The organism is Xanthobacter versatilis, from assembly GCF_043193975.1.
In the GTDB taxonomy this organism is placed as follows: Bacteria; Pseudomonadota; Alphaproteobacteria; order Rhizobiales; family Xanthobacteraceae; genus Xanthobacter; species Xanthobacter autotrophicus_E.
Genome location: NZ_JBAFVB010000011.1, coordinates 1 through 181,582, shown reverse-complemented (window position 1 = coordinate 181,582; position 181,582 = coordinate 1). Strand labels below are relative to the sequence as shown.

181 protein-coding genes and 1 tRNA gene are annotated in these 181,582 nt (G+C 68.2%); 76 read left to right on the top strand and 106 right to left on the bottom strand.

The window, feature by feature from the left end:
- Positions 1 to 392: 392 nt before the first annotated feature.
- The 3 genes from dapD to V5F66_RS19280 form a co-directional block, all read right to left on the bottom strand.
- Positions 393 to 1,250 (bottom strand): 2,3,4,5-tetrahydropyridine-2,6-dicarboxylate N-succinyltransferase, encoded by an 858-nt coding sequence (dapD, locus tag V5F66_RS19290; protein WP_394001619.1) that lies wholly within the window; start codon positions 1,248 to 1,250, stop codon positions 393 to 395.
- Between the two features lie 64 nt (positions 1,251 to 1,314).
- Positions 1,315 to 2,922 carry a peptide chain release factor 3 gene (locus V5F66_RS19285; protein ID WP_012114667.1) on the bottom strand — a complete coding sequence of 536 codons (1,608 nt, stop codon included), beginning with the start codon at positions 2,920 to 2,922 and terminating at the stop codon, positions 1,315 to 1,317.
- 131 nt (positions 2,923 to 3,053) lie between these two features.
- Positions 3,054 to 4,946: an autotransporter outer membrane beta-barrel domain-containing protein gene (locus V5F66_RS19280; RefSeq protein ID WP_394094512.1), complete on the bottom strand. Its 1,893-nt coding sequence runs from the start codon at positions 4,944 to 4,946 to the stop codon at positions 3,054 to 3,056.
- Positions 4,947 to 5,265: 319 nt separating this feature from the next.
- Here V5F66_RS19280 and V5F66_RS19275 point away from each other — a divergent pair, with 319 nt between their 5' ends.
- On the top strand, positions 5,266 to 5,703 hold the full coding sequence (locus tag V5F66_RS19275) for a hypothetical protein (RefSeq protein WP_394094511.1): 438 nt from the start codon (positions 5,266 to 5,268) through the stop codon (positions 5,701 to 5,703).
- Positions 5,704 to 5,869: 166 nt separating this feature from the next.
- Positions 5,870 to 6,955: a hypothetical protein gene (locus tag V5F66_RS19270; RefSeq protein WP_394094510.1), complete on the top strand. Its 1,086-nt coding sequence runs from the start codon at positions 5,870 to 5,872 to the stop codon at positions 6,953 to 6,955.
- 50 nt (positions 6,956 to 7,005) lie between these two features.
- Here V5F66_RS19270 and V5F66_RS19265 read toward each other — a convergent pair whose 3' ends face one another.
- The 4 genes from V5F66_RS19265 to V5F66_RS19250 all read right to left on the bottom strand — a co-directional run bounded on the left by V5F66_RS19265 (position 7,006) and on the right by V5F66_RS19250 (position 12,640).
- A complete protein-coding gene (locus tag V5F66_RS19265; RefSeq protein WP_394001609.1) occupies positions 7,006 to 8,229 on the bottom strand; it encodes an acyltransferase family protein in 1,224 nt (407 codons plus the stop codon).
- A gap of 408 nt (positions 8,230 to 8,637) precedes the next feature.
- Positions 8,638 to 8,973 carry a ferredoxin FdxA gene (gene fdxA / locus V5F66_RS19260; RefSeq protein ID WP_012114662.1) on the bottom strand — a complete coding sequence of 112 codons (336 nt, stop codon included), beginning with the start codon at positions 8,971 to 8,973 and terminating at the stop codon, positions 8,638 to 8,640.
- Between the two features lie 81 nt (positions 8,974 to 9,054).
- Positions 9,055 to 9,342, bottom strand: coding sequence for an RNA-binding S4 domain-containing protein (locus tag V5F66_RS19255; RefSeq protein ID WP_394001607.1), 288 nt, complete (start codon positions 9,340 to 9,342; stop codon positions 9,055 to 9,057).
- A gap of 1 nt (position 9,343) precedes the next feature.
- Positions 9,344 to 12,640: a helicase-related protein gene (locus V5F66_RS19250; RefSeq protein WP_394094509.1), complete on the bottom strand. Its 3,297-nt coding sequence runs from the start codon at positions 12,638 to 12,640 to the stop codon at positions 9,344 to 9,346.
- Between the two features lie 430 nt (positions 12,641 to 13,070).
- On the opposite strand from V5F66_RS19250, the gene V5F66_RS19245 reads away from it, so the two are divergent.
- Complete coding sequence (locus tag V5F66_RS19245; protein ID WP_049776152.1) at positions 13,071 to 13,910, top strand: creatininase family protein; 840 nt, start codon at positions 13,071 to 13,073, stop codon at positions 13,908 to 13,910.
- Positions 13,911 to 13,944: 34 nt separating this feature from the next.
- Here the strand turns inward: V5F66_RS19245 and V5F66_RS19240 are convergent, their stop codons facing one another.
- From V5F66_RS19240 to V5F66_RS19210, 7 genes are all read right to left on the bottom strand, one after another.
- Positions 13,945 to 14,574, bottom strand: a complete 630-nt coding sequence (locus tag V5F66_RS19240) for an NUDIX domain-containing protein (RefSeq protein WP_394001601.1) — start codon at positions 14,572 to 14,574, stop codon at positions 13,945 to 13,947.
- 20 nt (positions 14,575 to 14,594) lie between these two features.
- Entirely contained in the window at positions 14,595 to 16,238 is a 1,644-nt protein-coding gene (locus tag V5F66_RS19235) for an ABC transporter ATP-binding protein (protein WP_012114657.1), read from the bottom strand.
- An 11-nt stretch (positions 16,239 to 16,249) separates the two neighbouring features.
- Entirely contained in the window at positions 16,250 to 17,458 is a 1,209-nt protein-coding gene (locus V5F66_RS19230) for an ABC transporter permease (protein WP_012114656.1), read from the bottom strand.
- A 2-nt stretch (positions 17,459 to 17,460) separates the two neighbouring features.
- Positions 17,461 to 18,576: a microcin C ABC transporter permease YejB gene (locus V5F66_RS19225; RefSeq protein WP_394001595.1), complete on the bottom strand. Its 1,116-nt coding sequence runs from the start codon at positions 18,574 to 18,576 to the stop codon at positions 17,461 to 17,463.
- A gap of 73 nt (positions 18,577 to 18,649) precedes the next feature.
- Complete coding sequence (locus V5F66_RS19220) at positions 18,650 to 20,539, bottom strand: extracellular solute-binding protein (protein ID WP_394094508.1); 1,890 nt, start codon at positions 20,537 to 20,539, stop codon at positions 18,650 to 18,652.
- Complete coding sequence (locus V5F66_RS19215; protein ID WP_394094507.1) at positions 20,536 to 22,464, bottom strand: extracellular solute-binding protein; 1,929 nt, start codon at positions 22,462 to 22,464, stop codon at positions 20,536 to 20,538. The genes V5F66_RS19220 and V5F66_RS19215 overlap by 4 nt, the downstream gene beginning before the upstream one ends.
- Positions 22,465 to 22,743: 279 nt before the next feature.
- A complete protein-coding gene (locus V5F66_RS19210) occupies positions 22,744 to 23,289 on the bottom strand; it encodes a c-type cytochrome (RefSeq protein ID WP_012114652.1) in 546 nt (181 codons plus the stop codon).
- Positions 23,290 to 23,515: 226 nt separating this feature from the next.
- Between V5F66_RS19210 and V5F66_RS19205 the strand changes: the two genes are divergently transcribed.
- Together V5F66_RS19205 and V5F66_RS19200 are read left to right on the top strand one after the other, a co-directional pair.
- Positions 23,516 to 24,283, top strand: coding sequence for a 3-deoxy-manno-octulosonate cytidylyltransferase (locus V5F66_RS19205; protein WP_394001587.1), 768 nt, complete (start codon positions 23,516 to 23,518; stop codon positions 24,281 to 24,283).
- Between the two features lie 7 nt (positions 24,284 to 24,290).
- Positions 24,291 to 25,151: a prephenate dehydratase gene (locus V5F66_RS19200; protein WP_394094506.1), complete on the top strand. Its 861-nt coding sequence runs from the start codon at positions 24,291 to 24,293 to the stop codon at positions 25,149 to 25,151.
- 48 nt (positions 25,152 to 25,199) lie between these two features.
- On the opposite strand, the gene V5F66_RS19195 is transcribed toward V5F66_RS19200, so the two are convergent.
- The 3 genes from V5F66_RS19195 to V5F66_RS19185 all read right to left on the bottom strand — a co-directional run bounded on the left by V5F66_RS19195 (position 25,200) and on the right by V5F66_RS19185 (position 28,527).
- Positions 25,200 to 26,996 (bottom strand): solute carrier family 23 protein, encoded by a 1,797-nt coding sequence (locus tag V5F66_RS19195; protein WP_394094505.1) that lies wholly within the window; start codon positions 26,994 to 26,996, stop codon positions 25,200 to 25,202.
- Positions 26,989 to 27,936, bottom strand: a complete 948-nt coding sequence (gene nudC / locus V5F66_RS19190) for an NAD(+) diphosphatase (RefSeq protein ID WP_394001581.1) — start codon at positions 27,934 to 27,936, stop codon at positions 26,989 to 26,991. The genes V5F66_RS19195 and nudC overlap by 8 nt, the downstream gene beginning before the upstream one ends.
- A 168-nt stretch (positions 27,937 to 28,104) precedes the next feature.
- Positions 28,105 to 28,527: an HIT domain-containing protein gene (locus V5F66_RS19185; RefSeq protein WP_012114647.1), complete on the bottom strand. Its 423-nt coding sequence runs from the start codon at positions 28,525 to 28,527 to the stop codon at positions 28,105 to 28,107.
- Between the two features lie 433 nt (positions 28,528 to 28,960).
- On the opposite strand from V5F66_RS19185, the gene V5F66_RS19180 reads away from it, so the two are divergent.
- The 5 genes from V5F66_RS19180 (at position 28,961) to V5F66_RS19160 (ending at position 36,379) form a co-directional block, all read left to right on the top strand.
- Positions 28,961 to 30,220, top strand: coding sequence for an aspartate kinase (locus tag V5F66_RS19180; protein ID WP_012114646.1), 1,260 nt, complete (start codon positions 28,961 to 28,963; stop codon positions 30,218 to 30,220).
- Between the two features lie 81 nt (positions 30,221 to 30,301).
- Positions 30,302 to 32,569 carry a phosphoenolpyruvate--protein phosphotransferase gene (gene ptsP, locus V5F66_RS19175; protein WP_012114645.1) on the top strand — a complete coding sequence of 756 codons (2,268 nt, stop codon included), beginning with the start codon at positions 30,302 to 30,304 and terminating at the stop codon, positions 32,567 to 32,569.
- Positions 32,570 to 32,648: 79 nt separating this feature from the next.
- On the top strand, positions 32,649 to 33,731 hold the full coding sequence (gene prfA / locus V5F66_RS19170) for a peptide chain release factor 1 (RefSeq protein WP_012114644.1): 1,083 nt from the start codon (positions 32,649 to 32,651) through the stop codon (positions 33,729 to 33,731).
- A gap of 21 nt (positions 33,732 to 33,752) precedes the next feature.
- Complete coding sequence (prmC, locus tag V5F66_RS19165) at positions 33,753 to 34,613, top strand: peptide chain release factor N(5)-glutamine methyltransferase (protein WP_394094516.1); 861 nt, start codon at positions 33,753 to 33,755, stop codon at positions 34,611 to 34,613.
- Positions 34,614 to 35,164: 551 nt separating this feature from the next.
- Positions 35,165 to 36,379, top strand: coding sequence for a DUF4167 domain-containing protein (locus tag V5F66_RS19160; protein WP_394007730.1), 1,215 nt, complete (start codon positions 35,165 to 35,167; stop codon positions 36,377 to 36,379).
- Between the two features lie 106 nt (positions 36,380 to 36,485).
- Here V5F66_RS19160 and cynS read toward each other — a convergent pair whose 3' ends face one another.
- From cynS to V5F66_RS19115, 9 genes are all read right to left on the bottom strand, one after another.
- Entirely contained in the window at positions 36,486 to 36,974 is a 489-nt protein-coding gene (cynS, locus tag V5F66_RS19155; RefSeq protein ID WP_012114641.1) for a cyanase, read from the bottom strand.
- A gap of 46 nt (positions 36,975 to 37,020) precedes the next feature.
- The gene (locus tag V5F66_RS19150; RefSeq protein ID WP_394094515.1) at positions 37,021 to 37,932 is read right to left on the bottom strand and encodes an ABC transporter ATP-binding protein; all 912 of its coding nucleotides are present in this window, start codon (positions 37,930 to 37,932) and stop codon (positions 37,021 to 37,023) included.
- An 11-nt stretch (positions 37,933 to 37,943) separates the two neighbouring features.
- A complete protein-coding gene (gene ntrB / locus V5F66_RS19145) occupies positions 37,944 to 38,783 on the bottom strand; it encodes a nitrate ABC transporter permease (protein ID WP_394052036.1) in 840 nt (279 codons plus the stop codon).
- A 3-nt stretch (positions 38,784 to 38,786) separates the two neighbouring features.
- Positions 38,787 to 40,151: a CmpA/NrtA family ABC transporter substrate-binding protein gene (locus V5F66_RS19140; RefSeq protein ID WP_394001572.1), complete on the bottom strand. Its 1,365-nt coding sequence runs from the start codon at positions 40,149 to 40,151 to the stop codon at positions 38,787 to 38,789.
- 75 nt (positions 40,152 to 40,226) lie between these two features.
- On the bottom strand, positions 40,227 to 41,405 hold the full coding sequence (locus tag V5F66_RS19135; protein WP_394094504.1) for an NAD(P)/FAD-dependent oxidoreductase: 1,179 nt from the start codon (positions 41,403 to 41,405) through the stop codon (positions 40,227 to 40,229).
- Positions 41,402 to 42,016 (bottom strand): 2-hydroxychromene-2-carboxylate isomerase, encoded by a 615-nt coding sequence (locus V5F66_RS19130; RefSeq protein WP_394001568.1) that lies wholly within the window; start codon positions 42,014 to 42,016, stop codon positions 41,402 to 41,404. Before V5F66_RS19130 ends, V5F66_RS19135 begins: the two co-directional genes overlap by 4 nt.
- A gap of 18 nt (positions 42,017 to 42,034) precedes the next feature.
- Positions 42,035 to 42,898, bottom strand: coding sequence for a sulfurtransferase (locus V5F66_RS19125; protein WP_394001566.1), 864 nt, complete (start codon positions 42,896 to 42,898; stop codon positions 42,035 to 42,037).
- 143 nt (positions 42,899 to 43,041) lie between these two features.
- Entirely contained in the window at positions 43,042 to 44,163 is a 1,122-nt protein-coding gene (locus tag V5F66_RS19120) for an acyl-CoA dehydrogenase (RefSeq protein ID WP_394001564.1), read from the bottom strand.
- A gap of 91 nt (positions 44,164 to 44,254) precedes the next feature.
- The gene (locus V5F66_RS19115; RefSeq protein ID WP_049775937.1) at positions 44,255 to 44,821 is read right to left on the bottom strand and encodes an OsmC family protein; all 567 of its coding nucleotides are present in this window, start codon (positions 44,819 to 44,821) and stop codon (positions 44,255 to 44,257) included.
- Between the two features lie 219 nt (positions 44,822 to 45,040).
- Here V5F66_RS19115 and V5F66_RS19110 point away from each other — a divergent pair, with 219 nt between their 5' ends.
- The 3 genes from V5F66_RS19110 (at position 45,041) to V5F66_RS19100 (ending at position 47,323) form a co-directional block, all read left to right on the top strand.
- A complete protein-coding gene (locus V5F66_RS19110; protein ID WP_394001562.1) occupies positions 45,041 to 45,727 on the top strand; it encodes a TetR/AcrR family transcriptional regulator in 687 nt (228 codons plus the stop codon).
- Positions 45,728 to 45,932: 205 nt separating this feature from the next.
- Positions 45,933 to 47,060 (top strand): zinc-dependent alcohol dehydrogenase family protein, encoded by a 1,128-nt coding sequence (locus V5F66_RS19105; RefSeq protein WP_012114631.1) that lies wholly within the window; start codon positions 45,933 to 45,935, stop codon positions 47,058 to 47,060.
- Positions 47,061 to 47,197: 137 nt separating this feature from the next.
- Positions 47,198 to 47,323 (top strand): hypothetical protein, encoded by a 126-nt coding sequence (locus V5F66_RS19100; RefSeq protein WP_269149865.1) that lies wholly within the window; start codon positions 47,198 to 47,200, stop codon positions 47,321 to 47,323.
- 21 nt (positions 47,324 to 47,344) lie between these two features.
- On the opposite strand, the gene V5F66_RS19095 is transcribed toward V5F66_RS19100, so the two are convergent.
- Positions 47,345 to 48,430 carry a c-type cytochrome gene (locus V5F66_RS19095; RefSeq protein WP_012114629.1) on the bottom strand — a complete coding sequence of 362 codons (1,086 nt, stop codon included), beginning with the start codon at positions 48,428 to 48,430 and terminating at the stop codon, positions 47,345 to 47,347.
- A gap of 189 nt (positions 48,431 to 48,619) precedes the next feature.
- Here V5F66_RS19095 and V5F66_RS19090 point away from each other — a divergent pair, with 189 nt between their 5' ends.
- The 8 genes from V5F66_RS19090 (at position 48,620) to V5F66_RS19055 (ending at position 53,816) form a co-directional block, all read left to right on the top strand.
- Complete coding sequence (locus tag V5F66_RS19090; RefSeq protein WP_012114628.1) at positions 48,620 to 49,231, top strand: 50S ribosomal protein L25/general stress protein Ctc; 612 nt, start codon at positions 48,620 to 48,622, stop codon at positions 49,229 to 49,231.
- Between the two features lie 70 nt (positions 49,232 to 49,301).
- Positions 49,302 to 49,910 carry an aminoacyl-tRNA hydrolase gene (gene pth, locus V5F66_RS19085; protein ID WP_012114627.1) on the top strand — a complete coding sequence of 203 codons (609 nt, stop codon included), beginning with the start codon at positions 49,302 to 49,304 and terminating at the stop codon, positions 49,908 to 49,910.
- 164 nt (positions 49,911 to 50,074) lie between these two features.
- The gene (gene ychF / locus V5F66_RS19080) at positions 50,075 to 51,172 is read left to right on the top strand and encodes a redox-regulated ATPase YchF (protein ID WP_041575534.1); all 1,098 of its coding nucleotides are present in this window, start codon (positions 50,075 to 50,077) and stop codon (positions 51,170 to 51,172) included.
- A 19-nt stretch (positions 51,173 to 51,191) separates the two neighbouring features.
- The gene (locus tag V5F66_RS19075; RefSeq protein ID WP_012114625.1) at positions 51,192 to 51,653 is read left to right on the top strand and encodes a MaoC/PaaZ C-terminal domain-containing protein; all 462 of its coding nucleotides are present in this window, start codon (positions 51,192 to 51,194) and stop codon (positions 51,651 to 51,653) included.
- 534 nt (positions 51,654 to 52,187) lie between these two features.
- Positions 52,188 to 52,520 (top strand): DUF6968 family protein, encoded by a 333-nt coding sequence (locus tag V5F66_RS19070; RefSeq protein ID WP_012114624.1) that lies wholly within the window; start codon positions 52,188 to 52,190, stop codon positions 52,518 to 52,520.
- A 68-nt stretch (positions 52,521 to 52,588) separates the two neighbouring features.
- Positions 52,589 to 52,777, top strand: coding sequence for a DUF6968 family protein (locus tag V5F66_RS19065; protein WP_012114623.1), 189 nt, complete (start codon positions 52,589 to 52,591; stop codon positions 52,775 to 52,777).
- A 101-nt stretch (positions 52,778 to 52,878) separates the two neighbouring features.
- Positions 52,879 to 53,343 (top strand): MaoC family dehydratase, encoded by a 465-nt coding sequence (locus V5F66_RS19060; protein ID WP_012114622.1) that lies wholly within the window; start codon positions 52,879 to 52,881, stop codon positions 53,341 to 53,343.
- Positions 53,340 to 53,816 carry a MaoC family dehydratase gene (locus V5F66_RS19055; RefSeq protein ID WP_012114621.1) on the top strand — a complete coding sequence of 159 codons (477 nt, stop codon included), beginning with the start codon at positions 53,340 to 53,342 and terminating at the stop codon, positions 53,814 to 53,816. Before V5F66_RS19060 ends, V5F66_RS19055 begins: the two co-directional genes overlap by 4 nt.
- 21 nt (positions 53,817 to 53,837) lie before the next feature.
- Here V5F66_RS19055 and V5F66_RS19050 read toward each other — a convergent pair whose 3' ends face one another.
- Positions 53,838 to 55,673 (bottom strand): ABC-F family ATP-binding cassette domain-containing protein, encoded by a 1,836-nt coding sequence (locus tag V5F66_RS19050; protein ID WP_394094503.1) that lies wholly within the window; start codon positions 55,671 to 55,673, stop codon positions 53,838 to 53,840.
- Between the two features lie 132 nt (positions 55,674 to 55,805).
- Positions 55,806 to 55,985 carry a YdcH family protein gene (locus tag V5F66_RS19045; RefSeq protein ID WP_012114619.1) on the bottom strand — a complete coding sequence of 60 codons (180 nt, stop codon included), beginning with the start codon at positions 55,983 to 55,985 and terminating at the stop codon, positions 55,806 to 55,808.
- A gap of 304 nt (positions 55,986 to 56,289) precedes the next feature.
- Here V5F66_RS19045 and V5F66_RS19040 point away from each other — a divergent pair, with 304 nt between their 5' ends.
- A complete protein-coding gene (locus tag V5F66_RS19040; protein WP_012114618.1) occupies positions 56,290 to 56,496 on the top strand; it encodes a YdcH family protein in 207 nt (68 codons plus the stop codon).
- A gap of 94 nt (positions 56,497 to 56,590) precedes the next feature.
- Here the strand turns inward: V5F66_RS19040 and V5F66_RS19035 are convergent, their stop codons facing one another.
- Together V5F66_RS19035 and V5F66_RS19030 are read right to left on the bottom strand one after the other, a co-directional pair.
- Complete coding sequence (locus tag V5F66_RS19035; RefSeq protein ID WP_012114617.1) at positions 56,591 to 57,076, bottom strand: peroxiredoxin; 486 nt, start codon at positions 57,074 to 57,076, stop codon at positions 56,591 to 56,593.
- Positions 57,077 to 57,196: 120 nt separating this feature from the next.
- Positions 57,197 to 58,066, bottom strand: coding sequence for a protein-disulfide reductase DsbD domain-containing protein (locus tag V5F66_RS19030; protein ID WP_394094502.1), 870 nt, complete (start codon positions 58,064 to 58,066; stop codon positions 57,197 to 57,199).
- 158 nt (positions 58,067 to 58,224) lie between these two features.
- Between V5F66_RS19030 and V5F66_RS19025 the strand changes: the two genes are divergently transcribed.
- A complete protein-coding gene (locus V5F66_RS19025; protein ID WP_012114615.1) occupies positions 58,225 to 58,842 on the top strand; it encodes a YqgE/AlgH family protein in 618 nt (205 codons plus the stop codon).
- A 133-nt stretch (positions 58,843 to 58,975) separates the two neighbouring features.
- Here V5F66_RS19025 and V5F66_RS19020 read toward each other — a convergent pair whose 3' ends face one another.
- The 3 genes from V5F66_RS19020 to V5F66_RS19010 form a co-directional block, all read right to left on the bottom strand.
- Entirely contained in the window at positions 58,976 to 60,133 is a 1,158-nt protein-coding gene (locus V5F66_RS19020) for a cell wall hydrolase (protein ID WP_081437046.1), read from the bottom strand.
- Positions 60,134 to 60,357: 224 nt separating this feature from the next.
- Positions 60,358 to 61,317: a methylmalonyl Co-A mutase-associated GTPase MeaB gene (gene meaB / locus V5F66_RS19015; RefSeq protein WP_394094501.1), complete on the bottom strand. Its 960-nt coding sequence runs from the start codon at positions 61,315 to 61,317 to the stop codon at positions 60,358 to 60,360.
- Between the two features lie 161 nt (positions 61,318 to 61,478).
- Positions 61,479 to 61,793 (bottom strand): glycine zipper domain-containing protein, encoded by a 315-nt coding sequence (locus V5F66_RS19010; RefSeq protein WP_012114612.1) that lies wholly within the window; start codon positions 61,791 to 61,793, stop codon positions 61,479 to 61,481.
- 304 nt (positions 61,794 to 62,097) lie between these two features.
- On the opposite strand from V5F66_RS19010, the gene V5F66_RS19005 reads away from it, so the two are divergent.
- Entirely contained in the window at positions 62,098 to 62,439 is a 342-nt protein-coding gene (locus V5F66_RS19005) for a rhodanese-like domain-containing protein (protein ID WP_394001543.1), read from the top strand.
- Positions 62,440 to 62,599: 160 nt separating this feature from the next.
- Here V5F66_RS19005 and leuB read toward each other — a convergent pair whose 3' ends face one another.
- From leuB to argE, 7 genes are all read right to left on the bottom strand, one after another.
- Positions 62,600 to 63,712: a 3-isopropylmalate dehydrogenase gene (gene leuB, locus V5F66_RS19000; protein WP_012114610.1), complete on the bottom strand. Its 1,113-nt coding sequence runs from the start codon at positions 63,710 to 63,712 to the stop codon at positions 62,600 to 62,602.
- Between the two features lie 180 nt (positions 63,713 to 63,892).
- Positions 63,893 to 64,759 (bottom strand): SDR family NAD(P)-dependent oxidoreductase, encoded by an 867-nt coding sequence (locus V5F66_RS18995; RefSeq protein WP_394094500.1) that lies wholly within the window; start codon positions 64,757 to 64,759, stop codon positions 63,893 to 63,895.
- Positions 64,760 to 64,787: 28 nt separating this feature from the next.
- Positions 64,788 to 65,642 carry an aromatic amino acid exporter YddG gene (gene yddG, locus V5F66_RS18990; protein ID WP_012114608.1) on the bottom strand — a complete coding sequence of 285 codons (855 nt, stop codon included), beginning with the start codon at positions 65,640 to 65,642 and terminating at the stop codon, positions 64,788 to 64,790.
- A 10-nt stretch (positions 65,643 to 65,652) separates the two neighbouring features.
- Entirely contained in the window at positions 65,653 to 66,057 is a 405-nt protein-coding gene (locus tag V5F66_RS18985) for a (deoxy)nucleoside triphosphate pyrophosphohydrolase (RefSeq protein ID WP_394094499.1), read from the bottom strand.
- The gene (gene argJ / locus V5F66_RS18980) at positions 66,054 to 67,295 is read right to left on the bottom strand and encodes a bifunctional glutamate N-acetyltransferase/amino-acid acetyltransferase ArgJ (RefSeq protein WP_394007757.1); all 1,242 of its coding nucleotides are present in this window, start codon (positions 67,293 to 67,295) and stop codon (positions 66,054 to 66,056) included. The genes V5F66_RS18985 and argJ overlap by 4 nt, the downstream gene beginning before the upstream one ends.
- A gap of 134 nt (positions 67,296 to 67,429) precedes the next feature.
- Positions 67,430 to 67,861: a GlcG/HbpS family heme-binding protein gene (locus V5F66_RS18975; RefSeq protein WP_394053855.1), complete on the bottom strand. Its 432-nt coding sequence runs from the start codon at positions 67,859 to 67,861 to the stop codon at positions 67,430 to 67,432.
- Between the two features lie 28 nt (positions 67,862 to 67,889).
- Positions 67,890 to 69,083, bottom strand: a complete 1,194-nt coding sequence (gene argE / locus V5F66_RS18970; protein ID WP_394053856.1) for an acetylornithine deacetylase — start codon at positions 69,081 to 69,083, stop codon at positions 67,890 to 67,892.
- A 38-nt stretch (positions 69,084 to 69,121) separates the two neighbouring features.
- On the opposite strand from argE, the gene V5F66_RS18965 reads away from it, so the two are divergent.
- Positions 69,122 to 69,775, top strand: coding sequence for a DUF1028 domain-containing protein (locus V5F66_RS18965; RefSeq protein ID WP_394053857.1), 654 nt, complete (start codon positions 69,122 to 69,124; stop codon positions 69,773 to 69,775).
- A gap of 247 nt (positions 69,776 to 70,022) precedes the next feature.
- Here the strand turns inward: V5F66_RS18965 and V5F66_RS18960 are convergent, their stop codons facing one another.
- The 7 genes from V5F66_RS18960 to V5F66_RS18930 form a co-directional block, all read right to left on the bottom strand.
- The gene (locus V5F66_RS18960; protein ID WP_394053858.1) at positions 70,023 to 71,141 is read right to left on the bottom strand and encodes an ABC transporter ATP-binding protein; all 1,119 of its coding nucleotides are present in this window, start codon (positions 71,139 to 71,141) and stop codon (positions 70,023 to 70,025) included.
- 28 nt (positions 71,142 to 71,169) lie between these two features.
- Positions 71,170 to 72,003 (bottom strand): ABC transporter permease, encoded by an 834-nt coding sequence (locus V5F66_RS18955; RefSeq protein ID WP_394053859.1) that lies wholly within the window; start codon positions 72,001 to 72,003, stop codon positions 71,170 to 71,172.
- Complete coding sequence (locus V5F66_RS18950) at positions 72,003 to 72,854, bottom strand: ABC transporter permease (RefSeq protein WP_012114599.1); 852 nt, start codon at positions 72,852 to 72,854, stop codon at positions 72,003 to 72,005. The genes V5F66_RS18955 and V5F66_RS18950 overlap by 1 nt, the downstream gene beginning before the upstream one ends.
- Before the next feature lie 210 nt (positions 72,855 to 73,064).
- Positions 73,065 to 74,096 (bottom strand): ABC transporter substrate-binding protein, encoded by a 1,032-nt coding sequence (locus tag V5F66_RS18945; protein WP_394094498.1) that lies wholly within the window; start codon positions 74,094 to 74,096, stop codon positions 73,065 to 73,067.
- Between the two features lie 380 nt (positions 74,097 to 74,476).
- Positions 74,477 to 74,896: a RidA family protein gene (locus tag V5F66_RS18940; RefSeq protein WP_394094497.1), complete on the bottom strand. Its 420-nt coding sequence runs from the start codon at positions 74,894 to 74,896 to the stop codon at positions 74,477 to 74,479.
- 10 nt (positions 74,897 to 74,906) lie between these two features.
- On the bottom strand, positions 74,907 to 75,416 hold the full coding sequence (locus tag V5F66_RS18935; protein WP_394094496.1) for a flavin reductase family protein: 510 nt from the start codon (positions 75,414 to 75,416) through the stop codon (positions 74,907 to 74,909).
- Positions 75,413 to 76,867, bottom strand: a complete 1,455-nt coding sequence (locus V5F66_RS18930; protein WP_394007770.1) for a 4-hydroxyphenylacetate 3-hydroxylase family protein — start codon at positions 76,865 to 76,867, stop codon at positions 75,413 to 75,415. The genes V5F66_RS18935 and V5F66_RS18930 overlap by 4 nt, the downstream gene beginning before the upstream one ends.
- Before the next feature lie 235 nt (positions 76,868 to 77,102).
- Between V5F66_RS18930 and V5F66_RS18925 the strand changes: the two genes are divergently transcribed.
- On the top strand, positions 77,103 to 78,065 hold the full coding sequence (locus V5F66_RS18925; RefSeq protein WP_394094495.1) for a LysR substrate-binding domain-containing protein: 963 nt from the start codon (positions 77,103 to 77,105) through the stop codon (positions 78,063 to 78,065).
- An 88-nt stretch (positions 78,066 to 78,153) separates the two neighbouring features.
- Positions 78,154 to 78,576, top strand: coding sequence for a YciI family protein (locus V5F66_RS18920; RefSeq protein ID WP_394094494.1), 423 nt, complete (start codon positions 78,154 to 78,156; stop codon positions 78,574 to 78,576).
- A gap of 42 nt (positions 78,577 to 78,618) precedes the next feature.
- Here the strand turns inward: V5F66_RS18920 and V5F66_RS18915 are convergent, their stop codons facing one another.
- Positions 78,619 to 79,578, bottom strand: coding sequence for a 2-hydroxyacid dehydrogenase (locus tag V5F66_RS18915; protein WP_012114592.1), 960 nt, complete (start codon positions 79,576 to 79,578; stop codon positions 78,619 to 78,621).
- Positions 79,575 to 80,030, bottom strand: coding sequence for a type II 3-dehydroquinate dehydratase (locus V5F66_RS18910; RefSeq protein ID WP_394001511.1), 456 nt, complete (start codon positions 80,028 to 80,030; stop codon positions 79,575 to 79,577). Before V5F66_RS18910 ends, V5F66_RS18915 begins: the two co-directional genes overlap by 4 nt.
- 214 nt (positions 80,031 to 80,244) lie before the next feature.
- Between V5F66_RS18910 and V5F66_RS18905 the strand changes: the two genes are divergently transcribed.
- Both V5F66_RS18905 and V5F66_RS18900 read left to right on the top strand, forming a co-directional pair.
- The gene (locus tag V5F66_RS18905) at positions 80,245 to 80,643 is read left to right on the top strand and encodes a response regulator (RefSeq protein WP_012114590.1); all 399 of its coding nucleotides are present in this window, start codon (positions 80,245 to 80,247) and stop codon (positions 80,641 to 80,643) included.
- Positions 80,643 to 81,050, top strand: a complete 408-nt coding sequence (locus V5F66_RS18900; protein WP_394007776.1) for a response regulator transcription factor — start codon at positions 80,643 to 80,645, stop codon at positions 81,048 to 81,050. Before V5F66_RS18905 ends, V5F66_RS18900 begins: the two co-directional genes overlap by 1 nt.
- A gap of 31 nt (positions 81,051 to 81,081) precedes the next feature.
- On the opposite strand, the gene V5F66_RS18895 is transcribed toward V5F66_RS18900, so the two are convergent.
- Positions 81,082 to 81,741, bottom strand: coding sequence for an outer membrane protein (locus V5F66_RS18895; protein ID WP_394094493.1), 660 nt, complete (start codon positions 81,739 to 81,741; stop codon positions 81,082 to 81,084).
- A gap of 141 nt (positions 81,742 to 81,882) precedes the next feature.
- Positions 81,883 to 83,226: a phosphoglucosamine mutase gene (gene glmM / locus V5F66_RS18890; RefSeq protein ID WP_394001505.1), complete on the bottom strand. Its 1,344-nt coding sequence runs from the start codon at positions 83,224 to 83,226 to the stop codon at positions 81,883 to 81,885.
- A 321-nt stretch (positions 83,227 to 83,547) separates the two neighbouring features.
- Here glmM and V5F66_RS18885 point away from each other — a divergent pair, with 321 nt between their 5' ends.
- The 4 genes from V5F66_RS18885 (at position 83,548) to V5F66_RS18870 (ending at position 87,875) form a co-directional block, all read left to right on the top strand.
- Positions 83,548 to 84,549: an adenosine kinase gene (locus V5F66_RS18885; protein WP_394007779.1), complete on the top strand. Its 1,002-nt coding sequence runs from the start codon at positions 83,548 to 83,550 to the stop codon at positions 84,547 to 84,549.
- Complete coding sequence (locus V5F66_RS18880) at positions 84,546 to 85,838, top strand: ATP-dependent DNA helicase (protein WP_394094492.1); 1,293 nt, start codon at positions 84,546 to 84,548, stop codon at positions 85,836 to 85,838. Before V5F66_RS18885 ends, V5F66_RS18880 begins: the two co-directional genes overlap by 4 nt.
- An 80-nt stretch (positions 85,839 to 85,918) precedes the next feature.
- Positions 85,919 to 86,506 carry a hypothetical protein gene (locus V5F66_RS18875; protein WP_394094491.1) on the top strand — a complete coding sequence of 196 codons (588 nt, stop codon included), beginning with the start codon at positions 85,919 to 85,921 and terminating at the stop codon, positions 86,504 to 86,506.
- Complete coding sequence (locus V5F66_RS18870) at positions 86,499 to 87,875, top strand: NUDIX hydrolase (RefSeq protein WP_394094490.1); 1,377 nt, start codon at positions 86,499 to 86,501, stop codon at positions 87,873 to 87,875. Before V5F66_RS18875 ends, V5F66_RS18870 begins: the two co-directional genes overlap by 8 nt.
- A 45-nt stretch (positions 87,876 to 87,920) precedes the next feature.
- Here the strand turns inward: V5F66_RS18870 and V5F66_RS18865 are convergent, their stop codons facing one another.
- The 4 genes from V5F66_RS18865 to V5F66_RS18850 all read right to left on the bottom strand — a co-directional run bounded on the left by V5F66_RS18865 (position 87,921) and on the right by V5F66_RS18850 (position 91,624).
- A complete protein-coding gene (locus V5F66_RS18865; RefSeq protein WP_394094489.1) occupies positions 87,921 to 88,790 on the bottom strand; it encodes a tRNA nucleotidyltransferase in 870 nt (289 codons plus the stop codon).
- 87 nt (positions 88,791 to 88,877) lie between these two features.
- Positions 88,878 to 90,266, bottom strand: a complete 1,389-nt coding sequence (locus V5F66_RS18860) for an ATP-binding protein (RefSeq protein ID WP_041575520.1) — start codon at positions 90,264 to 90,266, stop codon at positions 88,878 to 88,880.
- Complete coding sequence (locus tag V5F66_RS18855) at positions 90,263 to 90,982, bottom strand: response regulator (RefSeq protein WP_012114578.1); 720 nt, start codon at positions 90,980 to 90,982, stop codon at positions 90,263 to 90,265. The genes V5F66_RS18860 and V5F66_RS18855 overlap by 4 nt, the downstream gene beginning before the upstream one ends.
- 90 nt (positions 90,983 to 91,072) lie before the next feature.
- Positions 91,073 to 91,624, bottom strand: coding sequence for a MarR family winged helix-turn-helix transcriptional regulator (locus V5F66_RS18850; RefSeq protein WP_012114577.1), 552 nt, complete (start codon positions 91,622 to 91,624; stop codon positions 91,073 to 91,075).
- 209 nt (positions 91,625 to 91,833) lie between these two features.
- Between V5F66_RS18850 and V5F66_RS18845 the strand changes: the two genes are divergently transcribed.
- On the top strand, positions 91,834 to 92,727 hold the full coding sequence (locus V5F66_RS18845; RefSeq protein WP_394094488.1) for a branched-chain amino acid aminotransferase: 894 nt from the start codon (positions 91,834 to 91,836) through the stop codon (positions 92,725 to 92,727).
- Between the two features lie 161 nt (positions 92,728 to 92,888).
- The gene (locus tag V5F66_RS18840; RefSeq protein ID WP_394094514.1) at positions 92,889 to 93,713 is read left to right on the top strand and encodes a phosphatase PAP2 family protein; all 825 of its coding nucleotides are present in this window, start codon (positions 92,889 to 92,891) and stop codon (positions 93,711 to 93,713) included.
- Positions 93,714 to 93,753: 40 nt separating this feature from the next.
- On the opposite strand, the gene V5F66_RS18835 is transcribed toward V5F66_RS18840, so the two are convergent.
- The 6 genes from V5F66_RS18835 to lgt all read right to left on the bottom strand — a co-directional run bounded on the left by V5F66_RS18835 (position 93,754) and on the right by lgt (position 99,105).
- Positions 93,754 to 94,707, bottom strand: coding sequence for a ribose-phosphate pyrophosphokinase (locus V5F66_RS18835; protein ID WP_394001489.1), 954 nt, complete (start codon positions 94,705 to 94,707; stop codon positions 93,754 to 93,756).
- A gap of 217 nt (positions 94,708 to 94,924) precedes the next feature.
- Positions 94,925 to 95,620 (bottom strand): hypothetical protein, encoded by a 696-nt coding sequence (locus V5F66_RS18830; RefSeq protein ID WP_394094487.1) that lies wholly within the window; start codon positions 95,618 to 95,620, stop codon positions 94,925 to 94,927.
- Between the two features lie 188 nt (positions 95,621 to 95,808).
- Positions 95,809 to 96,360, bottom strand: a complete 552-nt coding sequence (locus V5F66_RS18825) for an RBBP9/YdeN family alpha/beta hydrolase (protein WP_012114571.1) — start codon at positions 96,358 to 96,360, stop codon at positions 95,809 to 95,811.
- 45 nt (positions 96,361 to 96,405) lie between these two features.
- The gene (gene pgeF / locus V5F66_RS18820; protein ID WP_394094486.1) at positions 96,406 to 97,173 is read right to left on the bottom strand and encodes a peptidoglycan editing factor PgeF; all 768 of its coding nucleotides are present in this window, start codon (positions 97,171 to 97,173) and stop codon (positions 96,406 to 96,408) included.
- 10 nt (positions 97,174 to 97,183) lie between these two features.
- Positions 97,184 to 98,290, bottom strand: a complete 1,107-nt coding sequence (locus V5F66_RS18815) for a class I SAM-dependent methyltransferase (protein WP_394094485.1) — start codon at positions 98,288 to 98,290, stop codon at positions 97,184 to 97,186.
- Entirely contained in the window at positions 98,287 to 99,105 is an 819-nt protein-coding gene (gene lgt, locus V5F66_RS18810; protein ID WP_394001650.1) for a prolipoprotein diacylglyceryl transferase, read from the bottom strand. Before lgt ends, V5F66_RS18815 begins: the two co-directional genes overlap by 4 nt.
- A gap of 252 nt (positions 99,106 to 99,357) precedes the next feature.
- Here lgt and V5F66_RS18805 point away from each other — a divergent pair, with 252 nt between their 5' ends.
- Positions 99,358 to 99,684: an accessory factor UbiK family protein gene (locus tag V5F66_RS18805; protein ID WP_012114567.1), complete on the top strand. Its 327-nt coding sequence runs from the start codon at positions 99,358 to 99,360 to the stop codon at positions 99,682 to 99,684.
- 334 nt (positions 99,685 to 100,018) lie between these two features.
- Positions 100,019 to 100,519 (top strand): type III secretion system chaperone family protein, encoded by a 501-nt coding sequence (locus tag V5F66_RS18800; protein ID WP_012114566.1) that lies wholly within the window; start codon positions 100,019 to 100,021, stop codon positions 100,517 to 100,519.
- A 176-nt stretch (positions 100,520 to 100,695) separates the two neighbouring features.
- On the opposite strand, the gene der is transcribed toward V5F66_RS18800, so the two are convergent.
- The 3 genes from der to V5F66_RS18785 all read right to left on the bottom strand — a co-directional run bounded on the left by der (position 100,696) and on the right by V5F66_RS18785 (position 103,117).
- Complete coding sequence (gene der / locus V5F66_RS18795) at positions 100,696 to 102,072, bottom strand: ribosome biogenesis GTPase Der (protein ID WP_394007799.1); 1,377 nt, start codon at positions 102,070 to 102,072, stop codon at positions 100,696 to 100,698.
- A gap of 63 nt (positions 102,073 to 102,135) precedes the next feature.
- Positions 102,136 to 102,393, bottom strand: a complete 258-nt coding sequence (locus tag V5F66_RS18790; RefSeq protein WP_394094484.1) for a hypothetical protein — start codon at positions 102,391 to 102,393, stop codon at positions 102,136 to 102,138.
- 10 nt (positions 102,394 to 102,403) lie between these two features.
- Entirely contained in the window at positions 102,404 to 103,117 is a 714-nt protein-coding gene (locus tag V5F66_RS18785; protein WP_012114563.1) for a tetratricopeptide repeat protein, read from the bottom strand.
- A gap of 287 nt (positions 103,118 to 103,404) precedes the next feature.
- On the opposite strand from V5F66_RS18785, the gene V5F66_RS18780 reads away from it, so the two are divergent.
- Positions 103,405 to 104,211, top strand: coding sequence for a PAS domain-containing transcriptional regulator (locus tag V5F66_RS18780; protein ID WP_394007801.1), 807 nt, complete (start codon positions 103,405 to 103,407; stop codon positions 104,209 to 104,211).
- A 164-nt stretch (positions 104,212 to 104,375) separates the two neighbouring features.
- Positions 104,376 to 104,705 carry a N(2)-fixation sustaining protein CowN gene (gene cowN, locus V5F66_RS18775; RefSeq protein ID WP_394094483.1) on the top strand — a complete coding sequence of 110 codons (330 nt, stop codon included), beginning with the start codon at positions 104,376 to 104,378 and terminating at the stop codon, positions 104,703 to 104,705.
- Positions 104,706 to 104,741: 36 nt separating this feature from the next.
- On the opposite strand, the gene V5F66_RS18770 is transcribed toward cowN, so the two are convergent.
- From V5F66_RS18770 to rph, 6 genes are all read right to left on the bottom strand, one after another.
- Positions 104,742 to 105,242, bottom strand: coding sequence for a YaiI/YqxD family protein (locus V5F66_RS18770; RefSeq protein ID WP_394094482.1), 501 nt, complete (start codon positions 105,240 to 105,242; stop codon positions 104,742 to 104,744).
- A gap of 1 nt (position 105,243) precedes the next feature.
- The gene (locus V5F66_RS18765; RefSeq protein ID WP_394094481.1) at positions 105,244 to 105,921 is read right to left on the bottom strand and encodes a TetR/AcrR family transcriptional regulator; all 678 of its coding nucleotides are present in this window, start codon (positions 105,919 to 105,921) and stop codon (positions 105,244 to 105,246) included.
- A 96-nt stretch (positions 105,922 to 106,017) separates the two neighbouring features.
- On the bottom strand, positions 106,018 to 106,854 hold the full coding sequence (gene proC, locus V5F66_RS18760; RefSeq protein ID WP_394094480.1) for a pyrroline-5-carboxylate reductase: 837 nt from the start codon (positions 106,852 to 106,854) through the stop codon (positions 106,018 to 106,020).
- 97 nt (positions 106,855 to 106,951) lie between these two features.
- Positions 106,952 to 108,151: a radical SAM family heme chaperone HemW gene (gene hemW / locus V5F66_RS18755; RefSeq protein ID WP_394094479.1), complete on the bottom strand. Its 1,200-nt coding sequence runs from the start codon at positions 108,149 to 108,151 to the stop codon at positions 106,952 to 106,954.
- A gap of 83 nt (positions 108,152 to 108,234) precedes the next feature.
- Positions 108,235 to 108,870 carry an RdgB/HAM1 family non-canonical purine NTP pyrophosphatase gene (gene rdgB, locus V5F66_RS18750; RefSeq protein WP_394094478.1) on the bottom strand — a complete coding sequence of 212 codons (636 nt, stop codon included), beginning with the start codon at positions 108,868 to 108,870 and terminating at the stop codon, positions 108,235 to 108,237.
- On the bottom strand, positions 108,870 to 109,583 hold the full coding sequence (gene rph, locus V5F66_RS18745) for a ribonuclease PH (protein WP_012114555.1): 714 nt from the start codon (positions 109,581 to 109,583) through the stop codon (positions 108,870 to 108,872). The genes rdgB and rph overlap by 1 nt, the downstream gene beginning before the upstream one ends.
- Positions 109,584 to 109,822: 239 nt before the next feature.
- Between rph and hrcA the strand changes: the two genes are divergently transcribed.
- Together hrcA and grpE are read left to right on the top strand one after the other, a co-directional pair.
- A complete protein-coding gene (gene hrcA / locus V5F66_RS18740; RefSeq protein WP_392567246.1) occupies positions 109,823 to 110,941 on the top strand; it encodes a heat-inducible transcriptional repressor HrcA in 1,119 nt (372 codons plus the stop codon).
- Positions 110,942 to 111,089: 148 nt separating this feature from the next.
- A complete protein-coding gene (gene grpE, locus V5F66_RS18735) occupies positions 111,090 to 111,743 on the top strand; it encodes a nucleotide exchange factor GrpE (RefSeq protein WP_394053877.1) in 654 nt (217 codons plus the stop codon).
- 128 nt (positions 111,744 to 111,871) lie between these two features.
- Here the strand turns inward: grpE and V5F66_RS18730 are convergent, their stop codons facing one another.
- Together V5F66_RS18730 and efp are read right to left on the bottom strand one after the other, a co-directional pair.
- Positions 111,872 to 112,288: a response regulator gene (locus V5F66_RS18730; protein ID WP_394094477.1), complete on the bottom strand. Its 417-nt coding sequence runs from the start codon at positions 112,286 to 112,288 to the stop codon at positions 111,872 to 111,874.
- Positions 112,289 to 112,480: 192 nt separating this feature from the next.
- Positions 112,481 to 113,050: an elongation factor P gene (gene efp, locus V5F66_RS18725; protein ID WP_012114551.1), complete on the bottom strand. Its 570-nt coding sequence runs from the start codon at positions 113,048 to 113,050 to the stop codon at positions 112,481 to 112,483.
- Positions 113,051 to 113,192: 142 nt separating this feature from the next.
- Here efp and epmA point away from each other — a divergent pair, with 142 nt between their 5' ends.
- On the top strand, positions 113,193 to 114,272 hold the full coding sequence (gene epmA, locus V5F66_RS18720) for an EF-P lysine aminoacylase EpmA (RefSeq protein WP_394094476.1): 1,080 nt from the start codon (positions 113,193 to 113,195) through the stop codon (positions 114,270 to 114,272).
- Positions 114,273 to 114,328: 56 nt separating this feature from the next.
- Here the strand turns inward: epmA and V5F66_RS18715 are convergent, their stop codons facing one another.
- The 8 genes from V5F66_RS18715 to V5F66_RS18680 all read right to left on the bottom strand — a co-directional run bounded on the left by V5F66_RS18715 (position 114,329) and on the right by V5F66_RS18680 (position 121,979).
- Positions 114,329 to 114,631, bottom strand: a complete 303-nt coding sequence (locus tag V5F66_RS18715) for an STAS domain-containing protein (RefSeq protein ID WP_012114549.1) — start codon at positions 114,629 to 114,631, stop codon at positions 114,329 to 114,331.
- Entirely contained in the window at positions 114,615 to 116,264 is a 1,650-nt protein-coding gene (locus V5F66_RS18710) for a Na/Pi cotransporter family protein (protein ID WP_394094475.1), read from the bottom strand. Before V5F66_RS18710 ends, V5F66_RS18715 begins: the two co-directional genes overlap by 17 nt.
- 280 nt (positions 116,265 to 116,544) lie before the next feature.
- Complete coding sequence (locus V5F66_RS18705) at positions 116,545 to 116,988, bottom strand: ATP-binding protein (protein WP_012114547.1); 444 nt, start codon at positions 116,986 to 116,988, stop codon at positions 116,545 to 116,547.
- Positions 116,989 to 116,998: 10 nt separating this feature from the next.
- On the bottom strand, positions 116,999 to 117,349 hold the full coding sequence (locus V5F66_RS18700; RefSeq protein ID WP_394094474.1) for an STAS domain-containing protein: 351 nt from the start codon (positions 117,347 to 117,349) through the stop codon (positions 116,999 to 117,001).
- A gap of 160 nt (positions 117,350 to 117,509) precedes the next feature.
- On the bottom strand, positions 117,510 to 118,190 hold the full coding sequence (locus tag V5F66_RS18695) for a hypothetical protein (protein ID WP_394001455.1): 681 nt from the start codon (positions 118,188 to 118,190) through the stop codon (positions 117,510 to 117,512).
- Positions 118,190 to 119,248 carry an ABC transporter substrate-binding protein gene (locus V5F66_RS18690; protein ID WP_394001453.1) on the bottom strand — a complete coding sequence of 353 codons (1,059 nt, stop codon included), beginning with the start codon at positions 119,246 to 119,248 and terminating at the stop codon, positions 118,190 to 118,192. Before V5F66_RS18690 ends, V5F66_RS18695 begins: the two co-directional genes overlap by 1 nt.
- The gene (locus tag V5F66_RS18685) at positions 119,248 to 121,233 is read right to left on the bottom strand and encodes an MFS transporter (protein WP_012114544.1); all 1,986 of its coding nucleotides are present in this window, start codon (positions 121,231 to 121,233) and stop codon (positions 119,248 to 119,250) included. The genes V5F66_RS18690 and V5F66_RS18685 overlap by 1 nt, the downstream gene beginning before the upstream one ends.
- Complete coding sequence (locus V5F66_RS18680) at positions 121,230 to 121,979, bottom strand: hypothetical protein (protein ID WP_394094473.1); 750 nt, start codon at positions 121,977 to 121,979, stop codon at positions 121,230 to 121,232. The genes V5F66_RS18685 and V5F66_RS18680 overlap by 4 nt, the downstream gene beginning before the upstream one ends.
- Positions 121,980 to 122,259: 280 nt before the next feature.
- Here V5F66_RS18680 and V5F66_RS18675 point away from each other — a divergent pair, with 280 nt between their 5' ends.
- The 4 genes from V5F66_RS18675 (at position 122,260) to V5F66_RS18660 (ending at position 127,340) form a co-directional block, all read left to right on the top strand.
- A complete protein-coding gene (locus V5F66_RS18675) occupies positions 122,260 to 123,006 on the top strand; it encodes a hypothetical protein (RefSeq protein ID WP_394094472.1) in 747 nt (248 codons plus the stop codon).
- Complete coding sequence (locus V5F66_RS18670; RefSeq protein WP_012114541.1) at positions 122,996 to 123,829, top strand: hypothetical protein; 834 nt, start codon at positions 122,996 to 122,998, stop codon at positions 123,827 to 123,829. Before V5F66_RS18675 ends, V5F66_RS18670 begins: the two co-directional genes overlap by 11 nt.
- Positions 123,829 to 125,880 carry a PP2C family protein-serine/threonine phosphatase gene (locus tag V5F66_RS18665; RefSeq protein ID WP_012114540.1) on the top strand — a complete coding sequence of 684 codons (2,052 nt, stop codon included), beginning with the start codon at positions 123,829 to 123,831 and terminating at the stop codon, positions 125,878 to 125,880. Before V5F66_RS18670 ends, V5F66_RS18665 begins: the two co-directional genes overlap by 1 nt.
- Before the next feature lie 248 nt (positions 125,881 to 126,128).
- On the top strand, positions 126,129 to 127,340 hold the full coding sequence (locus V5F66_RS18660) for an MFS transporter (protein WP_041576905.1): 1,212 nt from the start codon (positions 126,129 to 126,131) through the stop codon (positions 127,338 to 127,340).
- A 199-nt stretch (positions 127,341 to 127,539) separates the two neighbouring features.
- On the opposite strand, the gene V5F66_RS18655 is transcribed toward V5F66_RS18660, so the two are convergent.
- The 5 genes from V5F66_RS18655 to V5F66_RS18635 form a co-directional block, all read right to left on the bottom strand.
- Positions 127,540 to 128,991 (bottom strand): FAD-binding oxidoreductase, encoded by a 1,452-nt coding sequence (locus tag V5F66_RS18655; RefSeq protein ID WP_394094471.1) that lies wholly within the window; start codon positions 128,989 to 128,991, stop codon positions 127,540 to 127,542.
- Between the two features lie 281 nt (positions 128,992 to 129,272).
- Positions 129,273 to 130,202, bottom strand: coding sequence for a dihydrodipicolinate synthase family protein (locus V5F66_RS18650; protein ID WP_394094470.1), 930 nt, complete (start codon positions 130,200 to 130,202; stop codon positions 129,273 to 129,275).
- 70 nt (positions 130,203 to 130,272) lie between these two features.
- Complete coding sequence (locus V5F66_RS18645; RefSeq protein ID WP_394094513.1) at positions 130,273 to 131,265, bottom strand: TRAP transporter substrate-binding protein; 993 nt, start codon at positions 131,263 to 131,265, stop codon at positions 130,273 to 130,275.
- 39 nt (positions 131,266 to 131,304) lie between these two features.
- Positions 131,305 to 132,570: a TRAP transporter large permease gene (locus V5F66_RS18640; protein WP_012114535.1), complete on the bottom strand. Its 1,266-nt coding sequence runs from the start codon at positions 132,568 to 132,570 to the stop codon at positions 131,305 to 131,307.
- Entirely contained in the window at positions 132,570 to 133,193 is a 624-nt protein-coding gene (locus V5F66_RS18635) for a TRAP transporter small permease (protein WP_012114534.1), read from the bottom strand. The genes V5F66_RS18640 and V5F66_RS18635 overlap by 1 nt, the downstream gene beginning before the upstream one ends.
- 125 nt (positions 133,194 to 133,318) lie before the next feature.
- Between V5F66_RS18635 and V5F66_RS18630 the strand changes: the two genes are divergently transcribed.
- The 4 genes from V5F66_RS18630 to rplS all read left to right on the top strand — a co-directional run bounded on the left by V5F66_RS18630 (position 133,319) and on the right by rplS (position 136,098).
- Positions 133,319 to 134,125: a GntR family transcriptional regulator gene (locus tag V5F66_RS18630; protein ID WP_394007823.1), complete on the top strand. Its 807-nt coding sequence runs from the start codon at positions 133,319 to 133,321 to the stop codon at positions 134,123 to 134,125.
- A 95-nt stretch (positions 134,126 to 134,220) separates the two neighbouring features.
- Positions 134,221 to 134,778, top strand: coding sequence for a ribosome maturation factor RimM (gene rimM, locus V5F66_RS18625; RefSeq protein WP_394053883.1), 558 nt, complete (start codon positions 134,221 to 134,223; stop codon positions 134,776 to 134,778).
- Between the two features lie 75 nt (positions 134,779 to 134,853).
- Positions 134,854 to 135,570: a tRNA (guanosine(37)-N1)-methyltransferase TrmD gene (trmD, locus tag V5F66_RS18620; RefSeq protein WP_394053884.1), complete on the top strand. Its 717-nt coding sequence runs from the start codon at positions 134,854 to 134,856 to the stop codon at positions 135,568 to 135,570.
- 105 nt (positions 135,571 to 135,675) lie between these two features.
- Complete coding sequence (gene rplS / locus V5F66_RS18615) at positions 135,676 to 136,098, top strand: 50S ribosomal protein L19 (RefSeq protein WP_012114530.1); 423 nt, start codon at positions 135,676 to 135,678, stop codon at positions 136,096 to 136,098.
- 123 nt (positions 136,099 to 136,221) lie between these two features.
- On the opposite strand, the gene V5F66_RS18610 is transcribed toward rplS, so the two are convergent.
- Genes V5F66_RS18610 through V5F66_RS18600 form a run of 3 tightly spaced genes read right to left on the bottom strand, consistent with a single transcriptional unit; the run spans position 136,222 to position 139,657 of the window.
- Positions 136,222 to 137,130, bottom strand: coding sequence for a hypothetical protein (locus V5F66_RS18610; protein ID WP_394094469.1), 909 nt, complete (start codon positions 137,128 to 137,130; stop codon positions 136,222 to 136,224).
- Positions 137,127 to 138,053, bottom strand: coding sequence for a hypothetical protein (locus tag V5F66_RS18605; protein ID WP_394094468.1), 927 nt, complete (start codon positions 138,051 to 138,053; stop codon positions 137,127 to 137,129). The genes V5F66_RS18610 and V5F66_RS18605 overlap by 4 nt, the downstream gene beginning before the upstream one ends.
- An 8-nt stretch (positions 138,054 to 138,061) precedes the next feature.
- The gene (locus V5F66_RS18600; RefSeq protein WP_394094467.1) at positions 138,062 to 139,657 is read right to left on the bottom strand and encodes a hypothetical protein; all 1,596 of its coding nucleotides are present in this window, start codon (positions 139,655 to 139,657) and stop codon (positions 138,062 to 138,064) included.
- Positions 139,658 to 139,838: 181 nt separating this feature from the next.
- Here V5F66_RS18600 and V5F66_RS18595 point away from each other — a divergent pair, with 181 nt between their 5' ends.
- The 10 genes from V5F66_RS18595 to V5F66_RS18550 all read left to right on the top strand — a co-directional run bounded on the left by V5F66_RS18595 (position 139,839) and on the right by V5F66_RS18550 (position 153,089).
- Positions 139,839 to 140,429 carry an ANTAR domain-containing response regulator gene (locus V5F66_RS18595; protein WP_394001429.1) on the top strand — a complete coding sequence of 197 codons (591 nt, stop codon included), beginning with the start codon at positions 139,839 to 139,841 and terminating at the stop codon, positions 140,427 to 140,429.
- Complete coding sequence (locus V5F66_RS18590) at positions 140,426 to 141,559, top strand: CmpA/NrtA family ABC transporter substrate-binding protein (protein WP_394007832.1); 1,134 nt, start codon at positions 140,426 to 140,428, stop codon at positions 141,557 to 141,559. The genes V5F66_RS18595 and V5F66_RS18590 overlap by 4 nt, the downstream gene beginning before the upstream one ends.
- A gap of 376 nt (positions 141,560 to 141,935) precedes the next feature.
- Positions 141,936 to 143,288, top strand: a complete 1,353-nt coding sequence (locus tag V5F66_RS18585; protein WP_394053888.1) for a CmpA/NrtA family ABC transporter substrate-binding protein — start codon at positions 141,936 to 141,938, stop codon at positions 143,286 to 143,288.
- A gap of 174 nt (positions 143,289 to 143,462) precedes the next feature.
- Positions 143,463 to 144,359, top strand: coding sequence for a nitrate ABC transporter permease (gene ntrB / locus V5F66_RS18580; RefSeq protein ID WP_012114522.1), 897 nt, complete (start codon positions 143,463 to 143,465; stop codon positions 144,357 to 144,359).
- 22 nt (positions 144,360 to 144,381) lie between these two features.
- Positions 144,382 to 145,176 (top strand): ABC transporter ATP-binding protein, encoded by a 795-nt coding sequence (locus V5F66_RS18575; protein WP_012114521.1) that lies wholly within the window; start codon positions 144,382 to 144,384, stop codon positions 145,174 to 145,176.
- A 65-nt stretch (positions 145,177 to 145,241) separates the two neighbouring features.
- Positions 145,242 to 145,664 (top strand): globin family protein, encoded by a 423-nt coding sequence (locus V5F66_RS18570; RefSeq protein ID WP_012114520.1) that lies wholly within the window; start codon positions 145,242 to 145,244, stop codon positions 145,662 to 145,664.
- A gap of 10 nt (positions 145,665 to 145,674) precedes the next feature.
- Complete coding sequence (locus V5F66_RS18565; protein ID WP_394094466.1) at positions 145,675 to 146,895, top strand: NAD(P)/FAD-dependent oxidoreductase; 1,221 nt, start codon at positions 145,675 to 145,677, stop codon at positions 146,893 to 146,895.
- 11 nt (positions 146,896 to 146,906) lie between these two features.
- Positions 146,907 to 148,667, top strand: a complete 1,761-nt coding sequence (locus V5F66_RS18560; protein ID WP_394094465.1) for a NirA family protein — start codon at positions 146,907 to 146,909, stop codon at positions 148,665 to 148,667.
- Between the two features lie 81 nt (positions 148,668 to 148,748).
- A complete protein-coding gene (locus V5F66_RS18555; RefSeq protein ID WP_012114517.1) occupies positions 148,749 to 150,377 on the top strand; it encodes a sulfite reductase subunit alpha in 1,629 nt (542 codons plus the stop codon).
- Positions 150,378 to 150,410: 33 nt separating this feature from the next.
- A complete protein-coding gene (locus V5F66_RS18550; RefSeq protein WP_394094464.1) occupies positions 150,411 to 153,089 on the top strand; it encodes a nitrate reductase in 2,679 nt (892 codons plus the stop codon).
- A gap of 113 nt (positions 153,090 to 153,202) precedes the next feature.
- On the opposite strand, the gene ppa is transcribed toward V5F66_RS18550, so the two are convergent.
- Positions 153,203 to 153,745 carry an inorganic diphosphatase gene (gene ppa / locus V5F66_RS18545; protein ID WP_012114515.1) on the bottom strand — a complete coding sequence of 181 codons (543 nt, stop codon included), beginning with the start codon at positions 153,743 to 153,745 and terminating at the stop codon, positions 153,203 to 153,205.
- Between the two features lie 52 nt (positions 153,746 to 153,797).
- On the bottom strand, positions 153,798 to 154,307 hold the full coding sequence (locus tag V5F66_RS18540) for a GNAT family N-acetyltransferase (RefSeq protein WP_041575506.1): 510 nt from the start codon (positions 154,305 to 154,307) through the stop codon (positions 153,798 to 153,800).
- A 432-nt stretch (positions 154,308 to 154,739) separates the two neighbouring features.
- Here V5F66_RS18540 and V5F66_RS18535 point away from each other — a divergent pair, with 432 nt between their 5' ends.
- From V5F66_RS18535 to folK, 4 genes are all read left to right on the top strand, one after another.
- A complete protein-coding gene (locus tag V5F66_RS18535; protein WP_394094463.1) occupies positions 154,740 to 155,057 on the top strand; it encodes a hypothetical protein in 318 nt (105 codons plus the stop codon).
- 206 nt (positions 155,058 to 155,263) lie between these two features.
- Positions 155,264 to 155,920: a peptide-methionine (S)-S-oxide reductase MsrA gene (gene msrA, locus V5F66_RS18530; RefSeq protein WP_394007844.1), complete on the top strand. Its 657-nt coding sequence runs from the start codon at positions 155,264 to 155,266 to the stop codon at positions 155,918 to 155,920.
- A gap of 145 nt (positions 155,921 to 156,065) precedes the next feature.
- Positions 156,066 to 156,902: a dihydropteroate synthase gene (gene folP / locus V5F66_RS18525; protein ID WP_394094462.1), complete on the top strand. Its 837-nt coding sequence runs from the start codon at positions 156,066 to 156,068 to the stop codon at positions 156,900 to 156,902.
- Positions 156,899 to 157,390, top strand: a complete 492-nt coding sequence (folK, locus tag V5F66_RS18520) for a 2-amino-4-hydroxy-6-hydroxymethyldihydropteridine diphosphokinase (protein ID WP_394094461.1) — start codon at positions 156,899 to 156,901, stop codon at positions 157,388 to 157,390. Before folP ends, folK begins: the two co-directional genes overlap by 4 nt.
- A 57-nt stretch (positions 157,391 to 157,447) precedes the next feature.
- On the opposite strand, the gene V5F66_RS18515 is transcribed toward folK, so the two are convergent.
- Positions 157,448 to 157,654 (bottom strand): CsbD family protein, encoded by a 207-nt coding sequence (locus V5F66_RS18515; RefSeq protein ID WP_012114510.1) that lies wholly within the window; start codon positions 157,652 to 157,654, stop codon positions 157,448 to 157,450.
- Positions 157,655 to 157,752: 98 nt separating this feature from the next.
- Between V5F66_RS18515 and meaB (V5F66_RS18510) the strand changes: the two genes are divergently transcribed.
- A complete protein-coding gene (gene meaB, locus V5F66_RS18510; RefSeq protein ID WP_012114509.1) occupies positions 157,753 to 158,739 on the top strand; it encodes a methylmalonyl Co-A mutase-associated GTPase MeaB in 987 nt (328 codons plus the stop codon).
- Between the two features lie 9 nt (positions 158,740 to 158,748).
- Positions 158,749 to 159,423 (top strand): pyroglutamyl-peptidase I, encoded by a 675-nt coding sequence (locus V5F66_RS18505; protein WP_394053894.1) that lies wholly within the window; start codon positions 158,749 to 158,751, stop codon positions 159,421 to 159,423.
- A 15-nt stretch (positions 159,424 to 159,438) separates the two neighbouring features.
- Here the strand turns inward: V5F66_RS18505 and V5F66_RS18500 are convergent, their stop codons facing one another.
- Positions 159,439 to 160,701 (bottom strand): GGDEF domain-containing protein, encoded by a 1,263-nt coding sequence (locus V5F66_RS18500; protein ID WP_394053895.1) that lies wholly within the window; start codon positions 160,699 to 160,701, stop codon positions 159,439 to 159,441.
- Positions 160,702 to 160,947: 246 nt separating this feature from the next.
- On the opposite strand from V5F66_RS18500, the gene V5F66_RS18495 reads away from it, so the two are divergent.
- From V5F66_RS18495 to V5F66_RS18485, 3 genes are all read left to right on the top strand, one after another.
- Complete coding sequence (locus V5F66_RS18495) at positions 160,948 to 161,871, top strand: sulfite exporter TauE/SafE family protein (protein WP_012114506.1); 924 nt, start codon at positions 160,948 to 160,950, stop codon at positions 161,869 to 161,871.
- Positions 161,872 to 161,891: 20 nt separating this feature from the next.
- Positions 161,892 to 162,689, top strand: a complete 798-nt coding sequence (locus V5F66_RS18490; RefSeq protein WP_394094460.1) for a TIGR02186 family protein — start codon at positions 161,892 to 161,894, stop codon at positions 162,687 to 162,689.
- Positions 162,690 to 163,214: 525 nt separating this feature from the next.
- On the top strand, positions 163,215 to 163,997 hold the full coding sequence (locus V5F66_RS18485) for an enoyl-CoA hydratase-related protein (protein ID WP_394094459.1): 783 nt from the start codon (positions 163,215 to 163,217) through the stop codon (positions 163,995 to 163,997).
- Between the two features lie 91 nt (positions 163,998 to 164,088).
- On the opposite strand, the gene V5F66_RS18480 is transcribed toward V5F66_RS18485, so the two are convergent.
- Complete coding sequence (locus V5F66_RS18480) at positions 164,089 to 164,427, bottom strand: hypothetical protein (RefSeq protein WP_394094458.1); 339 nt, start codon at positions 164,425 to 164,427, stop codon at positions 164,089 to 164,091.
- 178 nt (positions 164,428 to 164,605) lie between these two features.
- Here V5F66_RS18480 and V5F66_RS18475 point away from each other — a divergent pair.
- Positions 164,606 to 164,680: transfer RNA gene (locus tag V5F66_RS18475), tRNA-Gln, on the top strand.
- A 98-nt stretch (positions 164,681 to 164,778) separates the two neighbouring features.
- Complete coding sequence (locus V5F66_RS18470; protein WP_394007857.1) at positions 164,779 to 165,765, top strand: MBL fold metallo-hydrolase; 987 nt, start codon at positions 164,779 to 164,781, stop codon at positions 165,763 to 165,765.
- Positions 165,766 to 165,781: 16 nt separating this feature from the next.
- Here V5F66_RS18470 and pap read toward each other — a convergent pair whose 3' ends face one another.
- The 5 genes from pap to V5F66_RS18445 form a co-directional block, all read right to left on the bottom strand.
- Positions 165,782 to 167,272 (bottom strand): polyphosphate:AMP phosphotransferase, encoded by a 1,491-nt coding sequence (gene pap, locus V5F66_RS18465; protein ID WP_394001400.1) that lies wholly within the window; start codon positions 167,270 to 167,272, stop codon positions 165,782 to 165,784.
- Positions 167,273 to 167,314: 42 nt separating this feature from the next.
- On the bottom strand, positions 167,315 to 167,767 hold the full coding sequence (locus V5F66_RS18460) for a MaoC family dehydratase (RefSeq protein ID WP_012114501.1): 453 nt from the start codon (positions 167,765 to 167,767) through the stop codon (positions 167,315 to 167,317).
- A gap of 138 nt (positions 167,768 to 167,905) precedes the next feature.
- Positions 167,906 to 169,399: a peptidoglycan-binding protein gene (locus V5F66_RS18455; RefSeq protein WP_394094457.1), complete on the bottom strand. Its 1,494-nt coding sequence runs from the start codon at positions 169,397 to 169,399 to the stop codon at positions 167,906 to 167,908.
- Positions 169,400 to 169,548: 149 nt separating this feature from the next.
- Positions 169,549 to 170,502, bottom strand: coding sequence for a DnaJ C-terminal domain-containing protein (locus tag V5F66_RS18450; protein ID WP_012114499.1), 954 nt, complete (start codon positions 170,500 to 170,502; stop codon positions 169,549 to 169,551).
- A gap of 123 nt (positions 170,503 to 170,625) precedes the next feature.
- Positions 170,626 to 171,036, bottom strand: a complete 411-nt coding sequence (locus V5F66_RS18445; RefSeq protein ID WP_041575495.1) for an RT0821/Lpp0805 family surface protein — start codon at positions 171,034 to 171,036, stop codon at positions 170,626 to 170,628.
- Between the two features lie 100 nt (positions 171,037 to 171,136).
- Between V5F66_RS18445 and pdxH the strand changes: the two genes are divergently transcribed.
- Both pdxH and V5F66_RS18435 read left to right on the top strand, forming a co-directional pair.
- Complete coding sequence (pdxH, locus tag V5F66_RS18440) at positions 171,137 to 171,778, top strand: pyridoxamine 5'-phosphate oxidase (protein WP_012114497.1); 642 nt, start codon at positions 171,137 to 171,139, stop codon at positions 171,776 to 171,778.
- A gap of 102 nt (positions 171,779 to 171,880) precedes the next feature.
- Complete coding sequence (locus V5F66_RS18435; RefSeq protein WP_394007861.1) at positions 171,881 to 172,630, top strand: SDR family NAD(P)-dependent oxidoreductase; 750 nt, start codon at positions 171,881 to 171,883, stop codon at positions 172,628 to 172,630.
- 120 nt (positions 172,631 to 172,750) lie between these two features.
- On the opposite strand, the gene V5F66_RS18430 is transcribed toward V5F66_RS18435, so the two are convergent.
- Both V5F66_RS18430 and V5F66_RS18425 read right to left on the bottom strand, forming a co-directional pair.
- Positions 172,751 to 173,725: a magnesium transporter CorA family protein gene (locus V5F66_RS18430; RefSeq protein ID WP_012114495.1), complete on the bottom strand. Its 975-nt coding sequence runs from the start codon at positions 173,723 to 173,725 to the stop codon at positions 172,751 to 172,753.
- Between the two features lie 106 nt (positions 173,726 to 173,831).
- Positions 173,832 to 174,044, bottom strand: coding sequence for a hypothetical protein (locus tag V5F66_RS18425; RefSeq protein ID WP_041575491.1), 213 nt, complete (start codon positions 174,042 to 174,044; stop codon positions 173,832 to 173,834).
- A 370-nt stretch (positions 174,045 to 174,414) separates the two neighbouring features.
- Between V5F66_RS18425 and V5F66_RS18420 the strand changes: the two genes are divergently transcribed.
- Positions 174,415 to 174,963, top strand: coding sequence for a L,D-transpeptidase (locus tag V5F66_RS18420; RefSeq protein WP_049775930.1), 549 nt, complete (start codon positions 174,415 to 174,417; stop codon positions 174,961 to 174,963).
- Positions 174,964 to 175,119: 156 nt separating this feature from the next.
- On the opposite strand, the gene V5F66_RS18415 is transcribed toward V5F66_RS18420, so the two are convergent.
- The gene (locus V5F66_RS18415) at positions 175,120 to 176,205 is read right to left on the bottom strand and encodes an extensin-like domain-containing protein (protein ID WP_394094456.1); all 1,086 of its coding nucleotides are present in this window, start codon (positions 176,203 to 176,205) and stop codon (positions 175,120 to 175,122) included.
- Between the two features lie 187 nt (positions 176,206 to 176,392).
- On the opposite strand from V5F66_RS18415, the gene V5F66_RS18410 reads away from it, so the two are divergent.
- Together V5F66_RS18410 and V5F66_RS18405 are read left to right on the top strand one after the other, a co-directional pair.
- The gene (locus tag V5F66_RS18410; protein ID WP_394053900.1) at positions 176,393 to 177,127 is read left to right on the top strand and encodes an HAD family hydrolase; all 735 of its coding nucleotides are present in this window, start codon (positions 176,393 to 176,395) and stop codon (positions 177,125 to 177,127) included.
- 31 nt (positions 177,128 to 177,158) lie between these two features.
- A complete protein-coding gene (locus V5F66_RS18405) occupies positions 177,159 to 177,938 on the top strand; it encodes a DUF1499 domain-containing protein (RefSeq protein WP_012114491.1) in 780 nt (259 codons plus the stop codon).
- 12 nt (positions 177,939 to 177,950) lie between these two features.
- Here the strand turns inward: V5F66_RS18405 and V5F66_RS18400 are convergent, their stop codons facing one another.
- The 4 genes from V5F66_RS18400 to V5F66_RS18385 form a co-directional block, all read right to left on the bottom strand.
- On the bottom strand, positions 177,951 to 178,709 hold the full coding sequence (locus V5F66_RS18400; RefSeq protein ID WP_394053901.1) for an SOS response-associated peptidase: 759 nt from the start codon (positions 178,707 to 178,709) through the stop codon (positions 177,951 to 177,953).
- Positions 178,710 to 178,736: 27 nt separating this feature from the next.
- Positions 178,737 to 179,654, bottom strand: coding sequence for an MBL fold metallo-hydrolase (locus tag V5F66_RS18395; protein ID WP_012114489.1), 918 nt, complete (start codon positions 179,652 to 179,654; stop codon positions 178,737 to 178,739).
- 278 nt (positions 179,655 to 179,932) lie between these two features.
- Complete coding sequence (locus V5F66_RS18390) at positions 179,933 to 180,709, bottom strand: outer membrane protein (RefSeq protein WP_012114488.1); 777 nt, start codon at positions 180,707 to 180,709, stop codon at positions 179,933 to 179,935.
- Positions 180,710 to 181,179: 470 nt separating this feature from the next.
- The coding region (locus V5F66_RS18385) for an outer membrane protein (protein ID WP_394053902.1) at positions 181,180 to 181,582 on the bottom strand (403 nt) is incomplete at its 5' end.

Genomic DNA, 181,582 nt, shown 5'->3' with positions numbered 1-181,582 from the left:
AGAGGGATTCGAACCCTCGATACGGTTTCCCGTATACACGCGTTCCAGGCGTGCGCCTTCAACCACTCGGCCACCTCTCCAGCCACGCGCGCCGAGGCACACGTAGACCCCTTTCGCGGAAGTCGGGCGCTGAAGGCAGACGGGCCGCCTTCATATGTTCGCCCGCTTCTCCGCACCGGGAGGGAACCCGGCTGCCGGACCCACGTCATCGCTTTCCAGGGGAACTCGAAGACCGGCAACACTTATGCAGCGCTGCATACCGGCGAGGCGGCGGAATATAGCGGCTTGCCGCCGTCTGGCAAGACGTTATCGCACCACTGCCCACAGGCCAGACCGCCGCACCCACGGCGACCACCCCGCCCCCATCTCACGGAGGCCGAAGCCCCCTCGCATCAATCGCGCAGCAGGTCGTTGATGGAGGTCTTGGAGCGGGTCTGAGCATCCACCCGCTTCACGATCACCGCGCAATACAGCGAAGGGCCGGGTTGGCCGTTGGGCAGGGGCTTGCCGGGCAGAGAACCGGGCACCACCACTGAATAGGCCGGCACCTCGCCCACGAAGACCTCGCCGGTCTCCCGGTCCACGATCTTGGTGGAGGCGCTGATGAAGACGCCCATGGAGAGCACCGAACCGGTGCGCACCACCACGCCCTCCACCACTTCCGAGCGGGCGCCGATGAAGCAGTCGTCCTCAATGATCACCGGGCCGGCCTGCAGCGGCTCCAGCACGCCGCCGATGCCCACGCCACCTGACAGGTGCACGTTCTTGCCGATCTGGGCGCAGGAGCCCACGGTGGCCCAGGTGTCCACCATGGTGCCCTCGCCCACATGGGCGCCGAGGTTCACGAAGGACGGCATCAGCACCACGTTGGGCGCGATGAAGGCCGAGCGGCGCACGATGGCACCCGGCACGGCGCGGAAGCCGGCGGAGCGGAAATCCGTCTCGCCCCAGGTGGCGAACTTGGAGGGAACCTTGTCCCACCAGTGGGCGCCGCCGGGGCCGCCGGCGATGGGCTCCATATCGTTGAGGCGGAAGGAGAGCAGCACCGCCTTCTTCAGCCACTGGTTCACGATCCAGGTGCCGTCGGCGTCCCGCTGCGCCACGCGGGCGGCGCCGCTGTCGAGGAGGGTGAGCGCCTCGTCAACGGCGAGACGCACCTCGCCCGTGGTGGAAAAGCCGATCTCGGCGCGCTTCTCGAAGGCGTCGTCGATGATGCGGGACAGATCGGCAAGGCGGGCGGCGTCGGCCATGGGGGTCCTCCAGATCGGCCGCGCCCCCGCGGCCGGGCATGTCAATTCAGGGTGGGATGAAAGGTCAGCCGCGTTCCTTCACGGCGACGAACTTGAGCTTGGGCCATTCCTCGATGGCGCGGTCCAGCACCCACTGGCTGCGGGCGAGATAGACCGGCGCCTCATCGCGGTCGCGGGCGGTGGAGGAGCGGTTCGCCTCCATGAAGCGGTCCACCTCGGCGCGCTCGCCCACGATCCAGCGGGCGGTGACGAAGGACACCGTCTCGTAGCGGATGGGCACGCCGTATTCCTTCTCCAGCCGGGCGGCGAGCACGTCGAGCTGCAGAGTGCCCACCACGCCCACGATAGGAGAGGGATCAGAGACGGGCTTGATGACCTGCACCACGCCCTCCTCCGCCATGTCCTGCAGCGCCTTCTGCAGCTGCTTGGCCTTCATGGGGTCGGACAGCAGCACCCGGCGCAGGATTTCCGGCGCGAAGTCCGGCAGGCCCTCGAACTTGATGGTCTCGCCCTCGGAGAGGGTATCGCCCACCCGCAGCATGCCGTGGTTGGGAATGCCGATGATGTCGCCAGCCACGGCCTCGTCCACCGTCTCGCGCTCCTGGGCGAAGAAGAAGATGGGGTTGGCGATGGCCATCTGGCGCTTCTCGCGCGGGTTGAACAGCTTCATGCCGCGCTTGAAGCGGCCCGAGCACAGACGCACGAAGGCCACGCGGTCCCGGTGGTTGGGGTCCATGTTGGCCTGCACCTTGAAGACGAAGCCGGAGACGAGGTCCTCCGCCGGCTCGACGGTGCGATCCCCGGCGGCGGAGCGCGGCAGCGGGCTCGGGCCGACCGAGCCGAGGCCGAACAGCAGCTCGGCGACCCCCGCCTCCTTCAGCGCCGACCCGAAATAGACCGGGGAGAGATGCCCCTCGCGGAACGAGGCCAGCTCGAACGGCGGCAGCACGCCCAGCGCCAGCGTCAGGCTCTCCACCGCCTCGTTGATGATGCGCTCCTCCACCCCTTCGAGGTCGATGAGGTCCTCCGGCGTCTCGAACGGCACCTCGCGCACCAGCGGCCCGCCGCGCTCGGTGGCGAGCAGGGCCTTCTTATTGGCGATGTCGATGAGGCCACGGAAATCCACGCCCATGCCGATGGGCCAGGTCAGCGGGGTGAGGTCGAGGGCGAGGGTGGAGGACACCTCGTCCATCAGGGCGATGGGGTCGAGGCTCTCGCGGTCCACCTTGTTGACGAAGGTGAAGATGGGAATGTCGCGCAGGCGGCAGACCTCGAACAGCTTGCGGGTCTGGCTCTCGATGCCCTTGGCGGCGTCGATCACCATCACCGCCGCGTCCACCGCCGAGAGGGTGCGATAGGTGTCCTCGGAGAAGTCCGAGTGGCCGGGGGTGTCGAGCAGGTTGAAGACGATGCCGTCGCGCTCGAAGGTCATCACCGAGGAGGTGACCGAGATGCCGCGCTGCTGCTCGATCTCCATCCAGTCGGAGCGGGTGCGGCGGCGCTCGCCGCGCGCCTTCACGTGGCCGGCCATGCGGATGGCGCCGGAGGCAAGCAGCAGCTTTTCCGTCAGCGTCGTCTTGCCGGCGTCCGGATGGGAGATGATGGCGAAGGTGCGCCGGCGGGCGAAATCCGGCAGGTCCGCGAGGGCGGCGTTGGGCGTCTGGTCGAGCATGGCGCCTTATAATGACAAATCGCGGACCATGGAATGGCGTTGGGCCGCGGCGCCGCCCGCCGCACCCCAGCCCACGTCCGCCTCGACGGAAACGTCGCGGAAGATACGATCCGCGACGCTTCCGGCCGGCTTCAGAACTTGTAGGCGATGCCGCCGTTCACGTAGGCGCTCGACACCTGGTCCTGGCCGAGCAGTTCACCCAGGGTGAAATTGCACGTCAGGCCGTTGGCCGCCTCCACCGCGAGCCCGACGGCAAGGTTGGTCCAGGAGCGGCCCGGCTGGTAGACCGGCATGGCGAAGGTGACGGGGGCCGTCAGCAGGCCGGCGGTGACGGAGCGGTCCTGGTTCAGGAAGTCGTAATTGTAGGTCGCCTGCACGTTCGGCCGCACGGTGACACCCGACAGCACGAAGGCGTAGCTCGCCTGCCCGCCGACGGTCGCATAGAACAGCTCGCGCAGCTGGTTGCCGAACAGCATGGAGCTGGAATTGCCGGCGGTTTCCGCATAGCCGTCCACCGTCGCCTGCTGGTAGGTGAGCTGCGCCAGCGGAGTGACGGTAGCCTGGCCCATGGTGAAGTCGTAGCCGGTGGCGAGGCGGGCGCCGTAATAGGTGCCGCTGGTGTCGCCCATGTTGGTGCGAACCGCGGCGCCGAGCAGGAACTGGCGCTTGATCGAATTGTAGTCGATCGAGCCCACGGTCCCCGAGAGCTGGGCGAAGGCCCCGCCGAAGCGGGCGTTGGCGTAGATGGTGCCGTTGAACATGTCGGCGTCGTAGCCGCCGTTCTGCGCGCTGAAATTGTAGCTGCCGCTGCCATAGCTCAAGAGGGCGCCGACGCTGATGCCGTTGCCGAAGCCGTATTCGAGGCCCACATAGCCGGCGGCGGCGCTGCCGTCCGAGCCGGAATGGTCGCGGGTCGGGTCGAGGGTGTAGGTGCTGTAATCGATGTTGGTATAGAGCTGGAAGCCCTTGGGCGTGCCCGTGCCAATGCGGGTATCGAGAGTGCGGTAGATGCCGCGCCCCACATAGATGGGGCTTTCCGCCAGCAAGCCGATGAGGCCGGGCGCTTCGATGATGGATTCGATGTATTGCGCCAGCAGCTCATGGCCGGCGGGCGTGGGATGAACGACGTCGGCGAACAGATAATCGTTCTGCGCGTTGGGCGCGACCAAAGTGTTGGTGGTGCAGGTGATGGCGAAATCCTGCTGGCACGCCTTGTCGGTCACGTTGGTGAAGCCGTACAGGGTCGGGTTGGCGATGACCTCGTTCACCAGCGCATAGTCGTCCACGTAGATGATGTTCGAGCCGCCGAGGTGGCGCAGGTCGTTGTAGAGAGTCGCATTGTAGGCGTTGACGGAATCGCTGAAGAACTGCCCCTGGGGCAGGAGACTGGTGACCGGCGCCTTGGAGATGTCCGGCAGGTTCGGCACGATGATGTAGCGCGCGCCTGCCTTGGAGAGCGTGGCGATGTTCTCCACGTGCTGGTTGGCGGCCGCGACCACGTTTTCGATGGCCTTCTCCTCGCTGACCAGCTGGTAGCTGAGGTAGATCGCCTGGGTGAAGATGTCGTTGGCGCCCGCCCACATGGAATAGAGGGCATTGGGCTGGGCGACGCCGCCAGTTGACGCGAGATAGATCTCGAGCTGCTGGGTCTCACCCAGTGTATTGTCCGGATAGGCCACACACTTGGTATAGTTGAAGCCCGAATTCACACAGGCGCCGCCCTGGGCGTAGTTGTTTCCGCCCACGACAGTGCTGGTCTTGGTCACTGTGTCGATGGCGAGATAAGGCGAGACCCCAAGACCGTAATGTTCGCCTACCAGCATGTCCCACACCGGCGCCGGGTTCACCGTGAACCGGACCGACTGGAGCTGGCCGTCGATGACCACGTAATAGGTTCCCGCGTCGCTCAGACTGTCGCCGAAGACGTAGAAGTTCGAAAACTGCTGCGCATGCGCAGCGCCCGTGCCCGCGGCAATAGAGGTCCATAGAACTGCGGCACGAATGAAAGCTGAACGCCCGACCATGCGTTGATCCCCCCAGATTCAACCCTGGGAATGGGCCGCATGCTACCGCACACTAGCAAAGGATACCGCCCAATCCCCCCGTCGCGGAAGAGATCACAGCCTGTTAACCAATACCACCGGGCCGGCGCGCAGGACGCCGCAATTTCTCAAAATGCGACTTTTTCCGCACACCCGACCGGCTCCGGGACCCGACCTTGCGGCAGCCGTCGGGCCTCTCCATGCTGGCGCGGGTGCACCCGTCACAGGAAGACGCCGGATCAGCCGGCGCCTCCGGCACAGCGCCACTGTGACAGCGCCGGGACCGCACAGGGGGCCATTGATGAACAGGACCGATCTGGCCGCACCGAAGCGCCTGCGCTCGACCACCGTCGCCCTCGGCCTCGGCCTCGCGTGCCTGCTGGCGTGGACAGGCGCCGCCACCGCCCTGATGCCGCCCTATGTCTACGAGAACGCACGCAACGAAGCGAAGAGCGTGATCGTGATCGCGGTGGACGAGGTGGCGGTCACACCCCACCCGTTCGGCACCTGCACCGTGACCGGCACGGTGAAGAAGGTGGAGCGCGGCACCACCTACAGCACCGGGCAGAAGGTGGAGCTGGGGGTGCCCTGTGCCAAGCCCAACGCCTCTCCGCCGCTGGGCGGCACCATCTACCAGGACGTGGACAGGCTGAAAGCGTCCAGGTTCGGCCGCGCCTACCTCGATGCGGCGGGCCAGGTGGTGCTGTCCCAGTACGAGCAGCTCGTGACCGCGCCCTGAAGGCCAGCGCCGAGCGGGGCATGCTTTGTGCTTGGTAGGGGGCGTGAGGACCCTTGGGTGGAAACCCGCCAAACAGCCCGGCATCGCCTGCCGGGGCGGAGGACCGAAGACCAGCGATCCGTCCTCTGTGGCGCCACAAGGGCCACAACGCCCGGAGGAACACGACATGACCTCGCCTGCCCTGGAGGTCCGCGCCGACCCGACGGCCGACACCACCACTGATCTGGCTCCCCCTGATTTCGCCGCGCTGGACGCGGCCTATGTGTCGCCCACCTATCTCAGGACGCCGCTGCGCGAGGTCCTGCTCACCACCGATCGCGGGCTGTACTGGCTCCGGGGCCCCACCGGCATCGGCAAGACCCTGTTCGTGCGCGGCATCATCGCCCGGCGGCCGGGACGCTCGCCCGGCGTCCTCGAGGGCATCGACAGCACCATTTCCAGCGATATCCGCGCCATCGGCATCCATGTGCAGGGCGCCCTGACGCCCAACGCCCTGATGGCGGCGCTGAAGGATGCGGTGACGGCGGAATTCGGCGTCGCAGTGGCGGAAGGCTCCGGGGCGGAGCCGGCACAGGCGGATGTTCTCGCCCTGCTCGCCGCCGCGCGGGAGCACGTGACGACCACCGGCGGCAAGCGTCTGCTGGTGGCCATCGACGGACTGGAGCGGATCGGAGACGGGAACACCATCGCGATCCTGCCCGCAGCCGCCGAACTGCCGCCAGGCGTTGTCCTGCTCCTGACCTCACGCCCCGCCTCGGACTGGCCGCAAGGCCTGTTCGAGGCGACGACGGCGCGGGTGGCCGGCGGGATCGCGCGCGACATTGGATATGAGGACGCCGTCTACACCGACATGCTGCGCGGCTATTTCAAGAACCAGATCCGGCCGCTGATGCGCAGCCGCGCCATCGCGCACCTCACCCACCTGCTGGAGACCAAGGCCGCGTTCGAGCGCGGTGGCCGGGACAACCGGCTGACCAACGATCCGGTGCTGCGGGATGCCCTGAAGGACGACTGGAAGAAGCTTACCAACAAGCATCCGCGCTATTCCGGCATCCAGCTGCCGGTGGTGCCGCTGGTGGACATGCTGGACCAGTTCGACCAGCTGTGGGTGGATCTCCTCGACCGGGCGGACCGCCGCTTCGACGATCTCTCCGCGATCATCCGCGCCCTGACGGCGGGAACGCTACAGGTGGAGGAGGTGGCTGGATTGCCCAAGGGGCCGGAGCTGCGCGCCCGTCTCGGGGCATCGTAGGGCACGGCCTCAGTCATCTGCCGCGCCCCGATGCAGGCTTGCGCGCCCCCTCACTCCTTGGCGCGGGGGGCAGCCTCCAAGGTCGCGCGGCCGGCCGCGTCCAGCGCCGGCGCGACCGCTCCGGACTGCAGCCCGGCGCCTTGGGACGCACCCTGCCCGGCCACGAGGCGCCGGCCGAACCCGCGGCCGGGCTCTTCGATGAAGCGCCAGGTGAGGCTCGCGACGAGAACCACCAGCAGCGCCAGGGCCAGGGAGAGCAGCGTGCCCTGGAGCAGGGGCATCTGGAACCACGGCCTGCCGTCCGGCTGCTCGCCGATGACCCGCTTCAGCACGGTGTCCGTGGAGATCAGAATGAAGAAATGCACCATGTAGATGGAATATGAGATCTTCCCGAGCGCCTGCAGCGGCCGCGTATTCAGGACCGTGCAGGCGAAGCCACGGTCGGTGTGCAGCAGCAGCACGAGCACCGTCAGCGGCACCAGCACGGCGATGATGCTCGGCCCCCGACATACCGAAAGCAGCAGCAGGACGGCCAGCACCGTGCCTGCCTGCCACAGGCTCAGGGCACGGTCGGACGCCGCCGCGAATATCGCCTTCAGCCGCCCCGAGCGCACCGCCTCGTAGCACAGGGCGCCGACGAAAAAGCCGGACAGGCCGCGCAGCATAGCCGCCGGCCCATAGAAGGCCTGGGCAAGACCGTCATGGAGCGTGGCGGCATAGATGTAGGAACAGGTCGCGAATACGAGGATCGCGGGCGGCGCGAAGCGCCAGCGCAGGGGACGCAGCGGAGCCGTCAGGGCGAAGACCAGATAGGCCAGGGCCTCGCAGCTGATGCTCCAGCTGGGGCCGTTCCAGAAATTCCTGTCGAACACGCCCCAGGCCTGCACCAGGAACAAGGTGGCGAAGAACAGGACCAGCGACTGGTCTCCGGTGAACGGCGCACCATTATTGAGCGTGACGCCCTTGTGCCAGAGGTAGAGCTTGAAAAACTCCTGCGCCAGAAACACCATCAGGATGCAGAAATGGAGCGGGTAGACCCTGAAGAAACGCAGGGTAAGGAACCGCTTCATCGTATCGGGCGTGTCGATGCGATCGGCATAGGCTGACGAAATCACAAAACCTGACAGGATGAAAAAGACATCGACGGCAAGATCGCCATTGGTGACAATGGACAGGGACTTGAAAACGCTCGCAATCGTCATGTGATAAAAGACGACGAGCACAGCTGCCATGCCACGCAGGCCATCCAGCGCGCGATATCTCGCACTTTCCATGAGGTGACCTGCCAAAGATCTGAGCGGGGATCGCGACGGGCGGCATGCTGGGAAAAGACCCGTTGCGCAGGGACTCCGGACCCATCGACCGTGAGGATACGGACCGCAACAAGACGCTGGAACCTAGCTACAGTTCAAACAAGCGTCAACCTGTTACCATTCCAGGCAGCAAGCCGGAAGGTCTGCACGCCCGCCGTGCGTGCGTGCTCAAGCGTCTTTGACGAAAGGGAAAAAGGGCACGCAACGGTAGCGCCGTCGGTGAGCCTATCGCGGTCACCGCCGGCCATGTCAGCCGTGGAGAGTTGGAAAACGCCTTAACATGGTCCAGCCCGATCAGGTTGATGCAACCCGATCGGATCATGAACCGCATCGCGAAGCCTGAGAGCGCGGTGCGCGCCAGGCTCCCGATCAGTCGCCCTGGCCGGGCTCCGGGGAGAACAGTTCTTCCTTGCCCGGCTTGCCGTCCCACTCCTTGGCGTCGGCCGGCGGGTCGCGCTTGAGCGTGATATTGGGCCAAGCCTTGGCATATTCGGCGTTGAGCGCGAGCCACTTCTCGAGCCCCAGCTCGGCATCGGGCTTGATGGCCTCGGCCGGGCATTCCGGCTCGCAGACCCCGCAGTCGATGCACTCGTCGGGGTGGATGACGAGCATGTTCTCGCCCTCGTAGAAACAGTCCACCGGGCACACGGACACGCAATCCATGTACTTGCAGCGGATGCAGTTCTCGGTGACGACGTAAGTCATGGAAAATCCCTTTCGAGGGCTCGGTTAGCGCAGCCCGGCGCGCCGTTCAAGCGCACGCAAGGCCGCAGCCACCATTACCCGTCACTCTTCTGTTATTTCGTCGAAAAGCGCGCGTGCCGATGTAGCATCTCCCCGGCGCTGCGAAAAGCCAACGATTCGCAACACACGCACGTTCCGGTCGAGGGCGATGGTGAGCACCTGCCCGGCCCGCACCGATTGCGCCGGGCTCGTCACCCGCGCGCCGTCGAGCCGGACGTGGCCGGCGCGCACCAGATCGGCCGCGGCCTCCCGGGTGCGCACCACGCGAGCGTGCCAGATCCAGCGGTCGAGCCTCTGCCGCTCCGCCGGATCCGCCCCCTCGCCCGTCACCTCACTTGCCCTTCTTCTCCGCCTCCAGGCGCGCCTTCAGCGCGGCGAGGGCGGCAAACGGGCTGTCCGGATCCGCCGGCTTGTCGCGCCGGCGCTCCTGCTGCGGCGGGCGCTGGTCTGCGCGATGCTCGGGACGCGGGCCACGATTGCCCTCGCCCTCGCGCGGTCCACGGAACGGAGGACGGTCGCCCCGGGGCGGACGCGGGGCGCGCTCACCCTCGGCGCCGGGGGCGGCGGCGGGCCCCTCGACGGGACGACGATGAGGCGGACGGCCGTCGCGCCGCTCGCCGCGGCGCTCGTTGTCCTTACCGCCCTCGCGACGATCGCCGTCCTTACGCTCGCCACCGAAACGGCGGCCCTCGCCTTGAGGACGGTCACGGCGCGGCGCGCCCGGCGGACGGCCGGGACGCCACACCTCGATCATCTCGGGTTCGGCGGGAGCACCACCTTCCACCGCCTCGGGACCACCCGGAGCGGCGGGCGCGCTGACCTCGGCCGCCACTTCGGCGGCGGTGGGATCGCCGGTTTCCTCGACGGCCTCGACCGCGGCTTCAGCCTCGATCTCATCGGCGATGACGGCGTCCGCCTCTTCCGCCTCAGGGGCGGCAGGCTCGGCCTCGGGCGCGTCAGGCTCGGGCGTCTCGGCCACGGCCTCAACGGCGGTGCTATCGGCAGCGGGAGCCTCGACAGCCTCGACCTCGGCGCCCTCTACAGGCACAGCCTCGGCGGGCGGCGCGTCGAACAGGAGGTCGGCCTCGATGGCGCCTTCCGGCAATGGCGCGAATTCCACCGGCGCAGGTGCGGCGGCGGGAGCTTCGGCTTCCGGCGGGGGCGGCGGGCGGCGCTCCATGCGGTAGCCCAGCGACTTCAGGATGGAAGCGAAGTCCTCCCCCGAGCAGCCGGCCAACGACGTCATTCCCACGGTCACGGTGAAGCCGCGCCCATCCACCGCACCCGCGGGCTTGGGGCCGGCGGAACCGGGCCGCCAGGCCAGCGCCGGGCGGATGAGGTCGGCGAGCCGCTCCAGGATGTCCACGCGCACGGCGCGCTCGCCGCACACGCGGAAGCCCACGGCGCGGTAGAGGCCCTTCTGGATTTCGTGATCCACCGGGATGGAGGTGCGCCCGGAGGCGGCCAGATGCGGCAGCTCGTCGAGGCCCTTCTGGGCGAGGCCGCCGTGCTTCAGCGCATAAAGCTCGGCCGCCAGCGAGCGCGGAGCAGGCTTCAGCAGCGCCGGCAGGTAGATGTGATGGGCCCCGAAGCGCACGCCATAGCCGCGCAGGGTGGCGCGGGCGGCCTGGTCGAGCCCCTTCACCTCCTCTGCCACGCGGGCGCGCTCCAGCACACCGAGGCTCTCGACGATCTGGAAGGCGATGCCGCGGGCGATGCCGGTGATGTCTTCCGCCGTGCCGAGCTTGGTCAGCGCGCCGAGCAGTTTCTCGATATGAGCCGACAGCCACAGCGCGATGCGGGCTTCCACCTGGTCGCGGACCGGGCCGGTGAGGTGCTCGTCGGCGATGATCTTGAAGCGCGGCTTCAGCACCTCGTCGCCGGGGATGAGCTTGGCCACAGCCTCGCCCGTCCAGCGGACGGTGCCGTCGAACGTGAGCACGAAGGCCTCGTCCACGGCCTGGGCGACGCGGGCGGCGCGCTGCTCGATCTCGCCCGCCAGCGCCTTCTGGGCAGCGGCGCGCAGGGCCTTGGCTTCCTCCCCGCCCGCCGCCGGATCCGGGGCGAACTGGAAGCCATGGAGGTGGCCGATGACATGGCCTTCAACGGTAACGTCACCGGTCTTGCTGATTTCAGTTTCGAGCATCGTGTTCTCTCGCAGGCGCCGCATGAGCACGCTGGTTCGCCGGTCCACGAAACGCTGGGCCAGCCTTTCGTGCAGTGCGTCCGACAGCTTGTCTTCGACCCCTCTCGTGACGCCTTGCCAGTGCCCCGGATCCTTGAGCCAGTCGGGCCGGTTGGCCACGAAGGTAAGGGTTCTCACCTGCGCGATCCGGTTCGACAACGTGTCGATGTCGCCTTCTTGGCGATCGGTCAAGGCGATTTGACGCGCGAACCACGCATCGGGGATAAATCCACCCCCAGAAAGGTGCCCGAAAAGCGTTGCAACCAGCTCCGCATGGGCTCCGGGAGACACCTTGCGATAATCGGGTACCTGGCACGCGTCCCACAACCTTTCCACATCTGATGGCGAGGCGAGACGGGCCGTCACCTCCGTGTCCCGGCTCATGATTTCGAGCACGGCCACGTCGTCGGCGACCGGCGCGCGGGTCAGCCCCTCCTCGCGGGGAAGCTGGGACAGGCTGGCGAGAAGGGCGGCGGCGGAGCGGAAATCCGGGACGGCGTTGCGCCATTGCAACACCTTCGCGGTGTCGAACACATGCTCCTCCAGCCGGCCCACCAATTCCTCGTCGAAGGGCGGACAACGCCCCGTCGTACCGAACGTGCCGTCGCGCGTCGCCCGCCCGGCACGGCCGGCGATCTGCGCCATTTCGGAGGCATTGAGCTTGCGGAACTGCCAGCCATCGAACTTGCGGTCCGAGGCAAAAGCCACGTGGTCCACGTCCAGGTTGAGGCCCATGCCGATGGCGTCGGTGGCGACGAGATAATCCACGTCGCCCGACTGGTAGAGCTCCACCTGGGCATTGCGGGTGCGGGGCGAGAGCGCCCCCATCACCACCGCCGCCCCGCCGCGCTGGCGGCGGATGAACTCGGCGATGGAATAGACCTCCTCCGCCGAGAAGGCGACGATGGCCGAGCGCCGGGGCAGGCGGGAGATCTTCTTCTCGCCGGCGAAGGTGAGGGTGGAGAGGCGCGGGCGCACCACCACGTTGACGCCCGGCAACAGCTTCTCGATCAGCGGGCGCATGGTGGCGGAGCCGAGCAGCAGCGTCTCGTGCCGGCCGCGCCGGTTCAGCATGCGCTCGGTGAAGACATGGCCGCGATCAAGGTCGGTAGCGAGCTGGATCTCGTCGATGGCGACGAAGGACACGTCGAGGTCGCGCGGCATGGCCTCCACGGTGGAGACCCAATAGCGCGGGCTCTTGGGCTTGATCTTCTCCTCGCCGGTGATGAGGGCGACCTTGTCGGCCCCCACCCGCTCGACGATGCGCTGGTACACCTCGCGCGCCAGCAGGCGCAGCGGCAGGCCGATGATGCCACTGTCGTGGCCCAGCATGCGCTCGATGGCGAGATGGGTCTTGCCCGTATTGGTGGGGCCGAGGACCGCGCTCACCCCCCGCGCCCTCACGTTGCGCGGCAGCACGGCCCATTGGGTGACGTCATCCATCGGCTAAAATCAGGTCCGCTCACGTGTTGGGGGTTCTGTAGCATATCGGGACAGGCGGACCATGGCGAAAGGGGGGCCGTGAACATTTTGCGAACGCAAGGGGGGCGAATCAGCCGCGGCCGCCCGTTCCCGCCGCGTTCCGCACGGCTCCCCATCGCGACGCGGCAAGACGATAGGACGACGGGACGGAGCGATACGACACCATGCCCGGACACGGCCCGGTGTTCCGGATCGGGACGGCAAGCGTGGCGCATGAGAACAGAAAAGCAACAAAAGGCGCGCGAATCACAGCCTGTGGAAAAGTCCCTTTTGTTCCCCTCCCGGCTACGGACACGGCGGGACGCAGCCTCCCCTGCCCCGCTCCATCGCAACGCGAAGGCGGGCCATCACCTCCCGTCAGCCCCTTGACTTCATGCGCTTTTTCAGCCCCATGAAAAACGCCGCGGACGAGCGGCGACGCGTCAGGAGGCGGCTGGTGTTTCTCAAGTGGGCAGAACTTTCCTCCCCGGCCATCGCCGCCCTCGACAAGACGCGGCTCGTCGCCGTGCTGCCCGTCGCCGCCGTTGAGCAGCACGGCCCGCACCTGCCGCTGGGTACCGACCTGTTCATCGCCGAGGGCTATATCGAGCGCATCGCCTTCCAGGTGCCGCGCGATCTGGATGCCGTGTTCCTGCCGGTGCAGGCGGTGGGCAAGTCCGACGAGCACATCACCTTTGCCGGCACCCTCACCTTGTCGCCCGCCACCGCGCTCGCCACCTGGGTGGAACTGGGAGACTGCCTTGCCCGCGCCGGGGTGCGGCGGCTGGTGCTCATGAACACCCATGGCGGCAACGTGCCGGTCATCGACCTCGTGGCCCGCACCCTGCGCGTGAAGCACCGCATGCTGGCCGTCACCTGCTCCATGCACCGCTTCGGCTATCCGGTGGGCCTGTTCACGGATCATGAGCGCGCCCACGGCATCCACGGTGGGGAGATCGAGACCTCGCTCATGCTCGCCTTCCGCCCAGAGCTCGTGGACCTGACCCACGCCGGCGATTTCAGCCCCTACAGCGTGGCCATGGAAAGCGAATTCGCCCGGCTGCGGGCCAACCATCCGGTCGGCTTCGGCTGGCTCGCCGAGGATTTGAGCGCCGATGGCGCCATGGGCGACGCGCGTGGCGCCACCGCCCTCAAGGGCGAAGCGGCGACCGAATTCGGCGCCCGTGCCTTCATCGAGCTGCTAAGGGACGTAGCGAACTTCGACCTGGAGCGCTTCGACCACCACGTGTGATACCGGAAGGGTTTCGCTCAGGCGGCGCGTAAGCTCAATTCTGCTCCTCGTGCTCCGCCGCCGCGATCAGGTCCGGCAGGCGGGCGCGGTTGAGCGCCAGCCATTGCAGGGCCAGGATGAGGAAGCCATTGATGCAGCGCCCCTGCGCGATGGCAGCGAGCGCTTCGTCCACCGGCACCGCGAACGGCTGCGTCATCTCCGTCTCGTCCCGCGCCCCGGCCCGCGCGGGCAGCGCCCCGGCATCGAGGATGCCGAGGTACATCAGGGCGAATTCGTCGGTGACGCCCGGCGTCGGCGTGAACGTGAGCATGGGCAGGACGAGGCGCGGCTCAACGCCCGTCTCCTCGATGCATTCGCGCACGGCGGCGGCTTCCGGGTCCTCGCCCGCTTCCACCAGCCCGGCCACGATCTCCACCATCTCCCCCCGCCCCTGGGGGAGGAGATGGGCGGTGAGGCGGAACTGGCGGATCAGCACCACCATGTCGCGCCCGGGATCATAGCCGAGCACCCCCACCACGCGGCCGCCGCGCACGATGTCGCGCACCTGGGCGTCGGAGGTGCCGTCGTCATGGTGCAGCACCAGGCGATAGCGCTCATAGGGCCGGAAGCCCTTGGCCAGCAGCTCCGGCCCCTCCACGTCCACCCGCGCGGGGCGGTCTTCCATGACGTTCGGCTCTCGCCCCGTCATTGGCGGACCACGCCCTGGCCGGCGATCTCCAGATTGAAGGCGGCGGCGAACAGGGCCCGCGTATAGGCCTCCTTCGGCTGCTCGAACACGGCGCGCGCCTCGCCCTCCTCCACCATCTTGCCGTCGCGCATGACGAGGATGCGGCTCGCCAGCGCCGAGACCACCCGCAAATCGTGGGAGATGAACATGAAGGTGAGGTCGCGCTTGCGCTGGAGCGCGCGCAGCAGGTCGACGATCTGTGCCTGCACGATCATGTCGAGGGCGCTGGTGGGCTCGTCCAGCACCACGAAGGAGGGCTCCAAAGCCATGGCGCGGGCAATCGAGATGCGCTGGCGCTGGCCGCCGGAGAACTCGTGCGGGTACCGGTGCCGGCTCTCCGGATCGAGGCCCACGTCTTCCAGCGCCGCCACCACCCGTGCCTCCCGCGCCTCGGCGGACAGGCCGCGCTGGTGGACCAGCAGCCCCTCCCCCACGATATCGCTCACCGACATGCGCGGGGAGAGCGCCCCATAGGGGTCCTGGAACACGATCTGCATGTCAGACCGCAGCGGCCGCATGGCCTTGAAGGACAGGCCGTCGATGCGCTGGCCGAGGAAGGCCACCGGCCCCTGGCTGGAGATGAGGCGCAGCAGGGCAAGGCCCAGCGTGGTCTTGCCGGAGCCGGATTCCCCCACCACCCCCAGCGTCTCGCCCCGGCGGATGGCGACGGAAACGCCGTCCACCGCCTTCACGTAGCCCACGGTCTTGCGCAGGATGCCGCGCTTGATGGGGAAGTGCACCTTGAGGTCGGTGGTTTCCACCACGATGGGCGCGTCGGGGACGACGGGGGCAGGATCGGGCTTCGGCTCGGCCTTCAGCAGCGCCTGGGTGTAGGGGTGGCGCGGATGGAGGAAGGTTTCCTCCGCCCCGCCCTGCTCCACGATCTCGCCCCGCTGCATCACGCACACCCGATCGGCGATCTTGCGCACGATGTTGAGGTCGTGGGTGATGAACAGCATGGCCATGCCTAGGCGGGCCTGAAGCTCCTTCAAGAGCTTCAGGATCTGCGCCTGCACGGTCACATCGAGGGCGGTGGTGGGCTCGTCGGCGATGAGCAGGTCCGGTTCGTTGGCGAGCGCCATGGCGATCATCACCCGCTGGCGCTGGCCGCCGGACAATTGGTGCGGATAGGCGGAAAGCCGCTCCTCCGGCTTGGGGATGCCCACCTCGCCCAGAAGCTCCAGCGTGCGGGCGCGCGCGGCGGCGGTGCCCATGCCGCGGTGGAGGGTCAGCATTTCCACCACCTGCTGCTCGATGGTGTGAAGCGGGTTCAGGGAACTCATGGGCTCCTGGAACACCATGGTGATCTTGTTGCCCCGCACCCCCCGCAGCTCGCGCTCGGGAACCGTGAGCAGGTCGCGCCCCTCGAACAGGATGCGGCCCGACGGGTGGCTGGCGGCCGGATAGTTCAGCAGCTTCAGGATGGAGAGCGCGGTGACCGACTTGCCGGAGCCGGATTCGCCCACCAGCGCCAGCGTCTCCCCCTTGGCGAGGTCGAACGACACATGCTTCACCGCCAGCGCCTGCCCGGTGCCGCTGGGATCATCGACCCGGCGGAAGGCGACGGAGAGGTCTTCGACGGAGAGGAGGGGCTGGGTCATGGGTCCGTCCCTCACGAGAAGGTCTTGCGCGGGTCGAAGGCGTCGCGCACCGCCTCGCCCACGAAGATGAGCAGGCTCAGCATCACCGCCACCGTGAAGAAGCCGGTGAGGCCCAGCCAGGGCGCCTGGATGTTGTTCTTGCCCTGGGACAGAAGCTCGCCCAGCGAGGGCGAGCCGGGGGGCAGGCCGAAGCCGAGGAAGTCCAGCGCCGTCAGCGTCATCACCGAGGAAGAGAGGATGAAGGGCAGCATGGTCAGCGTCGCCACCATGGCGTTGGGCAGCATGTGCCGCGTCATGATGGTGAGGTTGCCCACGCCCAGCGCGCGGGCCGCCTGCACATATTCGAAGTTGCGGGCGCGCAGGAATTCCGCCCGCACCAGCCCCACCAGCGACACCCACGAGAACAGCAGCAGGATGCCCAGCAGCACCCAGAAGCCCGGCACCAGCACCGAGGAGATGATGAGCAGCAGGTAGAGGGAGGGGATGGCTGTCCAGATCTCGATGAAGCGTTGGAACAGCAGGTCTATCCAGCCACCGAAATAGCCCTGCACCGCGCCGGCCGCCACCCCGATCACCGACGAGATGATGGTGAGCGCGAGCCCGAACAGCACCGAGATGCGGAAGCCGTAGATCAGGCGGGCCACCACGTCGCGGCCCTGGTCGTCGGTGCCGAGCCAATTGTATTCAAGGCCCGAGCAGCCGCTCACCCCCTTCTTGTCCGCAACCGCCTTGCACTGGGCTTCCGTGAGCATCCAGGTGGGCGGCGAGGGCGCGGGCGTGGGCAGGTCCAGATTGTGGGTCGAGTAGGAGAAGCGGATCGGCGGCCACACCATCCAGCCGCCCTTTTCGGCGATCAGCTTCTGCAGGAAAGGATCGCGATAGTCCGCATCGGTCTCAAAGTCGCCGCCGAAGGCGGTCTCCGGATAGGCGCGCACCACCGGGAAATAATAGCCCCCGTCGTAGGAGACGAGGATCGGCTTGTCGTTGGCGATGAATTCGGCGCACAGGCTGATGACGAACAGCACCATGAACACCATGAACGACCAGTAGCCCCGCCGGTTGGCGCGGAAATTGGCGAGCCGCCTGCGATTGAGGGGCGAAAGATCGAAGCGGCCGCGCGGCTTGGCCGCGCCCGGCGGCTGGAGCTGGCCGTGCGGCGCGTCGCGAGCGGCGGGCACGTCGGTGGGCTCGCCCGGCTGGAGCACGGGGACTGCGTCCATTCTCAGACCTCCCGCGTCTCGAAGTCGATGCGCGGATCGACCAGCATGTAGGTGAGGTCCGAGATCAGGCCGACGATGAGCCCCGCCAGCGAGAAGATGTAGAGGGTGGCGAACACCACCGGGTAGTCGCGGTTGAGCACGCTCTCGAACCCCAGCAGGCCCAGGCCGTCCAGGGAGAAGATGGTCTCGATCAGCAGCGAGCCGGAGAAGAAGGCGGCGATGAAGGCGCTGGGAAAGCCGGCGATCACGATCAGCATGGCGTTCCTGAACACATGGCCGTAGAGCACCCGCCGCTCGCTCAACCCCTTCATCCGCGCGGTGGTGACATACTGCTTGCGGATCTCCTCCAGGAACGAATTCTTGGTGAGCAGGGTCATGGTGGCGAAGGCGCCGAGCACCATGGAGGTCAGCGGCAGCACAAGGTGCCAGGCATAGTCGGCGATCCGCTCCGGCCAGCTCATCTGCCAGAAGTTCTCCGATGTCAGCCCGCGCAGCGGGAACAGGTCGAGGAACGAGCCGCCGGCGAACAGGATGATCAGCAGGATGGCGAACAGGAAGGAGGGAATGGCATAGCCGACGATGATCACCGCCGAGGTCCACATGTCGAAGCGCGAGCCGTCGCGCATGGCCTTGGAGATGCCGAGCGGAATGGAGATGAGATAGGTGAGCAGCGTCATCCAAAGGCCGAGCGAGATGGAGACGGGCATCTTCTCCCCGATCAGCTGCAGCACCGTGATGTCGCGGAAATAGGAGCGGCCGAAATCGAAAGTGGCGTAATCCGTAATCATCTTCCAGAAGCGCTCGTGAGCCGGCTTGTCGAAGCCGAACTGCTTTTCGAGCTGCTTGACGAAGGCTGGGTCCAGCCCCTGCGCGCCGCGATATTTCGAGCCGGCTGCATCCATGGCCGCGCCGGCCTGCGCAGCTGCCCCGGCGCCCGAGAAGTCGCCGCCGCCGCCGGAAACGCGGGAGGTGGCGGACACGTCGTCGCCGGTGAGCTGGGCGATCACCCGCTCCACCGGGCCGCCGGGGGCGAACTGGATGACCACGAACGACACCAGCATGATGCCGAGAATGGTCGGCACCATCAGGGCTATGCGGCGGATGATATAAGCGAGCATCACGTCTCCCGATCCGGCCGGACGGTGCAGCCAAGCCGGCGCACCGTCAACCGTCGATCCTCAAGCGCGGACTTCACCCGCCTCTGGCCGGCTCCGTGCCGGTGCTCCACCAGGTGTCGAGCGCGCCCAGGTCGTAGCGCGGCTTGGTGGCAGGGCGTGCGAACTGGTTCCAGTAGGCGATGCGGTGCTGGCCGGAATACCACTGGGGGATCCAGTAGCGCCCGGCACGGAGCACCCGGTCCAGCGCCTGGCAGGCGACGACTAGGGCGGCAGCGTCCGGGGCGGCCAGCGCCGCGTTGATGAGCCCGTCCACCGCCGGGTCGGCGATGCCGGCCACGTTGTAGGAGCCGCGGGTGCGCGCCGCCTCGGTGGAGAAATAGGCGCGCAGCTCGTCCCCCGGATAGGGCGCGAAGGAATAGCGGCGCACCACCATGTCGAAGTCGAAGCCCTGCAGGCGCAGCTGGAACTGGGCCGGGTCCACGATGCGGAAGGTGGCGTCGATGCCCACTTTCTTCAGGTGGCCGATGAAGCGCGCCGTGTGGCGCTCCATGCCGCCGTCATCATCCAGGAACTCGATGGTGAAGGCCTCGCCCTTGGCGTCCACGAGCTTGCCCTGCTGCACGCTCCAGCCGGCATCCTTCAGCAGGTTCAGCGCCTGCCGGCGCAGGTTGCGGTCCTCCCCCGTGCCGTCGGAGACCGGCGGCACATAGGGCTCGCCGAACACCTCTTCCGGCAGGCGGTCGCTGAACGGCTCCAAGAGCTTCAGTTCGGCGGGCGAGGGCAGCCCCTGCGCCATCATCTCCGAATTCTGGAAGAAGGAGACGGTGCGGGTGTAGCTGTCGTACATCAGGTTCTTGCGGGTCCAGTCGAAGTCGAACAGGATCCCGATGGCCTCGCGGACGCGCCGGTCGAAGAACTTGGGGCGGCGGGTGTTGAAGAACCAGCCCTGCACGCCGGAGAAGGAATTGTCCGGCAGGGTCTCCACCTTCACCCGCCCCTCGCGCACGGCGGCGAAATCATAGGCGGTGGCCCATTCGCGAGCGGTGAACTCCTCGCGGAACAGATAGGCCCTAGCCTTGAAGCCTTCCAGGCCCGCCACCCGGTCGCGGAAATATTCGTAGCGCACCGTGTCGAAGTTGAAGCGGCCCTTCATCACCGGCAGGTCGCGGCCCCAATAGTCGGGCACCCGCTCATATTCGATGAAGCGGCCCTGCTCGAACTTCTTCACCCGATATGGCCCCGAGCCCAGCGGTACTTCCAGCGAGGACTGGTTGAACGGGTGCTTCGCCAGGAAGGCGCGAGAGAAGATCGGCAGTCCGGCGGCGGTGAGCGGGACGTCGCGGGCGCGGCCGGGGCGGAAGCGCATCACCACCTCGCCCGGCCCATCCGCCTCCACGGCGGTGAGATCACGCAGGGCCATGCGGATGGTCTCGTAGGCGTCGGCCTTGAAGGCCTCGAAGGTGGCCACCACGTCGGCCGCCATCACCGGCGTGCCGTCATGGAAGCGCGCCTGCGGGCGCAGCTTGAAGCGGTAGGTGAGCCCCTCGTCCGCGATCACCACCGAGCTGGCGAGGCGGCCGTACATGGCGCTCTTCTCGTCGCCCGCGGCGGTCATGAGCGTATCGTAGATCAGCTCGATGCCCTGGGCGCCGTTGCCGCGCTGGTTGTAGGGGTTCAGCGTGTCGAAGGTGTTGAGCGACTGGTTGTAGAAGGTCGCCCGGCCCATCTGGGAGAAGGGACCGCCCTTGGGCGCGTCCGGGTCCACATAGTCGAAATGGGTGAAGCCGGCCGGATACCGCAGGTCGCCGAAGAAGGACAGGCCGTGCCGCTCCACCGCGGCGGAGGCGGCCGCCCCCTCGTTCGCCGCAGCGTCCTGCGGCGCCGCCTGCCCGCGCGCCATGGCCGGCAAAAGGGTGACGGCGGAGGCGGCGGACAGAAGCAGCGTGCGGCGCGACAGGCTCATTTGCTGGTCCCGCTGTTGGTTCCGCTCGCCGGGCCGACCGCATTCACCTTGGCCGCCTTGGCCGGATCGAACCACCAGATGTCGGGGAAGGCGAAGGAAAAGGTGGGCAGGGTCGGCGGATGGGCGAAGCGGTCCCATCGCGCTGTGCGCGTATAGTTCAACGTCCAGGCGGGGACGACATATTCGTTCCACAGCAGCACCCGGTCGAGGGCGTGGGTGGCGGCCACAAGGTCGGCCCGGTCGGTGGCGTAGATCACCTTCTCGATCAGGGTGTCCACCGCCTTGTCGCGGATGCCGGCGAGGTTCCGCGAACCCTCCCGGTCGGCGGCTTCCGTGCCCCAGAACTCACGCTGCTCGTTGCCCGGCGACAGCGACTGGCCCCAGCCGGAGACGATCATGTCGAAGTCCCGCGCCCGCACCCGGTTGATGTACTGGGAGGAATCCACGAGGCGGATGGTGACGGTGATACCGAGGCGCTCCAGCGCCGGCTTGTAGAACACCGCCACCCGCTCCATGGCCGGGCTGGAGATGAGCAGTTCAAGCGTGAAGGCCTCGCCCTTGGCGTCCACCAGCTTGCGGTTCTTGATCTCGTAGCCGGCATCCTTCAGCAGGCGGGAGGCCTCGCGCAGATTGTTCCGCCGCAAGTCCTCCGTTCCGCTCTCGGGATTGGTGTAGGCGGTGGTGAACACCTGCGGAGGCACCAGGTCCTTCACGCCCTTCAGGATTTCCAGCTCGCGGCCCTGCGGCAGGCCGGAGGATGCCAGCTCCGTGCCGGAGAAGAAGGAATTGATGCGCTTGTACTGCCCGAAGAAGAGGGTGTGGTTCATGCCCTCGAAATCCAGCGCATAGTTCAGCGCGCGGCGCACCCGCGGGTCCTTGAACTTGTCGCGCCGCAGGTTGGGGATGAAGGCCTGCATGATGCCGGACGCGCGGTTCTCGAACATTTCGAGCACCACCCGCCCGTCCGCCCGCGCCGGGAAATCATAGGCCGTGGCCCAGTTCTTGGCGGAGGATTCGGTGCGGAAATCATAGGTGTCGGCCTTGAAGGCCTCCAGCATCACCGTGTCGTCGCGGAAATACTCGTACCGGATCTCGTCGAAATTATCCTTGCCCACATTCACGTTGAGGTCTTTGGCCCAATAATCCTTCACCCGCTCGTAGGTGATGGAGCGACTGGGCACGAAGCTCTTGATCCTGTACGCGCCGGAGCCCAGCGGCACCTCCAGCGAGCCCTGGGTGATGTCGCGCGGCTTGCCGGCGGCATCGGTGCCCGTCCACCAGTGCTTGGGCAGGATGGTGAGCTGGCCCACGATCTGCGGCAGCTCGCGGTTGCCGGCCTGGTCGAAGGTGAAGGTCACGTCCCGCTCGCCGGTCTTCTCCGCCTTCGCCACGTGGCTGTAATAGAAGCGCTGGTTGGGGTTGTTCTTCGTCAGCGCCTCGAAGGAGAACACCACGTCGTCAGGGGTGATCGGGGTGCCGTCATGCCATTTGGCATCGGCCCGCAGCCGGTAGGTGACGGAGGAGAAATCAGCCGGATGGCTCGCGCCCTCGGCGATGAGGCCATATTCGGTCGACACCTCGTCATAGGCGGCGGTCATGAGGGTGTCGTAGATGAGATTGATGCCCGCCGCCGGCGTGCCTCTCGGCACCACGAAGTTGAAGGTATCGAAGGTGCCGTCTTCGGCCAGGCGCAGCAGGCCGCCCTTGGGCGCCGCCGGATTCACATAATCGAAATGGGGAAAGCCGGCGGGATATTTCGGCTGTCCCATGAGGGAGAGGCCGTGGCGGAAGACCGGCGCGGCGGCCGGTGCGGGGCTTTCCCCGGCAGCGGGAGCCACCTGCGCCTGCGCGAGGCCACCCGGGGCGGCCGCGGCCCACGCCACGGCTGCGAGGACGGCGAGGCGGCGAACGGACGGCAGGCGCATCGGTTTCTCCAGGTCGGGTCTCAGGTCGCAAATCAGGGCGGGACTTCAGCGCTCTCGGCAATAGCTGATTATGGCACCGCGAGCGACGGCAGAAACATGGCGGCCGCGCAACCGGCGCATCCCCTTCAGGCACCCGCCGCAGGCGGCCTCAAGGGCCCAGACATGCAAAAAGGCCGATCCCGCGAAGGATCGGCCTTGGCATTTCGGCACCCGGCAGCCCGGATGACAATGGCGTGAAAGAGAATGACGCCCGCCCCTGGGGGCGGCGCAGCCCCGATCCTACTTCGCGGCGGTCGGCAGCGGCTTGGGATCGTGGGAGAGGCTGTTGAGATAGGCGATGAGGTCCGCCCGCTCGGCTTCCTTCGGGATGCCTGCGAAGGCCATGGCGGTGCCGGGCACCGCGGTCTTCGGGCTGGTCAGGAAGGTGTTGAGGGCAAGGGCCGTCCAGTCGCCACCCTTCGCCTTCATGGCGGCCGAATAGGCAAAGCCCGCAGCGGAAGCCACCGGGCGGCCCACGACGCCATACAGGTCCGGACCCACCTTGGCGCCGGCGCCTTCCTGGAAGTTGTGGCAGGCGGCGCACTTCTTGGCGACGGCCGCGCCCTTCTCGACGGAGGCGGTGGCGAACAGCTGCTCGATCGGCACTTCCGCGGCCTTGGCCGGGGCGGCACCGCCGGCGGCGCCTTCCTGCACGACGATATCGAAGCCGGGCTTGGCGGGCGCCTCAGGCGTGAACAGGATCTGCGACGCGATCCCCAGCCCGAGGGTGAGCGCCAGGGTGCCCAGAACCGCACCTGCAATCTTGTTCAATTCAAAAAAGTCCATCGGCGCTTCGCCCCTCGGAGCCCTTAGATCCTCGCTGCCGCGGCGCATGGGATGAAAGATCCGGCCGGGCGTGCAAGCATGTCGATGAGCGGCGCGCGAAGAACCCCCGCGCACCGCCGGCGACACTAACCACTTTGATGTGAGCGAGGCAACCCGTATAAGGCGCGCCCCAATGCCACTCCCCGCGCCCGCATCGGACGCGGCCCGAAGGGAGCCGCCGGCCGCCATGTTCCCCGCTCTTTCCAGCGAACGCGTGCTCGTGCTGATCCCCGCGCGGATGGCGGCCACTCGCCTGCCGGGCAAGCCGCTGGCCGACGTGGGCGGGCGCCCCATGATCGTGGAGGTGGCGCGGCGCGCCGCCGCAGCCGCCATCGGGCAGGTGGCCGTGGCCACCGATTCCGAGGAGATCGCCGCCGCCGTGCGGGCCGCCGGCGTCACGGCGGTGCTGACCCGCGCCGACCATCCCTCCGGCTCCGACCGGATCTTCGAGGCACTGGGCGCGCTGGACCCCGACGGCGCCGTGGACGTGGTGGTGAACGTGCAGGGCGACCTGCCCACCATCGCCCCGCAGACCATCCGCAGCGCGCTCGCGCCCCTCGCTGAGCCGGCTGTGGACATCGCCACGCTCTGCGCCGAGATCGTGGTGGAGGACGAGCGCACCGACCCCAACGTGGTCAAGGTGGTCGGCTCGCCCCTGGGCGACAACCTGTTGCGCGCGCTCTATTTCACCCGCGCTACCGCGCCTTTTGGCGCCGGACCTCTCTACCACCACATCGGCCTCTATGCCTATCGCCGGCCGGCGCTTGCCCGATTCGTCGCCCTCGCCCCCTCGATGCTGGAGCAGCGCGAGAAGCTGGAGCAGCTGCGCGCGCTGGAAGCCGGCATGCGCATCGACGTGGCGGTGGTGGACGCGGTGCCGCTGGGGGTGGACACACAGGCCCATCTCGACCGCGCCCGCGCGATTCTCGCGCTCGAAGCCGCCGAACAAAAATGAGGACATCATGATCCGCCGCATCACCTTCCAGGGCGAGCCGGGCGCCAATTCGCACATCGCCTGCCGCGAGGTGTTTCCGGATTTCGAGGCGGTGCCCTGCGCTACCTTCGAGGACGCCTTCGCCGGGGTCGAGAGCGGCGCGGCCACCTATGCCATGATTCCCATCGAGAATTCGGTGGCGGGCCGGGTTGCGGACATCCACCACCTGATGCCCCAGTCGTCGCTCTCGATCATCGGCGAGCACTTCCTGCCGCTGTCGCACCAGCTCATGGCGGTGAAGGGGGCGAGCCTCTCCACCCTGAAGAGCGTGCAGAGCCACGTGATGGCGCTGGGCCAGTGCCGCAAGGCCATCCGCACCCTCAACCTGACCGCCGTCATCGGCGCCGATACCGCAGGCTCCGCCCGCGAGATCGCGGAAGCCGGCGACGTGAGCCGCGCCGCCATCGCCTCGCGCCTCGCGGCCGACATCTACGGGCTCGACATCCTCGCCGAGAACATCGAGGACGAGGCCCACAACACCACGCGCTTCATCATCCTGTCGCGGGGCGGCGAATGGACTCCGGCGGGCAACGGGCCGGTGGTCACCACCTTCGTATTCCGGGTGCGCAACGTGCCGGCGGCGCTCTACAAGGCGCTGGGGGGCTTTGCCACCAACGGGGTGAACATGACCAAGCTGGAATCCTACCAGCTCGACGGCCGCTTCACCGCCACCCAGTTCTATGCCGACGTGGACGGCCACCCGGACGACCGGCCGGTGAAGCTGGCGCTGGAGGAACTCGCCTTCTTCTCCCGCGAGATGCGCATTCTCGGCGTCTACCCCGCCCATCCCTACCGGGCGCAGTTCGCGACGGAGCAGGAAACGTTCTGAGGAGACGGTCTGATCCGGACGTTCTGAACGGGCGGAGCGCCGCTCCGTTCAGTGATCGAAGCGCAGGGCGATGCGCGCCTTGCCGCCGCCGGTGCGGCCGAAATGCACGTGGTCGGACAGGCGCTTGAGCATCCAGGCGGCGAACGAGGCGTGTTCCTTCGCGTCGCCCAGCAGCGCCTCGGGCGAGGGCCGCTCCTTGGGCGCCTCCACCACCTCGCCGTCATAGATCAGATAGACATCGAGATGGGTCTCGTCGAAGCGCGCGCGCAGCTCGATGGGCCCCTCGGCGATGTCGGCGTCGATGACGAGTTCCAGCGCCTGCGCCACCGTGGGGATGGCGGCGGCGATCACGTCGCGCCGGGCGCCCCACACATCGCCCTGCCGCTCCAGGAAGTCGCGGGCGAATGGGAAGGCATGCGCCCCGTCCGGTACGATCTCCCCGGTCTCGCGGGCGATGCCGATGCGGAACAGCAGGTTCAGCAGGATGGCGCTGAGCGCCCCCACCGTCAGCGGCGTGGAGAACAGGGGCTGGAGCGCCAGCGGCAGTTGGTCTCGCAACGGCAGGAGGGCCACCGACAGCCCCGCCAGCACCGACAGCCCCACCACGAACACCCGCCGCTCGCTGAGGCGGCGCGAGGTGACGAGATCCATGCCCGCAACCACCAGATAGGACGAGGTGTAGAGCAGGATGCCGCCGATCACCGGCGAGGGGATGAGGGTGAGCGCCACGATGGCCTTCGGCAGGAAGGCGATGGCGAAGATCATCGCACCGGCGAGGATGCCGATGATGCGCGCCGTGGACTGGGTGGCGAAGGCCAGCCCCACCGACGAGGAGGACAGCCCCGACTGGAAGCCGGAGGTCAGCCCGTTGAGGATGTTGCCGATGCCGCAGGCAGTCACCGCCCTCTGGGCCGCCTGCATGTCGGCGCGGCGCCAGTCGGCATCGTTCATCTTCTCCAGCGAGACGGTGACCGAGAGCACGTCCACGAGATTCATCATAACCAGCAGCGCCATCAACGGAAACAGCGCCGGGGCGAACTGGAGGCTGGGCAGCGTCAGCGTCGGCCAGGCGACCAGGGGCGCGGCGGCGATGGCCGCGTTCGCCTCCGGATGCCCCGCGCCGAGCAGCAGCGCCAGCACCCAGCCGATGCCAGCGCCGGCAAACACCGCGAACAGCTTCAGCCGACGGGGGGCGAACACGGTGATGGCGACGATGATGCCCACGGTGGCGAGGCTGGAGAAGGTGGCGTTCTGCACCACCAGCGGCCCGTGGTCGAGCCCCAGCGCCCGGCGCAGGGCTGGCCCCGCCAGCGACACACCGAGCATGCTCACCGCCACGCCGCACACTTCCGGCGGCAGCAGCACCCGCAGCGGCCGCACCAGGCGCGCCATGAACAATTGGCAGATGCCCACCAGCAGCGTGGTCATGGCCATCAGCCCGAGCCCGCCGAGCATCAGCGCCTGGGCGGCCAGCGGAATGGCCCCCGGCGCCGGGATGTGCACGGCGAGATAGCCCGAGCCGAAGCGCGTGCGCAGGCACTGGATGATGGTGGCGACGCCGATGCTCATGGCGCAGGCCGAGAGCATGGCGGACATCTGGTCCGCCGGCAGCCGCGCCTCGGTGGCCGCCAGCACCGGATAGATCAGGAAGGTGACCGCCAGCATGGCGTGCTGGGCGGCAAGCGGCACCAGCGCGACCGGGGGCACCTTGTCGTCGAGCCCGTAGACCAGGGAGGCCGGGCGACGCAGGGTGCGGCTGCCGCGTCTCGGATCAGGAAAGAGGCGCTCGATCGCGCGTCGGATATGGGACCGCGGCGACCGTGACCGCGCTTTGGCGTCAAGCATCGATACCTTCGACGAAGGCCCGGACGAGGTGATGGGCGATGGCGATGGGCGGCGGCACGAACAGGCCATCGGGATGAGTGCGCGCAAGCATCAGGGCGGCCTCGTCCCGGTCGAACCAGCGGGCGTCCTCCAGCTCGTTGCGGTCGATGACGATGTCATGGCTCGTCGCCTGCGCCAGGCACCCGATCATCAGCGACATGGGGAAGGGCCAGGGCTGGCAGGAGCGGTAGGTGACGCGGCCGGTGGCGATGCCCGCCTCTTCCAGCGTCTCACGGCGCACCGCCTCCTCGATGGTCTCGCCCGGCTCCACGAAGCCGGCAAGGCAGGACCACATGCCCGGCGCGAAATGCGGCTGGCGGCCCATGAGGCATTTGTCGCCCGCCGCCGTCAGCATGATCACCACCGGATCAGTGCGCGGGAAATGCTGGGCGCCGCAGGACGGGCAATCGCGCCGCCAGCCGCCGTCCAGGATGCGCGAGGCGGTGCCGCAATTGGCGCAGAAACCGTGCCGGCCGTGCCAGCCGAACAGCGCCTTGCCGCAGGCGACGGGAGGAAGGTGACGCGGCAGCACCAGCCCGCCCACGGCGATGGAGCGCAGGTCCGTGACCTTCAGCCCCTGCCCTTCCAGCTCTTCCCTCCGGCCGGGATCGAAAGCCAGCGCAAAGCGCGGCGCGCCCGCCTCAAGCCCGAGGAAGAGCGGCTCGCCCCGTCCCTGAGCCTGCGCCTCGGCGCGGGAAAACAGCGGATCGAAGACCGGTCCATCGCCCTTGAGCGCAACCAGTTCGCCACCCAGCAGGTAGAAGCCGGCGGCGGGATCGGACAGCAGGTCGCCGGACGGATCGCAGGCATGGGGGCGCAGGTGCGCGGCGCGGTCGAGCACGCTTCCAACATAGCCGAGGTCCGGCCAGGCGCCGAGATCAGGACGGGAAAGGACGGACATTGGTGGGCGACGGATTCCGGGTGGGCGACACAGTCCGGCAGGGCTGCCGCCGACCTTGAGGGACCGTCGCATGGGCACGGCCCGGAGGCAAGGTCGCACCACTCATGGCCCCCCAGATGGGAACACCCCGTCGATGCAGACCCACCGGACGGGCTGGCACGGAGCGCTCTACAGGATGGCGAGACAGGTGCGCAGGGCCGCGAGGCGCTTGTCCCGCTCCGCCGCCGCAAGCGGCTCGCGGGTGCCAGCGCCGAACACCGGCCCCGGCCAGGCGGCATCGTCCGGTTCGCGGCCGACCACGTGCAGATGAAGCTGCGACACCACGTTGCCGAGCGCCGCCACGTTCAGCTTGGCACAGTCGGAGCTGGCCTTGACCGCCGACGACACGACCGCGATCTCCTCAATGAGATGCAGCCGGTCGGCAAATGGCAGGTCAATGATCTCCACCATGTCGGCCCGGCGCGGCACCATCACCACCCAGAAGAAGCGAGCATCGTCGACGAGACGAACATGACACAAGGGAAGGTCGCCGACTGCCGGTCCGTCGGCCTCCAGGCGAGGGTCGAGGCGAAAGGCGTGGTTCTGGCTCATGAAATGACTCCACAGGGTTCAAGCTTGATGACGCGAGACGTGGAGCCGCACAACCACGACCTTTACCTGCAGCTACCTGTAGCGCACGCCAAGGCGGACCAGAGGTCACGGCCCTGCTGACGCCCCCGGGCTCGGTGCCGGACGGCGAGGGCCGTTGGCGCTGACGGCCCTCGTGGCGATCAGGGATGGTTGCCCCCGCCCGCACTTGCCGCTATGGAGGCGCGCAATCACACCGCGCGCCTCAAGATCGAACCCGCGCGGGAGGACTTTCGGGATGTTTCGCTCGGCCCACTTGATCCGCCTCGACCCGCGCGCCCCAGGGCGCCTCGGTGCGGCGCGCCGGCGAAAATGACGCGTCCCTGACCCCGGCCCACCTCAGCGGGCCACCAGAGACGTTTCCCATCCGTTTTCCAGGCGAAGAAAGGCACGAGCGATGGCTCGGCTGGTGATGAAGTTCGGCGGCACCTCGGTCGCCAATATCGAGCGCATCCGCAATGTGGCGCGTCATGTGAAGCGCGAAGTCGAGGCCGGCTACCAGGTCGCGGTGGTGGTCTCCGCCATGTCGGGCAAGACCAACGAACTGGTCGGCTGGTGCAAGGATGCCTCCGCCCTCTACGACCCGCGCGAATATGACGCGGTGGTGGCTTCGGGCGAGCAGGTGACGAGCGGGCTCCTGGCCATCGTGCTCCAGGAAATGGGCCTCTCCGCCCGCTCCTGGCAGGGCTGGCAGCTGCCCATTTCCACCGACGATGCCCACGGCTCCGCCCGCATCCTCGACATCGACAGCGAGAAGCTCGGCGCCGCCATCGACGGCGGCCAGGTGGCGGTGATCGCCGGCTTCCAGGGCATTCACCTGCCCACCGGCCGCCTGACCACCCTCGGCCGGGGCGGCTCGGACACCTCGGCGGTGGCGGTGGCGGCGGCGTTGAAGGCCGAGCGCTGCGACATCTACACCGACGTGGACGGGGTCTACACCACCGACCCGCGCGTGGTGCCCAAGGCTCGCCGCCTCGACCGCATCGCCTTCGAGGAGATGCTGGAAATGGCGTCTCTCGGTGCCAAGGTGCTGCAGGTGCGCTCGGTGGAGCTTGCCATGGTGCATAATGTGCGCACCTTCGTGCGCTCGAGCCTTGTGGATCCCGACGCCCCCGAGACGGCGAACGTGGAAAAGGCCGGTACGCTCATCTGCGACGAGGAGGAGATCGTGGCAAACCAGATGGAATCGCAGGTGGTCACCGGCATCGCCTTCTCCAAGGACGAAGCCCAGGTCTCCATCCGCCGGGTCGCCGACAAGCCGGGCATCGCCGCCGCGGTGTTCGGGCCTTTGGCCGATGCCCACATCAATGTGGACATGATCGTTCAGAACGTGTCGGCGGATGGCTTCACCGACATCACCTTCACCGTTCCCACCGCCGATTTCGAGCGCGCCAAGGCGGTGATCGAGAAGGCGCGGGACACCATCGCCCACCAGGTGGTGGAAGGCGCCACCGACGTGACGAAGGTGTCGGTCATCGGCATCGGCATGCGCTCCCACGCCGGCGTTGCGGCGCAGGCGTTCCAGGCGCTGGCAGGCAAGGGAATCAACATCCGGGCCATCACCACGTCGGAGATCAAGATCTCGTTCCTGATCGATGCGGCATATACCGAACTTGCGGTTCGGACTCTCCATTCGCTATACGGGCTGGACAGCTGATGGGCGAACCTGCGGGCGCGCGCCGTTCGACGAAGAGCCCCGCGGGCACCTGAAACCCGCCCACATTTAAGGATGCGGCCGATGCGTGGCGCGCTCGGCGGTCCGCGCGTATTGCTCCGCCGCCTCCGCGAGGTGATGGCGGAACAGGTCAGCGCGCAGGACCGCCTCGACAAGATCGTGGTGCTGATCGCCGCCAACATGGTGGCCGAAGTCTGCTCGGTCTATGTGCTGCGCGTCGACCAGACGCTCGAACTCTATGCCACGGAAGGCCTGAACCGGGACGCGGTTCATCTCACCGTCATGCGCGTGGATGAGGGCCTGGTCGGCCATGTGGCGCGCGAGGCGGAATCCCTCGCCCTTTCGGACGCCCACGCCCATCCGGAATTCTCCTACCGCCCGGAAACCGGCGAGGAGGTCTACAACTCCTTCCTCGGCGTGCCGATCCTGCGGGCCGGCAACACGCTGGGCGTGCTGGTGGTGCAGAACCGCGCCCGCCGGACCTATACGGAAGAGGAGATCGAGGCGCTCCAGACCACCGCCATGGTGCTGGCGGAGATGATCGCCTCCGGGGAACTCACCGCGCTGGCCAAGCCCGGCGCCGAGCCGGCGGTGCGCCGGCCGCTGCATCTGAAGGGCGTGGCGCTGGCCGATGGCCTCGGCCTCGGCCACGTGGTGCTGCACGAGCCGCGCATCAAGGTCACCAACGTCATCGCCGACGACGTTGTGAAGGAGACCGCCCGCCTCGATGCCGCCATCGGCAAGCTTCGGCACTCCATCGACCTGATGCTGGAGGACGACGGCCTCGCCAAGGCCGGCGAGCATCGCGACATCCTGGAAGCCTACCGCATGTTCGCCCACGACCGGGGCTGGATGCACAAGATGCGTGAGGCGGTGCTCTCCGGCCTCACCGCCGAAGGCGCGGTCGAGCGGGTGCAGTCGGATACCCGCGCCCGCATGATGCGCGCCTCCGACCCCTATCTGCGCGAGCGCCTGCACGACCTCGACGACCTCGCCAACCGCCTGCTGCGCGAGCTAACCGGCCGCAATCGCGGCTCGGAGCGCGAGGCGCTGCCGGAAAACGCCATCCTCGTCGCCCGCAACATGAGCCCGGCGGCGCTGCTCGACTATGACCGGACGCGCATCCGCGGCCTCGTGCTGGAGGAAGGTGGCACCACCAGCCATGTCACCATCGTCGCCCGCGCGCTCGGCATCGCCGCCGTGGGCCAGGTGGAGAATGCGGCCGGCCTCGCCGATCCCGGCGACCCGGTCATCGTGGACGGGCAGGCCGGCGAGGTGCACCTGCGCCCGCCCGGTGACGTTGAGGAAGCCTATGCGGAGAAGGTGCGCTTCCGCGCCCGCCGCCAGGCCCAGTATGCGGCGCTACGCACCCGCCCATCGGTCACCAAGGACGGCGTGCACATCGAACTGCACCTGAATGCCGGCCTGCTGGTGGACCTGCCCCATGTGTCCGAGACCGGCGCGGCCGGCATCGGCCTGTTCCGCACCGAGCTGCAATTCATGATCGCCTCGGCTTTCCCGCGCATCTCGGAGCAGCTGAAGCTCTATCGCGCGGTGCTGGATGCCGCCGGCGAAAAGCCCGTCACCTTCCGCACCCTCGACATCGGCGGCGACAAGGTGCTGCCCTATATGCGCACCGTCGAGGAGGAGAACCCGGCGCTGGGCTGGCGCGCCATCCGCCTCGGGCTGGACCGGCCGGGCCTGCTGCGCAGCCAGCTGCGGGCGCTGCTGCGGGCCGGCGCGGGGCGCGATCTGCGCATCATGTTCCCCATGGTGGCGGCGGTGGAGGAATTCGACCGCGCCCGCGCCATCGTCGAGCGCGAGCTGACCCATCTGCGCAAGCACGGCCACGGCCTGCCCGAGAAGGTCTATGTGGGCGCCATGGTGGAGGTGCCCTCCCTGCTGTTCCAGCTGGACGAGATCCTCTCGCGCGCCGACTTCCTCTCGGTGGGCTCCAATGATCTGGTCCAGTTCCTCTATGCGGCGGACCGCTCCAACGTGCGCGTGGCGGACCGCTTCGACCCGCTGTCCCCGCCGGCCCTTCGGGCGTTCCGCATGGTGGCGGAGGCGGGCCAGCGCCATGGCAAGCCGGTGACCCTGTGCGGCGAACTGGCATCGCGGCCGCTTGAGGCGGTGGCCCTCGCTGCGCTGGGATACCGGGCACTGTCGGTGTCGCCGGCCTCCATTGGCCCGGTGAAGGCCATGATGCTGGAGCTGGATGTCTCCGCCGCCCGCAAGGTGCTGCTGCCCCTGCTGGAGGACAAGACCGGCACGGCCGACCCGCGCGCCGCGCTCGCAGCTTTCGCCAAGGCGAGCGGGCTGCCCATTTAGGGCGCGCCCAAATGGCCGCCCCCACCCGCGTTTTCTGGACGCAAACCGGCTTCACCCTTGCGGAAAACGCCCGAGACCCATGACCGCCCTGCCCACCGCCAAGCTCGACCAGTTGGTCGCGCGCCACGCCGAGATCGAGGCCGCCCTGTCCCGCGGCGCGGAGGGCGAGGAATATGTGCGCCTCGGCCGCGAGTTTTCTGACCTGTCGCCGGTGGTGGAGCAGGTGCGCGCCCTGAAGGATGCCGAGCGCGACCTGGAAGGCGCCAATGAGCTTCTGGCCGAATCCGCCGCCGACCCCGAGATGCGGGAAATGGCCGAGGCGGAGGTGGAGCGCCTTCAGGACCGGATTGAGGCCCTTGCCACCGCCGTGCGCCTCGCGCTGCTGCCCAAGGACGCCATGGACGAGCGCGGCATCATCCTGGAGGTGCGCGCCGGCACCGGCGGCGACGAGGCCGCCCTGTTCGCGGGCGACCTCTACCGGATGTACACGCGCTACGCCGCCGAGAAGGGCTGGAGCGTGGAAATCCTCTCCGAGAGCGAGGGGACCATGGGCGGCTACAAGGAAATCGTCGCCGCCCTTCACGGCCGCGGCGCCTATGCGCGCCTGAAGTTCGAGAGCGGCGTCCACCGGGTCCAGCGCGTGCCGGCCACCGAGACCAGCGGGCGCATCCACACCTCCGCCGCCACCGTCGCCGTGCTGCCCGAGGCGGAGGACGTGGACGTGGACATCAACGAGGCGGACCTGCGCATCGACGTGTATCGCGCCCAGGGCGCCGGCGGCCAGCATGTGAACAAGACCGAGAGCGCGGTGCGCATCACCCACCTTCCCACCAACACGGTGGTGGCGGTGCAGGACGAGCGCTCCCAGCACCGTAACAAGGCCCGCGCCATGGCGCTGCTGCGCGCGCGCCTGCTCGACGACGAGCGCCAGAAGAAGGAGGCCGGCCGCGCCGCCGAGCGCAAGGGCCAGGTGGGCTCCGGCGACCGCTCCGAGCGCATCCGCACCTATAATTTCCCGCAAGGCCGCGTCACCGACCACCGCATCAACCTCACCCTCTACAAGCTGGACGAGGTGATCGCGGGCACGGCGCTGGACGAGATCATCGATCCGCTGCTCACCGAGCATCAGGCCGCTTTGCTCGCCGCGGCCGAGGACGCCTGAGCCGTGGGCAAGGGCCCTGCTTTGGCTGAAGCCCTGACCATCGGCACTCTGCGCCGGCAGATGGCGGCATCCCTCGCTGCGGCGGGCGTGGAGACGCCGGACCTCGACGCCCGCCTGCTGCTGGCGCAGGCGCTCGACTGCGCGCCGGGCGACCTGCTGTTGCGGGCCGAGGCGCCCGTTCCTCCCGAAGCCGAGGCGACGGCCCGCGCCTTCACGAAACGGCGGGCGGGCGGCGAGCCGGTGGCGCGCATTCGTGGCCGGCGGGAATTCTGGAGTCTCGACCTTCACCTCTCCCCGGACACCTTGGTGCCCCGCCCCGACACCGAGACCCTGGTGGAGGCGGCCCTCGCCGCGCTGCCCGACCGAAGCGCACCCCTCTCCATCCTCGATCTGGGCACGGGCACGGGCGCGATCCTCGCCGCCTTGCTGGTGGAGTGTCCCAACGCCACCGGCATCGCCGTGGACCGCTCAGAGGGCGCGGCCTTGACCGCGCGCGCCAATCTCGCCCGCAACGGCCTCACCGCGCGCGCCCATGTACTGGTGGGCGACTGGGGAACGGCGCTGGCCGGCGGCTTCGACCTCGTGGTCTCCAATCCGCCCTACATCACCTCTTCGGCCATGCTGGACCTGCCCGCCGAAGTCCGCCTGCACGACCCTCATCTCGCGCTGGAGGCCGGGGCGGACGGCCTCCTCGCCTATGAAGCCATCGCCGCCGACCTGCCGCGCCTCGTGCGCCGAGGCGGCATCGCCGTGCTGGAGCTGGGCGAGGGACAGGAAGCGGCCGTGGCGGCGCTGGTCGCGGCGGCGGGACTTGAGGTGGCAGGTCCGGCGCGGCGCGATCTTTCGGGCATCCCCAGGGCCCTCCTCGCCCGCCGCGGGTAGGGCCCGGTAGCGGCAAATGGCGGCGCCCCAAGGCAAGCAGCACGCAAGCTGAGAAAAAACCGCTTGGAACCTGGGAGGGAAATGGCTAGTGTCTTTTTCAGGAATCGAACCGATGTGTTGGCCCAAGGGGCTGATGCGGGCTTCCGAAATCTCAGGCAGATGTTTCGGGCGCTATGGATGCGGTGGGATGATGCGCGCGCATGCTGCGCACATTCCAGCATCCGGCGGTGAGATCGTTTCACGGTGTTGAGCGCGCGCGGGTCCGATGGCTCGGCAGCGTATCGTGTAACGGCGGCCGTGCTGGGGGGCACGGGACGGGGCTCGATGATCGGACAGATCCTGACTTAACGAACGATCGCACTTTCAGACCAGCGCGAATGCCGGCGCAGGCGGCTCGCGAAGCTGACGTTCTTGGCCTGCGAAAGCGGAACAGCGCGCATCCTGGCGTGCGCCGCCCGGACCAACCATCGGGCGTGTTGCGGAGTTCACCGGCGCATGGCGACCGGGCGCAGACGGCGGCGTGAACGCCGGGCGAGTAGAGATTGATCCACATGAGAAATGGTCAGCAGAAGCAGCGCATGCGCGGCCGCAACAACAACAACGGCAACCGGCGCAGCTCGAACCCTCTGACACGGGTCTACGAATCGAACGGCCCGGACACGAAGGTGCGTGGAACGGCGCACCACATCGCGGAGAAATACCAGCAGCTCGCCCGCGACGCCCAGTCGTCCGGAGATCACGTGGCCGCTGAGAATTATTTCCAGCACGCCGAGCATTATCTGCGCCTCATCGCCTCGCTCCAGGGCCAGTTCGCCCCCCCGCCCGGCTTCGGCCGCGACGACGAGATGGATGACGAGGATACCGACGACGTGGGCGCCCTCGATGCGCCCCAGCCGGCCTTCAACCGCGGCGAGCAGCCCTACCAGCCCCGCGAGGCGCGTGAGAACCGGGACAACCGGGACAACAATCGCGACAACCGGGGCGATGACCGCGGCCAGCGCGACAACCGCCAGGGCAATTACCGCCGCAACCGCGACGACGACGAAGGCTACCAGCCCCGGGAGCAGCGCGAGGCCCGCGAGCAGCGCGAACCGCGTGACCAGCGTGCCCCCCGCGAGCAGCGCGACTTCCGTGAGCAGCGCGAACCGCGCGATGATCGCGCTCCCCTTGAACAGCGGGAGGCCCGCGAGCCCCGCGAAGATCGCGCCCCCCGTGAGGATCGGGCGCCCCGTGAGGATCGCGCTCCTCGCGAAGATCGTGCGCCGCGTGAGTTCCGCCGCCGCAACCGCGACGAGAGCGGCGAGGGCTTCACGCCGCGCGCCGCCCGCGTCCCCCGCAGCGAGGAGGCCGAGGCGCCTCGCGCGCCCCGCGCCCCGCGGGAGGAGGAGCAGGATCTCGGCTTGCCGTCCTTCATCACCGGCTCCCCCGCCATCGCCAAGGAGCGCGCGGAACCCCGCGCCGAAGCGCCCCGAGTTGAGGCGCCCAAGGTCGAGGCGCCCCGCGTAGAGACGCCGAAGGCCGAAGCCCCCCGGGCGGAAGTCGCCCGCGCCGAGCCGGCCCGCCCTGAGCCGGTCCGCGCCGAGCCCGCGCGGGTCGAGCCGCCCCGCGAGGAAGCCGTGGAAGCCCCTGAGGCTGCCGAGGCGACCGAGGGCACGGATGCCCGTCGCGGCCGTCGCCGCCGCTTCCGCACCCGTGCTGAGGGCACGACCGAGCAGGCCGCAGGCGAGGCCCCGGCCCCCGAGCAGACCGCGCTCTTCAACGATTGAAGCTGCCAGTGCAGCTTGCGTGAAACGAAAAACCCCGCCGGGTCGCCCGGCGGGGTTTTTCGTTTGTCATAGCGGCATCGGCAATGGGCCGGAGGCGCCCGCCGCCTCAGCTTTCCTTGAAGCCGTAGTCGGGGATGCCCTGCTCGTTGCCATAGTATTTGTAGGGCAGGAACTTGCCGGACATGGTGATCTGCACGCGGTCGCCCTTGGGATTGGGCTCGCGCACCATCTCCATGTTGAAGTCGATGGCGGACATGATGCCGTCGCCGAACTCCTCCTCGATGAGCGCCTTCCAGGCCGGGCCGTTCACCATCACCAGCTCGTAGAAGCGGTAGATGAGCGGGTCGGTGGGCGGCATGGGCGTGCCGGCGCCGCGCATGGGCACCTCGTTCAGCATGCGCTCTTCCACCTCGGAAAGGCCGAACAGCTCGGCGGCCTTCTTCGCCAGCGGCTTCACCAGCTTCATCTGGCCCAGCAGCGCGCCCACCACTAGGACAGGCGACATGCCGCCGATCTCCTCGCAGATGTATTTCCAGGTCCAGCCCTTCTCGCGCTTGATGTCGAGGATCTTCTCGGTGAGTTGCTCGCGCTTCATGGGTCTTGCTCTCCACTCTTGGTTCTGTCGGGCCAGCCCCGCGCGATCAGTCGCGGGCCTTGGCAACGGCGGGAAAGGGGATGGTGTTGGCGGGGGGCGACGTGACCGGCGCGCCAGGGCGCACCAGGGGCGGATGGCGCGGGTCATAGCCTGCCGGCTTGTCGTCCCTGAAGGTGCGGCTGCGCGACACCAGGAAATCCACCAGGTGGTTGCGCACCGTGTAGAAATCCGGCTCGTGGTGGATGGTGTCGCGGCGGCGGTCGGCCGGCAGCGGGTTCTCCACGACCTCCGCCACCATGGCCTCCGGGCCGTTGGTCATGAGCACGATCCTGTCGGCGAGGTAGATGGCCTCGTCCACGTCGTGGGTGATCATCACCACCGTCTGCCCGGTGGACTTGCAGATGCGACGTACCTCGTCCTGCAGCGTGCCGCGGGTGAGCGCGTCCAGCGCCGAGAACGGCTCGTCCATGAGCATGATCTTGGGCTCGATGGAGAGCGCCCGGGCGATGCCCACGCGCTGGCGCATGCCGCCGGACAGCTCCGCCGGCTTCTTCGCCTCGTTGCCCTTGAGGCCCACGAGGTCGATGAAGCGCTTCGCCCGCTCCTCCACCTCGGCCCGGCCCGCCTTGCGCCAGCGGGAGGAGACCGCATAGGCCACGTTGCCGAGCACGCTCTTCCACGGCAGCAGGGCATGGCCCTGGAAGATGACGGCCCGGTCGAGACTCGGCCCGGCGATGGCCTGCCCGTCCACCACCACCACCCCGTCGGAGGGATTTTCCAACCCGGCGAGGATGTTCAGCACGCTCGTCTTGCCGCATCCCGAATGGCCGATGATGCAGACGAATTCGCCCCGCGGCACCTGCAGCCACAGGTCCTCGAAGATGGTTGTGAAGCCGCCCCCCGCCGCCGGATAGCGCCGGGCGATGCCTTCGATGGAGATGAATTTGGGATCGCTCACCGCCACGGCGCTCACTCCGGAAAGGTCACGCGCCGCTGCAGGCGCGCCAGGATCAGGTCGAGCACCATGCCCACGACGCCGATGAACAGGATGCCCACGATGACATTGGCGATGGAGAGGTTGTTCCACTCGTTCCACACGAAGTAGCCGATGCCGGTGCCGCCCACGAGCATCTCCGCCGCCACGATGACGAGCCAGGCGATGCCGATGGAAATGCGCATGCCAGTGAGGATGGTGGGCGCCGCCGCTGGCAGGATCACCGTGAAAGCCCGCCGCCATGGCCCCACTTCCAGGGTGCGGGCGACGTTCAGCCACTCCTTGCGCACCGCCCCCACCCCGAAGGCGGTGTTGAGCAGCATCGGCCACACCGAGCAGATGAAGATGACGAAGATGGCCGAGAGGGTGGAATCCTTTATGGTGTAGAGCGCGAGCGGCATCCAGGCCAAGGGCGAGATGGGTTTCAGCACCTGGATGAAGGGGTCGAGCGCGCGGTAGGCGAGCGGCGACATGCCGATGAGAAAGCCGATGGGGACCGCCACCAGCACGGCGAGCACATAGCCCAGCGCCACCCGGCCGATGGAATAGAGCAGCTGGAGGCCCAGCCCCTTGTCATTCGGCCCGTTGTCGTAGAACGGCCGCTTCAGGTTGTCCCAGAGCTTGGCCGCCACGTCGAGCGGCCCCGGCATGGCCGACTTCGCCCCCACGGTGGAGATGCCCATGAGCTTGGCATATTCCGGATCCAGCGCCGGCCCCGTGCTTGCGCTCGGGGTGACGGCGACCTGCCAGAGCACGCAGAAGGCGATGAACAGCAGCACCGAAAGCAGGCCGGCGCGCACGCCGAGGCTCTTCATCGCTCAGCTCCGCTTGATGGCGAAGGAGGCGACATATTCGGCGGGCTTTGCCGGGTCGAACACCTTGCCCATCACCGAGAACGACTTGGAGGTGGTGGCAGGCGGGGTGAGCCCCATCTCCTTCATCACCCTGGCGGCGTCGGTGGCGAGGAACACCTGGTTGGCCACCGAGGCATAGTCCACCTCGCCCTTGATCTGGCCCCAGCGCTTCATCTGGGTCAGCATCCAAACCGCGAAGCTCTCCCACGGGAACGGATCGAAATCGATGCGCTTGGGGTCGTCCTTGATGTTGCCCAGGCCGTCCGCGTACTTGCCCACCAGCACCTGCTCCAGCACCGTCACCGGCGCGTTGAGATAGGCCGGCGGGGCGATGGCCTCGGCGATGGCCTTGCGGTTCTCGGTCTTCGAGGCGTAGCCGGTGGCATCGACAATGGCCCGCAGTAGCGCCGCATAGGTGTTGGGCATGGTGGTGATGAACTCCCGGCTCGCCGCGAAGGCGCAGCAGGGGTGGCCGTCCCACATGGTCTTGGACAGGGAGTGGATGAAGCCCACCCCATCGAACACCGCGCGCTGGGCAACGTTGTCGGGGGCGAGGAAGCCGTCGATGTTCTCGGCACGCAGGTTCGCCACCATCTCCGGCGGCGGCACCACGCGCAGCTGCACGTCGGAGTCGGGATCGATGCCGTTCTCCGCCAGCAGATAGCGCAGCAGGTAATTGTGCATGGAGAAGTCGTAGGGAATGGCGAACTTCAGCCCCTTCCACGACTTCACGTCCATCTTGTCCTTATGCTTGATGCCAAGCGTGAAGGACTGGCCGTTGATGTTCTCGATGGCGGCCGTGACAAAGGGGATCGGGTTGGAACCGAGGCCCTGGGAGATGGCCAGCGGCATAGGCGCCAGCATGTGGGCGGCGTCATATTCCTTGTTGATGGTCTTGTCGCGGACCACCGCCCAGCCGGCGGTCTTCACCACCTCCACGTTCAGGCCCTGCTTGGCGTAGAAGCCCATGGGGTGCGCCATGATGATAGGGGTGGCGCAGGTGATGGGGATGAAGCCCACCTTCAGGTCGGTCTTCTCCGGCTTGCCGGTGGCGGCGAACGCCTCGGTCGCGGCGTCCAGCGGGAAGAAGGTGGCGAGCGCCGCCGCGGCGGTGGAGGCGCCCACCGCCTTGAGGAAGGCGCGGCGCTTCATATCGTTGGGAAACAGCGCTCGCATGAGGCCGGAGGCCACCACATCGCGGTAGCGCGCCTCGTCGCCCAGCCCCGCCGCCCGTTCCGATGCCGCGTGCTCCTCCTGCGTCGCATGGCGCCCGCACAGGCAGCGGCCGAGCTTGGACTTCAGCGAGAACGGGTTCGAGAACATCGACATAAGGGCGCTCCGGAAGACGAGTGCGAGGATTCGGCGGGCAGGTGACGCTTGGTGATGGCAATGCCCGTGCCACCCCTAGCCGGGGGCAGGCACCGGTGGCGGCGTGGCGAGGGCCTTGCGGGCGAGCATGTGGCTCTTGGGATCGTTGACCGAGCAGACCGCCAGCAGCCGATCCCCCGCGAAATACCGCACGCAGAAGCGTCCGGCGGCCACGTCACCCTCGGTTTCGGTGCGCTCGCAGCCGTCGAGGAGCCCCGCGATCTGGAGCTTCACATCGTATTGATCGGACCAGAACCAGGGGATGGGATCGTATACAACGCCACCACCCGTGATCGCTTTTGCGGCAGCCTTGGCCTGATCGATGGCATTCTGCACGGATTCAAGGCGAACCCGCCGGCCGTAGAGCCTGCTCGGAAAAGAGGCGACATCGCCGGCGGCATAGATGTCGGGCGCGCTGGTACGGGTGGCCTCGTCCACCCTTATGCCGTTCTCCAGCACCAGCCCCGCCTCGGAGGCCAGCTCCGCATTGGGCATCGCGCCCACGGCGGACAGAACGAGATCGGCCGGCAGCACCCGCCCATCCGCAAGTTCCACCCCCGTCACCCGCTCCGTGCCCACCAGCCGGGCCACGCCCATGCCGGTGAGGATGGTGACGCCATTGCCCTGATGCAGGGTGCGGGCGAAATCGGAGATGGTGGCGCAGGCGACGCGGGCGAGCAGGCGCGGCTGGCCTTCCACCACAGTCACTTCGAGGCCGAGCTTCTTCGCCTTGGCCGCCACCTCAAGGCCGATATAGCCGCCGCCGATGATGACGAGCTTCGCCCCCGGCACGGCTGAGGCACGGAAGTGCTTCACGTCATCGATGGAGCGGATGGAGAAGAGGCCCGCCAGTTCCGCTCCCGGCACCGGCAAGGCGCGGGCGCGAGTGCCGGTGGCGATCAGCAGCGCGCCGTAGGCGAGACGGGAGCCGTCCGCCAGCTCCACCGCCTTCTCGGCCGGCAGCAGGCGGGCGACGCGGGTGGCAAGGCGCAGCTCCGCCCCGGCATCCGCATAGAATTTGGGCGCCTTCAATTCGAGCCGGTCCTCGGTCATCTCGTCGCCGAGATAGGCCTTGGAGAGTGGCGGACGCTGGTAGGGCAGATAGGGCTCATCGCCGATGACGATGATATCGCCGGCATACCCTTCCGCCTTCAGGGAGGTGACGGCCTGCGCCGCCGCCTGCCCCGCCCCGACGATGACGACGGGGGCGCTCACAGCGCCGCCCCCGGCTCGCCGGCTGCGAGCGCGGCGGCGACAAAGTCCAGCCGGTCCTGGCCGAAATAGAGCTCGCCATTCAGCACATAGGAGGGCGAGCCGAACACCCCGGCCTCGATGGCAGCCACGGTGTTGCGCTGGACCTGCTCGGCGGCGGCCACGCTGTCGGACAGCTCCACCAGGCGCGCGCCATCAAGCCCCACCTCGTCGGCGAGGCGGATAAGGTTGGCTCGGTCGGAAATCTGGATGTCCCGCGCCCACACCGCGCTGAGGCAGGCGAAGATGAGGGCTTCGGGGTCGATCCCCTCGCCTTGCGCGGCGGCGATCAGTCGGCAGGCGGGCAGCGTGTCCGTGGGCCAGAAGGCCGGCTCGGTGGTGATGGGAATGCCGCGCAGCTTCGCCCAGCGCACGATATCCTTCTTGCGATAGGCGTTGCGCACGGGGGACTGCTTGGCCGGGGCGGTGGAGCCGCCCTCGGCGAAGACCTTCAGGATATCCACGGGCCGCCAGAGAATGCTGGCGCCGTGCTCGCGCGCGATGGCGACGAGGCGGGGGTGCCCCAGATAGGCATAGCCCGATTGCGGGCTGAAATAGCAGGTGATCTCGGGCACGTCGGAGGCTCCTTCGGTTCAGGCCGTGGCCGCCGCCGGATGCCCCTCCTCGATGGGGAGCGCCGGATCGCGCGACCACTCGTTCCAGGAGCCAAAATACATCTTCACGTCCTTCACCCCCGCTTCTTTCAGCGCGAGGAAGGTGTTGGAGGCCCGCGCCCCTTTGAAGCAGTAGAGATAGACCGGGGTTTCAGGTGAAATGCCCACCGTGGCGCACTCCGCCAGTATCTCGGGGGCGGACTTGAAGCGCGGGCCCTCGGCCGTGGGCTTCATCATGCGGTACCATTCGATCCACTTGGCGCCGGGGATGCGACCCTTGCGCGGGCAGAAGTCCTTGCCATAGGGCGAGGAGCTTTCGCCGATCCACTCGTCCACGTCGCGCACGTCGAGCTTGGCGACGGCGGGGTCGTCCACCGCCGAGAGCATGGCGGCGGCATCGATGATCACCGCGCCTGCGGCCTCGTCGACCGGGAACGTCACGGCCTTGGGCTCGGGCACCGCGGTGGTGACGGGCAGGCCGGCGGCCTCCCAGGCGGCAAAGCCGCCGTGCAGCACCTTGATCTTGGGATAGCCGAGGAAGGTGAGCAGGAAATAGCCGCGGCAGGACTGGCCGAAGCCCGAATTCATGGACTGCTCGTAGATGACCGCCGTCTCCTTGCCGGAGAGGCCGGCCTTGCCGAAGGCATCGGCGAACTTGGCGCGCAGCTCCGCATAGCCCTCGGGGGTCGAGGTGGCGAGGAAGGTGAAAATCTCATGGAGGTTGACCGCTCCGGGAATATGCCCGGCCGCGTAGCTCTCGGGATTGCGCGTATCGATGACGACCGTGGGCTCGGACAGGATCAGCGCGGACAGGTCGGGCGGCGAAATCAGAATGGTGCTCATGGTGATCCCCTCTCGCAGGGTGAATAACGAGGCAACCGGAAGATCTCGGGAGCTTTTCGCCCCTCGCTTGTTGTGAAGTGCAGTTCCGGCGCCGGTCTTGCGCGGCTTCATCACGCAAACCGGCGGCCGGTTTGACGAATGGGTTATGCCGGCATCTGGTCCAGCATCAGCTTCAACTGCTTGGTGGCCGGCGTGACGATGGCGACGAAATAGGCCTCGCGCAGGCGGCGCTGGCAGCGGCTGGCCCGCACATAGCCCCGCGCGCCGCAATGGAGCATGGCGTTGTGCGCGGCCTCCACGCTCTTCTCGCCGGCGAGCAGGCGGGCCGCCACCACCCGGCGCCAATAGTCGGGGCTGGTGTCGAAGGGTGTCTGCGCCAGCGCATTCACCTCGCTCTCCATGGCGGCGAGGGTCTCGGCCATGGCATCCGGCTGCACGTCGAGGAAGCGGTTGACGTGGCCGAGGGGTCCCTCCACCTCGCGCATCATGGCGATACAGTCGCGGATGAGGCCGATGGCCATGCCCGCCTGCAACAGGATGAAGCCGGCGCGCATGGTCTTCACGAAGGGCATGGCCTCGTGTGCCAGCACCATGTCGTCGGGCACGAACAGGTCGCGGACCTGCACCCCATAGGTGCCGGTGCCGTCCATGGACAGGAAGGGCTCGCAGGGCTTCAGCGTCACCGCCGGATCGGCGCAGTCGATGAGCGCCATCACCGGCTCGCCGCCCTCCAGTGCGAAGATGGCACCGAAGAAATGGTCGGGACCAAGGTTCGACACCCACGGCAGGATGCCCTTCACCCTGTAGCCGCCGTCCACGCGGGTGCCCTTCAGCTTGAGCGTCTCGATGCCGAAGAAGGACTTCATGGGATTGGAGAGCGCCGTGCCACCCAGCACATGGCCTGTCGCGGCAGCAGCGAGATACTTCGCCTTGGCCGCCGCGTTCTCGGAGTTGATAAGGTACCAGACCAGCGTGTTCTGGCACCAGGCCATGAAGGCGGATGAGGTGCACACCTCGGAGATTCGGCTCATGCCCTCGATGGCGGCATCGAGCCTGTGGCCCTCGCCAAGATGGAGTCGGAAGGCGCCGGCATCGGCGAAGCGATGCAGCAGGGTGGCCGGATAGGTCCCCTCGTCGATGGCGCGGGCCCAGGCGGAAAGGTCCGTCACCGCGATCTTGCCGATCTCGGCGAGGGCCGCTCCGGGATCAAGGTCGGACGCAGACAGATCATGCGGCGACAAGGCGGTCACGGCGGTCAACGACATGGCAATCCTCTGGTCCCGGAAGGCGGAAGGCGCGGAAGGCGGGGCACGCCCGCAGGAAGCGGGCATGCCGTGGAGCGGGTGGAAGGCCGGATCAGGCCAGCGCCACCTCAAGGTTGACCGGGCGCACGAAGGTGTTGGCCACCGGCGACCACTTGGTGACGTGGGAGATGAGGGCGTCCACCTCTTCCTTCGGCACGCCGTCGCATTCCATCTCCACCTTCACGCGCACGTCGGTGAAGCCCACCGGCTTCTCGCTGACATCGCCCGTGCCCCACACAGCGGTGATGTTGAGATCGCCTTCGAGCTGGAGTTCCAGCTTGCGCACGGTCCAGCCGCGATGCACCGCATTGGCATGCAGACCCACCGCGAGGCAGGAGCCCAGCGCCGCGAGGGAGGCCTCGGAGGGGTTGGGGGCGGTGTCGTCGCCGAGCAGGCCCGGGGGCTCGTCCACGATGTAGGGGGCAAGGTTGCGGATATAATTGGCATGGCGGAAGCGCCCCTCGGCCACCGTCTTGCACTTCAGCGTCTTGATGACCTTGGGGTCGGCCTTGCCGGCGGCGATGAGCTTCTCGAGCCCGTCCTTGTCGATGGGGGCAAGGCAGCCCGTAGTGGCCTCGGGCAGCAGGCAGCCGGTCAGGACGGTGTTGGATTGAGACATCCGGATCTCCTCGGCGGATATAGACAGACCGGTCTGTCTTATGCACGGCCTGTGCCACATCCAGAACCCGGGCGCCGAGCGGCGTGGAAAATCTGCTTCTTCAAGAGAAGAAAGGATTTTGCCCTGTCCATCGACAGGATTGCACGGCATGATTCCTGCCTGTAATTGACAGACAGGTCTGTCTTTGTGCCCGCCAAAGCGGCACGATGGTGAGAAGCGATGCAGCAGGCGAAGACGGCGCGGGCTCCGACGGCGAAAGCCCAGACAGCAAAGGCCCAGGCAGCAAAGGCCGAGCGCGCCAATCCCCACGCCCCGGATCCGGCTCCCGAGGCGGAACCCAACGCGCGTGAGCGCATCATCGCGGCGGCAACGCGCCTGTTCTGCCAATACGGCATCACCGCCGTGGGCGTGGACGCGGTGGTGGCGGAGGCGGCCACCGCCAAGGCGACGCTCTACAAGGCGTTCGGCTCAAAGGAACGCCTGGTGGAAGCGGTGCTGGAGCGCGAGGGCTCGGCCTGGCGCGACTGGTTCCTCGGCGAACTGCTCAAGGGCGAGGCAGCGCCGCTTGCCCGCCTGCGCCGAATCTTTCCGGTATTGCGCGAGTGGTTTGGCGACGAGCGCTTCTTCGGCTGCCCGTTCATCAATGCCGTGGCCGAGCACGACAAGCGGGACGACCGCATGCGCCAGATCGCCCTCGCTCACAAGAAGGTGGTGCTCGCGACCCTCTCGCGCCTCGCCGCCGAGGCCGGCGCGCGGGACCCCGAGGGCGCCGCCCACCAGCTGGGGCTGCTGATCGACGGGGCCATCGTCGCCGCCATGATCACGCAGGACCAGAACGTCGCCGTCCTGGCAGGAGAGGCAGCCGACCTTCTGCTGGCCCGCATGACCGCCGCCGAGGCCGCCTGAGGCCGGCCTTCAGGACGACTTGAGCCCGCGCTCCGGGCCGCACCCTCACGGGTTCAAGGCGGCTTTGGTCCGAGCCCGTCCCAGGGCTCCGAATTTCCGTCCGCGAGACTGAAATTCACCCCTCCCAAATGCGCAGTCCGACACGCTTGACGCTACGCCCCGGCGCCCTCAATACGGTCGGCAAAGAGGCTCGGGAGGAAATATCATGCGTATTCGCGCCGCCGTGCTCCGTGCGTCCCCTGTGAGCAAGCCCTACGGGCAGACGCGCCCGCTCTCCATTGAAACGGTTGAGCTCGCCCCGCCCCAGGCCGGCGAGGTGCTGATCAAGATCGCGGCGGCCGGCCTGTGCCATTCCGACCTGTCGGTGATCAACGGCGACCGTCCCCGCCAGCTGCCCATGGTGTTGGGCCACGAGGCATCCGGCGTGGTGGTGGAGCCCGGCCCCGGCGTCACCGACCTTGCCCCCGGCGACCATGTGGTGATGAGTTTCGTGCCCACCTGCGGCACCTGCCCCTCCTGTCTCGACGGGCGCGCCCAGATGTGCGGCCCCGGCCAGGCCGCCAACGGCGCGGGCACCCTGCTCGGCGGCGGCCGGCGGCTGACCTGCGACGACGGCACCGATGCCTATCATCTGTGCGGCATTTCCGGCTTCGGCGAATATGCGGTGATCTCGCGCCGCTCCATCATCAAGATCGACCCCGAGATGTCGCTGGTGGACGCCGCGCTGTTCGGCTGCGCGGTGATGACCGGCGTCGGTGCCATCGTGAACACCTGCGGGGTACGGCCCGGCCAGTCCGTCGCGGTGGTGGGCCTCGGCGGCGTCGGCCTCTCGGCGGTAATGGGCGCGGTGGCGGCGGGTGCGGAGCAGATTGTCGCCCTCGACCTGTCGCCGGCCAAGCTCGACATCGCCCGCTCGCTGGGCGCCACCGACACCTTCCTCGCCAACGATCCCGATGTGGTGGATGCGGTGAAGGCGGCAACCAAGGGCGGAGTAGACCACGCGGTGGAGATGGCAGGCTCGGCTCCCGCCTTCGAGCTGGCCTACAAGATCACCAGGCGCGGCGGCACCACCGCCACCGGCGGCCTCGCCAATCCCAACGCCCGGGTCTCGCTGCCCCCGGTGCATCTCGTGGCGGAGGAACGCACCATCAAGGGCAGCTACATGGGCAGCTGCGTGCCCCCGCGCGACATTCCCCGCTTCATGGCGCTCTACCAGCGCGGCAAGCTGCCGGTGAACCGCCTGCTCTCCTCCACCGGTCCGCTGGACGAGATCAACGAGGGCTTCGACCGCCTCGACCGCGGCGAGGTGGTGCGACACGTCATCGTCTATTGAGCGGGACGCGGCGGGAGAGGGTTCCCTTCCCCGCCGCATCGCAAGAGCCATTTGGCTGACGCGTTTTCTTCACGCGAACCGGTATCCACATCGCGTGAAAACGCTCTAAAGTCGCGCCGCATCGAACAGGAGAAGTCATGCGCGCCGTCATCCGTCTCGCCGTGGTCGCGGCGCTCGCCCTCGGCCTCGGCGGCTGCGACAAATGCGGCAACTGGTTCGGCCAGGGCAAGCCGAACGCCTGCCAGTCCGGCACGCCCAAATAGGCTGCCGGGCACCCAACGGCTTCACTGCACGTTGGGATTGGGCACGCGGCCCTTGTCCGCCTTCAGCCGCGCGATCTCGGCGCGGATGGGGCCGAACGGGCCATATTTGTGCTGTGCCTGCGAGAAGCCATCCGCATAGGGGCCGTATGGGGTGTCCACGGGCTTGTCGAGCAGGTCCGGGAAATCCCGGTCGAGCCCGTCGCGATGGGGCCGGTTCTGACTTACCACATAGGCCGCCACGTCCCAGGCCTCCTCCGGCGCAAGCACCGGCATCACCCAGCTGACGCCGTTCGGCATGTTGTCGTGGACGAAATTGGCGATGGTGACGAGCCGGTTCATGCCCGCGCCATCATTGAAGCTGTCCGGCCCCCAGAGCGGCGGCACCCCATAGCCGAAGCTCGCATCCGCCGCGTTGCGGCGCAGCCCCTCGCCGCCCGCCCGGTGGCAGGCGACGCAGGTCTGCGCATAGACCACCGCCCCGCGCACAGGATCCGCCGGCCTCTCCAGCGGCGGGATGGCACCTGCCCCCGCTCCCTCGATCTTCGCATCCTTCGGCAGGGCCGAGGACAAGAGGGTGAGATAGGCGAGCAGGGCGCGCATGGGCCGAGCGTCCCGCGGCATGGCACGTCCGTTCATGGAGCGCGTCATGCAGCTGTCGATGCGGTCCGCGAGGTCCGCCATTTCGCCGGAACGGGTGGAATAGCGCGGATAGTCCGCCGCCGCGGCCACCAGCGGCAGGCCGAACTTCTTGCGCCCGGCATCAAGATGGCAGTTCACGCAGGCGAGGTTGTTACCGGCGAAACGCTGGGCCGGGTCCGCCGCGTCCGGGCCCATGTGGCGCGCGCTCGCCTCCAGCACCGAGCGGCCGTAGCGCACCAGGCGCCCCTCCTCATCGTCCGGCAAAAGATCGATATCGGGAATGTCCCACACCGCGATGCGGGCGTTGGCGCTGGCGAGACTGGCCGCGAGCCCGGCGGCGCTTCCGCCCGCAGGCGGGGTAGGCGTGGCCTGCTGCCCCAGCGCCGCCCCCGAGGTGAAGGCCCCCACCAGGATAAGGCCTGCCAGCAGGCTCCCCGCCGCCACGCGCCGCCCCGTGCCCTGCTGCATCTCTTCCCCCGGATTGTTTCTGCGGTACCCGAAAAGGCCCGTCTTTGTTGCATCGCCGGCATGGCGCGGCTATAAGCGCGCCTTCGTTCGCGGCATGCGCCCCCCTGGAGGCGTGCTTGCGGCCGAAGACGCGTGCCCGCATCGCGACATGCGTCGTTGTAGAATCTTATCAATGTTAGGACGAGTGCCATGACTGCCATCAAGGAACTGAAGGCTGTGGCGCGCCCGCGGGCCGGCAAGGGGGCCGCCCGTGCCGAGCGCCGCGCCGGGCGCGTGCCCGCCGTGATCTACGGCGAGAAGCAGGAGCCGGTGACGATTTCGCTGAACTTCCGCGAAATCAACAAGACCATCTATGCCGGCCACTTCCTCACCACGCTGTTCGAGATCGACGTGGACGGGACCAAGCACCGCGTGATCCCCCGCGACTACCAGCTGGACGTGGTGAAGGACTTCCCCCTGCACGTGGACTTCCTGCGCGTCTCGCAGGGCGCGACCGTGACGGTCGAGGTGCCGGTGCACTTCCTCAATCAGGAAGCCTCCCCCGCCCTCAAGGCCGGCGGCACCCTGAATGTGGTGGCCCACGCCGTGGAGCTGGAATGCCCGGCCGAGTCGATCCCCGCCTCCGTCGAGGTGGACCTGACCGGCGCCGCCTATGGCGACACCTTCCACCTGTCCGGTATCAAGCTGCCCGCGGGCGTGACCTGGGCCGGCCATGGCGATGACACGCTGGCCACCGTCGTCGCCCCGTCGGGCCAGGCGGATGCCGCCGCCGAGGACGCCGCCGAAGCCGCCAAGGCCTGAGTTCGCAATCTCCATCCTGCTGTCACACCGACAGCAGGATGGTCCAGAACGTTCGGGCCGGAGGCGCCACATGTTCCTGTTCGCAGGGCTCGGCAATCCCGGCCCGAAATATGCCGGCAACCGGCATAATATCGGCTTCATGGCGCTCGAGGCGATCTGCCGCCGCCACCGCCTCGGCCCGCTGCGCCGCCGCTTCCAGTCCTTGGCGGCAGAAGGCGAGATCGCCGGCGAGAAGGTGATCGCGCTGTTCCCCGAGACCTACATGAACGAGAGCGGGCGCGCCGTTTCCGAGGCGCAGCGCTTCTACAAGATCCCCCTCGACCACATCTTCGTCTTCCACGACGAGTTGGACCTGCCTCCGGCCAAGCTGCGCATCAAGAAGGGTGGCGGCAACGCCGGCCACAACGGCCTGCGGTCCATCACCGCCCAGTGTGGCAACGACTATTTCCGCGTCCGTCTCGGCATCGGCCATCCCGGCGACAAGGCGCTGGTGCATGCCTACGTGCTCAACGACTTCGCCAAGAGCGAGAAGCCGTGGCTCGACGCCGTCTGCGACGCCTGCGCCGATTTTGCCGACCTGCTCGCTCAGAAGCGGCCGGAGGAGTTCCAGAACCGCGCGCACCTGTTCCTCGACGCCCAGGGCTTCGGCGAGCAGAAGCGGGTGGGCGAGAAGGGCTGAGGCGCAGGCCTTCGCGGACCGATGCGGCCCGGCGTGATGGTCCGGCGGGTTGCGGAGCCACGCCGTGAGGGGATATGCGGAGGGCAAGAGCTGTCCCCGCGACATCCCTCGCCAATCTGACACTGCTGCCCCGATACCGGCCGGCGGCCAAACCTGAGCGTTCCATGGGCTTCAAATGCGGCATCGTCGGGCTTCCCAACGTGGGCAAGTCCACCCTCTTCAACGCGCTCACCCAGACCGCGGCGGCGCAGGCGGCGAACTATCCGTTCTGCACCATCGAGCCCAATGTGGGTGACGTGGCGGTGCCGGACCCGCGGCTCGACACGCTGGCCGAGATCGCCGGCTCGGGGGCCATCATCCCCACCCGCCTCACCTTCGTGGACATCGCCGGCCTGGTGCGCGGCGCCTCCAAGGGCGAGGGGCTCGGCAACCAGTTCCTCGCCAACATCCGCGAGTGCGACGCCATCGCCCATGTGGTGCGCTGCTTCGAGGACGGCGACGTGACCCATGTGGAGGGCAAGATCTCCCCCGTGGACGACATCGAGACCATCGAGACCGAGCTGATGCTGGCCGATCTCGAAAGCCTCGAGAAGCGCGCCGCCGCGCTGGAGAAGAAGGCCAAGGGTGCCGACAAGGAGGCCAAGGAAACCCTCGACCTCATGAACCGGGCCCTCGTCCTGCTGCGAGAGGGCAAGCCGGCCCGCCTCGCTCAGGTGAAGCCGGAGGAAGAGAAGCTGTTCTCCCAGCTCGGCCTCATGACCGCCAAGCCGGTGCTCTATGTGTGCAACGTGGAGGAGGCCTCGGCCAAGGAGGGCAATTCCCTCTCCGCGCAGGTGTTCGAGCGGGCCAAGCTCGAAGGCGCCAAGGCGGTGGTGGTTTCGGCCAAGATCGAGAGCGAGATCGCCGTCCTGCCCCCCGAGGAGCAGAAGGACTATCTGGAGGCCATCGACCTGGACGAGCCCGGCCTCAACCGGGTGATCCGCGCCGGCTATGACCTGCTCCAGCTTCTCACCTATTTCACGGTGGGGCCGAAGGAAGCGCGGGCCTGGACCATCACGGCCGGCACCAAGGCGCCGGCGGCGGCGGGCGTGATCCATTCGGATTTCGAGAAGGGCTTCATCCGCGCCGAGACCGTCGCCTACGACGATTATGTGAAGTTCAAGGGCGAGGGCGGCGCCCGCGAGGCCGGGCGCTTCCGCCTCGAAGGCAAGGAATATGTGGTCGCCGACGGCGATGTGCTGCACTTCCGCTTCGCCAACTGAAGCCACGAGGGCGATGGGAATGGCCGGCCGCGAGGGGCCGCAGGAGATCGGCCGCTTCACCTTCACGCAGGAGGAGATCGCGCGCTTCGCCGGGGCTTTCGATCCCCAGCCCTTCCATGTGGACGCGGCGGCGGCCGCCGCCTCCCCGTTCGGCGGGCTGGTCGCCTCCGGCTGGCACACGGCCTGCGTCTGGATGGGCCTGTTCGTGCGCGCGAACGGCGCCGTGGACGGACTGCCGGCCGATCACCCGGCCGTGCTCTCGCCGGTGGGCGTGGGCTTCGGCATGAGCGACCTGAAATGGCTCGCCCCCGTGCGCGCGGGCGACACCCTCACCTTCTTCACCGAGGTCCTGGAGGCCCGCCCCAGCGGCAGCCGGCCGGGCTGGACCATCTTTCACCGCCGCAACAGCGCCCGGCGGGAGGATGGGACGGAGGTCCTCACCTTCGAGCTGAAGCACATGGCGCCGGATGGGCCGCTGTGAGCCCAGGCTGAGCAAACTACTCACGCGACTCTTGATTAGGATTAAAATCCCTTCATCCACTGGATGGAGAGAGGGACGCCGTGTCACCACCACCTGCCAAACCGTCACCTGCCAAACCGTCACTTGCCAAACCGTCACCTGCCGAGCCGGGCGCACTCGACGACCTGCGCCGCATCACCCTCGGTCTGCGGCTCGATCTTGCGGCTTGGCAGCTCCGCCTCGCCCTGAAGGGCGGCTATGATCCCAGCCAGCCACGCATTCCCAGCGGCGAGCCGGGTGGCGGGCGATGGGCTGGAGGAGGTACTGGCGATGTATACACACCAACGAAGCCGACCCGGACTGATCGCCCGGTTTCAATGGCGGCGCGCGCCATTTCCCGCGCGAGGGAAGCGGAATGTAATCTCTTGAATAAAATCGATACGGCCTACTGTAATACATTGAAAAATCCCGCATGCCATGGTCAGGCGTCGGAACGTTACTCTGCTTGCTTGAGGGGCAAGCCAATTCCTCCACCCCCTTTTTGAGAGAATAAATATGATCATGCTCACACACACACTTTTTCTAAACCGTCCCGAAGGCGAGATCCGTATCGAGATCCGTATTCACAAGCCTGCCCCGAAAGACGGCTGCTGGGCATGCGCATTTGAAATCGATTGGCCGGAAGAAACCAAGACCATGTCGGGAGCCGGAGTAGATGCGTTGCAGGCGCTGGTGGTGTCCTTGCAGATGATCGGCGTCCAAATTTACACGAGCTCCTATCACCACGATGGAGCACTGCGCGCTTACGAGGGTCAAGAAGGCTACGGCTTCCCCGTATCCCGGAATGTCCGGGATATGCTGATCGGGGTGGACAAGATCTATTTGTAACGCGAAGCCCGATCATGCCTTCCATAAGATGCGATATTCGGCCGGCGAGCCATTTGGGAGCCGAACTGATGCTCATCCTCACCCACACCCTCTATCTGCGAACCCCGGCAGGACCGCCACTCGCCATCCCCATCCGGCTCTACAAGCCGGCCATCGACGATGAGTTCGGCTGCTGGGGCTGCCGCTTCGAGATCGATTGGCCCCACCGGCGCAAGGCCATGTCGGGCTATGGCCAAGACGCCAAGATGACGTTCTGATCGCCCGCGCGCGCCTCGTTCCCTGCCACCTTATCCCCAGCCCACCTTGACGTTTGCGGCATCCTCGCCTTCCATCGCACTCCAACGACAGGAGGGGCGCCTTGCCCGACATCTTCTTCGAAGATTTCATCATCGGTGAGGTGAAAACGTTCGGCTCCCACCAGTTCGGCGAGGAGGAGATCGTCGCGTTCGCACGCGAGTTCGATCCTCAGCCCATGCATCTGGACAAGGAGGCGGGCAAGGCGTCCCTGCTCGGCGGCATGGCGGCGTCCGGCTGGCACACCTGCGCGGTCCTCATGCGGCTTATCTGCGACGGCTTCCTGCTGCGCACCGCCAGCATGGGCTCCCCCGGCGTCACCGAGAACAAGTGGCTCGCCCCGGTCTTCCCCGGCGACGTGCTGACCCTGCGCCGCACGGTGCTGGAAAGCCGCACCTCCAAAAGCAAGCCGGACATGGGCCTCGTCACCTTCCGCTTCGAGCTGGTGAAGCCGGACAAGACCGTTGCCATGTCGCAGGTCTGCGTCATCATGATCGGCCGCCGCAATCCGGGAGCCCGCCTCGCATGACCTATTTCGAGGAACTGGAAATCGGCGACCACGAGGTTCTGGGCCGCCACACCTTCACCGAAGCCGAGATGATCGCCTTCGCCAAGCTCTATGATCCCCAGCCGTTCCATGTAGATCCCGAGGCGGCCAAGCGCAGCCATTTCGGCGCGCTGGTGGCCTCCGGCTGGCACACAGCCTCCATGTGGATGAAGTTCTTCATCGCCTTCAACACCGGATCGACCAAGGCCCTGGAGGCCGAGGGCGGGCGCATGCTGGCGGTGGGTCCGTCCCCCGGCTTCACCAACCTGCGCTGGCTCAAGCCGGTCTATGCGGGCGACACCATCACCTACGCCACCGAGGCGCGGGAGAAGATCGCCACCCGCGGGCGACCCCAGTGGGGCCTGCTGAAGGCCTATAATTCCGGCACCAATCAGCACGGCGACCTGGTGATCGATTTCGAGAGCGCGGTGCTGGTAGCGCGCAAGGGCGGCTGAGCCGAGGGGCCCCGCCGCCGCTCAGCCTTCCAGCTCTTCCTTCAGGATTTCCAGCCGCAGCCACTCCTCTTCCGCCGCATCCAGCTCCCCTTGTGCCGCGGTGAGCGCGGCGGAGGTCTTCTGGAAGCGGGCGGGGTCGCGGGCGTAGAGGGCCGGATCCGCCAGCTCGGCGGCGAGCTTCTCTACCTTGGTCTTGAGCGTCGCCATGGTCTTGGGCAGGGTTTTCAGCGCGTGCTGCTCGTGGAAGGAGAGCTTGCGCTTGTCCTTGCCCGGCGCCGCGGCTGCAGGAGCCGCAGGCACGGGCTTGCCTTCCGGCGCGCCGCCCTTGGCCTTCGCTACCGGAGCGCCCTTGTCCCGCGCCTCCACGCCTCGGCCACGCTGGGTCACCATGTCCGAATAGCCGCCGGGATATTCCCGGAACACACCGTCGCCCTCGGCCACGATGACGCTGGAGACGGTGCGGTCGAGGAAGTCACGGTCGTGGCTCACCAGGATCACCGTGCCGGGATAATCAGCCACCATCTCCTGCAGCAGGTCGAGGGTTTCCAGATCCAGGTCGTTGGTGGGCTCGTCCAGCACCAGCATGTTGGAGGGCAGCGCCAGGGAGCGCGCCAGCATCAGTCGCCCGCGCTCGCCGCCGGATAGCACCGATAGCGGTGCGTTGGCCTGGTCGGGCGAGAACAGGAAGTCCTTCAGGTAGCCGATGACGTGCTTGGGCTGGCCGCCCACCATCACCTGGTCGGAGCCGCCACCGGTGAGCGCATCGCGCAGGGTGGTGGTGGGATCGAGCGCCGCGCGCTTCTGGTCGAGGCTCGCGATTTCCAGGTTGGTGCCGAGCTTCACCGTGCCGCTGTCGGGGGCAAGCTCCCCGGTCAGGAGCTTGATGAGGGTGGTCTTGCCCGCGCCATTGGGGCCGATGATGCCGATGCGGTCGCCGCGCAGGATGCGGGTGGAGAAATCCTTCACCACGGTGCGGTCGCCGTAGGACTTTGAAATGCCCTTGGCCTCGATGACCAGCTTGCCCGAGGTCTCCGCCTCGCTCACCGTGAGCTTGACGTTGCCGACGGCGCGGCGCTCCTCGCGGCGATCCTTGCGCATGGAATGCAGCAGGCCGAGGCGCCGCACGTTGCGCTTGCGCCGGGCGGTGACGCCGTATCGCAGCCAGTCCAGTTCGGCGACGATCTTGCGGTCGAGCTTGTGGCGCTCGGTCTCCTCCTGCTCCAGCACCTCGTCGCGCCAGGCCTCGAAAGCGGAAAAGCCCTGTTCGAGCCGCCGGGTCTGGCCCCGGTCGAGCCACACGGTGGCGCGTGACAGGGTTTCCAGGAACCGCCGGTCATGGCTGATGAGGACGATGGCCGAGCGCAGGCTCTTCAGCTCGCTTTCCAGCCATTCGATGGCCGGCAGGTCGAGATGGTTGGTGGGCTCGTCGAGGAGCAGCACGTCCGGCTCCGGCGCGATGACGCGGGCGAGCGCAGCCCGCCGCGCCTCGCCGCCGGAGAGATTGGAGGGGTCTTCCCGGCCGCTCAGGCCAAGTTCGTCGAGCAGGTACTGGGCGCGATACTCCTGATCCCCCGGCCCCATCCCCGCCTCCACATAGGCCAAGGTCGTGGCGTAGCCGGAGAAATCGGGCTCCTGCGGCAGGTAGCGCACGGTGGTGCCGGGCTGGAAGAAACGGGTGCCGGAATCCGGCGCCACCATGCCCGCCGCCACTTTCAGCAGCGTCGACTTGCCGGAGCCGTTGCGCCCGACAAGGCACACGCGCTCGGAGGCGGAAACAGAAAGTTCCGCCCCGTCGAGCAGGGGGGTCGCGCCGAAGCGCAGATGGATGTCCTGGAGGAGAACGAGGGGAGGAGCCATGGCGCCGGATTAAAGCCCCCGGCGCCGGAACGCAAAGGGTTGCTGCGACGCCCGCCGCTCAGCTCGATCCAGGGACGCGCGAAACGCACCGTCCGGACGCAACCGCCCGGTCGGTGACGTTCGCTTGAACCATCAATGTAGGGTGGAAGATCCGTTGATCTTGGTCATTTGGTCCTTGAGGACCAGTTTCTTGCGCTTCAACTCGGCAATGCGAACGGGATCGGAAGCCGGATGTGCAAGTTCGCGATTGAGTTCCTGCTCAATGGCCTGGTGGCGCCGCTTCAACTCCTGAAGGTGCGACTGGATGGACATTCTAAGCCACTCCCTGTCTGCAACACGACATCAGTCTGTCACGGAGCCGACGAAGAGTCGATTGCCTTTCTTGCTCTTCCGGCAAGCTCCTATCTTGCAGCGCGGCAAGCGCGTGCCATAGTCAGTACGAAATTCGGGGAAAGGGCGGCGTCCCTGTTTCAACTTTGGGAAGCGACGGTTTTTCCAGGGCCTCGGCGATGCGGCAGCGGGGTCGCGTATTTGTGTCCACGGGGATCTGCCGGCGCCGCCCGGCGCCATGTCCCCGCGAAGACGAATGGCGAGCCTGCCGGTGACGGATGTGGGAATGACGAGCGACGACGAACGGGATCTCAGGATCCATCTGGAGCGGCTGAAGCAGGAGCATCGCGACCTTGACACAGCCATTGACGCGCTGATGGCGGTGTCCGGCTCGGACGTGCTGCAGATCCAGCGGCTGAAGAAGCGCAAGCTCCAGCTGAAAGACCGCATCAGCCAGGTGGAGGACCAGTTGTTCCCGGACATCATCGCCTGAGCCTGCGGCCGGGCGCACGGTGCCGGCCCGAGGCCGGCATCGCCTGAAAAAAGCCCCCCGGCCAGGCCGGAGGGTCAATGCGGCGCGGAAATGCTCAGAGCTGCGCCAAAAGGGCGGGCGCGCCGGAGATGTCGGCCTTCGAGGGCACGTCCTCCACATTCAGGCTGGTCACCACGCCGTCCTCCACCACCATGGAATAGCGCTTGGAGCGCACGCCGAGGCCGGCGGCCGAGCCGTCGAAGGTGAGGTCGAGGGCGGTGGAAAAGGCGGCGTCCGGATCTGCCAGGAACACGATCTTGCCATCCGCGCCGGAAGCCTTCTCCCAGGCGCCCATGACGAAGGGATCGTTCACAGAGACCACGGCGATGGCATCCACGCCCTTGGCCTTGATGGCGTCCGCCTCGTGCACGTAGCCCGGCAGGTGGTTCTTGTGGCAGGTGGGCGTGAAGGCGCCCGGCACCGCGAACAGCACCACCTTCTTGCCCTTGAAGATCTCGTCGGTGGTCTTCGGCACCGGGCCGTCTTCGGTGGGAACGCGGAAGGTGGCGTTGGGCAGTTTATCGCCGACCGAAATGGGCATCGTTTTCTCCGACAGTCGCGGGCCGTTCCGGCCCGCGCCGACAATACGGGGTTTTACGGAGGAGAAAAGCGCACCGGGAGGCCCGGGCGGCAGGCCGGACAGCCGCGACCATTCGCCTCCTCAGGGGGCCGGCACAGGCACCGTTGTCGTGACGGACTTCGGCCCGTCCACCAGCGTGAAGGTGATGAGCGCGCCCGTCGGATCCACGCCCGAAGGCACGCCTTCCAGCGGCACCATGAAGCGGGCCGCCCCGTCAGGCAGCGCGGTCTTCTGCGGCAGCGGAAGGGCCCAGTGCGCGTCGGGGCCTTCGGCGAACAGGTCGGCCTTGGGGTTCATCGCCTTGACCTCGACCACAAGCCGATGCGGCGTCGCCGTCGTGTCGAGGGCGACGGACCGCACCGCCGGCGTCTCCGCCGCCCCCAGCGCCTGCGGCGCCGGCAACGCGGTGCGGGCGGCCGCGATGCGCGCCGCATCCACCCCGCGTGCCGCATCCGCCCCGCCGCCAGCATCGATAGCCAGGGAAAGGTCCACCTTGGCCGGCATGCACAGGGCCTCGCACACGGCGAAATCGAACGCGAGCTGGAGCCGCGCCGGCTTGGCGGGATCGGCCAGTTCCACCTTCAGCGGGAACAGCACCGCGCCCTTGTAGCCGATGGAAAACCCGCCGCCGCCGTCGGCAAAGCGCTTCGGTGCCGGCCACGCGATGGTGACACCGGCCACGTTCTGCGAGCCCTCGAACGACAGGTCCGGCGGCACGCCACTGTCGCCGGGATAGCGCCAATAGGTCTTCCAGCCGGGCGCGAGGCGCACCTCGATGCCGGCCTCCGCCTGTGCGCCCGACACCGCCCCGGCCAGAAGCTCCACCTCCGCCCCGGGAACCTTGGCGACGGCTTCCGCCGAGGCCGGCGAGGCGGCAAGCCAGAGGCCCGACAGGGACAGGGCTACAAGCCCCAGGCGGCCGCTTTCGGCAAACATGCGCAGCAAGATCATGCCCCAGCGGGTAGCCTCTCCGCGGCGGCGCGCAAAGCCCCCAGCGCGCACAAGCGTGTGAGAGGCAGGGGGCAGGCAAAGCGGTTTCGCATCGACAGCCGGCGACCATTCTCTCAATTCGCATTTCCAAAAGCCCGGATGCGCGGTACCCTTCTAAGATGATTGCGAGCCACAAACCCAACGTCCCAAGCGGGGGTTCGAGCTTCCTCGACGGGCAGTTGCTCATTGCCATGCCGACCATGCGCGACGAGCAGTTCGCACGCACCCTCGTCTATCTGTGCGCCCACTCGGCAGAGGGGGCCATGGGCATCGTGGTGAACCAGCCGGCGAGCCACATCGACTTCACCGACCTCCTGGTCCAGCTCGACGTGATCCCCTCCTCCGAGCGCATCCTGCTGCCCAAGAGCGCCGGGGCGGTCAAAGTCCTGCGCGGCGGGCCGGTGGAGACCGGCCGCGGCTTCGTGCTGCACTCGGCCGATTATTTCGTCGAGAATTCCACCCTGCCCATCGATGACGGCATCTGCCTGACGGCGACGCTAGACATCCTGAAGGCCATTGCCGGCGGTCGCGGGCCGCGCAGCGCCGTGCTGGCGCTGGGCTATGCCGGATGGGCGCCCGGCCAGCTGGAGACCGAGATCCAGGCCAACGGCTGGCTGAACTGCCCGGCTGATTCGGATCTCATCTTCGGTGAGGGGGTGGATACCAAGTACAACCACGCCTTGCGCAAGCTCGGGGTCGATCCCGGCATGCTCTCGAGCGAAGCCGGCCACGCCTGACGGGGGCAGCTTTTGCCGACAGCGCCGGTCTGCGACCGGCGCTGAGACGGCGACGCTCAGCGCCGCGCGGGCTTGGAGGTTATGCCGACAGCGCCGGTCTGCGACCGGCGCCGGGAGGGCCTAGCCAAAGGTGTCAGCCCTCGCCCCAGCGGCGGGGGCGATAGAAGGTATGTACGCCGATGCGGTCGAGCTTGCGCATCTCCTTCACCCAGCTCGGGTGCACCCAATAGGCATGGTAGTGGGTGGCCCGGCCCACGCTGGTGAGCCACAATTTGCCGTCCAGCATATCGGCGGCGATGTCCTTGGCCTGCACCCACATGTCCGGCTCGCGCACCACGTCGCGCACATCGTCGCAGGCGAAGGTGAACTGGCAGGCCAGGTGCCGGTGGGCGTTCTGGTAGACGGTGCCGCACACATCATTGGGGTAGTAGCCGGAGAACACCCGGTTGACGATGACCTGCGCCACCGCCACCTGCCCCCGCTTCGGTTCGCCCCGGCTTTCGAAATAGATGGCTTCCGCCAGGCACTTCTGGGCCCGCGCCAGTTGCTCGCCAGCAAGGCTGAGGCGCTGGGCGGGCGAGGGCCAGATGCCGTCGCGCTCGCCATCCTCGGCCGCTTCCACCGCCTCGGCGCCGGCGCTGGTGGCGATCTCAGCCGCGCCGGTGGGGCGCGGCGCGGGCAGCGGCACGAAGCCCTGCTCGGCCAGGGCGTGATATTCGAACGCCAATGCCGGGAAAACGTTGGGATCGCGGCTGAACACCGCCACCGGATCGTGATGGAGCGCCGGCTGCGCCTCGGCCTGGTCGATGGGCGCGGCGGGCGGCTCCTCCCCGGCGGATGCGGCCTCGGGCGCGGCCCCGAAATCGGGGCCGAAGGCGGCATCCTCGGCGATGGGGCCGGAATTGTCCTGGATCAGCGGCAGTTCCAGCAGCAGATCGAGGGCGAGTTCGAGGTGGGGCTGGCTCGGCCCGGTGCGGACGGGCACATCCTCGGCGTCGAGAACCAGCGGCGGGGGATAGGCGAAGGCGTCGTCGTCCGATGCCGAGGCCATTGCAACGGCGGGCGACGGGGTCAGGTCATCTGCCACCGGCGCGCCGGCGATGGCGGCGGCCCTGAAGGCCTCAGGCGGAACCGACACATCGGTAAGCGAGGCGGTGACGATGGGCGCCCCGGGCCGGATCACCCGCGGGGCGTCGTTGAATGCCGCCCGCGGCTCGGGCAGGCCGGTGCCGATGGGCTGGGGCAGGTCCAGCGTGCTGACCTTGAGCGCCCGCGCCGGCGCGGCCAGCATGACGAGCCCATTGGCGGATGAACGGTAATCGGCGCCATCCGCCCCGGCGATTGCGGGCGGCACGGCGGCGAAAGCGGCGGCAAGCAGGACAGGCGAAGCGAACCGCCTGATGCGTGTCCCTCGGTCTCGGCGAAACTCCATGGCTCCTGCCCTTGACGTGTCATCGTGTCCCTAATGGGGCGCCGGAGCGTTGCCCGACGGTGACACGCAAGAGCATTGTCCGATCAGCCTTGCCCGGTGGTTAACAGCGTCGCAAGTTCCGCCTCGCGGGCGAACGGTGTCTTGGCACCAAGCGCGAGGCGGCGGGCGCGGGCGAGCCCATGGGTGCCGAAGCGCACGCGCACGGCCTCCTCCACCCATTTTTCCTCCTGCGCGGCCCGATGCGCGGCACGCCGCCCGTCCTTGTCCATGAAGGCCAGGTGCTGCGAGACGGCGTCGTCGAATGCCTCGAGCCCCTCCCCCGTCGCCGCCGACAGGCGGATGACAGGCACCGTCCAGCCCGCCGCGCCGGAGCCGGAAAGTGAAAGCGCGCCAGCCACTTCCGAGGCCGCCCGCCGTGCCACCTCCGTCATGTCGGCCTTGGTGACGACGATGATGTCGGGCAGTTCCATGACGCCTGCCTTCATGAATTGCAGGCTGTCGCCGGAGGCCGGCTGGATGCACAGCACCACCGTGTCGGCCACGAGGGAAATGTCCGCCTCCGACTGGCCGACGCCCACGGTTTCCACGATCACCAGATCGTAGATGGCGCGCAGCAGCACCACCGCCGCCACCGAATCATCCGACAGGCCGCCGAGGCGGTCACGTGCGGCCATCGACCGCACGAACACGCCGCGGTCTTCCGGGTCGGTCTTCATGCGGGCACGGTCGCCGAGAAGAGCACCGCCGGTGCGCCGCGAGGAGGGATCCACCGCCAGCACCGCCACGGTGCGGCCGGCGGCGCGGGCGCGTTGCACCAAGGCATTGGTGAGGGTGGACTTGCCCACGCCGGGCGGCCCCGTCAGCCCCAGCACATGGGCCTTGCCGGCCTCAGCCGCCTGATCGAGAAGGGCGACGAGGCCCGGTGCGCCGCGCGCGGTCTCCACCAACGCAAGGGCCTGGGCCACCACGCGTTTTCCGCCCGTGCGCAGGCTGTCGAGATCAAGCATGGGCGGCTGGGCGGCGGTGGCGGGAGCAGACGGCATGGCACAAGTCTAGAGCACGCGCCGATCCGCTTGCAATGTAACCGGGGCCGCGGGATAGCGCCGTGCAACGGAAAAAGGCGCCGGCCAGAGCCGGCGCCTCTCCCACTGATCGGATCCGTGCGGGGGAACGGAACCGATCAACAGCCGGGAAACCTAATATATCAGCAGTTGCCGCGGGACACCCGCACCACCGCGCCATTGCTTTGGCGCAGATAGCAGCGGCCGTCATTTCCCCAGAAGTAGTAGGCGCGGTTGCGGTCCTGCTGGCTGCCGATGATGGCGCCGGTGGTGCCGCCGATGATGGCACCCGCCGCGACACCGCCCGCCGAGCCGGTGGCGGCGCCACCGATAAGCGCGCCTGCCGTGCCGCCGATGAGCGCGCCGCCCACCGTGCTGTTCTGCGCCGCGGCCGGTGCCACGGTGCCGGCGAAAGTGGCCACTGCGAGGGCCAGGGCGAGGCCGGAACGGATGGTCATTGTCTTCCTTTCCGCAGCCACCGGATGGTGCCGATGGCGTGCTGCGATGGACGCTGATCTAGCAAAGCCAACATGAACGCCAGATGAGCGGGACGTTCGGCCGTCATGCAGCTTCGCAACCGTTCTGCATCCCCCGCCTGTCGCCGTAAAGGGTCACGCGTCGCTTGGGGTTGTGATGTATTTCGATACCACCCAGATGGCATTGGCTGCAGAGGAGCGGAACACCATTCGTTCAGGAACGGCTCTTGCTTCGCAAGGCCGGTTCGGTGCAGGCTCCGGCACCCTCGTTCCAGGACAATCATTCATGAGCGAACGCAACCCCTTCGGCGGGACCATCACGCATCTATCGCCGGCCGAGGTCCGCCAGGGCCTCGCCGACGGCACCATCCTCCTCGTGGACGTGCGCGAGGCGAACGAGATCCAGGCCGAGCGCATCCCGGGCGCGACACCGTTTCCGCTGAGCAAGTTCGACCCCTCCGCCCTGCCCGATCCGGCAGGCAAGCGCCTGGTGTTCTCCTGCCGCTCGGGCCAGCGCTCGCAGCAGGCCGCAGCCTACGCCCAGAAGGCGGGCCTGCCTTATGAAGAGCACATGAAGGGCGGCATCATCGGCTGGCGCGAAGCCGGCTTCGAGGTCGAGCGCGGCTGAGCCACGCAGGCCTCCGGATCCGAATCGTCAGACCCGAAACGAAAACGCGCCGCCCGGACCCCGGACGGCGCGTTTTCGTTGAGTAAAGCCAACGGCCCCGGTCCTTGACCGGTGCCGAGAAGATATGGCTCAAGCCCTGCGCGGGCTTGTTCGCACCTGATCAGGCGGTGGCAGCATCCAGCTCGGCGATGATGGCCTTGCCCATGTCCTGGGTGCCGATGGTCTCGGTGCCCGGGCCGGCGATATCGCCAGTGCGCTTGCCGGAGGCCAGCACGCCGGCGATGGCCTGGTCGATGCGGTCCGCCACCTCGCCCTGGTTGAACGAATAGCGCAGGGCCATGGCCAGCGAGCCGATCATGGCGATGGGATTGGCGATGCCCTTGCCGGCAATGTCGGGGGCCGAGCCGTGCACCGGCTCGTACAGCGCCGCGCGCTTGCCGGTGACCGGATCGGCCGCGCCCAGCGAGGCGGAGGGCAGCATGCCCAGCGAGCCGGTGAGCATGGCAGCGATGTCGGAAAGGATGTCGCCGAACAGATTGTCGGTGACGATCACGTCATACTGCTTGGGCCAGCGCACGAGCTGCATGGCGAGCGAATCGGCGAGGTTGTGCTCCAGCTCCACGTCCTTGTAGGCGCGCTCGTGGAGGGCGGTGACCACCTCCTTCCAGAGCACGCCGGACTTCATCACGTTGTGCTTTTCGGAAGAGGTCACCTTGTTGCGGCGGGTGCGGGCCAGCTCGAAGGCCACGGCAGCGATGCGCTCGATCTCGTAGGTGTCGTAGACCTGCGTGTCGATGGCGCGCTTCTGGCCGTTGCCGAGGTCCATGATGGTCTTGGGCTCGCCGAAATAGACGCCGCCGGTCAGCTCGCGCACGATGAGGATGTCGAGCCCCTCCACCACCTCGCGCTTGAGGGAGGAGGCATCGGCCAGCGCCGGATAGCAAATGGCGGGGCGCAGATTGGCGAACAGCTGCAGGTCCTTGCGCAGGCGCAGCAGGCCCGCCTCGGGGCGCGCCTCATAGGGCACGCTCGCCCACTTGGGGCCGCCCACGGCGCCGAGCAGCACCGCGTCCGCCGCCTTGGCGCGGACCATGGCGTCCTCGGAGATGGCGGCGCCGTGCGCGTCATAGGCGCAGCCGCCCACCAGATCCTCTTCGATGGCGAAGGAGGCGAGGCCCGCCTGGTCGAGCCATGCGGCCACCCGTTTCACCTCGGCCATGACTTCGGGACCGATGCCGTCGCCGGCGAGGAGGAGCAGCTTGTGGGTGGCCATGGGTGGTGTCCTTGGAGTTCTCTTGTGCGTTCTTCTGGGCCTGCGGCGTCGAGCAATCTTGGCGTCGAACCGACCTGGCGCTGTCGCCACCCTGAAGGCGGCGGTTCCGGCGCGGAGTGCTACGGCCTCGCCTCTTCAAGTGCAAGGCCACCGGTGCAAGATCGTTGCTGCAATGCGGCGTCAGTCGCCCTTCACAAAGGCGGCGAAGGCGGCCGCGTAGTCCTTGTGCCAGCGCGACAATGGCGGCCGATTGGCAATGATGTCCCCCGCCGCCCAGGCGATCCGCTTCTGGTCGAGGGAGCGGGTCACGTCATTGTCCGGGCACAGGATGTAAAAATCGCCGGCCTCAAGACGCTCCAGCATGAAATCCACGGTCTGTTCCGCCGTCCAGGCTCCGGCCGGCTTCTCCGTGCGCCCGCCGGCCGCCAGCGGCGTGAAGACGAAGCCGGGAATGAACAGGTGGGCAGTGACCGCGCAGCCCTCGATGTTGCGCAATTCGTGGGCGAGAGCCTCGGTGAACACCTTCACCCCGGCCTTGGAGACATTGTAGGCCGGGTCGCCCGGCGGGGTGGTGATGCCCTGCTTGGACCCGGTATTGACGATGAGCCCCGGCTTGCCGCGGGCGATCATTTTCGGCCCGAACACGCGGGAGCCGAGGATGATGCCCCACAGGTTCACGGCGATCACCTTCTCCCAGTTTTCCAGCGGGCCGAACAGGGCGCTGCCGGGCTGGATGCCGGCATTGTTCAGCAGCACGTCGGTGCCGCCGAAGCGCTCCGCCACCTCGGCTTCCAGCCGCTCGATATCGGACAGTTCACTCACGTCGGTGGCAACGGCAAGCACATCGGCCGTCCCGCCGGGCGCGATGCCCGCAAGGTGCGCGGCGGCGGCCTCCAGCTTTCCCCCCGGCAGGTCGGCGATGGCGACCTTCAGGCCCCGCGCGGCGAAGCGGGCGGCGGCGGCAAGGCCGATGCCGGAGGCGCCGCCGGTCACGACCGCCACGGCACCGGAAGCAAGGGCGGGATGGGCAGGCACGGGATCAGCCATGGCTTTTCTCCTTCAGGGGGACGCCGTTTCAACGCCGCGTGGCGACGAAGGCTCCCCCGACGATGAGGGCGCAGGCCAGTGCCAGCGACCAGGACGGCGCGGCAAAGCCTGTCGCCACAAGCAGCAGCGTGGACAGGACCGGCGCGGCATAAGAGGCGACGCCCAGAAGGCGCACGTCGCCGCGCTTCATGCCGATGTCCCAGGTGTAGAAGGCCAGCCCCACCGGGCCAATGCCCAGCAGCGCCACCGCCGCCCATTCCAGCGCGCCGGACGGCCACACGGTGCGTTCCAGCGCCAGGTGGCACAGGCCGGCCAGCACCGCCGTGGCGAGGCAGAAGCCCGCCACCGCCTGGGTGGGCACATCCGCGAAATGGCGCGAGGCCACCGAATAGGACGACCAGATGAAGGCGCAGGCGAAGGCGGCGAGATAGCCCGGAGCGAAACGCGCCTCCACGCCGGTGAAGCCGCCCTTCCCCAACAGCAGCACCACGGTTCCCGCAAAGCCCATGAGCGCGCCGATCACATGGACACGGCGCAGCCCGCCGCCGGGCAGGAAGGCAGACAGCAGCACGATGAGCAGGGGCCACAGATAGGCGATCAGCCCGGCTTCCGCCGCCGGTGCCCATTTCAGCGCGGTGAAATAGAGGAAGTGGTAGCCGAACAGCCCACCCACCCCATGCAGGTAGGCCAGCGGCCGCTGCTTCAGCACGCCCAACCCCGGCCCGGCCAGCGCCGCCCCCACGCCCACCGCCCCGCCAATGGCGAAGGTCAGCGCTGTGAGGAGAAATGGAGGCACCTGCCCCGTCGCCGCCGTAAGCACGGCAAGGGTCGCCCACAACAGGATGGCGAGCAGGCCGATGCGGGTGGCGGCAGCGGAGGTCATGACGCGCCGCTCAGGGGCCCAGCAGATCAATGAGGGCGGGGATCAGCGGCTCGTCGGCGGGCGGCATGGGGATGTCGCGCAGGCGCGCCGGGCGCAGCCATTGCAGCGCCTGATGCTCCTTGCGCTGGATGCTGCCCTCCCAGCGGCGGCAGATCCACAGCGGCATCAGCAGGTGGAAGGTCTCGTAGCCGTGGCTCGCGAAGGTGAGCGGGGCAAGGCACGCCTCCTTCACGGCGATGCCCAGTTCCTCGTCCAGCTCGCGGATCAGCGTCGCCTCGGGCCGCTCCCCCGGCTCCACCTTGCCGCCGGGGAATTCCCACAGGCCCGCGAGAGCCTTGCCTTCCGGCCGCTGGGCCACAAGCACGCGGCCGTCTGCGTCCACGAGGGCGCAGGCGGCGACGAGGGTGATCTTCACGAGCGATAATCCCCGTTGATCGCCACATAGTCCTTGGTGAGGTCGCACGTGAGTACCCGGTCGGAGCCGCGGCCGAGACCGAGGTCCACGAACAGGTCGATCACGTCGTTCTTCATGTAGTGGGAGACCACGGCCTCGTCGTAATCGGGATCGCGGGCACCTTCGTGGGCGACGCGATAGTCGCCGAAGGAGATGGTGAGGCGGTCGCGGTCGGCCGGCTCGCCGGCCTTGCCCACCGCCATCACCACGCGGCCCCAGTTGGCGTCCTCGCCGGCCACGGCGGTCTTCACCAGCGGCGAGTTGGCGATGGACATGGCGATGCGCCGCGCCGACTTCTTCGATACCGCGCCGGTCACCTGGATGCGCAGCAGCTTGCGGGCGCCCTCGCCGTCGCGGGCCACCTGCTCGGCAAGGTCGGCGAGCAGGTCCACCAGCGCGTGGCGGAAGGCGCGCAGGGCCGGATCGTCCACGCTCTTCACCGTCTTCGCGCCCCGCGCCTTGGCGGCGCCGGTGGCGAACAGCAGCAGGGTGTCGGAGGTCGACGTATCGCCATCGATGGTAACGGCGTTGAAGGTGTTCTTCACCCCCTTGGAGAGCAGGTCCTGCAGCACCCCGGCGGCGATGGGCGCATCGGTGAAGACGAAGGAGAGCATGGTCGCCATGTCAGGGGCGATCATGCCGGCGCCCTTGGCGATGCCGTTGATGGTCACCGGCACGTCGCCCAGCAGCACCTGCGCGGTGGCAAGCTTGGGGAAGGTGTCCGTGGTCATGATGGCGCGGGCGGCGTCGAGCCACGGCCAGTCCACCAGGCGGCCGGCGGCCTCGGTCAGCGCGCCCTCGAACTTGGTGGCGTCCAGCGGCTCGCCGATGACGCCGGTGGAGGCGAGGAACACCTCCGAGGTCTTGCAGCCCAGCGCCACGGCGGCGATCTCGGCGGTGAGCTGGGTCGCCTCGCGGCCCTTCAGGCCAGTAAAGGCGTTGGCATTGCCGGAATTCACCACCAGCGCGCGGGCCTTGCCCTTCTTCAGCAGCTCGCGGCACCACTCCACCGGAGCGGACGGGCACAGGGATCTGGTGGTGACGCCGGCCACCGTGGTGCCGGGCGCGAACGACATGACCAGGACATCGGTGCGCCCGTGATAGCGGATGCCGGCGGCGGCGGTGGTGAAGTTCACCCCGGGCACCGGCAGCAATTCGGGCACGAACTTGGGCGCGAGGGGAGAGATGGTCGACGACATGGCTGTTCCCCAGGTGATGGCGCCTCTCGTGTGCCGCAGCTTCAGGGGCAAGGCAAGCGCGCCGATGGCGCCGGTTGCCGCAGCCCCGCGGCAGACCTTCGCGCCCGCTCAGTCTGCCTGCTCCTTGGCCCTGCCTAAACTTCCGCCCCGATGGCCGCCAAAGCCGCCTTCGCCACCTCCACGTCCTCCGACCCCTTGCCCGAGCCGACGCCGATGCCGCCCACGCACACCCCGTCGAGAATGATGGGGAAGCCACCCTCCAGGTTGGTCAGGCGCCCGCCGGCGGCGATGGCGAGCTTCAGCTCCAGAGCGGGATCGAGCCGGCTGGTGGGCTGGCGGTGGGAGGCGGCGCTGATGGCCTTCGACATGGAGGTCTCCCGCGACAGCAGCTTGGCCCCGTCCATGCGCACGAAGGCGAGGAGATTGCCGCCCTCGTCCACGATGGAGATGTTCTGCGGCACGCCCATGGCCTCCGCCTTCGCCACCGCCGCAGTGAGCGCGACCAGCGCGCCGGCATGGGTAAGGCGGGCGGCCGGACGGGTGAAGGCGGCTTTCTCTGTCGACATGAACGGCCTCTCAGTCTTGCGTCCCGGCTCAGGTGCGGCGCGGTTGGTCATTGATCCAGTCGGCCGCCGGACGGCGGATGATATCAGCGAGTCTCGCCAGCATGGCATCGCACTGGGCCAGCTCGTCGCGGCCGATCCATTCGTCCGCCTTGTGGGCGCGGGCGATGTCGCCGGGGCCGCAGACGAGGGTGGGGATGCCGGCCTGCGCATAGAGCCCGGCCTCGGTGCCGAAGGCGATGGTGCCCGGCACGCCATTGTCGCCGGTGAGCCGCGCCACGGCAGCGGCCTCCGGCGCGTCGGAGGCAGTGGCGAGGGCGGGATAGGTGGACAGCTCCTCCAGTAGCAGATCGGCCTCGGGCGCTTGCGCCTTCAGGACCGCGCGCGCCTCCTGCACCAGCGCCTCGATGCGGCGGAACAGGGTGTTGGTGTCGCTGCCGGGAATGGTGCGCAGCTCGAATTCCATCACCGCCCGGTCCGGCACCACGTTGAGCGCCCCGCCGCCATGGAGGGAGCCGATGTGGAGCGTGGCATAGGGCGGATCGAAGGCGCGGTCCTGCGCGCCGGTCTTCAACTCGTCCGCCAGATCCGCGAGCCGGGCGGCGAGGCGGGCCAGCGCCGTCACCGCGTTCGCCGCCTGGTGCGGCAGGGCCGAATGGCCGGTACGGCCCAGCGCCGTGGCGCGCCAGCCGGTCTTGCCCTTGTGGGCGCGCTTCACCTTCATGGCCGTAGGCTCGCCGACGATGCACATGAGCGGGCGCGCCGGCAGGGCCGCCACCGCCGCCACGAGATCGCCCGCGCCCTTGCAGCCGATCTCCTCGTCATAGGAGAGGGCCACATGCACGGGAGTCTTCGGATCGGCGGCGGCGAAGGCGGGTAGCGCCGCGAGGACGCAGGCGACGAAGCCCTTCATGTCGGACGTGCCGCGCCCGTAAAGCCGGCCATCGCGCGCGTCGAGGCGGAAGGGATTGCTGGTCCAAGGCTGCCCCTCCACCGCCACCACATCGGTGTGGGCGGAGAGCACGATGCCGGGGCGGTCCTCCGGCCCGATGGAAATCAGCAGCGCGGTTTTCTCCCCGCCGGCGTTGGGCAGGCGGCGCACGCGGGCGAAGGGGGCGGCGATGGCCGCGATGGCGGCGACCACCTCCTCATTGGGCGTATCTGTAATTGAAGAAATTGAGATGAGTTTTTCAAGTATTTCTTCGGATGATACTTGCCTGCTCATGGCCGCCTCGCTAGAAAATTACTGAAAAGGAGACGGGAATGACCTATTCCATCGCCGCGCGCTGCCCGCAAACCGGGGCCTTCGGCATCGCCATCACCTCGTCCAGCATCTGCGTCGCCAGCCGCTGCGCCTGGGTGAGCCCGCTCGGGCTCGTGACCACCCAGAACGTCACCGACCCGGCGCTGGGGCCTGCGGGCCTCGCGCTGCTGCGGCAGGGCCTCGGCGCCGGCGGCGTGCTTACGACCCTGCTGGCCGGAACGCCGGAGCCCGCCTTCCGGCAGGCCAGCGTCATCGACCGCTACGGGCAGGTGGCGTGGCATTCGGGGGCCGAGGCCCTGCCCATCGCCGGGGTGGCGGAAGGGCCCGGCTGCATCGCGCTCGGCAATCTCCTCACCCATGACGGCGTGCCGGCGGCCATGCGCGATGCCTTCCTCGCCGACCCCGCCCTGCCGCTGGCCGAGCGGCTGCTGCGGGGCCTGGAAGCCGGGCTCGAAGCCGGCGGCGAGACCGGGGACGAGCATTCGGCGGGCCTTCACGTGGCGCGCACCTATGACTGGCCGGTGGTGGACCTGCGGGTGGACTGGGACGAGGCCCCCATCGGCGCCCTGCGCGCCCTGTGGGATCGCTACGCTCCCGAGCAGGCCGCCTTCGAGAGCCGCGCCCGAGCGCCGGCCACGGCGCCCGCCTTCTAGGATCTTGCGTTCCATCAACCCGCTTGAAGGTTCGTGCGGATCAGCTGTTGAGGTCCATTTCGTTTCTTCGGAACCGTCATGGCCGGGCTTGTCCCGGCCATCCACGCGGCAAGGCCGGGAACGGCTTTCGCACAGCGCCGCAAGCGGGTCGGCGTGGATGCCCGGGACAAGCCCGGCCATGACGGGGGTGGTTGCAACAGCGCCGCCTTTGAATTGCGGCACGAGTTCCAGCCCCCCACCGTACACGTCACTTCGCATCGGAGGCGAAGGCCACGGCGTCGCCCGCGGCGAAATCGAGGGTGACGCGGGCGCCCGCCGGCCAGCGGCCCGGGGCCTCATGGCCGGGCACGCGCACGATGACGCGTCCGCCCTTCGCAGCCGGCACATCCACCAGCACGTCCACGTGGGAGCCCTGGTAGACATGGGTCGCCACCGTGCCGGACAGCACGCCCTCGGCTTCGGCAAACCGCATGGCGTCCGGCCGCACGAACAGGTCCACGGCAGCGCCCGGCGCAAGGCCGTCCAGGGTCTGCGCGCGCACCTGCACCCGGGCCTCGCCCAGGACGACGGTGGCCATGTCCCCGAGCCGGCGTTCAAGCCGCGCCGGCAGCACGTTCACATCGCCCACGAAGGCGGCGACGAAGGGGTCGAGCGGCCGGCGATAGATTTCGTCCGGCGTGCCCACCTGGCGGATGCGCCCGTCCGACATCACCGCGATGCGGTCCGACATGGACAGCGCCTCGCTCTGGTCGTGGGTGACGAAGATGGTGGTGACCCCGAGCGTCCTCTGGATCTCCTTCAGCTCCACCTGCATGGAGCCGCGCAAATTCTTGTCGAGGGCCGAGAACGGCTCGTCCAGCAGCAGCACCTTGGGGCGGATGACGAGGGCGCGGGCGAGCGCCACGCGCTGCTGCTGGCCGCCGGAGAGCTGCCGCGGCTTGCGGTCGCCGAAGGCGGCAAGCTTCACCAGCGCCAGCGCCTCGGCCACCCGCTGCTCGATTTCCCGTTTCGGCACGCCGCGCATGCGCAGGCCATAGCCCACGTTCTTCGCCACGCTCATATGCGGGAACAGCGCGTAGTTCTGGAACACCACGCCGATCTCGCGATCATAGGGCGGCGTCTCGGTCATCAGGCTGCCGGAGACGAAGATCTCGCCGCCGTCCGCCTCCAGGAAGCCGGCGATGAGGTTCAAAAGGGTGGTCTTGCCGCAGCCGGACGGGCCGAGCAGCGTCATGAACTCGCCCTGGCCGATCTTCAGCCACGCCTCATGCAGCGCGGTGGCGTCGCCGAAGCGCTTGGTGACACCGTCGATCTGGACGCCCACCGGGCGGGTCCGGGACGCCGCGTCAGGCGGAATTGAGGACATAAAGGCGCGCTCCTGCGGATCGCGGCGTTCAGCGGGCATGCTCAACGTTCAGCACCTTTCCGAGGCCGAGAAACTGGTTGGCGAGGGTGAGGAGGCCCGCCGTCACCACGATGTAGATGACGGAGAGCGCCGCGAGCGTCGGGTCGGCATATTCGCGGACATAATTATACATGGCCACCGGCAGGGTCTGGGTCGCCTGGGCGGTGACGAACAGCGAGGCGGTGAATTCGTTGAAGGACAGGATGGCCGCGAACAGCCAGCCCGAGAACAGGCCGGGGATGAGGAGCGGCAGCGTCACCGTCCACAATGCCATGCCGGGCCTGGCACCGAGGCTCGCGGCGGCCAGTTCCAGCCGTCCGTCGAGATTGCGCAGGGACACATAGACCGAGCGCATGACAAAGGGCAGCACCAGCACCACGTGGCACACGATGACGAGGGCGAAGGTGCGCGTGGCATGCACCTGCGCGGCGAGGATGAGGAAGCCGAGGCCGATGGTGAAATGGGGGATCACCAGCGGCGAGGTCAGCATGGCCTCCAGCGTCCTCTTGCCGCGAAAGCTGTAGCGGTCGATGGCGAAGGCGAAGCCCGCCCCCACCACCAGCGCGATGGAGGAGGCGAACGCGGTGATGATGAGACCGTTCTGGAAGCCCACGGCGAAATCGCGATAGGTGAAGGCGCGCCGGAACCAGCGCAGCGACCACGACTGCGGCGGGAAGGTAAGGATGGCGCGGTCGTTGAAGGCCGAGATGGCCACCACCACCGCCGGCAGGATGATGAAGGCGACGATGAGCGCCACCACGCTCCAGCCGGCGACCTTCAGGATGCGCTCGCCCACGCGCGCGGGGATCAGACGGCGGCGCATCAGTGGGCTCCGATCTTTTCCAGCGGGCGGATGGCCTGCTTCGCCATGGCCAGCACCGCGAAGGTGAGCGCGATGCCGGTGATGGACAGCGCCGCCGCGAACGGGAAATTGAAGGAGGCAAAGCCCAGCTGATAGACGAGGGTCGAGATCATGCTCACCCGTCCGCCGCCGATCATCTGCGGCGTTGCGAAGGCGGAAAAGGTCCAGGCGAAGGCGGTGGAGACGCCCGCCACCACGCCCGGCATGGAGAGCGGCAGCGTCACCGTGAGGAACGCCTTCACCGGCCCGGCGCCGAGCGAGGTGGCCGCCTTCTCGTAGTCCACGTCGATGTGGGAGAGCGCGGCGGCGAGCATGATGACCATCACCGGCAGGGTCACGTGCACCAGCGCCACCACCACGCCGAAGGTGGTGAACATCATCTGCACCGGCCGTTCCACGAGGCCGAGGCCCATGAGGATGGAATTGATGAAGCCGGTGTTCCCCAGAACGATGATCCAGGAATAAGTCCGCACCACTTCGCCGAGGAACAGCGGCGTCACCGCCGTGATGAGCAGGAACGACTTCAGCGCCACGTTGCGCGTGCGCACCAGCGCGAAGGCCAGCGGATAGGCCACCACAAGGGTGATGAAGGCGGTGAGCAGGCAGATCCACACGGTCTGCACGAACACCTGCGCATAGAGCGGGCGCAGCAGCGCCTCGAAATTCGCCAGCGAGAAGCCGCCCGGATCGAGCGATCCCGGCACGTAGGCGCGGAACGCGTACTGCAGGATCGCCGCCAGCGCCGCCGCCGAGGCGAGGGCCGCCAGCACGGCGGGGGTGACGAACAGGGCAAGGAAAGGGCGCTTGTTCATGCCATTCGACCATTCTTGAGCCGTCCCGGCGTCCCGGCCGGGGCGGAGGGGAGAGTGGGCAGGGGACCCACCCTCCCCTCCGCGGTGATGCGATGCCCGACCACCGGTCAGGGCAGTCTGGGGGCCAGGCGTCCGCCTCACATCGCGGGCGGACGCCGAACCGCGCCCGCCATGACCGGAAAATGTCGACGACGACTTGGTGACCCCGCTCTACTTGGCGATCATGTTCTCGGAGAACCACTTGCGCCACTCGGCGGTCTTCTCCGCGCGCAGCTTGTGGTCGATGATGATGGTCTCCTTCTCCCACTGCTCGGCGGTGGTGAAGACGCCGGGAAGCTTGGCCGTCTCGGCGCTCACCTTGGCCCCCAGCACGGTGGGCGAGCCCTTCTTCAGCTCGGCGATCTGGCCCTGCACCTCGGGATCAAGCGCCGTGTTGATGAATTTCTGCGCCAGCTCCTGCTTCCTGGAGCCCTTCATGATGGCCATGGTGTCGATGCCGAGCACGCCGCCTTCCTTCGGGATCACCAGCTTGATCGGAACGCCCTGCGCGATCATGTAATAGGCATTCATCGACAGCATGATCTGGACCGGCGTTTCACCGGTGGCGATGAGCTGCTGGGAATTGGCGTCGTTGGTGTAGAAGGCCTTGAAATTCGGCTTCAGCGCCAAGAGCTTCTGCTCGCCCTTCTGCCAGTCGGCAGGCGAGCCGCCGGCCAGCAGCGCGGACACCGCGATGATGTGGCTGGGGTCGAAATCGGGGGCCGCGATCATGCCCTTCAGCTCGGGGTTCCACAGGTCGGCCCAGGACGAGAAGGTGATGTTCTTCGGCGTCAGGTCGGGCCGGTAGCCGATGGTGTAGACATAGGCCCAGGCGCCGATGTGATAGGGGCTCACCTTGGCCTGCGGCACCAGCTTCGACGCATTGGGGATCTTGGCCAGATCCAGCGTCTCGAACAGGTCGTCGGTGGCATAGAGCCAGCCCACGTGCGCCGTGGTGAAAGTGACGTCGCTTTCGGGCGCCCCCTTGGCGAGCTTCGCCTTGTTCAGCCGGTCGATGGTGCCGCCGGTGATGTATTCCACCTCCACGCCGGTTTCGGCGGTGAACTTCTTGGCGATGGTGTCGGCGATGAGGTCACGGAAGCTGCCGCCCCACGTGCTCACCACCAGCTTTTCCGCGGCGCTCGCCGGACCCGCCGCGAGGGCGGCCAGCGCGAGGCCGAGGGCAAGGAACTTGCCTTTCATCCGTGTTCTCCTCTGGATCCGCCTTTGCGGCGGTTGATTTTAGGAACCCGCCCTGCGCCATCCGGCGCGAGACATTTACGTAAATGTACGTAGAGAGGCGCAGGAAAGAAACAGGAAAATTGCCGTTTTGAAGTATTTTAGAGGCGCTTGAACGCATAAATACTTCATTTAACGCAGTCATCCCCCGCACCGATGCCGGGGCGAGGATGCGAAACCCGATCTTTCACCACGCCCTGCCCCGGCTGGTCCGGAGCCGCGACCCGGCCGCGGAAGGAATTCCCTCCGCCAAGCCGGGGGATGACGTCATTCGGAGCGCGTCATCCACATGCCGCAGCGCGCCGCCACGACGGGCCGCGCGCGTGGCCGGTACCCCTGCGCCGTCACGCCCGCTCGGCGGGGATCTCGGCGATGATGTCGATCTCCATCAGATATTCCGGCTTGGCGAGGCCCTGCACGATGAGGCCGGTGGAGACCGGATAGACCCCCTTCAGCCAGGCGCCCACCACGCGGTAGACCGGTTCGCGATAGGCCCGGTCGGTGATGTAGATGACGATCTTCACCACGTCCTCGAGCCTGGAGCCGGCCTCTTCCAGCAACACCTTGGCGCAGGCCATGGCGTTCTCGGCCTGGGCCGCGGCGTCGCCCACGCCGATGATGTTGCCGTCGAGATCCATCGCGGTCTGGCCGCGCAAATAGACCGTGTTGCCGGCGCGCACGGCCATGCATACGTCATTGTCGAGCTTCTGCTCGGGATAGGCCTGCTTGGTGTTGAACGGGCGGATGCGGGTGTGGGTGGGCACGATCAAACCCTTATGCAGCGGAGAGGCGCCGGTAGGCGCGGTTGGCATAGAGCAGCGGCTCGGCTTCGGCCTCGATGCCGTGGACCGCGGTCACCTCACCCACCACGATGCGGTGGGTGCCATAGGCATGGTGGGCGGCGAGCCGGCAATCGAAGCTCATGAGCGCGTCGGCGAGCACCGGCGCGCCGCTCGCCGCCACGTCCCAGCGGGCGGCAGCGAAGCGGTCCTCGCGCAGCTCGGGGATCTGGCCGGCAAAGGCGTCGGCGACCCGCGACTGGTGATGGGCGAGCACGTTGGCGACGAACACGCCGTTGGCCTCGATGGTCGCCAGCGCCGCGCTCTTCTCATGGATGCAAAGGATGACCGAGGGTGGCTCCATGCACAAAGAGGCCAGCGAGGAGACGGTGAGGCCCGCCCGCCCCGCCGGCCCGTCGGTGACGATCACCGCCACGCCCGACGCCATGCGCCGCATGGCCTCGCGGAACAGGGCCGGATCGATGGTGGCCGGGGCGCCGCTCATTTCAGCGAGCCCTTCACCTGGTCGGAGAGGCCGGCGGTCTTGCGCACGAAGTCCAGCGGTCCCTCGAAATCGAAGCTCTTGTAGACGGCAGCCAGGTGGTTGAAGTGCGGCGCCTGCGCGAACTGCACGAAGGCGAGGCGGTGGCCGGCATAATCGGAGGAGACGAGATCGCGGGCGAAGGCGAGCAGCTTGCGGCGGTCCTCCGATTCCCAATTGTCGTTGAGGGTGTAGAACTTCTTCAGCCAATCCGAGGTGCCCTCGGCCTCGAACGCCGCCACGTTCGGCGTCACGCAGATCTGCCCGCCGATCAGCTCGCGGGTGGCGTGCATCATGGCCGGAAGCTGCGAGCAGGCGAGCACGCGGCCGGCATAGAGGATGGACTGGTTGGGCATGAGCAGCCCCGCCGGGCTCTTCTCGGCCAGCGCGATGGAGGCGGTGAGGTGGGCGTTGATGCCCTCGCGATACACCGCAAGGTCCGCCAGCTTTTCCTGCACTGACTGCAGCTTGTCGAGGCCGGTCTGCTTGGCGTTCCACAGCGCCGCGCCGATCATCATGTCGGCCACGTAGAGCAGGCGCAGCACGTAAGGATAGGCCGAGTAGCGGTGCAGCGTGCCGCGCACGAACTGGGCCGCCTTGGTGTAGCGATAGAAGAACACGTCCTCCCAGGGGATGAGAACGTCGTCGAAGATCACCAGCGTATCCACCTCGTCATAGCGATTGGCGAGAGGATAGTCGGCCGGGTTGGTACGGCCGGCGAAGCCCGAACGGCAGATGTGCTTCACCCCCGGCGCGCCCATCTTCACGATGCAGCCGAGCGCGTAGTCGCTTTCCTTCTCGTCGGTCCAGGCGCCCACGGTGGGCTTGAGATAGGCCTGGTCCGCATAGGCGGCGGCAGTCTCGTACTTGGCGCCGCGGATGATGATGCCGGCATCCGTCTCCTTGGTGACATGCACCATCATGTCCGGGTCGCGCTCGGAGATGTGGCGGGAACGGTCGCCCTTGGGATCGGTGTTGGCGGAGACGTGGAAGGGGTCTTCCTCCACCACGCGCTTGATGTGGTTGTCGATGTTGGCGGCAAAGCGCGGGTCGATGGCCGCCAGCATGTCGCGGCCGTCCTGCAGCGACCACATCTCGCCGATGGTCTCGTCGCCGACGCGGGTGACCACCCCGCCCACGTCCTTCAAAAGGATGTCCACGCCCTGCCGCTTGGCGTGCCAGTGGTCCTGCGTGGTGGGCGGCTGGTGGAAGATGGAATGCACCGCATTGTCTTCCACATAGGTCAGGGCCGGGGCGGTGGCCTCCTCGTGGTGGAGGTCGTACATGCGCGCCTTGATGTCCACGATGGGCTTGAAGGCGGCGTGCGTGGTGACATCCTTCACCCGCTCGCCGTCGATCCAGATCTCGCGCCCGTCGCGCAGGCCGTCCTTGTAGGCGGCTCCGGTCCTGATCATCTCGCGCCTGCTCCCGAATTGGTCATGCCTAGGATTGGTGCAGAGTGTGGGGCCGGCGCCGGGATCGATAAAATATTTTCTCTGAGGCGAAAAGATCGGCTTTTATGATCCAGATCAATGCGTCAGAGTGGGGTCATCATTGGAGCCCTGTCGACGTGGTCGTGTCCGCCCCCTGCCCGCCTTCGAAATTGTCGTTTCTGTCCAGCGCTCTGGCTCGGCCGGAAGCCCGCCGGCCATGAACGTGTCCCTGCGCGCCCTGCGCTACGTGGTGGCCGCGGCCGATTGCGGCAACGTCACCGAGGCGGCACGCCAGCTCAACGTGTCCCAGCCCTCCATCTCCGCCGCCATCGCCCAGACCGAAGCGGACCTCAAGCTGCAACTGTTCGTCCGCCACCATGCGCGAGGCATCTCGCTCACCTCCGCCGGGCAGCGCTATGTGAACGAGGCGCGCCATCTTCTCGCCCACGCCCGCGACTTCGCCCAGACCGCCGAGGCGCTGGGGGACAGCCTAAGGGGGGAAATCGCGCTCGGCTGCTTCCTCACCATCGCCCCTCGCTTCATGCCGGCGCTGCTGGCGCGCTTCGCCGAGGTCCAGCCGGGCATCACGGTGAAGCTGGAGGAAGGTGACCAGCGGGAGATTCTCGACGGCCTGCTCTCCGGCCGGCTGGAGATCGCCGTGTCCTACGGCTACGCGGTGCCCGAGGAATTGTCAGGTGAACTGCTCATCGACCTGCCGCCGCTGCTGGTGGTGGCGGCCGATCATCCTTTGGCGGGCAAGAGCGTGGTCTCGCTGCAGGACGTGGCGGACGAGCCCTTCCTGCTCTACGACCTGCCCCACACCCGCGACTATTTCTTCTCCCTGTTCGATGCCGCCGGCATCACCCCGCGCATCGCCTATCGCTCGCGCTCCTATGAGCTGATCCGGGGTCTGGTGGGGCAGAAGCGCGGCTACACGCTGCACAATGCCTCGCCGCGCACCACCATGGCCTATGACGGCAGCCGGGTGGCGGTGCGGCCGCTAAAGGAGCGCCTGCCGCCGGTGAAGGTGATGCGCCTCACCCTGCGCCGCCAGCCCATGCGCCCGGCGGTGGAGGTCTTCGCCCGCTTTCTTTCGGATGCCTTCTCCCCCGGCGGCATGTTCGCCCCCGGCTCCATCGCGCCGGACATGGATGAGCGGAGCCGCGACCACCTGGCGTAAATGTCCCAAGGGATGTCGGAACGCCCGCCGGCATTCGTCCTTGGGGGGATGCCGGCCGCCACGGCCAGCGCAAACCAGGGAGAGCGATATGCGCGTGATGGTGATCGTGAAGGCGACGGCCGACAGCGAGGCGGGCCTCATGCCCTCGTCCGAATTGCTGGAGGCCATGGGCCGGTTTAACGAGGAGTTGGCCAATGCGGGCATCATGCTGTCCGGCGACGGCCTGAAGCCGTCGTCCCATGGCAAGCGCATCGCCTTCGACGGCCCGGGCCGCATGGTCATGGACGGCCCCTTCGCCGCGACCAAGGAGCTGATCGCCGGCTTTTGGCTATGGGAGGTCAAGGACATGGAGGAGGCGGTGGCCTGGGTGAAGCGCTGCCCCAACCCCATGCCCGGCCCCAGCGAGATCGAGATCCGCCCGCTCTACGAGATGGACGATTTCGGCGATGCCGTGACCCCCGAGGCGGTGGCGCCCCACGAGCGCGCCGCAGAGGTCATCGCCAAGCGCTGAGTGGACCGCCGGCAGCGCGAGGGGACGCCTCCCCTCGCGCCTTCAATACCCGCGTCTGGGGTCCACCTGGTTCAGGACGGGCTCGCCCGCCTCGATGCGGCGGATATTCTCCACGATCTGGGGCGCGGCGGTGCGCGGGATGGCGATGGAGGCGAGGTGCGGCGTCACCAGCACGTTGTCCATGGCCCAGAGCGGGCTTCCGACAGGCAGCGGCTCCACCTCGAACACGTCGAGGGTGGCCTCAGCGATGTGGCCTGAGCGCAGCGCCGCGATCAGCGCCGCCTCGTCCACCACCGGCCCCCTGGCCACATTGATGAACTTGGCGCCCCTGGGCAGATGCGCGAGGCGCTCGGCGTTCATGAGCCCGCGCGTCTCAGGCGTCAGCGGCAGCATCACCACCACGATTTCGCTGCCTGCGAGAAAGCCGGGCAGTGCTTCAAGGCCGTGGAAGCACGAAACGCCCTCCAGCGCCTTGGGAGTGCGCGACCATCCCCGCACGTCAAAGCCGTGCCGTGCCAGTTCCAGCGCAGCCGCCGCGCCCAGGTCCCCGAGGCCCAGCACGCCCACGCGGATCTCGGCCGCCGTGCGCGGATGCACATAGTGCCAGCGCCCCTCGCGCTGCGCCCGCTCGAAGGTGGGGATGTCGCGGGCGTGGCGCAGCACGCAGAACAGCACGAACGACGCCATCATCTGCGACATGTTGGGGTCGCTGAGACGGGTGACCGGCACGTCCGGCAGGTCATCCCGCGCCACCAGGGCATCCACCCCGGCGCCGAGATTGATGACGAGCTTCAGGTTGGGGAAGCGCGCGAAGAAGCCGTGGGGCGGCTTCCAAACCAGCGCATAGCGCACCTCCTCCGGATCGCCCTCCACATGGCCGTCCCCCGCCCGCGCGATCCGCACGTCGAGGCCGGGATGGGCGGCCTGAAGGGCGCTCTTCCAGTCCTGGCCGATGTCCACGGCGCTGTAGAACACCAGCGCCCCGCTCGCCTGCTCGTTCACTTCTGCGCCCCTTCCGCCTGCGCCAGCTTCGCCGCCGCGCTGATGGCGAGTTCGTAGCCCAGCGCGCCGAGCCCCGCCACGATCCCCGTCGCCGCCTTGGAGACGAATGAATGGTGCCGGAACGGCTCGCGCCGGTACACATTGCTCATGTGCGCCTCGATGATGGGTTTGGGGAAGGCCAGCAGCGCGTCGAGGATGGCGATGGACGTATAGGTGAGACCCGCCGCGTTGATGACGATGGCGTCCGCCTTCGCCCGCGCCTCCTGGATCCAGTCCACCATCACGCCCTCATGGTTGGACTGGCGGAAATCGAGGGTGACACCCAGTCCTGCCGCATGGGCCTGGCAGCGCGCCTCGATGGCCGGGAAGCTCTCGCTGCCATAGGTGCCGGACGGGTCGAGGCCATAGAGGTTCGCGTTCGGCCCGTTGATGAAGAAGATCGTGGTTGCCACCGCTGGTGTCCTGTTTTCTGAAAGGCGAGTTTGGCGAGCGAATTTGGACCATCTGGCGCACTGTCACCGGCCCGACGGCCCCCGGCCAATCGAAAGTTGGGATGGCGGGCATCGGCTTTCCTGATTTTGTGCGCCGCGCGTCGACGGCCGGCGGAACCAGAGCGCAACCGTGGCGTTCTCAGATTCGAAGCCGCGCCGGAAGAATAATCGGATCATGTCAGCTGAACGTCTCGCGCCAAGTACGGTCGCAGCCGCACGAACGGTGTTGCTGGTCGAGGACGATGCCCTCGTCAGGCTGGTCACAGCGGGCGAGTTGCGGGATGCCGGCCTCACCGTCATCGAGGCGGCCTCGGCGCAAGAGGCCTATGATGCCATCGTCGCCGGCCTGCATGTAGACGTTGTGTTCACCGACGTGCGCACCGAAGGCACGCTGGATGGCTACGAGCTGGCCCGCATGCTGAAGGCGGAGCGCCCCGGCCTGGCGGTCATCCTCACCTCCGGACATCTGGACGGTTCGGTCGCGGCCCTGGTCGCGCCCTTCCTCGCCAAGCCCTACAGCGTGGAAACCGTGATCCAGCTCATCCAAGCCCAGTTCGCCAACGAGGCCTCCTGATGCCGCAAGCCGAAGCACGTCAGCCCGCCCCGACAATCCTGGTGGTGGAGACCGACATCCTCGTGCGCCACGTCATTGCCGACTACCTGCGCGGCTGCGGCTACCGGGTGCTGGAGGCGGCAACCGGCGAGGAAGCCGGCCTGATCCTGGATGTGGAAGCCGAGGGCATCGACATTGTGCTCGCTGATGCTGCCGCGACCGGTGACCGGGAAGGCTTCGCGCTGGCGCGCTGGCTGCGGGAGACCTATCCCCACATAGACGTGGTGCTGGCCGGCTCGCCCGCCATGGCCGCCGCCCAGGCCACCGACCTGTGCGAGGACGGCCCGGCCGTCGACAAGCCGTACCAGCCCCAGCAACTGGCCGACCGCATCCGCTGGCTCATGGCGCGCCGCGGACGCAACCGCTGACGGCGCAGCCCGTTCGGGGCGATCGGGGCCGTCACTTCAGCATGTAGCGCACACCGAAGCGCAACTGGTGGGCAATGGCATCGCTCACCGCGAACACCCCCGCAGACGACGGCGAACCGAGGTCCAGGTAGCGGTAGCTCACATCCAGGCTGAGGTCGGAGCTGAGCGCGTAGGACACCCCCGCCCCCGCCGACCACACAAACTGCCAGTCGTTCACCGCCGGGCCAAAGGCCGCCGGGGCCACATCGAGCGAATTGATGGAAAAGCCGGCGCCGGCGCTGAGATAGGGCGTGAAGCCGGCGACGGTGATCACGTCCCAGTACAGGCTCGCCAGCGCCACCGTCGCGTTGGACGACATATGGGCGATGCCGTTCCGGGCCGTGCCGAGATCGAGATAGTCGAGGCTCACCTCGCCGCGCAGCACCGGCAGGAAGCGGTATCCAATTCCACCGCCCACCGACCAGCCCGAGCCAGAAAGATCACCCACCGCAGGGACACCGGCACTGGTGACGCGGCCACCAGTGGAGGCCACATAGCCGGCATCCGCCCGCATGTACCAGCCGGAGGGGGCATCGTCGGACACCTCGGGCGGGGCGAGGGAGAAATCGCCGGGGCGGCCGAGCTTGGCCAGCATGTCGGCGGCCTCCGGATCAGCCGCCTGCGCCACCGTTCCGGCTGACAGGAAGACCATCGCCGCCGCGCCGGCGAAACCACAACGCCCCGCACTCCAAAACCGCACCATCGCTTGAACCCGTGCCAAGATCTGCTTTCGCAGACCCTCGCACGGCAAGCTTTAAGGCCGGATTAACCCTGACGAACGGTTAAGCCGCGCTCAGGCGGCGACCTTCTGGAGCACGTCGATGACGTCGTCGACCACGTTCTCCACCAGGTCGCGATCGTCGCCCTCACCCATCACGCGAATGACCGGCTCGGTGCCCGAGGGGCGGATGAGCAGGCGGCCGTGATTGGCGAGGCGGCGCTCCGCATCGGCGATCACGATCTTCACCTTCTCGTCCTCCAGCGGCCGGCCGCTGGCATAGCGCACGTTCTTGAGGATCTGCGGCAGCGGATCGAAGCGATGGCACACCTCGGACACCGGCTTGCCCCGGCGCGCCACCACGGCGAGAACCTGCAGCGCGGCCACGAGGCCGTCCCCGGTGGTGGAATAGTCCGACAGGATGATGTGGCCGGACTGCTCGCCGCCCACATTGTAGCCGTCCGCGCGCATGCGCTCGAGCACATAGCGGTCGCCCACGGCGGTGCGGGCGAGCGAGATGCCCTCCCCCGCCAGATGCCGCTCCAGGCCCAGATTGGACATGACGGTGGCCACCAGACCGCTGCGGGCGAGGCGGCCGTCTTCCTTGAAGCTCTCGGCCACCACCGCCATCAGCTGGTCGCCGTCCACCACGTGGCCCTTCTCGTCCACGATGATCACCCGGTCGGCGTCGCCGTCGAGGGCGATGCCGATATCCGCGCGCACTTCCCGCACCTTGGCGGAGAGCGCGGCGGGCGAGGTGGAGCCCACGTCGCGGTTGATGTTCATGCCATCGGGCTCGACGCCGATGGAGACCACGTCCGCCCCCAGCTCCCACAGAGCTTCGGGGGCGACCTTGTAGCCGGCGCCATTGGCGCAATCCACCACCACGCGGATACCGTCGAAGGTCTGGTCCCGCGGCAGGGTGCGCTTGGCATATTCGATATAGCGGGCGTGCACGCCTTCCAGCCGCTTGGCCCGGCCGATCTCGGCGGGCTTGGCGAGGCGCTTGGCCATGTCCTCGTCGATCAGCTCCTCGATCTCCCGCTCCACCTCGTCGGAGAGCTTGAAGCCGTCGGGGCCGAACAGCTTGATGCCATTGTCGTCGAATGGATTATGCGAGGCGGAGATCATCACGCCGAGGTCGGCGCGCATGGAGCGGGTGAGCATGCCCACCGCCGGGGTCGGCACCGGGCCGAGCAGCAGCACGTCCATGCCCACCGACGTGAAGCCGGCCACCAGGGCATTCTCGATCATGTAGCCGGACAGGCGGGTGTCCTTGCCGATGACCACGCGGTGGCGATATTCGCCCCGCTGGAAGATCAGCCCCGCCGCCATGCCGACCCGAAGCGCCAGATCGGCCGTCAGCGTTGCGTTGGCGCGCCCGCGCACACCGTCCGTTCCGAAATATCTGCGCGACATGTTCCCTCTTGCTCCACGCTGGCGCGAGCACTGATTCCACAGGGGTTTACCTGCCATAGCATCCTTGGGGCGGGCCGCATCATCACTTCTGGTGACGCGCGCGTAACGAAGCCCGGCTTCGCCGCCCCCGGGATAACTGCCCCCGATCCGGTGTTCTCTACGGCTACAAAAGTGTCAAAAACAAAGCCTTGGCCGCAACGGGAAGATACGCCGCCTTATACAGCCTAGCCGCCAGGGACGAACACAGGGTTAAGGCGAAGATTGCGCCGGCCCCTCGCCCAATGCTACGGCTCCGCCGATTCTTTGCGGAGATTGCCCCTCGTGACCTCAAGCGCCCTCGACGTTCTCGCCATCGGCAACGCCATCGTCGATGTCCTCTCCCGCGCCGAGGAGGATGTCCTGGCCCGCCACGGCATGGTCAAGGGCGGCATGGCCCTCATCGACGAGGCGCGGGCGGAACAGGTCTACGCCGCCATGGGGCCGGGCACCGAAGCCTCCGGCGGCTCGGCGGCCAATACGGCGGCGGGCATCGCCTCCCTCGGCGGGCGCGCCGGCTTCGTCGGCCGGGTGAAGGCGGACACGCTGGGCACCGTCTTTGGCCACGATATCCGCGCGGCCGGGGTCGCCTATGCCACGACGGCCGCCACCGACGGCCCCGCCACCGCGCGCTGCCTGATCCTGGTGACGCCGGACGGCGAGCGCACCATGAACACCTATCTCGGTGCCGCCCAGCACCTCACCACCGCCGACATCCACGCGGGCGAGGTGGAAAGCGCCGCCGTCACCTATCTGGAAGGCTATCTGTGGGACCCGCCGCCCGCCAAGAACGCCTTCCTTGCCGCCGCCCAGATCGCCCACGGCGCCGGGCGCAAGGTGGCCCTCACCCTTTCCGACGCCTTCTGCGTGGACCGCTATCGCGCCGAGTTCCGGGACCTCATCCAGGGCGGCACGGTCGACCTCGTCTTCTGCAACGAGGGCGAGCTGAAGTCGCTCTACGAGACCGCCGATTTTGATGCCGCCATCGTGGCCCTGCGCCGCGACGCGAAGGAAGCGGTGGTGACGCGCTCGGAGAAGGGCGCCTCCTTCGTCACCTCCGGCGCGGTGGTGAGCGTGCCGGCCCATCCGGTGGCAAAGGTGGTGGACACCACGGGTGCCGGCGATCTCTTCGCCGCCGGCTTCCTCACCGGCTATACGCGCGGGCTGGACCCGGCTACCTCGCTTCGCCTCGGCGCGCTGGCGGCGGGGGAGATCATCGGCCAGATGGGCGCACGGCCCCAGCGTCCCCTCCTCGACCTCGCCCGCGAGGCCGGCCTCCTGTCGTGAGCGATTTGCCGGCCGCGCCCGACGCGACGGATGCGGCCGGCCGGGCGCTCGCCGCCATCGACAGCCGCGCCCCGCTCCTCATGGTGCTGGGCGGCGCCGGCACCGGAAAGACCACCTTCCTGCACGCCTTGCGCAAGACCCCGCGCGGGCGGCAGGTGTTCCTGGCCCCCACCGGCGTCGCGGCGCTCCAGGCCGGCGGGCAGACCATCCATTCCTTCTTCGGCATCCCGCCGCGCCTGCTCAACCCCGACGAGGTGAAGCCGCGGGTGCAGGTGCGCCGCCTGCTCAAGAAACTCGACCGGGTGGTGATCGACGAAGTGTCCATGGTCCGCGCCGACCTCATGGACGCCATCGACATTTCGCTGCGCATCGCCCGCGACACCTCCGAGCCGTTCGGCGGGGTGCAGATGGTGCTGGTGGGCGATTTCCTGCAACTGCCCCCGGTGGTGCCCATGGCCGAGCAGGAGATGCTGGGCCGGATGGGCTATGAAGGCCCCTTCGCCTTCAATGCCAAGGCCCTGGCCGACCGCGAGCCGGTCGGCGTGCCGTTCACCCATGTGCACAGGCAGACCGACCGCGCCTTTATCGCCATGCTGGACGCCATCCGGCGCGGGCGCGGCGCGCGGGAGGCGGCGGAGGCCCTGAACGCGGCCTGCGTGCGCCCCCATCGCGACGGCGCCCTTCCCGTTCTGCTCACCCCCACCAATGCCCGCGCCGATGCCTACAACGCCCGTGGCCTTGCCACCCTGTCGGACGCAGGCCGCGAATTCTCCGGCCTTTTGAAGGGCGAGTTCGGGCTGGAGGGCGACCGCCTGCCGGTGGCGGAGCGGCTGGTGCTGAAGCGCGGCGCGCGGGTGATGGCCCTGCGCAACGATCCGGCCCGGCGCTGGGTCAACGGCTCGGTGGGCACGGTGGTGGGGCTGGGCGAGAATTCCGCCATGGTGAAGCTGGACGCCGGGCCGGTGGTGGAGATCGAATCCTTCACCTGGGAGCGCATCCGCTACGGCTGGGACGAGCCGGGCGGCCGCATCGAGGCGCAGGTGGTGGGCACCTACACCCAGCTTCCCCTCGCCCCCGCCTGGGCGCTGACCATGCACAAGGCGCAGGGCCTGACACTGGAAGACGTGCGCATCGATTTCGGCGACGGCGCCTTCGCCCCGGGCCAGGCCTATGTGGCCCTCTCGCGGGCGCGGTCTTTGGAGGGCCTGTCGCTGGTGCGGCCGATCCGCGGGCAGGACGTGCGGGTGGACCGGCGCGTGGTGGGTTTCATGGAGCGGTTTGAGGGGTGAGCGGGACGGCTATCGTCACAACAACAGCTTGACCGCGTGGGATCATACACTTTGTAATCTGATAATGAGTCGCGCAAATCATGACGGCAGGTCAGCACGCAGCTGTTCGGGCCGCCGAGGAGAACGCAGTGCAGGACAGCGAAGAAAAATTGAATCGAGACCAATCACTGATGTGCCTCGGCCGCCACGATGCAGTCGCCTTATTTTTATTGTATTTTGTCACACTTTGCCTCGGTCTATATTATTTAATTACCTTAATGGTAAAAATAAATGAAATAAATATTCCAGACGAATATCATATTGTTTCAATTTTAATAACATCATCCTTGTGCGGCTCTTCTATTTTTTACGCAAGGAAACTATATAAAGCTGGCATTAATAACGATTACAATTTTTATCCATCGGAATTCAACGTCAGCAGAATATCTACTATTGCATTTTTCATAATTAGAATACCGACAGCTTGCATTTTTTCAATTGTTATTTATTCGCTATGGAGACTGACGCTATCTATATCAATTAATGAGCCTTTTAAAGCATCTAGTTCGTCAATGTATTTGTTTGTTTCGATGGGTTTTTTTTCTGGATTCTCTGCCGGTAAGATTGTTTCATACTTTGAGAGAGATGGAATTCATCTCATTCAAACGGGAGGTCGGTCCGATGGCTAGAGCTGAAACCACCCGCCTTATTATTGAACTAGAACGTCTTGCGGGTAAAATATTGGAGCTTAAACGAAGAGTCCGACCGCGAAGGCCGATTGTAATTGAGTTTTCAGGATCCCCGAAAGCAGGAAAAACATCGGCGCTAAATTCGCTCGACATCTTCCTACGCCGCAACGGATTCAGAACGCGCATCTTAACTGAAAGAGCAAGCGTATGCCCGATTCCGAATAAATTTGATCCCGTTTTTAACGTATGGACAGGCTGCGCCGCACTCAATCAACTTCTAGACACAATATCAAATAGCGCGCTTAAAATAGATGTAATAATAATGGACAGAGGATTTTTTGATGCACTATGTTGGTTTGAGTGGCAAAATCAACATGGCCTACTTCGATCGGAAGATTACAAAAGTTTTACAAACTTTTTTCTGTCTCCGCGCTTTCGAATGATGATCGACCTAGTCGTTGCATTTGACGCATCTCCAGAGACCTCTATCGAGCGGGAATACCGTAACTTGCTGACTCGCAAGGAAGGAAGTGTAATGCGCAAAGATGTGCTAGCCTCCTATCGAACTACGGTCCGTGATTGCCTCTCGAAATATGGAATGATGTTCCGACAAGTCACCACATCGAGTACCGACAAAAAAACACAAGATGAAGTTGGATACGAAATAACAAAATTAACACTCGACAAATTAAGAGCTCTAGCCGACGAAAAGGTCGGATACATACCAATTGAAAAAATGCCAAAATCGCTCGAAACAGTATTCGAATATAAATCAATCAACAATACCATACAATCACATTTATCGTTCAGCGATAGGGACTCTGTCGAAACAGATAAATCATTACTTCAGATAATTCCGATTGCCGTTATAAAACAAAAGTCGGAACTGAGATTTATAGTTGGAAGAAAATCTGAAAAAGCTGTTTCTGCAAAATCTCCCGAGAGAAAGCGAATTCTAGGCTGGTTTGGTGGGCACATTCGCGAAGAGGACTCCAATTTTTTGGTCAGCGATCAAAAAATGGATATACTTAAGCAATGCCTATATCGGGAAGTTAAAGAGGAAATCGGGATAGATATAAATCCAGCAGGCAATAATCCAAAATGTATTTGGGTCCGCGATGGCACAAGATCAGAAAATCATCTTGCCGTTGTTTTCGTTATAGAGTGCGACCTCAATAATACTCAAGTCACAGTTGATGGGGAGGAGTTGGTTCGATACGAAAAGAAACGAGTCACCGGAACTGGCGCAATACTGTCCGCGAGAGAGATATTGAACAATGAACAACCAGACAGTTGGACTGAAATTATATTAAAGAATATATTTAGCTATGATACGCAAGACGAAACAAGCCAAGCTAAACTGATCTAAGCTGATACGCTATGCTCTCAGACGGAGTCCGCACAGCCGCACCCCTCAAGCCTCCGCCCAGCGCTCCGACCGGAACGCCACGGCAATCGCCTGCGCCCGCGCCGTCGCCAGGTCGTCGCCCTCAAGCCCCTCCGCGTCCACCGCCGCGCAGGCGGTGCGGGCGGCGAGGAGGAGGTCGACCTTGGGGTGGGTGTCGCCCACCTTGTCGCCGTAGCCGAAGTAATCGCAGGTGGAGACCAGCAACAGCTTGGCGAACAGCTCCGGATCGCGGAAGGCGCCGGTGCGCTCCAGCATGGCGGCCACCGGACCGGCGCGGATGGGCGAGACGCGCCCCACCCGCTCGCATTCCTGAAGCGCCAGCAGGGCAAGGTCGCGGCACACGTCCGGCAGGGCGAAGCGGTCGCAGATGACGTGGATGCGGGGCAGGCCGCGCTCCATGTGGCGGTAATGCACCGGCAGGTGCTCGCGCGGGGAATCCGACTTGCCCGCATGCATCACCAGAAGCGCGAACCGCACCTCCAGCGGCGCGTTGCGCCGGGCCGCCTCGGTCAGGGAATTGAGGATCAGCACGCCGAGGTCGATCTCGTCCGCCGTATCGGTGATGTGCGGCACGCCGAACAGGGAGGACACCTCCGGCAGCACGATCTCCAGCACCCCGCATTCGCGCAGGGCCTTCACCATGGCGGCGGGGGCCGGGGCCATCAGCCCGCGCTCCAGCTCCGGCCACATGCGGACGGGGTCGAGAGCGTCGAGCGCGCCCACCTCCATCTGCTCGAACATGAGGTCGAGGGTGTCCTCATCCGCCCGCGCGTCCTGGGGGCTGCCCTCGGCGATGAGGGCGGCAAGGCGCAGCAGCGCGAGACCGGGATGGGTCTCGATCATGTCCTCGATGCGGAAGGGGGGCGTCTCGTCCATCCGGGAATAGGACCACCACCCCCGGCGCGATGGCAAGCCCATGAATAAGGCATGCCTAATACTTGAGCGATCAAGGCCGGTCCGGCCTCACACCGGGATGCGCACAGTGGCCCGCAGCCCGCCCATGGGACTGTCGGCGAGGATCACCTCCCCGCCGTGGGCGCGGGCGATGTCGCGGGCGATGGAGAGGCCGAGGCCCGAGCCGCCGTCATCCTGATTGCGCGCATCGTCGAGCCGCAGGAAGGGGCGGAACACCTCCTCGCGCTTTTCTTCCGGAATGCCCGGCCCGTCGTCGTCCACGCTCACCATCAGCCAGCGGGCGTCGCGGGTGCCGGTGATGGCGACGCGGGAGGCGTGGCGCACCGCATTGTTCACGAGATTGCCCACGCAGCGCTTAAGCTGGTCGCCCTTCACCTCCACCAAAGGCGGGCCCATGAAGCTGGCTTCGGCGATGGCGCCGTCGCGTTCGGCATTGAGGCGCAGGTCCTCCACCAGCGCCGCCATGTCGGTGAGCACGGCCTGCTCGCCGGGATCGCCACGGGCGAAGGCGAGATAGGCCTCCAGCATGCCCTGGAGCTCGTCCACGTCCTTCTTCAGCGCCTCGGTCTCCGGCCCCTCCCCCAGGAAGGCCAGCTCCAGCTTGAAGCGGGTGAGGATGGTGCGCATGTCGTGGGAAACGCCGGCGAGCATGGTGGTGCGCTGCTCGATCTGCCGCTCGATGCGCCGCTTCATCTCCAGGAAGGCGATGGCCGCGCGCCGCACCTCGCGGGCGCCGCGCGGGCGGAAATTCTCCACGTCCCGCCCCTTGCCGAAGGCCTCGGCGGCATCGGCCAGGTTCTCGATGGGGCGGATCTGGTTGCGCAGGAACAGGATGGCCACCGTCAACAAAACCAGAGATGTCCCCACCATCCACAGGATGAAGATGTGCGAGTTGGAGGCATAGGCGGCGTTGCGCGGGGCGAAGATGCGCAAAACCGCGTCGTCCATCTTGATGCGCACCTCGATGAGGTTGGAGCGCCCCACCGTGTCGATCCACACCGGCTGCTGGATACGGCGGCCGATCTCCCGCGACAGGGAACTGTCGAGCACCGAGAAGAAGGGCTTAGGCCCCGGCGGCGGCAGCGGGTCCGGCGGCAGCACGGTGACGTTCAGGGCAAGGTTGCGCCAGGCGACGCGGCGCAGCTCGGTGAAGTCCCGGTCTTTGGGCAAAAGGTCGTAGAGCGCCACCACCGCCGAGATATCCTGGCTGACGGCTGCGGACAGGCGGCGCGTGACGGTATTGTAGTGGCGCTCCATGAAGACGAAGGCCACCACCGACTGCAGGATCACCATGGGGGTGACGATGATGAGCAGCGAGCGCGGATAAAGCCCCTTTGGCGTCACCCGGTTGAACCAGGCGGCAAAGCGCGTGTTGGCGTCCCTCAGCCAGCCGCCGAGCAGGCGCAGTCCCGACGGCCCGCTTTCGGCCACGCTCAAGGCGTCACCACCAGGCGATAGCCGATGCCGCGCACCGTCTGCAGGAACACCGGATTGGCCGGGTCCCGCTCCAGCTTGCGGCGCAGGCGGTTCACCTGCACGTCCACCGCTCGCTCGCTCGCCGCCCCGCCGCCGGCGAGCGCCAGGCGCGGCACGGTCTCGCCCGGCGCTTCCGCGAGCGCGCGCAGCATGTCGCGCTCGCGCTCGGTAATGCGCACGATCTCGGTGTTGCGGGTCAGTTCGCCCCGCTCCAAGTGGAAGGCGAACTCGCCGAAGCGCACGCTCTCGATGGCCTTCTGCGCCGGCGGCAGCGCCCGCTTCAGAATGGAGCCGATGCGCAGCAGCAGCTCGCGCGGCTCGAACGGCTTGGCGAGATAATCGTCCACGCCCGCTTCCAGCCCGGTGATGCGGTCTGAGGTCTCCGAGCGGGCGGTGAGCATCAGGATCGGCACGGCGGACGAGCGCCGCAGGTCGCGGGCAAGATCGAGCCCGCTCTCCCCCGGCATCATCACGTCGAGCACCAAAAGGTCGAAGGCGAGCCCGTCCAGCCGCCCGCGCGCCTCGGCGGCATTGGCGGCGGTGGTCACCCGGTAGCCGTGCTCGGTGAGGAAGCGCGACAGCAAGGTGCGGATCCGGTTGTCGTCGTCCACCACAAGAAGATGCGGCGCGTCGTCGGCGAGGGGCATGGGGGCGGGCGCAGCAGCGGCATCAGACATGGGGGCGCTCGCAGGTCACAATCCAGATCACGGTCACGGTGTCGGCAGGGTTCTCCGCTCGGGCGTCCGGCGGAACCACCCGGCGCGCCGTCACGCCGGCCGGGCCCGTGCCGCACGGTCGGCGCGTTCGATGAGGCGCTCCACCGCGGCGCGATCCTCGGGGTCGATCATGGCGAGAAGAAAGCGCTGCACCGCCTCCCGGCCGTCCGGCCCGCTCGCCTCCAGCGCCGTGGCCATGCGCCGGCTCTGGAGGCCGACGAACTGGCGGGCCAGGGCCTCTCCCTTGGCGGTGGGAAACAGGAGGCGCTGGCGGCGGTCGGACGACCCCGCCCGGCTTTCCACGAACCCTTCGTCCACCAGCTCGCGCAGCACCCGGCCAAGGCTCTGCTTGGTGATGCGCAGGATATCGAGCAGGTCGGTCACCCGCATGCCGGGGTGCCGGTTCACGAAATGGACAACGCGATGATGCGCCCGGCCGAAGCCGATGGGCGCCAGGATCTGGTCCGGATCGCCGACAAAGTCCCTGTAGGCGAAGAACAAAAGCTCGATGAAATCCACCAGCGGCAGGGCCGCCGCGCCATCCTCCACCGCCGTGGCAGCGTGAGCAGGTGCGGGGTCCATGAGAGAATTTATGTCAGCCATGTTGACTTTTTCGTTCTGTTCGTTACTTAAAGAGCCAGTTCTACGAAATGATCGGTCGCCCACCCTCTACACAAGGTTCGATCATTTCGTGGCTTTGCCGGCTTCTTGAGCAGGCGTAAAGATATCCCCATGCGGCATCGCTGAAAAGCGGCGGTTGTAGCGGGGAGAAGCCGCGCGGACGACGCGGTTGGAAAAAGGAGTTCGAGATCATGAGCGCGCAGGGTGTCCCCTTCGACCAACGTGACGGCTGGATCTGGTACGACGGCGTGTTCGTGCCGTGGGCCGATGCCAAGCTGCACGTGCTGTCCCATGGCCTGCACTACGGCAGCACCGTGTTCGAGGGCGAGCGCGCCTACGGCGGCACGATCTTCAAGAGCGCAGAGCATTCCGAGCGCCTGCGCCTGTCCGCCGAGATGCTGGACTTCACCATCCCCTACACCATCGGCGAGATCGACGCGGCCAAGAAGGCGACCCTCGAGAAGAACAACCTCGTGGATGCCTACGTCCGCCCCGTCGCCTGGCGTGGCAGCGAGATGATGGGCGTCGCCGCCCAGAAGAACACCATCCACCTCGCCATCGGCGTGTGGGAGTGGCCGAGCTATTTCGATCCCGAGCAGCGCCAGAAGGGCCTCAGGCTCGACCTCTCGGAATGGCGCCGGCCCGATCCCGCCACCATCCCCTGCAAGGCGAAGGCGGCCGGTCTCTACATGATCTGCACCATCTCCAAGCACCGAGCCGAGCGCCGCGGCTTCGCCGACGCGCTGATGCTCGACTATCGCGGCTATGTGGCCGAGTGCACCGGCGCCAACGTCTTCTTCGTGAAGGACGGCGTCATCCACACGCCCACGCCGGACTGCTTCCTCGACGGCCTTACCCGCCGCACGGTGATCGACATCGCCCGCCGCCACGGCATGGAGGTGGTGGAGCGCCACATCAAGCCGGAGGAGCTGTCTGCCTTCACCGAATGCTTCATCACCGGCACCGCCGCTGAGGTGACCCCGGTGGGCTCCATCGCCGACTGGCACTTCGCTCCCTCGGGCATCACCCATCAGCTGATGGATTCCTACACCGCCGAGGTGCGCCCGAAGCAGCAGGCCGCCTGACACGGCCTTCGCATCGAAATGAAAAAGGGCGTCGCTTGCGCGGCGCCCTTTTTCTTTGCGCCGGGGGCTGGAACGCCCGCAGCGAAGCCTTCCCGTCACTGAAACGTCATCCCCCGCCACAAGGTGTTGACGCTCCAGCCGAAGCACGCCACACCTTGCGCGTGAACGCGCACCCCAGAAACTCCCTCCTCCACGCCGGCCTGCGCCGTCTCGAAAGCGTGCCCGTCATCGGGCCCCTGCTCGCCTCGGTGAGCGGCATGGAACGGGCGACCCTGGCCATTCTCGGCTTCGTCGCCACCGCCTTCTATGTCTTCGTGAAAGTGGCCGACGAGGTGCTGGAAGGCGCCACCGGCCAGTTGGACCGGGGCATCCTCCTCGCCCTGCGCAACCCCACCGACCCGTCCGACCCCATCGGTCCGCCGTGGCTTGAGGAGGCCATGCGGGACTTCACGGCGCTCGGCGGAACCAGCGTGCTCACCCTGCTCACCATCCTGGTGGCCGTCTTCCTCATCATGACGCGCAAGCGCCATGCGGCCTGGCTGGTGCTGCTTTCGGTGGCGGGCGGCACCGCGCTGTCGCAGATCCTGAAATGGGGATTCGACCGCCCCCGGCCGGACCTCGTGCCCCACGGCATGGCGGTCTACAGCCAGAGCTTTCCCTCCGGCCATGCCATGCTCTCGGCGGTGGTCTACCTGACGCTCGGAGCGCTTCTGGCGCGCACCCAGGCGCGGACGCGCGTGAAGGTATTCTTCCTGGGCTCGGCGGCGGCGCTCACCGTCATCGTCGGCATCAGCCGCATCTATCTCGGCGTGCACTGGCCCACCGACGTGCTCGGCGGCTGGGCCCTGGGCGCGGCCTGGGCCTGCTCCTGCTGGCTGCTGATGCTATGGCTGCAGCGCCGTGGCGAGGTGGAAGGCGAGAGCGAGGGCAATGGGATGGATGCCCGCGCCCGTGCCGACCGGATTGCATCGCAAGCCGATCGGTAAGACGCGCTCTTCCAGATTTGGTCAGAGTTTGGCCTTGGCCTCAGTCGAACAGGCTGGAGACCGATTCTTCGTGGGCCGTGCGGGCGATGGCCTCGCCGATGAGGGTGGCGATGGAGAGCACGCGGATGTTGCGGGCCACCCGCACCGCCTCGGTGGGCTGGATCGAATCGGTGATCACCAGTTCCTTGAGCTTGGACGCGGTGATGCGCGCCACCGCCCCGCCCGACAGCACACCATGGGTGATGTAGGCGTGCACTTCCTTGGCGCCGCGGGCCAGCAGCGCCTCGGCCGCGTTCACCAGTGTGCCACCCGAATCGACGATGTCGTCCACCAGGATGCAGGAGCGGCCTTCCACATTGCCGATGACGTTCATCACCTCGCTCTCGCCGGGGCGCTCGCGGCGCTTGTCGACGATGGCGAGCTGGGCGTCGATGCGCTTGGCCAGCGCCCGGGCGCGGACCACGCCGCCCACGTCCGGCGAAACCACCATGACGTTGGAGAGGTCGAACCGCTCCTTGATGTCGCGCACCATCACCGGGGCCGAATAGAGATTGTCGGTGGGGATGTCGAAGAAGCCCTGGATCTGGCCTGCATGCAGGTCCAGCGTCATCACCCGGTCGGCGCCGGCATGGGTGATGAGGTTGGCCACCAGCTTGGCGGAGATCGGCGTGCGCGGGCCGGGCTTGCGGTCCTGCCGGGCGTAGCCGAAATAGGGCAGCACCGCCGTGATGCGCTTGGACGAGGCCCGCCGCAGCGCATCGATGATGATGAGCAGCTCCATCAGGTGGTCGTTCGCCGGAAAGGCCGTGGACTGCACCACGAACACATCCTGCCCGCGCACGTTTTCCTGGATCTCGACGAAGATTTCCATGTCCGCGAAGCGTCGCACCACCGCCTTGGTCAGCGGGGTGGCGAGATAAGCGGCGATGGCTTCAGCGAGCGCGCGGTTTGAGTTGCCCGCGACGAGCTTCATGGGACCGTTCTCCGCTGACATGGGTCGCTCCGCCCCGGTCCGGCCGGGAGCTGATCGAAAGCTTGAGGCGTTCTGATAGGCGGGCCGTCACAATCTTGTAAAGGCCCCAAGGCATCGGCGAATGCGCCGGTACCGTGCCGGATCGGCAGGAATCCGCCGCGCGAGGGCGGGGGCAGGCCTGCGCAGCCTTGGAGGAAAAGGATTTCCGGGCGATGTGGCCGCCTGTGGCGCGCCGGTGTCAGTTGCCGGCGTATGCCAGGGCTGCGGAAGGCGCAGAGAGCGCGGCGACGGGCACACCCGTGGGATCGCGCGGGGCCGGCTCGGCGGCGGGAGACTCGGCAGCCGGAGCCTCGGCGGGAGCGGAAGCCGCGACAGCCGTCGCCGGTTGGGACACCGCCTGCGGCGCGCCGCCGACCCCGAGGGTCTCGGCGAGGCTCGCCATGGAGCGGTTGGCGACGCGGGAAAGCACCGCGTCGTCGCAGGCCGCCCAGCCGTTGGTGAGGCCGCCCTTCACCCTGCCGGCAGGCTCCTCGCCGGCGACGCGGGCGACGCGGGTCTGGTTCTGGTCGTACACGTCCCAGGCGTAGGAGACGGTGGCCTTGCCCTTGTCCACGTGCAGGGCGAGGTAACCCTTCACGCGATAAGCCGCACTGGTGCTGCGGGAGACTACGGCGACCTTGCGGTCCTGCGCCTCGCTGGAGAGCTGGCCCACCAGCTTGTCGAAGGTGGCGGGGGGCGGGCCGTCGATGGTGTCGAAGGCGAGGGCGCGATTGCCTGAGGAGGCCATGCCGGAGCCGTCGGTCTGGCAGGCGCCCAGCGCGATGCACAGGGAGAGGCCGGCAACGCGTGCCAGGGTCCGGGACCGGCTGGCGGAAAAGACGAACGGCCGGTGCGCACGCACCTCCGGAACGGCTTCTGCCTCGTATCCCCGCATGGTGGCTCCCGGTGCTTGTCGCGTCACCGAAGGCGTAGCGGGAAACGGGGGCCGGGTCCAGAAAAACGGTTAAGCCGCGGTTAACGGAAGCGCGAAATCCAGCAAACTCAAGGGAAGGCGCCCCCCGGACGGGCCCCGTCCAGGCACCGAGAAAGTTCTAAGCTTTGGTAAAGATCGCCGCCCCGCCCTTATTTCAGCGACTGGAGCAGGCCGAGCAGGCGCATGGAGCCTTCCGGCCATGGCCCGTAGCCGGCGTCCGCATTGATATGGCCGGCATCGCCCGCATCGACGAGGGCGGAGCCCCAGTCGAGGGCGAACCCCTCCGCCCGCGCGTAGCTGCAATAGGGGTCGGTGCGGCTCGCCACCAGCACGGAGGGAAAGGGTAGCGGCGCCGTCGGCATGGGGCCGAAGTTCGCCACCATCGGGTCGAGTTCGGCCACATCAAGATCGGGAGGCGCCACCAGGAAGGCGCCCCTCACCTTCCCCACCGGCAGAAGCGGCGCGGCATGGAGCAGGGTCGGCACGCCGAGGGAATGGGCGACCACCACCACCGGCTTGTCAGCCGCCGCAACCGCCGCGGCGAGGCGGCGCGGCCAGTCCTCCCGGTCGGGCCGGTCCCAGTTCGCCTGCTCCACCCGGCGGGCGGAGGACAGGCTGCGCTCCCACCGGCTCTGCCAGTGGTCGGGGCCCGAGCCCTGCCAGCCGGGCACGATGAGAAGGGTGGCATCGGTGGAGCGCATGCGGTCAGTCCGGGCAGGGTCAGGCGGCGGTTTCAGGCGGCGGTTTCAGGCCAGGGAGATGGCGGCGATCAGCCGGCCGTAATCGGCTTCCCTGCGGTGGGTGGTGCGGCGATAGGAGAAGAAGCGGGCCTCGTCCGCATAGGTATCAAGGCCCAGGTCCTCGATGAAGCCCACCCCCGCCTGCTCCAGCCGCAGGCGGATGAAGCCCGGTAGGTCGAACAGGGCATGGTGGGCCCGGTCCGCCGGCGCGAAGAAACGGGCGAAGCCCTTGTCCTCGGCAAGGAGGCGGGCAACGAAATCCTCCCCCACCTCGTAGCTCGGCTGGCGGATGAGCGGGCCGATGACGGCGCGGATGTTGCCCCGCTTCGCCCCCTGCTGCTCCATCAGCGCCACCGTGGCGCCGATGATGCCCGAGACCGCGCCCTTCCAGCCGGAATGGGCGGCGGCCACCACGCGGGCATCGGGATCGGCGAACAGGATCGGGCCACAATCGGCCACCGCCACCGCCGCGCCGAGGCCCGCCGTGGTGGTGACTATGGCGTCTGCCTTGGGCGCGTCCTCGCGGGTCCAGGGCTGGGTGGCCAGCACCGGATCGGCCGAATGCACCTGCCACAGGGCCAGCAGCGCTTCCGGCGCGATGCCGATCTCCTGCGCCATGCGAGCGCGGTTCTGCGCCACGGCGGCCGGATCGTCATTGGAGCCCATGCCGCCGTTGAGGCTCGCATAAAGGCCGGTCGAGACCCCGCCCTGCCGGGTGAAGAAGGCGTGGCGGATGCCGGGCAGGGCCTTGAGCGAGGGGGCCTCGATCTTCATGACGCACACCTCATCGCACCCATTCCTCGGTCGAATCGAACGCGGGCGGCAGCCCGATTTCAGGATGGGCGAGGACGAGCACCTTGAACAGACGCCCCATCTCCCCTGCCCCGTCCCCCGCCAGCCGGCGCGCGGCCGCATCCACGCCGGCGCGGAGCTCGTCCGTCGCATCGCGCTTCAGCCGCTCGGCGCGCTGGGCCAGACCCAGGCGGGCCAGGAACGCCCCCTGCTCCAGCGGCCCGAAGGCGCGCAGCCCCGCCGCGCGGCCGATGCGGGCCAGCGCCGAAAAATCCACATGGGCGGTGAGGTCGGCGTTCCCCGGCGCCGCCAGGGGATCGGCGAAGCGATGCTGCTCCAGCGCCTGGAAGGTGTCGCCATAGCCGCCGGCATGGCCGTAATCGATGATGAGCGCCGCCCCGCCCTGCGTCTTCAGCCGCTCGGACAGCGCCCGCGCCGGGCCGCTCTCCAGATGCTCCAGCACCACCCCCTCGGCGGGCGGCGGCAGATGGGCGGCGAAGGCGGGAGCGGCCCGCGACGGGGCGGGATCAAGGCCGAGGACGAGCCGGCCTCCATCATCAAGGCCCACCCGCCGCTCATGCCAATGGCCGGCGTGGAAGACATATTGGTCGATGGGCAGGGCGTCGAAGAACTCATTCGCAAGCACCAGCGCCGGGCCGTCCGGCACCTCCTCTACGCGGTCGTGCCAGGACACACGGTCCGCATGGGCGACCAGCGTGCGCGCCTGCGCCGCCCGCAGCACCGGGCTCGTCTCCACCAGATGGATGCGCGCCGCCGCGCCGAAATCCGGCACCAGCCGGGCCGCGCGCAGGGCATCGGCCATCAGGGTGCCGCGTCCGGGGCCAAGCTCCACCAGAGCGAACCCGCCGGGCGATCCCATCTGCTGCCACTGGGCCACCGCCCACAGGCCCAGCAATTCCCCGAACATCTGGCTGATCTCGGGGGCGGTGGTGAAATCGCCCCGCGCGCCCAGGGGATCGCGCGTCATGTAATAGCCGTAGCGGGGATGGCCGAGGCACAGGGCCATGTAGCGGCTAAGCGGCATCGGCCCCTCGGCGGCGATGAGGGCGGCGATCTCCTTGGAAAGGGGCGAGCTCACGCGGCCGGCTTGCGCTTCAGGGCGTAGAGCAGAAGGCCGGCGCCGGCGACGACCAGCGGCACCGACAGCCACATGCCCATGGTGGTGCCGAAGGCGAGGTAGCCGAGCTGCACGTCCGGCTCGCGGAAGAACTCACCGATGATGCGGGAAACACCGTAGCCGATACCGAAGATGCCGGCGGCCACCCCCGGCCGCTTCAGCCCGCCGAGGCGCACCACGAGAAGCATGATGAGGAACAGCACGATGCCTTCCAGCGCCGCCTCGTAAAGCTGGCTGGGATGGCGCGGTTCGGGCCCGCCATGGGGGAAGACGATGGCCCACGGCACGTCCGCCGGCCGGCCCCACAGCTCGCCATTGATGAAATTGGCAAGCCTGCCGAAAAACAGGCCGAGGGGCGCCACCACGCCGGACACGTCCAGCAGCGACATGACCCGGATGCCGCGTGACCGGGCGAACAGGACGAGGGCCACCAGCGTGCCGGCCAGCCCGCCGTGAAAGGACATACCGCCCTTCCACACCGCCACGATGTCCTGCGGGTTCGCGGCGAAATAGGCCGGGTTGTAGAACAGCACATAGCCGAGCCGCCCGCCCAGGATGACGCCCAGCGTCGCCCAGAACAAAGCGTCGTCGAGGTCCTGCGGCGTCATGGGCGAGGTGCCGCCCCACAAGGCAGGGCGCGCCACCAGCGCCCGCGCCAGCAGCCAGCCGAGGACGAGGCCGGCGATATAGGCAAGGGCATACCAGCGGATGGCGAGCGGGCCGAGCTGGACCAGGACCGGGTCTATGGCCGGGAAAGGCAGGGCGAAGGTCGGCATCTGATCCCCGGAATGCACTACCGCAGCGAGCGCCGTCATGTGCCGCGCCGGGGGCTGCGCCGTCAAGCCGGCCCACGCATGGGGCCGACGCCGCCGAACCCATCCGCCCCGGAACGGCAAAAAGACGGCGGCCGCGCCGCTTTCGGGTGCGGCGCCGCCGCGCACCCACCCCGCCGACCTGCTCCGCACTTGCACCCGCGCGCGCACCTCGCCATGTTCGCCGTTGAGCGCGACGCACGCGAGGAGGCATTCATGACCCAGACCACCGGCCGCATTTTCGACGAGATGGCGCGTCTCGTGAACGACGCCGCGGGGGTCGCCCAGGGCGTGCGCCGCGAGGCCGAGACCGCCATGAAGGCCCAGATGGAGCGCTTTCTGCGCGACATGGACCTCGTCAAGCGCGAGGAATTCGACGCGGTGAAGGACCTCGCCGCCGCCGCCCGCGCCGAGAGCGAGGCCCTCGCTGCCCGCGTGCTGCGGCTGGAGGCTGCCCTGCTGGCCCACACCCATCCCACGCCCGCCGGCCACAGCGGCCCCGCCGCCCCGCCCGACAGCACGGTATCGGGAAACCCGGCCTGACCGGCGGCGAAACGTCTCGGCCTGCCGCACCGCAAAAAAGCCGTGGTCTCGGGCCAGACGGGATACAATCTGTCGTAGCGGGGAAATCTTTACCCGCGATATACTGATTTTCATGGCGATTCGGAGCCGGTTCGTCGTATCAGGCGTACGACGGGGCGCAGCTCGCCAGGAGGTCCGATTTGGGGAATGACCCGTCTTGGGGTATCACCTCAGTGGGCCTCCGCCCGGCACGCCGTGACGCGCATGCCACGTGGCCTCGTTCGCCAAATGGCCTGATTGCGCCAAGTGCCGCGTTCGACCCTATCCGCGTTCCTCACACCGCGAGGTCGAGGCCATGTCTCTCATCGACATCGAAGCCGATGCACCGGCGAACCCCGTAGATCTTGTGGAGCAGCTCGCTGCCCTCAATGACTGGTCGTTCGAGCGTTCCGACGAGGACGAGATCACCCTCTCGCTCACCAGCCGCTGGACCGACTGCCACGTCTCGTTCCAGTGGATGGACGAGCTGGAATCCCTGCACATCGCCTGTGCCTTCGACTTCAAGGTGCCCGACGGCCGCCGCGCCGAGGTGCTGAAGCTGCTGTCCCTGGTCAACGAGCAGATGTGGCTTGGCCATTTCGACATCTGGTCGCAGGAAAACGTCATCATGTTCCGCTACGCTCTGGTGCTGGCGGGCGGTGCTACCGCCTCGGACCGGCAGTGCGCGGCCATCCTGGACGCCGCCCTCGACGCGGTGGAGCGGTATTATCCCGCGTTCCAGTTCGTGGTCTGGGCCGGCAAGACCGCCAAGGAAGCCATGGAAACCGCCCTGTTCGACACCGTGGGCGAGGCTTGATCTGGGGCGAGGCTTGATCTGGGACGAAGCCTGATCCCGATAGCCGGCGCGGACCTCCCGCCGGCTATCGCCCGATCTTTACGTTACGGAATAGAAGGCCACTCAGGCCCGGAGCAGCCCACCCCGCGCGCAATCCGCGACGGGGGTTTCTGCGTGGGATGACCCCTTGCGCAGGGTCAATCGGCGTAGGGATTGCCCTTCTCCCGCAGCGTCAGGCGGATCGGCACGCCCGGCAGGTCGAAGGTCTCGCGCAGGCCGTTCACCAGATAGCGGATATAGCTCTCCGGCACTGCATCGGTGCGCGAGCAGAACAGCACGAAGGACGGCGGCCGCGCCTTGGGCTGGGTCATGTAGCGCAGCTTGATGCGCCGGCCCGACACCGCCGGCGGCGGATGGTTGTCGGTCACCTGCTGCAGGAAGCGGTTCAGCGGATTGGTGGCGACGCGCTTGTTCCACACCTTGTGGGCGGAGGATATGGCGGCCACCAGCTTGTCCAGCCCGTGGCCCATGAGCCCCGACACCGGCACGATGGGCACGCCCTTCACCTGCGGCAGCAGCCGGTCCACATCCTCGCGCAGGCGGGTGATGAGGCCGCCGCGGGCGACGAGATCCGACTTGTTGTAGCCGATGACGAGGGCCCGCCCCTCCCGCGCCACCAGGTCGGCGATGCGCAGGTCCTGCTCCTCGAAGGGGTGGGTGGCATCCACCAGCAGCACCACCACCTCGGCGAATTTCATGGCGCGCAGGGCATCGGCGGCGGAGAGCTTCTCCAGCTTGTCCTCGATGCGCGCGCGCTTGCGCAGGCCGGCGGTGTCGAACACCTCCAGCTTGGTGCCCGCATAGGTGACTTCCACGGAGATGGAATCGCGGGTGATGCCGGCTTCCGGACCGGTGAGCAGCCGGTCCTCGCCCAGAAGGCGGTTGATGAGGGTGGACTTGCCGGCATTGGGCCGGCCCAGCACCGTCACCTTGATGGGACGGCGCGGCTTGTCGTCGGCCTCTTCCTCCACAAAGTCGGTGTCGGCGTCCTCGTCTTCCTCCGGCTCGGGCCGGGTCTGCTCGGGCAGGGCGTCGCAGATGGCGTCGTAGAGGTCGGAGAGGCCCTCGCCATGCTCGGCGGAGAACGGCAGCGGCGTGCCGAGGCCGAGGGCGAACGCTTCCAGGGTCCCCGCCTCGCCGCCGCGCCCCTCGCTCTTGTTGGCGAGCAGGATCACCGGCTTGCCGCACTTGCGCACGAGGTCCGCAAAGGCGCGGTCGGTGGGGGTGAGGCCGATGCGCGCGTCGATCATGAACAGGATGGCGTCGGCATGGCCGATGGCCGCCTCGGTCTGGGCGCGCATGCGGCCTTCCAGGCTCGCGGCATCCGCCTCCTCGAGGCCGGCGGTGTCGACGATGCGGAAGGAAAGGTCGCCGAGGCGCGCATCCCCTTCCCGCCGGTCGCGGGTGACGCCGGGGCGATCGTCCACCAGCGCGAGCTTCTTGCCCACGAGGCGGTTGAAGAGGGTGGACTTGCCGACGTTCGGACGCCCGACGATGGCCAGGGAAAAGGTCATGAAATGGGCTCTTTGGCCAGGCTTGCGAACGTCCGGCCGGTCAGGTCGAGAAAGGGGTCAGCGCTATTGCTGGCCGCTCTTGGGCGGCGGCGGAAGCTGGTCGACAGACACGTTGGCATTGCTCGGCTGGCCGAGGGGCGTGCCATAGTCCACGCCGGGAACGCCGGTGGGGAACACCGGCTGGCGGGTGCCGGAGAGCGGCTTCTTCGGCTGGTCGAACGGGTTGAACTTGTCGAGGGCCTCGCAGCCGGTGGCAGCGAGCGCCAGACCGAGGCCCAGCGCCAGCTTCACCGACCTGAAAACGCGACTGTCTTTCGTCATCGGCTGGTCCTCATTGAGTGGCCGCGCCGCCGGGAGCGGCGGGGGCGGGCGCAGCCGATTCGGGCGCGGCGGGCTCGGATGCGGCGCCGGCGGTGAGGCGGCGGATCAGCTCCGCACGCGAGCGCACGCCGGGCGGGGTCTCGCTGTCGGAGGTGATTTCGGTGGCGGTCTTGTTGGCGGCGGCGGCATCGCCGGCCTTCAATTCCGCCAGCGCCAGCGCCTCGCGGGCGGCATTGCGCAGCGGCCCGGTGCCGGCGGCGATGGCGGCCACCCGCTGCTTCACCTCGGCAAGGCCGGCCGTATCCACCAGAATCAGCGCGGCGCGCAGCTGCGCCAGCTCGCGCACCAGCGACGGCAGACCGGCATCGGCGGCGATGGCGTCGAAGGCGGCGACGCCCGCTGCCTTGTCCCGCGCGGCGGCGGCGGCCGCGCCCCGGAACAGGGCCAGCGTGCGGTAGCCGGCCGGGCCGTCTTTGGCGACGGCCGCAAAGGCGGCCTCCGCCTCCGGGAACTTGCCGGCGTCGAAGAGGCTTATGGCGGACTGGAAGGCGGCGCTGGCGGTCACCGCCTGCTGGTGGCGCCAATATTTGTAGCCGCTCCACCCGGCCGCGCCGACGACCACCAGCACGATGGCAGCGATGATGAGCCCGCCGAAGCGGTCCCACAGCTTGCGCAGGCGCTCGCGCCGGAGGTCTTCCTCGATCTCGTGAAAAATATCGGTCATGGGGTCCGGGACTTGCGATGGGCCGGCGCACCGGCAAAAGGGCGCGTAAAGTATCCATGCGGCTTCATCGTGGCAAACGCGGCGTTTTAAGGGCGTTTTGGCCGGCCGATGCGCCGGGACGGGTCAGGGGCGATCTATCACCGACGGCCGGCGCATCGGCCGGTCGACCATCGGAAGCGTTGGTCAAGCCCGCGCGGCGCCTGAGCGGACCTACTCGGCATCGGTCAAAGACCCATGCCGATGGTATAAGCTGCCGGTGCCCCGATGCGGGCAGGGAACAGCCGACCATGGCCGACACACCAGCCGCCCGCGCGCCCGCGCCGGCCGGCCAATCGTTCGAATATCGCCTCCAGCGCACCCCCGTAGGCGTGGTGCTGCTCGATGCCGATCTCACCATCCGCTCGGTGAACCCGGTGGCCATGCGCCTCCTGGCCCCGCCGGGGCAGAGACTGGCGGGCGTGGACATCCTCTCCCTCCACCCCGACGAGGCGCGGGAGAAGGTCGCCTTCCTCATCGAGCGGGCGCGGACCTCGGCGGACGGCACCTCGTCGCTGGTGGTCACCACGGCCATGGGCAGCCTGATTGCCAAGATCAGCCGGCTGGAGGAGACCCCGGACGGACCGGTGGAAGGCTTCTGCATGATGATCCATGCGCTCGCGGAAGCCCCGGTGATGGGACGCTCGCAGGCGGACGATGCCGACGTTCAGGTGGACGGCCTCGCAGTCGCCGGGGAAGCGGCCATGAAGGCCCTGTGCCCGCTCATGAAGCTGCCGCTGGTGCAGGGCAAGGGCGACCTCATCAGCCTCATCGATGTCAACGAGGTGGTGTGCCTGGTGGCCCAGGGGCATTATGCGGAGGCGCGCACCCTCGGCTTCTCCGCCTTCTGCCCGCGCCCGCTGGCGGACCTGGAGCGGCGGCTGGACCCGGCGCTGTTCGTGCGCGTCCATCGGCGCTACCTGGTCAACATCCGCCATGTGCGCGCCGCCACCCGCGAGGACGGCGCCTGGCATCTGGTGATGGCCGACACCGCCCGGACCCGCGTGCCGGTGAGCCGCGGCAAGGTGGAGGCAATCCGCCGGCTTCTGGCGGTTTGACGCGCCCATTTAGCGCCCCTGTGCGAGCCGGCGCATGCCGTTCGTGCAGCCGGGATGCCGTTCATGCAGGACCCCCGTGGGTCGCGCCTTGGCCGTTGAAGGGCGCCCCTGCGCCGCGCACCGTCCCCTCAAGACGCCCTCCGGCGCTGAACAAGGGGACACACATGGACCATCCCACCGCCGGCTTCCCGGCCCTGCATTTCGAGCTTGAACAGCCCGACCGCTACCTGACCTTCCAGGGCATCGATTTCGAGGGCAACATGCGCCGGGTGCTGGCGCACCTCTACCGCTATATCGACGATCCGGCCCACGGCAACGCCTTCTGGGACCGCTTCAAGGCGCGCCTTCAGGCCGCCGAAGCGGGCGCGGCCACCATCTGCGACAAGCTGCTACTGCTTCACTCCCACGTCTATTACATGGTCGACCTGTTCGAGGAGCAGGAAGACGAGATCGCCCTCGCCGACCTCAAGACGCTGGAAGAGGAGTGTTTCTGAAGGCCAGTTTGGAAATTCAAACAGGCGGCCCCGCAATCACCCCGGCGTTCCGCTGGCAAAGCCCGCCCGCTTCAGCCGCACGATGGCGAGATCCAGGGCCGAGAGGAAGGCCGAGCGGTCGCGGGGGCCGAAGGGCTTCGGCCCGCCGGTGACCGCGCCGGCCGAGCGCAGGTCCTCCATGAGGTTGCGGGTGGCCAGCGCCATGCCGATGGAATCGCGGGTGAAGGGCCGGCCGTTGGGGGCGATCACATCCGCCCCGGCGGCGACGCAGCGGGCGGCGAGCGGCACGTCGGTGGTCACCACCACGTCGCCGCGGATCGCCCGGCCGGCGATGAAGTCGTCGGCCGCGTCCGGCCCCGACGGCACGGTCACCCGCTCCACCAGCGGGTGGCGCGGGACCGCGATGGGGGTGTTGGCGACTACGAACACCTTCAGGCTGTGGCGGAAGGCGACCTTGTAGGCCTCCTCCTTCACCGGACAGGCGTCGGCGTCGATATAGAGCGCGATGGGGGCATCCCTTACCGAAACTTGGCTCATGTCAGGCCGCCGGCTCGCCTGCGGCGGGCGCGGCCTCAGGCGCGGTCTCGCGGGATTCCGCCGAGCCCCGGCGCTTGCGCCAAGGGACGGCGATAGAGGCCACATCGTCCAGCATGCCGAGCAGCTTGGCCCCTCTTGCCAATTCCTGGTCGAGGGCGGCCATGGTGCGGGCAAGGCCGGGATCCTCGTCCTCCAGCCACACTCCCAGCACGCGGGCGAACAGCACGGCGAGGCCCTTGGCCCGGATGCTGCCGGCAAGGCCGGTGCAGTCGATGCCAGCCGACGCCAGCATCCAGCGCTGGGAGCCTTCCGACAGGCGCAGCAGGTGCAGGGCCAGCAGCGGATCGAGCCGGGCGGAGCGGTTGAGCGAGCGCACCGCCTCCTTGTGGGGCTCCAGCGCGTCGAGCCGGCGCATCAGCACCTCGAACAGGCGCTCCTTGGGTCCCTCCCCCGCCAACTCCTCCGCATCCGGCCCACCTTCCGACAAGACGTGCCGGTCGGTGGCGCGGAAGAAGGCGGCGAGCAGGTCCAGGGGCGAGGCAAAGGAGGCGCGCATCTGCGCCAGCGACACGCCGCAGCGCTCCGCCACGTCGCCGAGGGCGATGCGCGCGAACGGCCGCTCGGCCAGAAGGGCGAGGAAGCTGCGCAGGCAGGCGTCGCGGGTGGTCTCGGAGGTCATGTCTTTTCCTCGCAATGGGGAACGGCGCGCCTTGGACCTTAAGAAGAAGAATGCGTCATCCAATCCGCTTGCTTCGCAATCTGCTTGGCGCGTGCTCTAGCCCGCCAATTCTTTGCCCCTTCTGGTGGCGGCGGCGACCGCTTCCACCATCAGCGGGCCGAAACCGGCGGTCTCGTTCATCAGAACCCCAAGGGCCGCCGCGGTGGTGCCGCCCGGCGAGGTGACGTTCTGGCGCAGGGTGGCGGCGGGAAGGTCCGACTGGTCCATGAGCGCCCCGGCCCCGGCCACGGTGGCGCGGGCGATGCGGGCGGCAAGCGCCGGCGGCAGGCCGGCGGCGGCGCCGGCTTCAGCCATCACCTCCGCCAGCAGGAACGCATAGGCGGGGCCGGAGCCGGAAACGGCGGTGGCGGCATCCATGAGCGCCTCGTCGTCGATCCATTCCACGATGCCGATAGCACCGAGCAGGGCGCTGGCAAGGTCCCGCTGGGCCGAGGACACGTTCGCCCCGGGCACGCAGACGCTCACCCCTCGCCCGATGGCGGCCGGGGTGTTGGGAATGGAGCGGACGATGGCCGCCCCCTCACCGAAGATGGCGGACATGAAGGCCAGCGTGCGCCCGGCCATGATGGAGACCACCAGCGTCCCCGCCCCCACCAGCGGCGCCAGCGGCGGCAGCGCATCGGGCGCCACCTGCGGCTTCACCGCCAGCAGCAGCACGGACGGCGCCGGAATGTCGGCGAGAGCGGGATTGACGGCGACGCCCCGCGCGGCCAGGGCGGCGGCGGCATCCGCCGGCAGGTTCGGATCGAGCACCACGGCCTTGCCGGCGGGCAGGCCCAGCTTCAGCCAGCCCTCCAGCATGGCCCCGCCCATCTTTCCGGCGCCCAGCAGCACCACGGGACCGGACAGGGATTTCAGCACGCTCTCGCTCATTTCCGCCTCGTTGGACCGGCGCGCCGCATGGCAAACGCGCCTTGATACCGGACAGCCTTATAACGCCGGGACCCCGCAGGCGTGAACCGCGCCGGCCTCACTGCGCCAGTTGCGCGATCACTGCATTGAGCACCGGGAAGCCGGCGGGCGTCACCGCCAGCCGGTCACCGGTGCGGGTCACGAACCCCGCCGCCGCCAAAGCAGCGATGCGCGCCTCATCCACCCGGCCGCCGAGGCGGACATGGCGGGCAAGATCCACGCCCTCCTTCAGGCGCAGGCCCATGAGCAGCATCTCGTCCGCCTGCTCCGCCGCCGACAGGGCCTCGTCGGAGACGATGCCGTGCCCGTGCGCCTCCACCCGCGTCAGCCAGTCTTCCGGCGCACGCTCGGTGAAGAGGGCGCGGCGGGTGCCGTCCACCACCAGCCGGCCGTGGGCGCCGGCGCCGATGCCGGCATAGGTGCCGTAGCGCCAATAGATCTGGTTGTGCCGCGCCTCCGCGCCGGGACGGGCGTGGTTGGAGACCTCGTAGGCGGGCAGGCCGGCCTGAGCCGTCACCTCCTGCGTCACGTCCCACAGGGCGCGGGAGATGTCGTCGTCCGGCAGGATCAGCTTGCCGGCGCCATAGAGCCGCTCGAACGGCGTGCCGGGCTCGATGGTGAGCTGGTAGAGGGAGAGATGCTCGCAGCCCTCGGCCAGGGCGCGCCTCAGCTCCGCCGCCCAGCCCTCGGGGGTCTGGCGCGGGCGGGCATAGATGAGGTCGAAGGAGACCCGCCTGAACGCCCGGCGGGCGATGGCCACCGCCGCCAGCGCCTCGGCCACCGAATGCATGCGGCCGAGGCCCTGCAAATCGGCGTCATGCAGCGCCTGCACCCCCAGCGACACCCGGTTCACCCCCGCCGCGCCATAGCCGGCGAAGCGTTCCGCCTCCACCGAGGTGGGGTTGGCCTCCAGCGTCACCTCGGCGTCGGAGGTCAGCGGCCAGGCGGCATCGATGGCCTCCAGAATGGCGGCAACCGTGCCCGGCGCCATGAGCGAGGGCGTGCCGCCGCCGAAGAACACCGTCTGCGCCTGCTTCGGGCCGGACAAAGCACGCATGTGCGCGATCTCCCGGCGGAAGGCGGCGATGAAGCGCGCCTCATCCGGCGGGGCGTGCCGCACGTGGCTGTTGAAGTCGCAATAGGGGCACTTGGCCTTGCAGAACGGCCAATGGACATAGACGCCGAAGCCTGCGGGGTCGGGTACGGGCGAGGCTCCCTCTCCCGCCCAAACTCGGCTGTTGCCAAGTTCGGTTGCCACGGCCTGAGGCCGAACAGATTCGGCCTCAGGCGGGAGAGGGTTCACGTTGGTCCTATCGGAGGAAGCCTGATCCAAGTCTTCGCTCACCCCTCCAGACACGCCTGCGACAGCTTCAGGAAGGCCCGCGCCCGGTGCGACAGGCCGAAGCCCTTGGGCGGCATGGAATGCTTCTCGTCCGCTGTCATCTCCGCGAAGGTCTTGGGATAGTCCTCCGGGACGAACATGGGGTCGTAGCCGAAGCCCTTGGCGCCGCGCGGCGGCCACACCAAGGTGCCCTCCACGACGCCCTCGAACTCCTCCACGTGCCCGTCGGGCCACGCCAGGCACAAAGCGGAGACGAAGCGGGCGCGGCGCTGCTCGGGGGCGATGGCGCCCACCTTCTTCAGCTCAGCCTCGACCTTCTCCATGGCCATCTCGAAGTCCCGGTCAGGCCCCGCCCAGCGGGCGGTGTGGATGCCCGGCGCGCCGCCCAGCGCATCGATGACGAGGCCCGAATCGTCGGCGAAGGCCGGCAGGTTCGCCGCCTGAGCCGCCGCCTGCGCCTTCAGCCGGGCGTTACCGGAGAAGGTTTCTTCCGTCTCCTCCGGCTCGGTGAGGCCCAATTCCCCGGCCGAGACCGCCTCCACCCCGTGAGGGGCGAGCAGCATGCGCATCTCGATGAGCTTGCCGGGATTGTGGGTGGCCACCACGAGCCGGCCCTTGAGGATGCGATGGTCCATCAGCCCACCGCCAGCTTCTGCAGCCCCACCAGCTTCTCCACGCCGGAACGGGCGAGGGACAAAAGGCCCAGCAGTTCGTCCTGCGAGAACGGGGTCTTTTCCGCCGTGCCCTGGATCTCGACGATGCCGCCGGTGCCGGTCATGACGAAATTGGCGTCAGTCTCGGCCACCGAATCCTCGGCATAGTCAAGGTCGAGCACCGGCGTGCCGTTGTAGATGCCGCAGGACACCGCCGCCACGTGGTCCTTGAGCGGGATCTCCTTGACCATGGAGCGCTGACGCATCCAGCTCAGGCAGTCGTAAAGCGCGATCCAGGCGCCGGTGATGGCGGCGGTGCGGGTGCCGCCATCGGCCTGCAGCACGTCGCAGTCGAGGGTGATCTGCTTCTCGCCCAGGGCCACGAGATCGGTGACCGAGCGCAGCGACCGGCCGATCAGGCGCTGGATTTCCTGGGTGCGGCCGGACTGCTTGCCGGTGGTGGATTCGCGCCGCGTGCGATCGTGGGTGGCACGGGGCAGCATGGAATATTCCGCCGTCACCCAGCCCCGGCCCTGGCCCTTCAGCCACGGCGGCAGGCGCTCTTCCAGCGTGGCGGAGACGAGCACATGGGTGTCGCCGAACTTCACGAGGCAGGAGCCTTCCGCGTGGCGCATCACGCCCCGTTCAAAGGAGACCGCGCGCATCTCGTCGGCGGCGCGCTTGCTGGGGCGCATGGGACTTACCTCTTGTCTGGTCATCGGGCGCCCCTTTTAGAGCATTTTCGAGCGAAGTGGAGACCGGTTCGCGTGAAGGAAATGCGGCAGACGCCGAAGAGCGAACAGCTCCCGTGTACGGGGCCCGTTCCTGCGAGGGACGGCGCGAGGGAAGCAAAGCCCTTCCCGATGCGCGACGGCGCTTGTGCAGTGCCCCCGTGATGGACACATAATACGTGTCCCGGGGCAGTCCCGGTTCAGTGGAAAGCGGTGATCCAGTGGCGCTCGATCCGTTCCAGCCCCTGTCGACCGGCGGCCTCGCGCAGATCGATCAGCGCGCGCGGGAGATCTTCCGCCAGATCGTGGAAAGCTACCTGGCCACCGGCGAGCCGGTGGGCTCGCGCAATCTGTCGCGCCTCATCCCCATGACCCTGTCGCCGGCCTCCGTTCGCAACGTGATGGCGGATTTGGAGACGGCGGGCCTCATCTATGCCCCCCACACCAGCGCCGGCCGCCTGCCCACCGAGCGCGGCCTGCGCTTCTTCGTGGACGCGCTGATGGAAATCGGCGACGTGAACGAGCGCGACCGCACCAATATCGAGACCCAGGTGATGGCCGCCGCCAAGACCACCACGGTGGAAGGCGTGCTGCAGGAAGCCTCCGCCATGCTCTCGGGCCTCGCCCGTGGCGCCGGCGTGGTGACCGCCACCAAGACCGACCCGCGTCTCAAGCATGTGGAATTCGTGCCGCTGGAGCCGGGCCGCGCCCTCGTCATCCTCGTCTCCGAGGATGGGCAGGTGGAAAACCGCGTGCTGCCCTTGCCGCCGGGCCTGCCCACCTCGGCGCTGACCGAGGCCACCAATTTCCTCAATGCCCGCATCCGCGGCCGCACCCTCGGCGATGCGCGGGCCGAGATGGAGAACCTGCTCGCCGAGCTGCGGCTCGACCTCGACGCCCTCACCGCGCGGGTGGTGGAGGACGGCCTCGCCTCCTGGTCCGGCGAGGAGCCGGGCGACCGCAAGCTCATCGTGCGCGGACAAGCCAAGCTGCTGGAGGACCTGCGGGCGCTGGAGGACCTGGAGCGCATCCGCCTGCTGTTCGACGACCTGGAGACCAAGCGCGAGGTGGTGGACCTCTTGGGCCGGGCCGAGGAGGCGCAGGCCCTGCGCATCTTCATCGGCTCGGAGAACCGGCTGTTCTCGCTGTCCGGCTCCTCCACCATCGTGGCGCCCTATCGCGATGGCCAGGGCCGGGTGGTGGGGGTGCTCGGGGTCATCGGCCCGACCCGGCTCAATTACGGGCGCATCGTGCCCATGGTGGATTTCACCGCCCGGCTGGTCAGCCGCGTGCTCGGCGCGCCGGGGGTGGACGCCGCCTGAGCCGATCGGCCCGGCGGGCGAAACTGTCGGGGGCAGTCCGGCGCCGGTTCTCGCGCAGTCTTGATTTTTGGCGCCGTGGCCCCGATATCCGCGTTGACATTAGGCATTTGCCCCTGCGGGGGCGACATTCATGGCAGGGGATAACCGGATGAGCGAGCAGAAGCGCGCGCCCGAGACCGGCGGCGACGCAAGCGAAAACGGTGTGAACGCGGGCGTCAACGAAGCGACCGCCGAGGCCGAAGCCCTCGCGACCGCCGACCAGGAGATCGGGGGCGACTTCGCTGCGGAAAAGCAGCGCCTGGAAGCCGAGATCGCGAGCCTGAAGGACAAGTTCCTGCGCGCCTTCGCCGAGGCGGAGAACATCCGTCGCCGCGCCGAGAAGGAAGTGGTGGACGCCAAGACCTACGGCATCGCCTCCTTCGCCCGCGACGTGCTGAACGTGGCCGACGACCTCGCCCGCGCCCTCGGCACGGTGGACGAGGAAGCCAAGGCCACCGCCGACGGCGCCGTGAAGGGCCTTTTGGAAGGGCTGGAGCTGACCGAGCGCGGCCTCGTCAAGGCGCTGGAAAAGCACGGCATCCGCAAGATCGAGCCCAAGGGCCAGAAGTTCGACCCCAACCTGCACCAGGCCATGTTCGAGGTTCCCGACCCGAGCGTGCCGTCGGGCACGGTGGTGCAGGTGGTGCAGTCCGGCTACGTCATCGGCGAGCGGGTGCTGCGTCCGGCCATGGTGGGCGTCGCCCGCGGTGGACCTAAGGCAGAGGCCACATCCGGCAAGGACAAGGAAGCCGGGGCGGCCTGACCCTCTGGGCCTGTCGCCGTTATTGTCGCCTACACGAAGGGCCGGAGCACCTTGATCGACGGCCTTTGGTCCAGCCCGATTGGCCAAGCCTTAGTCGGAAGATCCCGGCCGCGCATCCTGCGCGGCCGTTACATCTCGCTGGCGGCGTTTGCCGGGCCGTGCAGGATGGTTTCTCCGGACGGGCCGCTGGACAGGAGGTCCGACAGTGCCTCTGCGATGGCCCGGCTGGTATAGGGCTTGGCGACGCGCGGCGCGTCGGCGAATTCCGTCGGCATGCGCACGCTGCCGGTGTAGCCCGAGCAGAAGATGAAGGGGATGCCCCGGTCGGCGAGGATGGATGCGGCGGGATATACCGCCTCCCCCGCCAGATTGACGTCGAGGATGGCAGCATCGACCCGTTCATGGGCGGCGACTTCCATGGCGCCCGCGAGGCTCGCGATGGGGCCCACCACGGTGCAGCCCAGCGACCTCAGATTGTCTTCCAGCCCTAAGGCGACGAGAAACTCGTCTTCCACGACGAGAACCCGCTTTCCCGAAAAGATCATAACGATACGCCCTGACTGACACCCGTTTCCGCGACAACGGATGGACTTGGCGAAAAGTTCCATTCCTTCCGCAGGATGCTGCGGCCGCGAAACGACGCACCAGAGCGACGAGGCGGGAGCGCGAGAGGCCGCCAAGCGGGCGGGACCCGAGCAGGACGGCCCCAGCGGGACCGTCCCGGGTCGGCCTGCCGGTCAGTCCTTGGCCCGCTCCACATAGGAGTTGTCGGCGGTCATGATCACCACGCGGGTGCCGGCGGAGATGTGCGGCGGCACCATGGTGCGCACGCCGTTGGAAAGCTTGGCCGGCTTGTAGGAGGACGAGGCGGTCTGGCCCTTCACGGTGGGCTCGGTGTCCACGATCTCCAGCGTCACGCGCGCCGGCAGCTCGATGGCGATGGGAACGCCGTTATGGGTGGAGAGCATGCATTCCATGCCCTCCTGCAGATACACCGCCGAGTCGCCCATCACGTCCTTGGTCACGATCACCTGATCGAAATTCTCAGGGTTCATGAAGGTGTAGCCGTCCGAATCCTCGTAGAGGAAAGTGTGCGGGCGGTCTTCCACGAAGGCGCGCTCCACCTGCTCGGTGGTGCGGTAGCGCTCGGAGATCTTCACCCCGTCGGAGATGCGGCGCATGTCGAGCTGGGTGACCGGCGTGCCCTTGCCGGGATGAATATTTTCAGCGGTGAGCACCACATAGAGCTTGTCGTCGATATCGACCACGTTGCCTTTGCGCAGAGAGCTGGCGATGACCTTGACCACGTCGCGTGTTCCTCGAACTTTGTGCGGCGGCGTGCCGCTCCTGATCTATCGGCGCGCAACATAGCGATCTTGGCGCACAAAACCAGTCTCGTGCCCGTCTTTCTGCCTCCGGCTCCCTGCCGCAACAAGGATTTCGCGCCCCATGGCGGTATCAACGCCCGGCACGCCCCCGAGTCCGGTCCCCAATCCCAGTCCATGGTGGAGCCCGTCCGTCCACGCCGACCGGCGCCCCTTCCTGCTGGCGCGCGGGCGCATGATGGCGGCGATCCGCGCCCGCCTCGCCGGCGAAGGCTTCATGGAGGTGGAGACGCCGGCGCTCCAGGTCTCCCCCGGCAACGAGGCGCACCTGCACGCCTTCGCCACCGACCTCATCGGCCCGGACGGTGCCCGGCGCACGCTCTATCTGCGCACGTCGCCGGAATTCGCCGCCAAGAAGCTGCTGGCGGCGGGGGAAGAGCAGATCTTCGAGTTCGCCCGTGTGTTCCGCAACCGGGAGCGCGGCATGGCCCACCATCCCGAGTTCACCCTGCTGGAATGGTATCGGGCCGGTGCGCCCTATACCCGGCTCATGGACGACTGTGCCGGCCTTCTCGCCTGTGCAGCCGAGGCCGGCGGGGTGTCGACCTTCGCCTGGCGGGGACACACCTGCGACCCCTTCGCCGCGCCGGAGCGGCTGACGCTGGAAGAGGCGTTCGCGCGCCACGCCGGCATGGCTCTGGCCACGGTGCTGCCCGCCCCCGGCGAGCGGCCCGATCCGAGGCCGTTTGCCGAGCTGGCGGCGGCGCACGGCATCCGCACCGCGCCGGACGACACCTGGGCGGACATCTTCTCGCGGGTGCTGGTGGAAAAGATCGAGCCCCGGCTCGGCATGGGCCGGCCCACGGTGCTGTGCGACTATCCGGTGAGCGAGGCGGCGCTGGCCCGGCCCAAGCCGGAGGATCCGCGCTTCGCCGAGCGCTTCGAGCTTTATGCCTGCGGGCTGGAACTGGCCAATGCGTTCGGCGAACTGACCGACGCCGACGAGCAGCGCCGGCGCTTCGAGGAGGAGATGGACGAGAAAGAACGGCTCTATGGCGAGCGCTATCCCATCGATGCCGATTTCCTGGCCGCTCTGGCGGCGATGCCGCCCGCGAGCGGCTGCGCCCTGGGCTTCGACCGCCTCGCCGTTCTGGCCAGCGGCGCGCGTCGCATCGAGGACGTGCTGTGGGCACCGGTGGGCTGATGCCAGCTCAGGCGCCGCGCGGGCTAGCTCAGGCCACGCTCAGGCGCCGCGCGGGCTCAGGTGATCTCGAACAGGGTCGAGAAGCCGGAAATGTCGAACACTTCCCGGATCTGCGGCTGGAGCGAGGACAAGGTGAGCTTGCGCTTGGCGGTGCGCATGGCCTTGCCGGCCACCAGCAGGGCCCGAAGGCCCGAGGAGGAGACATAGTCCACGCCGGCGAGGTTCACGAGGAGCCCGCCATCGGTGGTGGTCACCACTTCCATGAGGCTCGCCTCGAACGGCTTCGCGTTGGGCGTATCGAGCCGTCCCGCCACCTTCAGCACCACCTCGGACCCGAGCTGCTCACGTTCGATGTGCATCGGCCTCTTCTCGCTTGCGCGCCTCGCCGGAGGCCGCGTTGACCACGGGATTAGCCTCATTCTCGGGAGCACGCAACGCCACTGCGCCGCGCCGCACCAGCCAGACGCCGCGCTCGAACAGGCTGGTGGCAAGCAGGAGCTGGCGCGCGTCCTCCCCCGTGCCCAGCGCCGAGGCCGCGAGCTGGCGGCGGATGCGGCTCAAGAGGTCGCTGCGGTCGCCCGCCAGCGTGATGATGAGATCGAGGTCCTCCGCATCGCCGTCGGTGGCGTCGGCCAGCGACAGGATGATGGTGCGCAGGGATTCGGACAGGTTGAAGCCGAGGGGCGGCAGGTCGGCAAAGCCCTCCACCACCTCGGTGAAGGCGTGCAGCGTGTCCTGCAGGGTGCGCACGGTTTCCACCAGCGCCTGCAGATGCAGGGCGGTCTCAAGGCTGCCCCTCGGCACGCCACGGGCGATGAGATCGGACAGGAACTGTTCGATGGCGACGCCGATGGCGTTGGCGCCCCGCCACAGGGCCAGCCGCTCCGCCGGCCCGCTTTGGTCCTGCTGGTCGAGGTCCGGCAGCAGGGTGGGCAAGAGCTTCACCAGCCGCATGATCTCCTGTTCGGCCAGATCGAGGGCGGTGGCGAAATCGCCCAGCGCTCGCTCGTGGATGAAGCGGGGTTTGGAGGCGCCGTCCTCCATGGTGGGCGGGCTCAGCCGCGCTGCGATGGCCTCGGTCACCCCGCGGGCGAAGGAAACCGGCACGGCGCCGGCCACCTGCAGCGCCAGGAACAGCAGGGACAAGGAGGCCGAGGCCTTGCCCCCGCCCATCTGCGACAGCAGGGCCACCGGCTCGGCCCCGAGCCACCCGGCGGCCAGAAAACCCGCGCCGACGAGGAGGCAGCCCACCGCCTTCACCAGCACGTGCACGTAGCACAGCTGCCGCCCGGTGCCCTCCAGCTCCCCGGCGGTGAGCACGGCGGAGATGCCCGAGCCGATATTGGCGCCCATCACGATAACGATGGAATCATCAAGGCCGAGCACCTGGGACTGCATCAGCGCCACCACCAGGATGGTGGGCGTGGACGAGGACTGGCTGACGGCGGCGGCGATGAGCCCCAGCAGGAAGCCGACCCACGGCGAGATGCCGGTGTCGAGGAATGCCGCCAGCGCGCTCACGTCGAGGGCGCGCGGCCCCTGCTTGATATAGTCGAGCCCCAGCAGCACCAGGGCGAGGCCGAGGGCGACGCCCATCCATTCCTTGAAAGCCGGGCGGCGGTCGAGCTTGAACTGGAAGCCGAAGCCCACCATCGCCACCAGGTAGAGCACCAGCAGGCGGAAATCGATGGCGGCCACGAACACCAGGGCGGCGGTGCCCACGTTGCCGCCGGCCACGATGGGGATGGCGTCACGGGTGGCGAGCACCCCGCCGCGCACCAGATTGCCGCTGATGACCGCCACCGCGTTGGATGACTGGGTCGCCGCACCGGCCAGCGTGCCGCACAGCAGCCCCGCGAACGGCGAGCGGGTGGCGGTGCGCAGCAGGTGCCGCACCCGCCGGCCCGTGGCCTGCTGCAGGTGCGTCGACATGATTTTCAGTCCGACGAAGAGCAGGCCCAGCCCGGCGAGAATTTGCGCAATGATCGCCATGGCTGTTTTGCAGCGCCCTCCGTCCAGATGCGGGATGACCGCACATTCTGGGGCAGGTCTGTATCATTATGACGACGATCACATGACGGCACCCGCGATGCCGGCCCGGCGCCCCCGTCGCCGCAGGCCGGGGGGCGGCGGCCAAGTCGCGGCTGGTTGAGTCGCGGCTAGAAAAGACGAGGCGGGAAAGGGTGGGGCTGGAACAGTCTCGCGCGCAAAGGCGCCGCGCGGCGCCCGGCCGGGAGCCATCGCCCGTCCTGTGCCCTTCCGGGGCGCGGACTCAGTCCGGCTTGCCGGCGATGAGGGTCAGGTGGTTTTCCCCGCCCTCGCGGGCATAGGCGAGGGTTTCGAGGAAGTTGCGCATGAGCTGGACGCCATGTCCGCCGATCTTGGCGTCCTCGATGGAGGCAGGCACCTCCGGCTCGGCGATGGTGGTGGGATCGAACGCGACGCCGTTGTCGATCAGGCGCACCGCCACCCGTCCCTCCGGCAGACGGTAGCATTCGATGCGGATATGCGGGACCACAGTGCTGTCCTGGAAGCCGTAGGACACCACATTGGTCAGCGCCTCTTCCAGCGACAATTCCAGCGCGAACTGGGTCGCCTGCGACCAGCCCTCATCCTCGGCGAGGGCGCCGAGCCAGCCGGTCGCCTTGGTGATGTCGTCGATGCGGGCCTCCACATCGAGGGAGGAGATCAGGCTCTCGGCGAGCAGCGCGGGCATGGGCGCCCCGTCACGTGCCGCTGGAGGAGCTCGCCGCGGCGAGCGCCTCATCCCGCGTGGCGTGGATCGCCACCAGCTGGTGCACGCCGGTTGCGACCAGCACCTTCTCCACCTGCGGGTCGCAGGCGCACAGGTGCAGGCTGCCGCCCTTGCGCCGCAGCCCCTTGGCGCCGGTGAGCAGCAGCCGGATGCCGATGGAGGCCATGAACGGCGTGCGGGAGAGGTCCACCAGCACCACGTTGGCCGCGTCGCAGGCGGCCCTGAACTGCGGCTCCACCTGGGCGGCGCCAGAAATGTCGAGACGCCCGTCGAGGCTGACGAGGACGACGCCGGGTCGCAGCGGCTGACTCTCGATCTTCATGCGCGCGTGTCTCTCACGATCCAGGGCGGGCGGAACCTGGCACAGGGTGGTCCGCCACTGCGACAGTCCCGCCACGCCGACAGTCTAGTGAAAACGGCCGGAAGCGGAAACAGCGGCCGTCCACGCCCGGGGCTTCACCCCCGGACTTTTCCGGCGCGCTTCAGCCCTCGGCCCGTATCGGCCGCGCGAACAGGACGCCGGCGGCGCCGCATTCCAGCCGGCTGCGCTCGTAGCCGTGCCAGCCTTCGGCGAACAGGGCCTTCTGCCGGGCGGTGTCGAGGGGATCCACCAGCACCGCTTCCGCCGGATCATAGGTGCTGCCGTCGCGCACCAGGACATAGCGGGCATAGCCGCCGAAGAAGAGCTGGATGTCGTGGATGGGGAAGCCCTCGGCGAGCAGGCTCGACCAGCTCGGCGTGTTCACCGGCGCGGCGGTGGAGAACAGCACCATGTCGGGCGGCGCAGCCTTCACCCGTGCCGCGATCAGCACCCGCTGGAGCCCCCGCCCGCGATAGGCCGGGTGCACGGACGCGCCGGCCAGCCGGCCCACCTTCGTCTCCGGCGGCAGGCCGAGCAGGCGGTGCGGCCCATCCTTGGGGGTATGGTCGTGCTGGAGAATGCCGTAGGCCACCAGCATGGGGCCGTCATAGAGCCCGGCCGTCCAGCCGCGTCCGCCCAGGATGCCCTCGAAATACGAGCGGTTCTCCGGCTTCACCACCTCCGGCCGCACCAGCGGGCCGATGGCGAGGTGGTGCAGCGCGTCGACCGCATCAAGATCGTCCGGGCCGAGCTCGCGAGGGGTGAGCGGTTCGGTCTGTGCGAACTCGCGCAGGGCGTTCATCAGGTGATCACTTCCGCATAGTTGAGCATGGCGATGGGCGGATACACCCCAAGCTGCTTGGCAATGTTCATGTTGATGATGAGCGCGAAGCGCCTCAGCGTCTCTATGGGAATATCCCGAGGGGGCACGCGCTGCACCAGCACCTCCACCGCCTTCGACGCGGCCAGCTGGCCCACCGAATAGTACCGGCTCACCAGGCCCACGAGGCCGAGACCCTCGCGCAGGAAGAATTCAGTGGCGCCGAAGGTGGGCAGGCCCGCCGCCAGCGCCGCCGGCCCCACCCGGTCGAAGATGGTGGCGAGGAAGGTATCCGCGGGCAGATAGAGCCAGTCGGCGCCCTGTGCCTTCAGGTTGCGCACGAAGTCCTCCACCCCGTCGCCGGTGGGCCGGCTGCCCACCATGGTGAGGGGCTGGGCGATGACGCTCGCGTTGATGCCGGCGCAGAAGGCCTGCATCTCCTCGATGATGGCCACCGAGTTGCGCTCGTTCGGCGAGTAGATGACGCCCACCTTGTGGAACGCCTTGTAGCTCTGCATGGCGCGCATTTGCACGTCGGTTGGCACCACGTGCACCGCCCCGGTGACGTTGCGTCCGGACGAGGCCAGCGAGGGCGCGATCTTCACCTGCACCGGCGCCGCCACCAGCGCGAACACCACCGGGATGTCGCGCACGAACGGCGCGTCCGGCGGCGCATCGTAGGGGCCGGCGACGGCGAGGGTGTTGGGGGTGCCGTAGGTATAGATGAGGTCCGGCTTGAAGCTGGGCAGCACCTCCGCGAGGATCGGCTTCACCCGGCCCGCGTCGCGCTCCACGTCGCGGGTGAGGAACTCCACCTTGATCTCGTTGGCGGCGAAATAGTCGCGGAACCCGCGCTCCACGTCGGTGTCGCCCCGGAAGGTGAGCATCAGGACGCGGAACGGCTCGGCCCGCGGCGCGGCGGCAGATCCCGAGGCCGCCGGCCCGGTGGGGGCCGGCTGGCCGTGGGCGCCGGGCAACCGGCCGGCGAGCCCTGCGGCGCCGGCACCGAGGCCCAGGGCAAGGAGGGAGCGGCGGTCCATCAGGCGGAGCTTCCTTCCGATGCGGCCGCGGACGAGGCGCGGCGGGGGTGATGCGCGGTTCTAAGCCCGGATAGCGCAAACAGGGCTGCTCCGGCTACTACCACAGCGCCGATAAGCGTGGTCGCGGCCGCAAATCCGATGGTCGCCATGAGAAAACCGGCACTTGCGGGTCCCGCGGCGTTGCCGCTCCGCTCCACCAGCCGGAACAGGCCAAGAACACCGGCCGCCCGCCCGCCGCCGAGCGCGGAGGCCGTGTCGGCCACCAGCGCCGACTGGGAGGCGATGGACAGGGCCTGCCCGTAGCCGAGCGCCACCAGCGCCACCACGATGAAGGCGATGGACGGATTGAGCACCATGGCCATGGCGCCGAGCCCCGACACCAGCGCGCCGGCCACCACGAAGCCGCCGCGGGCGTCGAACCGGTCGGCCATGGCGGCGAAGAACGGCACCGCCAGCACCATGATGATGGGATAGATCATCTGGAAGCGGCCGATGGCGGCGGAGGTGTAGCCGAGGCGCTGCAACTCCAGCGGCACCAGCAGGAAGCACAGGGCCGCGAACAGGAACTTGGCCGGGAATGCGCAGCCGAACAGCAGTGCCATGAGCCCCGGCGCCCGCGCCGCGTCCTTGAGATCGGCAAGGCCCACGCCCGCCGCCGCGCCCGCGCGCCGGACCGTCTTCGGCAGGGTCAGCAACGCCACCACGAGGGCCACGAGGGCAAGGCCTGCTGAGGCCATGAAAGCGGCCGGCGCCCCCAGCCGGTCGGCGATGACGCCGCCGATGGGCGGTCCGCACAGGCTCGCCACCATGATGGCCCGCACGAACACCGCGAGCGCCGCGCTGCGCGCCGCCCCGGCGGAAAAATCCACCACATGGCCCTGGGACGAGACGAAGACCAGCGCATAGCCCACCGCCGTGGCGACGCGCGCGCCCACGAACAGGCCATAGGACGGGCTGACCGCCGAAAGCGCATAGCCGGTGGCCGCCAGCAGGGCGCCGAAGACGAACCCCGGCCGCCGGCCGAGCCGTTCCGAGATGCCGGCGAACGGCACCTGGCACAGGGCCACCACCGCCATGAAGGCGACGATGGGCAGGCTGGCCGCGAAATCCGGCGAGAGGGCGCTGCCGCCGGCGATGGACTGGGCGAATCGCGGCAGGAACGGCCGCGTCAGCTCCTCCGCCAGCATGAACAGGAACAGGGCGGGTCGCACCGCGATGGCGGCCTCGCTCTCCGCCGCCTGGACCCGGCCGAGGCCGGTCCGGGTTTCCAGGTCGGCGAGGCGCGCGAGCGCCGCGGCGTCGCCCCGCGCTTCCGCCGCCGCCCGGATCGCCGCGTGGCGCTCGGCGAGGGCATCCACCTGGCGGTCGATGGGCCCGACAAGGCTGCCGGCGGCGCCCGGATCGCCCTCGTGCCGCGCCAGCATGCCCCGCCCCAGCGCCTTCAGGCGCCGCTCCACCGCCATCAGCGCGCCGATGCCGCGCGAGCCGACCACGAGGGCCACCAGCTCCAGCGCCACCAGCAGGGAAACGACACCGATAAAGGCCACGTCCACCAGCACCGCGCCCACCTGCGCCGTCACCGCCGTCGGATCCACCAGGATCACCACGTCGCCGAGCCGCCGCCCGGACGGGTCCGCCACCGGAACGCGGGCCTGCGGCGCGCCCTCGAAGCCCGTCGCGTCGCCGGCGCTGGCCAGCTCCGCGCCCGCAGCGGACACGAGGCTGATCTGGGCGAAATCGGGATTTGCGGCGCGCAGGCTGTCGAAATAGTCGCTCACGCCCACCAGCCGGTCGAACGGCACCCCGACCGTGCCGGCGCGGCCCAGCAGGTCGGCGGCGGACCGCGCCACCGTATTGGCCTTGGCCAGGATCTCGGGGGCGATGGTGCGGTGGGCCGCCCGCTCGGCCCCCCAGCCGATGAAGGCGAGGGCCGAACACAGGATGAGCACGATGGCGATGGTGATGCCGCCACGCAGCCCGATCATGCCCGCCTCCGCGATTCGGCAGGCCCGGAAGGGGGTTTTCCGGACGGGGATTTGCCCGAAGGGGATTTGCCTGAAGTCGATTTACCCAAGGACAGGTTGCCGCCGCGGGACCCTCCCGCCGCGTCGCGATGGATGCTATCGGCCGCCGCCAGGGCGGCCCGCGCCGCCGGCGGCCAGCCGCGCGGATCGGAGGCGCGCCGCACGGCCCGGCGCAGCAGGGCGGCCAGCAGCAGCCCGATGACGACGGTGGCGACGCCCGCGCCGATGAGCGCCGGCAGGGCGATCACCTTGAGGTCCTCGCCCAGCGCCGCCGCGCCGGCGGCGAGGATCTGGGGGTCGTACCGCACCACCACGTGCCCGATGACCTCGTTAAGGTCGTTGCGCACCGGCCGGGTGAGGCCGCGCCCGCCATCCTGGGCTTCGGCAATGCCGACGCGCGCCGGATCGCTGGAGAACAGCACGATGCCATGCTCGTCGGCCAGGTCCATGGAGCGGATGGCGGGCTCCACCCGCGCTTCGCGGTCGAGCAGGCTGGTCAGGGTGCTCTGCGCCGGCAGGGCGATGCCCAGCGAGGCGGCCTGCTCGGCCACGTCGGCGGCCCGCTCGGCGGCAATGCCGAATCGCGCCTCGATGACCGAGCGGTGGGCATTGAGCAGGGTGACATAGGAGAAGTAGGCGCCGAACGCGACGCATGCCGCCGCGATCAGTGCGAACACAGCGATCAGCCCGAGAGTGGTCCGCGCCATGTGTTGGATCCGCGTGTCTCTGGTCCGTAAGAACAGGCCGAAGCGTCTTACCCGAATCGTCTTACCGGAATCGTTTTGCCGGAACCGTCTTGCCCGAATCGTCTCGCCGCTGACGGCAATTTGCGACAGAGGCAACCTCCTACCCTGCCGGCAGGGTTCTTCATGCCACGAAAAGGGATCTGAGATTGAAGGTTTTTTTGGTCATCGATGAGTTTTTTGTCTGGTTTGGCTTGAAGCTGGCGGTTAACGTCCGGCCGGCCCTTCCACCGAAGCTCACTGCATGACTTTCGTAAGCCGGCTCATCCTGGTCGCCGTCCTTTCCGTGAGCGCCGCGGTGATCGCGGTGGCCGCTATTGCCTTCACGGCGAGCGACAAGGTGGGCGAGGAGATCGAGCGCGCCCGCGTCGCCAACCTGCTCGGCACCCTGCGCGCCTCCACCGAGGCCAACCTCTCCATCGGCCTGCTGCTCGACCAGATTTCGCTGCTGCAGCCGCGCATCGAGCGCGAGAAGGCGGGCGACCCCTCCATCCTCGCCATCGACATCTTCAATGCCGCCGGCCGCGCCATCTATTCCACCGATCGCAGCGTGATCGGCGAGGAAGTGACCCCGGGCTGGGTCCGGAACCTGGCATCCGAAGAGGTGTGGACCGAGGCGGAGCGCGGCGACACGGTGTTCGGCACCCGATTCGAGAACGACCTCGGCGTCGCCGGCGGCATTTCGGTGACGGTCTCGGACGAGGCGCGCAGTTCCCGCGCCAGCCGGCTCGGCCTCGACCTCGTCTCCCGCACCGCGATCCTCACCCTCGCCGCGGCGCTGGCCGCCAGCCTTGCCGCGGTGACCTTCGCCTATGTCCTGACCCGGCCGTTCGACCGGGTCGCCCGCATCCTCAGTGGCGAAGGAGCGACCTCCAACGACGACGGCCCCCTCACGCAACTCGCCGATGAAACGGTGAAGAGCTGGCGCGACGCCGAGGATCGCGTGGATCGCGGCCTCGGCCAGCTGGGAGCGCTCGACGATGCCGCATGAGCTTCCGGAGGGGGGACGCGCCCGCCTGCTGACCGGCCTGTTCGCCCTTTTCGTCACCTTCATCCTCGGCTCCCTCGCCGCGGCGGTGCTCCTCAACGGCTACCGCGCGCGGGTGGAGGAGAGCGCGCGGCGCGACGCGCTCGTCATCGGCACCTCGGTGGCGCGCACCCTGGCGCAGCAGTTCGAGAAGGCGGCGCGCTTCGGCATTCCGCTGAAGCTGCTGCCGGGAGTTGAGACCCACCTCTCCGAAACCCTGACGCGCACGCCCGGCCTGACCCAGATCGTCCTGCGCGGCGCCGACGGCCGCGAGATCCGCAGCGCCATCGGCGAGCATCCGGGCGCTGATTCGGTGTCCGCGCCGGTGACGGTGGACGGCAATACCGTGGCCTCGGTGGAGGTCACCACCAATCCTGCGGCCCTCGCCACCTCGTTCGCCGACATCGGCGTCAAGGCCGCCGTGGTCGTCGCGGTCTGCGCCGCGCTCGCCGCCCTTGCCGCCGGCCTCCTGGTGGGCGGCGCCCTGGAACGCAACCGTCATCGACTGGCCGAGGGCCTGCTGGCGGCGGTGGACGGGCATTACGGCACCTCTGACGACCCGTTGCGATACAGCCGCCGGTCCGGACCGCACGGCGCGGTCGGCCGCGCCTTGCGGGCGCTGGAACGGGGCAACCGGCGGGTGGCCGATCGCCGCGCCGTGTTCGAGGCCTATGCGGAGGAATTGCTGGCGGTGGATTTCGACGGCGGGCTGCGGCCGGACGTGGAACGAGTGCGGCGCGAGGTGATGGCCCCACCCGGCGCGGCTGAGACGGAACGAGGGGTCTGATGCTGCTGCGTACCCGCATCACCCTGATCGTCGCCATCGGCTTCGCCGTCCTCATGCTGGGCATCTGGGGCGCCACCCTGCTGCGCGACCGCGTGGCCGAGACCCAAGAGGCGGAGCTGGCCATCGAGGGCCAGACCGTGCTCTGGCGCGAGATCGTCGCGTTCCAGACCTCGAACCTCGCCCGTATCCTCGAGCGGGTGGACAGCTCCGCCGCCTTCCGCATCGCGCTCGGCTTCTCCGACCGGCCGGGCGTTGCCGCCGCCATCCGCGAGCTCGGCGTCAACATCAACGACGACGACACCTATTTCGAGGTGATGACCGCCGACCGCGAGGTGGTGTTCAGCGACGGCGGCACCGCCAACCGCTACATCCTCGACGCCGGCAGCCTCGACCGGGCGCTCAAGGGCGAGGTGCTCTCCGGCCTGCGGCAGGTGGGCGCCAACCAGGTGGTCGTGCTGACCACCCGCACCGTGGAGCTTCCCGGCAAGGGCACAGCCGTGCTGATCCTCGGCCGTGACGCCGCCCTCGGCATGGAGCGCTTCGCCCGCGGCCTCACCGCAACGACCACCCTCGTCACCCTGCGCGGCCGGGTGGTGGCTAGTACCGACTTCCGCTTGTGGGAACGGGCCAAGCTCTCCATCACGCCGCGCCGGCCCACCTCCGAGCGCATGGTGCTGGACGGGCGCAACTACAACGTCACCAGCATCCCCATTTCAGACATCAGCGCCAGCACCGTGGGTGCGCTGGTGAGTTTCGAGGACACCACCGAGACCGTCCAGGCGACCGCCTTCATCCGCCAGTCGGCGGTGACCGGCGCCATCGGCCTGGTGCTGATCGGCGTGATCGGGCTCAACGTGTTCCTCTGGTACAGCTTCCGGCCGCTGGAATCGGCCATCGACGTGCTGCAGGCGCTGGCGCGGGGCGACACCTCCGTCACCGTCGGCCACGTGGGGAACGACGAGATCGGCCGCATCGCCTCCGCCGTGCTCGCCTTGCGCGGCAATGTGCAGGCCCTCGCCGAGACCCGGCGCCAGCGCGAGCGCGTGCGCCGCCGGCAGGAGGCGGTCATCTCCGCCGAGCTGCAGGCGCTGGCCGACGCCATCGACCCCACCGACCGCGAGGAAGTGCTCGCGCTGCTCGCCAAGGGTTCCGAGGGCGAGCAGGACGACGAGCTGCGGCGCGTCGCCCGCGTGCTGCACGACCTGTCGCGGCGCATCGTGGAGCAGCACACCCGGCTGTCCTCCATGGTGGTGGAACTGCGCGAAGCCCTCATCACCAAGACCAAGCTCGCCGGCCTGCAGCAGGAGCTGGAGATCGCCCGGCAGGTGCAGCTCGCCATCCTGCCCAAGGAATTCCCGCCGGACGCCCGCGTCGCCATCCACGGCCAGATGACGCCGGCCCGCGAGGTGGGCGGCGACTTCTACGACTACTTCATGATCGACGACACCAACCTGGGCTTCGTGGTGGCGGATGTCTCCGGCAAGGGCGTGCCGGCGGCCCTGTTCATGGCCATCGCCCGCACACTGCTGCGCTCCACCGCCCTGTTCGAGCGCTCGCCGGCCAGCTCCATCCGCCGCCTCAACGACCTGCTGGCGGTGGAGAACGAGCAGATGCTGTTCGTCACCGTGCTCTACGGTGTGATCGACCTGTCGTCCGGGCGCGTCACCTATGTGAATGCCGGCCACAACCTGCCCTATCGCATCACCCGCGCGGGTGAGGTCTCCACCGTGCCCTCCACCGGCGGCATGGCGGTGGCAGTGCTGGAGGGCTTCGTCTACGTGGAGCACGAGCTGCATCTCCAGCCGGGCGACACGCTCTTCCTCTACACCGACGGCGTCAACGAGGCGTTCGACGTGGACGAGAAGCCCTATGGCGAGGAACGGCTGGAAGACCTGCTCCGCAGCGGCGCCGCCGACTGGTCGGTGCCCGAACTGTCGGAGCGGGTGCTGGCCTCGGTCCATGTGTTCGAGCGCGGCGCGCCGCAGGCCGACGACATCACCTGCCTGACGCTGCGGTACTTCGGTGGCCACGGACCGCGCCGCACCAGGTAAGCGCCAGATGAGCACAAAGGCCGCAACGGACCGTGCGCAAACGTGAAGGCCCGCGCCCCGCTTCGAGGGTGACGGCGTCGGCGGCAACAGGGTAAGACACCCATGCTCGGCCTACGCCAGCGGGCACGGAAGCACAAGGGCAGGGATCAACCCCGCCGCGGACCAGACGAGGGGAGGCGCAATAACCGGCGGCAATCGCCGGAAGGGACGGCATCATGCCGGCCCGGGGAGGAGTGTCGATCGTGACCATGAATGCGCGAACGGCCGAATGGCCGGCCGGGGAAGTCTCCACCATCGGCGCCGTGGGCGTCGCCCATTTCTGCAGCCACCTGCTCCAGCTCGCCCTCGCCCCCCTGTTCCTGATGATGCGGGCGGACCTCGGCGTCTCCTTCGTCGCCCTGGGCGCGGTGCTCGCCGTGTTCTACCTGTTCTCCGGGGTTGGCCAGGTGACGGCCGGCATTCTGGTGGATCGCTTCGGCGCCCATCGCCTGCTCCTCGCCGGCGTGCTGCTGCAGGGCACCGCCACGGCGGCCATGGGCCTTGCGCCCCATTACCTGGTGCTGCTGCCGCTCGCCGCCCTCGCCGGCCTCGGCAACTCCGTCTACCACCCGGCGGATCTCTCCATCCTCAGCCACAAAGTGGCGCCGGCCCGGCTCGGGCGCGCCTTCGCCGCCCACGTGATCGCCGGCAGCATCGGCTTTGCGCTCTCCCCCCTCGTCTCCGCCGCCATCGCCACGGCCTATGGCTGGCGCACCGCGCTCGGCGCCATGGGGCTCGGCGTGGCGGTGCTCGGCCTCGTGCTGCTGGTCTGCCGCAAGGCCCTGAAGACCGATCCGGAGCAGGGTGCCGCGCACAGCGCCAAGGCCGCGCACGGCCCCGCCCCCACCTTCTTCCAGGTGCTGGCCATGCCGGTTGTGCTCACGGCCTTCCTGTATTTCCTCCTCACCTCCATCTCGCTCTCGGGCATCCAGAGCTTCTCCATCGTCGCCCTGAAGGAGGGCTTCGGCGCCACGGTGGCGCTGGCGACGCTGGCGGTCGCGCTCTACCAGTGCGGCAATGCGGCAGGCGTCGCCCTGGGCGGGGCGGTGGCGGACCGCACCGCCAACCATCACCTCATCGCCATGGGCGGGCTCGCCTGCGCCTGCGCGCTGGCGCTGCTCGCGGCCCTGCTGGTGGTGCCGCCGGAGGTGACCGTGGGCCTGGTGGCGCTGGTGGGCTTCGCCATGGGCATGACCACGCCGTCCCGCGACGTGCTGGTGCGCGGCGCCGCGCCGGCGGGGGCGACGGGCAAGGTGTTCGGCGTGGTCTATTCGGGCTACGATATCGGCGCGCTCTTGGGCCCGCTGATGTTCGGCCTCATGCTCGACCACCACCTGCCGCGCCTGGTGTTCGTGGGCGCGGCGATCCCCCTCGGCCTCGCGGTGCTGACCGCCTTCGCGGTGCGCCGCCGGCCGCAGTGAGCGGCGCGGCTGTTAGGCCATCGGCCTTATGTCTTCGACCGATGCCGAGAGGGTCCGCCAGGCGCCGCGGGGGCTTGGCCCGCGGCTTCAGGGCCTAGCCGCAATCACCCCGTCATGCCCGGGCTTGTCCCGGGCATGACGGAGAGAAAGCCCCATCGCGGGTTGCAGGCGTCCATCCAAGCGATTTTTCAAACGGGTCCTACCCGCCCGTCAGCACCTTGCCGGGATTGGCGAGGCCCTTGGGATCGATGGCGGCCTTGATGGCCGCCATCAGCTCCAGCGCCACCGGGTCCTTGTAGAGCGGCAGCTCCTCGCGCTTGAGCAGGCCGATGCCGTGCTCTGCCGAGATGGAGCCGCCGAGCCCGGCCACGATGTCGTGGACGATGCGGTTGAAGCCTTCCCAGCAAGCCAGATAGGCCGCCTTGTCCATGCCTACCGGCTGGCTCAGGTTGAAATGGATATTGCCGTCGCCCATGTGGCCGAAGGCGCACACCCGCACCCCCGGCATATGGGCCTCGCAGGCGCGGGCCGCCTCGGCGATGAAGTGCGGCACCCGCGACACCGGCACCGACACGTCGTGCTTGATGGAGCCGCCCTCGAACTTCTGGGCGTCGGACAGGGCCTCGCGCAGCTTCCACAGGGACTCGGCCTGGGCCTCGCTGGCGGCGATCACCGCATCCTCGATCTCCCCCGCCTCGAACGCCTCGCCGAACACCTCCAGCGCCAAGGCGGAGAGGTCGTCGTCGCGGCGGGTGGAGGTGAGTTCGGCGAGCGCATACCAGCCGTGGTCGCCGGCCAGCGCGCGGGTGGTGCCGGGAATATGCGTCAGCACCGTCTCCATGCCGAAGCGCGGCAGGATCTCGAAGCCGGTGAGCGCATCCCCTGCCACATTGCGCAGGCGCTGGAACAGCTTGAGGGCGGCCTCGGGGCTTGCGAGGCCGGTCAGCGTGGTGGCGCGGGCGCGTGGCGCCGGATAAAGCCGCAGCACGGCGGCGGTGATGATGCCGAGCGTGCCTTCCGCGCCGATGAACAGGTCCTTCAGGGCGTAGCCGGTATTGTCCTTGCGCAGGCGGCTGAGGCCGTTCCAGATCCGCCCGTCCGCCAGCACCACCTCCAGCCCGAAGGTCAGTTCCCTCATGTTGCCATAGCGCAGCACGGCGGTGCCGCCGGCATTGGTGGAGAGGTTGCCGCCGATGCGGCAGCTGCCTTCCGAGGCGATGGAGAGGGGGAACAGGCAGCCGGCCTCCGCCGCTGCCTGCTGTACCTGATGGAGCGTACAGCCGGCTTCCGCCACCACGGTGAGGTCGATGGGGTCAAGGTCGCGGATGCGGCTCATGCGCCGCAGCGAGAGGAGCAGGCCGCCGAACGGCACCTGCCCGCCCACAAGACCGGTATTGCCGCCCTGCGGCACCACGGGAACCCCCGCCTCGGCGCAGGCGGCGACGATGAAGGACACCTCGTCCGTGGTTGCCGGCTCCACCATGGCCGGGGTGGCGCCCTGGAACAGGCCACGGCCTTCCACCAGCCAGGGGGCCAGTTCCGCCGCGTCGGTAACCACGCGGGCGGGACCGATGCGCGCGGCGATGCGCTCCAGCAGCACAGCAAGGCGGGCGGCATCGAGAAGGACGGGGTGCGGGGCGTGGCTCGACATGGCCGGGAGGGTGCCGCACGGCCCCAGGCTCCGCAAGGGCCGGGTTGGGTGCGGTGCGGAATCGCATCCCGGACCAGCGACTGCGCAGTCGGAGCGTCGAGCCGGGATCCAGCGCAAGACGCCTGCACGGCAGGCCAGATCAATGCGGGCCGATGGGCTGGAAGCGCCTTCGCCGGTCCCGTGCGCTGGGCCCCGGCTGTCCTTGCGCTATCGCTTCAGTCGGCCGGGGCACCAATGCCAGGAAAATAAGGGCGAGGGGCAGACCCTCGCCCTCGACCTCCTCAGGCGGCGGCCTTCAGCCCCACGTCGGGCAGTTCCGGACGGGTCTTGAGAGCGGCCGCCATCAGCGCTTCCACCGCGGCCCGCTCGTGGTCCAGCAGCGCCAGGCGCGGCGGGCGGGTGAGGAAGGTGCCGCGGCCCATGATATGCTCGCACAGCTTGATGCACTGGACGAGGTCGGGGCGCGCATCGAGGTGCAGCAGCGGCATGAACCACTCATAGAGCTTCATGGCTTCCGCATAGCGGCCGGCGCGGGCGAGGCGGAACAGGGTCTCGCCCTCGCGCGGGAAGGCGTTGGACATGCCGGACACCCAGCCCTGCGCGCCCATGGCGATGCTCTCCACCACCACGTCGTCGAGGCCGGCGAACATGATGAAGCGGTCACCCACCTTGTTGCGCAGGTCGATGAAACGGCGGGTGTCGCCCGAGCTTTCCTTGAAGCAGACGATGGTCTCGCAATCCACGAGCGAAGCAACCACGTCCGGGGTCACGTCGTTCTTGTAGACCGGCGGGTTGTTGTAGATCATCACCGGCAGGTCGGTGGCCTTGGAGACGGTGCGGAAATGCGCCGCCGTCTCATGGGGCTTGGAGGAATACACCAGCGCCGGCATGAGCATGATGCCGTCCACGCCCACCTTGGCGGCTTCCTTGGCGGTGGCGATGGCGAATTCGCTGGTGAACTCGGCGATGCCGCAGATTACCGGCACCCGGCCGGCGGCCACCGCCTTGCCGGCCTCCATCACCTGGATCTTCTCGGCGGTGGTGAGCGAGCAGTTCTCGCCCACGGTGCCGCACACGATCATGCCGGACACGCCGTCGCGGATCAGGCCTTCCATCACTTTGGCGGTGGCGTCGATATCGAGCGAATAGTCGTCGCGGAACTGGGTGGTCACGGCCGGGAAGACGCCTTCCCAGCTGATTGCCGGCTTCATCTCATGTCATCCTTGTGTCGATAGGGGGAGCGGACAGGGCCCTGCCCCACCCGCGTGCGGGTTTCAGGGATCAGAGGGCGGCGCCGGCCTTGCGCAGGGCGGCGAGGATCGGGGCCTTGGGCAGCCAGATCTTGTCGTATTCGGCGATGATCTTCTCGCGGTCGGCCACTTCCGCCACCTTGATCGGGATCACCGCCTTGAACTTCTCCAGCAGCACCGGCTCGTTCACCACGGTCTCGTCCACCTGGGCGTCGAGGGCGCTCTTGGTGAGCTTGCTGATGAGCGCCTTGTCGGCGGGCGAAAGGGTCTGCCAGACGCGGCCCGAGACCAGCGCGATGACCGGCATGAAGATGGCGTCCATCTTCAGCATGGTCTTCGACACCTTGTCGAAGCGCTGGTTCCAGGAGAAGTCGAGGTCGGCCTCAAGGCCGTCCACCTGGCCGTTGGACATGGCGTCGAACACCGCCGGGGTGGGGATGGGCGTCGGGGCGGCGCCGAGCAGCTGGTAGAAGTCGCGATAGGCCGGCGTGGTGTTGATGCGCAGCTTCATGCCGTTGAGGTCCTTGATGCCCGTGATGGGCTTCGCGGAGAACACGACGCGCATGGTGGTGATGCCCCAGGCCAGGCCCACCGTCCCGGTCTCCTTGGGCAGCACGTCGAGCAGGCTCATGGCCACCGGGGTGCGCACCAGCTTGCCGGCTTTGGCGGTGGAATCCACCACCCACGGGGCATTGATGGCGGCGATGGCCGGCACCCGCGAGCCCAGTTCCGCGGTCATGATCCAGCCCATGTCGAGGGCGCCGGTCTGCATCTGCTGCAGCATGGCCGCCTCGTTGCCGAGCTGGCCCGAGGGGAAGACGGTGATGGAGAGGCGGCCCTTTGTCTCCTCCTTCAGCATGGCCCCCACCTTGTCGGCGGCCACGTTCCAGGGATGGCCGCCCGGGGTGATGATGCCGAGGCGGAATTCCCGCGCCTCCTGGGCCCGCACCACGTTGGGCATGGCAAGCGGAAGGGCGGCGCCGGCGGCGGCACTCATGAGGAAATGACGACGGGACAAAGTCATGGCAGGGCGGGACATGGCAGGGCTCCGGGAAGGTTGGTTTTATTTGACGAGGACGGTCGACAGCCACGGCACCAGCGACAGCAGCACCAGAAGCGCGCAGGCGGCGAAGAAGAACGGCAGGGTGACGTAGAACATCCGCCCCACCTTCGCCCCCGTAACTGCGGAGGCGACGAAGAAACACAGGCCTACCGGCGGGGAGAGGAAGCCGAGGACAAGGTTGATCACCACCACCACGCCGAAATGCACGGGATCGATGTGGTAGACATCCACGGCGATGGGCAGAAGGATCGGCACCGTCATGATGAGGCCGGGCGCGCCGTCGATCACCGTGCCGATGACCAGCAGGATCACGTTGACCAGCAGCATGAAGCTGATGGGGTCATGGGCCACGGTCTGCACCCAGGCCGCCACCGCCTGCGGGACCTTGCCGTAGACCAGCACCCAGGAGAACACCGCCGCCACCGCCACCAGGAACAGGATGACGGACGAATACAGCCCGGCCTTCAGCAGCATCTGCGGCAGCTGGGAGAAGGACAATTCCTTGGTCCAGTAGCGGCCGATGAGCAGCGCCGCGAGCGCGCCCACCGCCGCCGATTCCGTCGCATTGGCAAGGCCGGTGAGGATGGAGCCGACGATGACGATGGGGATGAGCAGGGTGGGGATGGCATTCAGCACGATGTCCGCCCGCTGGCGCCAGGTCATGCTTTCGCCGCGGGGGTAATTGTAGAAGAAGCCCATGATGTAGACGCACAGGCAGAACAGCCCGGTCAAAAGCACGCCGGGGATGATGCCGGCGATGAGCATGTCGCTCACCGAGACCTGCGCCAGCACTGAATACACCACGAACATGATGGACGGCGGGATGATGGGTCCCAGCATGCCCGCATAGGCGGTGAGGCCGGCGGCGAAGGTCTTGTCGTAGCCCTTCTTCTCCATCTCCGGCACCAGGATCTGCGCCATGATGGCCACCTGCGCCGTGGCCGAGCCGAGGATGGACGAGACCAGCATGTTGGCGATGAGGTTCACATAGGCGAGGCCGCCGCGCATGCGGCCCACCACCGCCATGGCCATGTCGATGAGCCGGCGGGTGATGCCGCCGCCGTTCATGATCTCGCCGATCAGCACGAACAGCGGGATGGCGATGAGGCCGTAGCTGTCCACGCCGCCGAACAGCTGGGTGGGAAAGGTCTGCAGCAGCAGCGGATTGCCGGTGGCGAGGATGAACGCCACCCCCGACAGGGCCAGGCACAGGCTGATGGGCACGCCCACCAGCATGGTGATGAGGAATGCGGCGGTGGTGACCATCAGCTTGCCGCCTCCGCATTGGCCATGGGGAAGCCGCGGTAGACGCGGCGCGGCACGAATTCCAGGTCTTCCACCAGGTTGGCGAGGCCGTGAATAGTGATGGAGACGCCAAACAGCGGGATGACGAGGCTGACAGCCCAGGTCGGCCAGTTCAGGGTCTGGGTATGCTCGGTATAGAGGAAGTTGAAGGTCTCCCCGGCGAAGGTCCTGGCATCGAACCCCGCCGCCGCGATGCCGACGGGATCCATCCACAGCCAGCACATGTAGGAGAGCATCAACCCGAACAGCACGGTGAAGGCCGTGGCGATGGCCCGCGCCACCTTCACCCCGGTGGGCGGCAGGCGTTCGGTGAGCATGCCCACCGAGAAGTCGAGGCGCAGGCGCGTCATGGCCGAGGCGCCGATGAAGGCCAGCCAGACCACGGCGTAGATGGCCGATTCATCGATCCAGTAGATGGGCGTCCCGGAATAGCGGGTCACCACATTCAGCAGGATGAGGCAGCCCACGAGCCCCATCAGCCCGATCACCGCCACCCGCTCGAAGGCGAGGAGGCCGGACGAGAGGGCGAGCAACAGCCCGCACGGCCCCGCTCCCGCGGCGCCTGTCTTGGTCGCATGGTTCATGTTTTCGTCGCTCTGGAAGGCGGACCCTTGTGGGCCTCGATTTGGCGCTTTCAATCAGAATGTAGATTTTATACAATCGACACGTCAATACCCCGCCAACGATTTTTAATGTAGCTCTGAACCTCATGAATTCCGGCAGCCCGACCGCCGCCCAGAAGGGCCTCAAGCACCGCACGCTCTCGGCGGCGATCCTCGACCAGTTGCGCCAGTCGATCCTCGACGGCACCCATCCCGCCGGCACCCAGCTGCGGCAGGATGCGCTGGCGGATGCCTATGGCGTCAGCCGCATCCCGGTGCGCGAGGCGCTGTTCCAGCTGGAGGCCGAGGGGCTGGTGCGCATGGTGCCGCAGAAGGGCGCCATCGTCTCCGAGCTGTCGGTGGAGGAGATCAACGACGTGTTCGAGCTGAGGCGCATCATGGAGCCGCGCCTGCTGGAACGCGCCATCCCGCTGTTCACCGACGCGGACTTCACCAAGCTCGACGCCATCCACGCCCGCTTCACCGCCGCCACCAAGGCCCATGACGTGAGCCAGTGGGGCATCCTGAATGCCGATTTCCACATGGCGCTCTACGATCGCGCGGCCCTGCCCCGCACCCGGCAGATCGTCGCCGCCTTGCTGCAGACCTCGGACCGCTACACCCGGCTCCAGCTCTCCACCACGGAAGCCATGGACCGGGCCAAGAGCGAGCACGCCCAGCTCATCGCTTTGTGCCGGGCCGGCGCGGTGGCGGAGGCCACCTCCTTCCTCGACGGTCATATCGGCAAGGTGCACGCCGACCTGCTGCGGGTGATCGAGCAGCGGGCGGCCCGCGCCAAGGCGGCAGATGGGCTACGGCAAGGCGCGGGCGAGACGACGACGCAAGAGGCCGGCGCGGACACCCGGCGCGGGACACGGTCCAAGTCCTTGGCAAAGGGCGAGGACCTGCGCTAGAGCACGCGCCGGTCAGCCAGCCTTGCTAGGCTGATCGCAGAACGCGTGCTCTTGTCCGATACTGAGCGCCGAGACCCGTCCGTTCCGGAGACTTCATGGCCGACCGCATCCTCGTCGCCCGCATCGGCGCCCCCCATGGCGTGAGGGGCGAGGTGCGCCTCTTCGTCTTCACCGAAGATCCCGGCGCGGTGCTGGACTACGACCCGCTCACTGACGCCACCGGCAAGAAGCGCTTCCGCATCGCCGCCCTGCGTGCGGCCAAGGACCATTTCGTCGCCCGCATCGAGGGCATCGCCGATCGCACCGCGGCCGAGGCGCTGACCAATGTGGACCTGTTCGTCCCGCGCGAGGCCTTGCCGCCGCCGGACGACGACGACACCTTCTACCACGCCGACCTCATCGGCCTCGATGTCGTGGACGAGGCCGGCGTTGTGATCGGCAAGGTGGTGGCGCTGCAGGATTTCGGCGCCGGCGACATCCTGGAATATGCCCCCACCCTGCCCGCCACCAAGGCCAAGACCCTGATGGTGCCGTTCTCAAAGGATGCGGTGCCGGTGGTGGACGTGCCCGGCCGGCGCGTGGTCGTCGCCGAAGCCTTCGTGGAACGCCGCCCGGCAGAGCCGGAAGAGGGCGAGGACACCGGGGGCGAGTGAGCGCTGCGCATTCCCACCTGATGCGCAGAGGGGCACCCGTTTGACTCGGACGCCCCCCTCCCCCATCACGCTGCCATGACCTCCCCGACCTTCCGCGCCAGCATCCTCACCCTTTATCCGGAAATGTTTCCCGGTCCTCTCGGCCATGCCCTGGCCGGCCGGGCGCTGGAGAAGGGGCTGTGGGCGCTGGAGGCAGTGCAGATCCGCGACCATGCCCTCGACAAGCATCGCTCGGTGGACGACACCCCCGCCGGCGGCGGCCCCGGCATGGTCATGCGCGCCGATGTGCTGGCCCGCGCCATCGATGCGGTGTCTCCGCCCGACGATCCCCGCCCGCGCCTGCTCATGACCCCGCGCGGCGCCCCGCTCACCCAGGCGCGGGTGCGCGCCTTGTCGGAGGGCCCCGGCGCGGTGATCCTGTGCGGGCGGTTCGAGGGGGTGGACGAGCGCATCGTCGGCGCCCGCAACCTTGAGGAAATCTGCGTCGGCGACGTGGTGCTGTCCGGCGGCGAGGCGGCGGCGCTGCTGCTGCTCGATGCCTGCGTGCGGCTCATTCCCGGCGTCATGGGCAAGGCGGAGAGCGGCACCGAGGAGAGCTTTTCCGCGGGCCTGCTGGAATATCCCCAATACACCCGCCCGCAGCTGTTCGAGGGCGAGCCCATCCCCGACGTGCTGACCTCAGGCGATCACGCCCGCGTCGCCCGCTGGCGCCATGCCCAATCCCTCGCCGTCACCCGCGCGCGGCGGCCGGATCTTCTCCCGCATGACGGGACCATGAAGGAAAGGGAATGACACGGCCCCATTTCTCGGCTATGGAGCCGCGTCCCTTAACTTAAAACGACACAACGTGGCACCGGGGCGTTTTGCCGAACCGGTGGCTGCACAAAGGTTGGCGACATGAACATTATCCAGACGCTCGAAGCCGAGCAGGCGGCGAAACTCGCCGAAAAGCGTGCCATCCCGGACTTCCAGCCCGGCGATACCATCATCGTGAACGTGAAGGTCGTGGAAGGCGAGCGCTCGCGCGTGCAGGCCTATGAAGGCGTGTGCATCGCGCGGTCCGGCGGCGGCCTCAACGAGAGCTTCACGGTTCGCAAGATTTCCTACGGCGAGGGCGTGGAGCGCGTGTTCCCGGTCTATGCGCCGCTGATCGATTCCATCAAGGTGGTCCGCCGCGGCAAGGTGCGCCGCGCCAAGCTCTATTACCTGCGCGATCGCCGCGGCAAGTCGGCCCGTATCGCCGAGCGCCAGGACCGCACCGCCGACGGCAAGATCAAGAAGGGTGGCAAGTCCGCCCCGGCTCCCACCGCCGCCGAGTGAACAGAGCCTCAAGGCCGGCATCCGCCGCCTGAAGCTTCGCGTATTCAACGCCTCCGGGACCACCCGGGGGCGTTTTTTCGTTTCGAGCCCGCGCGGCGCCCGAGCGAAGGCATCGGAGGCCGCTCAGGCCTCGGCCCCGTCGTCCCGCAGGCGGGCGAACAGGCCGTCCGGATCGGCATCGAAGGCGCGGCGGATCTCGGCCAGCGCGCTCTCGCCGCCGCGATAACTCGCGCCGCCCACATGCAGCCAGGCATCCAGCAGCATCTTCGGCTCGCTCCAGCTGCCATCGGGCGAGGGCACCCGCACCGAGCGCGCGTGCGGCCAGACAAAGCCCGTCACATCGAGCTTGCGGAACAGCACATGCCAGTTGCGCCCGCCGGTGTCGGTGCCCAGCAACCGGTCGGGGCCGAAATCAAGGGGCTTCGACACGAGGCTGCCATCGTAGATTGAAAAGCCCGGCCACAGATACCAGGCCTTCACCCGGCTGCTCCAGCGCTGGAGGCCGTAGACCGGCTGGCGCGCCACCAGTGTCGCAAGGTCGGTGGGCTTCAGCAGCACCAGGTCGTGGTCGAGCATGGCGAACACGCGCGGCTTCACCTTGCGCAGCACGTTGTGGAACACCCAGTTGGCGGCGGCGGCGTGGGAGCGCGCGGTGCGCACCCGCACGAAGGGGGCCGGCGGCAATGCGAGGTAATAGAGCCCCTTCTCGGCGGCGATGGCGGCAAGCGCCCGCCGCGCCTCAGGCTCCGTGGAATTGTCGCAAACGAGGAGCGGCGTGCCGGGGGCGAAGCGCGCCATGGAATCCGCCAGCAGCGCCACCGCCTCCGGCACATTGTAGGCGATGGTGAGGGCAACGGCGCCGTCGCGGCGGCGGCTGAGCGCCTCCACCACCTGCGCCTGTCCTTCGGCCGGACGGTTGCGATAGATGCGATCCATCAGCGCATAGCGCGCGTGGTTGAGCCAATGCAGGCCCGGCAGCGCGGCGACCATGCCGGAGAGGCCGGCCCGCTTGTGCCCGTCAGACCCGCTCATGTGGCTGCTCCCGATGCGGTGGTGGTGTCCGCGCCGGCGCGCAGTCGGGCAAGAAGGCCGTCCGGGTCCGCCGCGAAGGCGCGCGCCACCGTGTCGAAGGCCCGTCCGCGCGTGCCATGGCCGGCGCCGCCGGCGTGCAGCCATCCGTCCACCAGCAGGTGATCCTCCCCCGCCTCCGTGCCGGGATCGGCGACGAACACGGTGCGGGTTTCGGCAAACGCCAGGGCGTCCCGGTCGAGACGGCGGTAGAGGACGTTCCAGTTCTGCCCACCGGTGTCAAGGGTGAGCGGGGTGTCGGTGCCGAAGTCCAGCGGCAGGCCCTGCACCACCTTGTAATTGAACACGCTGAACCCCGGCCAAAGGTACCAGGCCCCATTGCCCTCGCCATGGCGCGCCATGCCGTAGCAGGGCTGATCGACGACGCGGGCCGGCAGGTCGTCGGCCTGAAGCGGGAGCAGATCGTGGTCGAGCAGGGCCACCACCGCCGGCGCCGCCGGGCGCACCAGATTGGCCCAGATCCAGTTCAGCGCCACCGCATGGGAGCGCGAGCCGTTGCGCCCGCCGCGATAGGGCGAGGGCGGCAGCGGGCAATAGGCGAGGTCCCGCTCCGCGCACAAAGCCGCGATGGCGGCGCGGGCGGCGGGATCGGTGGAATTGTCGCACACCACCAGCGGCGTGCCGGGCAGGAAGCGGGCCATGGCCTCTGAGAGCAAGGCGATGGCCTCGGGCATGTTGAAGGCGACGGTGAAAGCCAGCGCGGGGGCGCGCTCAGCCTTCAGCCGCGCCACCAGTGCTGCCTGTCCGTCCGCCTGCCGGCGGGCATAGATGAAATCCACCAGACGGTTGCGCGCGCGCCGCAGGCGATGGGCGAGCGGGGCGCCTCCCAGCCACTCCTTGAGCGAATAATCGGCGAGATCGCGCATGGGGCGGCTCAGGGCTGGGCCGGCGCCGAGAGGCGGCGCAGCACGGGGGCGGGGTCTAAAGGCGCGGGTGCGGCCCGGGACAGCACATAGAGCACCACCTCGCCCCGCCCGTCCGCCCGCGGGAAGGTACCGATGGCGCGGAACCGGTCCGGGAAGGCGAGAATTGTCGCCTGCGCCAGCCGGCTGGCGGGCATGGCGCCGGTCTCCCGCGTCTCTACGGCGAGGGCTGCCGCGCCCATGGCGTCAAGGGCGGCCAGAAGCTCTTCGGGTGTGGCGGCGGGCAGGCGGCTCGCATCCACCACGAAGCTGCGGCGGGTCCGGTCGCGCTGGGCGATGGCGGCCCCCAGCGCCGCCTCGCCCCGCGCATCGCCGGCGACAACGATCACCGGGGGCACCGCATCGCGGGCGAGGAAGGCTTCCGCCGCCGCATCCATGCCGATGGCGCCCTTGCGCACCTGTTGCAGCAGTCCCGGCATGGCGGCAAGCAGCAGCATGAGCGCCACCGCCAGCTCCCGCAGGGTGCCCCAGCCCGAAACCAGCACGCCCAGCAAGCGCATGGCGCCGAATGCCGCCAGCATGGCCACCGGCGCCAGCAGCACAATGGCATCCAGCGCCACGCCACGGCCGGCGCCCAGTCCGAAGGCAAGGGCGAAGGCCGGCACCAGCGCCGCCACCGGCGCCAGCGCGGCCGGGTCCACCGCATCTTCATCCCGCCGCCAGCCCTCGAAGACGGTGAAAGCGAGGCCCGCCGCCGCGCAGGCCAGCGGCAGGGTGCCGAAGACGGCACGCAGCGTCTGCCAGATGAAGGCCGGCCCCTCCGCGCTGACCACCGGCGGCAGCCGGCCGGCGGCGAAAGCCACCACGAGCGCCAGCAGGGCAAGACCCGCGAGCGGCACGAGGACACGCGCCCGCCCCATCACATCGAGCCGCCGGGCCATCAGCGCCGCCAGCGGCGGCAGCAGCACCACCACCGCCCCCGCAGGCGCCATCAGCACGCTCACCGCTCCGGCGGCGGCATACAGGACGGCGGACGCTTTGGTGCCCAGCCGCATATGGCGGCCGAAGGCCAAGGCGGACAACAGCGTGAACAAAGCCAGCGGCAGATCGAGGCCCAGAACGAAGCTCGCCTCCCGCAGCAACGGCAGGGCGGCGAGCACGAAGCCCACAGCCACCGCCGGTAGCACGCCCGCCGCCCGCGCCGTGGCCCAGCCAGCACTCACCACCAGCAGCGCGGCCAGCACCGCCGGCAGCAGCAGGGCCGCAGGCGTCGTCGGCATGAACAGCATGAGCCAGCCGCCCGCCAGCCCATGGAACAGGCTGAGCCGGGCGAGCGGAATCGCCTGCGGGGCGTGAAGGGCATAGTCGGCCGCGAAGGCGGCCGGGGCGGGAAAGCCGGCGGCGGCATGGTCCGCCACCATCAGGGCGGTGACGAAATGGCGCGCCTCGTCGGGATCGGTGGCGCCAAGCTCCGCCACATAGGCGCCGGCGCCCAATTGCTGGGCAACCATGACGGCGGTGCCGAGCAGCGCCACGATGAGGAAGATGAGGCATCGCAGCGCCACGGTGCTCCTTCGCCGCTCGCCCGCCTCCACGCTCACCATCATCCCAGGAACCTCGGCCCATGCACCCGACGCGCGGCGCGACGCCGCATTCGCCCGCGTTCTAGAGCGCGATTGCGCCAAGGTCCACGCCGGCGGCGTCCGGGAAGGCTTGACCTTGCCGGTCCCGGCGGGTGAGGTGAGGCGCGGCTCCGTCCCGCCGCACCTGCCAATGCCCCGGACCCTCATGGCGAATGATCTCTCGCTGCGGATCGTGATCGTGGACGAAAGCCCCGTGCGCGCCGCCATTCTGGAGGAAGGCCTGAAGGAGGCCGGCTTCCTCAATGTGCTGCGCATCACCGGGCGCACCAACCTGCTCGAGCGCATCTACGCCATCGACCCGGACGTGATCCTCATCGACCTCGAGGACCCCTCCCGCGACACCATCGAGCAGATGTTCCAGGTGAGCCGCGAGGTGAAGCGACCCATCGCCATGTTCGTGGACCAGACCGACTCGAAGACCATCGAGGATGCCATCGAGGCCGGCGTCGCCTCCTATGTGGTGGACGGCCTGCGCAAGGACCGGGTGAAGCCGATCCTCGAGACCACCATCTCCCGCTTCCGCGCCTTTGCAAGGCTCAAGGCGGAGCTGGAGGAGGCGAAAAGCCAGCTGGAGGAGCGCAAGGTGGTGGACCGGGCCAAGACGATCCTCATGAAGATGAAGGGCATCGACGAAGAGGCCGCCTACGGCCTGCTGCGCCGCACCGCCATGAACGAGAAGAAGCGCATCGCCGACATTGCCCAGTCCATCATCACCGCTGCGGAGCTCCTGCGATGAGACGGCTCGCCATGGGGTTCATCCCCCTCACCGACGCGGCGGTGCTGATCGCCGCCGCGGAGCGCGGCTTCGCCATGGCGGAGGGCATCGAGATCGAGCTGCACAAGGAGGTGTCCTGGGCCAACATCCGCGACAAGGTGAATGTGGGCCTGCTCGACGGCGCCCACATGCTGGGGCCGCTGGCCATCGCCTCCTCGCTGGGCCTCGGTCATGTGCGGGTGCCGCTGGTGGTGCCGTTCGCGCTTAATCTCAACGGCAGCGCCGTCACCATCGACAAGCACGTCTACGCCGCCATGGCCGAGGTGGGGGAAGACCTCGCAACCGCCCTCGGCGCGGCGCAGGCGCTCGGCAAGGTGGTGCGCCAGCGCAAGGCCGAAGGCCGCGACCCGCTCACCTTCGCCTCGGTCTATGCCTTCTCCACCCACACCTACCTGCTGCGCCACTTCCTGACCGGCGGCGGCATCGACCCGGACCGGGACGTGCGCTTCGTGGTGGTGCCGCCCCCGTTCATGGCCGAGAGCCTGCGCGGCGGGCTCATCCATGGCTTCTCCGTGGGCTCGCCCTGGAATTCGGTGGCGGTGGACGCCGACGTGGGGCGCATCGCGGTGCTGGGCGCCGAGATCTTCGGCTGGGTGCCGGAAAAGGTGCTGGGGGTGCACGCCCGCTTCGCCAATGCCGAGCCCGAGCTGCTGCACCGCCTGGTGCGCGCGCTTTACGCCGCCGCCCGCTGGTGCGAGGACCCGGCCAACCACGACGACCTCGCCCGGCTGCTGAGCGAGCCGCGCCATCTCAACCTGCCCGCCGACGTGCTGAAGCGCACCCTGGACGGCCGGCTGCATTCGGCCCCCGGCGGCCGGCTGCGCGCGCATCCCGATTATCTGGTGCTCAACCGCGACGGCGCCAACCGACCCGAGCGCGACCATGCCCTGTGGATGTATGCCCAGATCGTCGCCGCAGGCCAGGGCGAGTTCGCCGCCGACGCGGCGCGCGAAGCCATGGGCGTGTACCGGCCGGACATCTTCGATGCGGCGGTCGGCCCGGTGCCGGTGAAGCATCCGGAGCCGGATTGCGTCGCCACCCAGTTCGGCGCCGTGTTCGATGCGCGGGCATTCCTGGGCGATGGGAGTTAGGCGCGCAGCCAGGACCCGAAGACCGCTGCGAATGGGTTCGAAACAGCCCCTCCGCACCACCGCAGCGCACAATTTGAATGCAGGTGCATCGCATCATGCGCAGCCACAGAGCAGAATCTAAGCCTGCCTGAATTTTCATCACAAAATAAATAGTTCAATTTCAAATAGATAGCGTATTCTCCCAGTTGGCCCGCCGCTTGCATCGATGATCCCCAAGCGCGGTCAACGAGGATCGCGCCACCCATAACATTCGTCCCAATGACGGGACCCGCAGCAAAGCCGCTGACACCGATGGCCTCTGGGCCGGTCGTGATGTCCTGCGGCTTTTTTTGTTTCGGGTCCCCTCTGCGCCGTCCGCCGATCCAGAGGAACCAAGATGAGCGACGCTTCGAAGACCAAGTCTGATGCGAAGACCAAGTCTCCCGCCGCCGAAGGCATGTCCCGCCGCTCGCTGCTGAAGGGCACGGCGGCCACGCTGGGCACTGCCGCGCTGTTCGACGCCGTGCGCATGGCCTTCCCCGGCGGCGTGCCGTCCGCCCATGCGGCCGCGCCGGAAACCACCAAGGCGATCCTGGGCTATATCGCCCTGATGGACGCCTCGCCGCTGGTCATCGCCAAGGAGAAGGGCTTCTTCGCCAAGCACGGCGTGCCGGACGTGGAAGTCAACAAGCAGGCTTCCTGGGGCGCCACCCGCGACAACCTCGTGCTCGGCGGCGAGAAGAACGGCATCGACGGCGCCCACATCCTCTCGCCCATGCCCTACCTGATCTCCGCCGGCAAGGTGACGCAGAACAACGTGCCCACCCCCATGGTCATCCTGGCGCGGCTCAATCTCGACGCGCAGGGCATCTCGGTCTCCAACGAATACAAGGACCTCAAGGTCACCGCCGATGCGAGCGCGCTGAAGACTGCCTTCGCCAAGAAGAGGGCCGACGGCAAGGAAGTCAAAATCGCCATGACCTTCCCCGGTGGCACCCACGACCTGTGGATCCGCTACTGGCTGGCGAGCGCCGGCATCGACCCGGACAAGGATGTCTCCACCATCGTGGTGCCGCCGCCGCAGATGGTGGCCAACATGAAGGTGGGCACCATGGATGCCTTCTGCGTGGGCGAGCCGTGGAACGAGCAGCTGGTGAACCAGGGCATCGGCTTCACCGCCTGCACCACCGGCGAGATCTGGAAGAACCACCCCGAGAAGGCGCTCGGCATGCGCGCCGACTTCGTGGAGAAAAACCCCAACACCACCCGGGCCATCCTGATGGCGGTGATGGAAGCCCAGCAATGGTGCGACAAGATGGAGAACAAGCAGGAGCTGGCCGAGATCGTCGGCAAGCGCCAGTGGTTCAACGTTCCCGTCGCCGACATCATCGGCCGCCTGAAGGGCGACATCAATTACGGCAACGGCCGGGTTGAGAAGGGCACCGACCTCTACATGAAGTTCTGGAAGGAACACGCGTCCTATCCCTTCAAGAGCCACGATGCCTGGTTCATCACCGAGGACATCCGCTGGGGCAAGTTCGAGCCCTCGACGGACATCAACGCCCTCGTGAACAAGGTGAACCGCGAGGACATCTGGCGCGATGCCGCCAAGGCGCTGGGTGTCGCCGCCGCGGATATTCCCGCCGGCACCTCGCGCGGCAAGGAAACCTTCTTCGACGGCAAGGTCTTCGATCCCGCCGATCCGCAGGCTTACCTGAAGAGCCTTGGCATCAAGCGGGTCGAGGCCTGAGGCCCGGCGCACCATTCGAACGCTGTGCAAGCGGCACGGCGTGGATGCCCGGGACAAGCCCGGCCATGACGGCGGCGGGAAGAGACTGAGCCGCCCCCTCCCTGCCCTCCCCCGCAAGCGGGAGAGGGTGTCCGCCCCGAACATACGACACGCCCCGAACCGGAGCCTTGCCCCATGTCCGTCACCGCATTGAAAGAGCCGCCCAAAGAGGCCCGGCGCTCCGGGAGCGCCGCCGTGGTCCGCCTTGCCGCCCCCGCCACCCGGGCGCGCCCCTCGCGCTGGCCCGCCATCGCTCGCAACGTCGCCGTCAGCGTGCTGCCGCCGCTGGTGATGGTGGTGCTGCTGGGCCTGCTGTGGGAGCTGTTGTGCTCCGGCCCCGGCGCCACCCTGCCGCCGCCGAGCCGCATCTGGGCGGATTCGAAGGACCTGATCCTCGATCCCTTCTTCGTCGCCGGCCCGCAGGATATCGGCCTCGGCTGGCGCGTGCTGGTCTCGCTCCAGCGGGTGGCGGTAGGCTTCGGCCTCGCGGCGGTGGTGGGCATCCTGGTCGGCGCCGTGATCGGCCAGTCGGTATGGGCCATGCGCGGGCTCGATCCCATCTTCCAGGTGCTGCGCACGGTGCCGCCGCTGGCGTGGCTGCCCATCGCGCTGGCCGCGTTCCGCGACTCGAATCCCTCGGCCATCTTCGTGATCTTCATCACCGCCATCTGGCCGGTGATCATCAACACGGCGGTGGGCATCCGCAATATTCCGCAGGATTACCGCAACGTGGCCCTGGTGCTGCGGCTGAACCCGGTCGAATTCTTCTGGAAGATCATGCTGCCCTCGGCGGCGCCCTACATCTTCACCGGGCTTCGCATCGGCATCGGCCTGTCCTGGCTCGCCATCGTGGCCGCTGAAATGCTCACCGGCGGCGTCGGCATCGGCTTCTTCATCTGGGATGCGTGGAACTCCTCCCGCCTGCCCGACATCATCGTGGCCCTCGTCTACATCGGCGTGGTCGGCTTCGTGCTCGACCGCCTCGTGGCCGGCGTCGGCGCCTTCGTCACCCGCGGCACCAGCGCTGCCTGATCGCACTTTCGAGGAGCATCCCATGCCCGCCTATCTCGAGCTCAGCCAGATCGGAAAGAGCTTCACCCGCGGCGCCGCCACCACGGAAGTGCTGCGCGACGTTTCCCTCGACATCGCCAAGGGCGAATACATCTCCATCATCGGCCATTCCGGCTGCGGCAAGTCCACCTTGCTCAACATCGTCGCCGGCCTCACTCCGGTGACCACCGGCGGCGTGATCCTCGACGGCAAGGAGGTGAATGCCCCCGGCCCCGACCGCGCCGTGGTGTTCCAGAACCACTCCCTGCTGCCCTGGCTCACGGTCTACGACAATGTGCGCCTCGCGGTGGACAAGGTGTTCTCCGGCACCCGCTCGCGCGCCGAGCGGCACGACTGGACCATTCACAACCTCGACCTGGTGCAGATGGGCCATGCCAAGGACAAGCGCCCCTCGGAAGTGTCCGGCGGCATGAAGCAGCGCGTGGGCATCGCCCGGGCGCTGGCCATGGAGCCCAAGGTGCTGCTGCTGGACGAGCCCTTCGGCGCGCTGGATGCCCTCACCCGCGCCCACCTGCAGGACAGCGTCATGCAGATCCATGCTTCGCTCGGCAACACCATCATCATGATCACCCACGACGTGGACGAGGCGGTGCTGCTCTCCGACCGCATCGTGATGATGACCAACGGCCCCTCCGCCCGCATCGGCGAGGTGCTGGAGGTGAACCTGCCGCGTCCGCGCAAGCGGCTCGAGCTGGTCACCAACGCCACCTACCTCAAGGCCCGCGAGGCGGTGCTGAAATTCCTCCACGAGCGCCACCGCTACGTGGAAGCCGCCTGAGCCCTTTCGGAGCGGGCCGGCGCGCCCGCTCCCCTCACCTTTTTTTCAAAGCCGGGGATATTGCCATGACACCGACCCAGATTGACCTGGTCCAGGCCAGCTTCGCCAAGGTGGCGCCCATCGCCGATACGGCGGCGGGCCTGTTCTACGGCCGCCTGTTCGAGATCGCGCCGGAAGTGAAACCCCTGTTCAAGGGCGACATGACCACCCAGGGCCAGAAGCTGATGGCCACCCTCGGCGTGGTGGTCGCCGGCCTGAAGGACCTGCCGCGCATCGTGCCCGCCGCGCAGAACCTCGCCCGCAAGCATGTGGGCTACGGCGTCAAGACCGAGCACTACGCCCCCGTCGGCGCCGCTCTGCTGTGGACGCTGGAGCAGGGCCTCGGCGCCGATTTCACCCCCGAGGTGAAGGCCGCCTGGGCCGACGCCTACGGCCTGCTCTCCTCCGTCATGATCGCCGCCGCCGAAGCCCCCGAGCCGGTGGCCTGAGGATCGCGACATGAGCGAGCCCCTCCTCATCATCGGCAACGGCATGGCGGCGGCAAAGCTCTGCGAGGAGCTGAGCCAGCGCGCGCTCGGCCGCTATGCGGTCGCGGTGATCGGGGCGGAGCCGCACCTCGCCTACAACCGGGTGCTGCTGTCGGAGGTGCTCGCCGGCCACATGACCGCCGCGGACGCGCAGATGAAGCCCGCCTCCTGGTGGCGCGATCGCGGCGTGACCCTGCAATACGGCACCCCCGCCGTCGCCATCGACCGCACCGAGCGCGCGGTGGTGCTGGCGGACGGGCGGCGCCTGTCCTATGCGCGCCTCGTGCTCGCCACCGGCTCGCATCCCATCCGCCTGCCGTTGCCGGGGATGGACCTGAACGGGGTCCACACCTTCCGCGACCTGAAGGATGTGGAGGCGCTGCTCGCCGCCGCCGCCGTTCCCGGCACAAGGGCGGTGGTGATCGGCGGCGGGCTGCTGGGGCTTGAGGCCGCCGTGGGCCTTGCCGGGGCGGGAGTGAAAACAAGCCTCGTCCATCTCATGGACCGGCTGATGGAGCGCCAGCTCGATCCCGCCGCCGCCGGATTTCTGCGGCGGGCGGTGGAAGGCAAGGGCGTCGAGGTGCTGCTTCAGGCCGCCAGCGACGCCATCGAGGGGGATGAGCAAGGCCGCGTCACTGGCCTCAGACTCAAGGACGGGCGCGTGGTGGAGGCCGACCTCGTGGTGGTGGCCTGCGGCGTCATCCCCAATGCGGACCTTGCCCGCGCGGCGGGGCTGGAGGTCAAGCGCGGCATCGTGGTGGACGACACCCTTGCCACCTCCGATCCCGCCATCTGCGCCATCGGCGAATGCGCCGAGCATCGCGGCATCGCCTATGGCCTCGTGGCGCCGGCCTATGAGCAGGCCCGTGTACTCGCCCACCGCCTCGCGGGGGAGGAGGCGCGGTACGACGGCTCGGTGATGGCCACCAATCTGAAGGTTTCGGGCGTTCCCGTCTTCTCGGCGGGCGACGTCACCGGCGGCGAGGGCACGGAAGACATCGTGCTCACCGACCGGGGGCTGGGCGTTTATCGCCGGCTCATCGTGAAGGACGGGCTCCTCGTCGGCGCCGTGCTGTTCGGCGATACGGCGGATGGCCTGTTCTATCTCGACCTCATCACCCAACGCACCCCCATTACCGCCATGCGCGCCGATCTCGCCTTCGGGCGGGACGCCATCGCCGCGGCGGCATGAGGAGAGACCCCATGGGCAGCGACTTTACCATCGACCAGAAACGCTATCTGGAAGGCTTCGTCTCCGGCGCCAAGGCGGTGCAGATCACCCGGGGCGCTGCGCCCGCAGGCGCGCCTGCCGCTGCCGCCGAGCCCACCGGCCCCGACGCAGCGAGCCTGAAGGCCATGGCCCGCTTCGAGGCGGAGGGCAAAAAGCTCTCGCCGGAGGAGAAGGGCAAGCGCGAGGAACTGGGCCTTGATGCCTACCCCCGCATGAGGACCGCCGCCCACGAGGGCGTCTTTCCCAAGGGCCCGGACGTGCTCCGCTGGAAGTACCACGGCCTGTTCCATGTGGCGCCGGCGCAGGACAGCTTCATGTGCCGCCTGCGCATTCCCAACGGCATCCTCACCCACTGGCAGTTTCGCGGCGTCGCCGACATCGCGGCCGCCCACGGCGGCAACTATACCGACGTGACCACGCGGGCCAATCTCCAGATCCGCGAGATCCCGGCCACCGACGGCATCGCCGTGCTGGAAAAGCTGGTGGACCTCGGCCTCACCGCCAAGGGCTCTGGGGCGGACAATATCCGCAACGTGACCGGCACCCCCACCGCCGGCATCGACCCGCGGGAGTTGCTCGACACCCGGCCGCTGGCGAAGGCGTGGCACCACTACATCCTCAACAATCGCGACATGTACGGCCTGCCGCGCAAGTTCAACGTGGCATTCGACGGCGCCGGCACCATCGGCGCGCTGGAGGACACCAACGACATCGGCTTCCAGGCGGTGGAGGTGAAGGACGGGTTCGGCGTGGCGCCGGGCGTGTGGCTGCGGCTCGCGCTGGGCGGCATCACCGGCCACAAGGATTTCGCCCGCGACACCGGCATCGTGGTGCGCCCCGACGAGGCGAGCGAGGTCGCCGCCGCCATCGTGCGCGCCTTCATCGACACCGGCGACCGCACCGACCGCAAGAAGGCGCGGCTGAAATACGTGCTCGACGCCATCGGCTTCGACGGTTTCCTGACGCTGGTGGAAAAGAAGCTGGGCCGTCCCTTCACCCGCCTGCCGGCGGAAGCGGTGGCGCCCCGCGCCGACGCCGACCGCCTCGCCCATCTCGGCGTTCACGCCCAGAAGCAGCCGGGGCTGAATTACATCGGCGTCGGCCTGCCGGTGGGCCGCATGAGCGTGGAGCAGATGCACGGCCTCGCCGACATCGCCGCGCGCCTCGGCGACGGCGACATCCGCCTCACGGTCTGGCAGAACCTGCTCATCTCGGGCGTTGCCGACGCGGACGTGGCGCAGGCGTGCACCGCCATCACGGCGCTCGGGCTCTCCACCGAAGCGACGCCGCTCCAGGCCGGCCTTGTGGCCTGCACGGGATCCAAGGGCTGCCGCTTCGCCGCCGCCGACACCAAGGGCACGGCCCGCGCCATCCTCGCCCATTGCGAGGAACGCCTCGACCTCGACGGGCCGGTGAACATCCATGTCACCGGCTGCCACAATTCCTGCGCCCAGCATTATATCGGCGACATCGGCCTCATCGGCGCGCGGGTGGCCATCAATGACGATGGCGACACGGTGGACGGCTATCACCTGTTCGTCGGCGGCGGATTCGGCGCGGACGCCGCCATCGCCCGCGAACTCTATCGCGACGTGAAGGCGGAAGACGCCCCCGCGGTGGTGGAGCGCCTGCTGAAGAGCTGGCTCGCCCACCGCGAGGAGGGCGAGGCATTCGCGCACTTCACCCGCCGCATGGACCCCGACGCGCTGAAGGCGCTGGCGGAGGTGGCATGACGCCCAACCAGCCGGGCCGCACTGCGGCCTGACGCTCGATTTCGCGCCCAAGGCGCGCCACCCGACACCGAGACCACAGCCATGAGCCTCCAGACCCGCATTCCCGTTGTGCCCGTCCTGCCCGACAGCGCGCCCTTCACCGGCGAGCAGCGGGCGTGGCTGAACGGCTTCTTCGCCGCCATCCTCTCCGCCGATCAGGTCAGCGCCCCCACCGCCCTCTCGGCGGGCGACGCGGCGGCACTGATGCCGGGCATGCCCGTCCCCGCGGCAGCGCCGGAAGACGATGGCGCACCCTGGCACGACCCCGCCATGCCGCTGGCCGAGCGCATGGCGCTGGCAGAGGGCAGGGCCCTGCCCCGGCGCATGATGGCGGCCATGGCCCAGCAGGATTGCGGCCAGTGCGGCTATGTCTGCGAGACCTACGCCAAGGCACTGGCCGACGGCGCCGAAAGCAAGCTCAACCTCTGCGCCCCCGGCGGCAAGGAGACCCTGCGCATGCTGAAGCAGCTGGCGGAAGAGACCTCCGCCCCCGCCGCCAAGCCGGCCGCCACGCCCGCCGCCGCCGTCTCCTACGCCCACGAGCCCCACGCCCCGGCACCGCTGGGCACCCGCGAAAATCCCGGCGAGGTCACCTTCCTCGGCCGCACCCGCCTCAACAAGGACGGCTCCGAGAAGGAGACCTGGCACATCGAGTTCGATCTTGCCGGCTCGGGCATCGACTATGTGGCCGGCGACAGCTTCGGCGTGTTCCCGGTGAACGATCCCGACCTCGTGGCGGCGGTACTCGCCGCGCTCCACGCTCCGCCGGATTTCCCCATCGCCGACAAGACGCTGGGCGAGGTGCTCTCCCGCGAGGTGTGCCTGAAATCGGCCCCCGACGCCCTGTTCACCCTCATCTCCTACATCACCGGCGGCGATCGCAAGGCCAAGGCCCGGGCGCTGGCCTCCGGCGCTGATCCGGACGGCGATGCCGCCACCCTCGACGTGCTGGCGGCGCTGGAGAAGTTCCCCGGCATCCGTCCCGATCCGGAGGCTCTGGTGGAATGCCTGGAGCCGCTCCAGCCGCGGCTCTACTCCATCTCCTCCAGCCCCACCGCCACCCCCGGGAAGCTGACCCTGACGGTGGACGCGGTGCGCTACGAGCAGACCGGCCGCACCCGGCTCGGCGTTGCCTCCACCTTCCTCGGCGGCCGCATCGCGCCGGGCACGCGCATGAAGGCCTATATCCAGAAGGCCCACGGCTTCGCCCTGCCGGCAGACCTCTCCAAGGATGTGATCATGGTGGGGCCGGGCACCGGCATCGCCCCGTTCCGCTCGTTCCTGCACGAGCGCCTCGCCACCAAGGCCCCCGGCCGCAACTGGCTGTTCTTCGGCCACCAGAAGCGCGACACGGACTTCTTCTACGAGGACGAGCTGAACGGCCTCCAGGCCTGCGGCACCCTCACCCGGCTCGACACCGCATGGTCGCGGGACGGCGCCGCCAAGGTCTACGTGCAGGACAAGATCCGCGCGGCGGGGCCAGAGCTATGGGCGTGGCTTCAGGCCGGCGCGCATTTCTACATCTGCGGCGATGCCAAGCGCATGGCGAAGGACGTGGAAGCGGCGGTGACGGCGGTCGCCGCCGAGCATGGCGGCCTCTCGGCGGAGGCCGCGGCCCGCTTCGTGGCCGACCTGAAGACCGCCGGCCGCTACCAGGCCGACGTGTACTGACCCCCGAAACGCCTCAGGCAGGATCGGCCCCCCATGAACGCGCCTCTCGCCTCGCCCCCCTCGGTGAAGACCACCTGCCCCTATTGCGGCGTCGGCTGCGGGGTGAAGGCGACGCCGGACGGCCTGGGCGGCGCGCTGGTCGAAGGCGATGCCGCCCACCCGGCCAATCTCGGCCGCCTGTGCTCCAAGGGCGCCGCGCTGGGGGAGACGGTGGGGCTCGATACCCGCCTGCTCCACCCCCTGGTGCGCGGGACGGACGGGGCGCTCGCCCGCGCCTCGTGGGACACCGCCCTCGACCGCATCGCGGACGGGCTGAAGACGGTGCGCGACGCCCACGGGCCGGGAGCCATCGCCTTCTATCTCTCCGGCCAGTTGCTGACCGAGGATTATTACGCCGCCAACAAGCTGGCGAAGGGCTTCCTCGGCACCGCGCACGTGGACACCAATTCGCGCCTGTGCATGTCCTCCTCCGTGGCCGGGCACAAGCGCGGCTTCGGTTCGGACACGGTGCCGGGCTCCTATGAGGATTTGGAGGCGGCGGATCTCATCGTTCTGGTGGGCTCCAACACCGCCTGGTGCCATCCGGTGCTGTTCCGCCGCATGGAGGCGGCGCGCAAGGCGCGGGGCACGAAATTCGTGGTCATCGACCCCCGCCGCACCGAGACGGCGGCGGAAGCCGACCTGCACCTGCCGCTGGCCCACGGCGCCGACGCGCTGCTGTTTTCCGGCCTGCTCGCCCATCTGGCCCAGAGCCCGGCCTTCGACGCCGATTACGTGCGCGACCACACCACCGGCTTCGACGCCGCGCTCGCCCACGCCCGCGCCATGGCCCCCGATGCCGAGGCCACCGCCCGCGCCTGCGGCCTTGCGGTGGAAGACGTGGCGCGCTTCTTCGCCCTGTTCACGGACACCGCGCGCACCGTGACCTGCTATTCGCAGGGGGTGAACCAGTCGGTGGCGGGCACCGACAAGGTCAATGCCATCCTCAACTGCCATTTCGCCACCGGCCGCATGGGCCGCGAGGGCATGGGGCCGTTCTCCCTCACCGGCCAGCCCAATGCCATGGGCGGGCGCGAGGTGGGCGGGCTCGCCAACCAGCTGGCCGCCCACATGGGCTTTTCCCCGGAGGAGGTGGACCGGGTGCGCCGCTTCTGGGATGCGCCCCATATGGCCACCCGCGAGGGCCACAAGGCGGTGGACCTGTTCGCCGCCATCGGCCGTGGCGAGATCAAGGCGCTGTGGGTCATGGGCACCAACCCGGCCGTGAGCCTGCCCGAGGCGGACGGCGTGCGCGCGGCGCTGAAGGGCCTCGACCTGTTCGTGCTGTCCGAGAACGTGGTGCACAACGACACCGCCGCCTGCCATCCCCATGTGATGCTGCCCGCCGCCGCCTGGGGCGAGAAGGACGGCACCGTCACCAATTCCGAGCGGCGCATTTCCCGCCAGCGGCCCTTCCTCGCCCTGCCCGGTGCGGTGAAGCCCAATTGGTGGGCGCTGGCGCAGGTGGCGAGCCGCCTTGGCTTCGGCGCGGCCTTCGCGTGGCGCGGGCCGGCGGATATCTTCCGCGAGCATGCGGCGCTCTCCGGCTTCGAGAATGCCGGCAGCCGCGATTTCGACATCTCCGCCTTCGCCGACCTGTCGGACACGGCCTACCAGGATTTCACACCGGTACAGTGGCCGGCCCCGCGCGGGCGGCCGCAGGGCACAACACGGCTGTTCGCGGACGGCGGCTATTTCACCGCCGACCGGCGCGCCCGCTTCGTGTCGCCTGCGCCGGTGGCAGCGGCGCGGGCGAGCGAGGCCTACCCCTTCCTGCTCAACACCGGCCGCATCCGCGACCAGTGGCACACCATGACCCGCACCGGCCTGTCGCCGCGCCTCGGCTCGCACATCCTGGCGCCGTTCGTGGCCGTGCATCCGGACGATGCGGCGCCCCTCGGCCTTGCCGACGGCGCGCTGGCGCGGGTGTCCAGCGCCCATGGCGCGGCGGTGCTGGAGGTGAAGATCGATGCCGGGCAAAAGCGCGGCACCCTGTTCGCGCCCATCCACTGGAGCGAGGCGACCTCCTCCCACGGGCGGGTCGGGCCGCTGGTGCATGCGGTCACCGACCCCTTCTCCGGCCAGCCCGATTCCAAGGCGACACCGGCCACCCTCGCACCCTTTACCGCGCCGTTCGAAGGCTTCGTGCTGTCGCGGCGCCCACTTGCGATGCCGCAGGGCCTGTGGTGGGCGCGGGCGGCGCTGGAGGGCGGCTTCGGCTGGCGCATGGCCGGCAGCCTCGGCCCGGACGAGTGGGCGCAGTGGGTGAAGGCGGAAGGCCCGGCAGACGTGGCGGAACTGTTGGACGCCCCCTCCGGCCTCTACAGGGCTGCCGCCTTCGACGCCGACGGGCGGCTGGATTTCGCGGTGTTCGTGGGCACGGCCGGCCGGCGGGTGGCCTGGGACGCGCTCAAGGGCCTGCTTAAGGAAGACACCGTCTCCACCGCCGACCGGCGCACCCTGCTGGCGGGCCGGCGGGCGGGAGCTGCAGCCGCATGCGGTCCGCTGGTCTGCGCGTGCTTCGGCGTGCCGCGCGACGCCATCGTGGGCGCCATCCGCGCCGGCGCGCACGATGCGGCCATGGTAGGGGAAAAGCTCAAGGCCGGCACGAACTGCGGCTCATGCCTGCCCGAGATCCGCCGCCTCCTCGCGGAGACGACGGTACCGGCCTGAGGGGCGGGTGGTCCCGCCCCTTTCGAGCGTGTGCCGCTCGACTGGCTCACTAGAGCGTTTTCTTCACGCGAACCGGAAATCCACTTCGCTCGAAAACGCTCTAAGGGAACGCCTCAGCCTTCCTTGCCTTCGGCCTTGGCGCGCTCGATGCCTTCGAGGATGAGCTTGTGCGCTTCGGCGGCATCGCCCCAGCGCAGGATCTTCACCCACTTGTTGGGCTCGAGATCCTTGTAGTGCTCGAAGAAGTGCTCGATCTGCTTGAGCGTGATCTCCGGCAGGTCGGAATGGTTGGTGACCCGGTCGTAGCGCTTGGTGAGCTTGGAAGAGGGAACGGCGATGATCTTCTCATCGACGCCGGCCTCGTCCTCCATCAGCAGCACGCCCACGGGACGCACGCTGATCACCGCGCCGGCCATGATGGCGCGGGTATTCGCCACCAGAACGTCGCAGGGGTCGCCGTCGCCGGAAAGAGTGTGGGGAATGAAACCGTAGTTTCCGGGATACCGCATGGCGGTATAAAGGAAGCGATCGACGAAGAGCGTGCCGGCAGCCTTGTCGAGTTCGTATTTGATAGGCTCGCCGCCGATGGGCACCTCGATCACGACATTGACATCGTGGGGCGGGTTCTTGCCGATCGGGATCGCATCGATGCGCATGATACACTCGCTGGATAGCTACGGTCCACGCGGGCGGTTGCCCGCGCGGAGGTTACCGCTGCCAAGCGAAGGCGATCTTGTCCAGCGTTTTCGAGCCGAACTGCTCGGTGGAGGATGCGACCGGTTGCCCTCCTAAGGCCCGATAGAAGCCCACCGCATTCTCGTTTTCGGCCAGTGCCCAAACCACCATTCCGTCGAGCCGGGCGAGACTTAGGTCCCGGCGGGCCGCCGAAAACAGCCGCTGTCCGAAACCGAGGCCCTGATACAAAGGTTGTAGGTAGATCTCATAGATCTCGCCGCCATAGGGCAGGCTCTTGGCGCGGTTGCCACCGTAATTCACATAGCCGGCGAGATCATCGCCCACCAGCAGCACGGAGAGCCGGCTACCACGCCGGATCGCGGCATCCCACCAGCGCGGGCCACGCCGCTCCACCATGCGCTCAAGCTCGACGCCGGGAATGAGGCCACGATAGGCCGTGCGCCAAGCCGCGTCGTGAACCGCCGCGATCGCCTTGGCGTCGGCCGGCTTGGCCCTGCGGATTTCAATGAGGCCCGTGCTCATGACGTGATGGAAGCATTCCCCGCGCCCGGCTTCAAGGGGCAATGGTGCGCAGCAGCGACATACCGCCCGGCGGCCTGTGCATGGCGGGGCGGGCTGCGGGCTTGATTGCCGGAGCAAAGGGAGCTGCCCTCCCTCCCCAAGCCGCCGTAACTCCCTCAACGGCCCTCTCCCGCGAGGGGGAGAAGGGAGGGGCACTTTTCCACCCCGTCACCCTCCGGCGTGACCGGAGGGTCCATCTCGCCGCTTTGCAAGCCCCCGCCGCATTGTCCCGGCCGAGCCATGGGCCGTCCGGTCAAGCCGGACGGCGACGGCGCTCTATCGCCCCAAGGCGCCGCCCCCCGCACCGAGGGGCGTGCAATCTTGTGCGATCCCGCCTAAATGGGAATGGCCGGGCGCGCAGCCCGCAGATGCAAGGGAGCCAGGCGCCCACCCATGATCCGCTTCCTGTTCCGCTTCATCGGATTCTGGCTTGTGGCCGGCGGCTTTGTCTCCCTCATCGTGGATGGCACGCGCTCCATCGCGGCCTCCGCGCTTGTGTTCACCTCCACCGGAGATGCCTGGTTCGCGCTTTCGCCGGGCACCCTGGAACAGGCCGAACGCTCCGGCCGCGCCGGCCTGCCGCTGCTGTGGAGCACCGCCATCCTGCCGCTTTTGTCCCTGCCGGCCTTCCTGCTGCTGGTGGTGGTGGGGGTGATCCTGCTCGCCCTCGGCCGGGTGCGCGAGCGCTCGCGCTTCGAGGTTTCGCGCTAAAGCGTTCTCGAGCGAAGCGGGCACCGGTTCGCGTGACGAAAACGCATCAATCGAAATTGCTCGGCCGAAGGGCACCCCCTCGCGGAAATGCCGGGCACATCCCATATTGGGGATCCGGCCCGGCTTGCCGCCGGCGCTTTCCTTCAAGCCCCATTCGCGCGCGACGGGTCCGATGCCCGGCGCGGCGCCCCCGCGAGGAGCCCGCCATGTTCTGGCTGAAGAAGTCCCTCGACCTGCCCACCAAGGCCGACGCCCTGCCCGGCCGCAGCACGCCCGTGCCCACCGCCGAGACCCATTTCGTCAACGGCCATGCCCTCAAGGGCCCCTACCCCGCCGGGTTCGAGACCGCGGTGTTCGCCCTCGGCTGCTTCTGGGGCGCCGAGCGCAAGTTCTGGCAGACCCCCGGCGTGTGGGCCACCGCTGTCGGCTATGTGGCCGGCATCACCGAGAACCCCACTTACGAGGAGGTGTGCTCTGGCCGCACCGGGCATACCGAGGCGGTGCTGGTGGTCTATGATCCCAAGGCCGTGAGCTATGACGAGCTGGTGCGCCTGTTCTTCGAATCCCACGACCCCACCCAGGGCATGCGCCAGGGCAATGACGTGGGCACCCAGTACCGCTCCGGCATCTATGTGACCAATGCCAGCCAGCGGGTGGCGGCGGAAGCGGCCAAGGCCGCCTACGAGCCGGCGCTGAAGGCCAAGGGCTTTGGGCCGATCACCACCGAGATCGCGGAGCTGGGGCCGTTCTATTTCGCGGAAGGCTACCACCAGCAGTATCTGGCCAAGAACCCCGCCGGCTATTGCGGCCTCGGCGGCACCGGCGTCTCCTGCCCCATCGGCACCGGAGTCGCGGCGCAGTAGCCTCCCGGCACGACAGGAGCACACTTTTCAGGCAGGGCGCGGCGCAGGCTGCGCCCTGCTTCGTTTCGGCCCCCTGTTGCAAAGGCGGGCGCCGCGCGGTTCATTGGGCGCCCCTCTCCTTGATCGTGCCCAGGCTCGCCCCTCCTTGCCCGCTGCTCCCTCCCGCACCCTCCTTGCCCGTGGCCGCGCCCTCGCGCTCGGCCCGCGCACCCTCGTCATGGGCATCCTGAACGTGACGCCCGATTCCTTCTCCGACGGCGGCGCCAGCGCCGCGCCGGACAGCGCCCTCGCCAACGCCCGGAGGCTGGTGACCGAGGGCGCGGACCTGCTCGACGTGGGCGGCGAATCGACGCGGCCGGGCCACACCCCGGTGGAGGCGGAGGACGAATGGGCACGCCTCGCCCCGGTGCTCGCGCCGCTGGCCGCCGAGACCGGCGTGCCGATCTCGGTGGACACTTACAAGGCCTCGGTCGCGCGGCGGGCGCTGGAGGCGGGGGCGGTGATCGTCAACGACGTGTGGGGCTTTTCCCGCGATCCGGACATGGCCAAAGTGGTGGCGGAGTACGATGCCGCCGCCGTCATCATGCATAACCGAACCGAAGTCGATGAATCCCTCGATATCGTCGCCGATATGCTGGCCTTCTTCGCGAAAGCTCTCGATACGGCCGACAAGGCGGGCGTGAAGCGCGAGCGTCTGGTGCTCGACCCCGGCATCGGCTTCGGCAAGAGCTTCCCGCAGAACCTCTCCGCCATCCGCCGCCTCGGCGAGCTGCGCGTGCTGGGACTGCCGATCCTGCTCGGCGCGTCGCGCAAGTCCTTGATCGGAAAGGTGATCGATACCGTGCCGGCGGAACGCCTGCCGGGCACCATCGCCTCCAACGTCATCGCCATCATGGCCGGGGTAGAGATCATCCGGGTGCATGACGTAGCCGCCCATGTGCAGGCGGCGCGCGTCGCCGAGGCCATCCGGGACGCCTCGTGACCAGCCGCACCGCCTATCTGTGCCTGGGCTCCAACGTGGGCGACCGGGCCGCCACCATGGGCCTGGCGCTGGGTGTGCTGGCCCGCGCCGGCCTCACCATCGGCGCCCGCTCCTCGCTCTATGAGACGCCGCCCTGGGGGCCGATCCCGCAGGGGCCGTACCTCAACCAAGTGGTTGAAATCCAAAGCCCGGTGCCGCCCCGCAGCCTGCTGTTGCTGGCCCTTTCGGTGGAGCGCATGCTGGGGCGCGACCGGCCCCACGAGGTGCGCTTCGGGCCCCGCCGCATCGACATCGATATCCTGTTGTTCGCAAACGAGACGATCGCCGAGCCGGACCTGGAGATCCCGCATCCCCGCCTGCTTGAGCGCGCCTTCGCCCTGGTCCCCCTGACCGAGATCGCACCGGACATCGTGATCTCAGGGGTGCGCGCGGCGGATGCGCTGGCGGCGCTCGACAAGAGCGGCATCGTGAAGGTCGCAGTCGCTTGAAAACGCACAAAAAAGCCCCGCGCCGGGTGGCGCGGGGCGGGTCGGAGAGGTCCGCGATCACATGGTGCGGATGTTGGTGGACCAGGTATCCACCTGGCGCTTCACCTCATCCTTGGCATAGCCGTAGCGCTCCTGCAGCTTGCCTTCGAGGATCTCGCGGTTGCCGTTGATTTCGGTCATGTCGTCGTCAGTGAGCTTGCCCCACTGCGCCTTGAGATTGCCGGTCATCTGCTTCCAGTTGCCTTCAATGCGATCCCAGTTCATGCGTTCGTCCTCCGTTGGAGTGGAATTATGCTGGAAGAACGTTCACGCTGACACACAGGTTCCGGATTAAAACTTTTGCGGAACGGGGGAACCAAATTATGACGGCACGGCACGAGGACGACGAGAAGCTTGCGCAGGGCGTCGCCAAAGGTGAGCGGGCGGCGCTGGCGCGGGCCATCACCCTCGTCGAATCGCGCCGCACCGATCATCGCCGGCGGGCGCAGGCGCTGCTGCAATCCCTGCTGCCGCGCACCGGCGGCGCCTTCCGGGTCGGCATCACCGGGGTGCCGGGGGTGGGCAAGTCCACTACCATCGACGCGCTCGGAACCTATCTGACCCAGCAGGGCCACAAGGTGGCGGTGCTGGCGGTGGACCCCTCCTCCACCCGCACCGGCGGTTCCATCCTGGGCGACAAGACCCGCATGTCCCGCCTCGCGGTGGACCCCAACGCCTTCATCCGCCCCTCGCCCTCCAGCGGCACGCTCGGTGGCATCGCGGCCAAGACGCGGGAAACCATGCTCTTGTGCGAGGCCGCCGGCTTCGACGTGGTGCTGGTGGAGACGGTGGGCGTCGGCCAGTCCGAGACCGCCGTGGCCGATCTCACCGACACCTTCCTGGTGCTGATGCTGCCGGGGGCCGGCGACGAATTGCAGGGCATCAAGAAGGGCGTGCTGGAGCTGGCCGACATCGTGGCCGTGAACAAGGCCGACGGCGACAACATCACCCGCGCCCGCGCCGCCGCCGGGGAATATCGCACCGCGCTCCACCTGCTGGGCGCCCGCCTGCCCCATTGGTCGCCGCCGGTGCTCACCTATTCGGCGCTGACCGGGGCCGGCATCCCCGAGGTGTGGGAGCAGGTGCGGCTGCATCGCACCAAGTGCGAGGCGGCGGGCACCTTCGCCGCGACCCGCCGGGCGCAGCAGGTGCGCTGGATGTGGACCCTGCTCAACGAGCGCCTCGCCGAGCGGGTCACCCACGACCCGGCGGTGAAGGCCCGCCTGCCCGCGCTGGAGCAGGAGGTGGCCGCCGGAACGCTCGCCCCGGCGCTGGCGGCGGCGGAGATCGCCGGCCTGATCGGGCTGTGAGGGACGGCCGTGGCGCACCCGCTCCGCATTCTGGTGACGGCGTTCGGACCGTTCCCGGGGGTGCCGTTGAACCCCTCCCAGCGCACCGCCAAGGACCTGCTGCGCTTGAAGCGCACGGCGCTCTGCGGCATGGAAATCACGCTCAGGATCCTGCCCACGCGCTGGGATGAGCTGCCGCGCTTCGACGCGCTGATGCGGGAGCAGGCGTTCGACGCCGTGCTGTTGCTCGGCGTCGCTGCCCGGCGCCGGCGTGTCTGCCTTGAGACCCGCGCGGTGAATGCGGCCCGCGCGTTCCCGGATGCGGCCGGCCGGCACCCGCCAGGGCGACGCCTCTCACGCCGGGGGCTCGATGCCATTGCCTCCACGGCCCCGGCGCTGGCGGGGGTGGCGGCCCTGCAGCGGGCGGGCATCGCCGCCTCGGCGTCCCGCGACGCCGGCCGCTATCTGTGCAACGCCGCCTATTTCCACGCGCTCGCAGCCACCCGCGGGCAGCGGCCGGAAACAGGCGCCGTGCCGCCGGTTCTCTTCGTTCACCTGCCGGGACGCTCGGGCGTTCCGCGCGGCGCCTCCCGCGCCGGGCTTGCCCGCGCGCTCTCCGGCCTGCTCGTCACGCTCGCGGCGGACGCGCGGAGACGGCATTCCAATGCACCCGCCCGGAAGGCACAGGGTCTCGACCCCGCCTGAGCCCGACCGAGGCCGTCAGGCCCGCTGGATTTCAATCCGGTCGCGACCGCGCTTCTTGGCCCGATACAGGGCCTCATCCGCATGCCGCATGGCCAAGTCGATATCCACCTCGCACGCCGACTTCACCGCGCAGATCCCCATGCTCACGGTGAGCCGGTTGAGATCGGGATGTACCTGGGTCCACGGCTCCACGCGCACAGAACGGCGGATGCCCTGGCCGATGGCGAGCGCTTCCTCGGCCGTGGCGTTGGGCAGAAGGATGGCGAATTCCTCGCCGCCATGGCGGGCGGCGAGATCATCGGCCCGGGTCACGGAACTGCGCACCGCGTCGGCGATGCGCCGCAGGCACTCGTCGCCGGCGGCGTGGCCGAACCGGTCGTTGATGGCCTTGAAGTGGTCGAGATCAATGATGATCACAGCCACCGGCGTGCCAGCCACGCCACATGCGTGCCAGGCGGCGGAGATCGCCTTTTCAAACCCCCGCCGGTTGGCAAGGCCGGTGAGCACATCGGTGGCGGCGATGGCCGAGAGTTCGGCCAGGGCCCGCTCCAGCGCGGCCTGCTGGCGCTTCAGCTCGGTAATGTCGGAGTGGGTGAAGTAGCCGATGCCGGACGCCGTGCGCCGGGCAATGACACGGCGCCAGCGCCCGGCCGGTAGCTCCACCTCGAACGGCGCGCCGGCGAAATGCAGGCTGTCCTGCACGAAGCCGTCGGTCCAGCGCTCCGGCTGATCGACCTTGGCCCAGGCGTCCCGCACCACGTCCTGGAGCGTGGCGCCGATCACCGAATGACCTTCGGGAACGTCGTAAAGAATGCGGAACTCATTGTTGGTGGCGATGATGCGGTCGTTCTGGTCGAGCACCATGGCGCCATCGGCGATATGGTCGAGCAGGTCGATGGGAAAGACATCCCAGCCGCCGGCACGCATCTGCTGCGGCTCCTCGTGCAGGTGCTGCCAGATGCGGATGCGCAGCCCCTCCGGCGTCGGCAGGGAGGCGACGCGCAGGCGGCGGTCGAGATGAGTGAAAACGAAGGGGCGCGACTGCGCCCGGTGGCGGGCAATGCCCTCCTCCACGTACCGATCGAGGTGTCGGCGCTCCTCGCCATCGAGCCGGCTGTCATAGAACCGGCGCAGATTCTCCCGGTAGGCCTCGCCCCGGTGCACACGGCCTGCGTGCTCGGGGAAAAAGCGCAGGAAGCAGTCGTTCCACACCAGTGTCCGATCGTCCGCATCGAACAGGCACAAGGCGATGTCGATGGAATCGAGAAGGCCGCCCATGAAACTGTAAGATCTTAGATTTGGCACCCGACCCGCCCTGTTGGTTGCCTCATGATCCTGCGCCCCAAATCCCGCGCCCGAACCGAACCTTCGGGAAGGGCGGTTTCGCCAAGGTACTATGGTGACCTAGACGTGCAACCCGCTGATTGACTGCACATCCATTTGCCCGATGCGTCCGCTTCAGCTTTCATCCGCCCTGCTCCAGCCGTATAGGCACGGACGCCGCGCGCCAGCGAAAGTTCCCCCGTGACCATCTACCTGCCCATCGCCGAGCTTCCGATCGCCATCTTCACCGTCTTCGCAATGGGGCTGGCGGTGGGGTTCATCTCCGGCATGTTCGGCGTCGGCGGCGGCTTCCTGATGACGCCGCTGCTCATTTTCACCGGCGTGCCGCCGGCGGTGGCGGTGGCGAGCGTGTCGCCCTACATGGCCGCCTCGTCCTTTTCCGGTGCCCTCTCCTACTGGCGCAAGGGCATGATGGACCTGACGCTCGCCGGCGTGCTGCTGAGCGGGGGCCTGGCTGGAACAGCGGCCGGGGTAATGCTGTTCCTGTGGCTGCGGGTGATCGGCCAGGTGGATCTCGCCATCCGCATCTCCTATGCGCTGCTGCTGGGCACAATCGGGACGCTCATGCTGGTGGAGAGCCTGAAGGCCCTGGCGCGGATGCGCGCCGGCCAGCCGCCCACGGTGCGCCGTCCCGGCACTCGGGCCTGGTTCATGCGGCTGCCGCTGAAGATGCGCTTCCGCCGCTCCCGCATCTATGTCTCGGCACTCCCGGTGATCGGCATCGGCTTCATCATCGGTCTGCTCGGCGCGGTGCTGGGCGTGGGCGGTGGCTTCATCCTGGTGCCCGCACTCATCTATCTGCTGCGGGTGCCGACCCAGACTTCGGTGGGCACCTCGCTGGTGCTGACCCTCGTGACCATGGCGGCGGCCACCGTGCTTCATGCCGAGGCCAACGGCACCGTGGATGCTGTCCTCGCCTTCGTGCTGATGATCGGCGGTACCATGGGTGCCCAGTTCGGCGCACGTACCGGACAGACCCTGAAGGCAGAGCACCTGCGCCTCCTCCTCGGTATCCTTGTCCTGTCCGTGGCGGTGCGCGTCGCCGTCGACCTCGTCAGCCGCCCGGCGGACACCTTCGCGGTCACCCGGGAGGCGCAGCCGTGAAGGAAGAGGTCGGCGCAGCCGTGAAGCAAAGCTTGGGCGCAGCCTTGAGGAGCCTGCGGATCGGCTCGGCGCTTCTCGCCGTCATGATCGGCCTCGCGGCGCTGCCCGTGCGGGCCGACCGCCTGGTGGTGTCCGTCTCCCAGCCCCAGGTGCGCATCACCTCGAGCTTCACCGGTGCGGAGCTGGTGGTCTTCGGCGTCGCCGAATCCCAGGACCAAGACGAAGGGCCAATCGACGTGGTGATGACGGTGCGCGGCCCCGGCGAGCGCTTCACCACCTGGCGCAAGTCCCGCGTGCTCGGCCTGTGGGTCAATTCGGACAGCCGCACTTTCGTGGAGGCGCCGGCCTTCCTCGCTGTCCTGTCCAACCGCCCCACCGACCAGATGGCCAGCCCGGAAACGTTGCGGGTGGAGCAGATCGGCCTCAACTACAACATCCTGGTCCAGAGGGTGGGGCCGGACTTCGCCGACGTGGTGCCGCGCGACCCGTTCCGCACCGCCTTCCTGCGCATCCAGGCGGCCCAGGGGGTCTATCGCGAGGACGCGCGCGGCGTAGCACTCCTCGCACCGCGGGTATTTCGCGCGGAGGTGAGCATTCCCGGCACCGCACCGCTGGGGCGCTATACGGTGGCGGTCAAGGTATTCCGAAACGGATCCCTTTCCGCCACTGAACTTTCGAGCTTCGATGTCAACAAGACGGGTTTTGAGCAAAAGATCGCAGAATTTTCCCAAAGAGACGGTTGGTTATACGGTCTCGTGGTTGCGCTGGGCAGTCTCGTGGTGGGCTTTATGGGCAACCTGCTGTTCCGGCGGGATTGAAGACCGCACAGGAATGCGGGAACGCACCCGGCCCCACAACCATTCATTTGCGTGATACGCGGACGCGGTTACCGATGGCGCGCTTTGTTGACCGCGATCTCACTTTTTTCTTGAAACTGCTTTTGTCCGCGGTCACAGAAGAGTGAGCGCCACATCACGAATGAGCTACCTCCAACCCGCTGGTTGAGACGGGCTGATCCGATGTCGCTTCGAGCCATCGAGCTTCGGGTGCCTAGCCCTGACCGGCGCCCGTTGGGGACGGGGTGGCGCTTCATGCGCCGCCCCGGAACCCGCCGCCCCGAAACCCCGCCGCCGAAGGCCTTGTGCGCTAAAAGTCGCGCCTTCTGCGCCGAAAGTCGTCCCCGGTTCCGGCGCATCCCTGCATGCGGCAACTTCCCTCCCCGTGCCGTTGCGCTTAGACACGACGGGACAGGGCCGGCCGGGCCTCTGTCGCCGGCCAAAAGCCGGGCAATCCAAGACAGGTTCGAGCACGACCGCTTCGAGAAGGCCTGGGGGGAGGGACGCGTGGCTGGCAGCATCGCCATTTCCGTCGAGGGCGGCATCGCCCGCCTTGTGCTGACCAATCCGGAACGGCGCAACGCCATTTCCAGCACCATGTGGCGGGGCCTGATCGCTTTCGCGCAGGATGCCACCCATCGCAGCGATATCCGGGTTGCGGTGCTGCGCGGCGAGGGCGACCTCGCCTTTTCCGGTGGCGCCGACATTTCGGATTTCGACACCGCCCGCTCCGATGCCTCGGGCGCGCAGAGCTATGACGACCTGGTGGAACAGGCCTGCTCGGCCATCGAGAACCTGGCCTGTCCCACCATCGCGCTGGTGAAAGGCGCGTGCGTGGGCGCCGGCGCGGCGCTGGCGGCGAGCTGCGACATGCGGATCGCCGCGGACGACGCCTTCTTCGCCATTCCCGCCGCCCGCCTCGGCCTCGGATACGATCCGCGAGGCATGGCGCGGGCGCTGCGGGTCTTCGGCAGCCAGGGCGCGCGGCACCTGTTCTTCACTGCCGAGCGGCTGACGGCGGCGCGGGCACATGCCATCGGCGCCGTGGATGTGCTCATCCCCGCCGCCGAGGCGGAAGCCACCACTGAGCGCACGCTCCAGCGCATCGCCGAGAATGCGCCACTGACTCTGAAGGCCGCCAAGCTCGCCATCCGCGCCGCCGAGACCGGCTCGCAGGCGCTGCTGGGCGAAGCGCGCCGCGCGACCGGTGCGGCCAATGCCAGCGCCGATTATCGCGAAGGCCGCCTTGCCTTCGCGGAGAAACGCGCGCCGCGCTTCTCCGGAAGCTGAGGGCGGCCGCCCGGATGCGGGCGGCTGACTTCCTGGCAGGACCTTGAGGCGCGTGCCTTCCGACCAGGCCCTTCGAGCACCGCCAGTCCGGCTATTTGCCCTGGGCCTTCAGGCGCTTGTTGCAGGCGCTCCAGAACTGGGGCCACTTCTGGCCGGCGGGCACCTTCCCGGCTTCCTTCGCCGCACGCCATTCCGCGCCACAGGCCGTCTGCCGCTGGTGCGCGGCAGTCTGGCCAGGGGTGGCGGGCTTGGAAGTGGCCGGCTTCGTGGCCGTGGGCGCCGCAGGGGTGGTCGCCGGCGTGGCCGTCGCCGGCTTTCCGGCCGGGGCGGTCTGGGTCGGCGGCGTTGCCGTGGTCTGGGCCAGAGCGGCGGATGCGGCGGGAACCGTTGCGGCAAGGGCAACGCAGAAGAACGCGATGCGCAAGGACATTGCGCGGCCTCCAGAGGTGCTGCGCCGGGACGCGCAGTCGGTTCGACGTGAAGTCGGAATCAGCTTCACGCTTAAGATGTAGCACGCCGCGCGCGGCGCAATAGCGCCTTCGTTGCCAAACCCGCGGCAACGCGTTGGACAGAAGCGCAGGGCGCGGCTATATGGTCCGCCGCCGCGTTGGGGCGTAGCCAAGTGGTAAGGCAGGGGATTTTGATTCCCCCATTCCCTGGTTCGAATCCAGGCGCCCCAGCCATTACGCACCCGCCTGTGCGGCGGCAGGATCAGCGGCCGAAGGAGCACGGGCGGCGGGCGGCGCGGGACCTTGCCGGCGTGCGCTGATATAAGCAGGCCATGCCCCGCCCCTACCATCAGGGCGCACCCTCGGACCATTTCGACGGGACGCGCTTCTTCAATCCCGATCACCCCTCCACCGACAAGACCGCGCGCGATCTGATGCGCTGGCGCAAGCGGCGCACGGACCGCGGCGCGTGGCCGGCCGTGCCGGCCCTGACCTCGGCCACCGACACGCCGCCCGCCGAGGTCACCTCCGGCATCCGGGTAAGCATGGTGGGGCATGCGAGCGTGCTGATTCAGGTGGCGGGCCTCAACATCCTCACCGATCCGGTCTGGTCGGAGCGTGCGAGCCCGCTGCCCTTCGTCGGGCCGAAGCGGTTCAACCCGCCGGGCATCCCGTTTGAGGCGCTGCCACAGATCCATGTGGTCCTGCTCAGCCACAATCATTACGACCATCTCGACCTGCCGACCCTCGGCCGGCTGGCGCGGGCGCACCGGCTCCGCCTTGTCGCCCCCCTGGGCAACGACGCCGTCATCCGCCGCAAGCTGCCGGACCTGGCCATGGTGACGGGCGACTGGGGAGATCGCTTCGCGTTGAGCGCGGACGTGGACGCGATCATCCATCCTGCCAACCACTGGTCGGCGCGCAGCCTGAAGGATCGCCGCTTCGCCCTGTGGGGCGGGTTCGTGCTGACGACACCGGAGGGCGTGATCTATTTCGCCGGCGACACCGGCTATGGCACCGGCGAGATCTTCCGCGCGGTGCGCCGCGCTTTTGGACCGCCGCGCCTCGCGTTCATCCCCATCGGCGCCTACGAGCCGCGTTGGTTCATGGCGCCCCAGCACACCAATCCGGAAGAGGCGGTGCGCATCCTGGAGGACACCGGCGCAGAACAGGGCCTCGGCATCCACTGGGGCACGTTCCGCCTCACCGACGAGGGCCAGGATGCGCCGAAGCACGCACTCGCCCAAGCACTGCGCGAGGCCGGCATCGCGCAAGAGCGCTTTTTGCCGTTCCATCCCGGCGAGGTCTGGCGCAGCTGAGACCTGCACCCGGTCGTCACCCCCCCAGCGCCGCCTCCAGCCGGTCCGCGACGGTCTTCAGCACCTTCACCCGGGCGAAGTGCTTGTCCTCCGCCTCCACCAGCGTCCACGGCGCCTCGCGGGTGGAGGTGCGGTCCACCATCTCCGTCACTGCCGCCTCGTAGAGCGGCCATTTCTCGCGGTTGCGCCAGTCTTCGGGGGTCAACTTAAAGCGCTTGTAGGCGATCTTTTCACGTTCCTCGAAGCGGCGGGCCTGCTCCTCCTGGCTGATGGCCAGCCAGAACTTCACCACCACATAGCCGGCGCGGGTGAGCTGGGCCTCGAAATCGTTGATCTCGCCATAGGCCCGGCCCCAATCGTCCGGTCCGCACAGGCCCTCGACGCGCTCCACCAGCACCCGCCCATACCAGGACCGGTCGAAGATGGCGGTGCGCCCGTGGGCGGGAATGTGCCGCCAGAACCGCCACAGATAGGGCCGCGCCCGCTCCTCGTCGGTGGGCGCGGCGATGGGATGGACGCGGAAGCGCCGCGGGTCCAGGGCCCGGCGCAGGCGCATGATGGTGGAGCTCTTGCCCGCCGCGTCCGAGCCCTCGAACGCGATCACCAGCCCCGAACGGGCGAACGCCGGCGCGTTGGTGAGGCGGGTGATGCGGCTCTGCGCCTGGGCCAGCTCGCGGTCGTATTCCGCCTCCTGCAGGCTGCGCGACATGTCGAGGGTGGAGAGGATGGAGAAGGGGGGCAGCAGGCTCGGCACATGGGTGGGATTGGGCGGCAGGGGCAGCGGGGCTGGCTCCGGCTCCGCCGCCATGGCGCGCAGCTTCTCCAGCAACAGGCTGCCGACCATGGCGTCGCAATATTCAGTGTCGGCGGCCGGCACCACGTGCCAGGGAGCAATTTCCGTGGAGGTGGCGCGGGCGGCCTCCTCGGACGCCAGGTGCAGCCGCTTGCGGGCGGCGGCGCCCTCGACCTCGGCCCATTCACGCACGATGGGGCGCTGGTAGTCGCCCTTGCTCAGGGCCTTCAGCCGGCGCCGGGCCTCGTCCCCGTCCAGATAGAGCCAGATCTTCAGCAGGCTCACGCCCTCGGCGTGGAGCATGCTCTCGAAGCGCTCCATCTCGTCGAGCGAGGCCATGAAATCGGCCCGCCCCATGGTGCCCAGAGCCCGCTTGCACAGCGGCGCGTGGTACCAGGAGCCGAGCATGACGCCGATCTGGCCGAACGGCGGCAGCTCGCGCCAGTATTTCCACATGGGCGGGCGGTCTTCCTCGGCGCAGGGCATCTCGAAAGTGAGCGTCTGCACCTTGCGCACGTCGAGCCAGCTGTAAAGCCGGTTGAGCACCGCGCCCTTGCCGGCGCCGTCGGGACCGTGAATGAGCACGATCAGGCTGCGCCGCTTCGCCTCTATGAGCGCGAACTGGGCATTGAGGAGGTCCTCGCGCAGGCTGGGCTCCAGCGCCTTGAAGGCGGCCTTGTCCAGCCGATGCTCAAACGTGGCCGATTCGAACATGCTGTCCTCCCCGCACCCAGGACGGGCAGCGTGGCCGACACCTCAGGCCGACGCAACCTTCTGCACGCCGGAGGACGGCACCTTCACCAGCGCCTCGCCGTCGAGCACCACCTCGCCCTTCACGCTGCAGATGCAGGACAGCCGCGCGCGGTGCCGCTCGGGGATCAGTTCCACCACCTTCACCTCCACTTCCACGGTGTCGTCGATGCGCACCGGGGCCCGGAAGTTGAGGGTCTGGGAGATGTAGATGGCGCCGGGGCCCGGCAGGCGGGTGCCGAGCACGGCTGAGATCAGGCTCGCCGTATAGAGGCCATGGGCGATGCGGCCGCCGAAGGGGGTCTTGGCAGCGAAATGCTGCGACAGGTGGATGGGGTTGCGGTCGCCCGTCAGCTCGGCGAAACCGACGATGTCCGAGGACGACACGGTCTTGGACATGCGCTCGATGCGACCGAGGGTCAGGTCTTCGAAATAGAGGTTCTGCAGCTCGAGAAACATGGGCGCGCTTCCTTGTCCTTTTTCGGGCGCGGACTTTAGAGCGCGCCGGAGCGCGTGGAAAGACAGCCAAAGGGTGAGGTAGCCCCGCCCTGCCGCTGTGCTGCAGGCGTGCCCTGGCGCAACCTGTCTGGCGTGGCCTCAGCCGAAGGCGGCGAAGCCGAGCACGGTCGGGTCGGTCACCTTGCGGCCGACGCGGCGGAAGACGCCGCCGCCGTCGCGCACGCCATCCTGATTGGTGTTGCCCTCGATGGTCACGAGCTTGCCGTTGATGTTGTCGGCGACGATGCCGGCATGGCCGGTGTTCCCCGAGAAGCCCAGGAAGAACACCATGCCCGGCACCACCAGCGAGGGATCGACCTGCGCATCCCGCGCCGTCACCACACGCACCCCGGTGGTTAGCGCCTGCGCCTGCTTCCACGCCCCGCGCACCAGCCCGGTCTGCGGCACCCGGTTGGGCACCCCGAGGGATTGCGCCGCCTGGGCGAAGCACCAGTAGACGAACGACATGCACCAGGGATTGCCCCGGTCGAGGCCGACGCTCGCGAGGAAGGCCTCCACCTGCGCACCGCAATTGCTGTTGGGCGGGATCTCCCGGACGCCGATCTGTTCCGACGCCACGTCGAGCACGGCGGAGGCCAGCGTCTTCTCCGCCTTCTTGATGACGACGCGCGGCTTCACCCACTCGCTCTCGATGGACAGGGGACCGAACAGCGCCCCCCAGGTCATGGGGCCGACGATGCCGTCGATCTCCAACGGCGCGCCGTCCAGGTCCACGGAGCGCGCCTGGAAGAGCTGGACCGCGTATTTGGTGGGGGTGTCGAAGACGCCGGTGGGTGCGCCCGGCGAGGCGCCCATGTCGGCCAGGCGCTTCTGCAGGCGGGTGACGGAGACCTTATCGCCGGTCTTCTCCATCAGATACTTGCCCGGAAAGCGGGGTGGATTGTCCGGAAACTCCACCACGCTGCCGTCCACGGGCAGGAACGGCGTGGGCTTGGCCACCTCGTCGCTGTCCGGCGGCGGCTGGAAGCCGAGGCGCTGGGCGATATCGTCCTCATCCATGAGGGCGGACAGAAGGGTCATGCCGCCACACTGCTGGCTCACCGCATCGGGCGAGAACACGCCGTCGCGGATGAACTTGCCGCGCGTGTAGACGTTGCTGAAGCCCCAGAGGTAGGGGCTTTTGACGAAAGGGAAGCGGGTGCGGTAGCCGAAGCCGTTGTAGCGCTCCAGCGCGTAGGCGATGCCGGGAACGGTCCACTTGGTCCAGGTGTCGAGCCCGTCATAGGCGAGGGCATCGATGGCGCTTTCCACCCAGCTGTAGGCGCCGCCGCTGGCGGGGGCCTTCTTCGGCAGCCCGGCCGGCTCGTGCACCGTGCGGGCGGTCAGCGGATCGCCATTGTGCAAATGGGCCGAGAAGGCCATGTCGGCCTCAAGATTGTGGATGATCGCCACCACGAACCAGGGCACGGAGGTGGCGGCCTCCACCGTCTCATACTGCTTGCGGTTGGCAGGGCGCAGGAGACGGTCGGCGACACGCTGGACCTCGTCGCGGCGCTCGGGCCGGATGACGAGGGACGCGAACAGGCCCGCATATTCGGCGGCGAGCTGGTCGTCCAAAATGGGTTTTGCCATGGATCGCCTCCTGAGGAACCCAGGTCGCAATCCGCCAATCATGGCCCCGGCGCAGCGGCCAGGCATCCCCCAAATATGGTAGGGCCTGCGTGGCGCAGGTCGGTTCTCGTCACTTGCACTGGCGGCCGATGACGCATCGGCCTCCGTGCTCAGTCCGCCTGCTCGCGCAGCTTCTTCATGAGGGCTTCCAGGTCGCCGTCCTTGTCCTTGGGCAGGACGAGGTTGGTGCGCACCAGAAGGTCGCCGTGGCCGCCGCTCGCCGTGGGCAGGCCCTTGCCGCGCAGGCGGAAGGTGCGCCCGCCGGAGGTCCAGGCGGGAATGGCAAGCTCCACCGCCCCCTTGAGGGTGGGCACGCGAACCTTGGCCCCCAGCACCGCATCGGCGAGTGCCACGTCCACGTTCTGGCGCAGGTCGTCGCCGTCCCGCTCGAAGATCGGATGGGGCGCATAGGAGATGGTGACATAGGCATCGCCCGGCGGACCGCCCATGGCGCTGGGCTCGCCCTGCCCCTTCAGGCGCATGCGATGCCCCTCGCGGGTGCCGGCGGCGATCTTGATGTCGATCTGCTTGCCGTTGGGCAGGCCGACGCGCTTGGAGGCCCCTTCGGCTGCCTCCTCGAAGGAGACCGGGAGCGTTATTTCCATGTCCGCGCCGGGCTGGGGCGCAAAGCCACCGCCGGCGGAGCGGCGCTGGCGGCCGAAGCCGAAAATGTCGCCGATGTCCTCGAAGCCGCCACCGCCGCCGCGCCCGGACGAGCGGCGTGCCCCCTCGGGACCGAAGGAGAAGCTCTCGAAAATCGTGTCGCCGTCGTAGCCGGAGAAGCCGCCGGGCCCGCGCCGCGGGCCGCCACCGCGAAATCCGGTGAATTCGGGGGCTTTCGGCTTGCCCTCGGCGTCGATCTCGCCGCGGTCGTACTGGGCGCGCTTCTCCTTGTCCTCAAGGATTTCGTGCGCGGTATTCAGCTCCGCAAAGCGGTCCTGGGCCTTGGGATCGGACGCATTGGCGTCGGGATGCAGCTTCTTCGCAAGCTTGCGATAGGCGCGCTTGATCTCGGCCTCGTCGGCGGTCTTGGAGACGCCGAGGACGTCGTAAGGATCACGCATGGGTCAATCACCTCGCCGGCCGGCACTCAGGCGGCCAGCCGCATCTCAGGATGTGGTTCGCGGCGCGAAAAATGCAACGGCCGCGCTGGCCAGCGGCTCAGCTTTTCGCATCCCCGCCTTGCCTCAGGCCTGCCCCAGCACCCGGACCTGCGACAGGACAGTGCCCGAACGCGCCTTGCAGACCTCGCCCTGAATCCAGCGGTCGGCGGTCTTGCCGTCCACCAGCGAGATCATGAAGTCCCGGCAGCCGCCGGCGCGGGCAGCCCCAACCGGCGTCGCCGTGCCGCGGGAGCCGGTCTCCGGATTGTCCCAGGGGATGGAGACATCCTTGTTGCGCGCGGCGAGGGCCTGGTCGAGGGCGATCTTGGCCTGCACCCAGTCGCTGGGCGCAATGCCGGTGGGGGCAAGGCCGTCCGGCACCGGGAGGGAGGCCGGCGTCGCCCGGATGGAGCCGGTGACGATGGCATCATCCGGCGACACATTGACGGTGGAACAGCCGCCGAGGCCCGCCACGACGAGCCCCGCGGCCGCCATGCGACACAGAGCTTCGCGCCGGCGGATCACGCTTCTATATAAGGAACGGCAGCCGGCCATGGGGACGGCGCGCGAGAGGCGAGGCACGAGGGGCTCCCACATGACTTCAAGCACAGGCATGGAAGCCCACAACCCCTTAACATCCGGTGATTTTACGGAAGTCTCCGAGCCGTTCCGGCTGTTTGCTGAATGGCTCGCCGAGGCCGGGAAGAGCGAGCCCAACGATCCCAACGCCATGACGCTCGCAACCGTCGATCCCGATGGCCTGCCCGACGCCCGCATGGTGCTGCTGAAGGGGCTCGACGCGCGCGGCTTCGTGTTCTTCACCAACACCGAGAGCGCCAAGGGCCGCGAGCTGGCGCAGACGCCGAAGGCCGCGCTGGTTTTCCACTGGAAATCCCTGCGCCGGCAGGTGCGGGTGCGCGGGCCGGTGGAACAGGTGACGGCGGACGAGGCCGACGCCTATTTCGCCACCCGCCCCCGCCTGTCGCAGATCGGCGCCTGGGCCTCCAGCCAGTCGCGCCCGCTGGAGGGCCGCTTCGCGCTGGAGGCGGCGGTGGCTTCGGCGACCGCGAAATACGCCCTCGGCACCGTGCCGCGCCCGCCCCACTGGACCGGCTTCCGCGTGCTGCCGGTGGCCATCGAATTCTGGCACGACCGCCCGTTCCGGCTGCACGACCGGGTGGTGTTCCGCCGCGAGGGCGAAGGCGCCGACTGGTCGAGGACGCGGCTGTTTCCCTGAGGGGCCCCGCCTTCGCGCCCACTTTCTTGACCTTGCAGCGAGAGGGTGCTGCATGTCGGGCCGACATGCTTCAGCCCTGAATGCCGGCCCGGGACCCTTGTCATGATCGCCGAACCCGAAGCCCCGCCCCGCATCATGCTCCTCACCGGGGCCTCGCGCGGCATCGGCCATGCCACGGTGAAGCGCTTCTCCGCCGCCGGCTGGCGCGTCATCTCCTGCTCGCGCCATGCGTTTCCGGACAAGTGCCCGTGGGGCGCCGGGCCGGAGGACCACATCCAGGTGGACCTCTCCAGCCCCGCCAGCACCAAGGACGCCATCGCCGAGGTCAAGCGCCGCCTGCCGGACGGCCGGCTCGACGCCCTCGTCAACAATGCCGCCATCTCCCCCAAGGGCGAGGGTGGCTCACGGCTCGGCACCCTGGACACCGACCTTGAGACCTGGGTGGACGTATTTCAGGTGAATTTCTTCGCCCCCATCATGCTGGCGCGAGGACTTTCGGCGGAGTTGGAGAAGGCGCAGGGCTCGGTGGTGAACGTCACCTCCATCGCCGGCTCGCGGGTGCATCCCTTCGCGGGGGCGGCCTATGCCACCTCCAAGGCGGCGCTGGCCTCGCTGACGCGGGAGATGGCGTCGGACTTCGGGCGGCGCGGCATCCGCGTCAACTCCATCGCGCCGGGGGAGATCGACACCGCCATTCTCTCGCCGGGCACCGACAAGATCGTCGAGCAGATCCCCATGCAGCGGCTCGGCACCCCCGACGAGGTGGCGAAGATCATCTACGTGCTGTGCACCGATACCTCGTCCTACCTCAACGGGGCGGAGATCCACATCAACGGCGGCCAGCATGTGTGAGGCCGGCGCGGGATCTTGAGGCGCTTCGCTCAGGCGGCGCGCGGGTTTTGGAGTGGCCGTCGCTCAAACGCCGCGCGGGCTTGATAGTGGCCTTCGCTCAAACGCCGCGCGGGCTTGGGTTCAGAGCCAACGGCGCCACTTGAAGAAGACGTAGGGAAGGATGCCCGACACCACCATGCCGCAGAGCGCCAGCGGATAGCCGTAGGCAAAGTCAAGCTCCGGCATATTGTGGAAGTTCATGCCGTAGATGGATGCGATCAGCGTCGGCGGCATCAGCACCACCGAGAGCACCGCGAAGATCTTGATGATATTGTTCTGCTCAAGGCTGACGAGGCCGATGGTGGCGTCGAGCAGGAACTGCAGCTTGTCGCCGATGAAGGCCGCGTAGTCCGACAGGCCCGACACGTCCCGGCTCATGGACTTGACCGAGGACTTGGAATCCTTGGTCACCGCCGCCCCTTCGGTCTCCGTTCCGAGGAAGGACAGAAGTCGCTGCAGCGAGGCCAGGCTCTCGCGGGCGTAGGAGACCAGGCCTTCCTTGCGACCGATGTGGGAGAGGATGGCGCGATAGCGCTGGTTGGCGTTCTCGTTGCCCTGGTCGCGATCGAAGATCCGCTTGGAGATACGCTCCACGTCGGCGCCGATCTGCTCCAGCACGTCGGCGGCCCGGTCCACGATCGCCTCGAGAAGGTCGATGAGGACGATTTCGCCGGTAATTGAAGAGGGGCAGGACTTGGCCAGGCGCCCGGAAACGGAGGGAAAGGCGCGGGGCTCGCCGTAGCGCACCGTGATCAGCCGGCCGCGGCTCAAGATGAAGGTGACCGCCAGCATGACCGGTGTCGGCGTGTCGGCCCCGCACAGCAGCGAGGCCGTCATGTATCGTGCCTCGCCATCTATATAGAGGCGGCTCGATTGCTCGATTTCGCCCATCTCCTCGCGGGTCGGCACAGAGATGCCGGCGAACGCCTCAGCCGCGGTATCGTCGGCTTCAGTGGGCGAGATCAGGTCTAGCCATACCGCGTCAGGCGGTATCGGCCCTCCAGCGACAGGGTTGCCCTTCAGGGCCCCATCGCTGAACACATAGGCAACAAGCATGCGGCATGTCCCCGAATTCCCCGGCTGTTGTAGCCCCGGCGGAATGCCAGAGGAACTGCCGCCGTGGCCCCGGCCCCGCGCCGGGTCCGTTGGCGATCAGCTATCCTCAGGCCGCGAGGAAGTCGATGTCCCTGAGGGTCACGATCCGGTTCGGTTCACCAGCGGCCTTAGCCTCGGCGATGCGCTTCTCGCTCGCCTGCTGGGCGGCCGCGGCAACGGCCGAAATCCCGATTTCCCGCCACTGCTGGTTCTGCGCCATTCGCTTCAGATCCGATTCCACCCGGGTGCTGAGCCCCTGCGACGGCTGTGCGGTAGACATGTCCTACTCCTGTACGGTGCGACTTTTGACGTTGCGGCACCTTCGCGTGACCACTCCAGAAATGGCGTTCGACTGCGTCAAAACTGTGCAACCGATGCGACTTCTCCGAGGTCATGTGAGGAGTACGCGCCCAATTCCTTGAGAAACTCCAAAAGCCGATGACGAAACGGCAGGCTGTGCGGCATTTCTGCAACGCTTTCGCACAAGCAGGCAGGAGCATGCGCAGAACTCTTCAAGCATGGCGGACATTGGGTTAATTCAATCGGAGCGGGATCGATTCCTCCTTGCGCAGCAAGGCGAGTAAAACGAGGCGAACATGATGTGGCGGGTGGTCGGAGCACTGCTGACAGGCTTGATGCTCAGCGGTTGCATGTCGGAAACCTATGCGCCGGCACCTGAATCGGCGCAGACGGCGCGGGACAAGCAGCTTCTCGCGAACAAGCCGTATCCCAATGTGAAGCCGAGCGGAGATTACGCACGGCATATCGTCGAGTATCCGACGAACAAGAAGCCGGGTACCATAGTCATCGATACGCCCAACAAGTTCCTTTACTACGTGGAAGGCAACGGCAAGGCGATCCGCTACGGTGTTACCGTGGGCGAGGAAAGCCTCGCGTTCCGCGGCCAGGCGAAGGTGGGACGCAAGGCGGAATGGCCGAGCTGGACCCCCACCCCGGAAATTCACCAGCGCATCGCCGGCCTGCCCTCCTATGTGGCCCCCGGCCCGCACAACCCCATGGGTGCCCGTGCGCTGTACCTGTACCAGGGCAACCAGGACACGCTGTTCCGCATCCACGGCACCAACCAGCCTGAATATCTCGGGCAGGCCATTTCCTCGGGCTGCATCCGCATGCTGAATGAGGACGTGATCGACCTCTACAGCCGCGTGCCGACCGGTACCGAAGTGGTGGTTCTCTGATCACGGCATGTGCGCCTGACCAGTAAAGAGTGATGTTTGACGAAGGGCGCGGTTGATCCGCGCCCTTTTTCTTTTGTGCCTGCGATCCACCAGCTTCAGCTGAGCGGGAGACGGTATAGCGGTTGCGGCCTTCAACGCTGCCCCAGGGAATACCCGCTATTTCCCGTTCGGCTTCTCCGCCGCGGCGTCGGCCTCGGCATCCGCCGCCGGATCGTCTTTGCCGGGCCCGCCGGAGGACGCCGGGGCCGGCGCCGCATCCTTCGGCTTCGGCTTGTCCTTTTTCGCGATCACCGTGCCTGCATCGAGGTTCCAGCGGCACAGGCGAATGCCGAGCCGGCGCTGGGCGAGGTCCACGTGGATATGGTCCTCGTGATAGCCGTCCGATCCGGGGCCGAGCACGGTGGTGAAGCGACGGCAGGCGCTCTCCTTCATGGTGGCGCGGAGGCGCTGCGGCAGCCCGCCCTTCTCCACCTTCACCATGCGGGCGTCGGCCAGCTCGAATCCGCCCACATCCAGCGCATTGCCAAGGCCATGCTCGCTCATGCGCGCGCCGGAAATGCGATTGCGCGAGCGGCAGTCATAGGACGCCGCCACGGTGACGGACGCAACCTGCGATCCCAGAGCGGCAACCGCCGGCGCCAGGTCCTCGCGCAGCCAGTCGGCGACGGCGGCCGCCACCTCGCATCGGGTCACGGCGGCGGGCTTGAAGGCGACGAGACGACCGTCCTGGAGGCGCACGCCGGTGAGGCGCACCGGCTGGGCGAGGCCGCAACCGCCCGCAGGTGTGATGGGGGCCTCCAGGGTCGCAACCATGGTGCCCTCCTCGATCAGGGCGGCACACGCCGCCGGCATCTCCCGCGCGCCGGAGGGCGACGCCGGCGGCACGGCGGCGTCATCTCCGGCCGGCGATTGCGCATCCGGGCGGGTTGGCGGCAATGGCACCGCGCCGGGCGCGCGCCCCTGCCCTGCTGTGTCCACGTCCTCCTGCGGCCCGACCGTGCGCGATGCAAGCCGGGGGGCGGCGGCGGGCTCCTGCGCTTCCTCCTCCTCGGCATCCAGCTCAGCCGGGCGCGGCGGCGGCAATGGCACGGCCCGAACGAGCGGACGCCGCACGGCGGTAGGCGCCGACACCGACACTGACAGCCCCTGCGGCTTCTTCGGCGGCAGCGGCGCCGTCGCCCCAAGGGCCGGTCCGCTGGCGGCGAGCATGAGGCAGGACACCCCTGACCGTGCGATCCGCATCCATGCGGTCCGGGCAGGATCCAACGCGGCGGCGGCCGGTGGAGCGGAAAGGCGGACGCCGGGCGGCGCAGATCGTCGCGAGTGCATGAGGCGTGATAGTAGAGAAGCCGAACCGCCCGGTCGATACGGCCGGACCGGTATCAATTTCCTCCCGGCGCGCCTTCGGCCGCCTCGCCCGGACCTGCCCATGCGCGATGTTTCCGCCCTGCTGTTCGACAAGGACGGCACCCTCGTCCATTTCGACCGAACCTGGGGTCCCGCCTGCGGGGCGGCCATGCGCGCCCTGGCCGGGGACGACGCCGCAGCGCTGGCGCGCCTTCAGGAGGTGAGCCACTATCTGCCGGCGGAAGGGCGCTTCCTGCACACCTCGCCTCTGGTCTCTGGATCGTCGGCCCATTACGGACCGCTGTGGGCCGACGCCCTCCGCCGACCGGCGACGCCGGACTTTCTGGCCGAGATCGACGACCTCTTCGCCCGTGAAGGCCTGGCCTTCCTCACCCCCATCGGCCAGCCCTTGGCGACGCTCACCCACCTCAAGAGTGCCGGCTTCACCCTCGGCATCGTCACCAATGATGCCGAGCACAGCGCCCGCAAGCAGGCGCATGCGCTCGGAATCCTGCCCCTGCTGGCGGCGGTGCACGGCTATGATTCCGGCTTCGGCTCGAAGCCCGGGCCGGGGATGGTTGCGGCTTTCGGCGCCCGCTTCGGCCTTGCGCCCCACGCCATGGCGGTGATCGGCGACAGTGCCCACGACCTCGCCGCTGCCCGCGGTGCCGGCGCCCGCTTTATCGCCGTGCGCTCAGGTCCCGCGCCCATCGACGACCTCATGACCGAAGCGGACCTCGTCGTGGACAGCATCGACGACCTGCCCCGGCTTCTGGCCTTGGCACCCTCTTCCCCAGAGCGGGAAAACGCGGTCTAACCAAACAGTCGCCCGCAAGCGGACGGATGGAATGATCAGACGCAGGCTTTACACGGAAGAACGCTTCTCCCCGCTGGCGCGGTGGAGCTTCCGGCTCGCCTTGTTCTCGCTGCCGGTGGTGGCGCTCGCGGCGCTGCTCTACCGCACCGGCTTCCTCGATTTCCAGCCGGCGCTGGTCACGCTTGCCACCGGGCTTGGCCTTGCGGCCATCGCCGGCATCCTCGGCACCGTGGCCTTCTTCATTACCTGGGAAACCGGATGGCTGGGCATCGGCCGGGCCATGGCGGCCGTGGGCATCGCGGTGCTGGTGCTGGCGGGGCCGGCCGCCGTACTAGCGCGCGGCATGATGCTGCCGCCGCTCACCGACATCTCCACCGACGCAGCCGATCCGCCGCGGTTCCGCTCCCTCGCCCTCGCCTCTCCGCGCGAGGCCAACTCGTTGACCTATGGCGGCATCGACAATGCCGCGGTCCAGCGCATGGCCTATCCCGGCATCAAGCCGGTGGATCTCACCGCGACGCCGGAGGAGGCCTTCAACACCGTCCTTGCCCTGGTGCAGAAGCGGCATTGGACCATCCTCGACGCCGTGCCGCCCCGTGGCACCCGGCGCGACGGACAGATCGAGGCGGTGGCGGTGTCGCCAATCATGGGCTTCCGCTCCAACGTCTCCATCCGCATCCGGCCTACCGCCAAGGGCGCGCGCGTGGATGTGCGCTCCGCCTCCCGCTACGGCTCCCATGATCTCGGCACCAATTCCGAGCGCGTGGAAGCGCTGATGGCGGACCTTGCCGCCGAGCGCCGCCACCGCTGAGGGCCAATCCGCTCAGGGGCTCTCAGGATCGCCGAAGCCGCGATTCTCGGGGTCCGCTCTGGCAGTGAGCAGCGCCATGGCTGAGGCCGCCGCCTCGGCCGGCAGCGGCGCCATGAGGTCTGGCCCATCGTTGCGCACCGCATTGACGCGATCCGAGACCGGCCACAGATCGAGGTCCGCGCCCGGAAGAGGCCGCATGAGGTCGCGCGGATCCTCCGCCTCCAGGAAGGCCGCGATATCCGTCTCGGGCAGTATCACCGGCATCCGCTCGTGCAGCGGGCGCAACTTGGCATCCGCCGACGTGGTCAGGATGGTGAAGGTGCGCAGCCACTGGCCGGTCGCCGGATCCTTCCAGCCCTCCCACAAGCCCGCGAGCGCCAGGGGGCGACCATCGGCACGGCGGATGAAGAAGGGCTGGCGTCGGCCGGGTGCACGCGCCCATTCATAGAAGCCGTCAGCCGGCACGATGCAGCGGCGCCGGGCCCGCCACGCGGCGCGGAAGGACGGCTTTTCCGGCGCGGTCTCGGAGCGGGCGTTGATGAGCCGGGCGGCCCCCGAGGTGTCCTTGGCGAAGGACGGCACCAGCCCCCACTTCAGCAGCGAGAGATGGCGCGCGCCGGTTTCCGGATGGCGGCGGACCACCATGAGATCCTGCGTCGGCGCCGCATTGTAGTGCGGCGGCGCGTTGGGCAGGGCCGCCAGAACCGGGTCCACCCCGAACATTTCGGCGGCGCGGATCGGCGGCATCTGCTGGACGAATCGCCCGCACATCAGGCGCGCGCTCCGGTCTGGCCGGTGTCAGGCAGCACGGCGGAATCGCCCGGTGATGGCTGCGACCGGGCTATCGGTCACCACGCGACCGCTCGACACCAGATGCTCCAGATGGGCCAGCACGGTGAGGGACGCCGCGCCCACCAGGCGCGGATCGAGGCCGATATAGATGCCGCGCACCAGATCGGGGATGGTTTCCACCTCCCGGTCGAGGGCGCGCAGGATGGCAGCTTCCCGGGACATGCGGTGGGTCAGATAGGCCCGCACGAAATCGGGCGCATCGGTGACCGGCCCGCCGTGGCCGGGGAGATAGATGCGTTCCTCCCTCAGCCCAAGCTTTTCGAGGGAGTGGATATAGTCGCCCATGGAGCCGTCCGGCGGCGCGACGATGGAGGTGGCCCAGGCCATCACATGGTCGCCGGAGAACAGCAGGTCGTTTTCCCTCAGGGCGAAGGCAAGGTGGTTGGCACAATGCCCGGGGGTCTCAATGGCCGTCAGGGTCCAGCCCGGACCGGCGATGGTGTCGCCCTCGCCAAGGCGGATATCGGGGGAGAAGTCGGTGTCGGCGCTGGCATCGAGGGGGTTGACCTCACCGATGGCGAGGGGGCGGGCCGCGCGATGGGGCCCCTCCCCCAGGGTCACCGCACCGGTCGCGGCCACGACCGCGCGCACGGCCGGCGAGTGGTCGCGATGGGTGTGGGTCACGAAGACGTGCGTCACCGTCTCATGGCGCACGGCGTCCAGCAGGGCGGCCACATGGGCGGGATCGTCGGGGCCGGGATCAAGGATCGCCACCTGCCCGCGACCAATGATGTAGGAGCACGTGCCGGTGAAGGTGAAGGGCGACGGATTGGGCGCCACGATCCGGCGCACCAAGGGGGACACCTCATCCACCCGGCCGGCCGGAGCCTCGAACGTGCGGTTGAAGGCGATGTCCTCACTCATGGTGCTGCCTCATGATGCCGGGCCTGATGATCCAGTCTGCGGCTCAGGTGGTCCGGAGCCGGATATGATCGGGGCTGTTCCAAGCTGATCGGGGAATCCTCCCTCAAACTCAAGAGGGCGCTTACTGCGGGCAACCTCCAGGTCAGCCTGCGGATGTCGCCGTGGCGGGGCCTGGGACCACGCGAGAGAACAGGCCACAACGGGCGGCGCAGGGCACTCACGCAATAAAAAAGCCCGCTGCCGGAGCAGCGGGCTTTCCCGACGAAGCCGAGCTTCGATCAGAACTTGTAGTTCACGCCGGCCTTGAGGGTGTGGAACTTGGTGTCCACGGAGCCGGTGGTGTTGGAGTAGCCGCGGTCCAGAGCAATCATTGCCTCGGGACCGGAGCCGCTGGCATACGTGTAATCGGTGCTGCCCAAGTCGACGTACAGATACTCGGTCTTGAACGTCCAGTTGTTGGTGATGGCGTATTCAACGCCGCCGCCGACGGTCCAACCCCAGTTGGTGCCCGAAGCACTGAACCCACCGACGCTATAATCGTAGTAGGAGCCGGACACCTTGGTCTTGCCGTAAGCGGCACCACCGGTGATGTAGGGCAGGAACCGGTCGAAGGCGTAACCGATGCGAGCACGGATCGTACCGAAGTAATCGACCGAAGCACCGAAGCTGGAGGTGTAGGGATAGCCGCCATAGAGGTAGACGGAAGAGTAGTCTGCCTTGCCTTCGATACCAGACCACTGGAGGTCGGTTTCGGCGCCCAGCACCACGTTGTTGGCGAACTGGTAGTTGTAGCCGATCTGACCGCCGGCGAAGAAGCCGGAAGAGTTCAGGCTCGTGCTGGTCGCGTAGTAGGGATAGCCGTTGTACGACTCGACTTCGTCGAAGGTGAACTTGTCACCGCCGTAACCGACGTTGGCGCCGATGTAGAAGCCGGTCCAGGAAAACACAGGAGCGACGGCCACGGCCTTGACCGGATACTTCGTCGCCAGGTCAGCGGCCATGGCCGGAGCGGAGAGCGCTGCGAACGCGACAGTGGCGAGAAGAAGACGCTTCATAACCGACCCCTTATTGGGCAAAGCCGTGCTTGTGAATTCGTGTTGATTGCGACCGCCCCGGGAGGCGCCGCGTTCTGGGTGTTTTGTAGCAGAGGCCCCGCCGGATTGCTGTTACATCCAAGTCACAGCCGCGCCGAAACAGCGGCTGATCCGTTAGGAAAGAACGACTTACCCGTTAGCAGGATACCGAAATCGGCCCGGACGGCACGACCAGATTGAAGGACGGTAGCGGAGCCCCCCTCCCCGGTCGGGCGGACGCTCCTACCGGCATCAGCCACCGGACACAGGTGGCCTCGCGGCGTGCAGCCGATGACAATGCGGAGCAGAGAGCAAGGCCAGGGACGTCGAATCACATCCTTGGAAATTGCTGACAGAACGGAGCTACGTGACGTAGATCCCCCGGAACACGCCGCGCAATAAAAAAGCCCGCTGCCGAAGCAGCGGGCTTTCCCGACGAAGCGGTGCTTCGATCAGAACTTGTAGTTCACACCAGCCTTGAGGGTGTGGAACTTGGTGTCCACGGTGCCGGCATAGCTGTAGTAGCCGTAGCCGTCGGCGTAGGCGTAATCGGTGCTGCCCAGATCGACGTACAGATATTCGGTCTTGAACGTCCAGTTGTTGGTGATGGCGTATTCCACGCCGCCGCCGACGGTCCAGCCCCAGTTGGTGGCCGAAGCGCTGAGCGAGCCGAAGCCGTCGCCAGCATAGCTGCTCGAGATCTTGGTCTTGCCGTAGGCAGCACCACCGGTGATGTAGGGCAGGAACCGGTCGAAAGCGTAGCCAATGCGAGCGCGGATCGTACCGAAGTAGTCAACCGACGCGCCGTAGCTGGAGGTGTAGGGATAGCCGCCATAGACGTAGACGGAAGAGTAA

What these genes read in the sequence shown, in the direction of transcription:
- dapD (WP_394001619.1), bottom strand. Translation starts at nt 1,250, where the DNA reads ATGGCCGACGCCGCCCGCCTTGCCGATCTGTCCCGCATCATCGACGAC.
- V5F66_RS19285 (WP_012114667.1), bottom strand. Translation starts at nt 2,922, where the DNA reads ATGCTCGACCAGACGCCCAACGCCGCCCTCGCGGACCTGCCGGATTTC.
- V5F66_RS19280 (WP_394094512.1), bottom strand. Translation starts at nt 4,946, where the DNA reads ATGGTCGGGCGTTCAGCTTTCATTCGTGCCGCAGTTCTATGGACCTCT.
- V5F66_RS19275 (WP_394094511.1), top strand. Translation starts at nt 5,266, where the DNA reads ATGAACAGGACCGATCTGGCCGCACCGAAGCGCCTGCGCTCGACCACC.
- V5F66_RS19270 (WP_394094510.1), top strand. Translation starts at nt 5,870, where the DNA reads ATGACCTCGCCTGCCCTGGAGGTCCGCGCCGACCCGACGGCCGACACC.
- V5F66_RS19265 (WP_394001609.1), bottom strand. Translation starts at nt 8,229, where the DNA reads ATGGAAAGTGCGAGATATCGCGCGCTGGATGGCCTGCGTGGCATGGCA.
- fdxA (WP_012114662.1), bottom strand. Translation starts at nt 8,973, where the DNA reads ATGACTTACGTCGTCACCGAGAACTGCATCCGCTGCAAGTACATGGAT.
- V5F66_RS19250 (WP_394094509.1), bottom strand. Translation starts at nt 12,640, where the DNA reads ATGGATGACGTCACCCAATGGGCCGTGCTGCCGCGCAACGTGAGGGCG.
- V5F66_RS19245 (WP_049776152.1), top strand. Translation starts at nt 13,071, where the DNA reads ATGAAAAACGCCGCGGACGAGCGGCGACGCGTCAGGAGGCGGCTGGTG.
- V5F66_RS19240 (WP_394001601.1), bottom strand. Translation starts at nt 14,574, where the DNA reads ATGGAAGACCGCCCCGCGCGGGTGGACGTGGAGGGGCCGGAGCTGCTG.
- V5F66_RS19235 (WP_012114657.1), bottom strand. Translation starts at nt 16,238, where the DNA reads ATGACCCAGCCCCTCCTCTCCGTCGAAGACCTCTCCGTCGCCTTCCGC.
- V5F66_RS19230 (WP_012114656.1), bottom strand. Translation starts at nt 17,458, where the DNA reads ATGGACGCAGTCCCCGTGCTCCAGCCGGGCGAGCCCACCGACGTGCCC.
- V5F66_RS19225 (WP_394001595.1), bottom strand. Translation starts at nt 18,576, where the DNA reads ATGCTCGCTTATATCATCCGCCGCATAGCCCTGATGGTGCCGACCATT.
- V5F66_RS19220 (WP_394094508.1), bottom strand. Translation starts at nt 20,539, where the DNA reads ATGAGCCTGTCGCGCCGCACGCTGCTTCTGTCCGCCGCCTCCGCCGTC.
- V5F66_RS19215 (WP_394094507.1), bottom strand. Translation starts at nt 22,464, where the DNA reads ATGCGCCTGCCGTCCGTTCGCCGCCTCGCCGTCCTCGCAGCCGTGGCG.
- V5F66_RS19210 (WP_012114652.1), bottom strand. Translation starts at nt 23,289, where the DNA reads ATGGACTTTTTTGAATTGAACAAGATTGCAGGTGCGGTTCTGGGCACC.
- V5F66_RS19205 (WP_394001587.1), top strand. Translation starts at nt 23,516, where the DNA reads ATGTTCCCCGCTCTTTCCAGCGAACGCGTGCTCGTGCTGATCCCCGCG.
- V5F66_RS19200 (WP_394094506.1), top strand. Translation starts at nt 24,291, where the DNA reads ATGATCCGCCGCATCACCTTCCAGGGCGAGCCGGGCGCCAATTCGCAC.
- V5F66_RS19195 (WP_394094505.1), bottom strand. Translation starts at nt 26,996, where the DNA reads ATGCTTGACGCCAAAGCGCGGTCACGGTCGCCGCGGTCCCATATCCGA.
- nudC (WP_394001581.1), bottom strand. Translation starts at nt 27,936, where the DNA reads ATGTCCGTCCTTTCCCGTCCTGATCTCGGCGCCTGGCCGGACCTCGGC.
- V5F66_RS19185 (WP_012114647.1), bottom strand. Translation starts at nt 28,527, where the DNA reads ATGAGCCAGAACCACGCCTTTCGCCTCGACCCTCGCCTGGAGGCCGAC.
- V5F66_RS19180 (WP_012114646.1), top strand. Translation starts at nt 28,961, where the DNA reads ATGGCTCGGCTGGTGATGAAGTTCGGCGGCACCTCGGTCGCCAATATC.
- ptsP (WP_012114645.1), top strand. Translation starts at nt 30,302, where the DNA reads ATGCGTGGCGCGCTCGGCGGTCCGCGCGTATTGCTCCGCCGCCTCCGC.
- prfA (WP_012114644.1), top strand. Translation starts at nt 32,649, where the DNA reads ATGACCGCCCTGCCCACCGCCAAGCTCGACCAGTTGGTCGCGCGCCAC.
- V5F66_RS19160 (WP_394007730.1), top strand. Translation starts at nt 35,165, where the DNA reads ATGAGAAATGGTCAGCAGAAGCAGCGCATGCGCGGCCGCAACAACAAC.
- cynS (WP_012114641.1), bottom strand. Translation starts at nt 36,974, where the DNA reads ATGAAGCGCGAGCAACTCACCGAGAAGATCCTCGACATCAAGCGCGAG.
- ntrB (WP_394052036.1), bottom strand. Translation starts at nt 38,783, where the DNA reads ATGAAGAGCCTCGGCGTGCGCGCCGGCCTGCTTTCGGTGCTGCTGTTC.
- V5F66_RS19140 (WP_394001572.1), bottom strand. Translation starts at nt 40,151, where the DNA reads ATGTCGATGTTCTCGAACCCGTTCTCGCTGAAGTCCAAGCTCGGCCGC.
- V5F66_RS19125 (WP_394001566.1), bottom strand. Translation starts at nt 42,898, where the DNA reads ATGAGCACCATTCTGATTTCGCCGCCCGACCTGTCCGCGCTGATCCTG.
- V5F66_RS19120 (WP_394001564.1), bottom strand. Translation starts at nt 44,163, where the DNA reads ATGTCGTTGACCGCCGTGACCGCCTTGTCGCCGCATGATCTGTCTGCG.
- V5F66_RS19115 (WP_049775937.1), bottom strand. Translation starts at nt 44,821, where the DNA reads ATGTCTCAATCCAACACCGTCCTGACCGGCTGCCTGCTGCCCGAGGCC.
- V5F66_RS19110 (WP_394001562.1), top strand. Translation starts at nt 45,041, where the DNA reads ATGCAGCAGGCGAAGACGGCGCGGGCTCCGACGGCGAAAGCCCAGACA.
- V5F66_RS19105 (WP_012114631.1), top strand. Translation starts at nt 45,933, where the DNA reads ATGCGTATTCGCGCCGCCGTGCTCCGTGCGTCCCCTGTGAGCAAGCCC.
- V5F66_RS19100 (WP_269149865.1), top strand. Translation starts at nt 47,198, where the DNA reads ATGCGCGCCGTCATCCGTCTCGCCGTGGTCGCGGCGCTCGCCCTCGGC.
- V5F66_RS19095 (WP_012114629.1), bottom strand. Translation starts at nt 48,430, where the DNA reads ATGCAGCAGGGCACGGGGCGGCGCGTGGCGGCGGGGAGCCTGCTGGCA.
- V5F66_RS19090 (WP_012114628.1), top strand. Translation starts at nt 48,620, where the DNA reads ATGACTGCCATCAAGGAACTGAAGGCTGTGGCGCGCCCGCGGGCCGGC.
- pth (WP_012114627.1), top strand. Translation starts at nt 49,302, where the DNA reads ATGTTCCTGTTCGCAGGGCTCGGCAATCCCGGCCCGAAATATGCCGGC.
- ychF (WP_041575534.1), top strand. Translation starts at nt 50,075, where the DNA reads ATGGGCTTCAAATGCGGCATCGTCGGGCTTCCCAACGTGGGCAAGTCC.
- V5F66_RS19075 (WP_012114625.1), top strand. Translation starts at nt 51,192, where the DNA reads ATGGCCGGCCGCGAGGGGCCGCAGGAGATCGGCCGCTTCACCTTCACG.
- V5F66_RS19070 (WP_012114624.1), top strand. Translation starts at nt 52,188, where the DNA reads ATGATCATGCTCACACACACACTTTTTCTAAACCGTCCCGAAGGCGAG.
- V5F66_RS19065 (WP_012114623.1), top strand. Translation starts at nt 52,589, where the DNA reads ATGCTCATCCTCACCCACACCCTCTATCTGCGAACCCCGGCAGGACCG.
- V5F66_RS19055 (WP_012114621.1), top strand. Translation starts at nt 53,340, where the DNA reads ATGACCTATTTCGAGGAACTGGAAATCGGCGACCACGAGGTTCTGGGC.
- V5F66_RS19050 (WP_394094503.1), bottom strand. Translation starts at nt 55,673, where the DNA reads ATGGCTCCTCCCCTCGTTCTCCTCCAGGACATCCATCTGCGCTTCGGC.
- V5F66_RS19045 (WP_012114619.1), bottom strand. Translation starts at nt 55,985, where the DNA reads ATGTCCATCCAGTCGCACCTTCAGGAGTTGAAGCGGCGCCACCAGGCC.
- V5F66_RS19040 (WP_012114618.1), top strand. Translation starts at nt 56,290, where the DNA reads ATGACGAGCGACGACGAACGGGATCTCAGGATCCATCTGGAGCGGCTG.
- V5F66_RS19035 (WP_012114617.1), bottom strand. Translation starts at nt 57,076, where the DNA reads ATGCCCATTTCGGTCGGCGATAAACTGCCCAACGCCACCTTCCGCGTT.
- V5F66_RS19030 (WP_394094502.1), bottom strand. Translation starts at nt 58,066, where the DNA reads ATGATCTTGCTGCGCATGTTTGCCGAAAGCGGCCGCCTGGGGCTTGTA.
- V5F66_RS19025 (WP_012114615.1), top strand. Translation starts at nt 58,225, where the DNA reads ATGATTGCGAGCCACAAACCCAACGTCCCAAGCGGGGGTTCGAGCTTC.
- V5F66_RS19020 (WP_081437046.1), bottom strand. Translation starts at nt 60,133, where the DNA reads ATGCTGGCCGCGCCGGCGCGGGCGCTCAAGGTCAGCACGCTGGACCTG.
- meaB (WP_394094501.1), bottom strand. Translation starts at nt 61,317, where the DNA reads ATGCCGTCTGCTCCCGCCACCGCCGCCCAGCCGCCCATGCTTGATCTC.
- V5F66_RS19010 (WP_012114612.1), bottom strand. Translation starts at nt 61,793, where the DNA reads ATGACCATCCGTTCCGGCCTCGCCCTGGCCCTCGCAGTGGCCACTTTC.
- V5F66_RS19005 (WP_394001543.1), top strand. Translation starts at nt 62,098, where the DNA reads ATGAGCGAACGCAACCCCTTCGGCGGGACCATCACGCATCTATCGCCG.
- leuB (WP_012114610.1), bottom strand. Translation starts at nt 63,712, where the DNA reads ATGGCCACCCACAAGCTGCTCCTCCTCGCCGGCGACGGCATCGGTCCC.
- V5F66_RS18995 (WP_394094500.1), bottom strand. Translation starts at nt 64,759, where the DNA reads ATGGCTGATCCCGTGCCTGCCCATCCCGCCCTTGCTTCCGGTGCCGTG.
- yddG (WP_012114608.1), bottom strand. Translation starts at nt 65,642, where the DNA reads ATGACCTCCGCTGCCGCCACCCGCATCGGCCTGCTCGCCATCCTGTTG.
- argJ (WP_394007757.1), bottom strand. Translation starts at nt 67,295, where the DNA reads ATGTCGTCGACCATCTCTCCCCTCGCGCCCAAGTTCGTGCCCGAATTG.
- V5F66_RS18975 (WP_394053855.1), bottom strand. Translation starts at nt 67,861, where the DNA reads ATGTCGACAGAGAAAGCCGCCTTCACCCGTCCGGCCGCCCGCCTTACC.
- argE (WP_394053856.1), bottom strand. Translation starts at nt 69,083, where the DNA reads ATGAGCAGGCAAGTATCATCCGAAGAAATACTTGAAAAACTCATCTCA.
- V5F66_RS18965 (WP_394053857.1), top strand. Translation starts at nt 69,122, where the DNA reads ATGACCTATTCCATCGCCGCGCGCTGCCCGCAAACCGGGGCCTTCGGC.
- V5F66_RS18960 (WP_394053858.1), bottom strand. Translation starts at nt 71,141, where the DNA reads ATGTCCTCAATTCCGCCTGACGCGGCGTCCCGGACCCGCCCGGTGGGC.
- V5F66_RS18955 (WP_394053859.1), bottom strand. Translation starts at nt 72,003, where the DNA reads ATGCGCCGCCGTCTGATCCCCGCGCGCGTGGGCGAGCGCATCCTGAAG.
- V5F66_RS18950 (WP_012114599.1), bottom strand. Translation starts at nt 72,854, where the DNA reads ATGAACAAGCGCCCTTTCCTTGCCCTGTTCGTCACCCCCGCCGTGCTG.
- V5F66_RS18945 (WP_394094498.1), bottom strand. Translation starts at nt 74,096, where the DNA reads ATGAAAGGCAAGTTCCTTGCCCTCGGCCTCGCGCTGGCCGCCCTCGCG.
- V5F66_RS18935 (WP_394094496.1), bottom strand. Translation starts at nt 75,416, where the DNA reads ATGAGCGGCGCCCCGGCCACCATCGATCCGGCCCTGTTCCGCGAGGCC.
- V5F66_RS18930 (WP_394007770.1), bottom strand. Translation starts at nt 76,867, where the DNA reads ATGATCAGGACCGGAGCCGCCTACAAGGACGGCCTGCGCGACGGGCGC.
- V5F66_RS18925 (WP_394094495.1), top strand. Translation starts at nt 77,103, where the DNA reads ATGAACGTGTCCCTGCGCGCCCTGCGCTACGTGGTGGCCGCGGCCGAT.
- V5F66_RS18920 (WP_394094494.1), top strand. Translation starts at nt 78,154, where the DNA reads ATGCGCGTGATGGTGATCGTGAAGGCGACGGCCGACAGCGAGGCGGGC.
- V5F66_RS18905 (WP_012114590.1), top strand. Translation starts at nt 80,245, where the DNA reads ATGTCAGCTGAACGTCTCGCGCCAAGTACGGTCGCAGCCGCACGAACG.
- V5F66_RS18900 (WP_394007776.1), top strand. Translation starts at nt 80,643, where the DNA reads ATGCCGCAAGCCGAAGCACGTCAGCCCGCCCCGACAATCCTGGTGGTG.
- V5F66_RS18895 (WP_394094493.1), bottom strand. Translation starts at nt 81,741, where the DNA reads ATGGTCTTCCTGTCAGCCGGAACGGTGGCGCAGGCGGCTGATCCGGAG.
- glmM (WP_394001505.1), bottom strand. Translation starts at nt 83,226, where the DNA reads ATGTCGCGCAGATATTTCGGAACGGACGGTGTGCGCGGGCGCGCCAAC.
- V5F66_RS18875 (WP_394094491.1), top strand. Translation starts at nt 85,919, where the DNA reads ATGACGGCAGGTCAGCACGCAGCTGTTCGGGCCGCCGAGGAGAACGCA.
- V5F66_RS18870 (WP_394094490.1), top strand. Translation starts at nt 86,499, where the DNA reads ATGGCTAGAGCTGAAACCACCCGCCTTATTATTGAACTAGAACGTCTT.
- V5F66_RS18865 (WP_394094489.1), bottom strand. Translation starts at nt 88,790, where the DNA reads ATGGACGAGACGCCCCCCTTCCGCATCGAGGACATGATCGAGACCCAT.
- V5F66_RS18855 (WP_012114578.1), bottom strand. Translation starts at nt 90,982, where the DNA reads ATGTCTGATGCCGCTGCTGCGCCCGCCCCCATGCCCCTCGCCGACGAC.
- V5F66_RS18850 (WP_012114577.1), bottom strand. Translation starts at nt 91,624, where the DNA reads ATGGCTGACATAAATTCTCTCATGGACCCCGCACCTGCTCACGCTGCC.
- V5F66_RS18845 (WP_394094488.1), top strand. Translation starts at nt 91,834, where the DNA reads ATGAGCGCGCAGGGTGTCCCCTTCGACCAACGTGACGGCTGGATCTGG.
- V5F66_RS18835 (WP_394001489.1), bottom strand. Translation starts at nt 94,707, where the DNA reads ATGTCAGCGGAGAACGGTCCCATGAAGCTCGTCGCGGGCAACTCAAAC.
- V5F66_RS18830 (WP_394094487.1), bottom strand. Translation starts at nt 95,620, where the DNA reads ATGCGGGGATACGAGGCAGAAGCCGTTCCGGAGGTGCGTGCGCACCGG.
- V5F66_RS18825 (WP_012114571.1), bottom strand. Translation starts at nt 96,360, where the DNA reads ATGCGCTCCACCGATGCCACCCTTCTCATCGTGCCCGGCTGGCAGGGC.
- pgeF (WP_394094486.1), bottom strand. Translation starts at nt 97,173, where the DNA reads ATGAAGATCGAGGCCCCCTCGCTCAAGGCCCTGCCCGGCATCCGCCAC.
- lgt (WP_394001650.1), bottom strand. Translation starts at nt 99,105, where the DNA reads ATGCCGACCTTCGCCCTGCCTTTCCCGGCCATAGACCCGGTCCTGGTC.
- V5F66_RS18805 (WP_012114567.1), top strand. Translation starts at nt 99,358, where the DNA reads ATGACCCAGACCACCGGCCGCATTTTCGACGAGATGGCGCGTCTCGTG.
- V5F66_RS18800 (WP_012114566.1), top strand. Translation starts at nt 100,019, where the DNA reads ATGTCTCTCATCGACATCGAAGCCGATGCACCGGCGAACCCCGTAGAT.
- der (WP_394007799.1), bottom strand. Translation starts at nt 102,072, where the DNA reads ATGACCTTTTCCCTGGCCATCGTCGGGCGTCCGAACGTCGGCAAGTCC.
- V5F66_RS18790 (WP_394094484.1), bottom strand. Translation starts at nt 102,393, where the DNA reads ATGACGAAAGACAGTCGCGTTTTCAGGTCGGTGAAGCTGGCGCTGGGC.
- V5F66_RS18785 (WP_012114563.1), bottom strand. Translation starts at nt 103,117, where the DNA reads ATGACCGATATTTTTCACGAGATCGAGGAAGACCTCCGGCGCGAGCGC.
- V5F66_RS18780 (WP_394007801.1), top strand. Translation starts at nt 103,405, where the DNA reads ATGGCCGACACACCAGCCGCCCGCGCGCCCGCGCCGGCCGGCCAATCG.
- cowN (WP_394094483.1), top strand. Translation starts at nt 104,376, where the DNA reads ATGGACCATCCCACCGCCGGCTTCCCGGCCCTGCATTTCGAGCTTGAA.
- V5F66_RS18770 (WP_394094482.1), bottom strand. Translation starts at nt 105,242, where the DNA reads ATGAGCCAAGTTTCGGTAAGGGATGCCCCCATCGCGCTCTATATCGAC.
- V5F66_RS18765 (WP_394094481.1), bottom strand. Translation starts at nt 105,921, where the DNA reads ATGACCTCCGAGACCACCCGCGACGCCTGCCTGCGCAGCTTCCTCGCC.
- proC (WP_394094480.1), bottom strand. Translation starts at nt 106,854, where the DNA reads ATGAGCGAGAGCGTGCTGAAATCCCTGTCCGGTCCCGTGGTGCTGCTG.
- rdgB (WP_394094478.1), bottom strand. Translation starts at nt 108,870, where the DNA reads ATGGACCATCGCATCCTCAAGGGCCGGCTCGTGGTGGCCACCCACAAT.
- rph (WP_012114555.1), bottom strand. Translation starts at nt 109,583, where the DNA reads ATGCGCCCCAGCAAGCGCGCCGCCGACGAGATGCGCGCGGTCTCCTTT.
- grpE (WP_394053877.1), top strand. Translation starts at nt 111,090, where the DNA reads ATGAGCGAGCAGAAGCGCGCGCCCGAGACCGGCGGCGACGCAAGCGAA.
- V5F66_RS18730 (WP_394094477.1), bottom strand. Translation starts at nt 112,288, where the DNA reads ATGATCTTTTCGGGAAAGCGGGTTCTCGTCGTGGAAGACGAGTTTCTC.
- epmA (WP_394094476.1), top strand. Translation starts at nt 113,193, where the DNA reads ATGGCGGTATCAACGCCCGGCACGCCCCCGAGTCCGGTCCCCAATCCC.
- V5F66_RS18715 (WP_012114549.1), bottom strand. Translation starts at nt 114,631, where the DNA reads ATGCACATCGAACGTGAGCAGCTCGGGTCCGAGGTGGTGCTGAAGGTG.
- V5F66_RS18710 (WP_394094475.1), bottom strand. Translation starts at nt 116,264, where the DNA reads ATGGCGATCATTGCGCAAATTCTCGCCGGGCTGGGCCTGCTCTTCGTC.
- V5F66_RS18705 (WP_012114547.1), bottom strand. Translation starts at nt 116,988, where the DNA reads ATGCCCGCGCTGCTCGCCGAGAGCCTGATCTCCTCCCTCGATGTGGAG.
- V5F66_RS18700 (WP_394094474.1), bottom strand. Translation starts at nt 117,349, where the DNA reads ATGAAGATCGAGAGTCAGCCGCTGCGACCCGGCGTCGTCCTCGTCAGC.
- V5F66_RS18695 (WP_394001455.1), bottom strand. Translation starts at nt 118,190, where the DNA reads ATGAACGCCCTGCGCGAGTTCGCACAGACCGAACCGCTCACCCCTCGC.
- V5F66_RS18690 (WP_394001453.1), bottom strand. Translation starts at nt 119,248, where the DNA reads ATGGACCGCCGCTCCCTCCTTGCCCTGGGCCTCGGTGCCGGCGCCGCA.
- V5F66_RS18685 (WP_012114544.1), bottom strand. Translation starts at nt 121,233, where the DNA reads ATGATCGGGCTGCGTGGCGGCATCACCATCGCCATCGTGCTCATCCTG.
- V5F66_RS18680 (WP_394094473.1), bottom strand. Translation starts at nt 121,979, where the DNA reads ATGGCGCGGACCACTCTCGGGCTGATCGCTGTGTTCGCACTGATCGCG.
- V5F66_RS18675 (WP_394094472.1), top strand. Translation starts at nt 122,260, where the DNA reads ATGACTTTCGTAAGCCGGCTCATCCTGGTCGCCGTCCTTTCCGTGAGC.
- V5F66_RS18670 (WP_012114541.1), top strand. Translation starts at nt 122,996, where the DNA reads ATGCCGCATGAGCTTCCGGAGGGGGGACGCGCCCGCCTGCTGACCGGC.
- V5F66_RS18665 (WP_012114540.1), top strand. Translation starts at nt 123,829, where the DNA reads ATGCTGCTGCGTACCCGCATCACCCTGATCGTCGCCATCGGCTTCGCC.
- V5F66_RS18660 (WP_041576905.1), top strand. Translation starts at nt 126,129, where the DNA reads ATGAATGCGCGAACGGCCGAATGGCCGGCCGGGGAAGTCTCCACCATC.
- V5F66_RS18655 (WP_394094471.1), bottom strand. Translation starts at nt 128,991, where the DNA reads ATGTCGAGCCACGCCCCGCACCCCGTCCTTCTCGATGCCGCCCGCCTT.
- V5F66_RS18650 (WP_394094470.1), bottom strand. Translation starts at nt 130,202, where the DNA reads ATGAAGCCGGCAATCAGCTGGGAAGGCGTCTTCCCGGCCGTGACCACC.
- V5F66_RS18645 (WP_394094513.1), bottom strand. Translation starts at nt 131,265, where the DNA reads ATGACTTTGTCCCGTCGTCATTTCCTCATGAGTGCCGCCGCCGGCGCC.
- V5F66_RS18640 (WP_012114535.1), bottom strand. Translation starts at nt 132,570, where the DNA reads ATGGTCACCACCGCCGCATTCCTCATCACCATGCTGGTGGGCGTGCCC.
- V5F66_RS18635 (WP_012114534.1), bottom strand. Translation starts at nt 133,193, where the DNA reads ATGAACCATGCGACCAAGACAGGCGCCGCGGGAGCGGGGCCGTGCGGG.
- V5F66_RS18630 (WP_394007823.1), top strand. Translation starts at nt 133,319, where the DNA reads ATGAATTCCGGCAGCCCGACCGCCGCCCAGAAGGGCCTCAAGCACCGC.
- rimM (WP_394053883.1), top strand. Translation starts at nt 134,221, where the DNA reads ATGGCCGACCGCATCCTCGTCGCCCGCATCGGCGCCCCCCATGGCGTG.
- trmD (WP_394053884.1), top strand. Translation starts at nt 134,854, where the DNA reads ATGACCTCCCCGACCTTCCGCGCCAGCATCCTCACCCTTTATCCGGAA.
- rplS (WP_012114530.1), top strand. Translation starts at nt 135,676, where the DNA reads ATGAACATTATCCAGACGCTCGAAGCCGAGCAGGCGGCGAAACTCGCC.
- V5F66_RS18610 (WP_394094469.1), bottom strand. Translation starts at nt 137,130, where the DNA reads ATGAGCGGGTCTGACGGGCACAAGCGGGCCGGCCTCTCCGGCATGGTC.
- V5F66_RS18605 (WP_394094468.1), bottom strand. Translation starts at nt 138,053, where the DNA reads ATGCGCGATCTCGCCGATTATTCGCTCAAGGAGTGGCTGGGAGGCGCC.
- V5F66_RS18600 (WP_394094467.1), bottom strand. Translation starts at nt 139,657, where the DNA reads ATGATGGTGAGCGTGGAGGCGGGCGAGCGGCGAAGGAGCACCGTGGCG.
- V5F66_RS18595 (WP_394001429.1), top strand. Translation starts at nt 139,839, where the DNA reads ATGGCGAATGATCTCTCGCTGCGGATCGTGATCGTGGACGAAAGCCCC.
- V5F66_RS18590 (WP_394007832.1), top strand. Translation starts at nt 140,426, where the DNA reads ATGAGACGGCTCGCCATGGGGTTCATCCCCCTCACCGACGCGGCGGTG.
- V5F66_RS18585 (WP_394053888.1), top strand. Translation starts at nt 141,936, where the DNA reads ATGAGCGACGCTTCGAAGACCAAGTCTGATGCGAAGACCAAGTCTCCC.
- ntrB (WP_012114522.1), top strand. Translation starts at nt 143,463, where the DNA reads ATGTCCGTCACCGCATTGAAAGAGCCGCCCAAAGAGGCCCGGCGCTCC.
- V5F66_RS18575 (WP_012114521.1), top strand. Translation starts at nt 144,382, where the DNA reads ATGCCCGCCTATCTCGAGCTCAGCCAGATCGGAAAGAGCTTCACCCGC.
- V5F66_RS18570 (WP_012114520.1), top strand. Translation starts at nt 145,242, where the DNA reads ATGACACCGACCCAGATTGACCTGGTCCAGGCCAGCTTCGCCAAGGTG.
- V5F66_RS18565 (WP_394094466.1), top strand. Translation starts at nt 145,675, where the DNA reads ATGAGCGAGCCCCTCCTCATCATCGGCAACGGCATGGCGGCGGCAAAG.
- V5F66_RS18560 (WP_394094465.1), top strand. Translation starts at nt 146,907, where the DNA reads ATGGGCAGCGACTTTACCATCGACCAGAAACGCTATCTGGAAGGCTTC.
- V5F66_RS18555 (WP_012114517.1), top strand. Translation starts at nt 148,749, where the DNA reads ATGAGCCTCCAGACCCGCATTCCCGTTGTGCCCGTCCTGCCCGACAGC.
- V5F66_RS18550 (WP_394094464.1), top strand. Translation starts at nt 150,411, where the DNA reads ATGAACGCGCCTCTCGCCTCGCCCCCCTCGGTGAAGACCACCTGCCCC.
- ppa (WP_012114515.1), bottom strand. Translation starts at nt 153,745, where the DNA reads ATGCGCATCGATGCGATCCCGATCGGCAAGAACCCGCCCCACGATGTC.
- V5F66_RS18540 (WP_041575506.1), bottom strand. Translation starts at nt 154,307, where the DNA reads ATGAGCACGGGCCTCATTGAAATCCGCAGGGCCAAGCCGGCCGACGCC.
- V5F66_RS18535 (WP_394094463.1), top strand. Translation starts at nt 154,740, where the DNA reads ATGATCCGCTTCCTGTTCCGCTTCATCGGATTCTGGCTTGTGGCCGGC.
- msrA (WP_394007844.1), top strand. Translation starts at nt 155,264, where the DNA reads ATGTTCTGGCTGAAGAAGTCCCTCGACCTGCCCACCAAGGCCGACGCC.
- V5F66_RS18515 (WP_012114510.1), bottom strand. Translation starts at nt 157,654, where the DNA reads ATGAACTGGGATCGCATTGAAGGCAACTGGAAGCAGATGACCGGCAAT.
- meaB (WP_012114509.1), top strand. Translation starts at nt 157,753, where the DNA reads ATGACGGCACGGCACGAGGACGACGAGAAGCTTGCGCAGGGCGTCGCC.
- V5F66_RS18500 (WP_394053895.1), bottom strand. Translation starts at nt 160,701, where the DNA reads ATGGGCGGCCTTCTCGATTCCATCGACATCGCCTTGTGCCTGTTCGAT.
- V5F66_RS18480 (WP_394094458.1), bottom strand. Translation starts at nt 164,427, where the DNA reads ATGTCCTTGCGCATCGCGTTCTTCTGCGTTGCCCTTGCCGCAACGGTT.
- V5F66_RS18470 (WP_394007857.1), top strand. Translation starts at nt 164,779, where the DNA reads ATGCCCCGCCCCTACCATCAGGGCGCACCCTCGGACCATTTCGACGGG.
- pap (WP_394001400.1), bottom strand. Translation starts at nt 167,272, where the DNA reads ATGTTCGAATCGGCCACGTTTGAGCATCGGCTGGACAAGGCCGCCTTC.
- V5F66_RS18460 (WP_012114501.1), bottom strand. Translation starts at nt 167,767, where the DNA reads ATGTTTCTCGAGCTGCAGAACCTCTATTTCGAAGACCTGACCCTCGGT.
- V5F66_RS18455 (WP_394094457.1), bottom strand. Translation starts at nt 169,399, where the DNA reads ATGGCAAAACCCATTTTGGACGACCAGCTCGCCGCCGAATATGCGGGC.
- V5F66_RS18450 (WP_012114499.1), bottom strand. Translation starts at nt 170,502, where the DNA reads ATGCGTGATCCTTACGACGTCCTCGGCGTCTCCAAGACCGCCGACGAG.
- V5F66_RS18445 (WP_041575495.1), bottom strand. Translation starts at nt 171,036, where the DNA reads ATGGCGGCCGCGGGGCTCGTCGTGGCGGGCCTCGGCGGCTGTTCCACC.
- pdxH (WP_012114497.1), top strand. Translation starts at nt 171,137, where the DNA reads ATGACTTCAAGCACAGGCATGGAAGCCCACAACCCCTTAACATCCGGT.
- V5F66_RS18435 (WP_394007861.1), top strand. Translation starts at nt 171,881, where the DNA reads ATGATCGCCGAACCCGAAGCCCCGCCCCGCATCATGCTCCTCACCGGG.
- V5F66_RS18430 (WP_012114495.1), bottom strand. Translation starts at nt 173,725, where the DNA reads ATGCTTGTTGCCTATGTGTTCAGCGATGGGGCCCTGAAGGGCAACCCT.
- V5F66_RS18425 (WP_041575491.1), bottom strand. Translation starts at nt 174,044, where the DNA reads ATGTCTACCGCACAGCCGTCGCAGGGGCTCAGCACCCGGGTGGAATCG.
- V5F66_RS18420 (WP_049775930.1), top strand. Translation starts at nt 174,415, where the DNA reads ATGTCGGAAACCTATGCGCCGGCACCTGAATCGGCGCAGACGGCGCGG.
- V5F66_RS18415 (WP_394094456.1), bottom strand. Translation starts at nt 176,205, where the DNA reads ATGCGGATCGCACGGTCAGGGGTGTCCTGCCTCATGCTCGCCGCCAGC.
- V5F66_RS18410 (WP_394053900.1), top strand. Translation starts at nt 176,393, where the DNA reads ATGCGCGATGTTTCCGCCCTGCTGTTCGACAAGGACGGCACCCTCGTC.
- V5F66_RS18405 (WP_012114491.1), top strand. Translation starts at nt 177,159, where the DNA reads ATGATCAGACGCAGGCTTTACACGGAAGAACGCTTCTCCCCGCTGGCG.
- V5F66_RS18400 (WP_394053901.1), bottom strand. Translation starts at nt 178,709, where the DNA reads ATGTGCGGGCGATTCGTCCAGCAGATGCCGCCGATCCGCGCCGCCGAA.
- V5F66_RS18395 (WP_012114489.1), bottom strand. Translation starts at nt 179,654, where the DNA reads ATGAGTGAGGACATCGCCTTCAACCGCACGTTCGAGGCTCCGGCCGGC.
- V5F66_RS18390 (WP_012114488.1), bottom strand. Translation starts at nt 180,709, where the DNA reads ATGAAGCGTCTTCTTCTCGCCACTGTCGCGTTCGCAGCGCTCTCCGCT.